Annotated in this window: 188 protein-coding genes and 1 tRNA gene (2 of these 189 cut by a window edge); 120 read left to right on the forward strand and 69 right to left on the reverse strand. The window is 57.5% G+C overall.

Annotated elements, in window-relative coordinates; genetic code table 11:
* From QSJ80_RS05470 to QSJ80_RS05485, 4 genes are all read left to right on the forward strand, one after another.
* Positions 1 to 1316, forward strand: partial view of an SLC13 family permease gene (locus QSJ80_RS05470; protein WP_285763343.1) — the 3' portion only. The gene continues 187 nt to the left of window position 1, outside the view; the window shows 1316 of its 1503 coding nt (coding positions 188-1503); its start codon lies off the left edge, out of view; the stop codon is at positions 1314 to 1316.
* A 21-nt stretch (positions 1317 to 1337) separates the two neighbouring features.
* Positions 1338 to 2798 carry a M28 family peptidase gene (locus tag QSJ80_RS05475; protein ID WP_285763345.1) on the forward strand — a complete coding sequence of 487 codons (1461 nt, stop codon included), beginning with the start codon at positions 1338 to 1340 and terminating at the stop codon, positions 2796 to 2798.
* Positions 2799 to 2815: 17 nt separating this feature from the next.
* Positions 2816 to 4228 carry a class-II fumarase/aspartase family protein gene (locus QSJ80_RS05480; protein WP_285763346.1) on the forward strand — a complete coding sequence of 471 codons (1413 nt, stop codon included), beginning with the start codon at positions 2816 to 2818 and terminating at the stop codon, positions 4226 to 4228.
* A gap of 73 nt (positions 4229 to 4301) precedes the next feature.
* On the forward strand, positions 4302 to 5039 hold the full coding sequence (locus QSJ80_RS05485; protein WP_285763347.1) for an SGNH/GDSL hydrolase family protein: 738 nt from the start codon (positions 4302 to 4304) through the stop codon (positions 5037 to 5039).
* Here the strand turns inward: QSJ80_RS05485 and QSJ80_RS05490 are convergent.
* From QSJ80_RS05490 to QSJ80_RS05515, 6 genes are all read right to left on the reverse strand, one after another.
* Positions 5025 to 6020 (reverse strand): HupE/UreJ family protein, encoded by a 996-nt coding sequence (locus tag QSJ80_RS05490; RefSeq protein ID WP_285763348.1) that lies wholly within the window; start codon positions 6018 to 6020, stop codon positions 5025 to 5027. The two genes, QSJ80_RS05485 and QSJ80_RS05490, sit on opposite strands and share 15 nt — an antisense overlap.
* On the reverse strand, positions 6017 to 6889 hold the full coding sequence (locus QSJ80_RS05495; protein WP_285763349.1) for a peptidylprolyl isomerase: 873 nt from the start codon (positions 6887 to 6889) through the stop codon (positions 6017 to 6019). Before QSJ80_RS05495 ends, QSJ80_RS05490 begins: the two co-directional genes overlap by 4 nt.
* Before the next feature lie 13 nt (positions 6890 to 6902).
* Entirely contained in the window at positions 6903 to 8729 is a 1827-nt protein-coding gene (locus QSJ80_RS05500; protein WP_285763351.1) for a DUF3604 domain-containing protein, read from the reverse strand.
* A gap of 94 nt (positions 8730 to 8823) precedes the next feature.
* Entirely contained in the window at positions 8824 to 9699 is an 876-nt protein-coding gene (gene yghU, locus QSJ80_RS05505; RefSeq protein ID WP_285763353.1) for a glutathione-dependent disulfide-bond oxidoreductase, read from the reverse strand.
* Between the two features lie 153 nt (positions 9700 to 9852).
* Entirely contained in the window at positions 9853 to 11100 is a 1248-nt protein-coding gene (gene nhaD / locus QSJ80_RS05510; protein ID WP_285763354.1) for a sodium:proton antiporter NhaD, read from the reverse strand.
* Between the two features lie 458 nt (positions 11101 to 11558).
* Positions 11559 to 11645: transfer RNA gene (locus QSJ80_RS05515), tRNA-Leu, on the reverse strand.
* A gap of 205 nt (positions 11646 to 11850) precedes the next feature.
* Between QSJ80_RS05515 and queA the strand changes: the two genes are divergently transcribed.
* From queA to secF, 4 genes are all read left to right on the forward strand, one after another.
* Positions 11851 to 12918, forward strand: a complete 1068-nt coding sequence (gene queA / locus QSJ80_RS05520) for a tRNA preQ1(34) S-adenosylmethionine ribosyltransferase-isomerase QueA (RefSeq protein ID WP_285763355.1) — start codon at positions 11851 to 11853, stop codon at positions 12916 to 12918.
* Positions 12919 to 12940: 22 nt separating this feature from the next.
* Positions 12941 to 14059: a tRNA guanosine(34) transglycosylase Tgt gene (tgt, locus tag QSJ80_RS05525; RefSeq protein WP_434219172.1), complete on the forward strand. Its 1119-nt coding sequence runs from the start codon at positions 12941 to 12943 to the stop codon at positions 14057 to 14059.
* Between the two features lie 272 nt (positions 14060 to 14331).
* Positions 14332 to 16191, forward strand: a complete 1860-nt coding sequence (secD, locus tag QSJ80_RS05530) for a protein translocase subunit SecD (protein ID WP_285763357.1) — start codon at positions 14332 to 14334, stop codon at positions 16189 to 16191.
* A 94-nt stretch (positions 16192 to 16285) separates the two neighbouring features.
* On the forward strand, positions 16286 to 17215 hold the full coding sequence (gene secF / locus QSJ80_RS05535) for a protein translocase subunit SecF (protein ID WP_285763657.1): 930 nt from the start codon (positions 16286 to 16288) through the stop codon (positions 17213 to 17215).
* Between the two features lie 86 nt (positions 17216 to 17301).
* Here the strand turns inward: secF and QSJ80_RS05540 are convergent, their stop codons facing one another.
* From QSJ80_RS05540 to wecB, 4 genes are read right to left on the reverse strand one after another with little or no spacing between them, the layout of a single operon-like run.
* The gene (locus tag QSJ80_RS05540) at positions 17302 to 18174 is read right to left on the reverse strand and encodes a DUF4434 domain-containing protein (protein WP_285763359.1); all 873 of its coding nucleotides are present in this window, start codon (positions 18172 to 18174) and stop codon (positions 17302 to 17304) included.
* A complete protein-coding gene (locus QSJ80_RS05545; RefSeq protein ID WP_285763360.1) occupies positions 18171 to 21386 on the reverse strand; it encodes an NfrA family protein in 3216 nt (1071 codons plus the stop codon). Before QSJ80_RS05545 ends, QSJ80_RS05540 begins: the two co-directional genes overlap by 4 nt.
* Positions 21373 to 23511 carry a glycosyl transferase family protein gene (locus tag QSJ80_RS05550; RefSeq protein ID WP_285763361.1) on the reverse strand — a complete coding sequence of 713 codons (2139 nt, stop codon included), beginning with the start codon at positions 23509 to 23511 and terminating at the stop codon, positions 21373 to 21375. The genes QSJ80_RS05545 and QSJ80_RS05550 overlap by 14 nt, the downstream gene beginning before the upstream one ends.
* The gene (gene wecB, locus QSJ80_RS05555; protein ID WP_285763362.1) at positions 23504 to 24616 is read right to left on the reverse strand and encodes a non-hydrolyzing UDP-N-acetylglucosamine 2-epimerase; all 1113 of its coding nucleotides are present in this window, start codon (positions 24614 to 24616) and stop codon (positions 23504 to 23506) included. Before wecB ends, QSJ80_RS05550 begins: the two co-directional genes overlap by 8 nt.
* Positions 24617 to 24978: 362 nt before the next feature.
* On the opposite strand from wecB, the gene QSJ80_RS05560 reads away from it, so the two are divergent.
* The 13 genes from QSJ80_RS05560 (at position 24979) to QSJ80_RS05620 (ending at position 42199) form a co-directional block, all read left to right on the forward strand.
* Positions 24979 to 26940 (forward strand): DUF2334 domain-containing protein, encoded by a 1962-nt coding sequence (locus QSJ80_RS05560; protein ID WP_285763363.1) that lies wholly within the window; start codon positions 24979 to 24981, stop codon positions 26938 to 26940.
* A 159-nt stretch (positions 26941 to 27099) separates the two neighbouring features.
* Positions 27100 to 28677 carry an arylsulfatase gene (locus QSJ80_RS05565; RefSeq protein ID WP_285763365.1) on the forward strand — a complete coding sequence of 526 codons (1578 nt, stop codon included), beginning with the start codon at positions 27100 to 27102 and terminating at the stop codon, positions 28675 to 28677.
* 243 nt (positions 28678 to 28920) lie between these two features.
* Positions 28921 to 30627 carry a thiamine pyrophosphate-binding protein gene (locus QSJ80_RS05570; RefSeq protein ID WP_285763367.1) on the forward strand — a complete coding sequence of 569 codons (1707 nt, stop codon included), beginning with the start codon at positions 28921 to 28923 and terminating at the stop codon, positions 30625 to 30627.
* A gap of 19 nt (positions 30628 to 30646) precedes the next feature.
* Positions 30647 to 31435: an SDR family oxidoreductase gene (locus QSJ80_RS05575; protein ID WP_285763369.1), complete on the forward strand. Its 789-nt coding sequence runs from the start codon at positions 30647 to 30649 to the stop codon at positions 31433 to 31435.
* Complete coding sequence (locus tag QSJ80_RS05580; RefSeq protein WP_285763370.1) at positions 31435 to 32877, forward strand: aldehyde dehydrogenase; 1443 nt, start codon at positions 31435 to 31437, stop codon at positions 32875 to 32877. Before QSJ80_RS05575 ends, QSJ80_RS05580 begins: the two co-directional genes overlap by 1 nt.
* Before the next feature lie 5 nt (positions 32878 to 32882).
* The gene (locus QSJ80_RS05585; protein WP_285763371.1) at positions 32883 to 33299 is read left to right on the forward strand and encodes a RidA family protein; all 417 of its coding nucleotides are present in this window, start codon (positions 32883 to 32885) and stop codon (positions 33297 to 33299) included.
* Positions 33300 to 33339: 40 nt separating this feature from the next.
* On the forward strand, positions 33340 to 33852 hold the full coding sequence (locus tag QSJ80_RS05590; RefSeq protein ID WP_285763373.1) for a 3-hydroxyanthranilate 3,4-dioxygenase: 513 nt from the start codon (positions 33340 to 33342) through the stop codon (positions 33850 to 33852).
* Positions 33852 to 34868 (forward strand): amidohydrolase family protein, encoded by a 1017-nt coding sequence (locus QSJ80_RS05595; RefSeq protein WP_285763375.1) that lies wholly within the window; start codon positions 33852 to 33854, stop codon positions 34866 to 34868. The genes QSJ80_RS05590 and QSJ80_RS05595 overlap by 1 nt, the downstream gene beginning before the upstream one ends.
* 2 nt (positions 34869 to 34870) lie before the next feature.
* Positions 34871 to 35701, forward strand: coding sequence for a cyclase family protein (locus QSJ80_RS05600; protein ID WP_285763376.1), 831 nt, complete (start codon positions 34871 to 34873; stop codon positions 35699 to 35701).
* Positions 35702 to 35741: 40 nt separating this feature from the next.
* Complete coding sequence (kynU, locus tag QSJ80_RS05605; RefSeq protein WP_285763377.1) at positions 35742 to 37022, forward strand: kynureninase; 1281 nt, start codon at positions 35742 to 35744, stop codon at positions 37020 to 37022.
* 5 nt (positions 37023 to 37027) lie between these two features.
* Positions 37028 to 38383, forward strand: coding sequence for an FAD-dependent oxidoreductase (locus tag QSJ80_RS05610; RefSeq protein WP_285763379.1), 1356 nt, complete (start codon positions 37028 to 37030; stop codon positions 38381 to 38383).
* A 159-nt stretch (positions 38384 to 38542) separates the two neighbouring features.
* Complete coding sequence (locus tag QSJ80_RS05615; RefSeq protein ID WP_285763380.1) at positions 38543 to 41356, forward strand: hypothetical protein; 2814 nt, start codon at positions 38543 to 38545, stop codon at positions 41354 to 41356.
* A 15-nt stretch (positions 41357 to 41371) separates the two neighbouring features.
* Positions 41372 to 42199, forward strand: coding sequence for a bestrophin-like domain (locus QSJ80_RS05620; RefSeq protein WP_285763382.1), 828 nt, complete (start codon positions 41372 to 41374; stop codon positions 42197 to 42199).
* A gap of 18 nt (positions 42200 to 42217) precedes the next feature.
* Here the strand turns inward: QSJ80_RS05620 and rnt are convergent, their stop codons facing one another.
* A complete protein-coding gene (rnt, locus tag QSJ80_RS05625; RefSeq protein WP_285763383.1) occupies positions 42218 to 42862 on the reverse strand; it encodes a ribonuclease T in 645 nt (214 codons plus the stop codon).
* A 51-nt stretch (positions 42863 to 42913) separates the two neighbouring features.
* The gene (gene pyrC / locus QSJ80_RS05630) at positions 42914 to 43948 is read right to left on the reverse strand and encodes a dihydroorotase (RefSeq protein WP_285763384.1); all 1035 of its coding nucleotides are present in this window, start codon (positions 43946 to 43948) and stop codon (positions 42914 to 42916) included.
* Between the two features lie 422 nt (positions 43949 to 44370).
* On the opposite strand from pyrC, the gene QSJ80_RS05635 reads away from it, so the two are divergent.
* The 10 genes from QSJ80_RS05635 (at position 44371) to QSJ80_RS05680 (ending at position 54703) form a co-directional block, all read left to right on the forward strand.
* Positions 44371 to 45591, forward strand: a complete 1221-nt coding sequence (locus tag QSJ80_RS05635; RefSeq protein WP_285763385.1) for an argininosuccinate synthase — start codon at positions 44371 to 44373, stop codon at positions 45589 to 45591.
* Between the two features lie 235 nt (positions 45592 to 45826).
* Positions 45827 to 47269, forward strand: a complete 1443-nt coding sequence (ccoN, locus tag QSJ80_RS05640; protein WP_285763387.1) for a cytochrome-c oxidase, cbb3-type subunit I — start codon at positions 45827 to 45829, stop codon at positions 47267 to 47269.
* Between the two features lie 14 nt (positions 47270 to 47283).
* The gene (gene ccoO, locus QSJ80_RS05645) at positions 47284 to 47901 is read left to right on the forward strand and encodes a cytochrome-c oxidase, cbb3-type subunit II (protein ID WP_285763388.1); all 618 of its coding nucleotides are present in this window, start codon (positions 47284 to 47286) and stop codon (positions 47899 to 47901) included.
* 12 nt (positions 47902 to 47913) lie between these two features.
* Positions 47914 to 48138 carry a cbb3-type cytochrome oxidase subunit 3 gene (locus QSJ80_RS05650; protein WP_285763389.1) on the forward strand — a complete coding sequence of 75 codons (225 nt, stop codon included), beginning with the start codon at positions 47914 to 47916 and terminating at the stop codon, positions 48136 to 48138.
* Positions 48135 to 49100: a cytochrome-c oxidase, cbb3-type subunit III gene (gene ccoP / locus QSJ80_RS05655; RefSeq protein ID WP_285763390.1), complete on the forward strand. Its 966-nt coding sequence runs from the start codon at positions 48135 to 48137 to the stop codon at positions 49098 to 49100. Before QSJ80_RS05650 ends, ccoP begins: the two co-directional genes overlap by 4 nt.
* A gap of 115 nt (positions 49101 to 49215) precedes the next feature.
* Positions 49216 to 50628, forward strand: a complete 1413-nt coding sequence (ccoG, locus tag QSJ80_RS05660) for a cytochrome c oxidase accessory protein CcoG (protein ID WP_434219173.1) — start codon at positions 49216 to 49218, stop codon at positions 50626 to 50628.
* 43 nt (positions 50629 to 50671) lie between these two features.
* Complete coding sequence (locus QSJ80_RS05665; protein WP_285763392.1) at positions 50672 to 51232, forward strand: FixH family protein; 561 nt, start codon at positions 50672 to 50674, stop codon at positions 51230 to 51232.
* Between the two features lie 13 nt (positions 51233 to 51245).
* A complete protein-coding gene (locus QSJ80_RS05670) occupies positions 51246 to 53657 on the forward strand; it encodes a heavy metal translocating P-type ATPase (protein ID WP_285763393.1) in 2412 nt (803 codons plus the stop codon).
* 42 nt (positions 53658 to 53699) lie between these two features.
* On the forward strand, positions 53700 to 53966 hold the full coding sequence (gene ccoS, locus QSJ80_RS05675) for a cbb3-type cytochrome oxidase assembly protein CcoS (RefSeq protein ID WP_285763394.1): 267 nt from the start codon (positions 53700 to 53702) through the stop codon (positions 53964 to 53966).
* The gene (locus QSJ80_RS05680; protein WP_285763395.1) at positions 53963 to 54703 is read left to right on the forward strand and encodes a sulfite exporter TauE/SafE family protein; all 741 of its coding nucleotides are present in this window, start codon (positions 53963 to 53965) and stop codon (positions 54701 to 54703) included. Before ccoS ends, QSJ80_RS05680 begins: the two co-directional genes overlap by 4 nt.
* Before the next feature lie 44 nt (positions 54704 to 54747).
* Here QSJ80_RS05680 and nadC read toward each other — a convergent pair whose 3' ends face one another.
* Complete coding sequence (gene nadC / locus QSJ80_RS05685) at positions 54748 to 55602, reverse strand: carboxylating nicotinate-nucleotide diphosphorylase (RefSeq protein ID WP_285763396.1); 855 nt, start codon at positions 55600 to 55602, stop codon at positions 54748 to 54750.
* Between the two features lie 279 nt (positions 55603 to 55881).
* On the opposite strand from nadC, the gene QSJ80_RS05690 reads away from it, so the two are divergent.
* The 4 genes from QSJ80_RS05690 (at position 55882) to QSJ80_RS05705 (ending at position 61385) form a co-directional block, all read left to right on the forward strand.
* Entirely contained in the window at positions 55882 to 58131 is a 2250-nt protein-coding gene (locus tag QSJ80_RS05690; RefSeq protein ID WP_285763398.1) for a DUF1631 domain-containing protein, read from the forward strand.
* Positions 58132 to 58337: 206 nt separating this feature from the next.
* On the forward strand, positions 58338 to 58898 hold the full coding sequence (gene ampD, locus QSJ80_RS05695) for a 1,6-anhydro-N-acetylmuramyl-L-alanine amidase AmpD (RefSeq protein ID WP_285763400.1): 561 nt from the start codon (positions 58338 to 58340) through the stop codon (positions 58896 to 58898).
* A 23-nt stretch (positions 58899 to 58921) separates the two neighbouring features.
* Entirely contained in the window at positions 58922 to 59797 is an 876-nt protein-coding gene (gene ampE, locus QSJ80_RS05700) for a regulatory signaling modulator protein AmpE (protein WP_285763402.1), read from the forward strand.
* Positions 59798 to 59966: 169 nt separating this feature from the next.
* Entirely contained in the window at positions 59967 to 61385 is a 1419-nt protein-coding gene (locus QSJ80_RS05705) for an aldehyde dehydrogenase family protein (RefSeq protein WP_285763403.1), read from the forward strand.
* Here QSJ80_RS05705 and QSJ80_RS05710 read toward each other — a convergent pair whose 3' ends face one another.
* Together QSJ80_RS05710 and QSJ80_RS05715 are read right to left on the reverse strand one after the other, a co-directional pair.
* On the reverse strand, positions 61386 to 62276 hold the full coding sequence (locus QSJ80_RS05710) for an aspartyl/asparaginyl beta-hydroxylase domain-containing protein (RefSeq protein WP_285763404.1): 891 nt from the start codon (positions 62274 to 62276) through the stop codon (positions 61386 to 61388). It abuts the gene before it with no gap.
* Positions 62273 to 63145 carry an aspartyl/asparaginyl beta-hydroxylase domain-containing protein gene (locus QSJ80_RS05715; protein WP_285763406.1) on the reverse strand — a complete coding sequence of 291 codons (873 nt, stop codon included), beginning with the start codon at positions 63143 to 63145 and terminating at the stop codon, positions 62273 to 62275. The genes QSJ80_RS05710 and QSJ80_RS05715 overlap by 4 nt, the downstream gene beginning before the upstream one ends.
* A gap of 158 nt (positions 63146 to 63303) precedes the next feature.
* On the opposite strand from QSJ80_RS05715, the gene QSJ80_RS05720 reads away from it, so the two are divergent.
* Positions 63304 to 64257 (forward strand): threonine ammonia-lyase, encoded by a 954-nt coding sequence (locus QSJ80_RS05720; RefSeq protein WP_285763407.1) that lies wholly within the window; start codon positions 63304 to 63306, stop codon positions 64255 to 64257.
* Positions 64258 to 64264: 7 nt separating this feature from the next.
* On the opposite strand, the gene QSJ80_RS05725 is transcribed toward QSJ80_RS05720, so the two are convergent.
* The 4 genes from QSJ80_RS05725 to QSJ80_RS05740 are packed head-to-tail and all read right to left on the reverse strand — an operon-like array spanning position 64265 to position 68144.
* Positions 64265 to 65284, reverse strand: coding sequence for an ABC transporter permease (locus QSJ80_RS05725; RefSeq protein WP_285763408.1), 1020 nt, complete (start codon positions 65282 to 65284; stop codon positions 64265 to 64267).
* Positions 65281 to 66219 carry an ABC transporter ATP-binding protein gene (locus tag QSJ80_RS05730; protein WP_285763410.1) on the reverse strand — a complete coding sequence of 313 codons (939 nt, stop codon included), beginning with the start codon at positions 66217 to 66219 and terminating at the stop codon, positions 65281 to 65283. The genes QSJ80_RS05725 and QSJ80_RS05730 overlap by 4 nt, the downstream gene beginning before the upstream one ends.
* Positions 66216 to 67787, reverse strand: coding sequence for an AmpG family muropeptide MFS transporter (locus QSJ80_RS05735; protein WP_352176211.1), 1572 nt, complete (start codon positions 67785 to 67787; stop codon positions 66216 to 66218). Before QSJ80_RS05735 ends, QSJ80_RS05730 begins: the two co-directional genes overlap by 4 nt.
* Before the next feature lie 18 nt (positions 67788 to 67805).
* Positions 67806 to 68144: an MGMT family protein gene (locus QSJ80_RS05740; RefSeq protein ID WP_285763412.1), complete on the reverse strand. Its 339-nt coding sequence runs from the start codon at positions 68142 to 68144 to the stop codon at positions 67806 to 67808.
* Positions 68145 to 68227: 83 nt separating this feature from the next.
* Between QSJ80_RS05740 and QSJ80_RS05745 the strand changes: the two genes are divergently transcribed.
* Together QSJ80_RS05745 and QSJ80_RS05750 are read left to right on the forward strand one after the other, a co-directional pair.
* The gene (locus QSJ80_RS05745; protein WP_285763414.1) at positions 68228 to 69253 is read left to right on the forward strand and encodes a DUF481 domain-containing protein; all 1026 of its coding nucleotides are present in this window, start codon (positions 68228 to 68230) and stop codon (positions 69251 to 69253) included.
* A 191-nt stretch (positions 69254 to 69444) separates the two neighbouring features.
* Positions 69445 to 70473, forward strand: a complete 1029-nt coding sequence (locus QSJ80_RS05750; protein WP_285763415.1) for a sigma 54-interacting transcriptional regulator — start codon at positions 69445 to 69447, stop codon at positions 70471 to 70473.
* 12 nt (positions 70474 to 70485) lie between these two features.
* On the opposite strand, the gene QSJ80_RS05755 is transcribed toward QSJ80_RS05750, so the two are convergent.
* On the reverse strand, positions 70486 to 71247 hold the full coding sequence (locus tag QSJ80_RS05755; protein ID WP_285763417.1) for an SDR family oxidoreductase: 762 nt from the start codon (positions 71245 to 71247) through the stop codon (positions 70486 to 70488).
* Between the two features lie 191 nt (positions 71248 to 71438).
* Between QSJ80_RS05755 and QSJ80_RS05760 the strand changes: the two genes are divergently transcribed.
* From QSJ80_RS05760 to QSJ80_RS05775, 4 genes are all read left to right on the forward strand, one after another.
* Entirely contained in the window at positions 71439 to 71921 is a 483-nt protein-coding gene (locus QSJ80_RS05760) for an FxsA family protein (RefSeq protein ID WP_285763418.1), read from the forward strand.
* A 194-nt stretch (positions 71922 to 72115) separates the two neighbouring features.
* Positions 72116 to 72409, forward strand: coding sequence for a co-chaperone GroES (locus QSJ80_RS05765; RefSeq protein WP_285763420.1), 294 nt, complete (start codon positions 72116 to 72118; stop codon positions 72407 to 72409).
* Between the two features lie 55 nt (positions 72410 to 72464).
* Positions 72465 to 74108 (forward strand): chaperonin GroEL, encoded by a 1644-nt coding sequence (gene groL / locus QSJ80_RS05770; RefSeq protein WP_285763421.1) that lies wholly within the window; start codon positions 72465 to 72467, stop codon positions 74106 to 74108.
* Between the two features lie 301 nt (positions 74109 to 74409).
* Complete coding sequence (locus tag QSJ80_RS05775) at positions 74410 to 75183, forward strand: carbonic anhydrase (RefSeq protein ID WP_285763423.1); 774 nt, start codon at positions 74410 to 74412, stop codon at positions 75181 to 75183.
* An 83-nt stretch (positions 75184 to 75266) separates the two neighbouring features.
* On the opposite strand, the gene QSJ80_RS05780 is transcribed toward QSJ80_RS05775, so the two are convergent.
* The 4 genes from QSJ80_RS05780 to QSJ80_RS05795 all read right to left on the reverse strand — a co-directional run bounded on the left by QSJ80_RS05780 (position 75267) and on the right by QSJ80_RS05795 (position 80447).
* Entirely contained in the window at positions 75267 to 75899 is a 633-nt protein-coding gene (locus QSJ80_RS05780) for a DUF3604 domain-containing protein (RefSeq protein WP_285763424.1), read from the reverse strand.
* Entirely contained in the window at positions 75815 to 77167 is a 1353-nt protein-coding gene (locus QSJ80_RS05785; protein WP_285763426.1) for a DUF3604 domain-containing protein, read from the reverse strand. Before QSJ80_RS05785 ends, QSJ80_RS05780 begins: the two co-directional genes overlap by 85 nt.
* Positions 77168 to 77261: 94 nt before the next feature.
* Positions 77262 to 78083 (reverse strand): hypothetical protein, encoded by an 822-nt coding sequence (locus tag QSJ80_RS05790; RefSeq protein WP_285763428.1) that lies wholly within the window; start codon positions 78081 to 78083, stop codon positions 77262 to 77264.
* A 474-nt stretch (positions 78084 to 78557) separates the two neighbouring features.
* Positions 78558 to 80447 (reverse strand): DUF885 domain-containing protein, encoded by a 1890-nt coding sequence (locus tag QSJ80_RS05795; protein ID WP_285763430.1) that lies wholly within the window; start codon positions 80445 to 80447, stop codon positions 78558 to 78560.
* 276 nt (positions 80448 to 80723) lie between these two features.
* Here QSJ80_RS05795 and QSJ80_RS05800 point away from each other — a divergent pair, with 276 nt between their 5' ends.
* Both QSJ80_RS05800 and QSJ80_RS05805 read left to right on the forward strand, forming a co-directional pair.
* Positions 80724 to 81506, forward strand: a complete 783-nt coding sequence (locus QSJ80_RS05800; RefSeq protein ID WP_285763431.1) for a hypothetical protein — start codon at positions 80724 to 80726, stop codon at positions 81504 to 81506.
* A 188-nt stretch (positions 81507 to 81694) separates the two neighbouring features.
* Positions 81695 to 83215, forward strand: a complete 1521-nt coding sequence (locus QSJ80_RS05805; RefSeq protein ID WP_285763432.1) for a fumarate hydratase — start codon at positions 81695 to 81697, stop codon at positions 83213 to 83215.
* A gap of 66 nt (positions 83216 to 83281) precedes the next feature.
* Here the strand turns inward: QSJ80_RS05805 and katG are convergent, their stop codons facing one another.
* Positions 83282 to 85498 carry a catalase/peroxidase HPI gene (katG, locus tag QSJ80_RS05810; RefSeq protein WP_285763434.1) on the reverse strand — a complete coding sequence of 739 codons (2217 nt, stop codon included), beginning with the start codon at positions 85496 to 85498 and terminating at the stop codon, positions 83282 to 83284.
* Between the two features lie 192 nt (positions 85499 to 85690).
* On the opposite strand from katG, the gene QSJ80_RS05815 reads away from it, so the two are divergent.
* Positions 85691 to 86593, forward strand: coding sequence for a hydrogen peroxide-inducible genes activator (locus QSJ80_RS05815; protein WP_285763436.1), 903 nt, complete (start codon positions 85691 to 85693; stop codon positions 86591 to 86593).
* 46 nt (positions 86594 to 86639) lie between these two features.
* Here QSJ80_RS05815 and QSJ80_RS05820 read toward each other — a convergent pair whose 3' ends face one another.
* Positions 86640 to 88457, reverse strand: coding sequence for a DUF885 domain-containing protein (locus QSJ80_RS05820; protein WP_285763438.1), 1818 nt, complete (start codon positions 88455 to 88457; stop codon positions 86640 to 86642).
* 118 nt (positions 88458 to 88575) lie between these two features.
* On the opposite strand from QSJ80_RS05820, the gene QSJ80_RS05825 reads away from it, so the two are divergent.
* Positions 88576 to 88917 carry a 4a-hydroxytetrahydrobiopterin dehydratase gene (locus tag QSJ80_RS05825; RefSeq protein WP_285763440.1) on the forward strand — a complete coding sequence of 114 codons (342 nt, stop codon included), beginning with the start codon at positions 88576 to 88578 and terminating at the stop codon, positions 88915 to 88917.
* A gap of 12 nt (positions 88918 to 88929) precedes the next feature.
* On the opposite strand, the gene QSJ80_RS05830 is transcribed toward QSJ80_RS05825, so the two are convergent.
* Positions 88930 to 89685 (reverse strand): TlyA family RNA methyltransferase, encoded by a 756-nt coding sequence (locus QSJ80_RS05830; protein ID WP_285763442.1) that lies wholly within the window; start codon positions 89683 to 89685, stop codon positions 88930 to 88932.
* 126 nt (positions 89686 to 89811) lie between these two features.
* On the opposite strand from QSJ80_RS05830, the gene nhaA reads away from it, so the two are divergent.
* Positions 89812 to 91197, forward strand: coding sequence for a Na+/H+ antiporter NhaA (nhaA, locus tag QSJ80_RS05835; protein WP_285763444.1), 1386 nt, complete (start codon positions 89812 to 89814; stop codon positions 91195 to 91197).
* A 255-nt stretch (positions 91198 to 91452) separates the two neighbouring features.
* Here nhaA and QSJ80_RS05840 read toward each other — a convergent pair whose 3' ends face one another.
* The 5 genes from QSJ80_RS05840 to QSJ80_RS05860 all read right to left on the reverse strand — a co-directional run bounded on the left by QSJ80_RS05840 (position 91453) and on the right by QSJ80_RS05860 (position 97375).
* Complete coding sequence (locus tag QSJ80_RS05840) at positions 91453 to 91932, reverse strand: hypothetical protein (protein ID WP_285763445.1); 480 nt, start codon at positions 91930 to 91932, stop codon at positions 91453 to 91455.
* A 71-nt stretch (positions 91933 to 92003) separates the two neighbouring features.
* Entirely contained in the window at positions 92004 to 94649 is a 2646-nt protein-coding gene (locus tag QSJ80_RS05845; RefSeq protein WP_285763446.1) for a hypothetical protein, read from the reverse strand.
* Between the two features lie 2 nt (positions 94650 to 94651).
* Positions 94652 to 95248: a hypothetical protein gene (locus tag QSJ80_RS05850; protein WP_285763447.1), complete on the reverse strand. Its 597-nt coding sequence runs from the start codon at positions 95246 to 95248 to the stop codon at positions 94652 to 94654.
* 434 nt (positions 95249 to 95682) lie between these two features.
* Positions 95683 to 96744: a porin gene (locus tag QSJ80_RS05855; protein ID WP_285763448.1), complete on the reverse strand. Its 1062-nt coding sequence runs from the start codon at positions 96742 to 96744 to the stop codon at positions 95683 to 95685.
* Positions 96745 to 96850: 106 nt separating this feature from the next.
* Positions 96851 to 97375 carry a hypothetical protein gene (locus QSJ80_RS05860; protein WP_285763449.1) on the reverse strand — a complete coding sequence of 175 codons (525 nt, stop codon included), beginning with the start codon at positions 97373 to 97375 and terminating at the stop codon, positions 96851 to 96853.
* 172 nt (positions 97376 to 97547) lie between these two features.
* Between QSJ80_RS05860 and QSJ80_RS05865 the strand changes: the two genes are divergently transcribed.
* The 6 genes from QSJ80_RS05865 (at position 97548) to QSJ80_RS05890 (ending at position 104233) form a co-directional block, all read left to right on the forward strand.
* Positions 97548 to 97805, forward strand: coding sequence for a hypothetical protein (locus QSJ80_RS05865; RefSeq protein ID WP_285763450.1), 258 nt, complete (start codon positions 97548 to 97550; stop codon positions 97803 to 97805).
* Positions 97806 to 97943: 138 nt separating this feature from the next.
* Positions 97944 to 99227, forward strand: coding sequence for a serine hydrolase domain-containing protein (locus tag QSJ80_RS05870; RefSeq protein ID WP_285763452.1), 1284 nt, complete (start codon positions 97944 to 97946; stop codon positions 99225 to 99227).
* 110 nt (positions 99228 to 99337) lie between these two features.
* Positions 99338 to 100465: a carbon-nitrogen hydrolase family protein gene (locus QSJ80_RS05875; RefSeq protein ID WP_285763454.1), complete on the forward strand. Its 1128-nt coding sequence runs from the start codon at positions 99338 to 99340 to the stop codon at positions 100463 to 100465.
* 4 nt (positions 100466 to 100469) lie between these two features.
* The gene (locus QSJ80_RS05880; protein ID WP_285763455.1) at positions 100470 to 101846 is read left to right on the forward strand and encodes a flavin monoamine oxidase family protein; all 1377 of its coding nucleotides are present in this window, start codon (positions 100470 to 100472) and stop codon (positions 101844 to 101846) included.
* Positions 101839 to 103038 (forward strand): C69 family dipeptidase, encoded by a 1200-nt coding sequence (locus QSJ80_RS05885; RefSeq protein ID WP_285763456.1) that lies wholly within the window; start codon positions 101839 to 101841, stop codon positions 103036 to 103038. The genes QSJ80_RS05880 and QSJ80_RS05885 overlap by 8 nt, the downstream gene beginning before the upstream one ends.
* Before the next feature lie 85 nt (positions 103039 to 103123).
* Positions 103124 to 104233, forward strand: a complete 1110-nt coding sequence (locus tag QSJ80_RS05890; protein WP_285763458.1) for a hypothetical protein — start codon at positions 103124 to 103126, stop codon at positions 104231 to 104233.
* 69 nt (positions 104234 to 104302) lie between these two features.
* Here the strand turns inward: QSJ80_RS05890 and QSJ80_RS05895 are convergent, their stop codons facing one another.
* Positions 104303 to 106369, reverse strand: a complete 2067-nt coding sequence (locus QSJ80_RS05895) for an OPT family oligopeptide transporter (RefSeq protein ID WP_285763459.1) — start codon at positions 106367 to 106369, stop codon at positions 104303 to 104305.
* Between the two features lie 208 nt (positions 106370 to 106577).
* Between QSJ80_RS05895 and trxA the strand changes: the two genes are divergently transcribed.
* Positions 106578 to 107432 (forward strand): thioredoxin, encoded by an 855-nt coding sequence (gene trxA / locus QSJ80_RS05900; RefSeq protein WP_285763461.1) that lies wholly within the window; start codon positions 106578 to 106580, stop codon positions 107430 to 107432.
* Positions 107433 to 107473: 41 nt separating this feature from the next.
* Here trxA and QSJ80_RS05905 read toward each other — a convergent pair whose 3' ends face one another.
* The 3 genes from QSJ80_RS05905 to QSJ80_RS05915 are packed head-to-tail and all read right to left on the reverse strand — an operon-like array spanning position 107474 to position 110493.
* Complete coding sequence (locus QSJ80_RS05905) at positions 107474 to 108607, reverse strand: ABC transporter permease (RefSeq protein WP_285763463.1); 1134 nt, start codon at positions 108605 to 108607, stop codon at positions 107474 to 107476.
* Positions 108600 to 109523, reverse strand: a complete 924-nt coding sequence (locus tag QSJ80_RS05910; protein ID WP_285763464.1) for an ABC transporter ATP-binding protein — start codon at positions 109521 to 109523, stop codon at positions 108600 to 108602. Before QSJ80_RS05910 ends, QSJ80_RS05905 begins: the two co-directional genes overlap by 8 nt.
* A complete protein-coding gene (locus QSJ80_RS05915) occupies positions 109516 to 110493 on the reverse strand; it encodes an HlyD family secretion protein (protein WP_285763465.1) in 978 nt (325 codons plus the stop codon). Before QSJ80_RS05915 ends, QSJ80_RS05910 begins: the two co-directional genes overlap by 8 nt.
* A 143-nt stretch (positions 110494 to 110636) precedes the next feature.
* Here QSJ80_RS05915 and QSJ80_RS05920 point away from each other — a divergent pair, with 143 nt between their 5' ends.
* From QSJ80_RS05920 to QSJ80_RS05930, 3 genes are all read left to right on the forward strand, one after another.
* On the forward strand, positions 110637 to 110945 hold the full coding sequence (locus QSJ80_RS05920; protein WP_285763466.1) for a YqfO family protein: 309 nt from the start codon (positions 110637 to 110639) through the stop codon (positions 110943 to 110945).
* Positions 110946 to 111044: 99 nt separating this feature from the next.
* Complete coding sequence (locus QSJ80_RS05925; protein ID WP_285763467.1) at positions 111045 to 112658, forward strand: S41 family peptidase; 1614 nt, start codon at positions 111045 to 111047, stop codon at positions 112656 to 112658.
* Entirely contained in the window at positions 112658 to 113050 is a 393-nt protein-coding gene (locus tag QSJ80_RS05930) for a hypothetical protein (protein ID WP_285763468.1), read from the forward strand. Before QSJ80_RS05925 ends, QSJ80_RS05930 begins: the two co-directional genes overlap by 1 nt.
* A 61-nt stretch (positions 113051 to 113111) precedes the next feature.
* Here QSJ80_RS05930 and QSJ80_RS05935 read toward each other — a convergent pair whose 3' ends face one another.
* Entirely contained in the window at positions 113112 to 114344 is a 1233-nt protein-coding gene (locus QSJ80_RS05935; RefSeq protein WP_285763470.1) for a DUF819 family protein, read from the reverse strand.
* Positions 114345 to 114475: 131 nt separating this feature from the next.
* The gene (locus QSJ80_RS05940) at positions 114476 to 115051 is read right to left on the reverse strand and encodes an NUDIX hydrolase (protein ID WP_285763472.1); all 576 of its coding nucleotides are present in this window, start codon (positions 115049 to 115051) and stop codon (positions 114476 to 114478) included.
* 54 nt (positions 115052 to 115105) lie between these two features.
* Here QSJ80_RS05940 and QSJ80_RS05945 point away from each other — a divergent pair, with 54 nt between their 5' ends.
* Both QSJ80_RS05945 and QSJ80_RS05950 read left to right on the forward strand, forming a co-directional pair.
* Complete coding sequence (locus QSJ80_RS05945; protein ID WP_285763473.1) at positions 115106 to 116353, forward strand: efflux RND transporter periplasmic adaptor subunit; 1248 nt, start codon at positions 115106 to 115108, stop codon at positions 116351 to 116353.
* On the forward strand, positions 116350 to 119484 hold the full coding sequence (locus QSJ80_RS05950; protein ID WP_285763475.1) for an efflux RND transporter permease subunit: 3135 nt from the start codon (positions 116350 to 116352) through the stop codon (positions 119482 to 119484). The genes QSJ80_RS05945 and QSJ80_RS05950 overlap by 4 nt, the downstream gene beginning before the upstream one ends.
* A gap of 313 nt (positions 119485 to 119797) precedes the next feature.
* Here the strand turns inward: QSJ80_RS05950 and QSJ80_RS05955 are convergent, their stop codons facing one another.
* On the reverse strand, positions 119798 to 120001 hold the full coding sequence (locus tag QSJ80_RS05955) for a hypothetical protein (RefSeq protein WP_285763476.1): 204 nt from the start codon (positions 119999 to 120001) through the stop codon (positions 119798 to 119800).
* Positions 120002 to 120149: 148 nt separating this feature from the next.
* Positions 120150 to 120992: a hypothetical protein gene (locus QSJ80_RS05960; protein WP_285763477.1), complete on the reverse strand. Its 843-nt coding sequence runs from the start codon at positions 120990 to 120992 to the stop codon at positions 120150 to 120152.
* A 179-nt stretch (positions 120993 to 121171) separates the two neighbouring features.
* Here QSJ80_RS05960 and QSJ80_RS05965 point away from each other — a divergent pair, with 179 nt between their 5' ends.
* From QSJ80_RS05965 to QSJ80_RS06025, 13 genes are all read left to right on the forward strand, one after another.
* Positions 121172 to 122617 carry a glutamate-cysteine ligase family protein gene (locus QSJ80_RS05965; protein ID WP_285763479.1) on the forward strand — a complete coding sequence of 482 codons (1446 nt, stop codon included), beginning with the start codon at positions 121172 to 121174 and terminating at the stop codon, positions 122615 to 122617.
* Positions 122595 to 123620: a M14 family metallopeptidase gene (locus tag QSJ80_RS05970; protein ID WP_285763481.1), complete on the forward strand. Its 1026-nt coding sequence runs from the start codon at positions 122595 to 122597 to the stop codon at positions 123618 to 123620. Before QSJ80_RS05965 ends, QSJ80_RS05970 begins: the two co-directional genes overlap by 23 nt.
* A 45-nt stretch (positions 123621 to 123665) precedes the next feature.
* Positions 123666 to 123887 (forward strand): amphi-Trp domain-containing protein, encoded by a 222-nt coding sequence (locus QSJ80_RS05975; RefSeq protein WP_285763482.1) that lies wholly within the window; start codon positions 123666 to 123668, stop codon positions 123885 to 123887.
* Positions 123888 to 123959: 72 nt separating this feature from the next.
* Positions 123960 to 124577 (forward strand): NUDIX hydrolase, encoded by a 618-nt coding sequence (locus QSJ80_RS05980; RefSeq protein ID WP_285763483.1) that lies wholly within the window; start codon positions 123960 to 123962, stop codon positions 124575 to 124577.
* 352 nt (positions 124578 to 124929) lie between these two features.
* Complete coding sequence (locus QSJ80_RS05985) at positions 124930 to 127155, forward strand: TonB-dependent receptor (RefSeq protein WP_285763484.1); 2226 nt, start codon at positions 124930 to 124932, stop codon at positions 127153 to 127155.
* Between the two features lie 97 nt (positions 127156 to 127252).
* Positions 127253 to 128677 carry an amidohydrolase gene (locus tag QSJ80_RS05990; protein ID WP_285763485.1) on the forward strand — a complete coding sequence of 475 codons (1425 nt, stop codon included), beginning with the start codon at positions 127253 to 127255 and terminating at the stop codon, positions 128675 to 128677.
* A gap of 53 nt (positions 128678 to 128730) precedes the next feature.
* Entirely contained in the window at positions 128731 to 129681 is a 951-nt protein-coding gene (gene deoC, locus QSJ80_RS05995; protein WP_285763486.1) for a deoxyribose-phosphate aldolase, read from the forward strand.
* A 2-nt stretch (positions 129682 to 129683) separates the two neighbouring features.
* Complete coding sequence (locus tag QSJ80_RS06000; RefSeq protein ID WP_285763487.1) at positions 129684 to 132068, forward strand: aldehyde dehydrogenase family protein; 2385 nt, start codon at positions 129684 to 129686, stop codon at positions 132066 to 132068.
* Positions 132065 to 133633, forward strand: a complete 1569-nt coding sequence (locus QSJ80_RS06005; RefSeq protein ID WP_285763488.1) for a bifunctional aminoglycoside phosphotransferase/ATP-binding protein — start codon at positions 132065 to 132067, stop codon at positions 133631 to 133633. The genes QSJ80_RS06000 and QSJ80_RS06005 overlap by 4 nt, the downstream gene beginning before the upstream one ends.
* A 31-nt stretch (positions 133634 to 133664) precedes the next feature.
* Complete coding sequence (locus QSJ80_RS06010) at positions 133665 to 134888, forward strand: NupC/NupG family nucleoside CNT transporter (protein ID WP_285763489.1); 1224 nt, start codon at positions 133665 to 133667, stop codon at positions 134886 to 134888.
* A 28-nt stretch (positions 134889 to 134916) separates the two neighbouring features.
* A complete protein-coding gene (locus tag QSJ80_RS06015) occupies positions 134917 to 136131 on the forward strand; it encodes a phosphopentomutase (protein WP_285763490.1) in 1215 nt (404 codons plus the stop codon).
* A 54-nt stretch (positions 136132 to 136185) separates the two neighbouring features.
* Positions 136186 to 136890, forward strand: a complete 705-nt coding sequence (deoD, locus tag QSJ80_RS06020; RefSeq protein ID WP_285763492.1) for a purine-nucleoside phosphorylase — start codon at positions 136186 to 136188, stop codon at positions 136888 to 136890.
* Positions 136891 to 136932: 42 nt separating this feature from the next.
* Entirely contained in the window at positions 136933 to 138159 is a 1227-nt protein-coding gene (locus QSJ80_RS06025; protein WP_285763494.1) for an outer membrane protein assembly factor BamB family protein, read from the forward strand.
* An 18-nt stretch (positions 138160 to 138177) separates the two neighbouring features.
* Here the strand turns inward: QSJ80_RS06025 and QSJ80_RS06030 are convergent, their stop codons facing one another.
* The gene (locus QSJ80_RS06030; protein ID WP_285763496.1) at positions 138178 to 138771 is read right to left on the reverse strand and encodes an HdeD family acid-resistance protein; all 594 of its coding nucleotides are present in this window, start codon (positions 138769 to 138771) and stop codon (positions 138178 to 138180) included.
* Between the two features lie 476 nt (positions 138772 to 139247).
* Between QSJ80_RS06030 and QSJ80_RS06035 the strand changes: the two genes are divergently transcribed.
* From QSJ80_RS06035 to accA, 6 genes are all read left to right on the forward strand, one after another.
* Positions 139248 to 140744, forward strand: a complete 1497-nt coding sequence (locus QSJ80_RS06035) for a DNA-3-methyladenine glycosylase 2 (protein ID WP_285763498.1) — start codon at positions 139248 to 139250, stop codon at positions 140742 to 140744.
* A gap of 45 nt (positions 140745 to 140789) precedes the next feature.
* Entirely contained in the window at positions 140790 to 141293 is a 504-nt protein-coding gene (locus QSJ80_RS06040; RefSeq protein WP_285763499.1) for a methylated-DNA--[protein]-cysteine S-methyltransferase, read from the forward strand.
* Positions 141294 to 141483: 190 nt separating this feature from the next.
* Complete coding sequence (locus tag QSJ80_RS06045) at positions 141484 to 142020, forward strand: gamma carbonic anhydrase family protein (protein ID WP_285763500.1); 537 nt, start codon at positions 141484 to 141486, stop codon at positions 142018 to 142020.
* Between the two features lie 5 nt (positions 142021 to 142025).
* A complete protein-coding gene (locus QSJ80_RS06050) occupies positions 142026 to 142265 on the forward strand; it encodes a DUF1289 domain-containing protein (RefSeq protein ID WP_352176181.1) in 240 nt (79 codons plus the stop codon).
* Positions 142266 to 142365: 100 nt separating this feature from the next.
* Positions 142366 to 145896 (forward strand): DNA polymerase III subunit alpha, encoded by a 3531-nt coding sequence (gene dnaE / locus QSJ80_RS06055; protein WP_285763502.1) that lies wholly within the window; start codon positions 142366 to 142368, stop codon positions 145894 to 145896.
* A gap of 173 nt (positions 145897 to 146069) precedes the next feature.
* On the forward strand, positions 146070 to 147023 hold the full coding sequence (gene accA / locus QSJ80_RS06060; protein ID WP_285763504.1) for an acetyl-CoA carboxylase carboxyl transferase subunit alpha: 954 nt from the start codon (positions 146070 to 146072) through the stop codon (positions 147021 to 147023).
* An 81-nt stretch (positions 147024 to 147104) separates the two neighbouring features.
* Here accA and QSJ80_RS06065 read toward each other — a convergent pair whose 3' ends face one another.
* From QSJ80_RS06065 to QSJ80_RS06080, 4 genes are all read right to left on the reverse strand, one after another.
* Positions 147105 to 148871 carry a sugar phosphorylase gene (locus QSJ80_RS06065; protein WP_285763506.1) on the reverse strand — a complete coding sequence of 589 codons (1767 nt, stop codon included), beginning with the start codon at positions 148869 to 148871 and terminating at the stop codon, positions 147105 to 147107.
* On the reverse strand, positions 148868 to 150097 hold the full coding sequence (locus QSJ80_RS06070; RefSeq protein ID WP_285763508.1) for a glycosyltransferase family protein: 1230 nt from the start codon (positions 150095 to 150097) through the stop codon (positions 148868 to 148870). Before QSJ80_RS06070 ends, QSJ80_RS06065 begins: the two co-directional genes overlap by 4 nt.
* Positions 150070 to 151017, reverse strand: a complete 948-nt coding sequence (locus QSJ80_RS06075; protein WP_285763510.1) for an HAD-IIB family hydrolase — start codon at positions 151015 to 151017, stop codon at positions 150070 to 150072. Before QSJ80_RS06075 ends, QSJ80_RS06070 begins: the two co-directional genes overlap by 28 nt.
* A 301-nt stretch (positions 151018 to 151318) precedes the next feature.
* Positions 151319 to 152221 carry a DegV family protein gene (locus tag QSJ80_RS06080; RefSeq protein ID WP_285763512.1) on the reverse strand — a complete coding sequence of 301 codons (903 nt, stop codon included), beginning with the start codon at positions 152219 to 152221 and terminating at the stop codon, positions 151319 to 151321.
* 131 nt (positions 152222 to 152352) lie between these two features.
* Here QSJ80_RS06080 and tilS point away from each other — a divergent pair, with 131 nt between their 5' ends.
* The 12 genes from tilS to rpoS all read left to right on the forward strand — a co-directional run bounded on the left by tilS (position 152353) and on the right by rpoS (position 164533).
* Positions 152353 to 153666 (forward strand): tRNA lysidine(34) synthetase TilS, encoded by a 1314-nt coding sequence (tilS, locus tag QSJ80_RS06085; RefSeq protein WP_285763513.1) that lies wholly within the window; start codon positions 152353 to 152355, stop codon positions 153664 to 153666.
* Between the two features lie 206 nt (positions 153667 to 153872).
* Positions 153873 to 155501 (forward strand): CTP synthase, encoded by a 1629-nt coding sequence (gene pyrG, locus QSJ80_RS06090; RefSeq protein ID WP_285763514.1) that lies wholly within the window; start codon positions 153873 to 153875, stop codon positions 155499 to 155501.
* Between the two features lie 57 nt (positions 155502 to 155558).
* Positions 155559 to 156404, forward strand: coding sequence for a 3-deoxy-8-phosphooctulonate synthase (gene kdsA, locus QSJ80_RS06095; protein ID WP_285763661.1), 846 nt, complete (start codon positions 155559 to 155561; stop codon positions 156402 to 156404).
* Between the two features lie 96 nt (positions 156405 to 156500).
* On the forward strand, positions 156501 to 157790 hold the full coding sequence (eno, locus tag QSJ80_RS06100; protein WP_285763515.1) for a phosphopyruvate hydratase: 1290 nt from the start codon (positions 156501 to 156503) through the stop codon (positions 157788 to 157790).
* A 116-nt stretch (positions 157791 to 157906) separates the two neighbouring features.
* Positions 157907 to 158194, forward strand: coding sequence for a septum formation initiator family protein (locus QSJ80_RS06105; protein WP_285763516.1), 288 nt, complete (start codon positions 157907 to 157909; stop codon positions 158192 to 158194).
* Positions 158191 to 158904, forward strand: coding sequence for a 2-C-methyl-D-erythritol 4-phosphate cytidylyltransferase (gene ispD, locus QSJ80_RS06110; RefSeq protein WP_285763518.1), 714 nt, complete (start codon positions 158191 to 158193; stop codon positions 158902 to 158904). Before QSJ80_RS06105 ends, ispD begins: the two co-directional genes overlap by 4 nt.
* A 67-nt stretch (positions 158905 to 158971) precedes the next feature.
* Positions 158972 to 159457, forward strand: coding sequence for a 2-C-methyl-D-erythritol 2,4-cyclodiphosphate synthase (gene ispF, locus QSJ80_RS06115; RefSeq protein WP_285763662.1), 486 nt, complete (start codon positions 158972 to 158974; stop codon positions 159455 to 159457).
* Positions 159444 to 160436: a tRNA pseudouridine(13) synthase TruD gene (truD, locus tag QSJ80_RS06120; protein ID WP_285763519.1), complete on the forward strand. Its 993-nt coding sequence runs from the start codon at positions 159444 to 159446 to the stop codon at positions 160434 to 160436. Before ispF ends, truD begins: the two co-directional genes overlap by 14 nt.
* A gap of 159 nt (positions 160437 to 160595) precedes the next feature.
* Entirely contained in the window at positions 160596 to 161240 is a 645-nt protein-coding gene (locus tag QSJ80_RS06125; RefSeq protein WP_285763521.1) for a protein-L-isoaspartate(D-aspartate) O-methyltransferase, read from the forward strand.
* Positions 161241 to 161313: 73 nt separating this feature from the next.
* Positions 161314 to 162258, forward strand: a complete 945-nt coding sequence (locus tag QSJ80_RS06130) for a DUF368 domain-containing protein (RefSeq protein WP_285763522.1) — start codon at positions 161314 to 161316, stop codon at positions 162256 to 162258.
* Positions 162259 to 162499: 241 nt separating this feature from the next.
* Complete coding sequence (locus QSJ80_RS06135) at positions 162500 to 163279, forward strand: peptidoglycan DD-metalloendopeptidase family protein (protein ID WP_285763523.1); 780 nt, start codon at positions 162500 to 162502, stop codon at positions 163277 to 163279.
* Between the two features lie 201 nt (positions 163280 to 163480).
* The gene (rpoS, locus tag QSJ80_RS06140) at positions 163481 to 164533 is read left to right on the forward strand and encodes an RNA polymerase sigma factor RpoS (protein WP_285763525.1); all 1053 of its coding nucleotides are present in this window, start codon (positions 163481 to 163483) and stop codon (positions 164531 to 164533) included.
* 83 nt (positions 164534 to 164616) lie between these two features.
* Here rpoS and QSJ80_RS06145 read toward each other — a convergent pair whose 3' ends face one another.
* From QSJ80_RS06145 to QSJ80_RS06155, 3 genes are all read right to left on the reverse strand, one after another.
* Complete coding sequence (locus QSJ80_RS06145; protein ID WP_285763527.1) at positions 164617 to 164940, reverse strand: YdbL family probable chaperone protein; 324 nt, start codon at positions 164938 to 164940, stop codon at positions 164617 to 164619.
* Between the two features lie 9 nt (positions 164941 to 164949).
* A complete protein-coding gene (locus tag QSJ80_RS06150) occupies positions 164950 to 165141 on the reverse strand; it encodes a YnbE family lipoprotein (protein ID WP_285763528.1) in 192 nt (63 codons plus the stop codon).
* A 104-nt stretch (positions 165142 to 165245) separates the two neighbouring features.
* Positions 165246 to 167612 carry an intermembrane phospholipid transport protein YdbH family protein gene (locus tag QSJ80_RS06155; protein ID WP_285763529.1) on the reverse strand — a complete coding sequence of 789 codons (2367 nt, stop codon included), beginning with the start codon at positions 167610 to 167612 and terminating at the stop codon, positions 165246 to 165248.
* 211 nt (positions 167613 to 167823) lie between these two features.
* Here QSJ80_RS06155 and ggt point away from each other — a divergent pair, with 211 nt between their 5' ends.
* From ggt to pepN, 3 genes are all read left to right on the forward strand, one after another.
* The gene (gene ggt / locus QSJ80_RS06160; protein ID WP_285763530.1) at positions 167824 to 169464 is read left to right on the forward strand and encodes a gamma-glutamyltransferase; all 1641 of its coding nucleotides are present in this window, start codon (positions 167824 to 167826) and stop codon (positions 169462 to 169464) included.
* A gap of 163 nt (positions 169465 to 169627) precedes the next feature.
* Entirely contained in the window at positions 169628 to 171289 is a 1662-nt protein-coding gene (locus QSJ80_RS06165) for an amidohydrolase family protein (protein WP_285763531.1), read from the forward strand.
* Positions 171286 to 173916, forward strand: coding sequence for an aminopeptidase N (pepN, locus tag QSJ80_RS06170; RefSeq protein ID WP_285763532.1), 2631 nt, complete (start codon positions 171286 to 171288; stop codon positions 173914 to 173916). Before QSJ80_RS06165 ends, pepN begins: the two co-directional genes overlap by 4 nt.
* 25 nt (positions 173917 to 173941) lie before the next feature.
* Here the strand turns inward: pepN and QSJ80_RS06175 are convergent, their stop codons facing one another.
* Positions 173942 to 174487, reverse strand: coding sequence for a histidine phosphatase family protein (locus QSJ80_RS06175; protein ID WP_285763533.1), 546 nt, complete (start codon positions 174485 to 174487; stop codon positions 173942 to 173944).
* A gap of 338 nt (positions 174488 to 174825) precedes the next feature.
* Here QSJ80_RS06175 and QSJ80_RS06180 point away from each other — a divergent pair, with 338 nt between their 5' ends.
* From QSJ80_RS06180 to QSJ80_RS06200, 5 genes are all read left to right on the forward strand, one after another.
* Entirely contained in the window at positions 174826 to 176091 is a 1266-nt protein-coding gene (locus QSJ80_RS06180) for an MDR family MFS transporter (RefSeq protein ID WP_285763534.1), read from the forward strand.
* Positions 176092 to 176225: 134 nt separating this feature from the next.
* On the forward strand, positions 176226 to 176462 hold the full coding sequence (locus QSJ80_RS06185; protein WP_285763535.1) for a DUF6868 family protein: 237 nt from the start codon (positions 176226 to 176228) through the stop codon (positions 176460 to 176462).
* Positions 176463 to 176578: 116 nt separating this feature from the next.
* Entirely contained in the window at positions 176579 to 177286 is a 708-nt protein-coding gene (locus QSJ80_RS06190; RefSeq protein WP_285763537.1) for an SGNH/GDSL hydrolase family protein, read from the forward strand.
* 41 nt (positions 177287 to 177327) lie between these two features.
* On the forward strand, positions 177328 to 177759 hold the full coding sequence (arfB, locus tag QSJ80_RS06195) for an alternative ribosome rescue aminoacyl-tRNA hydrolase ArfB (RefSeq protein WP_285763539.1): 432 nt from the start codon (positions 177328 to 177330) through the stop codon (positions 177757 to 177759).
* A 44-nt stretch (positions 177760 to 177803) separates the two neighbouring features.
* Positions 177804 to 178436, forward strand: coding sequence for a GNAT family N-acetyltransferase (locus tag QSJ80_RS06200; RefSeq protein ID WP_285763540.1), 633 nt, complete (start codon positions 177804 to 177806; stop codon positions 178434 to 178436).
* A gap of 165 nt (positions 178437 to 178601) precedes the next feature.
* Here QSJ80_RS06200 and QSJ80_RS06205 read toward each other — a convergent pair whose 3' ends face one another.
* A complete protein-coding gene (locus tag QSJ80_RS06205; protein WP_285763541.1) occupies positions 178602 to 180617 on the reverse strand; it encodes an oxidoreductase in 2016 nt (671 codons plus the stop codon).
* A 215-nt stretch (positions 180618 to 180832) separates the two neighbouring features.
* Here QSJ80_RS06205 and QSJ80_RS06210 point away from each other — a divergent pair, with 215 nt between their 5' ends.
* From QSJ80_RS06210 to QSJ80_RS06220, 3 genes are read left to right on the forward strand one after another with little or no spacing between them, the layout of a single operon-like run.
* On the forward strand, positions 180833 to 181543 hold the full coding sequence (locus QSJ80_RS06210; RefSeq protein ID WP_285763542.1) for an ABC transporter ATP-binding protein: 711 nt from the start codon (positions 180833 to 180835) through the stop codon (positions 181541 to 181543).
* Positions 181543 to 183900 (forward strand): ABC transporter permease, encoded by a 2358-nt coding sequence (locus tag QSJ80_RS06215; RefSeq protein ID WP_285763543.1) that lies wholly within the window; start codon positions 181543 to 181545, stop codon positions 183898 to 183900. The genes QSJ80_RS06210 and QSJ80_RS06215 overlap by 1 nt, the downstream gene beginning before the upstream one ends.
* A gap of 13 nt (positions 183901 to 183913) precedes the next feature.
* Positions 183914 to 185098, forward strand: a complete 1185-nt coding sequence (locus tag QSJ80_RS06220; RefSeq protein WP_285763544.1) for an efflux RND transporter periplasmic adaptor subunit — start codon at positions 183914 to 183916, stop codon at positions 185096 to 185098.
* Between the two features lie 31 nt (positions 185099 to 185129).
* Here the strand turns inward: QSJ80_RS06220 and QSJ80_RS06225 are convergent, their stop codons facing one another.
* Positions 185130 to 185768, reverse strand: coding sequence for a cupin domain-containing protein (locus QSJ80_RS06225; RefSeq protein ID WP_285763663.1), 639 nt, complete (start codon positions 185766 to 185768; stop codon positions 185130 to 185132).
* A gap of 158 nt (positions 185769 to 185926) precedes the next feature.
* Here QSJ80_RS06225 and QSJ80_RS06230 point away from each other — a divergent pair, with 158 nt between their 5' ends.
* The 3 genes from QSJ80_RS06230 to QSJ80_RS06240 all read left to right on the forward strand — a co-directional run bounded on the left by QSJ80_RS06230 (position 185927) and on the right by QSJ80_RS06240 (position 188139).
* The gene (locus QSJ80_RS06230) at positions 185927 to 186688 is read left to right on the forward strand and encodes an esterase/lipase family protein (protein ID WP_285763545.1); all 762 of its coding nucleotides are present in this window, start codon (positions 185927 to 185929) and stop codon (positions 186686 to 186688) included.
* A gap of 60 nt (positions 186689 to 186748) precedes the next feature.
* A complete protein-coding gene (locus QSJ80_RS06235) occupies positions 186749 to 187216 on the forward strand; it encodes a MaoC family dehydratase (protein WP_352176186.1) in 468 nt (155 codons plus the stop codon).
* A 68-nt stretch (positions 187217 to 187284) separates the two neighbouring features.
* Positions 187285 to 188139: a phosphodiester glycosidase family protein gene (locus tag QSJ80_RS06240; RefSeq protein ID WP_285763546.1), complete on the forward strand. Its 855-nt coding sequence runs from the start codon at positions 187285 to 187287 to the stop codon at positions 188137 to 188139.
* On the opposite strand, the gene QSJ80_RS06245 is transcribed toward QSJ80_RS06240, so the two are convergent.
* Both QSJ80_RS06245 and QSJ80_RS06250 read right to left on the reverse strand, forming a co-directional pair.
* On the reverse strand, positions 188140 to 188556 hold the full coding sequence (locus tag QSJ80_RS06245) for an MAPEG family protein (protein WP_285763547.1): 417 nt from the start codon (positions 188554 to 188556) through the stop codon (positions 188140 to 188142).
* On the reverse strand, positions 188553 to 189062 hold the full coding sequence (locus QSJ80_RS06250; RefSeq protein WP_285763548.1) for a YbaY family lipoprotein: 510 nt from the start codon (positions 189060 to 189062) through the stop codon (positions 188553 to 188555). Before QSJ80_RS06250 ends, QSJ80_RS06245 begins: the two co-directional genes overlap by 4 nt.
* A gap of 151 nt (positions 189063 to 189213) precedes the next feature.
* On the opposite strand from QSJ80_RS06250, the gene QSJ80_RS06255 reads away from it, so the two are divergent.
* Positions 189214 to 191022 (forward strand): purple acid phosphatase family protein, encoded by a 1809-nt coding sequence (locus tag QSJ80_RS06255; protein WP_285763549.1) that lies wholly within the window; start codon positions 189214 to 189216, stop codon positions 191020 to 191022.
* An 11-nt stretch (positions 191023 to 191033) separates the two neighbouring features.
* On the opposite strand, the gene dinB is transcribed toward QSJ80_RS06255, so the two are convergent.
* Complete coding sequence (dinB, locus tag QSJ80_RS06260) at positions 191034 to 192131, reverse strand: DNA polymerase IV (RefSeq protein ID WP_285763550.1); 1098 nt, start codon at positions 192129 to 192131, stop codon at positions 191034 to 191036.
* Positions 192132 to 192210: 79 nt separating this feature from the next.
* Here dinB and QSJ80_RS06265 point away from each other — a divergent pair, with 79 nt between their 5' ends.
* The 3 genes from QSJ80_RS06265 to QSJ80_RS06275 all read left to right on the forward strand — a co-directional run bounded on the left by QSJ80_RS06265 (position 192211) and on the right by QSJ80_RS06275 (position 195601).
* Positions 192211 to 194442, forward strand: a complete 2232-nt coding sequence (locus QSJ80_RS06265) for a S9 family peptidase (RefSeq protein WP_285763551.1) — start codon at positions 192211 to 192213, stop codon at positions 194440 to 194442.
* Positions 194443 to 194671: 229 nt separating this feature from the next.
* Entirely contained in the window at positions 194672 to 194902 is a 231-nt protein-coding gene (locus QSJ80_RS06270) for a hypothetical protein (RefSeq protein ID WP_285763552.1), read from the forward strand.
* 75 nt (positions 194903 to 194977) lie between these two features.
* Entirely contained in the window at positions 194978 to 195601 is a 624-nt protein-coding gene (locus QSJ80_RS06275) for a paraquat-inducible protein A (protein ID WP_285763553.1), read from the forward strand.
* Positions 195602 to 195610: 9 nt separating this feature from the next.
* Here QSJ80_RS06275 and trhO read toward each other — a convergent pair whose 3' ends face one another.
* From trhO to QSJ80_RS06320, 9 genes are all read right to left on the reverse strand, one after another.
* Positions 195611 to 196612: an oxygen-dependent tRNA uridine(34) hydroxylase TrhO gene (gene trhO, locus QSJ80_RS06280; RefSeq protein WP_285763554.1), complete on the reverse strand. Its 1002-nt coding sequence runs from the start codon at positions 196610 to 196612 to the stop codon at positions 195611 to 195613.
* A 95-nt stretch (positions 196613 to 196707) separates the two neighbouring features.
* Entirely contained in the window at positions 196708 to 197418 is a 711-nt protein-coding gene (locus QSJ80_RS06285; protein WP_285763555.1) for an SCO family protein, read from the reverse strand.
* Between the two features lie 24 nt (positions 197419 to 197442).
* Positions 197443 to 197763 (reverse strand): cytochrome C oxidase subunit IV family protein, encoded by a 321-nt coding sequence (locus QSJ80_RS06290; RefSeq protein ID WP_285763556.1) that lies wholly within the window; start codon positions 197761 to 197763, stop codon positions 197443 to 197445.
* Positions 197764 to 197784: 21 nt separating this feature from the next.
* The gene (locus tag QSJ80_RS06295; RefSeq protein WP_285763557.1) at positions 197785 to 198408 is read right to left on the reverse strand and encodes a heme-copper oxidase subunit III family protein; all 624 of its coding nucleotides are present in this window, start codon (positions 198406 to 198408) and stop codon (positions 197785 to 197787) included.
* Positions 198409 to 198524: 116 nt separating this feature from the next.
* Positions 198525 to 199205: a cytochrome c oxidase subunit 3 gene (locus QSJ80_RS06300; RefSeq protein ID WP_285763558.1), complete on the reverse strand. Its 681-nt coding sequence runs from the start codon at positions 199203 to 199205 to the stop codon at positions 198525 to 198527.
* Entirely contained in the window at positions 199202 to 201028 is a 1827-nt protein-coding gene (locus tag QSJ80_RS06305) for a cytochrome c oxidase subunit I (protein ID WP_285763559.1), read from the reverse strand. The genes QSJ80_RS06300 and QSJ80_RS06305 overlap by 4 nt, the downstream gene beginning before the upstream one ends.
* Positions 201025 to 202401: a c-type cytochrome gene (locus QSJ80_RS06310; protein ID WP_285763560.1), complete on the reverse strand. Its 1377-nt coding sequence runs from the start codon at positions 202399 to 202401 to the stop codon at positions 201025 to 201027. Before QSJ80_RS06310 ends, QSJ80_RS06305 begins: the two co-directional genes overlap by 4 nt.
* Positions 202402 to 202416: 15 nt before the next feature.
* Positions 202417 to 202962 (reverse strand): hypothetical protein, encoded by a 546-nt coding sequence (locus QSJ80_RS06315; protein ID WP_285763561.1) that lies wholly within the window; start codon positions 202960 to 202962, stop codon positions 202417 to 202419.
* Between the two features lie 259 nt (positions 202963 to 203221).
* Positions 203222 to 204106 (reverse strand): LysR family transcriptional regulator, encoded by an 885-nt coding sequence (locus tag QSJ80_RS06320; RefSeq protein WP_285763562.1) that lies wholly within the window; start codon positions 204104 to 204106, stop codon positions 203222 to 203224.
* Between the two features lie 189 nt (positions 204107 to 204295).
* Here QSJ80_RS06320 and QSJ80_RS06325 point away from each other — a divergent pair, with 189 nt between their 5' ends.
* From QSJ80_RS06325 to QSJ80_RS06340, 4 genes are all read left to right on the forward strand, one after another.
* A complete protein-coding gene (locus QSJ80_RS06325; protein WP_285763563.1) occupies positions 204296 to 206275 on the forward strand; it encodes an acetoacetate--CoA ligase in 1980 nt (659 codons plus the stop codon).
* A gap of 92 nt (positions 206276 to 206367) precedes the next feature.
* The gene (locus QSJ80_RS06330) at positions 206368 to 206730 is read left to right on the forward strand and encodes a hypothetical protein (RefSeq protein ID WP_285763564.1); all 363 of its coding nucleotides are present in this window, start codon (positions 206368 to 206370) and stop codon (positions 206728 to 206730) included.
* A gap of 118 nt (positions 206731 to 206848) precedes the next feature.
* Positions 206849 to 208606, forward strand: coding sequence for an autotransporter assembly complex protein TamA (locus QSJ80_RS06335; protein ID WP_285763565.1), 1758 nt, complete (start codon positions 206849 to 206851; stop codon positions 208604 to 208606).
* A complete protein-coding gene (locus QSJ80_RS06340) occupies positions 208606 to 212403 on the forward strand; it encodes a translocation/assembly module TamB domain-containing protein (RefSeq protein ID WP_285763566.1) in 3798 nt (1265 codons plus the stop codon). The genes QSJ80_RS06335 and QSJ80_RS06340 overlap by 1 nt, the downstream gene beginning before the upstream one ends.
* Before the next feature lie 35 nt (positions 212404 to 212438).
* Here QSJ80_RS06340 and QSJ80_RS06345 read toward each other — a convergent pair whose 3' ends face one another.
* Positions 212439 to 212882 (reverse strand): hypothetical protein, encoded by a 444-nt coding sequence (locus QSJ80_RS06345; RefSeq protein WP_285763567.1) that lies wholly within the window; start codon positions 212880 to 212882, stop codon positions 212439 to 212441.
* Between the two features lie 303 nt (positions 212883 to 213185).
* Between QSJ80_RS06345 and QSJ80_RS06350 the strand changes: the two genes are divergently transcribed.
* Together QSJ80_RS06350 and QSJ80_RS06355 are read left to right on the forward strand one after the other, a co-directional pair.
* Entirely contained in the window at positions 213186 to 215453 is a 2268-nt protein-coding gene (locus tag QSJ80_RS06350; protein ID WP_285763568.1) for a hypothetical protein, read from the forward strand.
* A gap of 189 nt (positions 215454 to 215642) precedes the next feature.
* Positions 215643 to 217052: a S10 family peptidase gene (locus tag QSJ80_RS06355; RefSeq protein WP_285763569.1), complete on the forward strand. Its 1410-nt coding sequence runs from the start codon at positions 215643 to 215645 to the stop codon at positions 217050 to 217052.
* An 84-nt stretch (positions 217053 to 217136) separates the two neighbouring features.
* Here QSJ80_RS06355 and fdxA read toward each other — a convergent pair whose 3' ends face one another.
* On the reverse strand, positions 217137 to 217460 hold the full coding sequence (gene fdxA / locus QSJ80_RS06360) for a ferredoxin FdxA (protein ID WP_285763570.1): 324 nt from the start codon (positions 217458 to 217460) through the stop codon (positions 217137 to 217139).
* Between the two features lie 151 nt (positions 217461 to 217611).
* Positions 217612 to 220275: a DNA mismatch repair protein MutS gene (gene mutS / locus QSJ80_RS06365; protein ID WP_285763571.1), complete on the reverse strand. Its 2664-nt coding sequence runs from the start codon at positions 220273 to 220275 to the stop codon at positions 217612 to 217614.
* Between the two features lie 173 nt (positions 220276 to 220448).
* Between mutS and QSJ80_RS06370 the strand changes: the two genes are divergently transcribed.
* From QSJ80_RS06370 to QSJ80_RS06390, 5 genes are all read left to right on the forward strand, one after another.
* On the forward strand, positions 220449 to 220847 hold the full coding sequence (locus QSJ80_RS06370; protein WP_285763572.1) for a GFA family protein: 399 nt from the start codon (positions 220449 to 220451) through the stop codon (positions 220845 to 220847).
* Between the two features lie 17 nt (positions 220848 to 220864).
* The gene (locus QSJ80_RS06375; protein WP_285763573.1) at positions 220865 to 221371 is read left to right on the forward strand and encodes a CinA family protein; all 507 of its coding nucleotides are present in this window, start codon (positions 220865 to 220867) and stop codon (positions 221369 to 221371) included.
* A 135-nt stretch (positions 221372 to 221506) separates the two neighbouring features.
* On the forward strand, positions 221507 to 222889 hold the full coding sequence (locus QSJ80_RS06380) for a tetratricopeptide repeat protein (RefSeq protein WP_285763574.1): 1383 nt from the start codon (positions 221507 to 221509) through the stop codon (positions 222887 to 222889).
* A 247-nt stretch (positions 222890 to 223136) separates the two neighbouring features.
* The gene (recA, locus tag QSJ80_RS06385) at positions 223137 to 224165 is read left to right on the forward strand and encodes a recombinase RecA (RefSeq protein ID WP_285763575.1); all 1029 of its coding nucleotides are present in this window, start codon (positions 223137 to 223139) and stop codon (positions 224163 to 224165) included.
* 30 nt (positions 224166 to 224195) lie between these two features.
* Positions 224196 to 224648 (forward strand): regulatory protein RecX, encoded by a 453-nt coding sequence (locus QSJ80_RS06390; RefSeq protein WP_285763576.1) that lies wholly within the window; start codon positions 224196 to 224198, stop codon positions 224646 to 224648.
* A gap of 74 nt (positions 224649 to 224722) precedes the next feature.
* Here QSJ80_RS06390 and QSJ80_RS06395 read toward each other — a convergent pair whose 3' ends face one another.
* The 3 genes from QSJ80_RS06395 to amrS all read right to left on the reverse strand — a co-directional run bounded on the left by QSJ80_RS06395 (position 224723) and on the right by amrS (position 230299).
* Positions 224723 to 227833, reverse strand: coding sequence for an efflux RND transporter permease subunit (locus QSJ80_RS06395; protein ID WP_285763577.1), 3111 nt, complete (start codon positions 227831 to 227833; stop codon positions 224723 to 224725).
* Between the two features lie 12 nt (positions 227834 to 227845).
* Positions 227846 to 229018 (reverse strand): efflux RND transporter periplasmic adaptor subunit, encoded by a 1173-nt coding sequence (locus tag QSJ80_RS06400; RefSeq protein WP_285763578.1) that lies wholly within the window; start codon positions 229016 to 229018, stop codon positions 227846 to 227848.
* A gap of 141 nt (positions 229019 to 229159) precedes the next feature.
* Complete coding sequence (amrS, locus tag QSJ80_RS06405) at positions 229160 to 230299, reverse strand: AmmeMemoRadiSam system radical SAM enzyme (RefSeq protein ID WP_285763579.1); 1140 nt, start codon at positions 230297 to 230299, stop codon at positions 229160 to 229162.
* Between the two features lie 99 nt (positions 230300 to 230398).
* On the opposite strand from amrS, the gene amrB reads away from it, so the two are divergent.
* Positions 230399 to 230686, forward strand: the start of a protein-coding gene (amrB, locus tag QSJ80_RS06410; protein ID WP_285763580.1) for an AmmeMemoRadiSam system protein B. 522 nt of this gene lie beyond the right edge of the window; only the first 288 of its 810 coding nucleotides appear in the window; the start codon lies at positions 230399 to 230401; its stop codon lies beyond the right edge, outside the window.

The raw sequence follows: 230686 nt of genomic DNA on the forward strand, positions 1-230686 counted from the left end.
CCGCCTGGTGGGCGACGGAAGCCGTGCCTGTACCGGTGACAGCATTACTGCCCATCGCAACGTTCAACCTGTTGGGTATCGCCTCGCTCAAGGAATCCACCGAGCCATACGCGAACCCCATCATCTACCTTTTCCTGGGTGCATTTATCCTGGCCCTGGCGGTGGAGAAGTGGCGCCTGCACAAGCGCATTGCACTGTTGATACTGTCCCGCACCGGGACCGACGGTAGTCGACTGGTGGGCAGCTTTATGCTGGTATCCGCGCTGCTGTCCATGTGGATGACCAATACCTCCACCACCATGATGCTGTTCCCGATTGCGGTTTCCGTGGTCAGCGTCATTATCGAAAATGTGGACGGCCTTGAGGAAAAGCAGAAGAGCGATTTCCAGACGGCAATGCTGCTTGGCCTTGCCTACGCCGCAACCATTGGTGGTCTGGCGACTCTCGTTGGTACCCCGCCCAATGCATTGCTCGCGGCGTTCCTGGCCGAGAACTATGGCATCGAGATCAGCTTCGCACAGTGGATGCTGGTCGGCGTTCCGGTTGCGATGATCATGCTGCCACTGGGCTGGCTGGTGCTGACCCGCGGCGTATACCGGGTGAATATTCCCGCGAGTGGCAAGGCGAGTGAGCATCTGGAAACACTGAAAGCTGATCTCGGGCCCATTACCAAGCCGGAGAAACGCGTTGCGATTACCTTTGCGCTGGTGGTGCTGGCGTGGATGCTGCGCAGGCCGCTGGCTTCCTTCTTCGGGCTGGAAGGCCTGAGTGATGCGGGTATCGTGATCATCGCGTCGGTATTCCTGTTCCTGTGCCCGAGTGGCGATGACAAACAGCCGCAGCTGATGGCCTGGCAGGACGTCAACCGGCTGCCGTGGGGTGTGCTGATCCTGTTTGGTGGTGGTCTCAGCCTGGCGTCCGCGGTGTCCTCCTCCGGGCTGGCACACTGGCTGGGCGAGAGCCTCTCGCCGGTGGGTGCCCTGGGTATCGTATCCCTGATCCTGGCGGCAACCTGCCTGGTGATCTTCCTGACAGAGCTCACCAGTAACCTGGCGACGACCGCAACTTTCCTGCCGGTAGTGGCCGCGATTGCGGTGCAGGCGGATATTCCTCCGCTGATGCTGCTGGTACCGATCACGCTCGCCGCGAGTTGCGCCTTTATGCTGCCGGTGGCGACCCCACCGAATGCGATTGTGTTTGCATCCGGCATGCTGACCATTCCGCAGATGGTTCGTGCAGGGTTCATTCTCAATATGCTGGGTATGGGTGTGCTTGCGCTGATTGCCGTCTGGTGGGCCCCGGTGGTGCTCGCGTAAATGCATCGTTCAGGCACCAAAATGGCTGGCAGTATGGCGATACTGCTGGCCATTTTTTTATCGACGGTTGACGCAGCGGCCAGCGCATCAGGAAAGCACTACGGCAAGGGGTTACCGAGGGACCTGGGCACCCTGGCGGTGCCGGATTCGGCCTATCCGGACTGGCCCCTCCAGCCTCACCAGCAACGTTACGCTGCGGTGAGTGGCGAAAGAATGAAGCGCTGGGTGGAGCAGATCTCGGATATTGCCTTGCAAAGCCAGCGTGACGGCCACCAGTACTGGGGGCGCCTGCCGGGAACCCAATACGACCGCATGACCATGGACCTGATGGCTGCGGAACTTAAACGGCTGGGCTTCAGCCTGGAAAGCGTTCCCTTCCGGATTCCGGAAGACTGGCGTCCGCGCCAATGGCAGGCCAGTTACGCGCTGGGTGACAGGCGGATACCGTTGCATTCCGCCTTCCCGGTTGGCAAAACCGCAGGCACGGCTGGGAAGACGATTGAGGCCGAAGCTGTGTGGGTGGGTATCGGCGCGTCCCCGGACTTTCTCGGTCGCGATGTACGCGGCAAGGCCGTTGTCATCTACAGCACCTTTGTCCCGGGCGGCCGCAGCCACTCCGCCAGTGATCGTGCCCGTATCTTCAACGCCAACCGCAGGGCGAGTGAACTTGGGGCCGCGATGATCATCAATGTGATGGCGGTACCCGGTGATGGCCGATTCAATCCTCTCGGCGCGCCGCCGGCGCGTTACGGGGTGCCATTGATCACCATAAACCAGGATGAGGGGTTCCGGTTGCGCGATGCGCTCGGACGCGGTGAAAAGATCACTGTTTCCCTGAACCTGTCCATCGATATCCTCAGGGATGTGCCAACCAACCTGCTGGTAGCGCGACTGCCAGGTACAACAGATGAGGATATCGTTCTTGCGGCCCATACCGATGGTTTTTTCCAGGGCGCCATGGATAACGCGTCCGGGCTTGCCAGTGGCCTGGAAATAGCCCGTTTTTATGCAAGCCAGCCGCGGCAACAGCGCAGTCGCAACCTGGTGTTTATGCTGTTCCCGGATCATCATCATGGCGAGCATGGACTAAAACAGTTCGAGCGCACCTACACGTGGGACAAGGTCGGGATTGTGCTAACGCTTGAGCATCCCGCACAAACACAGCTGTACTGGTATAACGACGACCTGATGACGTCCAATGCCATAGGTGCATTCCGCTGGCATGTGACCGGTAGTAACTTGCTCGAAGCGATTGTGAAGGATAGCCTGCGGGAATTTGGTGTTTCGATATATACGGAAATGAACCCGCGCCCGAAGCTCACCCGTCAGGCCCCGGGCTTCCATATTATCGATCATGTGATTTATCACACGACTCTGGATGTCCCGGAGCTGGTTCCAGCCGAAGGGCTTGAACGGTCCACCCGGGCGTTTCTTTCCATTATCGACAGGGTGAACACCCTGTCACTGGAGGAGCTGCGCTAGCGCAACCGGCCAACTGCATGAGAACGATGAAAAAGCTCAACTCGATCCTGCCTTTTTTACTTTCACTGATGACCGCTGGCTGGCTGAATGCGCAGGCCGCAGATGTACCGGAAAGTGTAGAGGCTGTCTTTGCCGCTGAGTGGCAAACCCAGAAGGTACTGGATGTGGAAGCAGCCCTGGCGAAGGCTCAGGCTGACCTGGGCCTGATACCAGGCTGGGCCGCCGAAGAAATCGCGCAGAAGGCGGATACGCGCTACGCGCCGCAGGATGCGCTTGCCGAGGAGTTCCGCAAGGTACGGCATCGCATGGTGGCGCTGCTGAATGTCTGGCAGCGCTCGCTGGACAAGGGCGCCGAGCAGTACATGCATTTTGGTGCAACGACGGTGGATATCTACGATACCGTTATGGTGCTACAGCTCCGCGATGCCAGTAGCCTGCTGATTGCAGATCTGCTGGAACTGGAAGATATCCTGATCGAGCTGGCGAGGGCCCACAAGGATACCGTGATGATCGGCCGTACCCTCGGTCAGCATGCACTACCCATTACGTTCGGCAAGAAGGTCAGTACCTGGCTGGGCGAAAACCGTCGCAATATCGAGCGGTTGCAGGCGGTGCGGGCCAAGCTGGATCGTTCCGCCATCCTGAAAGGTGCTGTAGGCAGCTATCTGGGTCTGGGCGACAAGGGTATCGAACTCGAGCGCGCTTTTGCCTCACACCTTGGTATGGCAGAGCCCTATCCGGATGACTGGCACGGTGCACGGGATCTGTTCGCTGAATATGCCCTCATGCTCGCCATCATCAGCCGTTCCTATGGCCGTATCGGCAATGAACTGTTCCTCTTGCAGATGACAGATATCGGCGAGACCGAAGAAGTGCGGGCGAAAACCGCAGTGGGCAGCAGCACCATGCCCCACAAGAAAAACCCGAGTAAGTCTGAGGCGTTGATCCACTATTCGCGGATAGTCCCGCGTACCGCAGAAATCCTGCTCGATGACATGGTCAACGTCTTCGAGCGTGACAATACCTCGCGCAGCAACCGCGTGCTCGAGGAGATTTCAACGGATGCCGCAGATATGCTGGATACGGCCCGGCAGTTGCTCGGTAACCTCAAGGTCAACAAGCAGGCGATGGCTGCCAATATCGAAAAAACCAACGGGCTGATACTGGCCCAGCGTGTAACCTTTGCGCTGGCAGAGGAGCTTGGCAAGACCAATGCCAACGACCGCATGCACAAACTGGCAGTGCAGGCGCGGGATCAGGGCGTGTCCCTGCGTAATGCGCTGGAACAGGACCCACAGTTGTCCGGGTACTTCACTGCAGTCCAGCTGGATCAACTGTTCGATGCCTCCAGCTATACCGGCCTCGCTGCAGAGCAGGTAGAGGCAGTGATTGCTTATTGCCTGGCGCGCCGTGCGCAGAATGCCCGCTGATATGCGGACAGCGTTTGCGTTATTTGCGCTTCAGTGCTCACTCGTTTTGGGGTTGCCAGCGAAAGCGCTGGCTGTGCCGGAAGATAGCGGGCCCGAGCGTGTCCTGTATGTGGGAAACAGCCTGTCGTTCTACAACAATGGGCTGCACACCCATGTCACTAACTTGCTGAAATCAGCAGGGCGCTGGCACCCGGGTAATAGCAAGCAGCAGTTGCTGACGTTGTCGGCCGGCGGACTGGAAGAATCCTATCCCGGACTGGTTGCCCGGCTGGAGGCGCCCGAGGGCAGGTGGAGCGCTGTTGTATTTCATGGGCGTAGCAGTGACCCGGTCAATCCGCGGCGCCAGCAGGCGTTTCGTGAGGGGGTTGCACGCTTTGCAGAGGCGATCAGTGCGGCCGGTGCAGAGCCCGTTCTGCTAGAGACGTGGGCTTATCCGGGGCGGGTGGGCATGACCGAGGCGGTAGCGGACGCTTACCTGCATGAAGCGGAGCAGCATGGAATTCGGGTCATACCGGCGGGGCTGGCATTCAGTTACGTGCGGGAAAGGTTCCCGGAAATTGAACTGTTCAGTGCAGACATTGAAACATTCGATGAAAATGGAAAGCCGCTGCTGCGCCGTGTGCTGCGCCACCCGAGCCTTGCCGGCACCTATCTGGCGGCATGTGTGATCTATGCCTCACTGTATGGTGAATCACCCGAAGGCTTGCCATATAGGGCGGGGCTTTCTGCGGATATTGTATCCAAGCTGCAGCAATCCGCTTGGGCAGTTGTTCAGCAGTTTCTCCAATCCAGGTCCTCACACATAAAATGAAGCGACCCGCTCAATAGTCCAGAACATCGCCAGGCTGCCAATCGCATAGGTGGTTGCCAGTCTGGCATATTGCCGGTAGCGCTCCGACACACCTTTTACCAAGAACGCCAGGCATACAACACCAAGCACGAACGCCAGCTGGCCGGCTTCCACGCCTACATTGAAAAACAGCAATGCCAGTGGAATCTCAGTCGGGGGCAGGCCTACTTCAGAGAGCGCGCCGGCAAAACCAAATCCGTGCAGTAAGCCGAACGAGAATGCCACCAGCCACGGCTTGCGATAACTGAGTCCGATCTGGCCCCGTTGAGCGCGTACTATCTCTACCGCGAGGAACAGGATGCTGAGCGCGATAATTGCTTCCACCGGTGCTTGCGGAAAGCTGACAACGCCGAGTGTGGCCGCTGTTAGCGTGATACTGTGCGCAACGGTAAATGCGGTAATGGTTGCGACCAGCTTGCGCCAGCCTATGACGACCAGCAACAGGGCGAAGACGAACAGCAGGTGATCGATACCCAGCAGGATATGTTCCACCCCGAGGATGAAGTAGGTACTGATAACCTCCATCACGGACGGCGCTGCGCTTACCGTGAATGTATGCTGTTTGGGGGTGAGGCGGACCGTCTGTACCGGCAGTTCCATCAGGCTGATGCGTGCAAGTGCATCAGTCATGGAATGCTGCAGGCCCTCGACCCTTACTTCTCTCCCCGCGAGGCTGCCGCTGCATAGCAGCCTCCAGCTCTGCAGGATGGCCCCGGTCACTTCCCGGGCAAGCTTCTCGCCCTGGGCGTTACAGTCCTGCGGAAACGCGGGTTCCATCGGCGCGGGTATGCCACCGCGGATCGGCATCTTCCACACCACGTTGTAGGCACCGGGGCCGGTTTCATTGATTTCCAGATAGGCGGGTTTGATCTCGTGCGCCTGTATCGCCTGGCTCGAAAGCAGCAGTAACGGCCCCAGCAGCAGGTACAGCAGCTTCTTCATTCTTCCTGCACCTCTGCAAGCTCCACTGCGCTGTCGTCCAGCGGTGCCATCACAACCTGATATTGTTCTCTGAGGGAGCGGTAGAATGCCAACTCCGCTTCCTCGCGCCGTTCCCGTCGCCATTCCCTTTCCACCTTGTCGCGGACTTCGGAAAGGGCGACAGGCCTTGCAGGTTCGGCTTCTGATAGCAGTACAAGATGTAGCCCATACCCGGAAGCAATCGGGCCATGCCATTCCCCCACGGGGGATTTCAGCAGGGCATCGGCAAACATCTGGCCGAACTGGCGCGACACCTGAGAGATCTCTGAATCGCTAAAACTGGAGGCGAGCATGATCGGATCCCCCAGGGTATCAATGCCCTGCGCAGGCGCCTGCTGCAATTTCTTGAGCAGCTGCCCGGCATCCTGCGCGAGCTTTTCTCCGCGCTTGTCGGGGTTGAGGTAGACATGGGAAAAGCTGTACCGGGCCGGTTCCTCAAAGGAGGACGCATTGTTGTCGAGGTAGACCTGCAGCTCTTCGTCTGTCGGTTGCAGCATGTCGGTGATATCGGCGGAAATGAAGTCCATCTTCTGGGCCAGTCGCCGCCGTACAATGGCGTCGTGCTGGTCCAGACCCAGGGCGATGGCTTCCCGATAGAGGATTTCCTCGCGGATATCGTTCTCCAGCAGGCCCTGTAGTTCGTCCCGCGTCGGCATACGCTGCCATTTCCGCTCGAACAGTGCGATATGCCGTTCGATGTCCTGTGCGGATAGGACTATCTCTTTCTGACTGTCGGACTCGCCGCCGCGTTCGATGCCATAAAGCACGAACAGCAGGGCACCCAGTACTCCGAAATGTAATAGCGGTTCTTTGATTATTGTTCTCAGCAAGGTTGTCTCCATTTTACTTTTCAGGCGTATACCAGATTGGTGAGGTCCAGGCCCGTTCCTGAATTGATACAGGTAGGTCTTTCCTGGGCGGTATGCCCAGTGACACTGCGTCGTATGTGGACCAGCGCGGTGTTGGGATTTCCAGTACGCGTACGTAATAGAAGGCGTGCTGTCCGGGTTTGAATTCCGGATCTGTCCATACTGTACTCAGCTGAGTGTCGCCGATGTCGTTTCGATAGGTCGCCGTTTTCGGGTCGACGGTATTGCCGACAGAGGGCACCTTCCCGTCTTTTCCAACCTTACGCGCGTCAGACAGGGCAACATCGAATATTTTTTCATGCGTCTTGTCTCCATCGACCCAGCCTTTGATTACCTGAATACGATCAAGGTTTGCACCTTCCGCTTCCTTCATTGCTTGAATGACGAAGGATGGCGCTTTCCCGTTCACACTTGGCGGTAGATCGCTACCCATCGGGACGCCAGTTTCGTAGGCGGTACTAAGCCAGTCGCCCTTTAGCATGTCTTTCTTGAAGTCATAGCCGCCAAAAAAGCGCACCTTCATACGTGTCCCGGAAGTCGCAAAGGTTTCCTTGCGTTCCAGCGCTGCATAGATTTCTTCACGGGTATTGGATTTTGCCCACACACCCGCAACTCCACCGGAGCCAAACAGGCGCAGTTGCTGCTTGTTGGCCTCTTTAAACCCGGGGGGGCCGTTCAGCCGGTGTTCAGCGCTATTCTCCATGGCAAATTTGCCGGTATAGTTATCTTCCTCAATGGATGCTGCCGAATTATGTGAATCTGAATCACCGATGAGGCCGTATTTAAAGGGATTTCCTTTACCAGCAGCTTCAAACGCGATACCCCTCCGGTAAGCCTCTCGCATGTAGCTGCCCACCTGTACCTTTGCCGGGGTCGCATCTGCGGACAGGTTGTATTCCCACAGCTCGAAATTGGCAAACTCATCATTGGGGGATAGCTTGGGGTGGGTTTCCGAGGTGCCCTTGATCTGGCTGACCTCATACAGCGGCTCATTGCGGATGCGAGTGGCACTGTACTCTGCAGACACAGGCTGTCCCCTGGAGTCGGTATCCTGGAACATCAGTCCCTCACTGGCGTTAGCATTGTGGGGGATTGCCAGCAAGGTGGCGCCACCAGCACGGATTTTCTCCATCCATGCCCAAAGATCTTCTGGTTTGTCAGAGTCCAGAGCGGAGAAGGGCAGGTCGGGGACGCCGGTCTTGTCCTTGAAGATAACCACCCTATGCAAGTTGTTCTTTTGGGGGTTGGAGGTCCATTCGTATCCGATGAACGTTGTGAACTTTCCGGGCTGGTTATGAGCGTTGGCTATTTCGACGACTTTCGCCCAGATTGGCTTGCTGATTTTCGGATCAGCTAGCTGCGGGTCTGACCGTCCCTCACTCATATCAGTAAGAATCTGGGCAAATGCAGCGAAAGCTACTGCCTGGTCGTCGGAGGTGACCTTTTTGGCTATATCCAGTTTACTGAGCGGACTGTCTTCATTGCTCATTTCTCGAAAGACGCCCAGATACTCTGCATGGTCAGATACCATGTACCAGTCAAGAGGTTTTTTAATGGTCAGTTCCGGGCCGCCACCGCCCCCCGGGATAGACTCCCCTTTGGCCCAGCGATATGCGTGGTCCGGATTTGTAATAGCGCCATTGGTAAACGCATCAAATGAGTAGTCGGTATGAATGTGAAAGTTACCGAAGAAGGCTTCCCGGTGGGGATAGGTTTTTGCGGACTTTTCTTCGCCAATAACCAGAGGCGTCAGGCTGAGTGTGACGGCAAACGCCAGTGGGCGGAATTTTGAGAATGACATAACGGCCAACCGAGTTCTTGGAAGGAAAATCCTTCGGGAATTGTAGAACACGGCTGCCGCGCGGTCCGGCTATGGCCTCGAAGCCGGGGGGATATTAGCCTCCGCTGGCGCCATCGATCTTGTCTTGCGTCTTTGTATCGAAATCGTCGGCGTGATGGCGCTCACGCAACTGCTCGCTCGGATCGCCCCAGGCCCGGTTTACCATGCGCCCCCTTCGCACCGCTGCGCGCTGGTCCAGTTCCTGCGCCCAGCGCACAACATGCTCATAGGCGTCCACCTGCAGGAATTCCCCCGCATCGTACAGGCGGCCGAGCACCAGTGCGCCATACCACGGCCAGATTGCCATATCGGCGATGGTGTAGGTGTCACCAGCAACATATGGGCTCTCCTGCAGGCGCTGGTCGAGGACATCCAGCTGGCGCTTGGTCTCCATGGCATAGCGGTTGATCGGGTATTCGTATTTTCCCGGCGCGTAGGAATAGAAGTGGCCGAAGCCGCCACCGAGGAAGGGCGCTGAGCCCATTTGCCAGAACAGCCACGACAGACACTCAGCCCGGGTGTGGTCTGTGGGCAGGAATGCGCCGAACCGTTCCGCCAGGTGCATAAGAATTGCGCCGGACTCGAATATTCGCGTGGGTGGGGATGTACTGTGATCCACCATCACCGGGATTTTCGAATTCGGATTTGCGGCAACGAAACCGCTACTGAACTGGTCCCCCTCGCCGATATCGATGATCCAGGCATCATACTCCGCACCAGTGTGACCGAGCGCCAGCAGTTCTTCGAGCAGGATCGTGACCTTGACGCCGTTGGGTGTGGCCAGGGAGTAGAGTTGCAGCGGGTTTTCTCCAACGGGCAGGTCCTTGTCGTGCGTGGCGCCGGCCGTGGGACGGTTGATACTGGCGAATTTGCCGCCAGATTCCGCGTCCCATTTCCATACTTTTGGTGGGGTGTAAGGGGTGTTGGTCATATCAGGCTTTTACTGGTTCAGGAAACTGTAACTGTAACGAGCTTTGGGCAGGAATGGGAAGAGCTGTACGGGGTCAGAGCCGTTGCTCTGACTCCATTCATTAAGGGCCAGATACCCGGGGTCAGAGTGTTTAACTCTGACCCCGGCCATCAATCAATAGGTCGCCTGCGCTATCAACAGTGTCAGCCCATACCCCAGCGTATAGGCAGCTGCGAGCGCCGGCGTATGCCGCAGGTAGCCGGCAAACGTCACTTCCTTGAGCTTGCTCATCACGATGATCCCTGCCGCTGAGCCAATGGCGAGCAGGGAGCCACCGACCCCCACCGCATAGGTTAGCCCCAGCCACTCGCTGGTGCTGAGTGCCGGCTGCGCCTTGAGCAGGGCGGCAGTGAGCGGCACGTTATCCAGAAGGGCGGAGGCAGAGCCGGCAACGTAATTGGAAATCTTCGGATCGTACTGGGCGTACAGGTGCGCCAGTTGGTCGAGTACACCAATCTCCTTGAGCATGCCCACCAGCAACAGGATGCCGAGAAAGAACAGCAGTGTGTCGAACTCGACCTGGCGAATATATTCGAGGATCTTGGTCTGCTGTGCATCGGTCTTGGCCGTGCGGCCGATCAGGAACATCACTGACAACCCTGTGAGAAACGTGAGTACCGGTGGTACCGCAAACAGGATATTGAACAACATGGTTGAGATGATCGTGGCGAAGAACGCCGCCGCAATCAGGATATCGACCGTGTCGAACTGACGCTCCACCACCTCACTTTTTACCTGGCCTTTCTGCCCGATGCTGAATACCAGTGCAAGGAACACTACGGCGGCCGCCGCCGGAGCTACCAGCGTGATTAGCTGTGGCATGGTCACATGCCCCTTTAGGAATATCATCAGGGTGGTGACATCGCCGGTGATCAGCGCGACACCACCGGAGTTGACCGCGAAAACTACTAGCGCCGCCATCTGGATACGGGTTTTGCGGTCCAGGTCATAGGCCTGGATCAGGCCCAGGGACACCAGTGTTGCGGTGACGTTGTCGCAGATGGCGGAGAGCAGCATGGCAAACAGCGCCACCAGGATCATCAGCCGCCGGATCGACAGGTGTGTGGGAAAAATCTTCTGTACCGCGGCCTGGATCATGCCCTTGGCATTGAGGTAAGCGACGAATGTCATGGTGGCCATCAGGAACAGCCACAGGGTGGCGATTTCCAGCAGGTTTTCGTCGAGGCTGTGGTTGATGGCTTGCTGGGCCTTGGTATCACCTGCGGCATGAATATAAAGGGTGAGCCATGCGATACAGCCCAGGAAGAGCGTCGATTTGGCCTTGTTCAGGTGGATGACTTCCTCGAACACGATGCAGAGCAGGGCGAGGATACTGATGCCGATAAGGAAGTATTCGAGCATGGGGGAAATCCGGTGCGGGTTGGCGAGGCGGATTTTAAATTGAATGGGGTCAGAGCGTACAGCTCTGCCCCCATACTGTCGCGGAACCTTCAGGGGTCAGAGCCGACAGATGTCTGGGTCAGAGATGACTGGGGTCAGAGTCATGGCTCTGACCCCATCGGTTCTATTGATGGGGTCAACTAGCGGGGTCAGAGCGGAAAGCTCTGACCCCTGCCATACAAATAAGAGGCCGGACCAACCAATGGGGTCAGAGCGGAAAGCTCTGACCCCAGTCATATAAACAAGAGGCCGGTCTAATCAAAAAGGCTGAGGCCTTTTTGACCCTGCGGGCTTCGCGGCTCACGCCGCTCGTTGTTGATTGCGCCCTAGGCGCAATCGGTCGAACCGGAATGCCGGTTCTCGCCGCACCTCCGATACAAACGAAAAACCCCCGCCCTGATGGGCGAGGGTTTTGCGTTTGGTACCAGAGGCCGGACTCGAACCGGCACGCTTTTTACGGCGGGGGATTTTGAATCCCCTGTGTCTACCAATTTCACCACTCTGGCATAGGCCTGAAGCGGCGGGGCCGTCTCAGAGAGGGCGAGATTATAGCAACGGCCGAAGGCCGGTCAACCAGCAAATTCAGGCACTTAGGGCTGTTCTGCTCACATTATGTGCTTTTTCTTGGCCAGATCGGCCCTTTTCCGCTAACCTTCGCGCCCGGGCGCCTCCGCCCACCGAAAGCTTCACACGACCCTAGAATACAGACCCATGCGCCGCCAGGATTTCCATTTCGACCTGCCCGATGAATTGATCGCCCGTACGCCAGCCAAAGAGCGTACAGGTAGCCGTTTGCTGTGCCTCGATGGCCCCACCGCTGAGCTGGCCCATCGCCAGTTCCGCGACCTGCTGGAGCTGGTGCGCCCCGGCGACCTGATGGTGTTCAACGATACCCGCGTGATCCCGGCGCGCCTGTTCGGTCAGAAGGAAACCGGCGGCAAGCTGGAAGTGCTGGTTGAGCGGGTGCTCGACGAGCGTAATGTGCTGGCGCATGTGCGCTCCAGTAAGTCGCCGAAGCCAGGCTCAGACATACTGCTGGAAGACGGAACCCGGGTGGCGGTGACTGATCGCCAGGATGCACTGTTCGTGCTGGCGTTCCCGGGCGAGGGCGTATTGCCGATCCTCGAGCGCCACGGGCATATGCCGTTACCGCCTTATATCGATCGCCCGGATGAGGAATCGGACAAGGAACGTTACCAGACTGTCTACAGTCGTGAGGCGGGGGCCGTGGCGGCCCCGACCGCGGGGCTGCACTTCGACGACGCCATGCTTGGCGCGCTGCGCGATAAGGGCGTGGAGATGGCCTTTGTCACCCTGCATGTCGGTGCCGGTACCTTCCAGCCGGTGCGGGTGGATGACATCCACGAGCACCAGATGCATTCTGAGGTGCTGCATGTAAATGAAAGCGTCTGCCAGGCCGTGGCGGAAGCGCGTGCACGTGGCGGGCGGGTGATAGCGGTGGGCACCACCAGCGTACGCGCGCTGGAGTCCGCCGCAAAAGGGGGCCAGTTAGTGCCCACTGTTGGCGAGACCGACATCTTTATATACCCCGGCTACCAGTTCCGGGTGGTGGATTGCCTGATTACCAACTTCCACCTGCCAGAATCCACCCTGATGATGCTGGTCAGCGCCTTTGCCGGCTACCGGGGCACCATGGCGGCCTACGCCGCGGCCGTACAGGAGCGCTACCGCTTCTTCAGTTACGGCGACGCGATGTTTATTACACGGCGCGATGGCGTCAGCGCGGATGAAGTGACCTCCGCCAGAGAAGGAGAGTAATGCGGTGACACGCCAATGTTTTATGGAATTTGAGCTGGATACGACCGACGGCAAGGCCCGCCGCGGGCGCCTGAAATTCCCGCGTGGCACGGTCGAGACCCCGGCGTTTATGCCGGTGGGTACCTACGGCACGGTGAAGGGCATGCTCCCGAAGGACGTCGAGGCGATCGGCGCACATATTATTCTGGGTAATACCTTCCACCTGATGCTGCGCCCCGGTACCGAGGTGATCAAGGCCCACGGTGACCTGCACGATTTCATGCAGTGGCAGGGCCCGATCCTGACGGATTCCGGCGGTTTCCAGGTGTTCAGCCTGGGGGATATCCGCAAGATCACCGAGGAAGGCGTCTCTTTCCAGTCCCCCATCGATGGCAGCCCGGTGTTTATGGACCCGGAGCGCTCCATGCAGGTGCAGCGTGACCTGGGCTCGGACATTGTGATGATCTTCGACGAATGCACCCCATACCCGGCCACCGAGAAGCAGGCGAAGGACTCCATGGAGATGTCCCTGCGCTGGGCCAGACGCAGCAAGGACGCCCACGGTGACAACCCGTCGGCGCTGTTCGGCATTATCCAGGGCGGCATGTACCCAGCCCTGCGCGACGTTTCCCTCAATGGCCTTACCGAAATCGGTTTTGACGGCTACGCCATCGGCGGACTGTCCGTGGGCGAGCCCAAGGAAGACATGGTCATGGTACTGGATCACCTGGCGCACCAGATGCCGACGGACAAGCCGCGCTACCTGATGGGCGTGGGCAAGCCAGAGGACATCGTGGAGGCGGTACGCCGCGGTGTGGATATGTTCGACTGCGTCATGCCCACCCGCAATGCGCGCAACGGTCACCTGTTTACCTTCGACGGGGTGATCAAGATCCGCAATGCCAAGCACCGCCACGACACCAGCCCGCTGGAAGAAGAGTGCGATTGCTATACCTGCGAGAACTTCTCTCGCGCCTACCTGCACCACCTGGACAAATGTGGCGAAATTTTGGGCGCCCAGCTCAATACCATCCACAACCTGCGCCACTATCAGCGTTTGATGCAGAAGTTGCGTGACGCTATAGCCGCCAATGCGCTGGAGGCGTTCGTGGCAGATTTCTACGAGCGGCTGGGGCGTCCCGTGCCGTCGCTGGCTGTCTAAAATTTGGTCGCCGCTAGGACAGGACTTTCAAAAACGCATAAATACATCCCTGTAGCTCCTGCGCGCCGTCCATGGCGCGCAAGGTTTTGAAAGGCCTGTCCTAGCATCGCCCCAAAGCGTCCTCTCAGCTACGCTTCCCTCCAAATCCCGTTATAATCCTCCGCTTGCTTGAAAGCCGCACATACGCCCCTATTAAATAGGGCTGGAGCGGCAACTGCTGTAATAAAAACCACCCGGAACCCAGGTTTACGGGTGCCCATAACGAGAAAGATATGAATCGCTATCCAGCCTGGAAGTACATCCTGATTCTTCTGATAGTCGCGTTCGGCTTCCTGTATGCCGCGCCGAACCTTTACGCGCCAGATCCGGCGGTACAGGTATCCGGTGCCTCCAGCGCGCTGCAGATTGACGAGCGCACCCTGAAGAGCGCGGAGCAGGCTCTCTCCGACGCCGGCATCGAGTTCAAGGGCGGGGAACTGGGTGAGAACTCCGCCTTGATCCGCCTGAACGATATTGAGGACCAGCTGCCCGCCAAGCGCGCCATACAGGCAGCGATGCGTGACGACTACGTCGTGGCCCTGAACCTCGCTTCCACCACCCCGGAGTGGCTCAGCAACCTCGGCGCGCAGCGCATGACGCTGGGCCTCGACCTGGCCGGTGGCGTGCACTTCCTGATGGAAGTGGATACCGCGGATGTAGTTGGCAAAAACCTTGAAACCCTGGCGGCGGACCTCCGCGCCAAGCTGCGTGCTGGCAAGGCCCGCTACCGCAGCGTAAAGGTGGAAGACAATGCGATTGTGGCGCGCTTCCGTACAGAGGAACTGGCCAGCACCGCGCGCAGCATCATCCGCAAGGAATATACCGAGCTGACGATCGTTGAGCCGGCCGGTGGCAACCAGCTGGAAGTGCGTGCACAGCTGCTGGACCAGGAAGTGAAACGCCTCGAGGACTATGCCATCAACCAGAACCTCACCACACTGCGCAACCGTGTGAATGAGCTGGGGGTGGCTGAACCTATCGTACTGCGCCAGGGCCGCAACCGCATTGTGGTTGAGCTGCCGGGCGTACAGGATACCGCCGCCGCCAAGCGTGTGATCGGCAAGACCGCGAACCTGGAATTCCGCCTGGAAGCGGCCCAGGATGCGCTTGTTTCCAACAAGGAATACTTCGAGTACCGCGACGAGCAGCAACAGCAGATGATGGGCGGTGCCTGGCTCGAGAAAAAAGTCATCATCAACGGTGACCGCGTCAGCGGCGCGCGCGTGGGCTATGACGAGAATGGTCGCCCGCAGATCAATATCGACCTGGATGCTACCGGCGGCAACTTCATGCACCGCAGCACCTGGAAGAATGTTGGCCGTCGCATGGGTGTGCTGTTTATCGAGAGCAAGACCCGCACGGTGGAAACCACCAACGAGCAGGGCGAGACAGTCCTGACGCCGGAGCGTTACGAAGAGAAGAAAGTTATCAGTCTCGCCACCATCCAGAGTGCGCTGGGCCGACAGTTCCGTATCACCGGCGTGGAAGCCGCGGAAGCTCAGGAAACTGCACTGCTGCTGCGTGCCGGTGCACTGGCAGCACCGATGTACTTTGTGGAAGAGCGTGTGATCGGCCCGAGCCTCGGTGCCGACAACATCAAGGTGGGTGTGGACTCGGTGAAGATCGGCCTGATCGCGGTACTGATCTTCATGCTGATTTTCTACAAGGTCTTCGGAATTGCGGCCAATATCGCCCTGGCGGTCAACCTTGTGCTGCTGGTGGGCGTGATGAGCCTGTTCGGTGCGACCCTGACCCTGCCGGGTATTGCCGGTATCGTATTGACCGTTGGTATGGCGGTGGATGCGAACGTGCTGATCTTCTCGCGGATCAAGGAGGAGCTGCGCAATGGCTTGCCGCCGCAGTCGGCCATCAACTCCGGCTTTGACCGTGCATTTACCACCATTCTGGATGCGAATATCACTACCCTGATCGTTGCCGTGATTCTGTTTTCGATCGGTTCCGGCCCGGTGAAGGGCTTTGCCGTGACCCTGTCGATCGGCATCCTGACCTCCATGTTCACTGCGATCATGGGTACCCGCGCCATCGTCAATATGATTTACGGTGGCCGTCACGTGAAGAAGCTTTGGATTTAAGGGGCGGGCAATGAGTAACGAAACCGAAAACAACTACGAAAATACGCCCGCGCTGGACTACAACGACTACAACGGGCGTCGTGTCTATCACTTTATGAAGTGGCGCAATATTGCGCGCCTGATCTCCGCCGTGTTGCTGGTGGGATCCATCGTGTCCCTTGCGGTCAACGGCCTGCAGTTTGGCCTGGACTTCACCGGCGGTACCCAGGTGGAGGTGGAGTACGAAACCCCGCCCAGCATCGGTGAGATCCGCAGCCAGCTGGAGGGTGCCGGTTACAAGGGCGCCGTGGTGGTGCTGTTCGGCTCAGACAAGGACATCCTGATCAAGCTGCCACCGGAAGTGGCGGAAGAGCAGGCGCAGACTCGGGCGCGTGAGGGCACTTCCTCCATTGGCGACGAAGTCGTAGAGGTACTGAAGTCACATACTGCTGAAGAGATCGAACTGCGTCGCGTGGAAATGGTCGGCCCGCAGGTCGGTGAAGAACTGCGCGACGATGGTGGCCTTGGCATGCTGTTTGCGCTGGGTGTGGTGATGTTCTACGTTGCCATCCGCTTCCAGTTCAAGTTCTCCGTAGGCGCAGTCGCGGCACTGGCACACGATGTGATCATCGTGCTGGGCTTCTTCTCCTTCTTCAAACTGGACTTCGACCTCACAGTACTGGCCGCGATCCTGGCAGTTGTGGGTTACTCGCTGAACGACACCATCGTGGTATCGGACCGCATCCGCGAAAATTTCCGCAAGGTGCGTAAGGCGACTTCGGAGGAAATCATCGACATTTCCCTTAGTGAGACACTCGGCCGAACCTTGATGACGTCCATCACCACCATGCTGGTGTTGCTGGCACTGTTCGTGTTCGGTGGTGAGCTGATCCACAACTTCTCCACTGCACTGATGGTGGGCGTCGGTGTAGGTACTTACTCCTCCATCTATGTGGCGGCAAGCATCCTGCTGGCGATGGATATCAGTAAGGAAGATCTGATGCCGCCGGTCAAGGAAGGCGCTGAGCTGGACGACATGCCTTAATCGCTAGCTCACTCAGTACGCTCAAAAAGCCCCGCAACGCGGGGCTTTTTTGTGCAAAAATAATCCATCGGGAGTGCCTGAGTGTATCAATTGGAGGGGAGCTTCAGCTTGCCGTCGGCAAAAGGCATGTATCTCAATGAAAAGTACGCGACTTCCTTGAAACCTCTACTTTCATATTTTCGCTCCAGACCCTGCAAATCTTTATATGCACGAGGCTTTGCAGTGAAATTGGCATCACTTGATAGTTGTTCAAAAGCCTCGAGTATTAGCCTCGATCTATTTTTGTCAATTCGGTCCAGGTAAAGTAAACGTTGCTCTTCGGTGAGTTTACGAGTGCCACTGCCGTCCTGAATCCAAAATTTATAGGGGATTTGCCTGAGCCAATTTGCGTAGCCATCAGGAGACTTCCAACCGGTGAAAAAGCTGGAACTCGACCAGGGTTTTTGGGTTCTTGCGGAAACCGCGGAATTCCATTTGGCGAGTTGCTCGGCTAGCAGCCTTGTCCTCGTTTCAGAGGTCCAATACCTGTCATCGAACTCTGCCGGTAAATACCAGCTATCAATACTTTGAGATGCAGTTGAGTTTAGAATTTCCTCTAGCAGCGTCAGGTTTTTGATCAAATATGCGTTCAGGTAGCTGGCGATTTCCTGATCAGTACCCCTGGCTCTCTCGAAGAAAAGGGGGTCTGAATACAGCCCCATGTGCACCTTTATCCCATGCTCCCTGGCGCTGCTGACGACCTCTAGCAGCCATCCATCTGAAATGCCGAAGTCTGTTGGCCCATATTCACACCACTGAACGATAAGGCTGTCAAAGCCAGAAGATTTCATTTTTTTGAATATGGATTGCCATTCCGTTATCGGGAGTACTTTATCCGAGACGTTTGGCTGATAGAAAACAGATTTTGCCGATAATGTCGGCGAGATCAGCAATGCCAATAGAATTAAGAGGGTTTTCACTGTAGGAAAGCCTCCATCTTAAGAAATAAACCATTGCCAGTCTGCTGTAGTGAATCGAGTATGCTCTGGTACTCCAGGCGGAAAATATAGCTATTCCTGTGGGTGTTGTACCGGTCTTCATGCGTCCACAGATACCATGCCAATCCGAATCCGGCGCTACTGTTCCTTGTCTCTATTTCACTGTATGGATTTGTTCCGGCGTTCTGAGATCCATCTAGTTGGAAAAATCCATAGGGTTGAAGTAAGTCTGCCCAATGAATTGGTGTTTGATAGTACGGCCCCACAGAGTACCGCGCCAAATATGCATAGTCGTTTGTCTCTGCCCAATAAGCAGCATCGAGGTAAAGTAGTTGTCCAAAATGCGTGTCAGCGTTGGCGATCCATTTATAGGGAGTAGGGTAATTCGAGGCCAGGGCACCGGTGGCTCTCATCATAAGTTCAGTGCTGTCAAACCCGCTATGGTGTTCTCTATGGTTCATTTCGGCATAGAAGTTAAGGTCTTGTTGCAGGAGTGGCTGCCAGCGTATGCCAATCCCGGCTAACAAGGCATTATCTCCTTCGTGGCTTTCCGTCCATGACTTCATTGCTCTTCCATACGCAGTAAATGTCGATGGTGACTTGCCTGTGCGGTCGGGGAGTAAATGCTCATATGAGACATATGTGCCGGACCAGGAAAATGGATCTCCGGTAGCAGCAATACCGTCGCTCGCGGTGGTGGCCCTTCCGCTCCAGGCGCCCGCATGGAAAGTACGCTTCCGGCTTATACGGGAGTGCATGCTACGTAGGTCGGCGAGCTTTTGCCGAATAGCGGGCTCTTCCAGAGAGTGAGGGGCAATCTCTGGATGAAGCCGGGCGATGGTAGTTTTAACCTCTCGTAATGTCTCGGCACGATTTCCCGCTTGCTGATTAAGGTAGGCGAGCTGGGCGCGCCATTCTTCATTTTCTGGCTGTGCGGATAAAGCAATCTTTAGGCATTCTATGGAATCCGAAACGGAGCTTTTCTCACCTGTAAGTGCTAAGTGTGCGTATTGCGATGGGGAGAGAGCATTGGTTAACCCTTTCAGTAATTGCTCATCTGATCTTGCACCTTCTGAATCGCCAATTTGCCTACGTATTAGTGATCGGTTGAAATGGAGTATAGGGTTGGCAGCTTCTGATAATGATATGCCCTGGTTGACTCTTTCAAGTGCTTCATTTGGGCGGTTTCGTTTTCGGGATATCAGCGTGCCAAGGAGCCACCACTCTTCGTTTGTTGTATCGGCTGCTTTTCGCCACCAGCCTTCTGCCGATTCGAGCTGATTCGCGGCGAGTGCGCTAGTGGCGGCCGCAACAATATTCTCCTGGGAGAGCGCGTTTTCTGGTATTGATTTCCATGTGTTGACAGCCTGGAGAAAATCACCGCTTCTATGTTGGGAGTAAGCGAGATAGTGTTTTACTTCTGTAAAACCCTTATCGATGGCGATTTGGTAGTAATATGATGCAAGCCCGGGTGACTCTTTCTCATAGCAGCGCGCCAGTATTACGACGTTGCGCACAGCAATGTCCGCTGTTCCAAAACGCGCCAAGCCACGGCAGCTGCCAAGATCCCCCCAGACATCGGCGAAATGGATTGCCATGGTCTCCGGGAATGGGCGACGATACATTAACCTCAATATTTCTTTGTGTTGATTATTTCTTTGTTTCGAAATTAAGTTCAGTAATTTTGAGTTGAGCGAATTTTCCTCATCTATGCCCTCGAAAGGGAAAATGCTACCCAGGCTATAGAGTGCTAAAGATTCTTTCCCTGCCTCTGCATATAAGTCTGAAGATCTCTCCAGGAAACGTCCATATCCATGGCTGCCGTTGTCTTTTAGTCTCTGCGCCAATGAGTAAAATGATTCTGCCGCAGCAATTTTATCGGTGGTTTTTTCTAGAGAGTATGCCATCTTTTTGTGCATACTTAACGTCAGTGAGTTTTCCGGGAGTGAGCCTAGCGCTTGTGTCGCCTCCTGGTGCATATCGAGTTCGATGAAAGCATCGGATAATGCGCGGATCCTCTCTATCTCAAGTTGTCCAGATAGCGTTCTTAATGAGAGTGATTCAATAGTTCCAATATTACTTGCGTACTGTAGCCACTCTGTCTCACCGACGCTTTCATCGCAAGAGGCTAATGCACTGATGAGTTTCTCTTTTTCCTTCGCCGCAGCATATAGGTTAATAAACTCTCTACAGTCGGTGATCTCTCCTTCAAGATAGAGTTCTTCGGCTTCCGAGAAATATCCATGTAAAGACAACAGTTTGCCAAGTTTCCTCGCTTCTATTCTGGATAGGCTATTACGAATCGAGTCGCTATTGTAGATATCCAGAGTAAGGTTCTTTTGCGAGAGATGGATGGCTGTCTCGAGGATATTGGTACTCAAATTTCGGCTTAATTCTGGAGGCGGCCCCGAAAGATAACCTATGTATTGGATCGCCAATTCTGGCTGGCCGAGATTAATTCGTGCAATCCCGAGTCTATAAGCCTCCTTCGGATTGAGTGGCCTGATGGTGCCTACTTCCTCCAGCGCCTCGACGGCGAGCTTCCAATTGCCTGCTTTTTCATCATATGCGCTGCGCAGGGATAATAATGACGCGGAAAAATTATTCGGTAATAATGCAATTGCCTGAGTTAGAAAGCTGCCGGCAGAATCTGGTCCATCATTTTCAGATAAGTTATATGAAATTTCTGATAGATGATCTGTGCACGATGATGGAATACATAGTGACAATAGCTTCTTTAAGTATTTTGGTTCTGTCAGGTCCAATGTCTTTTTGTAAAGTGATATTAATAAATTTCTCGCAAATTCAGACTTGCCAGAAACTAGTGACAGGTTTTCAATAGCCTCGAAATTTTTTTCTAGCTTTATCTGGACTTCTCCAAGAGAAATTCTTGCGTCAATATTTCCCGGGTCCAGACCAAGTATTTTTTTGTAGTTTTCCTCTGCAGCGCGGAAGTTTCCGGCGCTGCGCTCTCGATGTGCCTTGTTATGAAATGGAAAAATCAGGTGGCGCGTGTACTCAGATTGTTCGTTGATCTCGAGCGCTCCGGATTCCGCTGCGAATACTGAAATTGAATGTAATAGGATCAGTATGGAAAATATACAGCTGGTAGTGGCCCGTGGTACGGCGAGATAAAGAATTGATGCGGCCGAAGTGATATTGTTTTTGCGGCAAAAAATATCATGCGTAATCATGTGTTCTTTCCGCTTCTTCTTTCTTGCCCGGTAAGTTGATGCTGTTGTATTTAAATTGTTCAAACGTAAGCTCGGAAGAGCTTAGAACATTTTTCGAAACAAGAATCTTGCCTATGTCCTGGTTATTCGAGTCGATTTCAGCAGTTGCCTGTGCAATTATTGAAGGGTGTATTTTCTTGAATCGGATCAGGTATTCCTTAAAAGAACAGGTCAGGTAGAGTTGTTCATCCGGAATTCGTAAAATGTCAGCGCTGAATTCAGAGTTTCCGCTGTAAAGATGCAGTATCGCGGTGGTCACTTTGCCGGGCTTGGTTATTTTGTAACGGACTTGTCTCTTCGTTTTTCGTGAGATTATTGCCAGGGTAGCTGGGCAAAGTTCGTGTTCAGACGCAAGGATAAGCTCTGATGGAGATGCTTCGAGACAAACTACAGAGTATTTAATTGCTAGATAGCTCGGGATACTTTCAGTTGAAGTATCGTATATATCGTTCAGGCTGAAATCGACGACTTCGACTTTTGCATTCCGCGCTCTCAATTGCGCTATTTCCAGTGAGGTCGTTTTTCCTGAAAATATTAAATATTGGAGAAATGTCATTTCCATGGAGTCGTGCGCCTTCCAGTCTCTCTCCCAGGTATCTTCGTATCCAGGTATTAGTTCAGCCAAAGCATTGTCACCGACTATACGCTCTGATACCTCAGGAAAAATATGGGTGGTTTTGTCCCATCGAACTCGCCTTGCGTCGCCAGTTGATAGCACCTGAGATATGGCCCGGATGCACGCACAGAAGTTTATGAGATTGGACCAAATAACCCTGGGGATAGAAAGAATTGCTTGCGTTTTACCGTAGTATTTTCCTGTGAAGTAAGCTCTGTGGAATAGGCGGCTGACCAAGAACGTCAAATTCGCATACACGAGACCTTTGATGATGGGGTCAGACGAGAAGTCGGTGAGGAATCGATAGCCGTTGGGAAAAATCCACTCATATACCCAAAGAATAGAAAGGTTGAATAAAATAAATAGACCCGTAAACCCCCAAATATTGGTGATCGCCCCTCGCCGGTCACGCCACAAGAAATAGTTGAGGATAGCCCGGCTTTTCCACCCAATGGATCTGTAGCCCTGGAAAATAATGCCTGTAATCCAGCGTGACTTCTGCCTGATGGCAGTGCTTAGGGTTTCTGGAAAATACTCGCGAATACAAATGGTTTTCCGTGCATTGTCATCCCAGCCAACGTTATCAGTGGATACGGCGCTCGGAGATGGACAGCGCAAAAATACCTGCTTTGTGCCCAATTCATGAAGCCGAAAGGCAATGTCATAGTCTTCTGTCAGGCTGTCTGTATTGAAGACCAGGTTATCGCTACTTTCCGCGAGCTTGTTGATAGCGTCTCGGCGAAAACAGGTTCCGACTCCGGCGCTGGGTACTTGCCCAGACAACATTTTACGTACGGGGACGTCTTTAGTGTGTAGCTCTGCAAATTCGTCTAGATAATGCCCGGCCGTTAATTCGTTCCAGCGCCGCGCAAAAGGGTATACGGGTATTTGGATAAATCCATAATTGTCGAGATGGAAGTTGAATAGACGCAGTTCAAGAGGGTCTATTACATCCTCTGAATCGTGCAGAATATATCCTGCGAACTGCACTTTTGCTTCAGTTTCGAATGAGGAGATCGCCTCGAGGATGTTGTTCAGGCAGTCTGATTTACACGTTGGTCCTGGGTGGCCACATACGACTTTATGCACATTCGGATGCCGTAGGACAACTCTGTCTACTTCCGCTTGAGTATCGAGATCGTTGGGGTAGGTACCTACAAATATTTGATAGTTCTCATAGTCAATTGATCCCGCCATAAGCTCTGCCATTTTCCCTATGACACCGGCTTCCATCCATGCCGGGACCATAATTGCAAGTGGCTTTTCTTTTTTTGATGGGAAGTCTTCCGGTGTGTCTATGTACAGATCTGAGTTGCACTTAAAGACCCTTGTTTTGATTCTATCCCACCAGTAGACCAAATCGATAAATAGATCATCGATTCCAAACGCAAGCATTACAACTGCAACGACAATGAAAATGTATTTTAAAGCAAAGTAATATGTCGCTATCCATGCAGCGTAATCAGGCATGACTCTCGTCTTTTGGGATGGCAATGGTGTTCGATCCTGAACCATAGTCCAGGAGGCTGTTTACAATGCGCTGAGCCGCATATCCATCGCCGAATGGGTTTTTCATATGACGGATTGGTTTTCCAAGGCAGTCTTCAGAATGCTCAAGAATTTTGGCTCTGTCAGTGCCGACCAATTCAGCGAAGCCGCTCGAAATAGCTTCAGGTCGCTCTGTTTTTTCCCTCAATACGACACAGGGCACTGAAAATCCCGGGGCTTCTTCCTGTATACCCCCAGAGTCTGTGATGGCAACTCTGCAGCGAGAGAGGCAGCGTTGTAGTTCCAGGTAACTCATGGGCGCTGTGAGAGAGACATTTTGAATATTTTTGAGGGTGTTTCTGAAAACTGTGGATACCGCCGGATTTGGGTGCAGAGGAATGAGGAATCTGAATTCGGGATGAATTTGTGCAAGTTCAAGAATCGTTTCGCTGATTGATTGTAGTTTTGCCCAGTTCTCTCGTCGGTGAACGGTGACCAGAATATTGTCACGTTCGGCTTTTGGCTTAATAGAAAATACCCTGCAGATTATTTTCTGTGCATCGACCACAGTATTACCGGTAACTACGATATTTTCTGAGGGGACGCCTTCCTTAAGCAGGTTCGTTCTGGCCAGTTCCGTCGGCGCAAAATGCTTTTCTGCGATGGTCGCTACCATTTTCCTGTTGCTTTCCTCTGGAAAAGGGTGTCTGAGATCGTTCGATCTCAGTCCAGCTTCAATATGAGCAATTTCAATGGACCGATAGAAGGCTGCCATAGAGGCCGCTAAAGTTGAGCTTGTGTCTCCGTGTACCACTACAAGGTCTGGACAGTATTCCTCGAGTACGCGGTCGATGGATTCAATTAATCCAGATACCAATGGCGCCAGACCAATTCCTGCTGGCCGGGGTAGGGTAATCTCCGGTTTGATGCTGAACTGAGAGAACATTGCGTCGGCAACTGTGTCGTGCTGACCGGTGTGGCACCAGGATACTCGGCAGTCTTTTTCAGCCTCTTTAAGTAGAAGGTACACCGGTGCCATTTTGATAATTTCTGGCCTTGTACCGGTTACAAAGAGAATCTCTTTCATCTATTTGGTGACTCGGGCATTCAAAACAATCGAGACGAGATGCAACTTGAGACCGCAGTCGGTTTGCGCGTATACGAAAAAAGCTATTCCGGTATGACATTTCGCTCTGTCTGGGAATATTAGTTTTGTACGTCTGGGTGGCAAGTCTGATCCGTACGATTGGCGGTGCAACCTTTGACTTGATAGAGAATGGAAAAAATAAAAAAAGTACGAGAAATGATTGGAATTTTGTCTATACCAATTAACGCAGATTTCTAACCTGGGCAGCTCGCATCCAAACGGTTTGCCGGGTAGCTTCCTTTTCATGTGTAGATGTATTCATGTGATCCGATTTTCTAAAATGCTTAACCACGAGGTACCAGATGTACATCTACCGTCCGATTAAACCCCATCGATTATTTATCACGATCGTTCTGCTCTCAGCGTCTCTGGTTTCCCAGGCAAGCGAGCTGAAGGATGCTGTCAGAAATCTAACTCCCACATTAAATGTAACGATTGTTCCAGGTACACCGGATCCGGCGATAAAAGGCTGTGGGAGAGAGGCCGACAGGGATCAGTGCAAAGAAGAAAAGAAAGCTCTCAAGCTAAAAGCGCGCAAAATTTTTGATGAAAACCTGAGGAAATCGACCTTCGATGCTTCGAAAAGCAAGAAGAAAGAATCGTCAGGAGAGGAAGGAGTAAAAGTAGCGACCAACAGCGCTGATGCATCATCCATCTCTGTTGTGGCTGCTGCCCTACAGTCCGCGGGATTACTAAGTGGTGGTCCGAAGGCCCTGATTCTTTTCGATCAGCCAGATGATGTGGCGTTCTCGAAACTCGGACAAATTTACGCAATCATGTTGCGAAATCTGCTGGGGCATTTCGATGCTGAGGTTTCGATACAGAAGGTGAGCGAGTATTTGCCCGACGAAATCGAAGGGTATGACGTTGTCTTTTACATTGGCAGCTATTTCGATAACCCCATACCAGCCGCATTTCTTCAAGATGTCGTGTCCACAGAGAAAACCGTAGTCTGGTTTCGGTACAATATCTGGCAGTTGGCCTGGAACGGTGATCTCGGTTTTTCGTCCAGGTTCGGCCTTGCGTTCAACGGGTTGAGGGGATTCGACAGCCCACCGTCCGTGGATAATCCAGCGCCTGGTTTCTTCAATACCGTGACGTACAAGGGGGTAGAGCTTGAGAAGTATTTTGATTTCGATGTAGAGACCTCCTCTGTTCATGCCGATCCTGATGCTGGTTGGATGGCAATTGCGGATCCTGCGAAAGCTGAAGCAATCTTAGAAGTTGAAAATTCGGTCACAGGAGAGGTAATCCCGTATATCACCAGGTCCGGAAATTTCTGGTATTTCGCAGATCTACCGTTGAGCTATATAGGGCCCAGGGACCGGTATTTGGCATTGGCTGACATACTGCATGAAATTCTCGGCGTGGACCACGAGCCATCGAAGTACGCCATGCTCAGGCTTGAAGACGTAGCGTCATTGGTTAACTTTTCAAACATGAGAAGCCTGATCGATTATCTTTCGCGAAGGGACATTCCATATACAATCACAGCTGTGCCATTTTATCGGGATCCTAATGGCGTCTATAACGGCGGTGATCCCCTTGAGCTTCCAATGGCGCAATCGGAATCGATGCTGAATTCGCTTGATTATGCTCTGACCAGGGGCGGGAAGATCTCATTGCATGGTTATACGCACCAGTATGCAGATGAGCAGAACCCGTATAGTGGTATAACCGGCGATGATTTCGAATTCTGGCATATTCCTAACAATGCAGTGGTGGCGGAAGATTCAGTTACGTGGGCGTCTGGCCGGATTCAGATGGCTTATTCAGCTTTGGTCGCGAGTGGGTATGCTCCGTTTACGTGGACGACACCGCACTATCAGGCGTCTCCAAACGCATATGCGGCAGTAAATCAATTCTTTGATAGTCGCTATGAGAGATCGATCTACTATACGGCGGTGACGCCTCTCTTGAATCTGGATGTGAACAACCCAGATCGTGACTTCGCAGCAGGCCAGTTCTTTCCCTACTTAATCGAAAGTGACTATTACGGCGCGAGATTGTATCCAGAAAACCTTGGCAATATCGAATATGATATTCGGGAGATCGATCCTGCATCATTCATCGATTATTCGTGGGAAGAGGTGTATCTCAATGCAGTTTATGCTGAAGTAATCAGGGACGGCGTAGCCTCCTTCTTCTTTCATCCATTCTGGCTTGAACCTGAGTTGGGTGTTCGGGGGTTCAACGATTTCAGGCGTCTGGTCCGGGGAATTTCAGATCTTGGGTATCAATGGATAACTCCAGATCAGTTATAAAATGTGTTTTTTCGGCGGGAGTTCTTACAGATCGCCTGGACTAATCTGAAAAATCCTTAAATGCCCCGCACCGCGGGGCTTTTTTGTTGGCGCTGAGGTGCATGTACGGCTGGAAATTTTTACTAGAATTTCCTGACTGGAAGTCCCTGGAGGTACCGGATGCGCCGCTTTATTCGTTTTCTCGTCGCTTCATTCTTTTCAATTTATGCCTGCATGGCGCTTGCCGCAGAGAAGCCCAATATTCTGGTGATCTGGGGTGACGACATCGGCTGGTCAAACCTGGGCGTGTATAACCACGGCGTGATGGGCTACCAGACGCCGAACCTCGACAGTATCGGGAAAGAAGGGGCCATCTTCACGGATCACTACGCGCAGCCCTCGTGCACCGCCGGCAGAGCAGCTTTTATTACCGGGCAATACCCGATCCGCTCCGGTATGACGACTGTCGGGCAGCCGGGCGATGCGCTGGGTCTGAAGAAGGAATCTCCGTCGCTGGCGGAGGTGCTGAAGAAAGAAGGCTACCGGACCGGGCATTTCGGCAAGAACCACCTGGGCGACAGGAATGAACATCTGCCGACGGTACACGGTTTCGATGAGTTTTTTGGCAACCTCTATCACCTGAACACCCAAGAGGAAGCCGAGCAGCGTGATTACCAGAATTTCGGTAAGGAATATTCCGGCAGCCTGGAGTCGTATGAGAAGAAATTCGGTACCCGTGGGGTCCTGCATGCGTTTGCGACCGACAAGATGGACAGGACCGAGGACCCGCGCTTCGGTGTTGTGGGCAAGCAGACCATCAAGGATACCGGACCGCTCACTCAGGAGCGGATGAAAAACTTCGATCGCAAGGAGGTGATTCCGCTGGCAATCGACTTTATGAAAAAGTCGAAGGACGCGGACGAGCCCTTCTTTGTATGGCTCAATACCAGCCGCATGCATCTTTATACCCGCATTGAAGATGAATGGCTGAAAAAGGTTGAAAAGTACACCAGCGAGGCAGACTACCATGGTGCCGGCATGCTGCAGCACGATGACGATATCGGTGCAGTACTGAAAGCACTCAGGGATATGGGGCTGGATGAGAACACCATTATCGTTTACTCCACCGATAACGGCCCGGAGCACTCCTCCTGGCCGCATGGCGCGACCACGCCATTCCGCGGCGAGAAGATGACCACCTACGAAGGCGGTATCCGCGTACCGCTAATGGTGCGCTGGCCGGGGAAAATCCCAGCAGGCTCCAAGCTTAATGGCATTCAGGGGCACCAGGACCTGTTTACCACATTGGCAGCGGTTGCAGGCGTGGATGACGTCGTTGAGCGCATGATGAAGGAAAAGAAACAGTACATCGACGGGGTCAATAACCTGCCGTACTGGATGGGCAAGGCCGATCGGTCCAGCCGGAACCACATCTTTCATTATTACGAGAGCAAGCTCACCGCGATGCGTATGGGACCCTGGAAGTTCCACTTCTCCACCAAGGAGGACTATTACGCAAACGTAATTCCACGCACTGTGCCGCTGGTATTCAATATCCGCATGGATCCCTACGAGAGTTATGACAGCTCCGACTCTTACGGTCATTTAATGCAGAAAGTTTCCTGGTTGATTGCCCCGATGGGTGAACTGATGCAGCAGCACCTGGAGTCACTGGCCAAGTATCCGCCGGTGCAGGGGGGCAAGACCTTCGATATGTCGAATGTGGTAGAGGAGTTCATCAAGAAGGGCAGGCAATAGGGTTTCCTCTGGTATGCCTCGGACGGTGCTGCTTACGTCCGGGGCTGCTCGCCAGCTGCTCTTATCATTCTCTGCGAGGATGCTCTTGCTTGAAGCAATATATTGCATCTGGCGTCTGATTCAGCGTATTTGTCTATAGCGGAGCGTGCCTCCCGCCGCACCCCGGCGTTCACTGTTTTCCCTGTCTCGATACGCTATATTGCAGCCATCCAACATTAATAAAGATAAGAAGTTGGCTGAATTATGACGTATATCCAATCGTCGCCCGGGCAGTCCCCCGAGACGCTCAGCGGCGGCCAGATTCTGGTCAGAAGCCTGCAGGCGCAGGGTGTTGATCGAGCCTTCGGTGTACCCGGTGAGAGCTATCTCGCTGTGCTGGACGCGCTGTGTGATGCCCCCGATATTGAAATGGTTACCTGTCGGCAGGAAGGCGGTGCCGCCATGATGGCAGAGGCCGACGGACGCCTGATAGGCAGGCCCGGCGTTTGTTTCGTCACCCGGGGACCGGGCGCGACCAACGCCAGTGCAGGGGTTCATGTCGCCTATCAGGCATCTACACCGATGGTACTGTTTATCGGCCAGGTGGCCCGCAACCAGCAGGACCGCGAAGCCTTTCAGGAAATCGATTACCGCCGCATGTTCGGCCAGATGGCAAAGTGGATCGCACAGGTCGAGTCGCCTACGCGCCTGCCTGAATACATTAACCGGGCATTTGCCGTGGCCATGTCAGGGCGACCCGGACCGGTGGTGATTGCGCTGCCGGAAGACATGCTGCGGGAAACCAGCAGCTTCCACCCCCTGCCAAGCGTTCCTCCTATCCCGGTAGCGGCACCTGCGCAGTCTGACCTGGTGGCTTTGCAGGAACTGCTGGCAGTCAGCGAGCGGCCGCTCGTGCTTTGTGGGGAAAGTGGCTGGAATCATGAGGCCCGGGAACTGCTGCAGGCATTCTGCGAGGCACATGGGGTCGCGGCGGTGGCCGCATTTCGTTGCCAGGATCGCTTCGACAACAGTCACCCGAATTACATCGGCGATTGCGGACTGGGCATCAACCCGGCATTGCGGCAGCGCATCGAAAGCGCAGATCTGGTGCTTGTGCTTGGCGGGCGCCTGAGTGAAATCGTTACCCAGAATTACGAAATTCTTGTTGCATCTGGTAATCAGAAATTGGTGCACGTGCACCCCTGCCCGGATGAGCTCGTCAGCGTACGCCAGCCCGATATCGCGATGGTCTCGCAGGTGGAAGCGGTGGCCGAGGCGCTCCTGAAAACGCCGCCTGCTGAGGACATCCTGCCGCAACGTAAAGCCTGGGTCAGCGAGGCACGGGCAAGTTACGAGGCCTGGTCCACACCGGGTACGATTCCCGGAACACTGCAGTACGGTGAATTGGTGCAACACCTGTGTGAGCAGCTGCCGGAGGACGCCATCATCTGTAACGGCGCGGGCAACTATACGGTGTGGGTGCACCGCTATTACCGATATCGTGCAGCGCACTCTCAATTGGCACCTATCAGTGGCTCCATGGGGTACGGCTTGCCCGCCGCGATAGCGGCGAAACTGCGTCACCCCGACAGGGACGTGTTGTGCTTCGCTGGCGATGGCTGCCTGCAGATGACGATGCAGGAGCTGGCGACCGCAAAACAGTACGGCGCCAATATTATTGTCCTGGTGGTCAATAACGGCAGCTACGGCACCATTCGAACGCACCAGGAAAAGAATTACCCGGGCAGGGTGATGGCCACAGAACTGCTCAACCCCGACTTTGCGGCACTCGCATCGGCCTACGGTTTCCATAGTGCTTCAGTTGACCGGACAGAGGATTTCTTTCCTGCGTTCGAAGCCGCAAGAGCAGCCGGCGTACCCGGACTGATTGAACTTCGTCTGCCGCTGGAGGCACTGTCCCCGTCAGTGACCCTGTCACAATTACAGAATGCGGCAAAAAATAAAAACTGAATCGATAACGGATAATAAGATGAATCTCGACCTTACAGGAAAGCGTGCACTGGTATGTGGTTCAAGCCAAGGCCTTGGCAAGGCCAGTGCGATTGAGCTGGCACTGCTCGGTGCATCCGTAACACTGTTCTCCCGCAATACGGAAAAACTGCAGGCAGTGCTTGCAGAGCTGGATACCAGCAAGGGCCAGCAGCACCATGTGCTGGTAGCGGACTTTACCGATCCTGCTGCGGTAAAGGATGCCCTTGAACGTCACCTCGCGGAGACCGGGAGTTTTCAAATTCTGGTGAATAACACTGGCGGCCCCGCACCGGGCCTGGCCAATGCGGCTGACTCGCAGGCGTTTGTTGATGCATTTAACCTGCACCTGGTGAATAACCACAACCTGGTTCAGGCGCTAATGCCGGGCATGAAGGAGGCGGGCTACGGCCGCGTGATCAATGTCATTTCCACCTCGGTCAAAGTGCCGCTGAATGGACTTGGCGTTTCCAATACTGTGCGCGGCGCGGTTGCCAGCTGGGCCAAGACGCTGGCCAGCGAACTCGGCCAGTTCAATATCACTGTGAACAACGTCCTGCCGGGCGCAACCAATACTGTCCGTCTCGAAGCGATCATTACCAATAAGGCGAAAAAGGCAGGGGTCAGTGAAGCGCAGATGGCGGAAGAGGAAAAATCGATTATCCCGATGCGTCGCTTCGGCGAGGCCCATGAATTTGGATCTGCCGTTGCATTCCTGGCCTCTCCCGCGGCGAGCTACATCAACGGCGTCAACCTGCCAGTGGATGGTGGTCGCACCGGGTGCCTGTGATGGAAACGCTGGCCAACTATATCGGTGGTGAGCTGGTCGCTCCCCAAAGTGGGACCTACCTGGATAACATCAACCCCGCGACAGGGGCAGTGTACGGCAGGATTCCGCGCTCGGGCGAGGCGGACGTAGACAACGCCGTTGCGGTGGCAGAGCGGGCGCAGGCGACCTGGCAGGCGACCCTGCCGGAGCAGCGTGCCGCGATCATGGAACGTATTGCGGACCTGATCGAGCAGAACCTGGAGGTACTGGCTGCGGCGGAATCCGAAGATAACGGCAAGCCACTGGCACTCGCGAAGACCGTGGATATACCGCGTGCCGCGAGTAATTTTCGTTTCTTTGCCCGTGCCATCACCCAGTTTGCCTCCGAATCCCACGCCATGGGTGAAGCCGCGATCAACTACACATTGCGCGACCCGATTGGCATTGTAGGTTGCATATCCCCCTGGAACCTGCCGCTTTACCTGTTCACCTGGAAGATCGCGCCGGCGCTGGCCGCGGGCAACTGCGTGATTGCCAAACCCTCGGAGGTCACGCCAAAGACGGCATTTATGCTGTCAATACTGTGCATCGAGGCGGGGCTACCGGCGGGCGTTCTGAATATCCTGCATGGGCTTGGCAATGAGGTCGGCAATGCCATCGTAGTGCATCCAAAAATCAAGGCGATTTCATTTACCGGCGGTACCGTGACCGGAGCGAATATCGCATCACTGGCCGCGCCAAAGTTCAAGAAGCTCTCCCTGGAGCTTGGTGGCAAGAACCCCACACTGGTATTCGCAAACTGCGACATGGAAAAGACCGTGGAGGGCGTGGCGCGCGCGGCATTCGCGAATCAGGGGCAGATCTGCCTATGTGGCTCGAGGATCTATGTGGAAAAAAGCATTTATCCGGAATTCAGCCGAAGGTTGCTCGACAAGGTGCGCGGCATGCGTGTCGGCGACCCGTCCACTCCAGTGGAGCAGGGCGCACTGGTATCGCAGGCGCATATGGAAAAGGTTCTGGCGGCAATCGATTCGGCACGTAAGGAGGGTGGTACCGTCCTGTGCGGTGGTGAACGTATCGTGCCAGAGGGCCGCTGCGCGAATGGCTATTTTGTGGCGCCGACGCTGATTGAAGGGTTGCCGCTGAATTGTGAAACCAATCAACAGGAAATTTTTGGGCCCGTTGCAACACTGCAAGCGTTCGAAACCGAGCAAGAGGCCGTTGCGCTGGCCAATGGTACTGACTATGGCCTGGCAGCCTCTGTCTGGTCCGAGGATCTGCGCCAGAGCCATCGGGTAGCCAAACAGCTTGAATTCGGCATTGTCTGGGTGAACTGCTGGTTGCAGCGCGACCTGCGCACGCCATTTGGTGGCGTGAAGAATTCCGGCGTCGGTCGCGAGGGCGGGCTGGAAGCCCTGCGCTTCTTCACCGAGCCAAAAAATGTCTGCATAAATTACGAGTAAGTGTCATGAGCGAAACAAAACATTCCTCCAAGGCGCCGGAACCGGTCGGGCTGTATCCACATGCACGCAAGGTGGGCAACCTGCTGTTCCTGTCTGGTGTCGGCCCGCGCAAAAGGGGCAGTAAGGAAATCCCGGGTGTGACTCTGGATACCAAGGGAAATATTGCATCCTACGATATTGCCGAACAGTGTCACTCCGTATTTGCCAATGTGCGCGCGATTCTGGAAGACGCCGGTTCGAGCTGGGATCAGCTGGTGGATGTCACCGTGTTTCTGACCAATATGAAAGATGACTTCAAAATCTACAATGCGATCTACGCGGAATATTTCAAGGACAACCAGCCGTGCCGGACTACGGTAGAGGTACTTTCCCTGCCAACACCTATTGGCATCGAGTTGAAGTGCATCGCCACTATCGACTGAGTTCCTACAAAATCCAAGAGGCTTGATAATAATGAAAAGTATGATGCCCCCGATAAATTTTCAGAAATGGATTGAAGATAACCGCCAGTACCTGAAACCACCGGTGTGCAACAAGCTGGTGTTTGAGGAAAACGGCTTTTTCATCATGGTCGTCGGTGGGCCAAATTCCCGAAAAGATTATCATGTGGATGAAGGCCCCGAGTTCTTTTATCAGGTGGAAGGCGACATGCTCCTGAAAACCGTGCAGGACGGCAAGATTGTTGATGTGCCGATCAGGGAAGGGGAAATATTCCTGCTGCCGCCGAACGTACCGCATTCCCCTCAGAGATTCGAAAATACGGTAGGCCTGGTTATCGAGCGCACTCGCCTGCCGGAGGAGAAGGATGGCCTGCAGTGGTACTGCGATGCTTGTGAAAGCTTGCTTTATGAAGAGTATTTTCACCTGCGGAATATCGAGCAGGATTTCCCCCCGGTATTTGACCGCTTCTTCTCATCTGAGGAGCACCGTACGTGCAGTGCCTGTGGGCACGTGATGGAAGCACCGGGGGCATAATGCTGACAATAGATATACACACCCATATCCTGCCCAAGAACTGGCCAGACCTGAAAGAACGGTACGGCTACGGTGGGTTTATTCACCTCGATCACCACAAGTGCGGTTGCGCGCGCATGATGCAGGAGGAAAAATTCTTCCGTGAGGTGGAGAGCAATTGCTGGGATGCCGGTGTGCGCATGCAGGAGTGTGATACACACGGTGTGCATGTTCAGGTGCTTTCGACCGTACCCGTCATGTTCAGCTACTGGGCAAAGCCCGAGCATACCCTCGACCTGTCACGGATGCTCAACGACCATATTGCCGGTGTGGTGGCAGATCACCCGCATCGCTTTGTTGGCTTGGGCACGGTACCGATGCAGGCACCGGACCTGGCGGTGCAGGAGCTCGAGCGCTGCGTAAAGGAACTCGGTATGGCCGGCATCCAGATTGGCTCCAATGTGGATGGCTGGAACCTGCATGTGCCGGAACTTTATCCGGTCTGGGAAGCGGCGGAGGCGCTCGGTGCTTCTGTATTCGTTCACCCATGGGAGATGATGGGACGCGAGAAGATGCAGCGTTACTGGTTGCCCTGGCTGGTGGGCATGCCAGCGGAAACGTCGCTGGCCATTTGCTCGATGATTTTTGGTGGCATTTTCGAAAAATTCCCTCGCCTCAAGGTGGCCTTCGCTCACGGTGGTGGGTCTTTTCCGTCGACCATAGGCCGCATTGAACATGGCTTCAATGTCAGGCCGGACCTGTGTGCGGTGGACAATCCCATCAATCCACGCAATTACCTCGATCGGATCTATTTCGATTCCCTGGTGCATGATCCGCAGATGATGAACTACCTGCTTGAGCTGGTAGGTCCAGAACGCATCGCCATGGGGAGCGATTATCCGTTCCCGCTGGGGGAACTGGAGCCGGGCCAACTGATCCGGTCCATGGGATACAGCGAGGACGTGCAGGCAAAGCTGCTGCACGGTACGGCGCTGGAGTGGCTGGGACTGGATAAATCCCGGTTCCTGGGGGGCTGATTATGGCGTCCTTTATCGAACTGGGTGGTATGCGTTACCGGCTGTGTGAGGAGCGCGCTACGAGTATCGCGATACCGCTGATTTTTGACGGTCCGCAACCGAATCATTTTGGTGTGCCGAACGCCACTGCTACCGTCGTAGCGGGTGAGGGGTTTGTGGGCGATACCCGACGTGGCGGTAGTTGTAACGTAGCAACGCTGCAGTTGACACCACACTGTAACGGCACCCATACCGAATCCATTGCCCATATCGTTCACCAGTCGGTACCTGTTGGCGAATTGGCGCTGCCGTTGTTGCAGAGCTGTCTGCTACTTTCAGTTGAGCCTGTCGACCTGGGCAGGAGCGATGAGGAATACTGGCCCAATCCACAACCCGCAGACAGGGTAGTGACTCGCAGGGCGCTACTGGAGGCGCTGGATGCCGTGGAATTCCCTGAACAGCTGGGAGACTGCAGTGCACTGGTAATCCGCACGCTGCCCAACGAGTTGGAGAAGCGCCAGCGGGTTTATGACGATGACCGCCCTCCGGTGTTCCTGACCACGGATGCGATGGCGCTGGTCAGCGAGTATTTCGATCACCTGCTGGTGGACTTTCCCAGCGTGGACAAAATGTACGATGAGGGACAGTTGTCCAACCACCGGCTTTTCTGGGCGATTGCCCGTGGCTCGGCTCAGCTGGATGAAGATGCTCAGCAGCGGCGCACCATAACCGAAATGGTGTATGTACCGGAGTCGCTGCAGGATGGGCACTACGCCCTGAATCTGCAAGTCCCGGCTTTCCAGACTGACGCCGCGCCAAGTCGACCCGTGCTGGTACCGGTTGAGCAAGCGTAAGAAAACAGAATAAGAAAAAAGAACAAGAGAGGTAATACCCATGCAATTTCAATCGGGCCTGGAATTTGCGCAGCGCATGGACCGGGAGGATCCGCTGGCATCGTTCCGGGGACAGTTTTCGATTCCCCGGACCAGCGATGGCGCTGAGGAAATTTATCTGTGCGGGAACTCACTTGGCCTGCAGCCGAAGCTTGCACGCGAGTATGTCGCGCAGGAGCTGGATAAGTGGGCCGAGCTGGGGGTCAAGGGCCATTTCGATTGTGAGCACCCGTGGATGCCGTACCACGAGTTCCTGACGGAAGCGGCGGCGAGCCTTGTGGGTGCCAACACCGATGAAGTCGTGATGATGAATTCTCTCACGGTGAACCTCCACCTGATGATGGTGACCTTTTTCCGGCCAACAGAAACCCGTTTCAAGATTGTTATCGAAGACCACGCCTTCCCTTCTGACTATTATGCGGTAGAGAGCCAGTTACGCCATCACGGCATTGACCCGGAAGAGGGGCTGGTTCTGCTCAAGCCGCGCGAAGGGGAGGAGCTACTGCGGCAGGAAGATATTGAAACGTTGTTAGCCGCACAGGGTGATTCCATCGCATTGATGCTGCTGCCGGGGGTCCAGTACTACACCGGACAGGTGCTCGATTTTGAAAGGGTTACCCGTGCGGCGCAGGCGCTGGGCATTGTTGTCGGTTTTGACCTTGCGCACGCCGTCGGTAACATCCCGTTGCAACTGCATGACTGGAATGTGGATTTTGCCTGCTGGTGCACCTACAAGTACCTCAATTCCGGCCCCGGATCGGTCGCGGGCTGCTTTGTGCACAGGCGCCACGCGGAGAATACCGGGCTCAACCGTTTTGCCGGATGGTGGGGGCACGACAAACAAACCCGCTTCAAGATGGAAAACCGGTTTACACCGATTCCTACGGCTGAGGGCTGGCAGTTATCCAACCCGCCAATCCTGTCCCTGGCTGCCATTCGCGCGTCCTACGATGTCTTTATGCAGGCCGGCGGCATGGCACCCCTGCGTCAGAAATCCGAAAAACTGACCGGGTACCTGCGTTTTCTACTGGATACCGAGGTGTCAGAGTTTATCCGGGTGATCACACCGGAAGATCCGCAACAGCGCGGATGCCAGCTCTCACTTTGTTGCGACGCAAAGCACCTGAGCGGTCGGGAGCTGTTTGAGCGGTTGGAAGCGGCTGGTATTACCTCAGACTGGCGTGAGCCGAACGTGATCCGGATTGCGCCTGTCCCCCTCTATAACAGTTTCGAGGATGTTTTCCGGTTTGTGCAGATCCTCAAGTCTGCCTGCAATGAGTGATGAGCATGACTAGAAAAGACAGAGCAAAGATCGTCATCGCGGGTGGCGGCCTGGTGGGCGCCATGGCAGCCTGTTTTCTCGGGCGCCGCGGCTTCGAGGTGGAGGTCTATGAGCGCCGGATGGATTTGCGTGCTCACGATATCTCCGCTGGTCGCTCGATCAACCTGGCACTGGCCAATCGTGGTATCTATCCGCTGGAACAGCTCGGTCTGATGGAGAAGGTCCGGGAAATGATGATCCCGATGTGTGGCCGCATGATCCATGACCAGAAGGGCGAGCAAAATTTCCAGCCCTATGGTCAGCGCGAGGAGGAGGTCATTTACTCGATTTCCCGCGGTGACCTAAACCGGCTGCTGCTGGATGCGGCGGAAGAGACCGGTAACGTTAGCTTTTTCTTTGAGCACCGGGTCGAGTCCGTCGACTTTGACAGCAACCGGGTCGTATTTGTCTGTGAGGAAACGGGCTCGGAGAAAAGCGTGGTGTTTGATCGTCTGATCGGCGCCGATGGTGCCGGTTCAAGGGTGCGGCAGGCGCTGGTTAGTGCGCAGGACGGGCGTGACTACCTTCAACCACTGGACCACAGTTACAAGGAGCTGGAGATTCCCGCTGGCAATGGCGGGGCTTTTCAGATTGAAAAAGGTGCTTTGCATATCTGGCCGCGTGGCGGCTTTATGCTGATCGCGCTGCCCAACATGGATGGCAGTTTCACGGTGACCCTGTTCTTGCCGAACCAGGGAGCAATAAGCTTCGATGCGTTGCAAACACGCGAGTCGGTGTTTGAGTTCTTTGAGCAATACTTCCCCGATGTGGATGCCCTGATGCCGGGACTGGTAGACGACTTTTTCAGTAATCCCACGGGCAAGCTCGGTACGGTGCGATGCGAACCATGGCACCTTGGGGGCAAGGCAGTCCTGATCGGCGATGCGGCCCACGCGGTGGTGCCTTTCCATGGGCAGGGCATGAATTGCGGCTTCGAGGACTGTGCGGTTCTCGATGAATGTATCGCGGAGTTCGGTGCGGACTGGGAGCGGGTATTTTCTGAATACGACCGTCTGCGTGCGCCAAATGGCAATGCCATTGCCGATATGGCCCTGGAAAACTATATCGAGATGCGGGATTCCGTGAGCGATCCAGAATTCCTGCTGAAAAAAGCGATTGGTTTCGGGTTGCAGAACCGATGGCCAGAATTATTCACTCCCCGTTATGGCATGGTGATGTTCCAGCGTATCCCCTATGCGGAAGCCCAGCGCCGCGGAGCAATCAACCAAAGAATCCTCGATCGCCTTGCGCTCGGAATCGAGTCCGTTGAGGAGGTCGACTGGTCCCTTGCTGAAAGCCTGGTTCGGGAGCACCTCGCTTAAGCCGCATGCCCTTGTGTGAACAGTGCGTCGACCTGGTCGGCGCGCTTTTCCACGGCGCATCTATACTCATGTATCAGGCACTGCCTCCTCCGGGGGTGGTGGGAGTACGCTGTGCCAGTAGCTGCCGGGTGCTGGTCAGGGTGAAACAGGGGCCGAAGCATGAAGTACTGGATCCTGGGTGCGGTCTTGACCGCGATGCTGCTGGTTGCAGTGAATGTAGAGCGCAAAGTAAGACTGGACAGCCTGGTACTGCTGCAGCCAGCGTATGCACAGGAGCAGGATGAGGATCATCCACACCGCTGGCCTCGGGAAATCGAATCAGCGGATGGTGGGTTGTTCAAGATCTACCAGCCGCAAAATGATGCACTGAAGGGCGATACGCTCACTTCCCATGCGGTAATCTCCTATACCCCCAAAGATAAACCACCCGTTTTTGGTACGGCCTGGTTCGCATCGGTGATCGATGTCGACCGGGAAGACAGGAGTTTTTCTCTGGCTTCGATTGATGTGATCGACGTCTATTTTCAGGAAGGGGAAACAGACAACTCCGAGGAGTTCAGGGCACTGGTCAAACAGGAAGTGCCGGGCTGGGAGCTCAAGGCCTCACTGGACGACCTGTTGACCTCACTGAGCGGCGCGGAGCAGGAGCGTCAGGCAGCGGAGAGCCTGCAGACAAAACCGCCGCGCATAATCTATTCCGACAAACCCGCATTGCTAGTGCCGCTCGATGGCGAGCCGGTGATCCGCGACATAGAAAAAACAGACCTGCAGACGGTCGTTAACACACCTTATCCGCTGATCTACGATCCGCAAGCGAAGCGCTATTTTCTGAATGTCGCCACTGATGTCTGGTTCGAGTCAGAAGAGTTGGAGCGCGGCTGGAAGTACCAGCCGCAGGCGCCTGAGAAAATCACTTCGCTGGTAGAGCAGCCGGAAGCCAAAGGGCAGGCACAGGAGCCCCTGACCCCGGAAACCACGCCGCAGATTTATGTCGCACAGCAGCCGGTGGAGCTGATTGTTACAGAGGGTAAGGCTGAACTGGAAGATCTTGTGGGAGACCTCAAGATCGTAAGCAATACCACGGACGACATTTTCCAGGTCGACGGGCAGTATTATGTCCTGATTTCTGGCCGTTGGTATCGCGCGAAGGCACTGGATAGCGCCTGGGAATATGTGTCCTCGGAAAAGCTACCACTGGCATTTTCGGAAATTCCGGAAGGCAGTGATCATGCGGATGTACTCGCGTTTGTGGCCGGAACCGATGCCGCACGCGAGGCAATCATTGATGCCCAGGTGCCGACCACGGCAGCGGTAAAGCGCGAGGACAACGTTGATCTCGACGTGAGTTATGACGGCGAGCCGCAGTTTGTTCCTATCGAGAACACCGAGCTGAAATACGCCAGAAATACGGCCGACCCGATTATTTTCTGGGACGATCTGTATTTTGCGGTCTTTGAGGGGGTCTGGTACGTCTCCACTACACCGACCGGCCCCTGGAGCGTGTCGGAGGTGGTGCCACCGGATGTACAGAAGATCCCGCCTTCCAATCCCCATTACAACGTAAAGTATGTGCAGGTCTATGATTCAGACCCGGACGTTGTCTACGTTGGTTATACCCCGGGCTACACAGGAAGCTATGTCTACGGGCCGACAGTGGTTTACGGTACCGGCTATTATTACCGGCCCTGGGTAGGGCCGAGGTACTACTATCCGTACAGCTCTACCTGGGGGTTCCGCGTGAACTACAACCCCTGGACGGGCTGGGGTTTTGGCCTGGCCTGGAATAACGGCCCGTTTCATTTCGGCTGGCACAGCGGTGGCTACTGGCATCACCATCACCACAACTATTGGCACGGGCGGCCGGGACACGGTTGGTTTGGCCCCGGTGGTTACAGGCCGGGCTGGAACAATGTGGATATTGATATCGATAACATCAACATCGGCAATATCAATATCGGCAATAATTACATGCGGCCAAGTCTTTATCAGCGCAAGGATGCGCTGGCAAAAATCGATCGCGATCGTACGCGCCTGCCAAAAATTTCGGAGCAGCAGCGCAAAAACTTCCGTGACGCCCTGCAGTCTGGTGACCATGACGCGATTCGCGATCGCCTGACCGAGATTGGTGCTGCAGCGGGTGCGGGTGCCGTAATCGGTTCGGCCTTCGACAAGGGAAAATTGAAAGACCGCTTGTCCAAGGTCGATCGAGACAAGGTCAAGGAAAAGCTCTCCAATGTCGATCGCGACAAGGTGCAGGACAAGTTGGCCAATGTCGATAGAGACAAGGTCAAGGAGAAACTCTCCAATGTCGACCGCGACAAGGTGCAGGACAAGCTGGCTAATGTCGATCGAGACAAGGTTAAGAAAAAACTCTCCAATGTTGATCGCGATAAGGTCCAGGACAAGCTCTCCAAAGTAGACCGTGAAAAGCTTGCAGAAAAGGCGAGTAAAATTGACCGTGCGGCGCTGGCCGACAAGGCGGCAAAGGTTGACCGGGACAAGTTGGCGCAAAAGGCCCAGAAGATCGATCGGGCGAAGCTGCAGGACAAGGTAGCCAAGCGGCCGACGCAGAAGCGCGACCTGCCCACCAAGAAGCTTTCCCCAAAAGAGCCCATTGCAAAGGCCAAGCCTGCCAAGCGACCTGCGCATAAACCGGTTGCCAAGGCTCGCCCGGCACCCAAAGCGAGGCCGGCACCCAAGGCCAGGCCGACACAAAAGGCGCGTCCGCGTCCCGCACCTAAGGCGCACCGGAACAACGTCTATGCCAATCGTAAGGGGCAGGTCTATCGTAAGCAGGCAGGTCAGTGGCAGAAGCGCAGCAATAAAAAGTGGACTCCTGCCGCCACGCGCCCCAAGCATGTCAACCGGCACGCACATGCGCGCAGCAGGGCAACGGTGCGTCGCGCGCAGCATCGCAACTTCAAGCAGCATCGCGCCAGTGGCCACCACAGGGCGCGAGGCCGTCGCAGGTAAGGCGGCAGTCAGGGCATGATCCAGTTCGGGGCACTCGACCAGATATCGCTTACCGGATTCTTCGTGACTGCGGTCCTCGTGATCCTGGGGTTCCTGTGGCTGGGGATGCTGTTTGGCAGGGCGCGCCGCCGCAGAACGCACCGCAAGGAGGAATCACCTGCTGGTACTGCCGCTGCGGCATTACTCGCCCTGTTGGCATTCCTGCTGGCATTTACTTTCAATATTGGAGCTAACCGGTTTGAACTCCGGCGCAGCCTGCTGATCGAGCAGGTAAACGATATTAATACGGCATATCTTCGTGCGAGCTACCTGCCGGCAGAGGTTCGGGATGAAAGTAGGGCGCTTTTGTATGAGTATGTCGGGCTTTTCAGTCAGGAAGTCATTGAAGCCGAAGAAGTTCCGGGCTTGTTGCGCAGGGCAGAGGAAATTCACGTAAAGCTCTGGGGGCAGGTGGATGAACTGCTGGCACGGGATTACGATGCCGCGTTATTGAAGCAATATGTCGATCCGTTGAACGAAATGCTGGATATTTTTGAGAAACGGCTGATCGTCGGTGTGCTTTATATGATCCCGGACGCCATCTGGTTTGGGCTGTTTATGGTCAGCCTGCTGGCGATGTTTGGTGTCGGGTTTCAGTTCGGCGTGGCAGGAGGCACTTCCATGCAGGTTGGCCTGTTGTTGGCGCTGACGTTTTCAACGGTTCTGTATACGATCATGGACCTGGATCGCGCAGACCAGGGGTATATCAGAATTGACCAGACACCAATGATGCGGCTCTATCAGAACCTCGGCAAGAGCAGGGGGGAGGCGCCGCCATCAGAACCGGGCAGCGCACAGCAGTAGTGCAAGCAGGTGGCCGGCTTAATCGAGCGGCCAGCCCCCCATTTCCTTCCATTTGTTGACGATGCCGCAGAACAGTTCGGCAGTTTTTTCCGCATCGTACTCTGCGGAGTGGGCCTTGCTGTTGCTGAATTCGATACCCGCGGCCTGGCAGGCTTTGGCCAGAACCGTCTGTCCGTATGCGAGCCCCGCGAGGGTTGCGGTATCGAATACGGAAAACGGGTGGAAAGGGTTGCGCTTGATGCGGCAGCGCTCGGCTGCGGCATTGACAAAGCCGAGATCGAAATGCGCATTGTGCGCGACCATCACTGCGCGCGTGCAGCCATGGCGCTTGATCGCGTGGCGCACGCCACGAAAGACCTCTGGCAGCGCAATCTCCTCTGGCAATGCATCGCGGTCGTAGCTTTCGAGGTCGATGCCAATAAAGTCGAGCGCAGACTGCTCGATATTGGCGCCCTCAAACGGTTCCAGGTGGAAAGAGTAGACTTCGTCCGGGAACAGCAGCCCGTCTTCATCCATATCGAGTGTAACCGCTGCGATTTCCAGCAGCGCATCGGTGCGCGCGTTGAAGCCGCCGGTCTCGAGATCGACGACCACGGGCAGGAAGCCGCGAAATCGTTCCGCGAGCAGGCTGCGTTCTCCGGTTCTCTCTTCGGCGGGGGTCACACTGGATCCTATATTCTCTGTTGGTTCTTTTGGTGGATTCCGGCTCGGCCTTTAATCCACCAGCTTCCAGTTCAGGGTTTCACCGGCACACAGCGGCACAATTTCAGTGTCGGCAAACGGCAGGGTCTGCGGTACTGTCCACGGCTCGCGCTTGAGGGTAACGGTGTCGGTGTTGCGCGGCAGGCCATAGAAATCCGGCCCGAATTCACTGGCGAAAGCCTGCAGCTTATCGAGCGCGCCGGCGCGCTCGAAGGTCTCGGCGTACAGCTCGATCGCGGTGTAGGCGGTGTAGCAGCCGGCGCAGCCGCAGGCATTTTCCTTCTTGTCGCGCGCGTGCGGGGCAGAGTCGGTACCGAGGAAGAATCTCGGGTTGCCACTGATCGCAGCCTCTATCAGGGCTTCCTGGTGCGTGTTGCGCTTCAGGATCGGGAGGCAGAAATAGTGCGGGCGAATACCGCCCACCAGCATGTGGTTGCGGTTGTACAGCAGGTGATGTGCCGTAATGGTGGCGGCCACGCCCTCGCGCGCGCCGCGCACAAAATCTGCAGCATGCGAGGTGGTAATGTGCTCCAGGACCACCTTGAGGGTCGGAAATTTGTCGACGATGACAGACAGGATCGAATCGATAAACGCCTTCTCACGGTCGAAGATATCGATGTCGTTGGTGGTCACTTCGCCGTGAATCAGCATTTTCATGCCCAGCTCTGCCATCTTCTCCAGCGCCGGGAAGGTCGCATTGATATCCGTAACGCCGGAATCCGAGTTGGTAGTGGCGCCGGCGGGGTAGAGCTTGGCGGCAACAACACCCTTGGCGTGGGCCTGCTCGACCATTTCCGGGGTGGTGTTGTCGGTGAGATAGAGCACCATTAGCGGCTGGAACGGATTGCCCGCCGGAATATTCTGGCGAATGCGCGCTTCGTAGGCAGCGGCGTCCTCGGCGGTGATAACCGGCGGTACCAGGTTGGGCATGACAATGGCGCGGCTGAACTGCCGTGCAGCATCGGTGACTGACCGTTCAAGAGATTGCCCGTCGCGCAGGTGAATATGCCAGTCGTCGGGGCGGGTAATGGTGATTTGGTCTGTCATAGTGCTCCACTGCCGTTAAATACTGCTGTGCAATTTGCGCGCATGCTAACGCATGACCGGGGAAATTGCGAAAACCTGTTCTAGATCAAGGCGTCCGGTCATGCCGGGGTAAAAAATACTCAGCGTCGATGAATAACACGAATAACCAAATCCGATAACCATGTGGCTAGGACTTTTGTGCCCGAGGCGCTACAATCGCGCCCGAATATTTGGGGCCGTTGCCGGCTGTCAGGGCATGATACCGCCAGTCGCATGGGTAGGCGGCGTGCATTCTGGGTATTTTTCCAACTATAACCCCCCGGGATCCTTCGTATGCCAATAAGCGCGACCGCGCAGTTGGCCAGCCACAGCAGCCTTAGGCCTTAGATAGACACATGGTTAGTGCGCGACCCGCCTCGGGTTGCCAGGAAAATGGATTATTGATGAGCAAGATAAACAAGGTAGTGCTTGCGTACTCCGGAGGACTGGATACCTCTGTGATTGCGAAGTGGTTGCAGGAAACCTATGACTGCGAAGTCGTAACTTTCACTGCGGATATCGGCCAGGGGGAAGAGGTCGAGCCGGCGCGCGCCAAGGCGGAGGCGCTGGGAATCAAGGAAATCTATATCGATGACCTGCGCGAGGAGTTCGTGCGGGATTTCGTGTTTCCGATGTTTCGCGCAAACACCATATATGAAGGGGAATACCTGCTGGGTACCTCCATTGCTCGTCCGTTGATCGCCAAGCGCCTGATCGAGATCGCCAATGAAACCGGTGCTGACGCCATTTCCCACGGGGCGACCGGTAAGGGCAACGATCAGGTCCGTTTCGAGCTGGGTGCCTATGCACTGAAGCCGGGTATTCAGGTGATCGCGCCATGGCGTGAATGGGACCTGAACTCGCGTGAAAAGCTGATGAAGTACTGCGAGACCCACGAGATCCCGGTGGATTTCTCTTCCAGCAAGAAGAAGTCGCCTTACTCCATGGATGCCAACCTGCTGCATATCTCCTACGAGGGTGGCAACCTGGAAGATCCGTGGTGGGAAGCGGAAGAGGATATGTGGCGCTGGAGCGTCAGCCCGGAGCAGGCCCCGGACGAGCCAACCTATATCACCATCGAATATGAGAAGGGCGACCCGGTTGCCCTGAACGGCGAGCGCCAGAGCCCGGCGACCTTGCTGGAAAACCTGAACAAGATCGGTGGCGCCAATGGCATCGGTCGCCTGGATATCGTCGAAAACCGCTATGTGGGCATGAAATCCCGCGGCTGCTACGAGACACCGGGCGGCACCATCTTGCTGTCTGCCCACCGCGCAATCGAGTCCCTCACCCTGGACCGCGAAGTGGCACACCTGAAAGACGAGCTGATGCCGCGCTACGCGAAGATCATCTACAACGGTTACTGGTGGTCGCCCGAGCGCAAGATGCTGCAGGCGGCAATCGATGCCTCGCAGGATGTGGTCAACGGCGAAGTGCGCCTGAAACTGTATAAAGGCAGCGTGTCCGTTGTGGGGCGCCGTTCGGAAGACAGCCTGTTTGACGAGCGCATCGCCACGTTTGAGGACGATGCGGGCGCCTATGACCAGAAAGACGCCGAGGGCTTTATCAAGCTCAACGCGCTGCGCATGCGCATTGCCGCCGGCAAGGGGCGCGAATACCTGTGATTCGCCGCTTTAAGCGAGTCACGGAATAGCCGCCCTGCGGGGCGGGACACGGGTTTCCGCCTGGAAACCCGGCCAAGGGGGAAATGAGCGTCTACAGTTTGTAGAAATGGACTATTGTGCCAGGTTGGGCTTGCGTGCCCATTCCGGTTCCAGCAATACCCGCCGCTCGTAAACAATTTCCCGGTATCCGATTGGATACCGGGAATTAATTTTAATACCAGTGGGAAGTAACACCATGAGTTCTACTGTGGCAAAGCCCGGAGATCTGCCGGACTATGACTACAAGGTGGTGCGCCAATTCGCAGTGATGACGGTGGTTTGGGGCATCGTCGGCATGGCAGTGGGCGTACTGATCGCGGCACAGCTGGTCTGGCCCGATCTTAACGATATCTTTCAGCCTTACACGCACTTCGGGCGCCTGCGTCCTTTGCATACCAACGCGGTGATTTTCGCCTTCGGTGGTTGTGCGCTGTTTGCGTCTTCCTACTGGTGTGTGCAGCGAACCTGCCAGGCCAAGCTGTGGGGTGGCTGGCTGGTGCCGTTCACCTTCTGGGGCTGGCAGGCGGTCATCGTATTGGCAGCCATTACCCTGCCGATGGGTTTCACCTCTGCGAAAGAGTACGCGGAGCTGGAATGGCCGATCGATATTCTGATCACTCTGGTGTGGGTCTCCTATGCGCTGGTGTTCTTCGGCACCATCGTCAAGCGCAAGACCTCCCACATCTACGTTGCCAATTGGTTCTTCGGCGCCTTCATCATCACCATCGCAATCCTGCATGTTGTTAACAACATGGAAGTGCCGGTCACCATGTGGAAATCCTACTCCGCATATTCCGGTACCCGTGACGCGATGATCCAGTGGTGGTACGGCCACAACGCGGTAGGCTTCTTCCTGACAGCCGGCTTCCTCGGCATCATGTACTACTTCGTACCGAAGCAGGCTGGCCGTCCGGTATATTCCTACCAGCTGTCCATCGTGCATTTCTGGGCGCTGATCTCCATCTACGTTTGGGCCGGTGGCCACCACCTGCACTATTCTGCACTGCCGGACTGGGCGCAGAGCCTCGGCATGGTGATGTCCCTGATCCTGCTGGCGCCTTCCTGGGGCGGCATGATCAACGGCATCATGACCCTCTCCGGTGCCTGGCACAAACTGCGCACTGACCCGACCCTGCGTTTCCTCGTGGTATCCCTGTCGTTCTACGGCATGTCCACCTTCGAGGGCCCGATGATGTCGATCAAGACCGTGAACGCGCTGTCCCATAACACCGACTGGACCGTGGGCCACGTGCACTCCGGCGCACTGGGCTGGGTAGCGATGATCTCCATCGGTGCGATCTATCACCTGATCCCAATCCTATTCAACCGCGCGCAGATGTACAGCGTGAAGCTGGTGAATACCCACTTCTGGCTGGCTACCGTGGGCACCGTACTGTACATCGCCTCCATGTGGGTGAACGGTATTACCCAGGGCCTGATGTGGCGCGCCTTCAACCAGGACGGCACCCTGACCTACAGCTTCGTGGAGTCCGTTGTTGCGAGTTACCCGGGTTACACCGTGCGCTTCTTCGGCGGGTTCATCTTCCTGGTCGGTATGCTGCTGATGGCATACAACGTATTCCGCACCATCCAGGCGGGTAACGAGCGCAGTGAAGCACCTGCGACGCAGGCCGCATAAGGGAGGGAGCCGAAATGAAAAACCACGATATCGTAGAAAAAAACCTGGGCCTGATGATCATCCTGACGATCGTCGGCATCAGCTTCGGTGGCCTCGTTGAGATTGTGCCGCTGTTTTTCCGTGCCGACACTTCCGAGCCGATTGCCGGGCTGAAACCGCTCGGCCCGGTGGAACTGGAAGGGCGTGACATCTACATCCGCGAGGGCTGCCACGTGTGCCACACGCAGATGATTCGCCCGCTGCGCGCGGAAGTAGAGCGCTACGGCCATTACTCCATGTCCAACGAATTCGTTTACGAGCACCCGTTCCTGTGGGGCTCCAAGCGTACTGGCCCGGACCTGGCCCGTGTGGGTGGCCGCTACTCGGATGAGTGGCACCGTGCGCACCTGTACAACCCGCGTAACGTAGTGCCGGAGTCGAATATGCCTGCCTTCCCGTGGCTGTTCGATAACACCGTAACCGGCCGCGATACCGCCAAGAAGATGGAAGCGCTGCGTACTGTGGGTGTGCCCTACACCGACGAGCAGATCGCAACCGCAAAAGACGCTTTTGCCGGCGGCAAGGTGAAGGAGATTGATGCCCTGGTGGCCTATCTCCAGCAGCTCGGCATCCTGGTCAAGCAGAAGCGTTAAGGGGAGTGGAGCGTGGATAAGGGTACTTTACACAGTATCGCCCTGGTCCTGATGACGCTGGCATTCCTCGGCGTCTGCTGGTGGGCATTTTCTCCGAGCCGCAAAAAGCGTTTTGAAGAAGATGCCAAGCTTCCGTTCGCGGACGACGAGGAATTGGGCAAGAGTGCACAAGAGCGTGGCGGCGAAGAGGCCGGCGCTGGCAAAGGCCAAGAGAAAAAAGGGCAGGATGAGTTATGAGTAGTTTTTGGAGCTGGTGGATCATCGGACTCACCGTGACCAACCTGGTTCTGGTGACCTGGGTGCTGTTCGCCAACCGCAAGGTGGCGGTGGACGACCAGGCCGACCCGGAAAACAAGACCACGGGCCATGTCTACGATGGCATCGAGGAATACGACAACCCGCTGCCGAAATGGTGGTTCCTGCTATTCGTGGGCACGCTGATTTACGGCATTTTGTACCTGGTGGTTTACCCGGGTATGGGTAACTGGAAGGGTGTCGGTGGCTGGACCTCCGTTGGCGCACTGGAGAAGGAACAGGAAGAAGCCCGCAGCAAGTTTGAGGCCTCTTTCGGTGAGCTGACCAAGCTGCCGGTGGAAAAGATCGCCGAAGACCCGCAGGCGCTCAAGATGGGCGGCCGTATCTTTGCCAACAACTGTTCTGTGTGCCACGGCGCGGACGGCGGTGGTAACTTCGGTTTCCCGAACCTGACAGACGGCGACTGGTTGTATGGCGGCAGCGGCGAGAAGATCCTGGAGACCCTGTATAACGGGCGCCAGGGTATGATGCCGCCGCAGGGCCCGGTGATCGGTGAGAAAGGTGTTAAAAACGTAACAGAGTACGTATTGAGCCTGAACGGCCTGGAGCATGATGCGGCGCTGGCTGCTGAAGGTAAGAAGGTCTTTAACACCGTCTGTATGGCCTGTCACGGGATGGACGCCAAGGGCAACCAGATGCTCGGCGCACCGAACCTGACGGATAACATCTGGCTGTATGGCGACACCCGTGAAGGTATTGCCCACTCCATCCGCAACGGCCGCAGTAACCTGATGCCGGCGCAGAAGGAGCTGCTGCGCGATGACAAGATTCGCCTGGTAGCAGCCTATGTTCTCAGCCTGTCTCAGCAGGAAACCGAGAGCATGGAGCAGGCTCCCGAGAAGCCGGAACCCGAGGCGACAACCGGAGATGCTTCCGCTAACTGATCCTGGCGGTTTCCGGTAATTCGCGCTTACGGCGCGCAAAAAAGGCCTGCGTCGCAGGCCTTTTTTCTGGTAAACAGATTTTCAAATTGAGTGGCTCGTAACAGTGACTGATCTGATACCAAGTAAGGAAGACAAAGACGGCGAAAAGCAAGTGCGTTATCGCATGCTTTATGAGTCTGAAGACAAGGTTTATATCCGGCATATTCGCGGGTTTTATTCGCGTATCCGCAAATACACCGGGCTGCCGCTGCTGCTCGCGTTCTTCTTTATCCCCTGGTTGATGATCGATGGCCGCCAGGCCGTGCTGTTTGATTTGCCCGCGCGGAAATTTCATATTTTCTGGACTACCTTCGGCCCGCAGGACGGCATGTTGCTGGCGTGGCTGCTGATCATTGCTGCCTTCTCACTGTTCGCGGTTACAACCCTGGTTGGGCGTGTCTGGTGTGGCTACACCTGCCCACAGACGGTCTGGACCCTGATGTTCGTGTGGGCCGAGCGTGTCTGCGAGGGTGACCGCAACAAGCGCATCAAGCTGGACAAGGCGTCATGGAGCATGGAGAAGTTCCTGCGTAAGTCGGGCAAGCAGGCTCTCTGGATCCTGATCGCACTCGCTACGGCGCTGGCATTTGTCGGGTACTTCTATGGTATTCGTGAGCTGGTGCTGGACCTCGCACGCTTCCAGGCGGCGCCCGTGGCGGTGTTCTGGGTGGCTTTCTTTACCATCGCGACCTACCTCAACGCGGGCTTCATGCGCGAACAGGTGTGCAAGTACATGTGCCCCTATGCACGCTTCCAGTCTGTGATGTACGACCAGGACACCCTTGCCGTGCATTACGACACCAAGCGTGGTGAAAACCGCGGCCCGCGCAAACCCGGTATTGATTACAAGGCCAAGGGACTCGGTGACTGCATCGACTGCTCCTGGTGTGTGCAGGTATGTCCGGTGGATATCGATATCCGCGACGGGCTGCAGTATGAATGCATCAACTGCGGTCTGTGCGTCGATGCGTGTGATAGCGTCATGGACAAAATGAACTATCCCCGCGGCCTGATTCGCTACACCTCCGAAGATGAGCTGGAGACGGGCAAGACCAACTTCGTTCGTCCGCGCCTGTTCGGTTATGCGGCGGTACTGCTGGCGATGGTGCTGCTGTTCACCTACACGGTGGCTACCCGGATGCCGGTGCAGGCCGAAGTGCTGCGCGATCGCGGTGCGCGCATGTACCGCGTGGTCCAGGGTGATGTACAGAATGTCTATACGGTCAAAATCAACAATATGGACCAGGCAGCGCACAAGTTTAATATCCGGGTGGAAGGACGCGAGGGATACCAGTATTCCATTCGCAAACCAAAGGTGATTTTTGTGGAGGAGGGCGAGCTGTACGCGGTGCCGATCCGGGTCAGTGTGCCGAAGAGCCAGATCGAGACGCCCAAGCACAAGATTACGATCATCGTGGAGGCGCTGGATAATCCGGAACTCAGAGACGAACACGTGACTGTGTTTATCGCGCCCAAGCCCGGCAAGTGACCGGGCATTGAACCTGCTCAACAGTTTTTATAAGAAGTATTGAATGAAAGATAATGGCAGTGCGCCGCGCGGGCGCAATGAGAGCGGCAACCCCTGGTACCGGGAGCCCTGGGCCTGGTTTGTGCTGACGCCGCTGATCGTAGTGGTGATCGCCTGTTCGATTTTCTTCTCGATTGCAGTGCGGCATAGCGATGATGTAGTCAGTGACACCTATTACCGCGACGGGCGTATGTACAATTTCCGTGCGGAGCAGGATAGCAAGGCCCGCGAGATGGGCTTGTCAGGCTTTGTCCATGTGGATAATGCCGCGTCCGAAGTCAGCCTGGAGCTGCAGACCACGGTTCGCGACAATGGCGGCACCAACCTGCCGGAGAAATTACTGCTGACCTTCAGCCACCCGACGGATGCCGACCTGGACCAGCACATCAGCCTGGAGAAAGTGGGCCATCAGCGCTATCGCGGCCAACTGTCCGCACCGCTCGAGTATCGCTGGTACCTGCGCGTCATGCCGGAGCTGGACCCGGCAAAGCATTCGCAGTCGCCTTGGCGCCTCAAGGGCGAAATCAATTTATTGCTGGGCAGCAAGGCCCCGGTGACGCCCTGAGTCCCTCCCGCCCATGACTACCACCGCCCAGCTCAGTATGTCTGCCAGTAACGACTGCTATCACTGCGGCCTTCCGGTGCCGGAGGGCAGTAACTTTTCCGTGGTCATCGAAGGGCAGCCGCGGGAAATGTGCTGCCCCGGTTGTGAGGCTGTGGCCGGTGCCATTGTGTCCGGCGGGCTGGAAAATTTTTACCGCTATCGCGAGCAGAGCGCGGAACGCCCCACTGAAGAAAGCGCGGATGAGCGCTGGCAGGCCTATGACCTGGAAGCGGTGCAGAAGGACTTTGTATCCTCGTTGGGCGACGGCGGCACCCAGGTGCGGTTGCTGGTGGGCGGTATCACCTGTGCGGCCTGTGTCTGGTTGATCGAGCAACATCTGGGCGCGCTGCCGGGCGTTCGCCGGGTAGTGGTCAACGCCAGTACCCACCGGGCACAGATCTTGATAGATCCCGCGACCGTCAAGGTCAGCCGGGTAATGCAGTCACTGGCCGAGATCGGTTACCGGCCGGTACCGGCTACCGCTGCCAACCGCGAGCAACTGCTGCAACAGGAGAGTCGCACGGCGTTGCGCCGTCTCGGTGTGGCCGGCCTCGGCACCATGCAGGTCATGATGTTTTCGATAGCGCTCTATGCCGGTGGCTTCGAGTCTGACTGGGGCCTGTACCTGCGCTTGGTTTCCCTGCTGGTGGCCACGCCGGTGGTCTTCTACGCGGCTCGACCTTTTTTCGAGGCGGCCTGGCGTGCGCTGAAGAAGCGCAGCCTGGTGATGGATGTGCCGGTGTCGCTGGCAATAGGCGGGGCCTACGCGGCGAGCCTGTATGCAACCGTCACGGGGCGCGGCGAAGTCTATTTCGACTCGGTTTCCATGTTCACCTTCTTTCTGCTGCTGGGGCGCACAATCGAAATGCGTGCGCGCCACAAGGCTGGCCTGGCTGCCGGTGGCCTGGCGCAACTGTTGCCTCTGACGGCATCCCGGGTGGAGGAACCTGGCAGCGGAGAGCCGGAGGAAGTGCCGGTGGCCTCACTGCAGGTTGGGAATGTGGTGCTGATTCGGCCCGGGAGTGTCATTCCCTGTGACGGTGAGGTCCGGCAGGGGAGCAGTGCGGTCAACGAATCCTGCCTGAGCGGGGAAGAGCTTCCGGTGCGCAAGGAAACGGGTGATCTCGTGGCGGCGGGTACGGTGAATACTGAATCTCCGCTGTGGCTCAGTGTGCACGCGGTCGGCGAAGCTACCCGACTGTCCGCGATTGAGCGGCTGGTGGAGCAGGCGCAGGCGGATAAGCCCGCCCAGGTTGCGATGGCGGATCGGCTGGCACGCTGGTTTGTGGCCGCAGTACTGGTCACTGCGACGCTGGTGTTCGGGGTCTGGTGGCAGATCGATAGCGAGCGTGCACTGTGGATCACCCTGTCGGTACTGGTAGTGACCTGCCCCTGTGCGCTGGCGCTGGCAACCCCCACGGCACTGACGGCGGCGACCAATCGCATGCGCGAACTGGGATTGCTGGTGAGTCGTGGCCATGTGCTGGAGCAGTTGCCGCAGATTACCAAGGCGGTGTTCGACAAGACCGGAACATTGACTGCTGGCGAGCCTTCTGTACAGGCCTTCGAGGCGCTCACGGAAGGTATCGAAGAGCAACAGGCACTTGCCATCTGCGCCGCGCTGGAAGCTTCAAGCCATCACCCGATCGCGCGGGCATTTGTACCCTGGTGCGGTCAGGTGACTGCCGCGGACTGTGAAACGGTCACAGGTGCGGGCGTGAGCGGGCGCGTAGGCGGAACCTATTACAAGCTGGGCAAGCCGGAATTCGCGGCAGGTGCGGCCATGCCTTCGCCGCAGGCACCGTTGCAGTGGATGCTGCTGGCCTCGGACTCCGGTCCGCTGGCATGGATCGGGCTCGGGGATCGCCAGCGTAGCGGCGCGCCGGAAGCCATCGCTTTGCTCAGGCAGCAGGGACTCGAGCCGTCGTTGCTGAGCGGCGATCAGTCCGCCCATGTGGCGCGGCTGGCACACGCAGTGGGAATTGAACATTATACCGCCGGGGTGTCACCGGAGCAGAAGCTGGAGCAGGTGCGCGCATTGCAGGCCGCAGGCGAGCGCGTACTGATGGTGGGAGATGGTATCAACGATGTCCCGGTGTTGAGTGGTGCGGACATTTCCGTCGCCATGGCCGGCGCGTCGGATCTTGCCCAGACTCGTGCGGATGCGGTGTTGCTGGCACAGGACCTGAGGGTCCTGCCAGAGGCACTGCGTCTGGCCCAGCGCTGTCGCCGAATAATCCGGCAGAATCTCAGTTGGGCATTGCTGTACAATCTGCTGGCGCTGCCACTGGCAGTTGCCGGCCTGGTGCCGCCTTGGGCGGCGGCCATCGGGATGTCCGCGAGCTCGCTGGTAGTGGTGCTGAACGCATTGCGCCTGTCCCGCTAGGGTGCTCTTCAATTGCTTGTACTGATTCGAATGGGTGGCTGAATGGACAGTCTGTTTATTCTCATTCCGGTGGCGATCATCTTTGTCGCCATCGCGATCAAAGTTTTTTTCTGGGCTGTAGACAACGGCCAGTACGACGACCTTGAAACCGAGGGCAGGCGTATCCTGTTCGACGACGACCTGCCGCGCGACGAGCCCAACGGTAAGGATGAGGTCGGTAAGGTCACGGCGGGGCAGGAAACCGCTGACGACAAACAGGAACCACAGGACGGCGCCGCAAAACCTGATCAGGTTGAAGACGATAAATGACGTTCGAAGTTCTGGCCGGCGCGCTGTTAATCGGCTTTCTGGGAAGCACGCACTGTATTGGCATGTGCGGGGGGATTTCCGGGGCGCTGGGCCTGGCCCCCGCCAGCGGTGGCCCGGTGTGGCGCTACCTGTGGGGTTATTCTGCCGGTCGCATCATGACCTATGGCCTGATTGGCGCCCTTGTGGGGGCCTTCGGGGCGGTGGTAGCGCCGAGTATGGGGCCGCTGCGGGTGCTGGCCGGTGTGATGCTGATTTTGATGGCGTTTTACCTGGCGGACTGGTGGCGCGGACTGGTCTGGCTCGAACGCGGTGGCGCCGTTATCTGGCGCAGGCTGCAGCCGCTGGGGCGTGCCCTGCTGCCGGTGCGTTCCACCGGGCAATCCCTGTTGCTGGGCGCGCTGTGGGGCTGGCTGCCCTGCGGACTGGTCTACAGCGCACTGACTTACGCGCTGGCGCAGGGCGATGCGCTCGCCTCCGGTGCCACCATGGTGGCCTTCGGTCTTGGAACCCTGCCGGCCGTATTGCTGACGGGCGCGGCTGCGGCGCAGACACGTCAGTGGGTGCAGAAAAAATGGGTGCGCAACCTGTCGGCAGTGTTACTGCTGTTATTCGGCGCCTGGACAATCTGGGGTGCCAGCGGCCATGCCGGACACGGCGACAACAGCGGACATGAAGGGCATGACATGCAGTCAGAGCCCGTGGAAAAGCAACAGCACCATCACCACGGGCATCATTGAGGGGCCTTAACGCCCCTTCGGGTTACGGTATTTTAGTACCGGACTTACATCTGCAGGCGCAGGGAAAGGTCCACAGCTTTCAGATGCTTGGTCAGGGCGCCGGATGAGATGTAATCCACTGCCAGGCCTGAAAGCTGGCGCAGTCGCGCGGCGTCGACGCTGCCGGAAATTTCGATTTTGGCTGTTCCCTTGGCCAGCTGCAGCGCCTCCAGGGTGTCTCGCTCATTGAACTCGTCGAGCATGATGATATCCGCCCCGGCGTCCAGCGCCTGGCGCAGCTCGTCCAGATTTTCCACCTCGACCTCAACCGGTGCCTGCGGTGCCAGCTGGCGGGCCTGCTCGACCGCAGCATCGATGCCGCCGGCTGCGGCGATATGGTTTTCCTTGATCAGGAAAGCATCGTACAGGCCGATTCGGTGATTGTGACAGCCACCACAAAGCACCGCGTATTTCTGCGCGGTTCTCAACCCGGGAATGGTCTTGCGGGTGTCCAGTACCCTGATCTGGCCGCCACGAACTTCTTCGGCCAGTGCGCTGGCGGCCGTGGCCGTGCCGGACAGGGTCTGCAGAAAATTGAGGGCAGTGCGTTCGCCGGTGAGGATGCTGCGAGCGTTACCGTGCAGTGTGAACAGCACCGAGTCTGCTGCTGCGCGGTCGCCGTCTGCAACCATCCAGTTGACCTGCAGGGCCGGGTCCAGTTGCCGAAAGACTTCGTTGACCCACTCGGTGCCACAGATGGTGCAGTCTTCGCGGGTGATGACCCGGGCGCTGGCGCTGCGGTCTGCCGGGATCAGCTGGGCTGTGATATCGCCACTGCCGATATCCTCGGCCAGGGCATCGCGTACAGTGCGTTCGAGGTCGGCCCGAAGGCCCGGAATTTTGGCGTCGTCCAGATTCATTGTAATTCCTGTCTGGTGGTGCCCGCGAAGTTTACCAGAAGGGCTGCGACTTGGCTGTTGTCAGGGCCATCGCGGCGCCGGGGGCTGATGGCGCCTGCAGGGTGAGTCGCTGCAGGGCCTGCTCGCCAAGAAACTGTGATGCCTGTCGCGCTTGTGCATTTTGCGTCTTATCAATTGATACGCTGGTTTTATAATGCTTTGCTGCTGGAATTGGTACCGGGAGATAGTACGGTGCGCGTGACTCTGTTGCCGCCGGTCTCGTCGAAGGGGTTGTTGAAGTTGAAAGATAACGAAAATGTCCTCACGTTTGCCCCTGCGGGCAAGAAGCCTCCGGCAGAGCCCCTGCCCGAGGCCGTAGTCTCCCTGCAGGAAAAGTCCCGCACCCTGTTGCTGGACTGGGTCAGGGAAGTCTTCACCAGTGCGGACGATTCTCTGTTTGCCATGGCGGAAAAAGCGCATCGGCAGGAAGAGCAGGATGGGTTGTTCGCAGCACTGCGTGACCTGCGGGTTGAGCGAGGCAAGCTCGCGCGCAAGTTCGTGGATCGCTTTGACGAGTATGTCGCCATGCAGGGTTGGGCCGAATCCAGGCGCGAAGCAGCCGCTGCAGGCCACGAACTGACACTCGTGGCTAATGACGATCTCGAGCAGATGGTGGCGGTGGACAGCATGGTGGCGAAGGCCAGCCAGGATTTTGCCCCGGCGCTGAGCAGCCTGACCGCGCGCATCGACACCCTGTTACCTGAAAAAATTTACCAGAAGAACAACCCTTTTGGCCCGGATGCGGTCAGCAACGCATTCGTCGATGCTATTGACGGTATCTCGCTGCATATCCGGGCGCGGCTGACCGTGCTGAAGAAGTTTGAGCAGAAAGTGATGCGCCGGCTGGGGGAGCTTTACGAGCAGTGCAACCAGCAGTTGGTGGAGGCCGGTATTCTGCCGGATCTGGGCTCGAAACCGCGAAAGCCGCAGAAGCCACAAAATCCACGACCGGTCGAGCGGCCTGCAGCTGCACGGCCGGCAGCCGCACCGCCTGTTGAACCGACCAAAGCAGAAGGGCAGGTCGGTTCCATTGGGGCGACTGGCAGCGAGGGTGAGGTCACCACAATACAGATCAGCATGCCGTCACAGCCGGGCGCGGCTACCTCCATCGGGCTGCTGCCACAGGATAGCGGTGCGCCGGTACTGGCTTCCAACGACCTCCTCAACCACCTTGCCGCACTGCAGCTGCTGCAGCTGCGCAGCAGTGTGGCGGGCATGCGTATCCTCGACATCAACAGCCTGTTGGGGGATCGCCTGCAGGAGGTGGGCCAGTCTGCATCACTCGCCAAGATTGACCGCGACATCATCAAGCTTATTGAAATGCTGTTTTCTTTCATTCTGGAGGATCGTAACCTGGCTGACCCGATCAAGATCCTGATCGGACGCCTGCAGTTGCCATTACTCAAGGTCGCGGTTGCCGACAAGTCCTTCTTCAGTCAGGGCGGCCATCCGGCGCGCAAGCTCCTGAATACGATTGCCGACGCGGCGACGGGCTGGCAGCAATCGGATCAGTACCGAGAGGACCCGTTCTACCTGCAGGTGAGCAGTGTGGTGACAACGGTGCTGGAAGGGTTCGAGAGCGACATCAACGTATTTGCGGATGCGGTTGCAAGCTTCAATGCGTTCATTGATCAGCAGCAACGACGTGCAGAAGTTGTCGAGCGCCGTGTTGTCGATGAGGCTGATGGCGAGGCGAGAACTGCGGCGGCGCGGGCCTCTGTCGAGTCGCTGTTGGCGACCCTGGAAGACGGGCAGGAATTGTCGGAAGTGGCCAGGCGCTGGCTGCACGATGTATGCGCGCGGGTACTTTATCTTGCCCTCGTCCGCGACGGAGCGGAGAGTGACGCGTGGCATGCGCAGGTCGAAACGGCGCGAGATCTGGTCTGGAGCATGGTTGCGCCCATGCCGCAGAACAGAAAGGAAATGGTGGCATTGCTACCGGGGCTGCAGAAGCGCCTGCAGGAAGCGGCGGAGTCGATATCGCTGAACCCTTTCGAGGTGCGCAGCATGTTTGCGGACCTGAAGCGGGCTTACCAGGTTCGTTTCGACCTGGTTGAGGCAGATGCAGCGCCTGAACAAACCGCAGCGGAAGAACCCTCGCAGGGTGAAGTGGCGCATGCGGAAGTTACGGTTCCAGAGGTGGAGCAGCTGGAGGCCATGGCGCAGGAGCCCGAGGCTGCCGAGCCGGAGGCAGAGGGGCGTGAAGATGACCTCTACTGGAAACAGACCTATGAACTGGTGCCCGGCAGCTGGTTTGAGTTCAAGCGCGATGGCGAAGAAGCGTTCCGTTGCCGGCTCGCCGCGGTTATCCAGAAGCTGGACAGCTTTATCTTCGTCAATCGCAATGGCGCCAAGGTGGCGCAGTTTGACCGTCATGAGCTGGCGGCAGCGCTGGGCGAGGCGCGCCTGATTGCCCTGGATGACGGCATGCTGTTCGAGCGCGCACTGCAATCCGTCATTGGCAATGTGCGCAAGGGGCGCGGTCAGTAGGCGCCGCGCCATTCAGATTACCTGACTGCCTGTCCGGCGGGGCCAGTCTGGCTCCCGCCCACCTCCTTTTCTAAAATCCCGGTTTCAAGGTATCCTGTTCGCAATTTATGCGCTGTGCTGGGGCGCCGTGCCTGACAGGGCAGTGCGGCTCTGGCAATTGTGGGCGGCAGAGCCCGCCGCAGGCGAAAGTTGATACAGAGGGCCGTATGGGATTGTCCGTAATAGATGGCTGGCTGGAAGGCGTGCGCCGCGTACGCAGCCCGCACTGCAATTGCCGGCCGGAAAATGAAAACGTGGATCTGTTGGTGATTCACAGTATCAGCCTGCCACCGGGCCAATATGGCGGGGCCTGGATTGATGATTTCTTTGCCGGACACCTCGATGCCAGTGCCGATCCCTATTTCGAGGAAATCTGCGAGCTCAAAGTTTCGGCACACATGCTGATCGACCGGCACGGCCGGGTGACACAGTATGTGCCCCTGAACCAACGCGCGTGGCACGCCGGCGTTTCAGAATTTTGCGGGCGCAGTGCGTGCAATGATTTTTCCATCGGCATCGAGATGGAGGGCACGGATACCGATGAGTTTACCGATGCGCAATACGATGCCCTGGTGGAGGTTACCGGGGCTGTAATGAAAGCCTTCCCGGGGATTACCCCGGAGCGTATTACCGGCCACAGCGATATCGCACCCGGGCGTAAAAAAGACCCGGGCATCGGCTTTGACTGGCAACGCTATCGTGAGGTGTTATCCGGGTTCAACAGTTGAACCATTAATTGAACGGGTGGGAAATGTCACTTCTGATCATCTTGTTGACGCTGGCTCTGGTCCAGATCTGGGGTTCCGGTGCGCCACTGCACAAGGACGAGTGGTACGCGAGGCTGGCTGAGCGCTTGCAGCAGCTTAAGGGGCTTGCGGCAATTCGCGGTGGTGTCATGTTTGCCTCGATCTTCCTGCCCGCACTGGCGGTCTCGCTGTTACTGGCGATGGTTGATGCCATATTCGGTGGGTTCTTCCTGCTGGTTGTGTCTGTTCCTCTGTTGCTCTACTGCATGGGCAGGGGAGACTTCAATGAGACCGTAGCGAACTACCTGAAGCACTGGTACCGCGGCGATAGCGAAGGCGCGTGGCAGGTCGTGGAGCCGATGCTGCGCGAGGCCGGCCAGACGGGTGATGTCGAAAATGCAGAACAGATGCAAGAACAGATGTTCCGCGCCACCGCCTATCGAGCCTTTGAAAGGTTGTTCGCCGTGCTGTTCTGGTTTCTGGTCGCCGGCATTGGCGGTGCGCTGGTCTACCGCCTGAGCGCGATCTACCGCAATAGCCACCGGGAAGACGGGTTGGCGCAGCGCTGGCTCTGGCTACTGGAGTGGCTGCCGGTCCGGGTTATGGGCTTTTCTTTCGCCGTGGTCGGAAATTTCGCCGGCTGTTACGAAGCCTGGCGTCGTTGTCTGGGCTGCGGCCAGCGCAGTACCGTCGACGTGCTGGAGGAATACCTGGAGGGGGCGTTGGGCGGTATTCACCCCGGGGCCTGTATGTCCGAGGCTGGCGGCGTAGACGGGCGCAAATATTGTGGCGCGCAACTGGAAGCGCTGCGTTCACTGCTGTCGCGCACGCTGCTGCTCTGGATCACAGTCATCGCACTGGCAGTACTGATTGGTCTGTAACCTGTGGGTCTGTAGCGGGGCAGGCGGACTGCGGGTGTGATCCCGATTGACCAGATTTGCCAGTCCTGTCGCAGCAATCGGGTCGTTGTCAGGCCGCGCCGGAGGCGCTCTAATAGCCCCAAGATGCCGGTTTGCCGGTATGAAAATTGAATGAATTCGGGAAAATAAGATGGAAGCGAGTGCAATTGTGCGTGTGCCGGCCGGTAACCAGGGTGCCGGATTTGATGCAGCGGGCCTGGTCGGTGAGCTGCGTGACTACTTCATCAGCGGTGGGACGCGCAGCCTCGACTGGCGCCGGCGCCAGCTACGACAGCTGAGCCGTATGCTCGCGGACCATGAGGCGCGTTTTCTCGAGGCCCTGAAGGCCGACCTGCACAAGGCACCGCTGGAGGGCTGGGCGACCGAAGTATCGTCCGTGCAGGGTGATATCCAGCACGCGCTCAAGCACCTGAAAAAGTGGATGCGCAGGCGCAAGGTTGCCACGCCAATGGTTGTTCAGCCCGGCAAGAGCTACGTGCAGCCGGAACCACTCGGCGTGGTACTGGTGATCGGCGCATGGAACTATCCCCTGCAACTCGCACTGGCGCCGCTTGTGCCGGCTATCGCCGCAGGCAACTGCGCGGTGCTGAAGCCGTCTGAGCTGGCGCCTGCCACCTCCGCATTGATTGAGGAGTTGCTGCCGCAGTACCTGGACAACGGCGCATTCCGGGTAGTACCGGGCGCGGTTGAGGAAACCACCGCACTGCTCGAGCAGCGCTGGGACCACATCCTGTATACCGGTGGCGGTAATGTGGGCAAAATCGTGATGGCTGCGGCGGCGAAGCACCTGACCCCGGTGACCCTGGAGCTGGGCGGCAAGAGCCCGTGTATTGTTGCGGATGACGCGGATCTGGAAGTTACCGCGCGCCGTATCGCCTGGGGCAAATTTACCAATGCCGGCCAGACCTGTATCGCCCCTGATTATCTGCTTTGTACTCCGGCTATGGCCGCACGCCTGTTGCCGGCAATCGCTGACGCGACGCGCGAAATGTTCGGGGAAGAGGCCAAGGCCTCGGATGATTACGGCCGTATCGTCAACTCGCGCCACGCCGCGCGCCTCGCGGCATACCTGGAAGATGGTGAAGCCTTTATGGGTGGCGAGGCGGATGTAGAAGAGCGTTATATCGCACCCACGATCCTGACCGGTGTCAGCCTGGACTCTGTAGTGATGCAGGAGGAGATCTTCGGCCCGATCCTGCCGGTAGTGGAGATCGAGAGCCTGGATATGGTGGAGGATTTCGTCAATGGCCGGGACAAACCACTCGCACTGTACGTGTTCAGTCAGGACGACGCATTCGCCGACCGGATCCTGGAAAATTGCAGTTCCGGCAACGCCTGTGTGAATGACTGCATGATGTTTATGGCGGTACATGACCTGCCGTTTGGTGGGGTGGGCCCGAGCGGAATGGGTGCCTACCACGGCGAGCATGGCTTCAAGACTTTCAGCCACTTCAAGGCTGTGCTTAAGAAGAAAACCATGCTGGATCTCAAGGTGCGTTACGCACCTTTCACTTCGGGTAAGTTCAAGCTGCTGCGCAAGTTACGTTGATCAACTTGTTTCGAGCAGGTTATGCCTGCTCGATTTTCTCTTCGCGGAAAAGAAGGCATTCACGCTTTCTTTCTGATTTTTTCTCACTGTCTCGATATAATATTTTCTGGTTGCTGTGACGGAATCAATAAGCTCTAATGTTTTTCTCTCTGCCAACGAAAGTTCTGGGTGCCAGAAATCGAAGAGCAGGACCGCCCGATTTTCGCTGGAGTCGTTCCAGACACTGTGAAGAATGCTGTCGTCTAGCACCAGGCAGCGACCTTCTTGCCATTCTCTTCTTTCATCAGCAACATCAATACCACAATTATTTGGAATCGATAATCCTAGGTGGCAACGAAGTCGGTAGTTAAAGGGGCCGTAATGCGGGGCTACTTTCGTCCCCGGACGCATGATGGAAAAATAGGCGGGGCCTGCGCCATGTGTTTCTGGTATTTCCGACAGGAGTTGGCAGGTGATAGGACAGATTTTGTCTATTTCGGGAAGAGGATAGCCTACTGACGTGAGGTAGAAAGTATCCCATTGACCCTTCTCTGTATGGTAAGCATTCTGGTGTCCGTGCAGAATTCCGTATTTTTCAAGCGATAGGTATTCGTTACGGATATCTTGCCAACGGGATTCGAGCATCGGTATCCAGTTGAACTTTGAAGTATCCGGGTAGGGTACAGCTGAGAGATCTGGATAGTACCAGCGGTCAGACTGCATATCATGCATGCGTCTGTGTGGTCTGAGCTGACAAACTCCCTCAACAAATTCAGCCATGCGCGTATAAGCGCTTTTCTCGGCTTTATAATACTTAAGGGATGCCTTTGACAGAGTTTGCAAAAACGCATTTTTTCCATTTTTTCCAAATACTTTGTTGCTCGCACGGTAACTGAAATTTGCTATGCTCATCGCTTTTTTACCTCTTCTGTTCCCTGGTAGATCTCTCTCACTAATTGCCTCTGTCGCTCTACGATGTGATCCGTGTACTGATTTTGATAATTCGTTAGAGAGTCCAGCATGCCCAGTGTTTTTCGTTCAGCCTCAGATAGGTCTGGATGCCAAAAGTCAAATAGCAATACGACGCGATTTTTGCTTGAGCAGTTCCAGACTTCGTGAGTTAGGCTGTCATCAAATATCAGGCACTTGCCTTCCTCCCAGTGGAAAGTACGTCCAGCAACCTTCATGCCGCAATCTTCCGGCACCAGTAATGGTAGGTGTACTCTCAAGCGGGTGTTAACCGGGCCTGTATGGGGAGAAACTTTGGTCTTGGGGCGCATAACTGAAAAGAAAGCACGGCCAGCACGATGTGTTTCCGTAATCGACCGTAATAAATCAAAGGTTCTTGGGCAAAACTCTCGTACTCCAGGTAAAGGCCTGCCTGAGCTCCAGAGATAGAAAGTGTCCCATGTCCCTTGCGGTAGCAGGAACCTATGTTGATGCTGCTGGAATACGTTTCTCTGCTCCAATTCGAAGTACTCCGCCAGAATGGTTTTCCAGTTTGCTTCTAGGTCCGTAATCCAGAAAAAACGGGACGATGCGTGTTCGGGGGTAGCTTGAAGGCCAGGATAACAACGGCAGTCTCTTTGTGAGGGGTGGGCCTGTGTAAATGGTTTCAGGCCGCAGAGCGCGTCGACGTATTCGGACATCCGCATCCGTGCCGCCTTATCGGCGCGCCAGAAAAACATTGCTGCGGAGGTCAATGTTTGCAGCGCCGCATGCCTGTTTTTACGTCGTAGAAATCTCTTCGCGGTATTGATGCTCGCCGTTGAAATGCCCATATTGGAGTCAATAGTTATTGTTTGCGCTGCTGGAAAGATAGGCCCACGGGAGAGAAGAAGCCATGAAAAATAAGAAAACTGGCGTTAGTTGAATTATCCTGTGAGATCCCGAGGGCTCTCGGTTTATTCCCTGTCAGTAATATTGTGTTGGTCATCATATGTCTCTGAATTTACCCGCCACCGAAGATGTATTCAGCGCTGCCCAGCGCATTGCGCCATTTGTGCATGAAACGCCATTGATGACCTCTGAGCGCCTGTCGGACCTGGCGGGTGCGGAGCTGTACTTCAAGTGTGAGCACCTGCAGAAGGTGGGCGCGTTCAAGGCAAGGGGGGCGGTCAATGCGGTGTTGCAGCTTCCGCCTGAGCAGAAGCTGGTGGCCACCCATTCGTCCGGTAACCACGGTGCCGCGTTAGCGTGGGCGGCAGCAGCCAGCGGCCGGGAGAGCATTGTGGTCATGCCCGAGAACGCCCCGGCGGTGAAGAAGGCCGCTGTTGCGGGTTACGGCGCGAAGGTTGTCGAGTGTGGCCCGACCCTGGCCAATCGTGAGGCTGCGCTTGCGGATGTGGTAAGCGAGACGGGGGCACATGTGGTTCCGCCTTACGACGACCCGCGCATTATTGCCGGCCAGGGCACCGTGGGAGTGGAGCTGGTGCGCCAGTGTCGCGAGCGGGGTTTTGTACCGGATCTTGTGGTGGCTCCCATCGGTGGCGGAGGCCTGCTCGCCGGTACCGGCCTGGCATTGAGGGGGCTGTTGCCGGAGTGCAAATTGATCGGTGCCGAGCCTGCCGGCGCGGCCGATGCGCACCTTTCCCTGCGCTCGGGTGTACGCCGGACCGATGTGGTCTCGAACACCATTGCCGATGGCCTGCGCACCACGATTGGCGAACGGAATTTTGCGGTTGTTCGCGATACGGTACAGGATATCGTTACGGTATCCGAAGATGGTATTCGCGATGCGATGCATCTGATCTGGAGCCGGATGAAGCAGCTGGTGGAGCCCTCGGCGGCAGTCTCACTCGCCGGCGTTTTTGAGCACGCTAGCCGCTTCCGCGGCAAGAAAGTTGTACTGGTGCTGAGCGGTGGCAACGTGGATATGCCTGCACCGGCTTAAGGCGCTTTCAATCCTCGCGCCAGCGGAAAAGTGTGGCGGCGATTATCAGGAAAACGATCGTCATCGCCAGCAGGATGCCGAGTTGTGGCGCAACGTCTGCAAGTGTTGCTCCCTCTAGCATGACGGAGCGCGCAGCGCTCACCATATGCGTCAGGGGGAAAACTGCGGCGACACCCTGGAGCCATTCCGGCGCCTGATCCAGAGAAAACCAGACACCGGACAGCAGCAACATCGGGAAACTGAAAAAGTTGAGGATGCCATTCGCGGCTTCTTCGCTGGCTGTGCGCGCAGCAATAATCAGGGCCAGCGCGATCAGCGCCAGGTTGCCGCATATGGCGATGATATAAAGCGTGCTGTAGCTGCCGAGCATCAGGAAGTTGACCATCAGCTTGCACACGATGAAAACGATGGTGGATACGATCAGCAGGATACACAGCCGGGACAGCGCCTGCGCCAGCAGGAATTCAGCCGGCTTCACCGGGGTTGCCTGCAGCCGTTTCAGTACGCCATTCTTGCGATAGCGAACAATGACATAGCCCACGCCGAACAGGGCGCTGAACATCATATTCATGCCCAACACGCCCGGAATTACCCAGTCCACATAGCGTATCGCCCTGCCGGGCACCTCCGCACGCTCCATCGACATCTGTGGGCTGTCAGCCGGCACGCGCAACAGTTTTTCAACCGCTTTGCCATTGACGGAGCGGGGGTTGATCCAGTATTTGCCTGCCTGTGGGTCATATAGCAGGTCCAGCTGCTGGTAGCGCAGCTGGGTGGTTGCCCGGTTGAGATCGTCGTAATAAATCGTGCGGATGTAATCCTGCTGTAGGACAGGCGGGGCTTCGGCTTGCGGAGCGCCGAGTACACCCACCGAAAAAATCGCCGGGTCCTGGCGGGAGAAGGCAAACCCGATCACGGCAACAATCAGCGGCGGTACCAGGAATGACCAGAACAGCGAGCCCTTGTCGCGGTAGTATTCCTTGTTGCGCGCAATGAACAGCGCCCTGATATTTCTCAGGGAAATCATCCAGTGCTCCCCTCGCTAGCGAGACTTTCCTGCGCTTCCAGGGAGAGGCCGGTGAGCTTCAGGAACAGGTCGTCGAGGGTGGGGTTGCGAACCTGCAAACCGTCCAGCGAGATATTACTCTCGATCAGTTGTTGCAGTGTCCTGTCCACGGAGGATGAGGTGATCATGGCCTGGCCACCGCTGAAGCTCAGGGTATCGGCGAGCTCGCGGCGTAACGCTTCGCAATTGTCCGTGAAGTGTGTCTGCGGCAGGCACACCAGCACGTGTTCGAAGTGCTCATCGAGCAGCGCCTGCGGGCTGCCGCGCGCGATGATCTTGCCCTGGTTCATGATGGCGAGGTCGTCGCAGAGGCGCTCCGCCTCCTCCATATAGTGGGTGGTCAGCAGGACCGTCTTGCCTCGCGCGCGGATGGTTTCCACCAGGTGCCAGAACTGCCTGCGTGAATGCGGATCCAGCCCGGTTGTGGGCTCATCTAGGAAGACCAGTTCCGGGTCATTCACCAGGGCAACAGCCAGCAACAGGCGCTGCCTCTGGCCACCGGACAGCTTTGAGGCGGAGCGATCCAGAATATCCTGCAGCTGGCACAGGTCGACCAGTTGCTGGCGCGGCATGGGCGCGGGGTAAAAACTGGCGAACAGGTCAAGTACTTCATTGACCTTGAGATAGTCCATCAGCGCCGTCGACTGGAACTGTATGCCTGCCTGGTCTGCAAGCTGGCGGCGCTGCGGGTCACCTTTGTACAGGATGTCGCCGGCAGTCGGCGTCGACACGCCCTCTATCATTTCAATGGTGGTGGTCTTACCCGCGCCGTTAGGTCCAAGCAGGCCAAAGCAGATACCGGTGGGAATCTCCAGGGAGATCCCCTTGACCGCTTCAAATCCATCGTAGGATTTACTCAGGTTTCGAAGTGTCAGGATCGGCGCGCGAGCATTCAAGGCCGCACCTGTACGGTTTCAGATATCCGGTCGAGCGGCTTGCGGATACTCCACAGCAGGATCAGGCTTGGAATGACCATCAGTGCGGTGATGGCAAAGAATATGAACCAGTCGCCTTCAAGCCAGTCCACCAGCGCGCCGCTGTAGGACGACAACAGGGTGCGCGAGAAGGTCCCGAGCGAGGCCATCAGTGCGTACTGGGACGCGGTGAACGCCTTATTACTCAGCATGGATAGGAACGCGACAAAGGCGACCGTCGACCAGGCCTGGCAGAAGCCGTCGACGATGACCGTAAACGCATAGAACGGGATATTGGGCCCGATGATCGACATGGCCGAAAACAGCAGGTTACTCGCCGCCATGGCAATGCCGCCGATCATCAACCCGCGAACGATCCCGAAGTGCATATTGAAGATGCCGCCGACCACGGAGAACAGGATCGTCACCCACCAGCTCAATAGCTTGGAGTAGGTTGCGATATCGGTATTGCTGAAGCCGATTTCTGCATAGAAGACCACCGACATCCGGCCGAGGAAGGCCTCGCCAATCTTGAACAGGAAAATAAAGGCCAGGATTGCTGCCGCAAGTTTCACACCGTTGCGCCGGAAAAATTCCAGGAACGGTTCGACCAGGGTCACGATTAACCAGGATGTCACCTTGTGAATGGGCTGCACTTGCAGGCTCTGGCTTGCGCTTGCCTCCTGCTGCGCGACCCTGACCAGCTGCACAGCCAGTGCGACCAGCAAGAGGCCAAGCAATACGAACGCACTGTGCCCGAGGAGGTCCGCAAAGAGCAGCGCGACGGTGGCCACCAGGCCGAAGAGCGTGAAAATGATGCCCATGTTCTGCGCTTTTGAGGCCGAGGCCACCTTGTGCAGGTAGTTGTTTTCTGCGCTCTCCTGCATCGCATCGCGGTTGGTTACCGGCTCCTTCGCAAGGATGGTGACGAGGGAGATGGCGACAACCATGACTGTCATCAATACGTAGATATCCGGCCAGGTCCAGTTGGGGTTGTCGGACAGCCACAGCGGGAAGAAGCCCAGACCGGCGTATCCAGTCCACCAGCCTGAGGTGGTCATGGCCGATGCCGCGGTGAGGGCCTTTTTCTCGTGGTCGGCGAAACTGTCGATCCTGAAGGCGTCGATGGCAATATCGTGAGTGGCGGCGAAGAAGGCGAGGGCGACCGCCGCCCAGGCGATGACCTCGAGGCTGTCTGCCGGTGACTGGCGGCTGATGTAGTAGGCGCAGGCGGCAATGCCCATCTGCCCGAGGAATATCCAGCCGCGGCGCTGGCCGAGGAAGCGCAGGTGGATCCTGTCGACCAGCGGCGACCAGAGCCAGTTCAGGGAGTAGGCCGCGAACACCGCACCGAAATAGCCGATGGTTGTGCGCGACAGGTCGTTCTCTTTCAGCCAGAGGGTGAGGGATGACCCGATAATGACCCAGGGAAAGCCACTGGAAATACCCAGGGCGAAAACGGTGAGTACGCGCTTGTCCAGGTAAGTCTTGAGATGCTCGGAGAATTCGCTGCGAGAGATGATGGCGGCCTTCCTTAGCTGCTGCTGTATTTATCTGTTCATTATTGATCAGGGGCCCGGTGTTTGTTGCGGGTCCCACCGATAACGCTTCAGTGCCACGCGCCCGGCAATGACTTCCACGCCCTCCTGAGCCAGCTTCGCCGCCTGGCGTTGCGCGGCGGCCCCGTCCAGTGAGATCCGGCCACTGGCGTTGACCACCCTGTGCCATGGCAGATCCGAGCCTACCGGCAGGTTTTTCAACACTTGACCGGCGAATCGCGCAGCGCGGGGCAGGCCGGCCATGGCTGCCAGATCACCGTAAGTGACAACGCGACCTGCGGGCACCATCGAGAGTACACGATGAATACGCGTTGTGGCATCATTGTCGCTTAAAGGTGTTTTTTGCATATTCTTGCGTTCACGAGTGGTATTCCCGGGGGCAAGGCCCTATTGTCCGGAGCCTGTGAATCGCAGTCCAGAGGTAAAATTCGTTGAATAGACTCTTTGCCTGGCTCTGCGGGGGGCTGGCATCCCTGACTGTTGCTGCCCAGGCATCGGCGGGCACTCTGACGCTGGTCAATGGCGACCTGTTGCACGGTGAGTTACTGCTGGTCGAGCCGAATACGGTGACGTGGCAGTCCGAAAATTTCGGCACCATGGTTGTCGACAAGTCCAAGATCCTCTCCATCGATACCGAAGTGAACCTGAAGGTCGCGGGACGAAATGACCCGTGTTCTCTTGAGAGTCACGCAAGTGAGCGCTGGGAGCTGGACTGTGCCGGTGGGCCGGGCTGGATCATGGATTTCCAGGGGGTGGAACGGGCGCTGCCTTACGCGACATTCGAAGCCTCCCCGGTCACCCATAAGGGACGCATTTCCGCTGCCGGTATTTTCGAAAGCGGCAATGTCGAGCGCAAGAACTGGGACATCAACGGCAACTACGACATCCTGGACGGCGACCTCCAGCACAAGCTGCGTTCCGTGTACCAGAACCGTATCGGCGAAGATGCAAAGAATGTAGAGAATATCCTTCTCGGCTACGAGATGCGCTGGGTGTTCGGCGACAAGTGGTTCGCTTCGGCCAATACCACCGGCCAGCATGATGAAGCCAAGAATATTGAACTGAGGACCGCGCTGGGTCTGGGTATCGGTTACCGTTTCTTTGAAACCGACAAGGCCGCGCTGGTCCTGCAGAGCGGCTTTACCGGTCTGGATGAGCGCCGCATCGAAGAAGTGGAAGGTGAGGACGCCACCTCCCAGTACGCGGCCTGGCGCTGGGCTGCAGAATACCGCTACAAACTCGGCCTCGGGCCCGAGCTGTTCTACAACCAGGAAGCCCTGTGGTCACTGGAGGACAGTGCGGACATCGAGAGCCAGGTGAAACTGGGCATGCGCATGCCGTTTACCCAGAAAATTGTCACCGAAGTACGCTACGAAACCGATTACGATGGCCAGCCATCAGGTGACAAGGAAAAAATGGACACACGCGTGACGGTTGGTGTCGGTTACGAATGGTAATTGGCGCACCCGGGTCCACGGCCCGGGTACATGCCTTCTGTAATTCTTCTTTTCTCTTCTCTCTGGCGCGCGACTGCTCTGTAACAAGGTCAGGCGTGCCATTCAAGTACGAACTGCCTGTTCGATTCCCGCTATAGTTATTGGGTTACGGCCTTTTCGGCCGGATGTAGGGGTATGGCGGAAAAGGAATTATGGCAGTCAATAACTTCCACGGAATATTGAGCCAGTGCAGCCTCATGGAAGAGGTGTTCACCAGCATCAGCCGCTGTGCGGCTGCGGATGTACCGGTATTTATTACCGGCGAGACAGGCACTGGCAAGGAGTTGGCCGCACGGGCCTGCCACCTGGAGAGCCCGCGCCGCGAGCAGCCGTTTATCGCAATCAATTGCGCCAATCTCAACGAAAACCTGATGGAGTCCCAGTTGTTCGGGCACCGGCGCGGCGCTTTCACCGGCGCGACCTCCGATCATGCCGGCGCACTCAAGTCGGCCGGGCATGGCACCCTGTTTCTCGATGAAGTCACGACACTGCCGATGCCGCTGCAGGCCAAATTGCTGCGCGCGGTCCAGGAGCGTGAGTTTGTTCCTCTAGGTAGTCATACGCCGGAGAAGTTTGAGGCGCAGTTTGTCTCCGCGTCGTCAACTTCCCTGTCTGAAGCGGTATCCCGCGGCGAGTTTCGCGAGGACCTCTATTATCGCCTGAATGTGGTGATGTTTGACTTGCCGCCACTGCGCAAGCGGGCCGGTGATGTGGAATTCCTGGCGCGCCATTTCCTGAGGGCTTACAGCGAGGCCTGGAACAAGGACTTCGTTAATTTTGACGAAGATGCGCTCGAGCGCATGCGTGATTACCCGTGGCCGGGCAACGTGCGCCAGCTGGAAAATATCCTCAAGGGTGTGATTGCGCTGAATTACGGCCCTGTTGTCACCGCGGCAATGCTGGAGGGGCCGATGAACGAGGCCATGAAGTATCAGCAGAGACCGGCTGCCCAGCTTGGCATGGGCGCTTCACTGGCCAATATGCAGCAGCGCTTGCGCAAGAATGGCCGCCGGCGCGGCGACCAGGAGGTCCAGCCGCTGTGGTGGGTAGAAAGGGAAACAATCGAGCACGCCATCAAGCTTTGTGGCGGCAATATCATCAAGGCAGCGGGGCTGCTTGAGGTCAGTCCCTCCACGATCTATAGAAAGCGGGAGAAGTGGCTGCAGCAAGAGGAGCAGTGAAAACTACCGCCCTCAGATGCGCGCGCCGCCATCAATCTCCAGTACCCGTCCACTGACATAATCGTTTTCGATGATGAAGGCGGCAGTCTGTGCAATTTCCTCCGGCTGTCCGATGCGGCGCAGTGGCACCTGCTTTACCAGTCCTTCAAGAATTTCCGGACGCATCTGGGCGACCATCTCCGTGCCGATGAAGCCCGGTGCTATGCCCGCACAGCGAATGTGGTAACGCCCAAGCTCGCGCGCCCAGGTCACGGTCATGGCGGCAACGCCTGCCTTGGTGGCCGAGTAGTTGGTCTGGCCCATATTGCCGGCCTTGGAGAGGCTGGATATGTTGATGATGACTCCGCCATTGCCATCTTCCGCCATGATGCCCGCCGCAGCGCGGCCGCAGAGGAAAACGCCGGTCAGGTTCACATCGATCACGGACTGCCACTGCGACAGGGACATGCGGTCTACCAGCTTGCCCTCCTTGACCTTGAGCAGCATGCCGTCGCGCATGATGCCGGCGTTATTGATCAGTACCGAAATCTTGCCGAAATCCGCCTTGATGCTGGCAAAGGTTTCCTCAACGGCGGACTCATCGGTGACATTGGCCAGGTAAAACTTCGCCTTGCCGCCGGCCTTCTCACAGAGCTCGACGGTCTCCTGCAGGCGTTCTTCGTTGAGGTCGACCAGTGCCAGGCTACCCCCTTTTGCGGCCAGGTAGGTGGCCATTGCGCGGCCCAGCCCCTGGCCGCCACCGGTGATCACAATTACGCTCTCGGCAATTTTCATTGGCTTTCCTTTATTCCCAAACTGGGATTTGATCTTAGTCTGAACGCCCGTTGCGCTTGTAGGTGGACGCTGTTCTTTTTTCGGTGGCGAGTCTAACATGCAGGGCTGTTGGCGACATGAGCTGTCGGCAAAACCTTTCATTTGGCGCGGAAGGCCCCATATTTGAATTTTGCTAATTAAAGGAGTGACCTGTGCGCCCACTGCTCGCGCTGTTTATAGCAATACCGATTATTGAAATGTGGCTGTTGATTGCCGTTGGCAGCCGCATTGGTGCCCTGCCAACGATTGCTCTGGTGTTGCTGACCGCGATCATCGGCGTGGGGCTGTTACGCCAGCAGGGGCTCGCTACCCTCGCGCGGGCCAACCAGAAAATGGCGACCGGGGAGATGCCGGCGGGTGAAATGGTGGAGGGTATATTTCTCGCCGTGGGTGGTGCACTCCTGTTGACGCCCGGTTTCTTCACCGATGCGCTGGGCTTCGCCTGCCTGATTCCCGGGGTACGCCACTGGCTGGTGGGGGGGCTCCTGAAACGTTTCTTCATCATTACTCCGGCCGGGCGCGGCCCCGGCACCGATGGTGAAACCCGGATCGATATCATCGAAGGGGAGTTCCGGAGGGAGGAACGCCATGAGCGCGGGTCCGCCGAGCCTCCGGAAAATCGCAATGCTGATTGAAAATTGATCTATTGCCGCCCCATCTGGTCGATTTACTGCGATTTCTGAAAAAAATTGCCCCGCCACTGTTGAAATCGGCTCGGCTGCCCCTAAATACCTCTCACCAATTTTTGTGCTGTGACGCCCTGCGTCCGGCACCGGCCCCCGGGGCCGCATAACCATGCATATAAACAGAGTCATTGGAGATAATGTCCATGAAAATTCGTCCTTTACATGACCGCGTAGTCGTACGCCGCAAGGAAGAAGAAGCCAAGTCCGCCGGTGGCATTGTTCTGCCGGGCGCTGCCAAGGAAAAGCCCAACCAGGGTGAAGTGGTTGCCGTCGGTGAAGGCAAGCAGCTGGATAACGGCGACGTTCGCGCGCTGAGCGTAAAAGTTGGCGATACCGTGGTATTCGGTCGCTATGCAGACAGCAACACCCTCAAGGTGGACGGCGAAGAGCTGATCATCATGACTGAAAGCGATATCTACGGCGTACTGGAAGGCTGATCCTTCCCCCGTAGCGAACTATCCACCAAGACACAGAATTCGAGGAATAAGAGCAATGGCAGCTAAAGACGTAAAATTTGGCAATGACGCGCGCGTCAAAATGCTGGAAGGCGTAAACATCCTGGCAAACGCGGTTAAGACCACCCTGGGCCCTAAAGGCCGCAACGTGGTACTGGACAAGTCCTTCGGTGCACCGACCGTGACCAAGGACGGCGTATCCGTAGCCAAGGAAATCGAGCTGGAAGACAAGTTCGAGAACATGGGCGCGCAGATGGTGAAGGAAGTGGCTTCCAAGGCTTCCGACACTGCCGGTGACGGCACCACCACCGCGACCGTTCTGGCACAGGCCATCGTTTCCGAAGGCCTCAAGTCCGTAGCGGCAGGCTTCAACCCGATGGACCTCAAGCGCGGTATCGACAAGGTTGTGGTTGCAGCGGTCGAGCAGATCAAGGCTTCTGCACAGCCGTGCGCCGACTCCAAGGCGATCGCCCAGGTAGGCACCATCTCCGCCAACAGCGACGAGCAGATCGGCACCATCATTGCTGAAGCGATGGAAAAAGTTGGTAAGGAAGGTGTCATCACCGTTGAAGAAGGCAACTCCCTCGAAAACGAGCTGGACGTTGTTGAAGGGATGCAGTTCGACCGCGGTTACCTGTCTCCGTACTTCATCACTAACCAGGAAAACATGAGCGCCGAGCTGGAAGCACCGTTCATCCTGCTGGTAGACAAGAAGATTTCCAACATCCGCGACCTGCTGCCACTGCTGGAGCAGGTAGCCAAGGCCTCCAAGCCGCTGCTGATTATCGCTGAAGACGTAGAAGGCGAAGCGCTGGCGACTCTGGTTGTGAACAGCATGCGTGGCATCGTCAAGGTAGCTGCGGTGAAAGCACCGGGCTTCGGCGACCGTCGCAAGGCCATGCTGCAGGACATCGCGATCCTGACCGGCGGCACTGTGATTTCCGAAGAAGTGGGTATGGATCTGGAAGGCGCTACCCTGGAGCACCTGGGTACCGCCAAGCGTGTAACCCTGTCCAAGGAAAACACCACTATCGTTGATGGCGCTGGTGACCACGGCGACATCGAAGCACGTGTTAAGCAGATCCGTGCACAGATCGAAGAGTCTTCTTCTGACTACGACAAAGAGAAGCTGCAGGAGCGCGTTGCCAAGCTGGCAGGCGGTGTTGCGGTGATCAAGGTTGGCGCTGCCACCGAAGTAGAGATGAAAGAGAAGAAAGCCCGCGTTGAAGACGCCCTGCACGCTACCCGCGCTGCGGTTGAAGAAGGTGTGGTTCCTGGCGGCGGTGTTGCCCTGGTGCGCGCTATCCAGGCTGCATCCAACGTAGTAGGCGACAACGAAGACCAGAACCACGGTATCGCGGCTGCGCTGCGCGCCATGGAAACCCCGCTGCGCCAGATCGTGACCAATGCCGGTGACGAAGCCTCTGTGGTACTGGACAAGGTCAAGCAGGGCGAAGGCAACTTCGGCTACAACGCTGGCACCGGTGTGTACGGCGACATGATCGAAATGGGTATTCTGGACCCTGCCAAGGTAACCCGTTCCGCACTGCAGGCGGCAGCGTCTATCGCTGGCCTGATGATCACCACCGAGGCAATGGTTGCAGACAAGCCGGTTGAGGCTTCTGCTGCTCCGGCGATGCCAGATATGGGTGGTATGGGCGGTATGGGCGGCATGATGTAAATTTTCGTGCAGAGAGCGGCCTTTTCGCCTGATCTCGGCGTTGCGCCTGTTTCGCAAATGCTCACGTACTGTCAGTACGCTCCGCTTCGCTTAACAGTCGCGCCTTGACCTAAGGCGAAAATTCGCGCTCCTGAACGAAAATTACAGTCGTCTGAACTGTACTGAAAGCCCCGCAATGCGGGGCTGTTTTATGGTAGCGTAAAAAATGGCTCGCTTCTGAAAACGAATTTCAGTCGTCTGAATCGTTTCGAAAAGGCTCCGCATTGCGGGGCCTTTTTTATGTCCATACGAAAACCGCAGGATGCTCTACGTTGTATTAAAAGGAACATGGAGGTCAGGGATGAAGAAGGTTTTATTGGGCGCCGCCTTCGCCGGTGTCTGCGGGGCGCTGGTGGCCAGTGAAGGAGTGGAATGGGGCTATTCCGGGGATATAGGCCCGAAGCACTGGGGCGGTCTCAGCCCCGAATTTTCGCCATGTGCGTTCGGTAAGAACCAGTCCCCGATTGATATCAAAAATGCGCTGGATACGGATTTGCCCGAATTGGATATTCGCTACCGTGCCGGGGGGCATGAAGTGGTTAACCTGCTGCATACGATGCAGGTTAACTACATTCCCGGTAGCAACGTGGAGGTAAAGGGAAAGCGGTATCATGTCACGCAGTTTCACTTTCATGCGCCGAGCGAAAATCATATCGATGGCAAGTCCTTCCCGATGGAAATGCACATCGTCAACGTCGATGAAGATGGCAACCTGGCGGTGTTGGCGGTCATGCTGGAAGAGGGTGAAGAAAACCCGGTTCTTGCGGAGGTGTGGAAGCGCCTACCCAAGAAAGCCGGTGGCAGGCATCGTCTGAAAGAAATGGTAAATGTGGCAGATATGCTACCGGAAAATCTGGACTACTTTCGATTCAGTGGCTCCCTTACCACCCCTCCGTGTTCTGAAGGCGTAATTTGGGTTGTTTTGAAGTCACCGGTATCTGCTTCGGCGAAACAGATTGAGCTGTTCAAGGCCCTGATGCCAGAGCCCAATAACAGGCCGATACAGCCACTGAACGCGCGTAAGGTATTACAGTAAGCGTTCGTCTGCCAGGCATCATCAGTCTATTGAAAAAAGATTGCGCGGGCGGAGGGGCCCGCGCAGTGCTGCGCCGATAGCGGTTACTTTGGGGTATACCAGATGGGTGAGGTATAGGCCCGCTCAGTGGTGGTCATCGGCACCTTCTCATCCATCTTGATATTAAAACGCTTGGCCTCGTACGCGGTCCAGCGCGGTGTCGGGATCTCGATCACCCGCGCGTAGTAAAAGGCACGCTCATTAGGGTCAAAATCCGGGTCGCGCCATACGCCGGTCAGGTCGGGTGCGCCTATGGAGTTGGTCCAGGTGGCATTTTTCACATCCACGGTGTTGCCTACGGAGGGTAGCTTGCCGTCGCTACCGGGTTTGCGGTCATCACTCCAGGCCACGTCATAGACCTTCTCGTGCAGCTTGCCGTTCTTGTCCATCCAGCCCTTGACCACTTGTACCCGGTCCAAGTTGCCACTCAGCGGGTCTTTCATCGCTGCCACAAGGAAGGAGGGCGTCTTGCCGCCGCCGGCGCTGGGCAGGTCACCGCCCATGGGCACGCCTTTCTTGTAGCCGACAGTGGCGGGCATGCGGGTATTGGCATCTTCCTTGCTGAAGTCATAACCGCCAAAGAAGCGCACGGTCATGCGCGAGCCGGTGGTTGCGTAGGTTTCCTTGCGCTCCATGGCATCAAAGATGGCCTCGCGGGTATTTTCCCTGGCCCACACTGCGGCGTAGCCGGACGAGCCTGCTCCCAACCGTAAATATTATATTTCGGGTCCGGCGCCTCGATGACCAGGTGCTCCCAGCGATGCGGCTCCGGTTCCACGCCGGAATGCTTGCCGAAGAAGTTGTCCTCCTCAACGGCCGCCATGGCTGTGTGGGCATCGGTGCTGCCGATCATGCCAAATTTGTAGGGGTTAACGCCGAGCTTGTCCTCCAGCATGATGCCGGTCTTGAGCGCCTCGCGGGCATACTCCCAGCGCAGCATTTCCTGCTTCTTGACTTCGGTGCCGTTCAGGTTGGACCGATCCCAGGTCTCGTAGTTGGCGAATTCGTCATTGGGGGACAGGGCGGGGTGGGTTTCGCCATCGCCCTTGATCTGGGTGACTTCCACCAGCTTCTCGAAGCGCGCACGCAGCTCCGCGATTTCCTTCGTGAGTGGCTTGCCGTCGAAAGTCTCCACGGTAAACATACGGCCATTACTGAGGTTGCCGTTGTGCGGGATCGACATTACGCGAGTGCCGGTCTGTTTTTCGAACTCGGCCAGTGCCCGCCAGAGATCCTCCGGGTTCTGGCTGTCATACTGCGAAAACGGGATGGTCTTGTTTGCGGCTTTGGCGTCGCTGCGGAACAGGATATTGCGGTGCAGGTTGTAGCCGCCGATGGCGGTCCACTCATAGCCGATGATGGCAGTGAAGCGGCCCGGTTCGTTGTATTTGTCCGCCAGCGCGGTGTAGGTCTGCCAGGCTTCCTTTACCACTGCATCGCTCTTGAGTGGTTGTTGCTTTTCAGACAGGCTTGCAACAATCTCCATGGCGGTCGCGAATTTTTTCTTGGGGTCATCCTGCTTCAGTTTTTCCGACCACTCCTTGCCCTTGGGCTGCGACAGGATGGCTTCATCGCCTTTTTTCAGGGCGGGCATCAATCCATACATTTCCGCATGGTCACTGACCACGATGAAATCGAGGGGCCTGGAGAGCCGCGCCTTGAGGCCGTGGGTGGTGGTGATTTCCTCGCCGCGGGCAAAGCGGAACGCATCTTCCTGGGTCGAGGTTGTCATTGTGCCGGCATCGACTGAAACCTCCGTGTGCAGGTGGGTCTCGCCAAAATACACATTGGTCGGGAATTCGCGATTGACGTAGGGGGAGTACTCCACTTTCTTGCCGTGATCATCCGCGAACGATAGCGGCGCTGTACCCAGAAGGGTGGTGGATGCGAACAGGATGCTGGCAACCAGCGGTTTGAATTCGAACGGGCGGCGGAGCCTCGCCATGGTGAACCTCCAGAACGGGAATATAGCTATTCCCGAAGTCTAGAGGGGGTTGCGGCTCATGGGCGGAATCTGGCGCGCAGCAAGCCGGTTGTGATTACTTGCGCACCATCAGCACGGTTTCCTGGTTAAGCAGGCGGCCGCGGGCATAGAATTCATTCATACCCAGATATTTTTCCTGCTCCAGGCTCTCGCTGTAGATCCGCGCGACGCGAGGTGCCAGAGGTGACTGTTCATCGTTCGGGTCTATCTGGGGGGCCTCCAGTGGCATGCTGATGTGCACGCCCTCGACCCCCTCGCTGTCGAGGAAAGTCATGGTGAGCAGGTTGCCGTCGAGCTGCCAGTGCCCTTCAAATTCGAGGGTCTTGCCATTCGGCAGCTTCATCGCCATCTGCGCGTCGAAGTTACTCGCCAGGTCTACCCGCGAGGCTGACAGCTTGCCGGTCAGGTGCCACTTGCCCACCAGCCCGGATTCTTCTTTGGATTCGGCGATGACTTCGTCCCGCTTCAGGGTTGCCGCGATCGGGCTCACCAGCAGGTTGTCACTCGGGTTGTTGGTGCGGCTCGGATAGCTGAAGTCTGTCAGGGTCATGGATTCGATGCGGGTAAAGCAGTCCCGGCAATCCATGGAAAAGAACTTTTCATCGGCGAACAGCTGTCGGCACAGCATTTGCTCCATGCCGCTGGCCAGCGCCAGGTTGACGCAAAAGTAGATATCGCGTCCGGAAAGGTTCTGGCCGCGCAGGCTTAGTCCTTCGGTATACAGCTCATCGGTGGTGTCACAGGAAGAAATTCTGACAGGGATCTGATTGCCATTGGCGAGCGGCCAGTACCAGTCGCGGCAGCTGTCCTGCTGCTTGGCAGAGGCGTATACCTCACTGGAGAGAAGCAGTGTCAGTAGGATCAAAAGGTGTTTCATGGCGTCCTATCCATAAATGGTCGGGCTTATCATTGTTGTTACATCTATGGCGCCTTCCTGGCGCGAATCTCCGAAGCCCTTCAAAGCGGTACGATTGTACAGAATTATGAAGCGGCCTTTTTTGCAATTTTGTCAGAAATTGTGCGTTAGTTCACGGTAAAAATGCCTGAGCGCATACTTTTAATGCCGCGCTCGGATAAAAATTGATCGTATTGATCGGTTTTGGGCCGCTCTGGAGCGGGCTGTTTGAAACTGCGATTCTAGGTGCGTTACTTGCAGAGTAAATTACATTCGCTTACGTCCGTACTGTTTATCCACTAGCGGCAACACCCGGACGGAGGTTGAGGGCCCAGCGGCCGGACTCAGTTGGAGGGCCCAGCTGGAGGGCGAAAGTTAATCAGCGAAAGGCATAAAAAAGCCGGCCACCATTACGGGTGGCCGGCTGCGTCGGACAGTGCCGTGCAGGGCTGGCGGTTAGCCGGCCTTAACAGACGCAATCCACTCGTCTACCAGTTCCTCCAGGATATTCATTGGCACCGGGCCGTTGGCCAGAACCACCTGGTGGAAGCCGCGGATGTCGAACTTGTCGCCGAGCTCGGCTTTTGCCTTCTCGCGCAGTTCCACAATCTTCAGCATGCCGATCTTGTAGGCAGTGGCCTGGGACGGCATCACGATATAGCGCTCGATGGCCTTGACCACGTCACCCTGCGGATTGGGGGTGGACTTGGCGAGGTAATCGATCGCCTGCTGGCGGGTCCATTGCTTGGCGTGGATGCCGGTATCCACAACCAGGCGGCAGGCGCGCCACAGTTCCATGGCGAGGCGGCCAAAGTCAGAGTAGGGGTCTTCGTAGAAGCCCATCTCTTTCGGGATCAGCTCCGAATAAAGGCCCCAGCCCTCGGTGTAGGCGGTGTAGCGACCGAGCTTGCGGAACATGGGAAGGCCTTCCAGTTCCTGTGCGATAGCCAGCTGCATATGGTGGCCCGGGATACCCTCGTGGTAAGCAAGTGCTTCCATCTGGTAAGTGGGCATGTCGCTCATGCGGTACAGGTTTGCGTAGTAAATACCCGGGCGTGAGCCATCCAGAGCCGGTGATTGGTAGAACGCCTTGCCGGCGGCCTTTTCACGGAAGGGCTCAACCGCCTTCACCATCAGGTCTGCTTTGGGCTTGATGATAAACAGCTCGTCCAGGCGGCCCTTCATGGTGTCGATCAGGGCAGTGGCTTCCTTCAGGTAGCGCTGCTTGCCTTCTTCCGTATCCGGGTAGTAGAACTGCTTGTCGGTACGCATGAATTCGAAGAACGCCTGCAGGTCACCTTCAAAATTGACCTTCTTCATGATCTCGCGCATTTCGTTATGGATGCGCTCGACTTCCTTCACGCCGATCTCGTGGATCTGCTCTGCGGTCAGGTCAGTGGTGGTGGTGCGTTTCAGGGCGAAGTTGTAGAACTCTTCTCCCTTGGGGAATTTCCATGCGCCATCGCGATCGTCGGCCTTGCTTTCCAGTTCGCCCAGATAGGCGGCCAGCTTTTCATAGGCGGGCTTCATGGACTCGGTCATGGCCGCGCTGGCGGCTTCCACCAGTTTGGTTTTTTCCTCGTCGCTGATCTCCAGTGCACCCACTTTCTTTTTGATGTCTGCCAGCAGGGCACTGTCATCGCCGTCCGTAAACGGTGCACCTTTCAGCAGGTTGTTGACGGACTCGATGACAATCGGGAACACGAACTTGGGTGCGATGATGTCGGCATCGGCGCGCGCCTGCAGGTTCTCGATCAGTTGTTCGAACACCTTCGGAATGCCGTTCAGGCGGGAAATATAGGCTTCTGCCTCGCTGACATCCTTGACCTGATGCTGGTTGATCAGGAATGAAGGCACCCCGGAATGACGGCCGAACATCTGGTTGACCGGGTAATTGTAGAGGCGCCACTGGTAGCCTTCGATGTCCTGTTCCAGGTCGGCAATTGCCATGCGCAGGCTCAGGCTGGTGGTGTCGTCCAGCTTGGAGGCATCGATCTTTTTCAGTTCAGCCAGCTGACGCTGGTTGATCGCATGGGTCTCCGCGGCGAACTCTTGGGAATTATCGTCCCACTTGCCGTATTGCTCTTTCATGCCCAGGTAGGTCATGAATTCCGGGCTGCGCTTCAGGTGCTCCTGGAAGAAGTCTTCGAACAGCTGGTTGACCTGCGCGTTGATGTCACCTTTCTCGGTATTGTCGGACTGGCTTTCAGCGCCAGTACTGGCCGCCTGGCTCGCTGCCGGTTTGGTCGCGGCATCGGCTTCAGGTTCCGCCTTTTTGGACTGCTCACAGCCTGCGAGCACCAGGGTGCTGATCGCGGCTGCAAGGAGGGTCTTGTGAAGTGTCATCGGTTGTCCCTTACAGGTTGTAAAAACAGGTTGTAAAACTTTGTTAGTATGGCTGAGTTCCGCGCCAGAGCGCGCGGATAGTCGGTCAATGCTAGGGCTTTGGCGGGGGGCTGCAAGGGCCTTTATCCCATAATGGGAACCGTTCACGGCAGACTGATCAGTAATGTGTAGTCATGCAGGTTGAGGGCGCTTACTTTTTCGCCAGAATTTGATATAACTGCGCAGATCCTTACCCCGGCCCCCTGTGGCCGCCGCAGTACTCAGGTAAAAGACAAGATGGAACGTAAAGAACCCACTCTGGACGGCAGCGCGCCGCAGATCGATATTGGCAAGACCCGCGGGCCGATCGGTGGCCAGCGCCCGGCCGCAGCGGCGCCGAAAGGCGGAGCCCAGCAGCAGACCAGGCCGTCATCACCTCCAGCCAAGTCGGGCGGTTCCTTCTCGTTCCTGACCCTGGTTGCGTTGATCGTCGGATTTGGTGGTGCCGGCGGCGCTGCCTACCTGTACAAGCAGCTGGAACTGAGTAACCAGCAGCTGGCATCTGCGGAAGAACGCATCGCCGGCCTGGAAAAGCGCTTCGAGATGAGCGGCGAGGAGTCCGCGGCGTCTGTGGAGGTCCTGTCAGCCAAGGTCAAGGAGAACGCCTCTGAAGTGCGCAAGTTGTGGGGCATAGCCTACGATCGCAACCGCAAGACCATTGCCGCTCAGGGCAATACCATCGACGCGAACAAGAAGGCCCTCGCAAGCCTGAAGAAGAGTGTCGACGGTATGTCTGCCGGTGTGAAGAAGATTGCCAGCCTCGAGGCCAGTGTCGCCGAGATCAAGAAGGCCGCGGCCAATATTGACGGCAACACCAAGAAAGTCCGGGAGCTGAATGACTCCGTGGCCAAGCTGGACCGCTCGGTGAAGTCCCTGCGTACCGAGCTGTCTGTGCGGGTATCTTCCAACGAGGAGGCCATCGACTCCATGGATACCTATCGCCGCAGCGTCAACAAGGACATCGTGCAGCTGAAGGATGCGATCCGCAGCCTGCAGACGAGTACGGCTTCTGCGCAGTAATTGATGGGGGCAGAGCCAGAGCTCTGACCCACGCATCCGACCCGAGGGGTCAGAGCTTACGCTCTGACCCCACAAGTCCGACTAAAGGGGTCAGAGCATTCGCTCTGACCCCTCCCATCCTCTGACCCCAATAGTCTTTTAGTGTAAACTCCCGCGCACATTGATTTGAGCGACCCCGGGGAGTTGATATGCCCACCATCATCAAGCAGGCCGACCTGATCGACAGCGTCGCCGACGCGCTGCAGTTTATTTCCTACTACCACCCGGTAGATTTCATCAAGGCCCTGCACGGCGCCTACGAGCGCGAAGCCAATCCGGCGGCGAAAGACGCCATGGCCCAGATCCTGATCAACTCCCGCATGTGCGCCATGGGCCACCGCCCGATCTGCCAGGACACGGGTATCGTGACTGTGAAGGTGAAAGTGGGCATGGATGTGCAGTGGGATGCGGATATGGGCGTGTCCGACATGATCAACGAGGGTGTGCGCCGTGCCTACGGTTTTGCCGATAACCTGCTGCGCGCTTCCATCCTGTCCGACCCGGACGGTGCCCGCAAGAATACCGGAGACAACACCCCGGCGGTGATCCATTACGATATCGTGCCGGGCAATACCGTTGAGGTGCATGTGGCAGCCAAGGGCGGCGGCAGTGAAGCAAAGAGCAAGTTCGCCATGCTGAACCCGTCTGACTCCGTGGTGGACTGGGTCCTGAAGATGGTGCCGCAGATGGGTGCCGGCTGGTGTCCGCCGGGTATGCTCGGTATCGGCATCGGCGGCACGGCAGAAAAGGCCATGCTGCTGGCGAAAGAGTCCCTGCTGGACCCGATCGATATCCAGGATCTGCAGGAACGCGGTGCCTCCAACCGTGCCGAGGAACTGCGCCTCGAGCTGTACGAAAAAGTGAACAAGCTCGGTATTGGTGCCCAGGGCCTCGGTGGCCTTACCACCGTACTGGATGTGAAGGTAAAAGATTACCCGACCCACGCCGCCAACAAGGCGATTGCGATAATCCCGAACTGCGCAGCGACCCGTCACGCGCACTTCACCCTCGACGGCTCCGGTGCCGCCAGGCAGACCCCGCCGAACCTCGACGACTGGCCGGAAATTGCCCGCGAGGGTGGCGGTGACGTCAAGCGCGTAAACCTGGACGAGGTGACCCGTGAGGAAGCGGCCAGCTGGAAGCCGGGCGACACCCTGCTGCTGAACGGCAAGATGCTGACCGGCCGCGACGCCGCGCACAAGAAGATGGTCGATATCCTGGCCAGCGGTGAAAGCTTGCCGGTGGACCTGAAAAACCGCTTTATCTACTACGTGGGCCCGGTGGACCCGGTGCGCGAGGAAGTTGTTGGCCCGGCTGGCCCGACCACCGCAACGCGCATGGACAAGTTTACCCGTACCATGCTGGAAGAAACCGGCCTGATGGGCATGATCGGCAAGGCCGAGCGCGGTCCGGTAGCGATCGACGCCATCCGTGACAGCAAGGCCGTATACCTGATGGCGGTCGGTGGCGCCGCTTACCTGGTGGCGCAGGCGATCAAGTCGTCCAAGGTGCTGGCGTTCCCGGAGCTGGGCATGGAAGCGGTTTACGAGTTCGAGGTCGAGGACATGCCGGTGACGGTCGCTGTGGACTCTACTGGTGAATCCGTGCACCAGACCGGCCCGCAGATCTGGCAGGCCAAGATTGAAGAGGGCGCGGTCGAGGTTAAGTAAACTAGGCTGTTCCGCGCACAAAAAAGCCCCGGTAGTTGCCGGGGCTTTTTCGTTTCAGGCGAACGTTTACTTCAGGTCGAAGCGATCCAGGCGCATAACCTTGACCCATGCGCGGACGAAGTCTTCAACAAACTTGTCCTTGGCATCGCTGGACGCGTAGACCTCGGCAATTGCCCTGAGCTCTGAGTTTGAACCGAAGATCAGGTCCACCGGAGTGGCAGTCCACTTGGCCTGTCCGGTCTTGCGGTCCTTACCCTCATAGATGCCTTCCTGTGCAGACTTGCTCCAGACCGTGCCCATATCCAGCAGGTTCAGGAAGAAGTCATTGGTCAGGGTGCCGGGCCGGCTGGTGAACAGGCCGTGCTTGCTGTCCTTGTGGTTGGCACCGAGGCTGCGCATGCCGCCCATCAGCACGGTCATTTCCGGTACCGTCAGGCCGAGCAGGTTGGCCTTGTCGACCATCATCTCCGCCGGACCCATATAGCTGGACGCATCGTAATAGTTACGGAATGCATCGGCGGTCGGCTCCAGATAGGCGAATGACGCCACTTCGGTCTGCCCCTGGCTGGCGTCGACGCGCCCGGGTGCGAAGGGCACCTCCACCTCATGGCCGGCCTTGCGGGCGGCCTGCTCGATTGCCGCGGCGCCACCCAGCACGATCATGTCGGCCAGGGAAACCTTTGCCTTGCCGGACTTCTGGTTGAAGGATTTCTGCACCTGTTCCAGTCGGGAGAGCACCTTGCCCAGCTCCTTGGGGTTGTTCACAGCCCAGTCGACCTGCGGCTTCAGGCGAATGCGAGCGCCGTTGGCGCCGCCGCGCATATCGGTGACCCGGTGGCTGGACGCGGAAGCCCAGGCGGTTCTCACCAGTTCCTGCACGGACAGGCCGGAATCGATAATGGACTTCTTCAGCTGTTTTGCCTGTGCGGCGCTGATTGGGCCGGATTCGGCTTGCGGCAGCGGGTCTTGCCACAACAGTATTTCGCTCGGTACTTCGGCGCCGACATAGCGTGCGCGTGGACCCATGTCGCGGTGGGTCAGTTTGAACCAGGCTTTCGCGAAGGCCAGCTCGTATTTAGCCGGGTCCTTGCGGAAGCGTTCAACGATCTTGCGAAACTCCGGGTCTTCCTTCAGCGCGATGTCGGTGGTCAGCATCATGGGCGCGTTGCGTTTGCCCTTGATGTGCGCATCCGGAACCAGCTTGTCGGCACCTTCGAAGTCCGGCTTCCATTGCTTGGCGCCGGCGGGGCTGGTGGTCAGCACCCAGTTGAAGTTCATCAGGTTGTCGAGGAAGTTGGTGGACCACTGCGTGGGGGTGACAGTCCAGGCGCCCTCAAGGCCGCTGGTGATGGTGTCAGCGCCCTTGCCGGAGCCGCACTTGTTCTTCCAGCCAAAGCCCTGTTCTTCCATTGCTGCGGCCGCAGGCTCGGCACCCACGCAGTTCTCCGGGCTTTTGGCACCGTGCGCCTTGCCGAACGTGTGACCACCGGCGATCAGCGCCACGATTTCCTCATCGTTCATGGCCATGCGCCCAAACGACATGCGGATGTCCTGTGCTGCCAGCAGGGGATCCGGGTTACCGCCGGGCCCTTCCGGGTTAACGTAGATCAGGCCCATCTGCACGGCCGCCAGCGGGCCCCTGAGCTTACCCTTGCTATCGCGGCGTTTGTCATCGAGGAATTTGGTTTCGGGGCCCCAGTAAACCAGGTCGGGCTCCCAGTCGTCGGAGCGGCCACCGGCGAAGCCGAAAGTCTTGAACCCCATGGACTCCAGCGCGACATTGCCCGCCAGTACCATCAGATCCGCCCAGGAAAGCTTCTGGCCGTATTTCTGCTTCACAGGCCACAGCAGTCTGCGTGCCTTGTCGAGGTTGGCGTTGTCCGGCCAGCTGTTGAGCGGGTCAAAGCGCTGCTGTCCACCAGCGGCGCCGCCGCGACCGTCATGTACGCGATAGACGCCGGCGCTGTGCCATGCCATGCGGATCATAAGCGGGCCGTAGTGGCCCCAGTCTGCCGGCCACCAGTCCTGGGACTCGGTCAGGGTCTCTTCGATATCTTTCTTGACCGCGTTCAGGTCGAGCGTGGCGAATTGCTCGGCGTAATTGAAGTCCGGGCCGTAAGGGTTGGATTCGCTGCCATGCTGGCGCAGCGGGCTGAGGTTGAGTTGCTCGGGCCACCAGAACTGGTTGTTCTTTGCCTCGGTAATTGCGCTCGCGGGCAGGGAGGCCCCGAGCCCGATCACTCCCGCAGTGATGGCGCAGGATATTGCTTTCGCCAGTTTCATTTTTATTCCTCCAGAGGATATTGCTTCCAGATACGGCGAATGACGTTAAGCGCAGCGGGTTGGAACAGACATCACAAAAAACTGAAGTTCACGATCAGTTTTTCTGAACCTGCGCGTGATTGCAGGCGGGTATCATTGGAGAAATTGATCTATTCGGATACGATGATCTCAATAATTGATCGATAAGAAACGATGATTTCTCTGAAACAACTTAAATATGCACTGGCGGTGGAGCAGCACCTGCACTTCAAGAAGGCCGCAGAGGCCTGCCACGTGAGCCAGTCCGCGCTGAGTACTGCGCTCAATGAACTGGAGAAACAGCTGGGGCTGCAGGTGTTCGAGCGCGATAACAAAAAGGTACTGGTTACGCCGCAGGGACAGGAAGTGCTGGACCGTGCAAAGCGCATCATGACCGAGGTCTCTGACCTGGAGCAATTGGCGGATAGCCGCAGGGCGCCGCTCAGTGCACCCATGAGGGTGGGCATGATCCCTACTATTGGTCCCTACCTGTTGCCGGACCTGCTGCCCTCCCTGAGCAGGCAGTATCCGGATTTCATCATCAATGTGGTTGAGGAGCAGTCCGCGCCACTGGTGGATATGCTCCGCCAGGGGAAACTGGATGCCGCGATACTGGCGCTGCCCTATCCGCACGAGGGGTTACTGGCGTTTGAATTCTGGGAAGAGGATTTTTACTGGGTAGCGCATGCGGATGATATCGGCGCAGGCCAGAAGGAAATTGCCAGCGACGAGCTGGATCAGTCGCACCTGATGCTTCTGAAAGAGGGGCATTGCCTGAAAGACCACGCGCTGGCGGCGTGCCGTTTCCCGGAGCAGACTGCGAACCATGGTTTCGGTGCTACCAGTCTGAATACACTGGTGCAGATGGTAAAGGGCAAACTGGGTACGACGCTGGTGCCGGAAATCGCACTGGAGCCTTTATTGCGTGAGAGTGCGCAGTTAAAGGCGATTCACCTGAGTGAACCGGGCCCGCATCGACGCCTCGCCTTCCTGGTACGCCCCAATTATCCCAGAGTTTCCGAAGTGCAGGAGTTGATGCGGGTTTGCCGCGAAGCTTTGGACAGAACCCGCGAGTGAGCCGTGAGGCCCGCCCGCGGGGCATAGCCTTCAGGTCTGGTGAGCACTACTGCCCGTCAAGCATCAGCTTTCGAATCACCGGCACCGGCGCATTACCGTAGCTCAGGAACTGCTCGTGAAAGGCCTTGAGGTCGAACTTGTCGCCGAGCTTTTCCTTCATTTCATCCCGTAGTGCCAGGATATCGGCGAAGCCGGCAAAGTAGCTGGTGAGCTGGACCTGGCTCAGGGTCGCCCGGCGCCATTTGCCGCGGGCTTCAGCCTCCTGCTGGAAGGCGAGCTCCATCATGGCCTTGACGGCTTCCTCCTCTGTCATGCCCAGTACCTGAATACCGTAATCGATGATGGTGTTGGTGATTACCCGCAGATTCCATTTGTAATACATCAGCCACAGCTCGGGTTCAAAGTCGCCGTAGCCTGCTTCCAGCATCATGCGCTCGGTATAGACCGCCCAGCCTTCGATCATCGCGCCATTGGCGAAGATGCTTTTGATCAGGCTGGGGGACTTGTTCGCGTAAATAAGCTGCGTGTAGTGCCCGGGGATCGCCTCGTGGATATTGAGGATCTGCATCAGGTAGCTGTTGTACTCACGCAGGAAGCTCTCAGCCTTGTCATCCGGGAATTCGTGGATGGGCATGACGTTGTAGTAGGTATTGGCGCCCTTGTCGTACGGGCCCGGCGCATTGATGGAGGCCACGGCATAGCCACGCATATACGGCGGGGTGGTACGCACGATCAACGGTTTTTCCGGGTCCAGTGTCAGCAGGTCTTTTTCGGTAACGAATTTTTCCAACTCGGGAATCTGCTTTTCCACCTCGGCCTTGAAGTTTTCCTTGGTGGCATGGTTCTCGGACAGCTTCTCCAGCAGCAGGCCGACTTTCTGCAGTTTGTCTGCTGGCGGCTCCTGGTCCGGGAAGTATTTACCCCAGAGCTTGTCGGCAAGTTGCGACATCTTGTCGTGAATGTTGGTGCGTTCGGTCAGGGCGCGGTCATACAGCTCACGCCCGCTCATGCCGATCTGTATATCGTACTTGAACTTCTGCTCGTAAAAGTCCTCACCGATGCGGAAACTGCGGTAGCCATTATTTGCGTCCAGCGCGGCTTTCTTTTCCTTGAGGAAGCCCACATAGCCCTCAATGGCTGCCTTGGCTTTCTTCAGGTTGTCTCTAAACGCGGCCTTCTCTTCCTCATTGAGGCCGCTGACCTCCAGCTGCTCCTTGAGCGTGTCGCCAAACACAGTGAGGGCACCCTCGTTTTGCTGGATGGCCAGCTCCAGCAATGGTTTGGCGGGTGTGGTGATCGAGCTTTTCGCAGCCTGGTAATAGGCCGGCACTTTTTCCATGCGCTGGCTGATGGTGCGCATGCGTTCATCCAGCGGTTTGTAATCGGTGTTGGCGAGGAGGGCGAAGCCATGGGATACGTTGTAGGAGGATGGGTCCCACTCGTGCGACTTGAAGGTTTCAATATCCCAGAGGGCTTTTTCCAGGAAGTTGCGAATCAGTGCCTGGTCGCTGCGCGCGCTGGCGTCAAGCTGGCTGGGGTCAATGCCGCCAATTTTAGTGAGGTAGCTGCGTGCGAAGCCGGCTACCTTTTCGCGGTGCGCCGCGTCAGGAATCGAAAGTTCACTGTCGACGTCATAGTAGCCCTGGCTGATGGCCCAGGTAGGGAAGAGGCGCCAGAGCTGCGCAACCATGGCGTCGCTGAATTGCTCGAAGTCGCTCTGGTTGAGGGTGTGTTTGCCGGTTACCGGGCTGGCTTTCTCAGCAGCCAGGTCTGCCGGTTTTGTGACCGGGTCAGGGCTGTCAGTTTTCTGGCCGCACGCAGCCACAGTGATGGCGAGGGCCAGGATGCCAAGCGTGTGTTTCATCGTTGTTTTGCTTCCCTTGTGTAGGCGATGGACTGGGGGTAGAGTGACCCGCATTCTAAAGTCGTCTTATACGGCTTCGTAATCCCAAAATAAAGAAACAGATGACGAGGAGAAGACAATGACCGAGCTTGCGGCCCAGGCCTGTGAAGCCTGCCGGGCAGATGCCCCACTGGTGAGTGATGAAGAACTGGCTGAACTGATTCGGGAGGTTCCGGACTGGACGCCGGTTACCCGCGATGGAATCATGCAGCTGGAACGGGTATTCAAGTTCCGCAATTTCAAGCAGGCGCTGGCGTTTACCAACCGTGTTGGTGAGATCGCCGAAGAAGTGGGTCACCATCCCGCGTTGCTGACGGAATGGGGCAAAGTCACGGTTACCTGGTGGAGCCACGAGGCAGGTGGCTTGCACAAGAATGATTTCATCATGGCGGCCCGTACCGACAAGCAGTTAGACGCCTGATGCTCCCCCGGGCTATTTCTTGATAGCCCAAAGCAAAAACTCCCGGTTACCGTCGCCACCGGTAATCGGGCTGTCGATATAGTGCTGCACGCGCAAATCCAGTGATTCGCACAGTTCGCAGATTGCATGCTCGACTTGCGGGTAGAGTTTTTCGTCTCTGACAATACCACCCTTGCCGATACCCTCAGGACCAACCTCGAACTGCGGCTTGATCAGGCTGAGCAGGCTGCCACCTTCGGCGAGCAGTGCCGGCAGCCGTGGCAGGATCAGCTTCTGGGAGATGAAGGAAACATCCATCACGATGCCATCGAACCCCGCTGGAGCATGGGACTCTCGCAGGCTGGTATTCAGGTTGCGCGCGTTCACGCCTTCGTAGAGGTGCATGCGCGGGTCGTTGCGCAGCTTGGGGGATAACTGGTCATGTCCCACATCGACGCCCACCACGAGGGCTGCACCGCGTTGCAGCAGGCAATCGCTGAAGCCGCCGGTCGAGCAGCCCACATCCAGAGCATGCCAGCCCTGTACGTCAATGCCGGTTCGCTCGAGGATTGCCTCCAGTTTTAGTCCCGCGCGGGACACAAAACGGTCTTCAGGAAGCGCCTCGACCCGGATCTCCGCACTGGCATCCAGCTTCTGGCTCGGCTTCCTGAGCGGCTCCCAGGCAGGGCCACTACGTACCTGCACGCGCCCGCCATCGATAAGTTTGCGGGCGTGGGTGCGGGAATTCGCAAGTTGCAAATCGACAAGTAGCTGGTCAGCTCTGGGCATCGGAAGCGGCTCTGATTCGGTGGGAGGCATATTAGTCCTGAATGCCGGCGCGGGAAAGCTCTATGCTTTGAAGAGGGCGCCATTCTGGCTGTCCGACTGGTTTATTGTTTTTGTTCACAGTGGTCTATGGCGAAAATCAATCTCGACAAATTCAAGATACGCAAGGGTGAGGTCTACGAGGCCCCGCTGGAGCAGGCCTTCGTACGCCTGATCTCGCCTTTTGACGAGTTCATCCAGCGTCAGAGCACCAGTGGCTTGCTGTTGATGATCTGTGCGGTGATTGCGCTGGTGATTGCCAACTCACCGCTACTCGATGCATATGAGCACCTGCTGCATATTCCCGTCACGTTAGGTGTTGGTGATGCAAAGATTACCCTGTCGCTGCATCATTTTATCAATGACGGCCTGATGGCCATCTTCTTCTTTCTGGTGGGGCTGGAACTCAAGCGGGAATTCAGGGTTGGCGAATTGTCACATTTTCGCCAGGCCTGCCTGCCGGTACTTTCGGCAATCGGCGGCATGCTGGTACCGGCACTCATTTATTATGCGATCAATGGCAGCGTAGAACCCGCATCCCGCGGATGGGGTATCCCCATGGCAACGGACATTGCGTTTGCGGTCGGGTGCATTGCGCTGCTGGGCGCGAGGGTGCCACACGGAGCGGTCACCTTTCTTGTGGCGTTGGCGATCGTCGATGACCTGGGCGCGATCATGGTCATCGCCATCTGGTATACAGAGTCGGTCAACCTTGTGGCGCTGGCCGCAGCCGGAATCGTATTCGCGATGCTATTCCTGTTGAACTTTGCCGGAGTACACAAGCCGCTGGGATATATCATCCTGGGTGTCTTGCTCTGGATCTGTTTCCTGAAATCCGGAGTGCATGCAACGCTTGCGGGAGTGGTTACCGCAATGGCTATCCCGGCCAAGCCGAAATACGATCCGGTTGCCTTCAGTTCTTTCGTGAAGGAGATGATGCGGGGCTTTGACTCCAGCTATCGACCCGGAGATGAAATTATCCGCAATGACGCGATGCGTATGCGTGTGACAGCTCTGGCGGACGGTGCTGACCGGGCCCAGGCACCGCTACAGCGGATGGAGCACCGGCTGCACCTGCCGGTGGCATTTCTGATTATTCCAATCTTCGCGCTGGCAAATGCCGGCATCCCGTTCTCGCACTTCCAAAGCGCTGAGGCTGTTGCCAATCCGGTGACAATCGGGGTGGCTATGGGGCTGGTGTTCGGCAAGTTGATTGGCATAGCGGGCATGGCCTGGTTGGGAGTATCGTTGCGAATAGGTGAGCTGCCCACCGGGGTCACATTCCGGCATATCATCGGTATTGCACTGCTTGGTGGTATCGGTTTCACCATGTCCATCTTTATTGCCGAGCTGGGCTTCTATCATCACAGGGACCTACTGATACAGGCGAAGGCCGGTGTTTTGGTTGGTTCGCTTGTGGCGGGTATCGCCGGGTACCTCGTCTTGCGGAGCACGCCACTGCCTCCTGCTGACTGATATCGACAGTAGCCCCGAATCGGGCAGGCCGGCTTATTGCTTGTGCGCTCGCCGAAATTCCCCAGGTGTAGGAACCCGTCCAGAGCTTGAATACGCGGCTGAAGTTGGTGATAGATGTGAAGCCCGCCATATAACCGAATTCACCCAGAGACGTATGCGGCAAGGCGATATATTCCATGGCAATAATTGACCTGTTTAGAGGCGGGCGTCATGCTGGGGAAAAACCCTACATTGGCAATTTATCGCTGTATGGTACTAGTTTTTCCCCCTCTTCCAGGCTAAGTAATCTGAACCTAGAAACTGCTTATCAAGTACTTGAATTGTATCTTTATTTAAAAATTTGATAACTAAGTGATCTTTCTGTTCACCTTTGGATATTTCAAACATCAACTCATTGTTATTTCGTTGATATAAAGTAATATCAATCTCCAGAGATTTTTCTCCATTGCTCATCGTTATTGTCGTGGGGGTCAACTCGTAACTGACCTTTTTGCTGAGCTCAATAATCTTCGGCATCATGTCAGCAAACTTCGCATCACTGTTTGTTTTCTCAGTAGCCAGTTGATTGCTGGCTTTTATATCTAACACCCACTTGCCCAGTAAGCTTTTCGGCATGGTCAATTCGCCTGCGCTCTCAGTTTCTGCCGTTTTAACAACGGCAATTGTTTGATTGTTGGCGACGGCAGTGGCTGAAAAAAGAAAAGCAGCCAGAAAGATTGAATTTGTTAGTTTCATTTACTACTCCAGAAAAAGTAATGGCTCGAATCAACGAGCCATTACAGTACTACTTAATAACAAGTTTGTTATCAGTTGTTCAGGTGTGCGCAGCGACCAAATTCTGCACCCTTCTTAACTGCTGCTACCACTTGTTTAGGAAAGCTCAGTTGCATGTCCACACCGTTGTCACAAACAAAAGCCTTGTTTGCATCAACTTCAATAGACACTTCCAAGCCAGCGATACCCGCCATCATCTCAGAGCCGTTTGCACTAACGCCGAAGATGTTGTCTGCCAGCAGGCCTTTCGCTTCAATCACGCCTTGCTTGGTGAAGAACTCTTCGTTAGTCATCCAGCCCAACCCTTCGATGTAGAATGAGCCCTGGAAACCTGTGAAGAAGCTGCCAGTACGCGCGGTGATAACAGACAAATCCTCTGTTGCATCAAGTACCATATTTGACGCGTAACGACCTAGCTGTTCCCAAATAAATTCTTTCGGGTAGTAGTCACAGTAGTTAATACCAAAGCGTCCTAAAGCTGGGGCGTCAGTACAGTGTTCAAAGCCACCGATCGACGTTAACTCATCCGTTTCGGTATTCCAGACCTGGATGCCATCACCACGCGTACCGAATGCAACGTTAACACCGTCTGTCGACATGACAGCACTGTCACGTGCGCCCTTAGCTTTAAGGTCATGTAACTCGCCGTCAACCCAGGCAACCAGGTCGCTACCGTTGGTCATTCCAGTAATAGTTTTACCATTACCTGATACACGGTCTGCACGGATCCAGGCTGCGGTTCGACCTTCTGTGCCGTCTTCATTCATGATCACAGCATCCCAGCCTGATCCCCAACGCTTGGGTTTAAACATCAACTTATCAAGTAATAAGTTTGCTTGACCTGTGGTTGTATCCCAAACGGTTGGTACAGGAAAAGAAAGGTGACCTTGTCCTTCATCACAAGCAAAGTTGCCATCAAAGCGATTAGACACACGAGTAGTACCGACTACTGTTTGTCCAGCGTCATCAATATCCCAGATAGAGGCTGAATGCACACCTTCACCACTACCAATTGTACAGGTATTGCCATTCGGGTCTTGCAGGGGCGTTACTTGGTTTGCTCGAATATTCCATACTGCAGGTCCACCGACACCATTGCCATTAAAGTCTGCAAGTACCGCAGCTTTAGTGGCTGTCTTGTTCATTGCTGGGTTTAAATTCTTCAGCAGCGGTTGGCCTTCGTCATCTAATAAAACGTCAAACGTGTTAGTTGCGCTGTCATACATAAATGGTAAGCCGCCTTGCGTAGTACCTAAGGCTTTTTTACCATTTTTAGAGTGGTCCATTACGAAAGCCGCGACTAATGGCGTGTACTGGATGCCGTCCGTGTAGCCGTTGAAATGCATTTCGATTTCTTTGGTTTCACCGCCAGCTACCTGAATGGTTGAGACTGCACAAGCACCATCTTGTGCTGGGCTTGCACTTTCACCTTCGTTCCAGTATTCCGCTTCAGAGACAAGTGCCATGGGTGTGGTTGGGTAGCCGCCGGCTTTAATGGTATCCATGTAAAGTACGTATTCTTCACCTGGGGTTAAACCATTAATCGTAAATGAACCGTCAGGGCCTACACGACCTTGCGTCATATTACCTGATTGCTGGGTGATTACATCGTAAAGCGGGTTGTTGACGTTACGAGCCACCATGTTAACGCCAGAGTACTCAACGCCTTCTTTCGTAAATAACTTACCTGAGATAGAGCCGTATTGAGATTTGTACTCAGCGGTAGGGTAAAGGTCGGAAATGTTGACTTTATCGTCTGTGATCTCAACTGTACCTTGTTGAAGACCGGCATCACTCCTTACGTCGATAAACGGGAACATGGTTTCAATGGCGTTTGCTGGTAAGAGCTCCCCTAAATAGGAACTGCCCGCATATACATTTACGCCCTCACACCCCGGAACGCCGTCATACATATAGTTCCAGGGGCTTGCCATATAGGCCATATGACCATTCGCTTGTGAATGAGACATGTTGATCGCATGGCCGAATTCATGCGTGAATACGCCCTGAACCATCTTGCCGTCGTTGTCGTTTGCGTCAACGAACCAACCGTTCATTAGTGCTGTTGCTTCAGTGATCTCGCCGGTTTCTTCATCCGCCCATTCAGGGAATGCAATACCAAGCACCATAGAGCGAGGGATACCGAAGTACTCTTCCAGGATTGAGCCATCAGTATCGTAATTAACCCAGAAACCGTAACCGTTTTCTGTGCCGTAGATTTGGTCAACGTTCTCAGCGTTAACGTCCTGAATACCAATCTGGCTTTCGATTGAACCGCGAACATCCATGGCCAGGGTAGAGGTTTCTACGTCAGACCATTGCTTAACAGCATCTGCAGTTACAGCATTCGCCTGGTCAATATTTAAGAAAATATAGTCTTTGTCGGCATATTTCATGCCTTTAGGAAGTACTTGGCCGTCAGCAGTATGAACGTCTTGAGTCAGGCCTCTCCAACCGAAGTAAGTACCTTCTTCAATAACGGTAAATGCCTGAACCATGTTGCCGTCTTTATCGGCAACTAATGGGCCACCATCAACCCAAACAGGGATTGAACCTTTCGAGGTATCCCACTTGTATGGTGTCATGGTTTTATCGTGAATATATAGAGGGCCGCCAGCTAATGCGCCTGCCGACATAGTTGCGATTGCAATGCCTGCTGCTAATTTAGAGAATTTCATTATTATTGTGCTCCCGCTAATTTGCCAACAATGCTCATAAACGCAGCCGCATCCATTGCACCAGGGGTGGTTAATAGGTTTTGTTCTTCTGCTGAGAAACCAGAAGTATCCATGTTTTCGAATAAGCCAGCGTTTTCAAAACCGTTAGAAACTTTACCGTTGGTTACCACGAATTTACCTTGTGCCATGCCTGCAGTGGTCTGGAAGCCGGTAATAGATGCTGGCTTGTACATAAAGGCAACCACCTGCTCGCCTTCATGCCACTTGGCAAAACCTTCCGGAGAAACACCCAGGTAAACTTTACCGTTACCCATAGAGCGAGGCTTCAATAAACCGAATTGACGGAAAGTGTATGTTGAATCGTCAGCGTGCTTACCTTTAGCGTCTGAACCAACTTTAATCGTTACTTCTGTATAAGGGCGTTTCTTATCATCAAAGCCGTCAGTCACCGTAATCACCTGTCCGGCAATAATGCTCTGTGACGCTTCGGTTAACTGCTCGAGGTTTTGTTGTTTTAATTTCATTGCATTAGCAGAGCTAGCTAATACTAAGCCGGCTAAAGCAAGGCCTGCTTTCTTTAATATGGACTTGGTAGGCATTAAGTATCTCCGTAGACATGTGTTTTTATTGTCATCTGGGAACTGTCAACTTTGATGATTCCCTTTTATTGCTCGGCTTTTATGCAATAAATAGGTTGAATGTGCAATTCATTTAATGCTGTTTTTTGTGACATGTTTAACGGAAGTTTATGCAGATAAATTGGTATCTGGAAGGGTGGTTTAGCCCGATTTGACTAACAATTCAGTTAAGAACTGATCGCCTTTCGGCTGTTGCCAACGGGTTGTAGAAACAATCAATGGAAAGAAAGGTATCCACCCGGCGTTTGACATGGCGAGATATTCGGGGCGGTTGAGGGAGTGGCTCTGCGGGATGTGTGCTCGCGGAGAAGGCTGCAGATATGATATTGGGCAATTACCACTGGGCATTAGAGCCTGGGAATGCCATGGCGTTTCAACCTTGAGCGGGGACCCGGCTACCAGTACACCCGCAGCGCTGCCGTTAGTCCAAAGCCATCATATTCGGACTCCCCGCCATTGAGTTCGGAAAGGTGTGCACCAACCTGTATTTTGAACTTGTGCTTGTTCAGATAAAAGTTCACACCGCCAAACACTTCGGTGTAGACATCGCCCAAGCCCGAAAATACACGGTTGTCGTAACGATTCAGGCGGACACTTTCCGGGCGGTTGCTCTCCACGTAGGTAACCCTGCCAACCCACTGTACGATTTCTGTCTGTTGATAGGCCGGCATGACAACGAGCCCCCAAACATCTCCCTGCTCCTCATAGCCATCACCATAGGCTATGTCCGTGTGAAGCTCCCACTTGTCCTTGTTGATGTTCGCGATCAGGCTGGTGATTTCGGTGAATTTACGCAATTCTGAATCGGGGTCGTTGTTTTCATTGCCGCGAATATGATCGACCCTGAAAGTGGCTTCATCCCAAAGGCGGAAGGTGTCATTCCTGCGGCCCAACCTGAACAGGGTGAAATAATTGCTGTCTTCAATGCCGACACCGGTTGCGCCGTCGTTAACGTAGTAGCCGGCAAAGTACGCCCAGTCATCCGAGAACAGGCCGGCGTAGGTAATACCGGTGTAGTACTCGTTGGTAAACCAGAGGTTATTGGTGAGGTTGTTGCGCTCCGGGGTCAACAGCTTCTTGGTAGAGGTGCCGCCATCCATTGTGAAGCCGGCTCTCTGCTTGAACAGGCGCAGTTTGCTGTCGTTTTCGAATGTCCAGGTGATGTTGGCATCGGTGATGCGGGTATAGGCATTGCGCAGCGCGCCGTTCAGGTCAAGGTCCGCTTCGAGCCTGATGACGGCATCCGAAAACTTGCCCTGGAGACCAAACCGAAGGCGCCGCATCGTGAGGTCTGAATGATCACCCTGGTCGGATACGATGAGTGGTGCATCAAGCTGCACGCGCCCTGTAAAATGCAGGTAATTGCCATTCTCTTTTTCGAAGATAATGGCCTTATCCCAGTAGTCGTCGGAGATGACGCTCTCTTCTTCTTCAGTTTCCGCAAGTGCATAAGGCACGGCAATAACGGGCAGGCAGGCACAAATAATCCTTGTGCCTGCCTGCGATAGCCGTTTCTGCCTTTGCTGATGTGTGCGCAAGAAACCTGTACCTCTGGGCGCCTGACTACTCTTCAGCGATCCTTACCATAATGTGGGCGTACGGGGTGTCTTTCCACATGACGTACACCGGGTCCTTGGGGTCTGTGGATAATCCTTCCAGCATGGACTTGTCCGGAACGATTATCATCAGGTGGGGCCCTTCCTTGATCCAGTCATCGACCTTGGATGGATCGGTGGCATAGGGGTCGCTGTTGCTCACACCGGGTGCATCGCCTTCCCCTGCCAGCATATAGGATATGCTCAAACTGGTAGGTTTGAAGTCCTGCTTGCTCATCAGTGCGGCAATCAATGCATCCCAGGTCGCGTCATTGCACATCGGGCCCATGGCTTCCTGCTGCGGGTAGCACGTATAGCTGTTTGTTCCCTTGCGTAAGACTTTCCCATCCGGGGATTTGATCGTGGCATCGGCGGTGACCGACTTTGGACCCGCGCTCAGTGCGCTGGCGATCATTTCGTCCTTGTCTTCAGCGAGGACGGTGTGGCTGGCAGATAGCGTCAGTAACAGCGGGAAAATCAGGTTCTTGTTCATGGTTTTATCCCGTTAGGATGGATGTGGGTACATCTGCTTTGGAATATCGGCGCAAGTATACCTGTCGCCTGCAGTGGAATTTGGAAACTGGCGTCAGCTTTGCTGTCTTGCTACGCACAATGGTACCGATTGGCTCGAGGTGTGGGCCGCGGGACCACCGGGAGAAGTGTTTATGACGGAATTTCTGTTTTACTCGCTGGTTGCGTCTGTCGTCCTGACAGTGCTGATCAACCTGTTGCCGATGCTGTTTCCGCGCACCGCGAGGAAGGCGCAGGAAAAAATGGAGGAAAGTGCCCGGCGTGCCATCGAGCGCCGGGAGGCGGGCGACGAGCCAAAAATAAAGGTCTTCTTTCCGTGGAAGGCCATGCTGATTGCCTCCATCGTGCTGACCGTGCTGGTAAACCTGATCGGGTATCTGGCCCGGGGGTAAGCGCGTGAAAAAAGGCTATTTCTGACTAAAAAACACACAGGCCTGCGACCGATAGGAGCTAACTTGTTGCGCGATATTTAGTATCTACCCTGAGACCCGGTAAAGTAACCGACAGTCCTAATACAAGAAGAACCCGATATGTCCAGACATTACTCCCGTCCTTTTCTGACCATGCTGACTACCGCTTGCGCGACGGCACTCCTGACTATCTGCAGCCCGGTGCTGGCTCTGGACCTGGATAAGGCGTTACGGGACGTGGCGAGCAAGAACCGCCTGGTCGGCATGTCTGCGGTGGTCGTTGCCGACGGCAGCGCCGACAGTGTTTTCCATTACGGCTTTTCCGACCTGGATCAGCAGAGGCCGGTCAATGACCGGACGATGTACCGCATTGCTTCCATCTCCAAGATGGCGACGGCGGTCGCGGTCATGAAACTGTATGAAGCCGGCAAGATTGACCTGGATCGCGACGTCAGCGATTACCTGGGCTTCAGCCTCAGGCATCCGGAGTTTGCCGGGGTACCGATCACGGCCAAAATGCTGCTGTCGCACACATCGGGCCTGCGTGACGGCAAGGGTTATTTTGATTTTTCTTCCGGGGCACTGACCCCGGAATCTCCGTTCGGCATCCGCACACTGTTGCAGGAAAGCGGTAAATATTTCACTGCGGACATGTGGGGCAGTGAGCAACCCGGGCCATTCTTTACCTATGCAAATGTAAATTCCGGTGTGCTGGGGACCCTGGTCGAAAAGGTCAGTGGCCAGCGCTTCGACTTGTTTGTGAAGCAGGAAATTCTGGAACCACTGGGAATGGACGGCGGTTTTAACGTATACGAAATAGAGGGCATTGAAAATCTGGCGGTTCTCTATCGCGCTTCCGAGCCGCAGGCGGACCGGTTCGCCGGAGGGCACCCGGCCAGGGATTTCAGTGCTTATCGCCCGGGGCACAACGGCTTGCTGTTTGGGCCGCAGGGGAGTCTCAGGACTTCGGCGGTATCGCTTGTGCGGTTTATGAAGATGTTGATGAACGGGGGCGAGTACGACGGGGTGAGGATACTCAAGCCCGAAACCGTTGCGCTGATGGATGGCGCGGTATGGACATTCAATGGCAAAAACGGCGACAGCTACCATAACCTGTTCCATGAGTGGGGCCTTGGCCCGCATCGAATCACCGGGCAGAAGGGCGGGGACCGAATCTTCGGCAACCTGCCGATGGTCGGCCATGCCGGCGAGGCGTATGGCCTGATCTCGGATATGTATTTCAACCGGGAGAAAGGGGTCGGAGTGGTGTTTATCACCAACGGCCTGCTGGACAGTGGCACCTTTGAATACGGCGAAGACAGTGCCTTCTATGCGCCGGAAGAGGAAACCTTTAAAGTAGTGGAAAAATACCTGAATCTTTCCTCGCGTACGCCCCGGAAGTAGTGGGCGGCATGGCAGTCGGCAACAGGTGCGGGGGATGAACGCGACGAGCTATAGGTTAGGCTGTGCGGCAAAGCACAGGATACTAGCCGCGATAACGAGAATAACAGCGCATGCTCAAGACCTTGCTCTCCTGGTCCCTGAAACTGGCACTCGTTGCCATTGCGATTACCTGGTTTCCCTACACTGCCGAGCCCCCGCGCTGGCAGACACCGCGACTCGAGGCCCTGAATAGCGCGAGCAGCGGCCCGGCGAACCTCCTTTCCGTACAGCCATACCTCGTTCCCGGGGATTATGTTACCCCGCAAAACCTGTATACCAGGCTGCAGGGGTACCTGCAGGCCGCAAGGCGCGAAGGTTGGCTGACCGCCCAGACCATCGCGGTATTCCCTGAGCACATCGGTACCTGGCTGGTGGCGGCTGGCGGGGGCGTTTATGCCAATCATGCACCGAGCACCACTCTGGCCATGCCGCCAATCATCCTCAAACACCCTTTGCGGTTTGCGAAATACCTGCTGGCAGCGGATGAGCAGGATCCGCTCGCGGCGGCTGTCTTTCGTAGTCGGGCAGGTGAAATGGCCGCGCTTTACCAGTCGACATTCCAAACGCTGGCACGGGAATTCGGGATCACTATCGTCGGCGGCTCCATTGCGCTGCCGGCCCCACGTATCCAGAGTGGTTCGATCGTGGTGGGCGAAGGACCAATTTTCAACAGTAGTTTTCTTTTTTTCGCCGATGGCCGCATTGCCGGGCCCTCACTGAAACAGTTCCCGATTACATCGGAACTGCCGTTTACCGCGGCGGCGGCTGGTCCGGTACCGGTATACCAGACTCCAGCCGGCCTCCTGTCCGTATTGATCTGTGCAGATAGCTGGTATCCGCAGGTGTGGGAGGAGGTACGACGCAGTGGCGCAGAGCTGGTAGCAGTGCCGTCGTTCTCGGCCCCGGACAATCTGTGGCGACAGCCATGGCAGGGTTATAACGGTGCGGCGGCACCTGCCGACGTCAACCCGGCGCACGTGGGTACCCTCACCGAGGGGGAAGCGTGGCTGAAATATGCATTTGCCGGTCGCAGCGCCGGTATTCATGCGGGCATGAATACGTTCTTGCGTGGCGATCTCTGGGATCTGGGTGACGATGGCATCACCACCGCCGTGCTGAATGGGCGCGTGGTACAGGGGCAGCCCCATGATGGTCCGGTGCTATCGTCGCTATGGTTTGATCCGCGGGGAGGGCGCTAGCGTAATGAAAAAAGTACAGGTTGCTGTTATCGGTGCGGGTATTTCAGGTCTCTACGCTGCCAGGCTGCTACAGGCCGACTATTCCGTCGCGGTACTGGAGGCGCGACAGCGGGTGGGCGGACGCCTTTTGAATCACCGCTTCGAAAATGGAGACAGTGTCGATGTGGGGGGGCAGTGGGTCGGCCCCGGGCAGGACAGGATGTACCGCTTGATCGAGTCCCTGGGGATGCGGACCTTCCCGTTATATGACAGCGGTAAAAACCTGCTGCGCCTGAACGGGAGGCTGCGGCCATACAGTGGCACCATTCCAAGGTTAAACCCGGTGGTGCTGGCAGACATTGGCCAGTTGATGACGCGGCTTGAGCGCATGGCGGACACGCTGGATGCCGCTGCGCCGTGGCGGCACCCGGACGCAAGAAAGTGGGATGCGATGACCCTGGACAGCTGGGTTCGCAAGGCAGCCTGGACGCGGCAGGCACGTGCCATTATGGAAATTGCCGTGGGTGCGGTGTTCGCCGGTGATGCCTCCGACTTTTCCCTGCTGCACGCGCTGTTCTACATCCGCTCGGGGCATTCCCTGCAGACCTTGCTGGCAGTGACCGGTGGTGCGCAGCAGGACCGGGTCCACGGCGGTACCCAGGCCGTGTGCGAGAATATGGCACAGTCGCTCGGCAGTGCGGTACTGCAGGATACGGCGGTGCAAAGGGTAACTGAGTCTGCCGACGGTCTGGTAATCGAGCACGCCCGTGGGCGCGTGCACTGTGAACGCCTGATTATCGCAACGCCGCCGAACCAGACATTGCGCATTGCCTTCGAGCCGGCTTTGCCGGGCTGGCGTGACCAGTTGTTGCAGCGTATGCCGGCCGGCAATGTGACCAAGTGTATAGCTCGCTATGAGACGCCTTTCTGGCGCGATGCCGGACTGTCCGGGCAGGGTACGGGCCCCGGCGAAGTGGCCCAGGCTACCTTTGACAACTCCGAGCCCGGCAAGCGCTCGGGTTTGCTGATGACCCTGCTCGACGGCGGTAATGCCCGGCGTCTGGCGGCAATGGATGCTGAAGACCGGCGGGCAGCGGTGCTGCAGAGCTTTGCCAACTACTTTGGTGAGCGCGCGCAGACACCGCTTGAATATGTGGAAAAGGACTGGAGTGCCGATGAGTGGGCCCGTGGCGGCTACGCCGCGCATATGACCACCGGTAGCTGGACAGGGAATGGGCGGTTACTGAGGAGCGCGAACGGTCGGATACACTGGGCTGGAACAGAAACCGCGCGCGAATGGTACGGCTATATGGAAGGCGGCCTGGAAGCTGCCGAGCGTGCCGCAGGCGAAGTGCGCGAACTGCTGCAACCAAATCGGGCAAAGGAGAATGCTCATGTGTGACAGTTTTGCCATCCGCCGGGATGGTGCGGTCTGGCTGGCCAAGAACAGTGATCGGGATCCGCTCGAGGCACAGCGGGTTGAATGGCACCCGCCGGCAAAAGAAACCAGCCCTGGCTCGATGATGACGACCTGGACCCAGGTGCCTCAGGTAGCCCGGCGTTATGGCTGCGTCATCAGCCGCCCCGCCTGGATCTGGGGTGCGGAGATGGGGGTCAATGAATGCGGGGTAGCGATCGCCAACGAAGCTATTTTCTCCAGGAGTGTGTTGCAAAATGGTGCCGGTCTTCTGGGTATGGACCTGGTCCGGCTTGGATTGGAGCGCGGCGACAGTGCAGAATCCGCGCTTAGCGTTATCTGCGAGCTGCTGGAAGAGTTTGGCCAGGGTGGCCCGGCCGGCTACGAAAACCGGAACTTTCGCTACGACAGCAGTTTCCTGATAGCAGATCGTGACCACATCTGGAAGCTGGAGACAGCGGGCCGGGAATGGGTGGCAAAGCGCATCTCCGCGGCCGACAGCATTTCCAATGGCCTGACCATTGAAGAGGACTATGACAGGGCATGCCCGGTCACGAGTGGCAGGCCGGTGAATTTTGCCTCCCGCAACGACTCCAGGCTGATGCCGTTTTTTGGCAAGGTGGCCAGGCGACGGGCGCAGAGCCTGGAGCGTGCATGGGGACTGGCGCAGGCAGAAACCCCCGGCTTTGCCGACTTTGCTGCGGTGCTGCGCAGTCATGCCGGTACCGGACCCGGTGGCAATGCCGATCTCTGTATGCATGCCGGCACTGGCCTTGGCCGGGTATGGCGCCCCTCTGAAACAACCTGCGCAATGATTGTGCGCCTGGACGCGAAGGGGCCACGCATGGCCTTTACCGGTACCGCACAAACCTGCAATAGCCTGTTCCGGCCGATGGGGTTCTCCAACGGTTGGCAGTTGCAGCAGCCGGATCTGTGGGAGACCTATCGCGGCCAGGTGCTGAACCGATTGCAGGGGCTGGACCGGGAGTTGCTCAAGCAGTGGAAGGCCCGGCTTATGGAAGTAGAGGGGCAGGTCTTCGCCGCTATCGAGGCCGGCGACGGGGCCGCCGCGAATCGCCTGGTGCAATCCCTGCATGATTCGCGTTACCATCTGCCGCCATTGTCGGCCGAGCAGCCGCTGGCTACGGAAGAGAAAAGAGCAGAAGGTGTCGCGTGAATCCCGGGTCAATGCTGTATGGTACAAACTGGTGTAGTGTGGCCAGGCTTCATAAAACTCTGGTTCAAACCGCCCGGGCTGTCGGGTGAAAGTCATATTACATGCCGGTATTCACAAGACCGGAACTTCTGCGATCCAAAAGGCGCTGGGGCGATCTTCGCGCTGGCTGAATCTATTCGGGTATACCTACCCTGTATTCAGCGACAGCAAAAACCCACGGATTTACAACCACTCGCGCTGCTTCCTTACGCTTTTCAAATCGAACCCTGCGCTCGTACCCAATAATTTAATTCGTGGATTTGATGGGGAATCCGCCGCGAACAGGCTGCGGGCCCTGTTTGAACAGCAGTTAAGGGAATACGCCCGCAAAGCCTCTACGCTGGTTATGTCCGGAGAGGCGTTGTGCATATTATCGACCGAGGAGCTTCGTGCGCTTCGTGCCTGGTTTGTTGAGGAACTGGGTGCGACTTCGTTTGAAGTGATTTATTTTGCCCGCGAGCATGAAGCCTACATTGCGAGTGCCATCCAGCAATCCGTAAAGGGGGGTGGAAGCCTCGAGGAACGGACGGCAGTCACTACCGGGTTTGCTGAGCACCTCTATAAGAAATCTCTGGCTGCAGGCTTGTCGGTGTTCGACAGAGACGAAATCAGGATCCTGAGCTTTCACGATGCCTGCGCATATCCCGATGGATTGGTTAAATATTTTATAAAGACGGTATTAACCGGACTCTACTGGTGGCCATTCAAAGATGTGCGTGCAAATGAGTCGGTTTGCCTCGAGGCGCTCGAGATCATTTCTGCTATCAACGAGACCTACCCGCGTATTGTCGAGGGGCGGAGTTCCCCTGATCGTAAAATGGGTGATGTAAAGGCCTTGTTTGAGGTCACTGGTACCCCGCTGGCCTGTGACTTCAGTCAAAAAAGCAGGCAGGCGTTTGCGGTCGATGCGGCTTGGCTGGAATCCGAGTTTGGGGTTCGTTTGCCTGAAAAAAACACGGTTCCCATAAAGCGAGGTGCCTGGAGTTTGCCAACAATTGAACAAGTTGGTTCACTGATCGAACAACTCCCGCCACACCTGCAATCAGTGAGCCTGAAATTTTTCCGGGATACGCTGATTTCCCGGTTCCGTGATGACGAGGCACGCCGGATCGCGATCGAACGCCTACTCCAGATGCATGTTGCTGTGCCGGCTTAACCGCACTGTTACAGTTGAAAATTCTTTTTAGTTGGAAAGTCTGAGTAATATATCAGGCTGTCGCTATCCTTAATCATCCCCTGCGCTTTTTGTCTTACGATACTGGTAAGCAATCGCTACCAATAGTGCAACCACGCCCAGAATGCTGCTCCAGCCACCGAGGTTGGTAAGTGGCAGGTTCAGTCCATGAGAAAAGCCCCATCCCGCTAACGCCGCCACGACCACGCCCATCAAGGCTTCGCCGGTGATCAAGCCGGAGGCGACCAGCAACCCGGTCTGTTCCTGCTTTTTGCGCTGCTTTTCGTGTAGGTTGGATGAGTGCCTGTCGATGTAATAGGCGATCAGTCCACCGATGAAAATCGGCACTGAAAGGCCGAGCGGCAGGTAGATGCCCACCGCGACGGCCAGTACCGGAAAACGGAAATGCGAGCCCCGTGATTCCTGCACCTTGTCCAGGATAATCAGGACAATCGCCAGCGCGAACCCCATAAAGATAAAGTTCCATTCAATGCCGTCACCGAAGATGCCGGTCGCGAGCGCCTGCATCAGGCCCGCTTGCGGAGCGGACAGTGGTTGCGCGCCGGGGTTGATCGGACTGGGCCGGCCAATACCATAGCCGTGGTCCAGGATTTCCAGTACCACGGGTATGACCAGCGCCGCGCCGATTACGCCGACCACCTGCATCACCTGTTGTCGCCAGGGGGTGGCACCGAGGATATGTCCGCACTTCAGGTCTTGCATATTGTCGCCGGCAATGGCCGCAGCCGAACAGATCAGCCCGGCGAGGAAGATTACTGCGATGGGACCGAGGGTCGCGGCCTGACCGGTGCTGCCCATCAGCTGTAACAGGATCAGGGCGGAAAAAATTACCGTAGCAATGGTGATGCCGGAAACCGGGTTGTTGGAGCTGCCCACCAGGCCTGCCATATAGCCCGCGACCGACGCGAAGATAAAGCCGAATACCAGCATCAGGATGGTCATGACCGATGCAATCATAACCCGGTCCGGGTAATCCCCGAGGGCGTGTAGGAAAATCAGGAAAAGTGGTATGGTCGCCAGCAGTGCCACGATACCGACGTAGATGATCGGTGTATCGAAGTCGGTTCTCGGTACGCCACCGTTGCCGACGACCCGGGACTCCCGGTAGGCGTGCAAGCTGGCCTTTACACCGGTAACCAGGGGTTTCGCCAGGCTGATCAGGGACCAGACACCGCCGACCATCATGGCACCGACGCCCACGCGGCGCACATCCTGCCAGGCCTGTCCGGCAACCGCTGCCCACTGGTGTGAGTCGAGACTGTCGAGTGACATGCCAGGGTCTATGCCCGCTTTAGTCATGATCTCCGCACCGTTGAACAGCCAGTTGAGTGGCACACCAATGACGGTGCCAATCACTCCACCGAGGAAAACCAGCAGGGCGATGTTGAGCCCGACGATATAGCCGACACCGACCAGGGCAGGGGAGAGGTTGATGGAACCCATGGCCAGGTATTTCCCGCCGAGGAATGCCTTCACCCCGGCAACAGAGCCTGCCAGCCAGCCGAGCCCCGATTCCAGTGCTTTTATCAGGGCGCCGAGCCCGGCCGCCTTGATCAGTACTCGAAAGCCGCGCCTGGCCGCGTCGGCATCTGCGCTTGCCGTATGGTGATCGACGGTTTCTATGCCGCCGGTTTTCAGTACCTCGGCAGTAGCCACGCCCTCGGGGAAACGCAGGCGGGCCTCCACGATCAGGGCGCGGCGCAACGGAATGGTGAATGCCACGCCGAGTATGCCGCCCACCAGGGCGATGGCAACGAGCGGGCCGTATTCGTAACCCGTCCAGGCGCGCATGAGTACCAGGGCCGGTATGGTGAATATGATGCCTGCTGCGAGTGATTCCCCCGCGGAGGCAGCAGTCTGCACCATATTGTTTTCCAGAATGGTGGAGCGCCGGAAAAGACGTAGCAGGCCCATGGAGGCGGCTGCGGCGGGAATGGATGCGGAAACCGTCAGGCCAACCAGCAGGCCGATATAGGCGTTGGCTGCTGCGAGTATCGCCGACAACACGACACCGAGGACAAGCGCCTTGATGGTGATTTCTGCGAGGGATTTGTCTGCAGGGACCAGCGGGGGCGCTAGGCTGTCGCTTTCGGTCATGGTGTCATCTCGCGCTTTTGTGATTATCTGACCTGTATAGCAAGCCGTCGCTGGGCACGCAATTTTCTTTGCTGGTGGAAAATGGGACTTTTGTGCCTTTCACTGGGTTTGATATGGAGCATTGTTGCGCTTCCGCATTGCTTCAGTGGGGCTTGCCGGATGCGTTACAATGCCGCCTTTGAGCCGTGTAGAGAATTAAAGAGGCAGCATGAGCGAGCATATCGTCGACGTAACCATGGAAAACGCGCAGCAGGTCCTGATCGAGGAATCCATGCAGCGCCCGGTGCTGGTGGACTTCTGGGCAGACTGGTGCGCGCCCTGCAAACAGCTGATGCCGGTACTGGAAAAGCTCGCCAATGAATATGCGGGACAGTTCCTGCTTGCCAAGGTCAATGCGGACAACGAACAGATGCTGGCGCAGCAGCTCGGCGTACGCAGCTTGCCTACCGTGCTGCTGCTCAAGGACGGGCAACCGGTCGATGGCTTCGCCGGCGCACAGCCGGAACAGCAGGTGCGGGAGTTGTTGGACAAGTACCTGCCCAAGCCCTGGGACGCACAGTTCAAGGAAGCGCAGGAAAAAATGGTCGCCGGTGACTTTGCCGGGGCGCTCAACCTGTTGCGTCCAGCCTATGCCGATTCCGGTGAGCGGACCGATATTGCCAAACAACTGGCAGCCTGTTATCTCGAGCTGAACCGGGCGGCAGATGCGGAAGAGGTGCTGGGTAAAATCAAGCTTGCCGACCAGGATGCCGATTACGAGCAGCTGATGGCCATGCTCGAGCTGAAGCAGCAGGCCGCCGATTCGCCGGAAATCAAGGCCCTGCAGGAGGCGCTTGAAAGCGAGCCGGAAAATGCCGACGTGGCGTATCGCCTCGCTGTGGCACTGAGCCAGGAAAACCGTCAGGAGGAGGCGCTGGAACTGCTCCTCGGAGTATTGCGCGAGGACCTGGGCTTTGCCGACGGTGGTGCGCGCAATGCCTACACCGATATCCTGAAGACCCTCGGCAGTGGTGACCCACTGGCAATCAGGTACCAGCGCAAACTGATGACGCTTCTGTACTGACTTCTTTGTCTATTGGGACCCTGCCACGCGGCGTTGCGGAGTTAATCGAGTTTTTTGCGAAAACTCTTCAGCGCCTCGATCATGGTGCCGATAAAAAACAGGGCCAGGAATAACATATCGCCTGCAAGGTCACTGAAATCCGCACCGCGCAGGATGATACCGCGCGTAAGGCGGATAAAGTGGGTCATCGGCAGTATTTCTGCGAGATGCTGGGCAAACCGGGGCATGGCCGCATAAGGGAACATAAAGCCGGATAGCAGGATCGATGGCAGCAGGATGAACACCGCCATCTGCATCGCGCCCAGCTGGTTGGGTGCACGGGTGGAAATCAGCAAGCCAAGCCCCAGGTTGGCGAAAATAAACAGCAGGCAGCAAAGCATCAGTAATGTCGGGCTGCCAACCACCGGCAGGTCAAAGAAGAAGCGCCCCAGTAGCAGAATGATCACGACCTGCAGCAGACCGAGCCCGATATAGGGTACCAATTTCCCCAGCATCAGCTCCGGTGTTTTCACCGGAGTGGCAATCAACAGTTCGAGATTGCCCCGCTCCCGCTCGCGCACGATCGCAATCGCTGTAAACATTGTCAGGGTCATAGTCAGGATCACGCCGAGTAACCCGGGCACGGTAAACAGGGCGGCACGCTGTTCCGGGTTGTAAAGCAGGTCCACCGTGATGTTCTTGGCGAGCTGGCGCGGCGAGGGTGGCTGTGACGGGTCGAAGGGAAAGTCGCTGAGGCCTTTCAGGGCGCTGGCGAGAATCGTGTCTGACCCATCCACGACCAGCTGCGCAATGGGTTCCTGGTTATCGTTGTAAAATCGTTTCTCTACATCCCGCGGTACGATCAGGGCAGCGCTTACCTTGCCGGCGCGTACCCAGTCTGTGGCTTGCTGCGGCGTTTCCAGGTGGGTGTGTACCTTGATTACCTGGGAGGCCTGCAGGTCCTCGATCAGCTGGCGCGAGAAAAAGTTGTCCCGCTGGTCCACCACGGCCACCGGCACGTTACGGACATCGGTATTGATGGTATAGCCGAATAGCAGTAACTGAATCAGCGGAATGGCGACCACCATGGCAAACGTCAGGCGGTCACGGCGCAACTGGATCAGTTCCTTAACGCAGATCGCCATGACCCGGCGTAGTGACGCGCTGGCGCTGCGCAGTATGCCGTTGCTATGCATCGGAAGTATCCATCGTCGCAGCGACAAATACATCTTCAATGGCGGCTTCTATCTGCGCCAGTTGATATTGGTTACCAACCCTGCTGCGCACATAGCCAACCGGGTCCCCTACATTCCGGTCAACCAGTACCCGCAGAGACAGGCCACTCTGGGTTGCTGCCAGGATCTGCCCGTCATCTGACAGGGAGTCTGCGAGCCCTGAAACATCGGCGCCATGAATATTCACGACTGACTGGGGCAGGCGCTGCTTGAGTTCGTCGGTGGTTCCGTCTGCGACTTTTTCGCCCTGGTTGAGGATTGTCAGCCGATGACAGCGCTCCGCCTCATCCATCAGGTGGGTAGAGACCAGGATGGAAGTGCCTTCTGCGGCGAGTCGGAAAAAGCGGCTCCACATGTCCCGGCGTGTGTTGGGATCGACTTCGGAAGTGGGCTCATCCAGCATCAGCAGCTGCGGTTGTGTCAGGACAGCACCGGCCAGTGACAGACGCCGCTTCTGTCCGCCGCTGAGATCACCCGCAAGGCGACCGGTAATCTGGGCAAGGTTGTATTCCCCAAGTACTTCGTCGACGCGCGCTGTGCGCTGCTTCCTTGGCATGCCACGGATGTCGGCCAGAAACATGAGATTCTCTCGGACCGTCATATCCTGGTAGTGGGAAAAGCGCTGGGTCATGTAACCGACCTGGTCGCGGACCTCTTCCGCATATTCGGGAATCTCCAGCCCCAGCACCCTGACGTTGCCTGCGCTGATATCCAGCAGGCCGCACATCATCCGGATTGCGGTGGTTTTTCCGGATCCGTTGGGCCCCAGGAAGCCATGCACCTGCCCGCGCTGGATCTGCATGTCGAGGCCCTGGACCGCGGTGAAGTCGCCGAAGCGTTTGGTCAGTCCCTCAGCTTCTATGACGTATTCAGTCATCGGCGGGCTCGACCTGGACCGGAATGCCGAGCGGCAGCTGCAATGCCCGATCATCGAGTATATCCACCTCCGTCACGAAACTGAGCCGGCTGCGGTTGGACTCTGACAGGGCGAAGTAGGGGGTGAAGGATGCCTGTGCGGAAATAAATCGGATCCTTCCGGCCATGGGTGCCTCCAAACCGTCGACCAGGACCTTTACCTCGCTGCCCACCTGCAGGCGGCTGAGCCAGGGTTCGGGCAGGTATACCCGTGCCCAGGGGTTATCCCCCGCGAGAACAGTGGTCAGCACCGCGCCGGCGGGGGGCTTATCGCCGGTACGAAACGGCAGGCTGTCGAGCCTGCCGGCCCGTTCAGCAAAAATGGTGTAGCGCTCGAGGAGTGCCTGCTGGTACGCGAGTTCTGCCTGCTCTGCTGCGAGTTGTGCGCGCGCCTGCTCCAGCTGTTCGCTGCGGAAACCATTTTGCAGTTCGCTGAGTTGCTCCTGCGCGATCTGTTCGGCGGCAATGGCCGACTTGAACGCGCGTTCGACTTCGTCGGCACGCTGCTGGCTGGTGAGGTTGCTTGGCAGCAGCTTCTGCTGGCGCTGGTGCTCCTTCTCGCGGGTGATACGGTCCTGCCGGGCGGCGCGTAGCTGTGCCTCGGCTGCGGCGACCTGTTCTGAGCGGAACCCGTTTTCCAGCTCCCTGAGTTCCCACTGCGCGCGCTGGACGCTTGCCCGAAGCCGGGTTACCCGTTGCTCCTGTAGCGTACCGTCGAGGCGCAACAGCGGCTGGCCGCTGCTAACCAGGTCTCCTTGCCTGGCAAGGATTTCAAGGATCGGCTCTGAGGCGACCGCGCGGCCGTTGACACGGTCCCATTCCAGGGTGCCCAGGGCCTGCAGCCTCTTCTGCTCACAGCCGGACATCCCGATCAGCAGCGCGGTGATAAGTACAGCCTGTAGCAAGGTGCCGGTTTGTCGCATATCGGGCATTATTTTAGACTGCTTCCCTGAGTCCCTGATGGATCAGTTTGCCATAGATTCTGGATAATCAGGCTCAGAATCAAGAGATGGATAATAGCAACAGACTGATAATAAATAGACAGGTGCAATCCGCCTGTAGAGGAGCGGCTTTCATGCTGGCATTATGCGTATATATCCCGGCGACCCATTTGACCGAGGTCAAACAGGCACTGTTTGAGGCGGGCGCCGGCCGTATCGGCGATTATGACAGCTGCTGCTGGGAGGTGGTGGGACGTGGCCAATTCAGGCCGCGTAATGGTGCCACGCCATTTATCGGAAAGGTGGGGGATATTGAGGCAGTAGACGAATACCGTGTGGAAATGGTGCTGGATGACCAGTACAAAGATGCTGTGGTAGCTGCCTTGCGTGCATCACACCCCTACGAAGAGCCGGCATTTCATATTTGGCGGCTGGAGTCCTAGCCCCCGCAGGAATGTCAATCAGAGGCCTGAACTAGTGGCCTGAAATCTAGTCTCATAAAAAATTCCGGTTCAAATAAACAGAATAAGGAAACGTATCTCATGTCCTGGATCTTTGTCAGGGGAGTAAAGACTGTTATGTCCGTGCTGCTTGCGGTAACCCTCACCGCGTGCGGCGGCGGTGGCGGGGGCAGTAGCGCGGCGCCGGTCGATGATGATGGCAGCCCGCCAGTGGGTAGCAGCGGCTCTACCTGGCAGCCCAACAATTTCCTGCCATCCGAAACCTTTGCCAACCAGTGCGAGGCGCCGCGCGGTGGCGTTGATCCGGCAACCGGCTTATTGTACCCGGATGTTGCCGGCACTGCCCTGGATGAGAAAAACTGGCTGCGCTCCTGGAGCCATGAGCTTTACCTCTGGTACCGCGAGATTGAGGATCGGGATCCGGCGGATTACGGCGTGGAAGAGTATTTCGACCTGCTGGTGACCAACGAGCTGACCGACAGTGGTGCGCGCAAGGATAATTTTCACTTCTATATGCCAACGGACGAGTGGCAGGCCATGTCCCAGTCCGGCGTTTCCGTCGGTTACGGTGTGCAGTGGGCGGTGATCGAATCTCGGCCACCACGGGAGATTCGTGTAGCCTACCGGGAGACCGACGCGATACCCGGGCTGCCGCCCCGTGGTGCCGAGGTTATCGAGGTTAACGGTGTGGATGTCGTCTGGGCCGGCGACCAGGAAAGTGTGAATCAGCTGAATGCCGGTTTCTTCCCTGATAATGCCGGTCAGGTGACCGAGTTTACCGTGCGCTTTACCGATGGCTCCCTCGGTAGTTACAGCCTGGAATCCCGCGAGGTCATTGCCGACCCGGTCCAGCATGTGAAAGTGCTGGAAGCGGATATGGGGCGCCGTGTGGGCTACCTGCTGTTCAACGATCATATCGCCACCGCAGAAAAGGAACTGCGTGATGCGATAGACCAGTTGACCGGCGAATCGATCGACGACCTGGTAATTGACCTGCGCTACAACGGTGGTGGTTACCTGGCGATTGCGAGCCAGCTTGCCTATATGATTGCCGGTAATGTCCCGACAGCGGGCCGTACCTTTGAGCAGCTGCAGTTCAACGACAAGTACAGCGAAGTTAACCCTGTCACCGGGAGGCCGCTGGACCCGATTCCGTTCTATTCCACCACCCTGGGCTTTTCCGAATTGCCTTCCGGGCAACCGCTGCCGAGCCTAGGCATGGCGCGTGTGTATGTTCTGACCGGTGGCAATACCTGTTCCGCCAGTGAGGCGATTATCAATGGCCTGCGCGGCGTCGACATCGAAGTTATCCAGGTCGGCAACAAGACCTGTGGCAAGCCCTATGGTTTTTACCCCACCGATAACTGCGGAACCACCTGGTTTACCATCCAGTTCCAGGGCGTCAACGAGAAGAATTTTGGTGAGTACTCGGATGGCTTCGTGCCGGCGGGAACCGGTTCTGCCGGCGTGCCCGGCTGCGTGGTTGCCGATGACTTCCTGAGCCCGCTGGGTGATCCATCGGAAGCACGTCTCGCTGTGGCACTAAACTATATGGCAACCGGCAGTTGTCAGCTTGCGGCAACGGCCACGGCCAAATCCGCGCCCGCGCGGGTCAACCCCGCCGGGGGCACGCAGGCAGACGCCGAGTTGTTCAAGCCGGCCTGGCGTGAGAACCGGATACTGGAGAGACCTTGATGAAGCCCTGGAAAAAGGCCGCCCTGATGGTCGTTGGCCTGCTCTCTGCCTGCAGTGTTAACCCGGCAGTCAGTGAGGAGGTGCATGCGGTCCTGGTGCAGGGCACGGAAGAGTCACGCGCGGAGCTCCAGCGCGTGGTCTCCGCGGGCATGTACCACAAACCAGTGTTATTGGCAGATAACGCTCTGACCGAAAGCAGCATTCTGGTTGTGACCCCGCGCCCGCTGCTTGATATAGAGCAACGGCCATTGCGCGGCCGCGATCTGACAGTGCCGGTAAAGTTTCGTTTGTGGCGCATAGAAGGCAAGTGCTGGCTGGAACGGATCGATAATAAAAAACGCTGGCTGCTGACGCTGGCGCAATGCGTTCCGGAAGGCAGCATTACCCAATAGCTGCCAATAAAAAAACCGCGCTCTGAGCGCGGTTTTTTTTTGCAACGTGTAACAGTGGTTGTCAGGGCGCTACCACCTGCAGTAACTGGCCACAGAACCAGGCCGCGTAGGTGCCGAGCGCGTACCCCATGACCGCTAGCAGCACGCCCACCGGCGCCAGTGATGGATGGAACGCAGACGCCACTACCGGTGCGGATGCCGCACCACCCACGTTGGCCTGGCTTCCCACCGCCATAAAGAACAGTGGCGCCTTCAATACCTTCAGCATAATCAGCATCAGGCTCGCGTGGATCAGCATCCATATGGCACCCATTACGAAGTAAACCGGGCTGTCCAGAATCGCCTTGATATCCATCTTGGTACCGATGGTCGCCACCAGGAAATAGATAAATACTGTGCCAATCTTCGATGCGCCTGCACCCTCCAGGCTGCGCAGGCGCGTGAAAGACAGTAGCAGCCCGCCAGTGGTGGCAATCACGATCAGCCAGAAGAAGCCGCTGGTAAGGCTGTATTTGGAGCTACCCGGGAAGTTTTCACTGAAGAATGGGGCCAGGATGTCAGCGCCGAAGTGCGCGACACCGGTAATGCCGAATGCGACCGCACAGATATAGAACAGGTCCTGCAGGCTGGGGTTGCGGGAGTGCTTTTTCTGCAATGCTTCCACTTTTTCACGCAGCTCGGTAATGGCCGAGTTATCGGCGCCAATACGGGCGTCGATCTGGTCGCTGGAACGTGACATGAACAGCAGTACCGCCATCCACACATTCGCGACAATCACATCCACGGCAACCATCGCAGAGAAGATCTGGTCGCCGGCACCGAAGATTTCCTTCATGGCTGCCTGATTGGCGCCGCCGCCAATCCAGGAACCGGCAATGGTGGTCATGCCGCGCCAGACTGCATCGGGGCCGGCGCCACCAAAGGTTTCCGGGCTGATGGCCGACATGATCAGCAGCGCGATGGGACCTCCTATGACAATACCGAGGGTACCGGTCAGGAACAGGATCAATGCCTTGGGCCCCAGGTTGACCACGGCCTTCAGGTCGATGCTCAGTGTCAGCAGGATCAACGCCGCCGGCAACAGGTAGCGGGACGCAACGAAATACAGCTGGGATTCTTTCGGGTTGATAATGCCGAAGGTAGTCAACAGCGACGGCAGGAAGTAACACAGCAGCAGTGCCGGGACGAACCGGTAGAAATTGTGGAAGAAACGGTGGGAACTACTGGCGGTGTAGAACACCCCCCCTAGGATCAGGGCAAGCAACCCCAGTTGAACGGCATCGTTGGTAATCATGAATCCGGTCTTGTCGTTATTTTGATCAGTTTGCGGCGGGATTAGTCGCTGTCGCGGCCGCCGATTTGGATGCCAAGATAAAAGGTTTTACGCTCAGTTGCACGGGGGATTTGTGTGCAAAAAGTGCGCAATTATTCCTTGTCGCGTGAACGGGCCCGCAGTTTCTCCCAGTCCTTTTTGTAGATGACGCCCCGATGCAGGCGGTAGTTGCCACTTTTGCGATCTTCGAAGTAAGCGCGCAGGTTCTCGACCATGACCGGAAAAGCCATTTCCGCCCAGGGTATCTCCTCTTCCGAAAACAGCTCTACCTCGGTGGATTCCGGACCGGGGCCAAAGTCTGTGTCGGTCAGGCGACCGAGGTACATCAGGTAGACCTGGTTTATCTCCGGGATATCGTGCACGCAATAGAGGTCGTCTATGGCGACATTGGCGTGGGCCTCTTCCCGGGTTTCCCGCAGTGCGCCTTCCTCGCTGGATTCCCCGTTCTCCATGAAGCCGGCGGGCAGTGTCCAGTAGCCTTTTCGTGGTTCGATCGCCCGCTTGCACAGCAGCACCTTGTCATCCAGGTAGGGCAGGGTACCAACGATGACGCGAGGATTGATGTAGTGCACCATGCCGCAGCTATTGCAGCAGTGGCGTGGGCGGTTGTCATCGGCAGGGACCTTCCATTCAACGGCGTCGCTGCCACAGTGGCTACAGTAGATCATCGGCGCAGTATACCTTCGCATCTCAACAGCGGCTAATCTGGCACGGCTATATTAATGAAAGCGCCAGATGAATTGGTGGCGGTGGAGGTGTGCTTGTTCATCAGGTTGAGAGGGTTGTTCGCTATTCTCCTCGTGCTTGCTTTGTATGCATGCGGGCAGGATGAAGCTGCGCAGCCACCGGGGGCACCGCCTGTAGATGTCCTGACGGTAAGAGCCAAGCCCGTCATTCCCAGGGTGGAATATGTCGGTCGTGTGGAAGCCATCGATGAACTGAAGGTACGGCCGAAGGTTGGCGGTTATATCCTGCGCCGCCACTTCAAGGAAGGGGATGTCGTTACCGAGGGGCAACTCCTGTTCGAGATCGACCCGGCGCCATTTGAGGCGCGGGTGGAAAGCCATGCCGCAAATGTCGCCCAGGCCGAGGCTGCAGTAAAGATTGCCGAGCGCAATTTCTTTCGCGGCAAAAAGCTGATTCCCAGAGGGGCGATATCGGAGGTGCAGTTTGACGAACTGGCCAGTAATTTTGACCAGTCGCAGGCGGTACTGATGGCCGCAGAGGCAGACCTGGTCAACGCCCGACTGGACCTCAGTTATACAAAAGTCATCGCGCCCCTCACCGGTCGGATCGGTCGCACCGACTTCGCCAATGGTTCGCTCGTCGGGCCGGAAACCAGCGAGCTGGCTACCATCGTCAAACTTGACCCAGTGTATGTGCGCTTTGATGTGCCAGAGGACCAGCTATTGTCCTTCCGGATGGCGCGGCTGAGCGGAGAGGCTGCCGGCAAGCCGGTCGCGGTGACTTATCGCATCCTTCTGCCGAATGGCGAGTACTATCCCCATGAGGGCAAGCTGGAGTTTTTTGATAACAAGATTGATCCTACCACCGGCTCGGTTGCAGTGCGCGCGAGCTTTCCCAATCCGGACAAGCTGCTGGTCCATGGTCAGTATGCCAAAGTAACGATCCGTCTGGATTTCGGCGATGCGGCGATGCAGCCGCTGGTGCCCCAGTCCGCCGTGATGGAGGATATCCAGGGGCGTTACGTCTTTGTGATCGGCAAGGATAATGTCGCCGAAAAGCGCTACCTCAAGTTGGGGCAGCGGGAGGGAGAATTGTGGGCCGTTACTAATGGCTTGACGGTTGGCGAGAATATTGTGGTATCGGGGCTGCAGCGTATTGTGGTTGATCAACCGGTGCAGCCACGGGCGCCGGAAGTCGATCCTTATGAACCGCCTGAGCAGGAGGAGGTGAAAGACGTACCCGAAGCCGCTGCCGATGAAGCGCATGAGGCAACCAAGCCTTGATCAGCGAGTTCTCAATTCGCAGGCCGCGTTTTGCCTTTGTGGTCTCCATCCTTATTACGCTATCCGGCCTGCTCGCGATACCTAGCCTGCCTGTTGCGGAATTCCCGGATATCGCGCCACCCACCATTTCGGTTTCCACCAGCTATCCCGGCGCCGATGCGTCTGTAGTGCGCGATAGTATCGCTGCCTTGATCGAGCCGCAGGTCAATGGCGTAGAGGGGATGCAGTACCTGTCTTCGGTATCGGGCAACGATGGCAGCTATAACCTGACGGTCACATTCGAGACCGGTGTCGATACCAATATCGCAATGGTAGAAGTCCAGAATCGGGTAAACCGTGCCATGGCGCAGCTGCCGGAGGAGGTCAAGCGTGAGGGTGTGGATGTGCGCAAGCAGTCCACCACCATGTTGATGACCATCAACCTGTATTCCGAGGAGAACCAGTTTGATGACCTGTTCCTCGCAAACTATGCGCAAATCTTTCTAAAGGACGAGCTCGCGCGCATTAATGGCGTTTCAGATGTTGAGATCATGGGATCTATGAATTACGCCATGCGGATATGGCTGGATCCCAATCGAATGGCGGCCCTGAACGTGACGGCGCAGGACGTCATGAGTGTGATTCGTAGCCAGAACGTCCAGGCGGCAGCGGGCCAGATCGGCGCGCCACCGGCGCTGCCAGACCAGCAATTTCAGTACAACGTGATCGCCAGTGGGCGCCTGGTTGAGGCAGAGGAATTCAAGAATATTGCGGTACGTGCAAGGCCGGAAGGCGGCATGGTACTGCTGGGTGATATCGCCCGAATTGAATTGGGCTCCGAATTCTATGGCGCATTCGGGCAACTGGATAACCGTCCTTCGGCGGTTATTGCCATCTACCAGCTACCGGATGCCAATGCCCTCGATGTCGCGGAAAAAATACGTGAAAAAATGGCGGCTCTGCAGGAGCGATTCCCCGAAGGGCTGGTACAGTCGGCGCTCTATGACACCACGGTATTTGTTTCTGCATCGATCAGGGAGGTGGTCGAGACCCTGGTTACGGCGGTCATTCTGGTGATTATCGTGGTATTCCTCTTTCTGCAGGACTGGCGCTCGACACTGATTCCTGCCATTGCCATCCCGGTTTCACTGATCGGCACCTTTGCGGTAATGCTCGGCCTTGGGATGAGTATCAATACCATCACCCTGTTTGCATTGATTCTCGCCATCGGCATTGTGGTTGATGATGCGATTATCGTTGTGGAAAACACCCAGCGCCTGATGGGAGAGGGGCTCCCCCCGAAAGAGGCCGCCCTCAAAACGATGGAGGAGGTTGCGTCTCCGGTGATCGCAACGACGCTGGTGCTGCTCGCGGTATTCGTGCCCACTATGTTGATGCCCGGGCTCACCGGAAAAATGTACCAGCAGTTCGCGATCACCATCTCGATTGCGGTGATCATTTCCTCCCTGAATGCACTGACGCTCAGTCCGGCTCTTTGTTCGACGCTGCTCAAGCCGGGAAAGGGCGATGTCACGCAGAAGGAAACCGGGATGTTTGGCTGGTTCAACAAGGCTGTGCATCGCACGACGGCTTTCTACTCGGATCGCGTTGCTTTTATCGTCAAACATCCCATGATTAGTGTCGCGACTATTGTCGCTCTTGCCTTGCTTTGTACATGGCTATTTCGTGCGGTGCCCTCCGGGTTCGTACCGGATGAGGACAAGGGCTTTTTTATGCTGCATGCGCAGCTGGCGGACGGCGCTTCGCTGCAGAGAACCCTGGACGTGACTGAGCAGGTTACCAATATCCTGAACCAGCAGCCGGGTGTGAAGGAAGTGATCGCGGTGCCCGGGTATAACATGCTGGGCGGTGGAGTAAATTCCAATACCGCCTTTCTGATCGCAGTACTCGATAGTTGGGAAGAACGCGATACACCTGAACTGCATCAGATGGCCATCATGGACAGGGCCCAGGAAGAATTGATGCAAATTTCCAACGCTCAGTTGATGTTGTTCCCTGTGCCGTCCCTGCCAGGTGGTAGTTCGGTAGGCGGTTTTGAGTTTGTACTCGAGGACCTGATGGGGCGAGCGCCTCAGGACCTGGCTGAAGTCATGACAGGCGTTATCAATGCCGCCAATCAGCGCCCGGAAATTGCCCGTGCATTCACCAGTTTTCAGGCGTCTACACCACAGTTACGGTTGAACGTCGACAAGAACAAGGCCCATACACTTGGTATCGACCTGGCAGATGTGTACCTTACGTTACAGGCATTCCTTGGTGGTATGTATGTCAACGACTTTAACAAGTTCGGCAAGGTTTTCCGGGTAATGGTCCAGGCGGACAAGGAATTTCGCAACAGTGAGGTTGACCTTGCCGGTTTCTATGTACGCGGAAAGGGCGAAAACCTGGTTCCTGTGATCGCCGTGACGGATGTCGAGCCGATGGTCGCGCCCCAGTCAATCAATCGCTACAACCTGTACAACAGCGTAACGCTCAATGGTTCTCCGGCGCCCGGCAAAACCAGTGGTCAGGCAATGGCCGCCATGATCGAGTTGGGTGAGCAGTTACCTGAAGGATTCGCATTCGAGTGGACCGGCACCAGTAAGCAGGAGCTGAGTGCGGGCAATCTTGCCCCGATACTTTTTTCCCTCGCCATTGTTTTCGTGTACCTGTTCCTGGTCGCGCAGTACGAAAGCTGGAGTATTCCGCTGGCGGTGCTGCTCAGTGTGCCCATCGCCATCGGTGGTGCGCTGTTGGCTGTGTGGTTGGTCGGGGGAGAAAACAACCTCTATACCCAGATTGGGCTGGTCCTGCTGATTGGTATGGCGAGCAAGAGCGCTATCCTCATAACCGAGTTTGCGAGCCTGCAGCGCGATGCCGGCAAGAGCATTGCGGATTCCGCCATCAAGGCAACGAGGCTGCGCTTCCGCGCGGTGCTGATGACCGCGCTTTCGTTTGTGCTTGGCGTCATGCCATTACTGGTTGCCAGTGGCGCGGGTGCGGAATCGCGCAAGTCGCTGGGCCTTGCGATTTTTGGCGGCATGGTAGCCGCCAGCCTGTTCTCAACCCTGCTGGTGCCTGTCTATTACGCACTGCTGCAAGGTATACGGGAAAAGGTAAAGGGCGGGCATGTGGTGGTTGATCGCGGCTAAATCAATGGGGTCAGAGCTAATGCTCTGACCCCATTTCCCTTAACGCATGGGGTCAGAGTCTACGACTCTGACCCCTGTCATCCTGGCTCTGACCCCATCAGTTTAGCGGGGGAGTTTAAGGTTAATAATGCCTCTGTGGGTTAGATATACAGCGGGAATCATCATAAGATTGATCAATAGACCGTCATAAATAAAGAGCCGAGGCAGTAGATAAAGAAAAAACGCTGGAGCGATTAACCAAGTCAAAAACTTCGCAACATATATCAACTCACCTTTCATTCTTGCTAACGGCGCGGTGGGCGCCGCCTCCAATTTAATCCTTGGCTGCCCAGGCAATACCACAAGCACCGCTAACACTTGAGCCAATGAGCGTACCGGCCAAAGGGGTGAAAACTAGCGATGCAATTGCACCAGTTGCAAGGCCCGCTGCTAAGCAAACAACACCACCCGCAACATCATTTGTGGTTATATCTCCGCCTGATACAACATTGATCTCACTGCTTGATAGTTCTCTCATTTTTTCTTCCTTGAATTAAAATAGCTTGAAAGTCCAGCCGATTTAGCTGGAGAAGTCAGGCTATGGAAAACCGAACTGCTTTGCCAATTAAAAATATGAATGAGTTGGATGCCAACTTGATGGGGTCAGAGCTGTCGCTCTGACCCCATCAATCCGGCCACCAGGCTCTACTGACGCCGTGGGGTGCCTCGAATAACGTGTAGTCTTTCTCAAGATCAAAAGTCTCCCTTTTATGCGGCCGAATATTGATTGCCGCATCGTGCAGGCACCACTGCGCCGCAGGGGCGCAACCACTATCGATTTCCAGAACCCGATGCTGCACATGTTCTGGATACAGACTTGCGAATTTCGCCATAGTTGAGTGGTTGGCAGAATATGTGCCGGTGCGGGTATCCCGTACGGAAACCGCATAGGTGGTGTCGAGCAGGCCGATAAGCTTCTGGTTGAACCCGGTCTCTCCCTGTCCAATGCCGCCATCCAGGTTGATATAGCTCACTTTGCCCCGCAGCCGCTTCATCAGCTCCTCATCATCCGCTATGGTTTGCAGCCATTGGTGGGCGGGGAAGGCGCCGCTCGAGTGGGCCACCACGACGATCCGCTCGAATCCCGCTCCCAGCGTCTCTACGCTGGCCTGAATGGGCAATTCCCGGTCCTCGTAAAATACCTTGTCCGGCCCCTTAAAGGCCCAGACCTCCCGAACCTGATTCGCTATGGATTCCCGTGCGACAAGGGCTTCCGCCCAGCGCTGGGACCAGGCCGTTTTGACCGTGTAGCCGGGAAATAACACCAGCAGGGTGTTTGGCCGCTCCATATCCTGCTCCAGCCTGGCCACTCGCCAGTGCGGTGCAGGCGCCTGCCACTCGGGCGCTGCCGCGGCACGGTCACTGAAACCAAGCTGCAGGGTGAAGAACAGCGTGCAAAACAGGGTGAAAAGCCGTTTTGAATGGCGGTCGATAATCGATGGGCGGGTAATGCCGGGCATCCTGTACACGGCTGTGTTCCTCTGTCGGCTTGCCGAAATTGATCTGGGTCATTGAGTGGCCAGTTACGCGACATTGTACACACGCAATGGCCTCTAAATGCACTTCGGTTGCAGTATGCTGGGCTTATAGGTACAGATCGATTCCGTGCAAACGGGCGACATAATAAACGCGACGGAGGGCGGTCCCCATGGGCCAGGAAATAGCCACCACAGAATTCAGTGATGCAGACGAGCGTGAATTCCAGCGCCGCCTACGCACGGAGACCAATATTCTCAATCGCTGGTTCAAGCAGGAACGCTTCGAGGAGCCGGAAAACCCCATGTGCGGCCTCGAGCTGGAAGGCTGGCTGACAGACAGCGACTTCATGCCGGCACCGGAAAGTGAGGCGTTTCTGGCGAAGGTTTCCGATGAACTGGTGGTGCCGGAGATCTCGCGGTTTAATTTTGAGCTGAACAGTATTCCCGCGCCGATCCGGTCGACGGTATTCAGTGACCTGAATCGCAGTTTGTCCTCGCTCTGGCAGTCCTGTACCGCACAGGCCGAGGACATGGGCCTGCGCGCAATAGCGATCGGCTCACTGCCCACCATCCGCGCGAACATGCTGACGCTCGAACATATCTATCCGAGCAAGCGCTATTTCGCCCTGAATGACCGTATTATGAAGCTCCGTCGCAATATGCCGACGGTTCTCTCTCTGGAGGGCAAGGAGCTGCTCGAGGTGTCCCACCCGGATATCATGCTGGAAGCCGCGGCCACTTCGGTACAGGTGCACCTGCAGGTTGCCCTTTCCGAGGGCAAGCGTTTCTTCAATGCATCCACCATTGCTTCTCCGATCATGGCTGCCGTCGCGGCCAACTCTCCGTTTTTGTACGGCAAGGCGCTGTGGAGCGAAACCCGCATCCCCATTTTCGAGCAGGCCGTAAACCTGGGCAGTTTCCGTAACCTGGACGGATCCGTCGCAAAGCGCGTGTCCCTTGGTAACGGTTATGTGCGGGATTCGTTGCTGGAACTCTTCCTTGAGAATCTCGACGGTTATCCGGTGTTGCTGCCGGACAACTACGACCGCACGCCCGATGAGCTCAGTCACCTGCGCTTGCACAACGGTACCATCTGGCGCTGGAACCGGCCGCTGATCGGTATTGGCAGCGATGGTACGCCGCACCTGCGTATCGAGCATCGGGTGCCCTCATCCGGGCCCTCAATGCCCGATGTGGTGGCGAACACGGCATTCTTTCTGGGGCTGGCAACTTACCTGGCGCGGATGCCGGAAGTGCCTGAGGACCATCTGTCATTTGCTGCGGTTAAAAGGAATTTCTTCCAGGCCTGCAAGCACGGCCTCAATGCAGAGATCGAGTGGATTGATGGCAAGGTATGGAACCTGCAGAAGCTGGTGCTGGAGGAACTGGTCGGCCCGGTGGAAGAGGCGCTGGAGTCGCTGGGCGTAGATCGGGATGATATTTACAAATACATCACGCGGATCATTCGACCACGGTTGATTACCGGGCAGAACGGGTCCAACTGGCAGCGCGCCTATGTGAATACGCACGGTGCCAACTTCCAGAAATTGCTGGAGGCTTATTACGAATATCAGAAACGGGATATTCCGGTGCATGAGTGGCAAAGTGAAGCTTAAGGTTGTCGAAGCGCTGCCCGAATCCTTCTTTACAATCGATCATCCAAAGAAGCTTCAGCAGATTTTCGATGGGCCAACGCTTGTGCGTCTGCCTGGAGCAAACGGTGATACCCGGCGGCCCCTGATGATCAGTACTTTACTGCACGGCAATGAAACCACCGGCTTCTTTGCGTTGCAGCGCCTGTTGAAAGAAACAGGGGGCGTACCGTCGCGCCCGCTGCTGATATTCTTCGGTAATCTTGAGGCCGCTGCCGAGGGGGTTCGGCACCTGCCGGGCCAGCCCGACTACAACCGTATCTGGGGCGGCGGGGAAACCCCGGAAGCACGGATGGCGCGGGAGATACTGCGCTATGCGCGTGAGCGGCAGGTCATCACCAATATTGATATCCACAATACCACCGGCAGAAACCCCTTTTACGCCTGCGTGAACCGGACATCGGAGGATTTTCTGCGCCTGGCCAACGGGTTCACGGACATCGTGATTTATTTCACTGAGCCCCATGAGGTGAACTCCAATGCATTTGCCAAAATCTGCCCATCGGTGACGCTGGAGTGCGGCCTGCCGGGCGAGCCAGAGGGTATCGAGCATCTGTACCGGTACCTCAAACAACTGCTGATGTCTGTCGATGACGATGCGCGCGTTGCCGAGCCCTGCCGGATCTACCATACGGTGGCTCGCCTCAAGGTACCTTATTACTGTGACTTTGATTTCAAATTCGACGCAGGTACCTCCAGGGATTATTCGTTTATCAAAGCGTTTGACCACTTCAATTTCCAGAGGATTGAAGCCGGTACCGTGGTTGCCTATGCCCGACCTGGTGGTCCGCAGCTGGCGGTTCTGGATAACAACGATCGCCTGGTGACAGAGCGATATTTTCGCTTTTCTGACGGCAAGGTGGTCGCGCAATGCGACATCATTCCCTCCATGTTTACCACCGACCAAGATGTTGCACGCGAAGACTCGCTCGGTTATCTGATGGAACCATACGAACATTCTTCCTGAAGAGCTTAAAATTGGGAGGTGTAATTTTTATCGGAGGTTAACCGGGTGAAGAAAGAGCGCGATGTCGAAAAGGTGTATTCAAATGCCGAATTTGCGGCGAAGCTGCGCAGGCTTGCAGATGCCGTCGAGACGGGCGACAAGTTTGAGATACAGATAGCCGGGGAGCGCATCTATGTGCCAGTGCGAGCGAGCTTCAGTGTCGAGCATGAGCGCGAAGAGGGTGAGGAGGAAATCGAGTTCCAGATTCGCTGGTCGCGGGAAGAATAAAGTGCGCCAGGAGCCGGTATTGTCCGGCCCTCCGGGAATCGTTAAGGTAGTAAAGGGTTGCCTGGAGTATCTATGCGGATATCGAGTAAAGCGCTGTTGGAAATTGCCGAGAAGCTGGCAAACTTGGAAGTGGATGTCCCATCCGGCAGTGACTTGAGCGGCCACGCAGCGGTGCTGCTTGCCCTGACCGACGAGCCTGATCCAAGGGTGGTACTGACCAAGCGCGCCCACACTCTTTCCACGCATAGTGGTGAAGTCTCCTTTCCCGGCGGTAAGTGGGACCGGGAAGATGGCCAGTTGCATGTGACTGCCTTGCGGGAGGCGGAAGAGGAAATCGGCCTGAGGCCCGATCAGGTCAACCTGCTTGGCCCTCTGTGGCCGCGCACCACACGTTGGCAGGTCAATGTCACGCCATGGGTGGGCGTTGTACCTCCTGATGTAGAGCTGGTGGCGAACGAATGCGAGATTGACTCAATTTTCTCCGTGCCGATCAGCTATCTCCTGTCAGACCCCCGTATCCGCACAGACCGCGTCACCATAGACGGTCGGCGGATCTACATGCCGGCGTTCGAGTACCGCGGTTACGAAATCTGGGGCTTCACTGCCGGGGTATTAACCGAATTTATGGTGCATGTGCTGGGTGCCGATATCGGCCGCCGCGACGATGTGCCATTGCGCTCCCTTAATTGAAATTCGAACAAAATTCGTACAGCCCGGTTTGGCACAGAACCCCCTCCTAAGATATGCCAGCTTATTTGGTACTTTTGGTCAGTTTGGGTGCTGATATCCGCTTGATCGCTGCCCGTTTGGGTTAGATCGTGCAAATTGGGGGCCGAAAACCCGTGACAATTGCGCAAAAAACATTAAAATGCGCGCGACTCAACACAGAAGATCTGGTCACGGAAAGACCGCGGAAGCCCCGGTACTACACCCGTTTCTCCGCCGCTCATTAAATGCCGTTATTTTGCCGACGTACCTTGGACGCGCCGGTGATGAGTGTTCTTCGTTCTGAATTTATTCCATCCGGTTCACGAGGGGACCTATGAAAGGCCAAACCATAAAGCTTAATAAGCTGACCTTTGCCATTGCCGCAGCTGTTGCTGCCAGCGCTTCCAGCGTTGCAGCGCAGGAGAGTGGATACACTCTGGAAGAGGTAACTGTCACCGCGCAGAAGCGCGTTCAAACCCTGCAGGAAGTGCCGATTTCCGTGGCTACCATGCAGGATGAAAAGGTCGACGCCATGCTGAGTGGCGGTGGCGATATCCTTAACGTCGCTGCTGCGGTTCCGGGCCTGTACGCGGAATCCTCCAACGGCCGCGCTGCCCCGCGTTTCTACATTCGCGGCCTGGGCAACACCGATTTTGACCTGGCGGCCTCCCAGCCGGTTTCCGTGGTCATGGATGACGTGGTCATGGAAAACGTGATCCTGAAGAGCTTCCCGCTGTTCGACGTCGAGCAGGTGGAAGTGATCCGTGGCCCGCAGGGTACCCTGTTCGGTCGCAACACCACTGCAGGTATCGTCAAGTTCGATACCGTCAAGCCGAGCTTTGACACCGACGCCAAGTTCAAGTCCTCCGTAGGCAGCTTCGGTACCCAGGACCTGGAAGGTGCGTTCGGCACCAGCATTATCGACGGCAAGCTGGCAGCGCGTTTTGCAGCGGTCTCCCGTCACCGCAATGACTGGATCGACAACGACTACACCGGTGAAAAAGACGCCATGGGCGGCCACCGCGACGTTGCCTACCGCGGCTCTTTCCTGTGGACCCCGACTGACGACCTGTCAGTGCTGCTGAGCCACCAGGAGCGCGAGCTGGAAGGTACTGCTTCCATCTTCCGCGCCAACATCTTTACCACTGGTAAGGATGGCCTGAATGAAAACTATGATCGTGACACCGTCTGGTACGACGACACGCACAACAACCCGCAGGGTATCGATGCCTCCGGCACCAACCTGAAGGTCGAGTGGGACTTTGGTGGCGCGACCATCACCTCTGTAACCTCCCTGCAGAAGGCCGACAGCTTCTCCAAGGGCGATATCGACGGCGGCTGGGTTGACTTTGCCACTGGCGCAACCGGCCCGGGCTTTATCCCGTTCGGCGCGACCACTGAAGACCAGTCTGACCAGGAGCAGTTCACCCAGGAAGTTCGCCTGGCAACTGACCTCGAAGGCCCGTTCAACTGGCAGGCCGGCTGGTTCTACTTTGATTCTGATCTGAAAGTCACCAGCATCGATGGTTTCTTCGGCGCGACCGACGTAACCCACAAGAATGAGACCTGGGCTGTATTCGGCCAGGCGACCTACGATGTATCCGACAAGCTGACCCTGACTGGCGGCCTGCGTTATACCGATGACGAGAAAGGCCTGGACGTTGGCGAGCAGAACGTTGACGGCTTCGCTGCCGTGATCGGCGTCGCTTCTGTACAGGACTACGATCCGGTACGCGTGCAGGACGACCAGGTTTCCTGGGAAGTGGCTGCCAACTATGACGTTGATGGCGACAGCAGCGTATTTGCCCGTATTGCCAACGGCTTCCGTGCCCAGTCCATTCAGGCCCGCGACGTAGCATTCGAAGGTGCGCCTTCTGTAGCAGAGGCCGAGACCATCAACTCCATCGAAGCCGGCTACAAGGCTGACTTGATGGAAGGTCGTGCTCGACTGAACGCCGCAGTGTTCTACTACGTGGTAGACGATATGCAGCTGTCCGCGATTGGCGGTGCCAACAACGGCAACAGCCTGATGAACGCCGACAAGGGCGTGGGTTACGGCTTTGAAGCAGACCTGGAATTCGCTGCTACCGAAAACCTGCTGCTGACCGGTGGTATTGGTTACGCCAAGACCGAGCTGCAAGACAGCACCCTGGCGACCGCGCCGTGTGGTTCCGGCCAGTGCACCGTTCTGGACCCGCTGGACGCCAACGGCAACGCATTGCTGGACGGCAACCCGTTCCAGGCTGCCCCGGAAATGACGTTCAACTTCACCGCACGTTACAGCTACCCGCTGGAAAACGGTGAGCTGTACGCGTTTACCGACTGGGTTTACACCGGTGAAACCAACCTGTCCCTGTACGAAGCTGTCGAGTTCAAGACCGACGGTCAGTACGAAGGCGGCCTGCGCACCGGTTGGATGAACGATACCTTTGATGTGGCGCTGTTCGGTCGTAACATCACCGACGAAGAAAATATCAAGGGCTTCATCGACTTCAACAACAACACCGGCTTCGTTAACGAGCCGACCGTTTGGGGTGTAGACTTCAGCGTAACGCTGTAAGCCGACCTTACGGTGGTTGGAAAAACGGGCCTCTGGCCCGTTTTTTTTGGATGAAAATTCGGTAAATTGTGAGAATTTCACGGCTATGGGGAACGCCATGCGCATCTTTTTCGGGATCCTTTTTAGCAGCCTGCTTGTGGCGGCTGCACACGGGGCGAGTCGTGCAGACCTTATCGTTTATGGCGATTACCTCGTCACTATGGGTGAGGGTGATGGTGAGGCCGGCAGCGTCATCGAGCAGGGCGCCGTTGCCGTGGTGGGCAACGATATCGTCGCGGTTGGGCCCCGGGCAGAGATAGACCGGGAATATTCCGCCGCGCGGGTGGTTCCCGGAAAAGGACGCGTCTTGATGCCAGGACTGGTCAACGGGCATACGCATACCTCAATGACCCTGTTCCGAGGCATGGTGGATGACCTCGACCTGATGACCTGGCTGAACCAGTACGTATTCCCGCTGGAAGGCCAGTTCGTGGACCCGGAGTTTGTGCGTATCGGCACGGAACTGGCGTGCCTGGAGATGATCCGCGGCGGTACCACCACGTTTGTGGACATGTATTTCTACCCGGATGTGATCGCTGATGTTACCGAGCGCTGTGGCCTGCGCGCGGTGGTGGGCGCACCGATGATCGATTACCCGAGCCCCGGCTTCAAAGGCTGGGAGGACTCCTTCGCAGCCGGCCGGGCGTTTGTTTCCGCACGTCAGGGCAAGCACGAACGTATCACGCCGGCCTTTGCCCCGCATGCGCCCTACACCGTGGTCCCGGAGCACCTGGAGCAGGTGCTGGCCGCGGCGAAGGAGCTGAATGCGCCAATCAGCATGCACCTGGCAGAGGCGCCTGCCGAAACCAAAATGATCCGTGAAAACTACGGCACCACCCCGGTGGCACATGTGGAAGAGCTGGGGATGCTGGATCACACGCTGATCGCTGCGCACATGGTGCAACCGACCAAAGCGGAGATCCGCATGCTGCCCGGGCATCCTGTAGGCGCGATCCACAACCCGACCTCCAACCTGAAGCTGGCCGCGGGCATAGCGCCGGTACCGGAAATGCTGGCTGCCGGTGCAAAAGTAGGACTGGGTACCGATGGCGCGGCGAGCAACAACGATCTCGACCTCTGGGAAGAAATGCGACTGGCGGCCCTGCTGCACAAGGCGCGACTTTCAGACCCCACTGTCATGCCGGCTATCAGTGCGCTGCGGATGGCCACCAGCGGCGGTGCTGCTGCAATCGGCATGGGTGAGAGCGTGGGTAAACTGGCGCCGGGCATGCGCGCCGATATGATCCAGGTCTCCCTGGAGAATACCCGTCTGGTGCCGCTCTACAATGTAATATCGCACCTGGTCTATGCAGTGAAATCAGACGATGTCGTTACGACGGTCGTGTCGGGCAAGGTTTTGATGGAAAATGGCCGGGTGCTCAGCCTGGATGCCGGCAAGGTACGTGCTGCGGCGCGGCAGAAGGCGGTTGAGATTGCGAAGGCCATTGCGGCCGGTGAGAAAGACCGCAGCTCTTCGGAATAGTGTGAAGGTCGCAACGAGCGCGGCTGAAAATTTAAGTGGTATTGACTGGAAATATGGATCTTCTGAACCCTGGAACAGGATTCCGGCCGGAATGGCTGGAAGACCTGCATGTGAACCAGAGCGCTGTTGAGCGGCGTGTGGCAACCCTGAAAAACCGTCGCTCCCTCAAGAAAGAGTGGCAGGCGGCCTGGCTGCTGAAAGCGATTTCCTGTATTGACCTGACGACGCTCTCCGGCGATGACACACCGGGCAAGGTCCGGCGCCTGTGTGGCAAGGCGCGCAATCCCGTGCGTGCCGATATCCTGGAGGACCTGGGCGTTGCCGATATGGCACTCACCACCGGCGCGGTCTGCGTGTACCACTCGATGGTGAAAACCGCAGTCGATGCGCTGGCTGGCACCGGTATTCCGGTCGCTGCTGTGTCCACCGGCTTTCCCGCCTGCATGTCACCGATGGAATTGCGGCTGAAAGAAATCGAGGCTTCCGTGGCAGATGGTGCCACCGAGATCGATATTGTCATCACCCGTGCCTATGTCCTGACCGGTAACTGGCAGGCGTTGTATGACGAGGTGCTGGCGTATCGGAAGGCCTGTGGCAAGGCGCACATGAAGGCGATCATTTCCACGGGGCAGCTGGCCACGCTGAACAATGTCGCCATGGCCTCGATGGTTTGCATGATGGCGGGCTCGGACTTCATCAAGACGTCCACCGGCATGGAAGCGGTGAATGCCACGCTGGAGGTCAGCCTGGTGATGATCCGCATGATCCGGCGCTATCACGAACTGACCGGGTACAAGGTGGGCTTCAAACCGGCCGGCGGCATCAGCACCGCCAAGGACAGCCTGAATTACCTGGTCCTGATCAAGGAGGAGCTGGGACACGACTGGCTCAATCCGGAAATGTTCCGCTTCGGTGCATCCAGCCTGCTTGGCGATATCGAGCGCCAGCTTGAACACCACGTAACCGGATCCTATTCCGCCGCGCACAGGCATCCTCTGGGCTAAATATGACAATCAAAGATATTTTCAACGACATGAGTTACGGACCGGCGCCAGAAGGCACTGACAAGGTGGATCAGTGGCTGGCAGGCCACAAAGATGGTTTTGGCCTGTATATCGATGGCAAGTGGATTGGCTCCAAAGGGGACAAGAGCTTTACCAGCAGCAATCCCGCCAACGGCAAGAAGCTGGCGAAGCTGGCGCAGGCGGGCGATGCCGACGTCGATGCGGCAGTGAAGGCAGCGCGAAAAGCGCAGCCCAAGTGGGAATCGCTGGGGGGCCACGGTCGCGCAAAGTACCTTTATGCGCTGGCGCGCCTGCTGCAAAAGCATGCACGAAAATTTGCGGTGCTCGAGACACTGGATAATGGCAAGCCGATCCGCGAGACCCGTGACATCGATATCCCGCTGGCGGTGCGACACTTCTATCATCATGCCGGTTGGGCGCAACTGCAGGAAAGTGAATTTCCCGAGCATACTGCGATCGGTGTGGTCGGCCAGATTATCCCGTGGAATTTCCCCCTGTTGATGCTGGCCTGGAAAGTGGCACCTGCGATTGCGGCGGGAAATACCGTGGTACTGAAACCGGCTGAATACACCAGCCTGACCGCGCTGATGTTTGCAGAACTGTGCCAAGAAGCGGGCCTGCCGGCGGGTGTGGTCAATATCGTCACAGGTGATGGCAGTACTGGTGAATTACTGGTGGACCACAAGGACGTCGACAAGCTGGCGTTTACCGGTTCAACGGAAGTCGGGCGCCTGATCAAGGCGCGCACTGCTGGCACCGGCAAGAAGTTGACACTGGAGCTGGGCGGCAAGTCGCCGTTTATCGTTTTTGATGATGCGGACCTGGATGCGGCTGTAGAGGGCCTGGTGGATGCAATCTGGTTCAACCAGGGGCAGGTCTGCTGCGCGGGCTCCCGCCTGCTGGTGCAGGAAGGTGTAGAGCAGGCGTTGCTGGAAAAAATCCGCTTGCGCATGCAGACCCTGCGGGTCGGTGATCCGCTCGACAAGAATACCGATATCGGTGCCATCGTGGACAAGGTGCAGAAGAAGCGCATCGAAGGCCTGGTGCAACAGGGTGTAGAGCAGGGGGCAACGCTTTGGCAACCAGAGCGGCAACCGGACAGTGCATTCCCTGATGCCGGCTGTTTCTATCCGCCCACACTGCTGACCAATGTGGACAGCAGCAATATTGTCGCAATCGAGGAAATCTTCGGGCCGGTACTTTCGGTCCTGTCGTTCCGTACCCAGAAAGAAGCGATTACGCTGGCGAACAATTCCCGTTACGGGCTGGCTGCGAGCGTCTGGTCAGAAAACCTGAATCGTGCGCTGGACGTGGCGCCGCAGCTAAAAGCCGGTGTGGTGTGGGTGAACTGCACCAACCAGTTTGATGCGGCTTGTGGGTTCGGCGGCTATCGCGAATCCGGCTTTGGCCGAGAGGGCGGGCGCGAGGGTATGTTCGAATACCTGGCGCCGGTGCGCGGCAAGACCGCTGCGGAGCAGGACCTGCCAGTACCGGAAGTCAGCGGGCAGCAGCAAGCGGGTATCGACCAGACCGCAAAACTCTATATCGGCGGCAAGCAGGCGCGTCCGGACAGCGGCAATAGCCTGCCGGTGATATCAGCCAAAGGCGTGCAGATTGGCCTCGTCGGAGAGGGCAGTCGCAAGGATATTCGCAATGCTGTTGAGGCGGCGTTCAAGGCAGAGGGCTGGTCACGTACCAGTGCCCATAACCGTGCCCAGATCCTGTATTACATCGCGGAGAACCTGGGCTATCGCGCGGATGAATTTACTGCACGGCTGGTTTCCCTCACCGGCGTCGATAAAAAGCAGGCCCAGCGTGAAGTGGAGCTGTCGATCGAGCGGCTGTTTTTCTACGCTGCCTGGGCGGACAAGTATGACGGCGCGGTACACCAGCCACCGCTGAAGGGCGTTGCGCTGGCCATGAACGAGCCGCTGGGCATTGTCGGTATCGGTTGCCCGGACGCCGCTCCATTGCTCGCCATGGTTTCCATGCTGGCACCGGTGATCGCCATGGGCAACCGCGCCGTACTGGTACCGTCGCAGCGCTTCCCGCTGCTGGCTACCGACCTGTATCAGGTACTGGAAACATCTGATGTGCCGGCAGGTGTGGTCAATATCGTCACGGGTGCGCGTGACAGCCTGATGCAGGTACTGGCTGACCACTACCAGGTGGATGGTGTCTGGTATTGCGGCAGTGCCGAGGGCTCGGCCCGGGTTGAAGCGGCCTCAGCCGGTAACCTCAAGCGGAACTGGGTGAATCATGGCATTGCGCGTGACTGGTTTGGTGCGGAGGGCGCCGGGCGGGAGTTCCTGCGTGAAGCAACACAGGTGAAGAACGTCTGGGTGCCTTACGGGGATTCGATATGAGCATGATCGAAGCCCTGCAGAAAGCGGAGGCTTACCCGCATCCGGTCGGTGAGGTCTCGCTGGCGGAAACCCATATTTCCTGGGTATTCCTGAGCGGTGACTATGCCTATAAGGTCAAGAAACCGATGGACTTCGGCTTTCTCGATTTTTCCACGCTGGCACAGCGCAAGCACTTCTGTGAAGAGGAGTTGCGCCTCAACCGCCGTTTTGCGCCACAGCTTTACCTGGACGTGGTGCCGGTCACCCGCGAGGGTGACAGCTTCGCGTTTGCTGGTGCGGGTGAAGCGGTGGATTATGCCGTGCGCATGACCCAGTTCGATAGCGAGTCGCTACTGGATCGCAAGGCCGCGGCAGGTGAGCTACAGGCAAGCGGTATCCGCAAGATTGGCCGGGCCATTGCGGACTTTCATGCGGCGCTGGCAAAGGAGCCAGCTCCGGACTCCGGTATTACCCCGCGCCCTGGTTCCCCGGAGGCGGCCTGGGCGCCGGCCCAGCAGAATTTTGAACAGGTGGAACCGCTGCTCGCGCGTGCGGAGGACTTGCAGAAGCTGGATGCCATCAGGCAGTGGTCGGAGCAAAGCTTCGCCGGGCTCGAGGCCTTTATGCGGCAGCGCCTGGAAAACGGCTTTGTGCGCGAGTGCCACGGTGACCTGCACCTGGGCAATATGGTACAGATCGATGGCGAAGTGGTTTTCTTTGATTGCATTGAATTCAACCCGAGTTTTCGCCAGATCGATGTGGCCTGTGAGCTGGCATTTACGGTCATGGATCTGGAGGCACGCGGGATGGCGGACCACGCCAGCCTGTTGCTGAATACCTACCTCGAAGAGAGTGGGGATTACGATGGCCTCCGGGTGCTGAATTTCTACAAAGTCTATTTCGCGCTGGTGCGCGCCAAGGTCACACTTTTTCAGGCACACGGTGTCCCGGCAGAGGAACTGGCGCAACATGCGGTTTACCCGGAGTTCCTGAAGTACCTCAACCTGGCCCTCGGCTATACCCGCGGCGAGTCTCCGTTTGTGGCGATGATGCATGGGGTTTCCGGCAGTGGAAAGTCCACAGTCGCGGAAGCCATTGCCGGCGCAAGTGGTGCGATCCGGGTACGTTCCGATGTTGAGCGCAAGCGCCTGTATGGCCTTGCGCCCGGCGATAGCAGCAACAAGGACATCTATTCCCGGGAGGCCACAATACGGACGTTCGATCGCCTTGCGGAACTGGTACAGGTCATTACCTCGGCCGGCTTCTCGTGTATTGTGGATGCGACCTTCCTGCATCGTGAGGTACGTGACAGGTTTGTTACGTTGGCTACTGAGCTTGGTTGTCGCGCACGCATTCTCGACTGCCGGCTGGACGAGGAAACCCTGGTGCGTCGTCTGGATGCGCGCACGGAGCGGGGTGATGATGTTTCCGAGGCCACCGTGGAGATCATGCGCCTGCAGCAGGGTGACAGGGATGCGCTGGCGGCGGTAGAGCTGGCTTACACCACTGAGATCGATGCGAGTGATTATCTCTCAGGTGATCAGCTGGACGCGGTGCTGGAATCACTCGGACACACCAACACATAACAATAAAAACTATATATCGGGGAATATCACTTTGATCAGTATCCTGGGCATTATTGTTCTACTGGGGATCGCCGTTGCCTTGTCGAGCAATCGCCGCGCCATCAACCTGCGTACGGTACTGGGTGCGTTTGCGATCCAGGCCAGCTTTGCCGCACTGGTGCTGTATTTCCCGATGGGGCGGGACGGTTTGGCCGCGGCTGCAGGCGCTGTCCAGCATGTCATCGATTATGCCAACACCGGTATCGAGTTCCTGTTTGGCAACGTCATGCCAGATCCAGCGGGGCCGCTGGGCTTTGTCTTCGCTATCAAGGTGCTGCCGGTAGTGGTATTCCTGTCCGCACTGATGTCGATCCTGTATTACTTCGGCATCATGCAGAGGGTGGTCGGTTTCCTCGGCGGCCTGATCAAGCGCGCGCTGGGTACCAGCCAGCCGGAATCCCTGTCCGCCACGGCCAATATCTTTGTTGGCCAGACGGAAGCGCCGCTTGTAGTCAGGCCTTACATCGAGCGCATGACCAATTCCGAACTGTTTGCGGTGATGACCGGTGGCCTCGCTTCTATTGCTGGCGCGGTGATGGCCGGCTATGCGGCCATGGGGGTGGACCTCAAGTACCTGATCGCTGCCAGTTTTATGGCAGCACCGGGCGGCCTGTTGATGGCGAAGATCATGATGCCGGAAACGGATACCCCGGTGCCGATCGATGAGCACATTGCGTTCGACGAGACCGACAAGCCCAGTAATGCCATTGATGCCGCGGCGAGTGGCGCACTGACCGGCATGCAGCTGGCGATGAATATCGGTGCCATGCTGGTGGCGTTTATCGCCCTTATCGCTTTGCTCAATGGCATGATCGGCTGGGTTGCAGGCCTGTTTGACGTCGAGGGCATTACCCTGGAGCGTATTCTCGGTTATGTATTTGCGCCACTGGCATTCCTGATGGGTACACCGTGGTCGGAAGCAATGCAGACCGGTAGCCTGATCGGCCAGAAAATTGTGCTGAATGAATTCGTGGCCTATGTCGAATTCATCAAGATGAAGGACAGCATGTCCGAACATGCACAGATCATCGCAACCTTTGCGCTCTGCGGGTTCGCCAATCTTTCTTCCATTGCCATGTTGCTTGGCGGCCTCGGCGGTCTGGCACCAAGCCGCCGGCATGATATCGCGCGCATGGGTATTAGGGCGGTGATCGCCGGAACCCTGTCGAACCTGATGAGTGCTGTATTGGCCGGCTTATTCCTTTCCCTGAGTTAAGACTTTTAGAGGTTCTGTCGAAAGTTTTATGAAACGTGCAATCTTGCTGGTACTGGACTCATTCGGCATCGGCGCGACGAAGGATGCTGCGCGCTTTGGTGATGCCGGCGCGGATACACTCGGGCATATCGCCCGTGCCTGTGCCGAGGGGAACCTGCCCGAGCGTAAAAACGGCGCACTTGACCTGCCCAACCTGACACGCCTCGGATTGATGCATGCGGCCCGGGAAAGCACGGGCCACTTTCCGGCAGGTTCCGATGCGGGCGCGCAGATTGTAGGCGCCTACGGCTACGCTGAAGAATTGAGTAGCGGTAAGGATACCTCCAGCGGGCACTGGGAAATGGCGGGTGTGCCGGTGCAATTCGACTGGGGTTATTTCACAGATAAGGAAAACAGTTTTCCGCCGGAGCTGCTGCAAGCGCTGGTGGAAAAGTGTGATCTGCCCGGGGTACTTGGCAACTGCCACGCCTCCGGTACGGAGATTATCGCCCGTCTCGGCGAGGAACACATGCGCACTGGCAAGCCCATCGTATATACCTCTGCCGACAGCGTTTTCCAGATAGCCTGCCATGAGGAATCTTTCGGCCTCGATAAGCTGATGGCGGTTTGCGAAACCGCGTATGAACTGCTCGAGGACTACAATATCTGCCGGGTGATCGCCCGGCCTTTTGTTGGTAAATGTGCCGCGGACTTCAAGCGCACCGGCAACCGACGTGATTTTTCCGTCAGGCCGCCGGCGCCAACCCTGCTGGACAAACTGATCGAGTCTTGTGGTGAGGTGCTTGCGGTAGGCAAGATCTCCGATATCTTTGCCGCCCAGGGCATCAGCCGCAAAATCAAGGCCAGCGGGCTCGACAACCTGTTTGATGCCACACTCACTGCGATGGATGAGGGCGGCGACAGGAGCCTGGTATTTACCAATTTTGTCGATTTTGATGCGGAGTTTGGCCACCGCCGTAACGTGGCCGGATATGCAAATGCCCTGGAGTGGTTCGACCGTCGTCTGCCCGAGTTGCTGGATAAGATGCAGGAAGGCGACGTGCTGGTAATTTCAGCAGACCATGGTTGTGATCCCACCTGGCCGGGTAGTGACCATACGCGTGAGCACATTCCAGTACTGGTTTATGGAAAGGGCGTCAAGCCGGGCTCCGTCGGCGCGCGCGAGACCTTTGCTGATATCGGCCAGTCACTTGCCAGCCACTTCGGGATTGCACCGCTCGGTTTCGGGCGCAGTTTTTTATAAATACCCGTTTTAGACAGGCCTCTTTGCGACAGCAAGGGTAGCCATGGAGAACATATGTCCATTCACATTAATGCCAAAGCTGGTGATTTTGCCAAGACCGTACTGATGCCCGGCGATCCTTTGCGGGCAAAATTCATTGCCGAGGAATTCCTGCAGGATGCCGTTCAGGTTACGGATGTACGTGGCATGCTCGGATTTACCGGTACCTACAATGGCAAGCCGGTTTCTGTAATGGGTTCTGGCATGGGGATACCGTCTGCGTCCATCTATGCGAAAGAACTGATCACTGAATACGGAGTGGAAAATATCATCCGTGTCGGCAGCTGCGGTGCGGTAGGCAAGGATATCAAGCTGCGCGATGTGGTGATTGGTATGGGCGCCTGCACAGATTCCAACGTCAACCGCATGCGTTTTCGCGGTTACGATTTTGCTGCGATCGCGGATTTTGGCTTGCTGGAAAAGGCCGTGGCATCCGGGCGCAAGCTCGGCGTGAATTTGCAGGTGGGCAATATCTATTCCGCCGACCTGTTCTACACGCCGGAACCGGAAATGTTCGACCTGATGGAAAAACTGAATGTGCTCGGCGTCGAAATGGAGGCCGCAGGTCTCTATGGCGTGGCAGCGGAATTCGGTGCTAAGGCCTTGGCGATCTGCACGGTTTCAGATCACATCCGCCGGGGTGAGGCGCTTTCCAGCGAAGACCGGCAGACGTCCCTGCGCGAGATGATTCAGGTGGCGCTGGACAGTGTGGCGGGCTGAGCCAAACTGAATTAATAGCCTTTTCAATACCGGTTCTCTGTAATGAAATTTCCGGTACATATCTTCCTCGTTTTCGGCCTGATGCTGCTGTCGGGCCTGGTCGGCGGGATCAGCTGGCGCGAAGCTGGCTACGGCAGTGGTCCGCGCGATTCTTCCCGTGCAGCAGAGGGGCCCTTGCGGGAGGTGGCATTCGTTGCGAATGCTGCCGATGGCACCGTCAGCCTGCTGGATTTAGCCAGCAAACAGGTCCTGACCACTGTCGACGTGATACCGGATGGAAAGCGGGTCGGTCCGTTCCGGGATATCGTGCAGTGGGTTGCCCAGCCCTTCCTTGAGCGGCGTGCGGGCCCCAATTTCGTACAGGATACAGACCTTTCTCGCGATGGCCGTGTGCTATTTGTGTCCCGTGGGCACCTCGGTGACGTCGTGGCGCTGGATATTGTCACGGGCGAAGTCCTCTGGCGCACACCGGTAGCAGGGCTGTTCGCAGGTCCGATGGCGCTGTCTGTCGATGGGCAACACCTGTATATCGCCGCCACTATCCGTGGGGATAACCGTGTTGAGGTGCTGGATAGCAGCAATGGTGAACGCGCGGGTGCGATTCGCGCCGGGCAGTGGCCCTTTGCTATCCAGGTTTCGGCGGACGACAGCAAGGTATTTGTCGCAAGCCTCGGGGATATGCAGAAGCAGGCTTCTGAGCGCACAGAAGACAGGGATGCCTACCAGATTGCAGTGGTGGATTCCGGCAGCCTGAAGCCCGAGATGATCTACCGGTTTGAGTCGGGGGTTCGTCCTTTTCAGGTCGCACCCGACGGGCGCATGCTCTATGCGCAGCTTTCCGCGCTTCACGGCCTGGTTGCGGTGCACCTGGTATCACATCAGCGTGCCGGCCATATCCAGCTGCCAGTGAAGCCGGGCGTGACGGAAGCAGACTGGGATTTCGAGGCGCCGCATCACGGTCTCGCGCTGTCCGGCGACGGGCGCCTGCTCTGCGCTGCAGGGCGCGCTTCGGATTATGCTGCGTTGGTTGAGGTTCCGGCGCTCAAGTTGCGGGGAACCGTTGCGGTTGGTGATGCTCCCGGCTGGGCCGCGTATGCGGCTGCCGACGGCCTGTGCCTGCTGGCTAACAGCCGCAGTAACGATGTTTCCGTGGTTGAGGTTGCGAGCCAGCGCGAAATAAAGCGCATACCGGTGGGGCGTTTTCCGAACCACATTACCGTCGGGTTTGTTCCCGAAGCAATGCTGGGGTCAACACTGGGGTCAGAGTAATACTCTGACCCCATTATATCAGCCGTTGGCTTTGTTGAATTTGCGCGCCGCTGCGGCGACGAAGACATAGGTCCATCCCTGTACGATCAGTTCGATCGCAACAAACATGCCGATCACCCACAGGCTGCTTTCCGGCCACTTCATCAGGATCATGATCCCGAGGATCAGCGAGATGATCCCGGAGACAATGACCCAGGCACGTGCACCGGCAGCTTTCCACTGTATGCCGGCAATGATGCGCAGCACGCCCGCGGCCGCAATCACACTACCAAGCAGCAGTGTTAGCACCATGGATCCCGCCTGCGGGTTGCTGAGCAGCCCGAGGCCGCCAGCGATATATAGCGCCGCGGTGAGCAGGTGCAGTAAACGATTTTTCCAGGTGGACTCCCGGAACATGTAGACAAACTGGAAGCCGCCGCCGACCAACAGCAGGATGCCGAACATCAGCATGGTGCCGATGGTGACGGCGGCACTCATACCGAGGCCGATGGTGCCGAGCAGTACATAGATGACACCCAGGGCAAGCAACCAGCCCCAGTTTCTGCCGATGTTGCCGAAAGAGAGTGGTGCATCAGCTTCATTGACAGGGCCACTGGGGTGTTGGTCATTCATTGGGTAGTCTCCCGGATTCGATAAAAGCAGGATTCAGAACGTTCAGGGCGACTGCGCTTGCTATTCAGCGCAGCCCGTCGTTTTCGGTTGCTGTGAGTCCGGGTTACCGGTGACGGTTTGCGCGATGGTGATCGGAACTCTGCGGCTTGCGGTTGCCCTGTTGGCCTGGCCCGGTGTACCGGGATGTTTCGGCTACCGGATGTCGCGTGGAGGGGAAATCGTGCCTGCGTCCCTCATCGGATTCCGGTACGGCGTAAATTCCCTGAGGCTGCCGGCCGAATGATCGCGCGGCCCGCTCAAACGCTGATAGGGTCTTCTTGTGTGTGTTAGCGCTCACGGCTTGCCTCCTTTGGCGTGAAACTCCTCTTAAATACTAGATTCACTTTTGTGGAATGACCGGTGGTAACCGGTCTGGCAGATACATTCAGTTCCGAAAATGGCTAGTGTGCGTGGCGTGGCGCGCTTAGACTGACTGCATGAACAGTGAATCCCGGCATTCGACTCATGACCCTGCGGTGTATGCCCGTGCCCGGCTGGCGCGGGACCCGCGCTTTGACGGCAGCTTTTACACGGCAGTGCGCACTACCGGCATCTTCTGCCGGCCGATTTGCCCTGCACGCCCGCCAAAAGAGGAGAATGTGACTTATTACGAGTCAGCAGTCGAAGCGATTGCTGCCGGCTACCGGCCCTGCCTGCGCTGCAGGCCCGATGCGGCCCCCGGCAGTCCCGCCTGGCGGTTGGTAGATACCACGCTGCAGCGCGCGCTTGGCATCATGCGCTCGGAGCTGGGGCCGCATTCCATTGAACATTTGTCGACGCGTCTGGGTGTGAGCAGTCGTTACCTGCGCAAGCTGTTCAGAGAGCGCCTCGGGCTGAACCCGCTCAAGATCTGGCAGGCCGAGCGTGCGCTATTTGCATTCAGCCTGCTGCGGGATACCGGCTTGCCGGTGGCGCAGGTTGCCTACGAGGCGGGGTTCAACAGTATTCGGCGCTTTAACGATGTGTTCCGGGAGGTTTACCAACAGACCCCGACAGAAGTGCGGCGTGGTGCCGCGGCGCGCCAGGCAGCTGCGCCGCTCGCGCTTTCCCTGGATTACCGGCCCCCGTTTGACTGGCAGAGAGTGCTGTCGTTTTTCCGCTTGCGGGCGATGGCCGGGGTGGAGCAGGTGAGTGACTGTAGCTACCGGCGCAGCTTCTGTCTGGACGGGCAATGTGGTGTTGTGACCGTCACCGATGAACCCGATAAGCACCGCCTGAGGGCGGAATTTGAGTTGTTGCCACAGGGAAGGGGAGTGCGCAGCAGCGCAGTTCTGTTTGCGGTGCGCCAGCGCTTGCGCCGGATTTTCGACCTGGACGCCAATGTGACGGAGATCCAGCGTGATCTGGAACACGACCCGCTGCTGGCCGCAGAGCTGGCGAGCAATCCCGGTATACGCCTGCCGGGCGCCTGGGACCCGTTCGAATACGCGCTGCGCGCAATTCTCGGCCAGCAGATCTCTGTCAAGGCGGCAACCACGATCGCGGGGCGTATCGTTGCCCGTTGTGGCAACAAGTTCGAGCTGACGGATGGCAGCGTGATGCATGCATTCCCGTCTGCTGGCGAGCTTGCCGATGAATCCTTTGAGGGGCTGGGGCTGACGCGCAAGCGCGCGGAAACGTTGCGAGAGTTTGTCCGTGCCGCGAATGACGGGCGCGTTGATTTTCAACAGACCAATCTGGAGCAATGGTGCGCGCAAATGGTAGAGCTGCCGGGCATTGGTGAATGGACGGCCCAGTATACGGCCATGCGCGGTCTCAGCATGCCGGATGCGTTTCCGGCATCAGACCTGGGCATCCTCAAGGCGCTGGGCGGGCGGCACAATGGTGAGTGGGTGAAGACCACGCCCGCCCGTGCGCTGGCGCGCGCCGAGGCGTGGCGGCCCTGGCGGGCTTACGGCGCACTGCTGTGTTGGCAGAGCCTGGGTAGTGAATGATGATGGCCGGATTGATGTCATGGGTTGAATACAGGAAGGCGATAGATGACAACGAGTTACGGGATTTATAAAACCGGCTTTGGGGAAGTGGCCATAGCCGCGGATGACAAGGGCGTGACCGCGCTCAGCTTCCAGGCTGGAAAGTGTCCGCTGGCGCCGGCGCAGGACTGGGTCGAGCAGCAGACACCGATACTGCAGCGGGCGGCGGTTGAGCTGAACGAGTACCTGGAGGGTATCCGCCGTGACTTTCAGGTACCGCTGAACCCGGCAGGTACCGAATTCCAGCGTAGCGTCTGGGCACAGCTGCGGCAGATTCCGTATGGCCAGACCTGGAATTACGCCCAGCTCGCGGAGGCAATCGGTAACCCCCGCGCGGTGCGGGCGGTAGCGAGGGCCAATGGTGCCAACCCGGTTGCGGTGATGATCCCGTGTCACCGGGTGATCGGCAGCGACGGCAGCCTGACCGGCTATGCCGGGGGCCTCGAACTGAAGGCAAAACTGCTCGGTCTCGAAGGGGCTGCGTTTATCTCCCAACCCGAATTGCTCTGACTGCCCCCGCGCGGGATAATGCCCGTTGTTTCAGATATTGAGCGTGCCCGGCGTGGGCCATGACAGACCGTCTGCGTACATGGCGATCCGACGCCTCGGCGTGCGCAGTCGAGCTCCCAGAGATGGGCTCGATGCGTGTCTGGAGTGGCCCACACCGGGTACTGAAAACCAGCCAGATATGGAGTGTCGAATGCTTTACCAGTTGGGCGAAAAACAACCAGTGCTGGACGGGAGCGGGCACTATTTTGCCCCCGGCTGCCATGTGATGGGCAATGTGGTGCTCGGCGAGAACGTCAGTGTCTGGTTCAATGCCGTGATCCGCGGCGACAATGACCCGATCACCATCGGTAAGGACAGCAATGTCCAGGACGGAGCCGTGCTGCACACGGACCCGGGTGTGCCGCTGACACTGGGGCAGGGGGTTACCGTCGGGCACAAGGCCATGTTGCATGGCTGCACGGTTGGTGATTACTCGCTGGTGGGTATCAATGCGGTGGTGCTCAACGGTGCGAAGATTGGCAAGTGCTGCATCATCGGTGCCAATGCACTGGTGAAGGAAGGCATGGAGATCCCGGACTATTCGCTGGTCGTCGGCAGTCCCGGCAAAGTGATCCGCCAGCTGGACGAGTCGACGTTCGAGTTGCTCAAGGCCAGCGCCGATATTTATGTAGCCAACGGCCAGCGGTTTTCGGAACAGCTGAAGCCGGTAGAAGAATTTTCCTATTAAGAGTTATGTCTGTAGTCGATAAAACGGTAAAGACCATTGACCCGGCGGTAGTAACCGTAAGCCGGGAAAAACCGGTGAAATCCCCGTGCATTTCAGTGTGCGCGCTGAATGAAGAGGATATCTGCGAGGGCTGCTTTCGCACCGGTCATGAAATCAGCCGCTGGGGCCGTATGCATAACGATGAGCGGCGCGAAGTCCTGATTGCGTGTAACGAGCGCGCGCGGGCGATGGGGCGGGTCTGGTAACCGGCTGAAGCTCAATTAATTGAATGAAATGTAAGGCGCGCCCGCAGTACGCAACAGGCGCACCGCAAGGGCGATGAGCCAATAAGAACTATTAAATTTTATGACGCAACCCTTCGTACACCTGCGAGTCCACTCTGAATTTTCCCTGGTCGACGGCATTGTCCGTATCAAGCCGCTGATCAAGCGCGCTGCCGAGTTGGGCATGCCGGCGCTGGCCATCTGTGATCGCACCAATTTTTACGCGCAGATCAAGTTTTACCGCGGCTGTATGGGCGCCGGTATCAAGCCGATTACGGCGGCGGACTTCTGGGTGATGGATGATCCCGAGGACGCGCCCACCCTGATCACGCTATACGCGATGGACAAGCAGGGTTACCGCAATATCACCGAGCTGATTTCCAAGGCTTGGATGGAGGGCCAGCACCTGGGGCAGGCCTATATCCGCCGCGCATGGTTGCCGCAGTATGCCGAGGGCGTACTGGCACTTTCTGGTGGCAAGTCCGGTGATGTCGGCCGCGCACTGACCGGCGGGCGCACCGAGCAGGCGGAGCAGATCGCCCGCCAGTGGAGCGAGATGTTCCCGGATCGTTTCTACGTCGAGGTGCAGCGCACCGGCCGCGCCGGCGATGACGATTACGTGCACGGCGCGGTGGCGCTGGCGGACAAGCTGGGCCTGCCGTTGGTGGCGACCAACGATGTGTGCTTCCTCGATGAGAAAGAGTTCGATGCGCACGAGGTGCGGGTTTGTATTCACGATGGCCGCGCCCTTGACGACCCGCGCCGGGAAAAGAAATATTCGCCGCAGCAGTACCTGCGCACACCGGAACAAATGGCGGAGCTGTTCGCCGATATTCCGGACGCGTTGCAGAATACTGTCGAGATTGCCCGGCGCTGTTCCGCCCCCATCCAGCTGGGCAAATACTTCCTGCCGGAATTCCCGATTCCGGAAGGCATGACCGAAAACGAGTTTTTCGAGAAGATCAGTTTCGAAGGCCTCGAAGACCGCCTGCAATTTATTCTCGACAAGAACGATCCGGACTATGCCGCGAAGAAGCAGCCCTATCTGGACAGGTTGCGCTTTGAGCTGGATATCATCATCCAGATGGGGTTCCCGGGATACTTCCTGATCGTGATGGACTTTATCCAGTGGGCCAAGGACCACGATATCCCGGTAGGGCCGGGCCGTGGTTCCGGTGCCGGCTCGCTGGTGGCCTATGTACTCAAGATTACCGACCTGGACCCGCTGGAATACGATCTACTGTTCGAGCGATTCCTGAACCCGGAACGGGTTTCCATGCCCGACTTCGACGTCGACTTCTGCATGGAAAACCGCGACCAGGTGATCAGCTATGTGGCCGATAACTACGGCCGCGATGCGGTCAGCCAGATCATCACGTTCGGTACCATGGCCGCGAAAGCGGTAGTCCGTGACGTGGCGCGGGTACAGGGCAAATCCTACGGCCTCGCCGACAAGCTCTCCAAGATGATTCCGGCCGATCCGGGCATGACCCTGGAGAAGGCATTTGAGCAGGAAGAGATCCTGCGTGAGTTCCTCGATTCCGATGAGGAAGGCCAGGAAATCTGGGAGATGGCGCTGCAGCTGGAAGGCATCGCCAGGAACGTGGGCAAGCACGCTGGTGGTGTGGTGATCGCCCCTACCAAGTTGACCGACTTTGCGCCGCTCTACTGTGACGAGAGCGGCGGAGGCCTGGTAACCCAGTTCGACAAAAACGACGTGGAAGACGCAGGCCTGGTGAAGTTCGACTTCCTCGGCCTGCGCACCCTGACCATCATTGACTGGGCCAAGAAGATGGTGGACGAGCAGCGCGCGCGCGAGGGCCAGGAGCCGCTCGTGATCGAGGCGCTGCCGCTCGATGACCTCGAAACTTTTAAACTGATCAAGCGGGCCGAAACCACCGCGGTATTCCAGTTGGAATCCCGCGGTATGAAGGACCTGATCAAGCGCCTGCAGCCGGACAACCTCGAGGACATGATTGCACTGGTGGCACTGTTCCGACCGGGCCCGTTGCAGTCGGGCATGGTGGACGACTTCATCAACCGTAAGCACGGCCGCGCGCAGGTGGCCTATCCGGATGCCAAGTACCAGCACGACAAGCTCAAGCCGATCCTGGAGCCGACCTACGGCGTAATCGTCTACCAGGAGCAGGTCATGCAGATTGCGCAGGAATTGGCGGGTTACACCCTCGGCGGCGCGGATATGCTGCGCCGGGCTATGGGTAAGAAGAAGCCCGAGGAAATGGCCAAGCAGCGCGCCACATTTGAAGAGGGCGCGAAAGACCAGGGCGTAGATCCGGACCTGGCGATCAAGATTTTCGACCTGGTGGAAAAGTTCGCGGGTTACGGCTTCAACAAGTCGCACTCCGCTGCCTATGCACTGGTCTCCTACCAGACGGCGTGGCTCAAGGCGCACTACCCGGCGCAGTTCATGGCGGCCACCATGAGTTCGGATATGGACAAGACCGACAAGGTCGTGACGTTCATTGAAGAGTGCCGGGCCATGGGCCTGACTCTGGTGCCGCCGGATGTGAACCTGGGCGAGTTCCAGTTCAGCGTGGACCCGGACCAGCGCATCATCTATGGCCTGGGCGCCATCAAGGGCCTGGGTGAGGGTCCGGTGGAGAGCATTATTGCCGCGCGCCAGGAAGGTGGTCCATTCAAGGATCTGTTTGATTTCTGTGCACGGGTTGATCCGCGCAAGGTGAACAAGCGTGCGCTGGAAGCCCTGATCAAATCTGGCGCGCTGGACTCCATTGGTCCGCACTGTGAAGAGGGCGAACTGAACTACACCCGGGCGGTCATGTTCGGTGCCATGGAGGAGGCGGTCAAAGCGGCCGATCAACAGGCCAAAAACGCCAGTGCCGGCATGATGGACCTGTTCGGTGAAGTTGTGCCTTCGTCCCAGAATGGCGGGGATGTATATTCCGACTTCGCCAAAACTCGACACTGGACCATCCGCGAGCGCCTCGAGGGTGAGAAGACCACGCTGGGTCTGTACCTCACCGGGCACCCGATCGACGAGTACGAGTCCGAACTCAAGCACCTGGTGAAATCGCGTATCGTCAACCTCAAGGCTGATCGCGAGTCCCAGTCCGTAGCGGGGCTGGTGGTGGGCAAGCGGGTCATGAAGACCAAGCGCGGTGACACCATGGCGATTGTGACCCTGGATGACAGGACCGGTCGCATTGAAGCGGCGCTGTTCAGCGAGGCCTTCAACCAGTTCCGCGACAAGCTGGAGATGGATGCGCTGCTGGTACTGGAAGGGCCGGTTTCGCACGATGAATACAGCGGCGGCCTGAAAATGAGCGCCAACCAGGTATCCAGTCTGGACGAGCTGCGCCAGGGCAAGGTCAGTGGGGTACATATTCGCCTGGACGTCGAGAGCGCCCCTACCAACCTGGTGGAGCGAATGGCGGAATGCTTCCGGCCTTTCGCCGGTGGCAATTGCCCGGTCAGCGTGGAGGTGGCATTACCTCAGGCAAAGGGTACTTTCCGCCTCGGCCGGGACTGGCAGGTAGAGCCCAGCGATCAGCTGGTACAGAGCCTGCGAGACCTGATCGGGCGCAAGAGCGTGACTCTGGAGTACGGTTCTGGTCACAAAAAGTTCCGCTAGCGGATCGACTGTCCGGTTCCCTTACAGTAAGGTATGCCGCCATAATTGGTCTGGTGCTAGAGCGTAGATTTGGTCGATGTTTGGCGACGTTGACTACAATTTATCGATATTTTGCAAGAATTTGTCTTTGCCCGGTTGCTTTGCGGCCGGGCGGGAACGAACAGGTGGCCTGAATGAATCTCAATTTTCTCGAATTTGAACAGCCGATTGCCGAACTGGAGAGCAAGATCCAGGAGCTTCAGCTGGTCAGCGATGACAACGAACTGAATATCGCCGAGGAAATCACTCGCCTGCGGGAAAAGAGCACCAAGCTGACGGAATCCATCTACGCCGACCTGACCCCGTGGCAGACGGTACAGGTGGCACGCCATCCGCAGCGCCCCTACAGCCTGGATTACATCCAGCGCATCTTCACCGACTGGGATGAGCTGCACGGCGACCGCGCTTTCGGAGACGACAAGGCGATTATTGCGGGCATTGCCCGTATCGACGGCCGTCCGGTGATGGTGGTGGGCGAGGAGAAGGGCCGTAGCGTCTCTGAGAAAGTCAGCCGCAACTTCGGTATGCCGAAGCCGGAGGGCTACCGCAAGGCACTGCGCATGTTCAATATGGCAGAGCGTTTCAAGCTGCCGGTGCTTACGTTTATCGACACCCCCGGCGCCTACCCGGGTATTGATAGTGAGGAGCGCGGTATCTCCGAAGCGATCGCGCAGAACCTGGCGGTGATGTCGCGCCTGCGCACTCCGATTATCTGCACGGTGATTGGTGAGGGCTCATCCGGTGGTGCGCTGGCAATCGGTGTCGGTGACCAGCTGAATATGCTGCAGTACTCCACCTACTTTGTGATTTCCCCGGAAGGCTGCGCCAACATCATCTGGAAGACTGTGGAGAAGGCGCCGCTGGCAGCCGAAGCCATGGGTGTGACTTCCAGCGTGCTGGAAGAGCTGGGTATCGTGGATGAAACCATTCCTGAACCGTTGGGCGGCGCACACCGCGACCCGGACCTGATGGCCGAGCGGGTTAAGGAAAAGCTGGTAGAGCAGCTGGACCGCCTTGCGCAGGAGCCGATTGATGGCCTGTTGGAGAGGCGTTATCAGCGGTTGATGAGTTACGGTAATCCGGGCTAAAGAATAAATGGGGTCAGAGCGGAAGCTCTGACCCCTTAGATGCCGGGGGTCAGAGTTTTCACTCTGACCCCATTAGTCCCCTCAGTTACAAATCCACAAAGTCTGATAAGGCTCAATGGTGATGTAACCCCGGATATCCTCCAGCGCTTCCCCGGAAACCAGATCCACCCACTGATCCGTTTCAATCAGGTTCAGGTCCGACAGCGCCAGCTTGCGCGCCTTTCTCGCCACATTGCTGACACAGAAGATACTCTGGCGCCGGTCCATGCTCTGGCGCCAGAAGCCCACCAGCGTGCGCCCCAGCTGCAGCGTAAACTGCGTGGCATTGGGGTGGAATGCCGGTTGCTCGCGCCGGATGGCTACCAGCCGCTTGATACCCTCAAAGACCTTGCAGTGATCCGAGTCCGGGTCGGCCAGCGCTGTCTCCAGCTTGCCGTAGTCCCACTGGTGCCGGTTGATGGCGCGGTTGTGGCCGGCGTGTTCCATGCGCGCGTAATCGTTGCGTGTACCCAGCAGGCTATGGATATAGATCGCCGGGATACCTTCCAGTGCCAGCATGATCGCGTGCGCGCAGAGGAAGCGCTGCATGCCGAGCGAGTCCTTGCCGTGCACCGTGCCCTGTAGCGCATCGAACAGGCTGATATTGATTTCGTAGGGTTTCTGCACGCCGTTGTCCAGCGCGCGGTAGGACACCCGCCCGCCGAACGCTTCCATGGTCTCGATCAGTGCGGAAATTTCCCGATCGGAAAGAATACCTTCAGTGGGGCGCAGGCCGATGCCATCGTGGGACGCGATAAAGTTGAAATAGGCCGTGCCGTTCTGGGCAGGGGGCAGGCTCATCAGCCACTGGCGCAGGTAATTGCAGTTACCGGTAATCAGGGTGTTGACCAGCAGTGGTGGCAGTGAAAAGTTGTAGACGCAGTGTGCTTCGTTGGCGTTACCGAAATAGGAAAGGTTTTCCCGGTTGGGGATATTGGTCTCGGTGATCAGGATCGCATCGCAACGCCAGTGCTCAATCAGTACCCGTAAAAGACGCACAATTTCATGCGTCTCTTCCAGGTTGAGGCAGCTGGTGCCTGGGATTTTCCAAAGGAATGCCACGGCATCCAGGCGGAATACCCGCACGCCGCGCTCGAGGTAAAAGCGGATGATCGAAACCATCTGCTTAAGGACCTCTGGGTTGCGGAAATTCAGGTCAACCTGGTCGTGGCCAAATGTGCACCAGACATGCTTTTCGCCGTTTACCGTTTCGACTTTTTTCAGTAACGGCGAAGTGCGGGGGCGCACCACCGCGCCCAGGTCCGCGTCCGGGTCCGCTTCATAGAAAAAGTCCTTGCCCGGTGACTTGCCCTGCAGATAGTTCTGGAACCACAGGCTTCTCGAAGAGCAGTGGTTGATCACCAGGTCTGCCATCAGGTCATAGCGCTCGGAAATGGCCTCGATATCGTGCCAGGTGCCCAGGGATTCATTGACACTGGAGTAGTCCAGCACCGCAAAACCGTCATCGGAACTCCAGGGGAAAAACGGCAATATATGCACACCCCCGAGCAGTCCGTCGCTGTGGGTCTCGAGGAAGTGCTGTAGTACCTCCAGTGGCGGTATGTCGTGCCCCGCCAGGAGGCTGTCGCCATAGCAGATCACGAATACATCCTGCTGGTCCCACAGGTTGCGGTGTTGCGGCGCCTCGCAAACATCGTCGGAGATGCCCATGATCTGCAGCAGTTCATCGCCGAGCTGCGGGGAAATCTCGAATTCGTCCACGTCCGCATAAATGCGCTCGAGGTGGTGGTTTACCCGATCGCGCAGGAACTGAAGCGTTGGTTGGGGCGGGTAGGTCGTCACACTCACCGCGTATACCCGAATTCCCGGTTATCCTGCTCGACCGCGTCGTACAACTGCTCCATCACATCCGGGATGGCGCTGACGACCCGGCTCCAGCCTGGTATGAACGGGCGCTCCATGGGCCGATCGAGGAAGGCCTGGCCGGCCTTCATGATGTTCTGTGCAAACAGTTCGACCGCTTTCTCCTCATGATGGATATCCAGCGTGAGGCCATTCATCACGGCGTCGTTGTGGTAGGTTTCCACGAAATCCAGCGCGATGCGGTAGTAGCTTGCCTTGAGCGAACGGAAGGTTTCCGCATTGAACGTAATGCCCTGGGTCGCCAGTTTGCGGAACAGCGCCTTGCAGATGTCGATGGACATCTTGCTGAGGCCGCCGGCATCGTTGTCTTCTGACAGTACCTGGTGCTTGTGGTCGTAAGTGTCCGCAATGTCCGCCTGGCACAGGCGGTTGTTGGAGTAGTTGCGGTACATCTCGGACAGAACGCCGATTTCCAGGCCCCAGTCGCTGGGAATGCGGATATCGGTGAGTACATCGCGGCGGAAGGAAAATTCTCCGGCCAGCGGATAGCGGAAGCTGTCCATGAAGGACAGGTATTCGATTTCACCAAAGACCTTTTTGAGCGCGCGCAGCATCGGGGTGACCAGCAAACGGCTGACCCGGCCATTGATCTTGCCGTCGGCGACCCGGGCGTAGAACCCCTTGCAGAACTCATAGTTGAAGCGCGGGTTGGCAACCGGGTAGATCAGCCGCGCCAGCAGGGAGCGGTCATAGGTGAGGATGTCGCAGTCGTGCAGGGCAATGGATTCCGTGCGGCCGGATGCGAGCACATACCCCATGCAGTACCAGACATTGCGCCCCTTGCCCATTTCCTTTGGCGCCAGGTCGAAGCGACTCAGTTCGGCATCGAGTTTTTTCAGGCGCGGGCCATCATTCCAGAGGACCCGGTGGTGCTGCGGCAGGGTGCAGAAAAATTCCAGCGCATGCCGGTATTGCTTTTCATCTGCGCGATCGAGACCGATGACGATCTCGTTGAGGTAGGGAACCTGCTGCAGTTCTTCTACGATCTTTGGCAGTGCAGGCCCGGTGATTTCCGAGAACAGCGAGGGGAGTACCAGTCCCATGGGCCGCTTTTTGGCGAATTCGACCAGGTCTGCCTCCATGGAGTCGACCGATCGCCGGGAAAGGTTGTGCAGGGTGGTGATTATTCCGTTCTGGTAGAAGTCTCCCATAGCGCTTCGTCCTTGGTCTGATTGTTATCTGTTTTGGGGGTATTGGCGTCCGTGTGATCTGTCATCTCCAGCCACCGGAATACACCTTCCGCCCAACCCTCCGGGCCGCACCGCTTGCTGAAATATAGGCCGTCAGTACGTCGGAGGCGCGGAAATTTATGGTTTGGCGAGCGAATTGCCACAGCGCTACTGGTCACTTCCAGCATCGGGACGTCGTTTTCGCCGTCACCGAGGGCAAGGTCGAGAACAGGACGGCCAGTTTCTGTCGCGATTATGTCCCGCAGCCACGCAATGGCCTTGCCCTTGTCCGCGTCGCCACTGACCGAAACGAGACGCCCGCCAATCTGGGCGCGGCCATCGAGACTACTGATGCGCTGGATAAAGAGATCCCGCCGGGCGGCACTGGATTGCCACAGGAGCGGTTCGGAATAGGCGCGGGTATTGGCGAGAAGGGCGTCGGCCGGTGCAAGTCCGGTGATTTCGGCGACAGTTGTTGCATCTGCACCGGCAAGCCCGAAGAACTCATCGCGAAATTCGCTGCCCAGCTGCTGGACCATATCGACCCAGTGCTGCCGCGGCGCGCAGAAAGCCCGTAGCCAGAACGCGCCCGACTTCTCAGCGCCGGATGGACAAGCCTGGACCAATGACTGTGGGATCAGCACAGCTGCGCCGTTCTCGACAATCATCGGGCCTGAAAATGGCAGAGTACGCGCGAGCTTTTCTACCTCGGGTCGGGTTTTGCTGGTCACCGGAATGACCGGAATGTGCCTTTGTTGCAGTGCCTTGAGTGCATCTCTGGCCGCATCGTGCTGATAGGTATGATGATCGAGCAGGGAACCGTCCAGGTCGGTAAATACCAGGCGTTGTGGTCCTGCCAATTCCTGCGCCAATTCCGATGCGGGTTCCGGCGAATGCTGCATGGAAAGTATCTCTCCGTGTGTTTCGATAGCTTTGCTTCTCTGTGCGCGGTTGCCCTGTGGAATTGTTAATGCAGAATTCGGGCCGATTTTGCGCGGACTTCCCTGCCCGCACCCTGATCGTCAGTTATTGCAGGAATATTAGCAACGCGCAGGCGCCAGAATGCTCTTGTATAGCCGTGGCGCACCAGGTTGGTGCATAAGTTGGCGTGTCTGCTGCACAAGTGGTGCGGGGCAAGTACCAAATAGGAGGGGCATGCCGGGCCAGTGGCCCGGCATTATGGGAGAGCGGGAAAGGTGGGGGCTATTTGTCCTCTTCTGCCAGCGCGAGGGCGACAGTGCCCGGGCCGAGGTTGATGCCGCCGGACAGGCTCATCAGGGATTTGTAAACCTTGACCTTGTGCTCCCGGGCAACCGCCTCGAAGCGCCTGAACCCCGGTGTCTTGTCGATATCCTCAAGCTTGCCGGCAATACTGACCACCACTGCGGGCAGGATCAGCTTGCCCTGCTGGATCTTTTCGATCGCCAGATCGAACAGCTTTTCCGTGCACTGGTCGAATCCGCGTGTGGTCGCCTGTACTGCGGTCTGTTCATGATGGATGCCGATGATCGGGTGCAGGTCGAACAGGCGCGCCATCATGGCCTTGAGCCAGCCGACACTGTCCTCGTTCTTACTACGGGCGCGCTTGCGCAGGTAATAGACATCCTTTATCGCGGCAAAGCCCCAGGTCTTGCGGCCGAAGGTTTCCGCTTTTTCCCGGATTTCCTCGCCACTGAAGCCCTTCTGGATCAGTGACAGGGTGTAGAGCGCGAGCAGTCCCTGGCCGGAGAACAGCGTGTGGGAGTCTACCGGGTGTACTTGCGCGGATTCCTGCCCGTCATTCATCTTGCTGGCTACCTTGCGCAGGTTGGCATAGGTCGGGCTGTTGGTGCTGTTGATGGTCTGCACCACGATATCGCGGTCAGCGGTCTTGCGCAGGCGCTGCAGAATCGCCTCGATCTCCGGCTCCGGCGCAGGCCCCGTCACAATCTGGTGAGAGCTGTCCACCAGCGACATGGTGTAGAAGTGGGACATCTGCGCGGGGTTGCGTTGATCCCCGAATTCTTCCTTGCCGAAGCTCACAGTGTGCGGCAGCACAGGGATGTTGAATTTGCGCAGGAATTCATCCGGCAGGTCACACCCGGAATCGACGACAAGCTGGACCATTTGGCGCACCTCTAGGAACTGTTATTAGGATTGTTTTTGTCATTTTGTGTCGTGACGCACAATTTAACACCTGAGTTGAACCTTGAGTAGCCGGGCTTGCACCCCGGCGGCGCATACCAGACCATGTACGAATGAATGTCAGTGCCGAAAAAGTCCGGGCAGAGGTCCTGTCCAGTCCGTTTCAGGGCACCCGTTGGGTGGCCTTCAGCGGAGGCCTGGATTCCAGCGTGCTGTTGCACCTGCTGGTGGCCGCCGGTGTGCCTGTACGTGCCATTCATGTCAATCACGGACTGTCCCCGAATGCGGATGCCTGGCAGGCGCATTGCTCGGCCCAGGCGGAAATGCTGGGGGTGCCATTTATGGCGCGTCGGGTGACGGTCAATCCGGCTGGGGGAGGTCTTGAGCAGGCAGCGCGTGAGGCACGTCATGGGGCATTTGCGGAAACGCTGGTGCCTGGAGATTTGTTGCTGCTCGGCCACCACGCGGACGATCAGGCAGAAACCGTGTTGTTCAGGTTATTGCGCGGTGCTGGCGTTAAAGGCCTGGGTGGTATGCGCAGATCCAGACCTCTGGGCGGGGGCGCACTGGCGCAAACTGGGGTTCTCCGGCCATTGCTGGAGTACACGCGAAACGAACTTGAAGCCTATGCGCGGCAATCTGGCCTCAGCTGGATTGAGGACGAGAGTAACGCCGATGAGGGCCTGGACCGCAATTTTCTGAGGCGGCGGGTGATGCCGCTGCTGGCTGGCCGCTGGCCGGTGGCACGAGCGCTGTCACGGGCCGCAGCGCACCAGCAGGAGGCTGCGGTACTGCTGGATGAACTGGGGCAGCTGGACCTATTGGCATGCGGACAGCGAGCAGAGCACCTGGGGAGCAGCATTGATTTTGCTTCCTGGGACGGTCTGTCACAGGCCCGACGCAAGAACCTGATTCGTCACTGGGTGCAGGCGCAGGACGAGAAAGCACCGGAGACAGTTCGGCTGGAGGAAGCGCTGCGCCAGCTGTGCGAGGCCGGTGCAGAGGCCAGCCCGCGAGTGTCGCTCGGCACTCTGGAACTTCGGCGGTACGACGGGCGTATCTACCTGCTGGCCCCGTTGGCCGAGTTGGCTTTGTCGGATACCGGCTGGTCTGTGCCCTGGGACGGACAGGCACCCCTGCCATTGCCTGGTGGCGGGCTACTGTATTGCCAGGGGCCGCCCGGGGACTACCGGGTACAGTTGCGCAGGGGCGGGGAAAGGGCCAAACCCGAGGGCCGGCGCCACTCACAGCAGTTGAAAAAACTGTTGCAGGAGTATGGCCTGGAGCCCTGGCTGCGGGATCGCGTGCCCCTTGTATATCGGGATGATGAGCTACTGGCGGTGGGTGACCTGTTCGTCACCGGCGTGGCGGGGCGCAGCCGTTTCCGCTGGCTGCCAATCGCCCCGGAGGGAGCATCTCCAGATTGAGTCACCGGGCGCTTTCTGGTAGTCTGGCGTCCCATCTTACGGAGCCTCGGAAAACCCTTTTCCGGGTACCGTCGTCTGATTTCTGATCGCCGGCTGTGCTAGCTAGACTTTCGGCGAAGCCCATTTTGTGAAGTGCCTGAGCCAGGCCCCGACGGGTCCGGCTTTTGCGTATTGGTATTCGACTAGGTTCAACTGCAAGGTCTTAAATGACGCGCTATATCTTTGTTACTGGTGGCGTGGTTTCCTCTTTGGGGAAAGGTATCGCCTCCGCTTCTCTCGCGGCCATCCTGGAAGCCCGCGGCCTCAAGGTCACCATCCTCAAGCTGGATCCGTACATCAACGTTGATCCGGGCACCATGAGCCCGTTCCAGCACGGTGAGGTCTACGTGACCGAGGACGGCGCCGAGACGGACCTGGACCTCGGCCACTACGAGCGCTTCGTGCGCACGCGCATGTCCAAGCGCAACAACTTCACCACCGGCCGCGTCTATGAAACCGTGCTGCGCAAGGAACGCCGTGGCGACTACCTCGGCGGCACCGTGCAGGTGATTCCGCACATCACCGACGAGATCAAGCGCCGCGTGCTGGAAGGTGGTCGCGATGTCGATGTGGCCATTGCGGAAATCGGCGGCACCGTAGGTGATATCGAGTCGCAGCCGTTCCTGGAAGCGGTGCGCCAGCTGAAAGTGGAACTGGGCAGTAATCGCGCCGCGCTGATTCACCTGAGCTATGTGCCGTACCTGAATACGGCCGGTGAGACCAAGACCAAACCCACCCAGCACTCCGTGAAAGAGCTGCGCTCCATCGGCCTGCAGCCGGACGTGCTGCTGTGTCGCTCCGAGCGCGAGGTCGATGCGGACTCGCGTCGCAAGATCGCGCTGTTTACTAACGTGGAAGAGCGCGCAGTAGTGCCGGTGCCGGATGCCAAGACCATCTACTCCATCCCGCGCCTGCTGCACAGCTATGGCCTCGACCGCATTATTGTTGAAAAGCTGCAGCTGGATGTGCCGGAGCCGGACCTGTCCGAATGGGATCGCGTTGTCGACGGCAAACTGAACCCGGTCAACGAAGTGAAAATTGCCATGGTTGGCAAGTACATGGAGTTGCTGGATGCGTACAAGTCCCTCATCGAGGCGCTGACCCACGCGGGTATCCATACCAAGACCCGGGTCAATTTCGATTTTATCAATTCCGAAGATGTGGAAGAGAAGGGCATCGATATCCTCAAGGATGCCGATGCCATCCTGGTACCCGGCGGTTTCGGCGAGCGTGGCCTCGAAGGCAAGCTGATGGCGGTGCAGTACGCGCGTGAAAATAATGTGCCGTACCTGGGTATCTGCCTCGGCATGCAGTCCGTGATCATCGAGTTTGCACGCAACGTGCTGGGGCTCAAGGGAGCCAATAGCACCGAGTTCGACACCAAGTCCCCGCACCCGGTAGTGGCCCTGATCACTGAGTGGGTGGATGCCGAAGGCAAGACAGAGCAGCGCGACGAATCATCGGACCTTGGCGGTACCATGCGTCTTGGCGGCCAGGAGTGTCGCCTGGCGAACGACTCCAAGGCGAAGGAAATCTACGGCCAGGATGTGATCGTCGAGCGCCACCGCCACCGCTACGAAGTGAACAACAATTATGTCGATCGCCTGCAGCAGGGCGGCCTGCGCATTGGCGGCTGGTCCGCGGACGACGCGCTGGTAGAAATGGTGGAGCTGCCGGATCACCCCTGGTTTGTGGCGTGCCAGTTCCACCCGGAATTCACTTCCACACCGCGTGACGGTCACCCGCTGTTTGAAAGTTTCGTCAAGGCTGCGCTGGCCAATCGCGAATCCAAATAATCGGTTCAGGGCCGCAGTAGCCTGACCGTTGCCAGAGAAGGAATTGGCATGAGCACAATGAAAACCGTTCGCGTCGGCGCGCTGGATGTCGCCAACGATCGGCCGATGACCCTGTTCGGCGGCATGAACGTGCTGGAATCCCGCGACCTTGCCATGCAGGTTGCTGAGCACTACGTACAGGTCACGGAAAAGCTGGGCATTCCGTACGTATTCAAGGCGTCATTCGACAAGGCCAACCGCTCCTCGATTCATTCTTATCGCGGTCCCGGTATGGAAGAGGGTCTGAGGATTTTTGAGGAAATCAAGCGCACTTTCAATGTGCCGCTGATTACCGATGTACACGAACCAGAGCAGGCAGCACCCGTTGCTGAAGTGGTAGACGTTATCCAGTTGCCGGCTTTCCTGGCCCGCCAGACCGATCTGGTTGCGGCGATGGCAAAGACCGGCGCGGTGATCAATATCAAGAAGCCGCAGTTTATGAGCCCGCCGCAAATGGCGAATATCGTCGCCAAGTTCGCCGAGGGTGGCAACGAGCAGGTAATCCTGTGTGAGCGCGGCAGCTGTTTTGGCTATGACAACCTGGTTGTCGACATGCTCGGTTTCCGTACCATGATCGACTCCACCGGCGGCGCGCCGCTGATTTTCGATGTGACCCACTCCCTGCAGATGCGCGACCCTTCCGGTGCGGCATCCGGTGGCCGTCGCGCACAGGTCACCGAGCTGGGCCGTGCCGGCCTCGCAATTGGTATCGCCGGCCTGTTCCTGGAGGCGCACCCGAATCCGGACAAGGCGCTGTGCGACGGTCCCAGTGCGCTGGCGCTGGACAGGCTGGAGCCGTTCCTCGCGCAGATGAAGGCGGTGGACGACCTGGTCAAGGGGCTCGAACCCCTCGACACCAAATAGAAAAAACAGATAAAACCCAATAACACTTACACTCAAGACCCGCCCGCCGGTGATCTCCGGCGCGGCACCCAACTTTCGGTTTTAAGGAGCCAGTGAATGAGCAAAATCGTTGCGATCAAAGCCTTTGAGGTGATGGACAGTCGCGGTAACCCGACTGTCAATGCAGACGTGATTCTGGAGTGCGGCGCAGTCGGTTCTGCCTGTGCACCGTCTGGCGCGTCCACTGGCTCACGCGAAGCACTTGAACTGCGTGACGGCGACAAGTCCCGCTATCTGGGCAAGGGTGTGCTGAAGGCCGTTGAGAATATCAACACCACCATCGCCGAGCTGCTCGTCGGTATGGATGCGACCGACCAGCGCGCACTGGACAAGACCATGATCGATGCCGACGGTACCGAAAACAAATCTGTGCTGGGCGCCAATGCGATTCTTGCGGTTTCCCTGGCTGCGGCCAAGGCTGCTGCCGTTGCCAAGAAAATGCCGCTGTACCAGCACATCGCTGAAGTGAACGGCACCGCTGGCCAGTACACCATGCCGGTGCCGATGATGAACATCCTCAATGGTGGTGAGCACGCGGACAACAATGTCGACATCCAGGAGTTCATGGTGCAGCCGGTCAAGGCGCCGACCTTTGCCGAAGCGCTGCGCCAGGGTGCGGAAATTTTCCACGCCCTGAAGAAGGTCCTGCACGACCGCGGCCTCAGCACCTCTGTTGGTGATGAAGGTGGCTTCGCCCCGAACCTGCCGTCCAACGAAGCGGCTCTGGAAGTGATTGCCGAGGCGGTTGAAAAAGCCGGCTACAAGCTGGGCGACGACATCACCCTGGCACTGGACTGTGCTTCTTCCGAATTCTACAAGGGCGGCAATTACGACCTGTCCGGCGAAGGCAAGCAGTTCGACAGTGAAGGTTTTGCCAGTTACCTGGCGGAGCTGTCCAACAAGTACCCGATCATCTCCATCGAAGATGGCATGGATGAGAGCGACTGGGGCGGCTGGAAGATCCTGACCGACAAAATCGGCAGCAAGGTACAGCTGGTTGGTGACGACCTGTTCGTAACCAACACCAGCATCCTCAAGCGCGGTATCGAAATGGGTGTGGGCAACTCCATCCTGATCAAGTTCAACCAGATCGGTTCCCTGTCCGAGACCCTGGATGCCATCCAGATGGCCAAGGACGCCGGCTACACCGCGGTGATTTCCCACCGTTCCGGTGAGACCGAGGACACCACCATTGCGGACCTGGCGGTTGCCACAGCGGCTGGCCAGATCAAGACCGGTTCCCTGTGCCGCTCCGATCGCGTAGCCAAGTACAACCGTCTGCTACGTATCGAAGCTGAGCTTGATGGCGGTGCACCGTACCGCGGCATCGCGGAATTCAAGTCCTAATACCATCGGCATCTGTTGATCGGGGCCCTGATTTTGGGGGCCTCGTTTCGCGCTTCTCCTCACGCGCCCATTCCGGTATCTTTCCCTTATCTTTCAATAATTTGCGCCTTCCCGCTATGAAATGGCTGATCGCACTGCTGACCGTCATGCTGATCGCGACCCAGTACCGCCTCTGGGTGGGCGAGGGCAGCCTCGCGGAAGTCTCCCGGCTGGAGCGTGAAATTGCCCAGCAGCAGCAGAAGAATGCTGCGCTGGTGGCTGAAAATCGCCAGTTGCTGCAGGAAGTGCTAAACCTCAAGCAGGGCACCCAGGGCATCGAGGCGCGTGCACGGCACGACCTGGGAATGATCCGGGAAGGTGAAACCCTGTTTATCTTTGTGGACGATAAGGCAGATTCGGAGTGACTGTCGAACAGCAGACAGAGCGCTGGGTGCTGGTGCCTGCAGCCGGCATAGGCGCGCGCATGGGAAGGGAGATCCCCAAACAGTACCTGCCCCTGGCGGGCCACCCGCTGTTGTCCCATACCCTCGAAAATATCCTTTCCTGGCCCGGCATTGCCGGCATTGCCGTCTGTGTCGCCGATGCAGACTGCTGGTTCGAAGCGCTGCCGGAAGCCAATGACCCACGCATACATCGTGTAGCTGGTGGTGCCGAACGCGCGGACTCGGTCCTCGCCGGCCTCCGCTATCTGGAAAAACATGCCGCCCTGGGCGCTGAGGTGCTGGTGCATGACGCAGCCCGTCCCTGTATCGCGGTTGCGGATGTGGAGCGCCTGATGGACGGGGAGGCGCCGCATGGGGCAATCCTCGCGCTGCCGGTCAGCGACACCGTGAAACAGGTGCGCAGTGCAGGCGAGACCGAAATCGAGCGGACCCTGGACCGCAGCCGGATCTGGCTTGCGCAGACGCCACAGCGGGCGCCGGTGGCATTGTTGCGCCATGCGCTGGAGCAGGCACTGGCGGACGGAGTGGCAGTGACCGACGAAGCCAGTGCATTGGAAGCTGCGGGCTTCAGCCCCCGCCTGGTGCCGGGCAGCCGCACCAATATCAAGGTGACGGTGCCGGAAGACCTGCCTCTTGCCGAATTCATTCTGGCAACCCGGCGCCAGTCCTGAACGCGTACCTTCTGACCTGGGTCAGGCAAACACAAGACAAAAGAAACAATTTAAGGACAGGCAAATGATCAGGATCGGGCAGGGCTTTGACGTGCATGCATTCGGCCCGGGAGACCACGTCACACTCGGTGGTGTGCGGATTCCGTTTGCACAGGGCCTGGTCGCGCACTCCGATGGTGATGTCCTGTTGCATGCGCTTGCCGATGCGCTGCTCGGAGCGCTGGCACTGGGTGATATCGGCAGGCATTTTCCCGATACCGATGCGCAGTACGCCGGTGCCGACAGCCGCGTGCTGCTGCGCCATGTTTATGGGCTGATCCGGGATAAGGGGTATGTGCTCGCTAACGCCGATATTACCGTGATTGCACAGGCGCCGAAGATGGCCCCCCATATTGATGCCATGCGTGCAAATATTGCAGAGGACCTGGGTGTACCGGTGGACGAGGTCAGCGTAAAGGCGACCACCACGGAGAAACTCGGCTTCACTGGCCGCGGTGAAGGCATTGCAGTCCAGGCGGCTGTACTGGTTCGGGCTTACCATGACAGCATCTGATTCGACTTCCGCTTCTTCCTCTTCCTGGCCCCTGGATTGGCCTCGCTGCTGGAACGGCCCGTTAGTAACTGCTGACTTCCGCTCGGAGCCGGAAGACTTTTGCGTCGATGAAATCATGCTGCCACCCGCGGAAACGGAAGGTGAACACCTTTGGCTGCAGGTCCGCAAACGCGGCGCAAATACCGGCTGGGTTGCGGCGGAAATGGCCAGGGCGGCTGGCGTTCGTGAGATGGATGTTGGCTATGCCGGCCTCAAGGATCGCCACGCAGTAACGACACAGTGGTTCAGTATCTGGCTTGCGCAGCGGCAGACCCCCAAATGGCAGGACTGGCAGATCGAGGGTGCGGAAATATTGCAGGCCCAACGGGCGCCACGCAAGCTGAGACGGGGTGAGCACCAGGGTAACCGTTTCAAGATTCGCCTGCGCAACCTCACCGGCGAGCTGGCGGGCCTTGAAAACCGCCTGCAGGAAATATCTGCCGGTATCCCCAATTATTTTGGTGAACAGCGCTTTGGCCGTGGCGGCAACAACCTGGATCTGGCGCTGAAGCTGGTGGAGGGCGGGCGGATTCGTGACCGGAAAAAGCGCGGCTTTGCGCTGTCGGCAGCGCGCAGCTGGCTTTTCAATCAGGTTCTGGCTGAGCGTGTGCGTGCCGGTAACTGGCGCGACCGGCTGGAGGGGGAGTGCGAAGACGGCCCGAGCGGCCCACTCTGGGGGCGTGGCCGTAACCTGGCAACCGGTGCCCAGGGGGAACTGGAAGCAACCGTTATCGGAGGCTGGCCTGGCTGGGCAGATATGCTCGAGCATGCCGGTTTGCAGCAGGAGCGCCGCTCGCTGGTACTGTCGCCACACAGCTTTCGCTTTGAACTGGACGGCAACGATCTGGTACTCGAATTTGCATTGCCGGTGGGCGCCTTCGCGACCGCTGTGCTGGGCGAGTTTGCACAGCTCAATAACCTTGGGGCGGCAGGGGCTTAAATCCGCCAATTGGTGATATAGTTCCATGGTTCCCGTGATCTACCTCACGGTCACGGAGCGCTGCCGGGCAAATTGGGGATTCGGTAGCGTCAGGCAATAATAAAAACACTTGGTAATGGAGAACTTGCCGTGGATCGGCTGAGAGTCGAAGGGGTCGGAATGACCTCGCAACGTACACGCAACCGCCTGATACAGCGTCTCGCCGACGAGGGCATCTCTGATGCGCGGGTGCTGGAAGTCATGGCAAATACCCCCAGACACCTTTTTATTGAGGAGGCCCTGGCAATCAGGGCTTACGAAGATACCGCCCTTCCGATCGGCTTTGGCCAGACCATTTCCCAGCCCTATATTGTGGCCCGCATGACGGAGCTGCTGATCCAGCGCGCCAAGCGCCTGGACAAGGTACTGGAAGTGGGTACAGGTTCCGGTTACCAGACCGCCATTCTGGCGCCACTGGTTGAAAAACTGTATTCCGTGGAGCGCATTGAGCCCCTTCTCTTAAAAGCCAGAAAACTGCTGGGTGAGCTCGGGTTGCGCTCGGTGGAATTCCGCTTGAGCGATGGCAGCCTTGGCTGGGCAGAAGAAGCACCGTTCGACGCCATCCTGTCTGCCGCCGCACCGGCAACCATCCCCGCGGAACTAAAGAGCCAGTTGGCGCCGGACGGCGTGCTGGTGATCCCCGTCGGCAGCGACATCCAGCACCTTACTGTGGTCACGCGAGAGGGCGACAGTGATAAGTTCACAGTGGAGCGGGTGGAGCCGGTGCGTTTCGTGCCCCTGGTTGCTGGTGTTGTGCGCCAGTAAGCGCCGACAGTGCGACGGCCGAGAACGGTCGTACAGCGGCGCGACACGATAGATACATAAAAAGACACTTAATATGAACAAGCATTATCTTGGGGTCGCGGCGAAGGGTGCTGCGATGGGTGCGGCAGATGTGGTGCCCGGCGTGTCCGGGGGCACCATCGCCTTTATCACCGGGATCTATGAAGAGCTGCTGGAATCACTCAGCAGCCTCGGGGTCAAGACCGTTCGCACCCTGTTCAGCGACGGCATTGCCGCTGCTTGGAAGCAGTGCAATGGCAATTTCCTGCTGGCACTGTTTGCCGGTGTGCTCCTCAGCATTTTCACCCTGGCCAAGGTTATCAGTCTGGGGCTCGAGCACTACCCGATCGTCGTCTGGGCCTTCTTTTTCGGGTTGATCCTGGCGTCTGTGCTCCCGCTGTCGCGCAAGATGGGCAAGTGGGCCTGGCGTGACTGGGTCGCGCTGGTGCTGGGGTTACTGCTGGCATTCGCGGTCAGCGAACTGCGGCCGACTGAGGTCTCACCAACTCCCCTCAACCTCTTTCTCGGTGGATGTATCGCGATTTGCGCGATGATCCTGCCCGGCATTTCCGGGGCGTTCATCTTATTGATCGTGGGGCTCTATCCCGATGTGCTGGAAGCGGTGCACAACTTCGATCTGGGCAAACTGATCTTCGTGGGTCTCGGTGCAATCACCGGGCTGATGCTGTTCAGCAGGGTGTTGGTATGGCTGCTGCACCATTTTCACAATGTGACGCTGGCGTTTCTTGTTGGCATCCTGATCGGTAGCCTGAAAATCGTCTGGCCCTGGAAGCTGGCAAGCGCTGGCGGTGGAGAGGGCGAGGGCGCGCGGATTGAACTGATGAGCAATGTGCCGCCGTGGGTGTTTGCTACCGAAACAGGGCAGCCTTCCTACCTCGTTGCCGCATGTGTGGCCGCGCTGGTTGGTGCCGCGCTGGTGATACTGATCGAAAAGCTGGGTTATGACAGCGCTGGTCAAACGGGTTCGCAAAATGTTTAACACTGGCGTCCCGATGGCGCACACGGAAGCACATATGCGTCAGCGGCAGGACGGAATATCGGAAAAGCGGGTGCCGACGGGCTTTTAAAAGGCATTCTGATTACTTTTCGTTATACAATTTTCCGATAAACCGGGTTTTTTGATCGGAAAATAGAATAAAGAATTCACAAAACTTTCACATTTAGTGGGGCAGGGCAGTTTGGGGCAGTGCAGATTCGCAACTTGCGAAACCGGTAAATCGGTGAAGATTTTTACCTTGCTCCTTTTGGTTGTGGCTCTGGCTGCCTGCAGCGGTACTCTTGCTCCAACAGAATCCCTGGAACCGCCACCGCCGAGAAATATTTCCTACCATATTGTGGGAAAAGGGGAGACTTTGTACTCCATAGCCTGGAGGTATGGCAAAGATTACAGGCAACTCGCGGCCATTAATGGCATTGGCCGGAGTTACGAGATTTTCCCCGGACAAAAGCTGCGCCTACGCGGTGAGGCGGCGGCTTCGCAGGCCTCCATCCCGTCATCCGGCAGCGCACTGCGCGCGTCGGCCAAGCGCGCCCCGTCTGCGGTCAAGCGGACTGCGTCCGCAAATAAGCGCTTAAAATATTTAACACCGAAGAAGAAATCCCCGCCGCCCGCGCCCACCGCCAAGCATGCCATTACCTGGCACTGGCCGAGTAACGGCCGAATTCTGAGCAGGTTCCGTAGCGGCAGTGCTCCACACAAGGGTGTTGATATCGCCGGACAAAAGGGGGAACCTGTCTTGGCAGCGGCTGATGGCACAGTGATTTACGCCGGCAGTGCGCTCAGGGGCTACGGCAACCTGCTCATTATCAAGCACACCGAGGAATACCTTAGTGCTTACGCCCACAACGACAGGTTACTTGTCGGTGAGGGCGAGCGGATCAAAGCGGGCCAGAAAATTGCGGAGTTGGGCTCAAGTGGCACAGACCGCAATAAACTGCACTTTGAAATCCGCCATAATGGCAATCCGGTTGACCCTATGGCATACCTGAGACCGCGCTAGGCGTTCGGATTAAATATTCGGCCAGCAGTGCCAACAGTTTTACTGCGCAAATAATAAATGGATTTTGATTCCGTCGTTGCAGGTACGTGTGGTAGGGAGACATGAAGTCCCCTGTATCCAGCAAGGTTCGGGATAGAGCAACAACGAACTTGCTTCGTGAGCATTGATTAAATGCAGTCGGAGTTACGAGGAGTTGGGGATATGGAAGCGCAACAGCAGCAGGATTTATCTGCAGAAAAAGAGAATGTAACCAACCGGGCCGAGGCACCAGAGACTGGTTCCGAAGCTCCCGCCAAGCCAAAACAGAAACGCAAGAAAAGTACCAAGGTACGTTCGATAAGTACCACTATCAGTACCAACCGTGATGCCAGCAAATCCAAGCGGATTCTGGATGATGGTAACGGACGATTCGCAAAATCGCTGGACGCTACCCAGCTCTACCTGAATGAGATCGGATTTTCACCGCTGCTGTCGGCGGAGGAAGAGGTCTACTATGCGCGCAAGGCATTGCGCGGCGATGGTGCAGCGCGCAAGCGGATGATCGAGAGTAACCTTCGCCTGGTGGTCAAGATTGCACGACGTTACGTCAGTCGCGGCCTTGCGCTGCTGGACCTGATCGAGGAAGGCAATCTCGGCCTGATCCGGGCGGTGGAGAAGTTTGATCCTGAGCGAGGGTTCCGCTTCTCGACCTATGCAACCTGGTGGATTCGTCAGACCATCGAGCGGGCCATCATGAACCAGACCCGCACGATCCGGCTGCCCATTCACGTGGTCAAGGAGCTCAATGTTTACCTGCGAGCAGCGCGCGAGCTGGCCCAGAAGCTGGACCATGAGCCGAGCCCTGAAGAAATCGCCAACCTGCTGGAGAAACCTGTTGAAGACGTTGAGCGTATGCTCGGTCTGAACGAGCGGGTGACCTCAGTGGATACCCCGATCGGGCCGACTTCGGAAAAGACGCTGGTGGATACCATCCCGGACCAGCAAGTGTCAGACCCGGCCGAGCTTTTGCAGGACTCTGACCTGTTCGACAGCATTGACCGCTGGTTGACCGAGTTGCCGGAAAAACAGCGCGAAGTGGTAAGCCGTCGGTTTGGTCTGCGTGGCTTTGAAGCCAGTACCCTGGAAGAAGTTGGCCGGGAAATCGGCCTGACTCGCGAGCGGGTGCGCCAGATCCAGGTGGATGCGCTGAAGCGCCTGCGCGAGATGATGGAAAAGCAGGGGCTGGATAGCCACTCGCTGTTTGCCAATATGTAGCACTGTCGGATACGCAAACGCGTTTACCGGATGAAAGCCCGCATTTTGCGGGCTTTTTCGTTCAAGCTGTTTGCGCCCCGATTCTATTTCCGCACCCAGTTGCCCTGTGCGTTCTCATAGTACTGGCCTTTCTGCAGGCGTGCTTCGAGTTTCTCTGCTGCACGGGCAGCAACCTGTTCGACGGAAATGTTGTTGCGCTTGGCGATCTCCGCATATTTCTTGCGCCGGGCGTGGTTGACCTTCGCCACCAGTTTATCCACCCCTTCCTCGGCACGAATGACGGCGATGTAGCCACTGTTGGCCTCACCGACCAGTCCCTGGGCCTGGGCGTCCTTGAGTGTCAGCGCCACCGCGGGCAGTGACAGGGCAAGGCACAGGATCAATAGCGCTCCCTGAAATTTCTTCATGATTCCCTCCTAGAAAATATCGTCTTCGTCAGAGATGAGTTCTTCGAGTTCGCGGTCTACCTTGACACGGATTTCGTGCTCAATCTTGACGTTCAGGTTGACGGTTATCGGCTCGCTCGGGGCCTGGACCGCAACCGTCGGTGTACAGCCGGCGGTGATGCCAGCCGCTAACAACAGCGCCAGCAAGGCGTTTGATTTCATCACTCTCTCCCTTTGCTCGACCCGCCTTTACACGGGCAGGCTGGCCGTAGCCATGACCAGTTAAAGATTAGGTTATTGTTTCTGAATCGTGCCTGAACCTGCCTCTATCGCAGGCTGTCTTCCAGCGATTCCGTCAGATCGCGGCTGGCCTGTAGTGATCGCAACATCTGCAGAATGTTGTTCTCCACATTCAGGTTAAGGATCAAGTCGCGATTTTTATCCAGTGAGGCGCTTTTCCCGACGAGCCGCAGCCCGAGCCTGAGGTCACCTGATGTGGGGTAGTCGATGCTGCCCGTCAGCTCCCGGAAGTGGTAATCCTCCAGCGCTCCGGCAAGCAAGGCCAGTTGCGCGTTGCTTGCCAGCGTCCCCGGCGAGAAGGCGCCATAGTAACGCAGTTCACCGCCGGGCGCGTGGCTGCGCAGCTTGCCATCCTCGACGATCACGCCGCCATCGGTAAAGCTGAGGGGTAGTTGCAGGTCGACTGTTCCCGTCATGGAGAGTCCTTTCATCGCCAGAGCATCCCCGAGTGCCCCGAGGCGCAGTCCGTTGACAGTCACGGGGAAGACTCCTTCATCACCCGGCACAAGAAGCGGTGCGCTGACGTCGCCGTCGAGAAGCCTGGCCCCGAATTGTTCGATACGGGGTAATTTATTACTTCCTCTTGCGACGACCCGCATTTTAATATTTTCAATCGGGATACCCGGGTCGAATTTTTTGATCGTAAGTGGCAGCGCATAGCGAACGGCTCCGGCAGAACCGTCATACTCGATCCGACCGCTGGTGCTGAGCCCTGTTGCGAAACTGTCGCGGTGTGTAATCGCGAGCTGCGATGCGTCCAGATCCAGCGTCGCTTTCAGTGTGTGCGGGCTCCAGTCGACAGCCCCCTTGCCGGAGAGAGTGCCATGTAGAAGATTAACGGGCAGGCCTTTGACCAGGTTGGCGAGTGATTGTTTTTCTGAAAACTCTATGGACGGAACGGCGAATGTTACCTCGCCCACATGCTTTTCCAGTGAATGTGTACCCTCGATTTTGAGGCGCGCATGCTGGGCGACACTCAGGTTCAGTTGCCCGTGCAATTGATCCCCGGCGAGGCGTATGGAGCCGTTGACTTCTGGGGCGGTAATGGTTTTCCCATGGGATCTTGCGCTCAGCGCACGGCTACTGAAATCGATATGCGCCACATCACCCTCTACCCGTAATTCCCGTACCTGCAGTTTTCCGTCAGTTAATTCGAGGTTTGGCAATGTCAGCCAGTCGATCGGGAGTTCTACATCCTGCACACGGCATTGCCGTGACATCGGATGGCATGCAACTTCGCCGGTGTCTATTTCGAGGAGCTGTTCCGAATCGGACCCCGAACTGGAACCGGTCAGTGAAACGCTGGTAGACGGTGCGATGATTTCTGTAATGCCAGTGCTGAAGCTGGCAGTAATCTTTGCCGGTTGAGGCAGGGCCAGGTCAATGCGGGTGGGCGCAGTGAGGCCTATCTGTCTTATGGCATCCGGCCATGGTTGATTGCCGGTGTCCGCGGCAGGCAATGCAATCGCCTGAGGGCCGACCGTAGCCAGTTCGATATTGAACGGGCTTTCGAGTGACAGCTGGCCCAACTGGCGCAGGGTGACAGGGCCCGCGCTGGTGATGGTGAAAGTCTTGCCAGTGTCGGCATTGGTGGCCTGTAGCGGCTTGGCGGCGACGGAAGCCTGCAGTGCGCGTATTGCACTGAGGTCAGTCAGGTTGTCGGTAAATCGCCAGTGCGCAGAGAAAATCGTGTGGCCGCTCAGGCGCCATCTGCCCGCACTGATTCTTGCTGTTGGACTGGCCCCGCCGCGCAGCTCGGCGATCCAGTCCCGCTTTTGTTTCTGGAGCTCAAGCGTTGTGTGCAGTGTGGGTTTGTCGCCTGGCTCTGAGGGGTGAAAGCGGACGCTTGCCAGCAGGCCCTCGCGTTGGTCGGCGCCGAGATCGAGATCGACGGACAGTTGATGCAGCGGGTGGGTTACCGCCAGCTGGTAATTCTGCTGTTGCGTATCACGCAGTAGTGTTGCCGAGACATGGTCCCGGATACCGGGCAAACTCAGTGATTCAATGGCCAGCGATAACTGCGGCACACTGCCCAGAGCCTTGAGCAGGTCCGTAACCGGCAGCGCCGGTAACAGCTTCGAATCCTGTGTCGCGGGGGCCTGCACTGGTGTCTGCCCGTGTACCTCTTCAACGGCGGTGTGCCGGATGCGGATTGTGTAGTGAGGCGCTGCGGCCCACAGGCCGGCATTGTCGATATTGATGCCTGAAAGGCGTAGGCGATAGAGGTTGCGAAGCGTTACTTCAGCGGAGCCAATGTGAGTGGCTTGCGCTCCGATCCGTGTGTCCCCAACATGGGTGAGTTCGATGCCGTGCTTCTGCAGCCAGTGGTTGGCTGCGGGTTGCAGCCAGCTGTGTCGCGCGATCCAGAGTGCGCTGATAACAATAATCAACATTGTTATTAAAGCGAAAAGCGACAGGGCAATGCGACGCATCGACATAATTCAACGGATGTAGTTTATTTAAGGCACTGTCAATTATGACCTTGATGCGGATCGAATCGCTCACTCTGCGGGCGCAGCTGGCATGCAAGTCCATCCGGATACAGGAAGAATAAACGATCCGCCGGCGCTGCAGGCGCCTATTTACATAAATTAAGGGAAGGCTATGGGGTTTGACCGGGTTTGTGGGGCAGAATTTGCGAGCCGCTCGATGGTGCTCGGGCGCCGGGGTATGGCCGCAACCAGCCAGCCGCTGGCGACGCAAGTGGCGCTGGATATGCTCAGGCGGGGCGGAAGTGCCATGGATGCGGCGATTGCAGCCAATGCATTGCTGGGGCTGGTCGAGCCGACCGGATGCGGTGTAGGTGGGGACCTTTTTGCTCTGGTCTGGGATGCTTCGGAGAAGGCGTTGGTGGGGTTGAATGCCTCAGGACGTTCTCCTCGGGGCCTGTCGCTCGAAGCGCTGCGTGAGCGTGGCATCACACGCATGCCCGAGCGTGGCCCGTTGAGTGTATCGGTGCCGGGCGCGGTCGACGGCTGGTGCACCTTGCATAGTCGGTTCGGCCGGCTGCCCTTTGCCGACCTGTTCGCGCCTGCGATTGAATACGGAAAGTCCGGCTTTCCGGTAACCCAGTTGATCGCGCATGAATGGGCGGAAAATATCAAGGCGCTGGCCGAATTCCCGGGTTTTCTCGAGGTGTTCGCGCCCGGCGGTGCCGCACCGGAAGAGGGCGATATTTTCCGCAATCCCGCGCTTTCGGAAACCTACCGCGCCATCGCGGATGGCGGCCGCGATGCGTTCTATACCGGTGACATTGCTCGCACGATCGCTTCGTACCTGAATGAAAATGGTGGATTCCTCACCGTCGAGGACCTGGCTTCACACCATTCTGACTGGGTGCAGCCTGTCAGCACCAGTTATCGCGGCTGTGAAGTCTGGGAACTGCCACCCAACGGGCAGGGTATTGCCGCACTGCAGATACTGAACATTCTCGAGGGCTACGAGCTGGCGCAGCTCGATCGCTTCGGGGCGGATTTTGTCCACCTGTTTACCGAGGCCAAGAAGCTGGCGTTCGAAGATCGCGCGCGTTTCTATGCTGACCCGGATTTCGCCGATGTCCCGGTAGATGCATTGATTTCCAGGGAATACGCCGGGCAGCGGCGATCACTGATTGACCCGCTGCGGGCCGCGGACCGTGTCGCCTCCGGCAACCCGGCACTCGGGCGGGGTGACACCGTGTATCTCACCACTGCCGATGAACAGGGCAATATGGTTTCCCTGATCCAGAGTAACTACCGCGGCATGGGATCAGGCATGACGCCGCCGGGTCTGGGCTTCTGCCTGCAGAACCGCGGTGAAATGTTCAGTCTTGCGGACAACCACCCCAATGTATACGCCCCGGGCAAACGCCCGTTTCACACGATTATTCCCGCGTTCATCACGCGTGGCGGCCGGCCCTGGGTCAGTTTTGGAGTTATGGGGGGCGCCGCACAGCCGCAGATGCACGCGCAGGTCGTGATCAACCTGGTGGACTACGGAATGAACCTGCAGGAGGCCGGGGATGCCGCCAGGATCCTGCACAATGGTTCGAGCGAGCCTACCGGAGAATTGATGGCGGATGGCGGCAGCCTCAGCCTGGAAAGGGGGTATTCACCCTCTACCCGAACCCGGCTTGCCGATATGGGGCATCGGTTGAGATACGCGCGCGGCGACTTTGGTGGCTATCAGGCCATCATGCGCAACGACAACGGCGTCTATTCCGGCGCCTCCGAATCACGCAAGGACGGCTGTGCGGCGGGCTATTGATTGAGCGGCCCTGGCAGCATGCAGGTGCGTCAGTTCCCGGGTCTGGCGTTGGCACGGTGGAGCGGGAATCGGTATCCTGCGTTCATTGCCGGCGGAGTGCTTTTCCTGTCGTGCCATTGAGCACCGGCCCCGTCGACCTGCCCGATCAAAAAAGGATAACGATGTGAGAGTGAACCCCTGTCACCGCCTGGCCACGCTTTGCATGGCTGTTTTCTGTTCGATAGGTTCCCTGCTGGCTTCCCATGCAGTGGCTGCCATTCCGGATGCGCCTGATCGCGAGCGTGGTGAAGGCCCGTTCCAGCGCCTGATTCTGCGTGGCGGTACCCTGATCAATGGCGAGGGCGCACCGCCGCGTGGACCCGTGGATATCGTCATCGAGGGTAACCGCATTACCCGCATCCAGAGCGTCGGCAACCCCGGTATGCCGATCCTGGCGGAAAAACGGCCAAAAGCGGAGGCCGGGGATCGTGAAATCGACGTGGCGGGCATGTACATTCTGCCGGGCCTGATTGATATGCATGGGCACATTGGTGGAAAGGAGCAGGGTACGCCGGCGGAGTATGTGTTCAAGCTCTGGCTTGCCCACGGTGTAACGACGGTGCGTGAGCCAGGCAGTTTCAATGGTCTCGACTGGACCCTGAAGCACAAGCGACGCAGTGAGGAAAATGCCATTGCCGCGCCGCGACTCGTGCCTTACGTGGGATTTGGTATGGGCTACCCCCAGCCAATCAATTCCGCCGAGGAGGCGCGCGACTGGGTAAAGCGCACCCACAAACAGGGCGGTGAGGGAATCAAGTTTTTCGGGGCGCACCCGGATATCATTCGCGCCGCCATCGAAGAGGCCGGTAAGCGAGGCATGGGCACTACTATGCACCATGCGCAGCTGGACGTGGCCCACCTGAACGCCCTGGATTCAGCGCGCATGGGGCTCACCAGTATGGAGCACTGGTATGGCTTGCCCGAGGCCTTGTTTGAAAACGGGCCCATCCAGAAATATCCCGCAGACTACAACTACAACGATGAGCAGGATCGTTTCGGTGAAGCGGGCCGGTTGTGGGCACAGGCCGCCGCACCTGGAAGCGAAAAGTGGAATCGCGTCCGCGACGAGTTGATTGAGCTGGACTTCACCCTGGACCCAACCTTTACGATCTATGAGGCAAGCCGGGACTGGATGCGCGAGCGCCGTGCGGAATGGCATGACGATTACACACTGCCAAGCCTTTGGAAATTCTTCCAGCCTAGCCGCAACGCGCACGGCAGCTACTGGTTTGACTGGACCACGGCGGACGAAATTGCCTGGCGGGACAACTTCAGCCGCTGGATGACGTTTGTGAATGATTACAAGAACCATGGCGGTCGCGTAACAGTGGGCTCGGACTCCGGTTACATCTACAAGGTGTACGGGTTCGGTTATATCCGTGAGCTGGAATTGTTGCAGGAAGCCGGTTTTCACCCGCTGGAAGTCATCCGGGCGGCCACCATCCATGGTGCTGAGGCACTGGGGCGAGAGCATGAGCTTGGCTCCGTGCGGGAAGGCAAGCTTGCCGACCTGATCGTTGTGCCTGAAAACCCGCTACATAATTTCAAGGTGCTGTATGGTACTGGCCACCTGAAACTCAACGATAGTAATGAACCGGTGCGCGTGGGTTCGGTCAAGTACACCATCAAGGACGGCATCGTCTACGAAGCTGCGCAGCTGCTTGCCGATGTTCGTGCGCTGGTAGAGGCCGCTCGTAAGGAAGCCGAGGTGTACGAAAGCCCTGTCCTCTCAAACAAGTCAGTAACAGCAGCCCGGGTGGTTGCCGGCCAGGAGTCAACGCGATGAAAGATGCACAGCCACGTACCATCTACCTGAAGGATTACCGCGCGCCGGATTACTGGATTGACGAGACCCACCTCACATTCGACCTGCAACCCGATGCTACTCTGGTTGAGTCCCGCCTGAAGGTGCGGCGCAACCTTGATCAGGGCAACGACCTGCCGAAACTGGTACTTGATGGCGTCGAGCTGGAACTGGTTTCGGTGGCGATAGACGGGCAGTCGTTGTCGGCCGACGAGTATGTGCTTTACGACGAAAGCCTGGAGCTGCCGGTTTCCAGGCCTGCCTTTGAACTGCAGATCCTGACGCGAATAAAGCCGGAGTCCAACACCTCACTGGAGGGGCTCTACCTTTCCAATGGCATGTACTGTACCCAGTGTGAGGCAGAGGGCTTTCGCAAAATCACCTTCTATCCCGACCGCCCGGATGTCATGTCCCGGTTCACAACCAAGGTGATCGCGCCCAGGAGCTACCCGGTATTGCTTTCCAACGGCAACGATATTGAACGCGGCGAACTGGACAATGATCGCCACTTCGTTACCTGGCAGGACCCGTTTCCGAAACCCTCCTACCTGTTTGCGCTTGTTGCCGGGGATCTGGAGCACGTCGATGAAACCTTCACCACCAAGAACGGGCGTGAGGTCAAACTGCAGCTGTTTACCGAGCCGCGTAATATCCACAAGTGCGACCATGCCATGCGTTCGCTCAAGCACAGCATGCGCTGGGACGAGGAAGTGTACGGGCGGGAGTACGACCTGGATATTTTTATGATCGTTGCGGTCGATCACTTCAATATGGGGGCGATGGAAAACAAGGGCCTCAATATCTTTAATTCCTCCTGTGTGCTGGCCAGCCCGGAAACCGCCACAGATGCGGCATTCCAGAGAATCGAGGCGATTGTCGGGCACGAGTATTTCCACAACTGGTCCGGTAACCGGGTTACCTGCAGGGACTGGTTCCAGCTCAGCCTCAAGGAAGGTTTTACGGTATTCCGCGATGCCGAATTTTCCGCAGATATGAACTCTGCTGCGGTCAAGCGGATTGAGGACGTGGTGCTGCTACGCGCATCGCAGTTTGCCGAGGATGCGGGTCCCATGGCGCATCCCATCCGGCCGGAATCCTATATGGAGATTTCCAACTTCTACACCCTGACCGTTTATGAAAAGGGTGCGGAAGTGGTGCGGATGATCCATAACATCGTCGGCAAGGAAGCATTCCGCAAGGGCTCCGACCTTTATTTTGATCGCCATGATGGGCAGGCAGCGACCTGTGAGGATTTCGTGGCCGCCATGGAAGAGGCCAGCGGTAAAGACCTGGAGCAGTTCCGCAACTGGTATAACCAGGCCGGTACCCCGCTACTGGAGGTCAGTGACAGTTTCGATGAGCAGAAGTCCGAATACCATTTGCATGTGAAACAATCCTGTCCACCAACACCCGGGCAGAAGGAGAAGCAGCCCTTCCATATTCCTTTCGCCATCGGGCTGCTCGACAGTGCCGGCAAGGACATTCCCCTCAATGCGCAGGGCGATACGCAACTGGTGCTCGATGTTACGCAAACGGAGCAGACTTTCTCCTTTGATGGGGTTGGTGAGCGTCCGTTGCCATCTCTGCTACGGGGTTTTTCGGCGCCGGTGAAGTTGCGTTATGACTACTCTGCGGAACAGCTGGCTTTCCTGATGAGCCATGACAGTGACGGGTTCAATCGCTGGGACGCGGGGCAGCGGCTGGCGCTGCTGGTGCTGGAGGACCTGCAGGCAGCCTACCGGGCTGGAGAACAGTTGGTGCTGGACACACGCCTGGCCGATGCATACCGCGCAGTGCTGGAGGCTGACGACCTGGATCTAGCCGTGCGTGCAAAGATGCTGGAACTGCCAGCCGAGCAGATTATTGCGGAGTCTTCCGATGCCATTGATGCCGAGGCCATTATCGCGGCCAGAAGCTTTTTGAAGCAGGCGCTGGCCGAAGCGCTGGAGCCGCAGCTTTCCAACTGGTACACAAGGCTCGATGTGGAAAAGCCGTACAGTCCATCATCCGCCGATATCGCAGAGCGTAGCCTTAAGAATACCTGTCTTGCGTACCTTGTCCTGCTGCAAAAGCCGGAGTACCGCACGCTGGCAAACAAGCAGTTCGCGCAATCAGGCAATATGACAGATTGTGCGGCAGCGCTGGCAGCGCTGGTCAATAGCGGCGATGAGGTACTGTCCCGCAGCGCACTGGATGCATTTTACGAAAAATGGCAGGAAGATCCCCTTGTGTTCGACCAGTGGCTGGCAATTCAGGCGGGTAGTGCCCGATTCGGCACCCTGCAGCGAGTGCGGGACCTGCTGGAGCACCCTGCATTCGAGCTGACTTCGCCGAACAAGGTACGTTCAGTGGTGGGCGCATTCGCAATGCGTAACTTTACCCAGTTCCATGCTGGCGAGGGGGAAGGCTTTGATTTTCTTGCGGATTTTGTGATTCGCCTGGACAAGGTCAATCCCCAGATCGCCGCCAGGCTGGTCACACCGATTACCCGCTGGCGGAAATACCAGTCACCCATGCAGGAGTTCATGCACGCATCCCTGGCACGGGTAATGGCCGCTGGTAACCTGTCCAAGGACCTTTATGAAGTAGTGAGCAAGGGACTGGCGTAAGCCAGCCCTTTCCTGCCGCTCAAGATCAAAGCACCTGGCCGCGTTTCTGGCGGCCCAGTGAGTGCAGCCGCAGCGCGCCGCGGCTGTTCTCGATTTCAGTAATGGAGGTGTAATCCGGCCGAAACTGGATCACCTCTGTCTTGCCTTCCAAATGTGCGACCACGGCATTAATCACCATCAGGTGAGTGAAAATTACCGCGTCGCCATCGAGTTTCTGTAAGAAATCCATGATGCCCGCTTTCCACTCCTGCTGCTCATCGCCGAGCTCGTGCCAAGCCTGTTTCATGATCTGCTCGATCCACGCCGGGCGGCCCTCCAGCGGGGTTCCGCTGGGCGCGGGGATTTCCCGCACTGCGTTGCTGATGATCGGGGTTTGCGCCCACACCCGTGCCAGCGGGGCCGCAGTCTCCTGTGCTCGGCACTTGGGACTGCTGTAAATCGGGTAGGGCCCGCCCAGTGACCAGTTTTCTGCAAGTGCCTCGGCTTGCCTAAGGCCTTCATTGCCAAGGCCGGGGTCGGCTTCGCTTCCATATTTCGCCGAGGCAGCTCCATGGCGTACCAGGTAAATCATAAACTCTCCGACGGATCCCAGTTTTTTTGTATAGCCTCTTGCAATCCTCTGTGGGGCGCATTAGATTGCTATTTATTCAATCTAACAGGTAATCACGATCATGTACCGATCGCAATCTGCAAACAGCGCAACTCCTGCACGAAAACTACAGCTGGTTTCGTGTCGCGGCGTCGTCTCTGTGCTGCGTGCGATTTCTGTTGTCATGGAGAAGCATGACCATTTTGATTGATACCTGAATTAATTTTTCTGGAAGGTGTCAGCCTTCCAAAAGAAAACCCGGAAGGCGACTTCCGGGTTTTTTTTTGCCGGTGGGTCGGCAGGGATGCGAGGGATATGCAATGAAAGACAACTGGAGGGCACAGATTCGCGGATTTTCGCCGGTGGTCTGGATCATCATGGCAGGCAGTTTTTTCTGTCGCGGTACCTATTTTATGGTGTGGCCGTTCCTGTCCATCCTTCTGTACCGCAAGTTCGGGTTGGGCGCTGCAGAAATCGGCCTGATTCTGACGGCAACGGCAGTGGGTGCATCCCTGCTGGGCTTTTATGTCAGTGCACTGTCTGATCGCTACGGGCGCAAGCGGATGTTGCTCGCTGGCGGCTGGCTGAACGCGGGCGCTTTCGTGATGCTGATGTTGGCGGAGTCGTTACAGGACTTCGTTATCGCAATGACACTGTGTTCCATAGGGCGCGCTATCTGGGAGGGGCCGGCGTCCGCCCTGATAGGGGACCTTGTGCGTGAGCGCCACGCCCGTGAGCTGGCACTGCAGTTGCGTTATTTTATTATCAATATCGCTGCCGCTATTGGCCCGGCCATTGGCCTCTGGGCGGGGTTGACCGCCCAGCAGTTAACTTTCGGCCTTACAGCCGCGTCCTATATCGCGCTGAATATCGTATTGATGGTAGTGTTCCGGGAGCTGCGTGTGCGCCGCGCCCGGCAAGAGTCCTCGGGAATGCGGACCACCTTGTCTGTATTGCGCAGGGACCATCTGTTTCTTGCGATTATCCTGGCAAACATCCTGACGTTGTTTGTATATGCACATATGGATTCCTCCCTGGTGCAGTACCTGACGCGAGAAGGAGTAGAAGAGCTGGTGGGGCTTGTTTCCAGCTTGATCCTGATCAATGGTTTAACGATTATCACGCTGCAGTTTCCACTGTTGCGCCTGACTGCCGGCTGGCCGCTCAACTATCGGATCTATTGTGGCCTCGCGTTGCTCGCGCTTTCGCAGCTCTGGTACGCGCTTAATCCACCACAATTCATTGCCGGATGGATGGGTGCGACATTTCTATTGAGCGTTGCGGAGACGCTGCTGTTCCCCACGATGAGCGTGCAGGTTGACCGGCTTGCACCGGACCATATGCGGGGTGCGTACTTCGGGGCTGCGTCTTTTTATGCGTTTGGCTGGGCGCTGGCGCCCATTGTTGGAGGGCTGGTGCTCGACGCGTGGGGTGGGCCGGTATTGTTCGGGACAACTGCGGTGTTGACGCTTGCGGCTGCGGGCATATATTCGGTTTCCGGAAAGCTGAGCCGGCCGCATCTGATCTCGGAAGCGGAGGATTTGGGTCTTGCCGGTGGGGCAGCACTTGCAGAGCATGCAGCCTAGGGGGTTATGCCCAGACAACCGGAAGGTATGTTGCAGGATTGACCCTTGCGACATGCCTGCCGGTAGTTTAGTTTTTTTGATTGTTTTAATAATCTCTGAATTTTAATAAACAGCAGGTTGGCCAGAATATGGATATGGAAATGATCAGGGCGGTGCTCGGTTGGACCACCGTTATCAATATTGCAATATTGGTGTTGAGTACGATCGCCGTCATTTGCATGCGCGGTTTTATTTCGAAGTTTCATGGGCGCTTGTTCGGACTGGATGAAAAAGATCTGGGGCGCGCATATTTTCAATATATCGCCCAGTACAAGATCGCAATCATTGTGCTGAATATTGCGCCTTATATCGCCTTGAGAATCCTCAGTTAACGGCGCCTCTTAAGGCCGGCAATTCCCTGGCCGCCCTAACTATACTCAGACCTGAACTGTGTCACTGAGGTGCCGCCAATCCGTCGGCGGCACGCGGGATTCGACGGAGGGTTTGAGTGATACACAGCATTACGTCGAAGCTGTTGTCGCCAGTATGCCTGGCTCAGGGGGCTTATGTACGCACGGTTTGCCCGAACCTGCCGGAGGCGGCTGGTGCGCGTTGTGGGGAGGAGGGCTATGGTAGTCCCCTGAGGATCCTGATTGCGGGTGATTCAGCCGCCGCCGGCGTTGGTGTGCAGACCCAGGCCGAGGCCCTGGCCGGCCGCCTCACTGACTGTCTGAAACATTCCTATCGGGTGTACTGGAGGGTGCTGGCGGAAACGGGGCGTACCTCCCGCGGCCTGCTTGAGCTGCTTGATAACGATGCCGAAGCAGAGTCATTCGATGTGGCCCTGGTTTCAATTGGTGTCAATGACGCCACCCGCGGTACCACACCGCTGGAATGGGTAGATAATCACCGCGCGCTCGCACGAACCTTTGCGGAGAAGTACCAGATCTCTCACGTGGTCTTGTCTGCCCTGCCGCCGGTAGAGTTCTTCCCGGTATTGCCACAGCCGCTGCGCTGGTGGTTGAGCCTCAGGGCGCAGGTATTCAACCAGTTGTTGCACGATCATGCGCAGCAAGTATCATTCTGCTCGGTACTGTCGCCGGAATTTCCCGCGGACCCGACCTTCCTTGCCGAGGACGGATTCCACCCCGGTGCACTGGCTTACGAGCACTGGGGCAGGTATGCAGCGGATCATATCCGCAAGCTGATTGCCTGAGGGCTCCGACTCCCTAACAAAACCGGTTTAGAAAACAGCGTATGGCCGATAGCAGTCCGTCCCTGCGGATATCCAACAACGTTTCCCTGCCACTGGATGAAATTGAACTCAGTGCAATCCGGGCGCAGGGGGCGGGCGGCCAGAACGTCAACAAGGTCTCCTCCGCAATTCACCTGCGTTTCGATATCCAGAAATCCTCGCTACCACCGTTTTACAAGGACCGGTTGTTGGCTTCGAATGACAAGCGCATAAGCAAGGAAGGGCAGCTGGTTATCAAGGCGCAGCGGTTTCGTACACAGGAGAAAAATAGGGAAGATGCGCTCGAGCGCCTGCGCGAACTTATCGTTTCCGCAGGGCAGGTACAGAAAGCCCGTGTAGCGACCAAACCCACGAAAGGCTCGCAGCGGCGCAGGCTGGACTCGAAGACTCGGCGTGGGAATATCAAGTCGCTGCGTGGAAAAGTCTCGGAATGAGGGTATGCCGCGGTGGGAAATTAAGATTATAAGAATAAGAAAATATGCTCGACATCCAGTTCAGGCCAGCCACGCCCGAGGACGTATCCGAAGCCGTCCCACTGATACACAGCTCCGGTCCCGCCGCGTTCAATTATGTCTTCTGTTGTCGGTCGAATGACGAAGCAAGGCATTTCCTGCGTGAAGCATTCAGTTTACGGAGCTCTGAGTGGAGCTATATCAATCATTGCGTGGTGGAATACCAGGGTCGTTGCATCGGTATCGGCGCAGTGAAGGAAGCAGGTCAGAATCGGCGGTTTATGTTTGCGGCTTTGCGCCGGATTTTTGCTTTTTACGGGCTTGCCCGGGCCCCGGGTGTGATCTTGCGGGGGCTTCGTACAGAGCGTGTCATTGCGCCGCCCGTGCCTGGCGTGGGCCTCATATACGATGTGGCAATAGCGCCAGAATACCGCGGTCGCGGTATTGGACGCTTGCTGGTTGAGCATCTCCTCAAGAAAGTTACCTCCAGCGGATACGGGGTAGCGGCGCTTGACGTAGCGGATACCAACCACGGGGCCCGGGAGCTCTACGAATCGATCGGCTTTCGGGTATCAAGGTCGCGCAAAGGCGGCCCCCGGTCAGCTTATGGAGAGCTTGTAAGCCATCACTACATGGAGATTTCACTCGGCAATGAATGAGCCTCCACCCTCACTAGCGAATCAGCGCTCGCGACGGGTGATGGTGAAGCTCGGTATGGCCCGGGATCCGGCAGATGATTTTGACCACCCACTGGTCCCGGAGGGCAATCCGGCCAGGCGAAACGTTTTGTATCGCATCGCCCGGGCGGACTGGGCTGGGTAGCCTTAAATAGCAGCCGCCAGACGGGTGCCTTGGTCGATAGCGCGCTTGGCATCGAGTTCGGCGGCCACATCGGCGCCGCCGATCAGGTGATGGGGCTTCTGCAGGTTGTCCACCAGCTCGCGACGTGGATCCTGTCCTGCGCAGACAACAATATTGTCCACGTTCAGAACCTGTACCTCATCACCGATCTTCACATGCAGGCCCTGATCGTCGATCTTCAGGTACTCGCAGCCCGGGATCATCTTTACGCCCTTGTTGGCGAGTCCCTTGCGGTGAATCCAGCCGGTAGTCTTGCCGAGGCCGGCGCCAACCTTGCTGACTTTTCGCTGCAGCAGGAAGACTTCACGCGGTGACGCTGGTACCTGGGGTGTGATGCCCTCGATGCCGCCACGGGCCTGCAGGCTCATGTCCACGCCCCATTCACGCATAAAGCTTTCGATATTGGTGCTGCTGTCGCCGCTGTGGGTCAGGTACTCGGACACATCGAATCCGATACCGCCGGCCCCGATGACAGCGACGCTGTTTCCGACCGGCTTCTTGTCGCGCAGCACGTCCAGGTAACCCAGCACTTTTTCGTGCTCGATGCCGGGAATCTGCGGCATGCGCGGGGTGATACCAGTAGCGATGATGACCTCGTCAAAGTCACCGCTGTTGAGTTCTTCGGCAGAAACTGCATGACCAAGCTTGACCTCGACAGCATTCAATTCCAGCTGACGCTTGAAATAGCGCAGGGTTTCGGAAAATTCTTCCTTGCCCGGGATTTGCTTGGCGATATTGAACTGGCCGCCAATTTCGTCGGCGGCCTCAAACAGGGTTACCGCATGGCCGCGCTGCGCGGCCGCATTGGCGAATGCCAGGCCGGCGGGCCCGGCGCCGACTACCGCCAGCTTTTTGACCTGGGTTGCAGGCAGCAGGTTCAGTTCGGTCTCGTGGCAGGCGCGCGGGTTAACCAGGCAGCTGGTCATCTTGAGACTGAATACGTGGTCCAGGCAGGCCTGGTTACAGCCGATGCAGGTGTTGATTTCGTCGGCGCGTCCCTCGGCGGCCTTGTTGACGAACTCGGCATCGGCGAGGAAGGGGCGGGCCATGGAAACCATGTCGGCATCGCCTCGCGCCAGTACGTCTTCAGCAACTTCCGGGGTATTGATGCGGTTGGAAGTGATCACGGGGATGGACAGCGCATCCCTGAACTTGGCTGTGACCCAGGTAAATGCCGCGCGCGGTACCTTGGTGGCGATAGTAGGAATACGGGCCTCGTGCCAGCCAATGCCGGTGTTGATGATTGTGGCCCCGGCCTTTTCGATGGCCTTTCCGAGCGTGACAATCTCGTCGTAGTCGCTGCCGCCTTCAACCAGGTCCAGCATCGACAGGCGATAGATGATGATGAATTCTTCACCCACCGCTTCACGCACACGGCGTACGACTTCAACCGGCAGTCGCATACGGTTCTCGTAGGCACCACCCCATTCGTCGTCGCGCTGGTTGGTGCGCAGGGCCAGGAACTGGTTCAGGAAGTAGCCTTCCGAGCCCATGATCTCGACACCATCGTAACCACTTTCCCTGGCCAGGACAGACGCCCGGATGAAATCCTGAATCTGATCTTCGATTTCTTCCTCGGTCGCAGCAGACGGGGTAAACGGGTTGATGGGGGCCTGGATAGCAGACGGGGCGATCGGGTTTTCATTGAAGGCGTAGCGGCCGGTGTGCAGTATCTGCATACAGATCTTGCCGCCTTCCCTGTGTACCGCATCGGTGATCTTGCGGTGGTCGGCGCAGTCAGCCTCGGTGCGCAGCATCTTGGTGTGTTCGTGGGTGGCCGCGCGCTTGTTGGGACCGAAACCGCCGGTCACAATCAGGCCAACCCCGCCGCGGGCGCGCTCGGCAAAAAACTCAGCCATGCGATCGTGACCATCCGGTGCTTCTTCCAGACCGGTATGCATGGAGCCCATCAAAACCCGGTTCCTGAGGGTGGTAAAGCCCAGATCGAGCGGGGCAAGCAGGTGTGGATATTGCGTCATTGTTTTATTTCCTGTTGCGTGGGCCTTCTTCAGTTCAGACCGGGCCCAATGTATGGCCGTACCCTAACAGCAATACGGAGGGGGCGGCAGTGGCCAAACCGGTCTATTCAGGTGGCAGGCATTTTCAGTCGCGCTTGACCTGCATCACTGAAAACCGCTGGCGCCTGACTGATCATTCCTATAATGCAAATGTCTGGAACGCAGGGATGGTACATATGGACAGGGAACAGGTGTTCCATGCCGAGGGGCTCACCAAGGTTTACCCGATGGGAGACCTGGAGGTAAAGGCTCTACGCGGGATCGACCTGGATCTGTACCGCGGTGAGCTGGTGGTTTTACTGGGCGCATCGGGTAGCGGCAAGTCCACGTTGCTGAACATCCTGGGTGGTCTGGATTCGGCCTCAAGCGGCGAGGCATGGTATTGCGGCGACTCCATTACCAGTGCCAGCCTCGAAACCCTGACAGAGTTCCGGCGTCGCCACGTTGGCTTTATCTTCCAGTTCTATAACCTGATCCCCAGCCTGACCGCGCAGGAGAATGTCGCCATCGTTACCGATATTGCTGCGAACCCCATGCCGCCACTGGAGGCCTTGAAGCTGGTGGGCATGGAAGCGCGCGCCAACCACTTTCCGGCCCAGCTGTCCGGTGGTGAGCAGCAGCGTGTGGCCATCGCGCGGGCCATTGCCAAGCGCCCCGAGGTATTGCTGTGTGACGAGCCCACCGGTGCACTGGATTCGCGCACCGGGGTGGTGGTGCTGCAGGCGCTGGAACGGGTCAATCGGGAACTGGGTACCACCACAGTGGTCATCACCCACAATGTTGCCGTACGTGCCATGGCGGATCGGGTCATCGAGATGACCGATGGGCAGATTTCCAGCGTCTATGTTAATCCCGACAAGAAAACACCGGCGGAGATCAGCTGGTAATGCTGGCCCTGCAGCGCAAGCTGTTCCGGGACCTGTGGCTGATCCGCAGCCAGGTGTTTGCCATTGCCATGGTGATTGCGGCGGGGGTGGGCGTCTGCATCATGTCACTGTCGACCTGGAAGGCGCTGGAGCTGACCAAGGACACCTACTACCGCGAATATCGCTTTGCCGATGTGTTTGCCAGTCTCAAGCGTGCGCCCCTGGGGGAGATGCAGCGCATCCGTGCTATCGACGGCGTGCGTGCCGCACAGGGGCGGGTCATCAGCGGCGCCAACCTGCATATCCCCGGGTTCGCGGAGCCGATTACAGGATTACTGTCGAGCCTGCCGCAGGCGCACGAGCTCAACCAGCTGGTATTGCGTCGTGGCCGTTACCCGGATCCGGCCCGGAGCGAGGAGGTCCTGTTGTCAGACGCGCTGGCGGATGCGCACCGACTCAACCCGGGCGACCAGCTGGCGGCTGTGATCAACGGCCGTTACCGCACTCTGCGGATTACCGGCATCGCGCTCAGCCCCGAGCATGTTTACCAGATCGCCCCCGGTGCGATCCTGCCCGACTTCAAGCGCTTCGGAATCCTGTGGATGCCACGTCGCAGCCTCGAGCGCGCGCGGGATATGGATGGCGCCTTCAACGACCTGGTGGTGCAGCTCAGCCGTGATGCGGACCAGGCCCGGGTGATCCGGGAAATTGACCGCCTGCTGATGCCCTATGGCGGCCGCGGCGCTTACGGTCGGGAGGACCAGCTATCGGAGCGTTTCCTGCGCGAGGAGTTTGGCCAGCTCAAGACCATGGCCTACCTGTTCCCACTGATATTCATGGCGGTGGCAGTTTTCCTCCTCAACGTGGTGATTCAGCGGCTCGTCGCGACGCAGCGTGAAAACATTGCCGCGCTCAAGGCATTCGGTTACCACGACCGGGAAATATTCCGGCATTACGCCGAGCTGGTGGCGGTGATTGCGAGCATCGGTATTTTGCTGGGCATTGCCTTGGGTACCTGGCTCGGCAAGGGACTGTCGAATATCTATATGGAGTACTACCGCTTCCCGTTCCTGCTGTTCTCCCTGCCGCTCGATGTATTGCTGCTGGTGTGTCCACTGGCATTGCTGGCGGCGCTCGGCGGAAGCTGGCGGGCGGTGAAGGGCGCGGCAGACCTGCCACCGGCACAGGCTATGCGCGGCGAGCTGCCAGTGGATTACAAGGCATCGTGGCTGGAGAAGGTCGGTGTGACGCGCCGCCTGCGCCCCGATACCCGTATGGTGGTGCGCTACCTTGAGCGCCAGCCGCGCAGGGCCCTGATTGCGATAGCGGGGCTTTCACTCGCAACAGCCATCATGATGGTGGGTAGCTTCCAGATGGATGCAGCCAATTTCATGGTCCACGTGCATTTCGATGTAACCCAGCGAGAGGATGTACAGCTGGGTTTTACCGAGCCGGTTGCGCAGAAAGCACTGGGTAGCCTGCGCAATATCGAAGGTGTCCGTTATCTGGAAGGTTATCGTTCGGTACCGGTACGGCTTCGCAACCGGCAGTTCCATGAGCGTATCAATATTCAGGGGCTGCAGACTGATGCGCAGTTGCAGAAGGTGCTGGACATCGAATTTCGGGAGTTGCGCCTGCCGCCCGCGGGCCTGCTCCTGAGCGAGCGACTGGCACAGAACCTGAGGGTGCGGGTTGGAGACTTGCTACAGGTGGAAGTGCTGGAGCAGGGCCAGCAGAAAGTACAGATTCCGGTAGCGGCGATTACCCAGCAGTTCTTTGGCATGAGTGCCTATATGAATGTGGATGCGCTAAATCGGGTGATGCAGGAAGGCCGGACTTTCAGCGGTGCATTGCTGCAACTCGAGCCGGGCACCGAGGAGGGTGTATACCGCGAGCTGCTGGATATGCCGCGTGTGGCCGGTATCGGTGTGCGACAGGCAATGTTGAACAGCTTCAACGATATTCTGGAGCGTTCTTTGCTGACGTTCACCTTCATCAATACGATCCTGGGCGGTGTGATTGCCACGGGGGTGGTCTATAACACTGCGCGCATCGCTTTTTCAGAGCGCGCACGGGAACTGGCGAGCCTCAGGGTGCTGGGTTACCGCCAGGGTGAGGTGGCCTACGTTTTACTGGCGGAGCTCGGGATACTTACGTTGCTGGCGATTCCCATCGGGTTTGTCATTGGCCATCATCTTTGCGCGTTCCTCGCCAGCCAGTTACAGAGCGACCTCTTTCGTGTGCCGCTGGTGCTGGAGTCGCGCACTTATGCCATGTCGGCACTGGTGATTGTGGTTTCCTCGTTGCTTTCCGGCTGGTACCTTTGGGAAAAGGTCCGTGGGCTCGACCTGGTCGAAGTGCTGAAAACAAGGGAATAAGACGGAAATCCACATGCAGTTGAAATCGGCAAGAAGCCTCAGGTTCATCGCAGTACTGATCGCAGTGGCGTTGTTGCTGGTCTGGGGCCTGTGGCCGAACCCCAAGTGGGTCGAGATTGCCAAGGTCAAGCGCGGCAACCTGACGGTCGTGGTAGAGGAAGAGGCTTATACGCGCGTGGTCGACCGCTATACCATTTCCGCGCCGGTCAATGGCTACCTGTCACGCATTCCGCTGGATGTGGGTGACAGTGTAGGGGAGGGCGCCGTGGTGGCCAGCCTGAAACCCATGCCCGCAGCGGCGCTGGATGCCCGCAGCCGCGCCGCAACCCTTGCCGACAGGGAGGCCGCCAAAGCTGCGCTGAGCGGTTCTGCGGAGAGTATTGAGAGCGCGAGTACGGCATACGACCTGGCGCAGCGGGAATTCGGGCGACTGGAAAAACTCGCGCAGGGGCGCATGATTTCCAGGCAGGCGCTGGACTTGGCACGCACGGAAATGATCCAGGCGGAGACGCGGCTCAGGTCTGCCCGCTTTACCAATCTGGTGGCGAAATATCGCCTGGCCGCGGCCGAGGCGCGGCTCAGCGGAGCGGGCTTGATCGAGGGTGAGGCGCTGATGGTGAATACCCCGGTGCCTGGCAGGGTGCTGGCGTTGCATCGTGAGAGCGCCGGGACCGTGGTGGCCGGTGAGCCCCTGCTGGATGTGGGCGATCCCACTTCGCTGGAAGTAGTGGCGGAAGTGCTGTCAGAAGATGCGGTAAAGATTACCGAAGAAACCCCGGTGGCGTTCAGGCGCTGGGGCGGGGCCGATGACCTCGAGGGGCGGGTCAAGCGGGTGGAGCCGAGGGGCTTTACCAAGATTTCCGCCCTCGGGGTTGAGGAGCAGCGGGTGCTGGTGTTGAGCGAAATCACATCGGAGCCGGCACAGTGGCAGCGACTGGGTGACGGCTTTCGCGTGGATGCCGAATTTGCCATCGAGTCGCATGAAAATGTATTGATCGTGCCGGAGAATGCGCTGTTTCGTGCTGGAGAGCAGTGGCTGCTGTACCGTGTGGACGGTAGCCGGGCGCTTGAGACGGCGGTGGGCGTGGTCGCACGCAATGGTTTCGAAGCGGCGATTACCGGCCTTGAAGAAGGCGATACGGTGATCGCCAATCCGGATACCGATGTGGCTGACGGTATCCGGGTGCGGGAGCGCTAGGGCTCCCGGCGTTTCTGGTTTAACGGCTGGCTCAGGGCAGGTGCCCCGTCTTGACCCAGATTACGGTCTCCTCCTCGACCCGCGGGAAGTGGTTGCTCATATGGGGGCTGCGCAACCAGCAACCGGTCGGGTAGCTGCCGTATTCATCCTGGAAGGTACCGGACAGTACCAGGATTTCCTCGCCGCCAAAGTGGGTGTGTGGCTGAAAAACTTCTCCTGCAGGCCACTTCACCAGGGCCACGTTTTCGCCCTCGAAATTGTGCAGCGGCATAACCTCAAGTTTTCCGATCCCGGGTAGCCAGTCGGCAGTATTGGTGTTGACCCGGACTTCCGTCTTGTCCTGCGGATTGAACTGGTTCAGTTTCACCAGAATCGTACAGCCCTCTTTGCTGAACGGTGCATGATCGCTGCCCGGCGGGTTGCGCAGATAGGTGCCGGCGGGATAGTCACCGTGCTCATCGGAGAATACACCGTCAAGCACAAGAATCTCCTCTCCCAGAGGGTGGGGGTGAGTGGAGAAGGCCGAGCCGGGTTCATAACGGACAATGCTGGTGGTGTGCCCGGATTCCTTTGCCTCTCTCTCGAGGGGCTTGCGCCAGACGCCCGCTGCGGGGCTGGCGACCCAATCCTGGCTGGCGGTCTCAATCACCACTCGCTGGTCAAAGTCCATGTTCAGCACTGATATCGGCTCCTTTGGCGTTTCTAGGTCTGTTTTCGGCGCAAATATATGTCACCGCACGGGTATCTGGGTTGCCCGTGCCGGGGCCGATTATAAAATAATCCTTAGGGATGGAGTCAAAACCACAAAAGGGGCGCACAGAGAGTGGCATGATTGGATCAAGAAACTATTTAATCGCCAGACATTGTTTTCTGCTGGGCTTGCTGCTGTGTTTGCCGGCGAAGGCGGATATATTTTCCGACTTTGACGTGGAGGAACAGTGCGTTGTGCTGTTGCACGGTCTGGCGCGCACGGAACGTTCGATGGGGGCGATAGCGGACGAGCTTGCCGATGCAGGATACCGGGTGGCCAATATCGGTTATCCCTCTAGGGAACACCCGATCGAAGTGCTTGCGGTGGATGCCGTTGGGCGCGGTGTTGAGCAGTGCGCCGACGCCGGGGAATTGCATTTCGTGACCCATTCCCTCGGCGGGATTCTGGTGCGCCAGTATGTTGCGCGCTATGGGCTGGAGCGGCTCGGCCGGGTGGTGATGCTGGGCCCGCCAAACCAGGGCAGTGAAGTGGTGGATGCCTACCGGGACCTGCCGGGTTTTGGTCTCTGGAACGGCCCGGCCGGAGCACAGCTGGGAACCGGCGCCGACAGCTTTCCGCGGCAGCTGGGCCCGGTTGATTTCAAGCTCGGTATCATCGCAGGGAGCTGGACTAACAACCCGATTCTTTCGTTGATCCTGCCGGACGCGGATGACGGCAAGGTAACGGTTAAAAACACCAGGCTGGAGGGTATGTCGGACCATCTGGTGATGCCGGTAACCCACACGTTTATGATGCGTAACGATGCTGTTATCGAGCAGGTCATGCACTTTCTGGATTACGGCTGGTTTGATCGCGACGAACGACTTCGTGCGAACTAGATAATCCGGGGCTGCCTTCGGTATCCTTCTGGTTTCATTGCAAGCTCACGGGAACTCATTATGTTGATGGCGACAATCGTGCCGGTGGATCGGATCGGGGACTTTGTCGGTTTTGTCTCGGAACCAACCGACTGGCTCTGCATCGACCAGGATCGTATCGACGCTTTTGCGGATGCCACCCTGGACCATCAGTTTATCCATGTGGATGAGGAGGCATCCAGGCACGGCCCATTTGGCAGCACCATTGCGCATGGATTCCTGTCGCTTTCCCTGATCTCCCACTTTGCCTCACAGTTCAGCATCAGTATTGAAGGCGTGACCCTGGGTATCAATTACGGCCTGGACAAGGTGCGCTTCCTGAACCCTGTCAGGGTGGGCAGCAATATTCGTGCGATTGCGAAAATCCTTGAAATCCGGGAGAGGCAAAAGGGCCGCTACCTGATGAAATTCGAAGTGACCATCGAAATTGAAGGGCAGGAGCAGCCGGCCCTGGTTGCCGATTGGCTGGTAATGCAGATAGTCGCATGATCATGATTTGGGTGCGCGCTCGAAGCGCTTTGGCAGTTTTGTGCGCAGCGAAATGGGCACGATTACGGGTGTTCGCCGGCTGTACGCTTTGCGCGATCACGGCAGCGGCACTGGAGCCTTCCTGGCAGGAACGCTCCGCCGAGTTCGACCTGCCTGCGGGGATAGGTTTCCACGTGGATGGGGAGCAGGCCTGGTACCTCGATATTGCCGCCAGCGCACTGGCCAACATGGCATTGCAGCTGGTGCCAGCCCTGAAACCGGCCGCAACACCGATGCGGGAATGGGCAGCTGGCGAAGGCGTTATCGCAGCCATCAATGGAGGATTCTTTGCCGGTGACAGGGCGCTGTCACTGGTTGCAGTCGACGGGCAGGTCCTTGCCCATAACATTCCGGCACTGACACGCAATGGTGTGCAACTGCCGGTTTTGCGCAGTGCCTTTTTCCTGCATGCAGACAATACCTCCAGTATTCACTGGTCTTATCAATCTGGCAGTTCAGCGCAAGAAATACAGGTTTTTGAAAAGCCGTTGCCTTATGCTGCGGGGCAGGTAGCGCCCATCGCAGTGCCAAAAGCAGGCCGCCCGCTCGCCCTGCATGCGGCGATAGGCGGTGGCCCGCGATTGCTGACACAGGGTGTCGAAACGCTCACTTATAACGAAGAGGTTTTCTGGGGATCCGGTGTAGAGCTGGATGACGTTCGGCCGCGCACCGCCATTTGTAGCCGGCAAAACGGGGACATCATCCTCTATGTCCACAGGGGGATAGCGCTACGCAAAGTTCCGGCAAGGTTGCGGCAATTGGGATGCTGGGATGCGATGAACCTGGATGGTGGCGGCTCCAGTGCATTCTATCTGGGTGGGCAGGAAGTCTTTGACCAGGGGCGGCCGGTACCCGCCGCCCTGTTGTTGCAAACCAGTGGCTGATCAGGCGGTTGCCTGGCTGGATACCCGCACCAGCAGGTAAACCCAGAGCGCCAGCACACAGACATTACCGGCCATGAATGCATACAGGCGATGCAACACGTTGTTGTAAGTCAGGTGGATAAGCGCATGAATACAACGTGCTGCCACGAATGCCCAGGCGATTCCCACCGCAAGACGGTCTTCAATACCGAGAACAACGAACAGCGTTGCCACCACGTAGAAAAGCACCGGGATCTCGAACAGGTTGCCAAAGTGGCGTGAGGATTTGGTAACGCTATCGGGCAGGTCCTGGCCCTGCATCAGGCGGTAGTAGCTGAGTGAGACCCTGCCGCTTTTAACGCTCTTGATGCGCGCGGAAAGTGTCACGGTGGTGACGATGAACGTCAGCAGCACCATGGCGAAGAGCGGATAGATCATTGCGGGCCTTCCTTTATGTTGTCTTCCGGGGTAGGCGGTTTTTTCTGTCCGGGTTGCTGGCCAACACGCCGCAGCAGTATTTCAACGGAGCTGCCGGCGTCGTAGGTCAGCACCGGATGGACGGTATCCGATGTGAACCACAGTTGCCCATCGACTGTAATGCGTGCGCGCACGGCATAGCGATGGTTTTCTTCAATAATCCCGGGCGCGTAGGGAATACTGAATGCGAATGGAGGGCCCGATACCTTGCTGATGGTCGTGCGGCCTAGTTCCAGCGCAGCCTTATCGGCAATCGAGATATCTTCCAGTACTGCTTCGAACGTCGCGCCGGGTGGCAGTAGCATGCGCTCCCGATAGGTGGCGACGCCTGTTATCTGGGCCATGGCCTCCGCTTCACCACCGGAAGTGGATTCGGGTGCTGCCTTCCGGTCTGAGCAGGCACTACTGCATGTCACCAATAACATCAGCAGTGCCAGGCGAAAGTTTGTTTTTCTGGTCAGATTCATAGGGTCCCTGTATCTGGTTGCTGTGGGTATTCTAGGGGAGCGGGCAGGTAAAGAAAATGTGTCCGGGCCGGTCGGTCGCTGTAACAAAAATACCTCATGGACGCGCTAGGCTGTTGTAAACAGGGCAGTTTTGGAAGAGGGGGAACGGTAAATGTGGTTGTGCCGGTTGTTTTTCACGTCGCTACTGGCGCTGTTGAGCTGTTACTTTCCGCTGCCCGGCCTGGCCCACGATGGCCTGTCAGTGCATGACGCGGCCAGCCGACTGCTCGAGCGCCTGCGAAGCAGTGATACCCCTCCGGCACTTGGCAGCAAAGATACCGGCGCATTGCTGCGATTGCTGCAGCCCGACGAGCGTCGCGCCTTTGCCGAAAACCATGTCTATTTCCGCAGCTCCCAACCAGTCGAGGTCCAGCTCGCATTCGATGTGAAGGTCGAGCAGGAGGCTTTCTGGTTGAAAGAAGCGGGCTTTGCCCCTGGCCGCAAAGTTGCGCAGTATGCCGGGCGCGGGTTCAGGGTCTGGAAGAAGTCCTACCCGGCGGGGGAGGTCAGGCTGGGCGTGAATTCCTTTTCCGGGCGGGGCTTTCACTACCTGGTAGGTCTGCGCCCCCTGACACAGGGAAGTCCGGTAACCATCAGTGAATCCTACCCGGCAGGCCTGCAGCTGGTGGAGTGTGCACCTGGCCAGCGGCCCTACCGGGACATCGAATATGCGCTGGAAAGCTGCCCGGCGGGGCTGTCAGGTACCCAGATCGTTCAGGTCGCTTCTGAATCCCGTCGGGATGCGCGTGTGCTGGATGTCCTGCGCAGTACCGTTTTCCCGGCCGGGGACTTTCCAGATCAGCTGGTGATGACCTGGGCGGGGGACCCACAAACCACCCAGTCCCTGCAGTGGCGCAGTAGCGAGCAGGCGAACTGGGGTAAGGTCAGGCTGGAGCGGCTCGACGACGATGGCAGGGTGCTTGAGACGCGCACGCTGAACGCCGAGCGATCGCTGCTGGTGGATGATGACCTGGTCAATGATACGCGGGTCGCGCGCTATAGCCAGGCGCTCAGTGCGCTCAAGCCCGGCACGAAATACCGCTATAGCATCGGTCGCAGCGACGGCAGTGGCTGGGCGAGGCCCGGCGAGTTTTCAACTGCGCCGGCGCAACCGGAATCATTTTCGTTTGTGTATATGGGCGATGCCCAGAACGGCCTGGACCAGTGGGGCAAGCTGGCGGTCACGGCAGTACGGGAGGAACCCGAAGCACGCTTCTATATCATGGCCGGGGATCTTGTTGATCGCGGCAACGAACGCGACGACTGGGACAACCTGTTTGGCTATGGCGCGCAGATGTTTGGGCACCGTCCACTGGTGCCCGTCATTGGCAACCACGAGGTGCATGGTGGCAATCCGGACCTTTACCTGAAACTGTTTGACCTGCCGAAGAATGGCCCGGCGGGGATTGCCCCGGAAAGGGCGTATCATTTCACATACGGCAATGCGCTCTTTGTCATTCTGGACTCCAACCTCGAACCTGCGTCACAGGCGGAGTGGCTCGATCAGGTGCTGGCGCAATCGGACGCGAAATGGAAATTTGCCGTCTACCACCACCCCGCATATTCAGCGAAACCGGAACGTTCCCATAAGGGAGTGCGCAAGCACTGGGTGCCGATATTCGACAGGCACAAGGTCGATGTGGTCATGCAGGGGCACGATCATTCTTACCTCAGAACCTTTCCGCTTAAGGATGGTAAACAGGTGTCAGAGGGCGAGGGCACGGTGTACGTGCTGTCTGTGAGCGGTACCAAGATGTATGAGCAGGCTCCAGGAGACTATGCGGAGTTCACGCTGGAAAACACGGCCACCTACCAGACCCTGGATATCCGGATCGAACAGGACCGGCTGATTTACCATGCCTACGATGGCAACGCACGCCTGGTGGACAGTTTTGAAATCCGAAAGGATACAGGCCGTTAATGTTGCGTTGATCAGAGCGGTTCCCGGACCGGTGCCACGGTTTTCTTCTCTTCCGGCCAGAGTTCATATTGTAAAGGACCGCCATCGTCCTGCAGGTCGATCAGCTTTACACCCACGCCGAGCAGCCGAATCGGGTCACTGCGTTTCTCCCAGCACAGACCCAGCAGGTGGCGAAACTCGGAAATACGGCAGGACTTGTTGGCACGTTCCTGGCTCATGCTGGTGAAATCGTGGTATTTCACTTTGACGAAGGCGCCGGAGATACGGTAGCGGTCGTCCATTTTCTGCAGTCGCTCGGTCAGACGCTCATAGAGGCGTGCCAGCTCGCGCTGCCATTGTTCAAGCCCGTCGATATCCTCACTGAAGGTGTGTTCAACACTGGCACTCTTGCGGCGCCGGTCGCTGCTGACACCGCGCTCATCGATACCGCGAGCCAGTTCGTACAGGCGCTGGCCGAATTTACCGAAACTGCGGGCCAGATCCAGTTTGCTGAAGCGGCGCAGGTCTGCACAGGTCTGGATGCCCATGTTGTGCAGTTTTTCGGCGGTGACGCGGCCCACCCCGTGAATCTTGCGCACCGCCAACTGATGCACAAATGCCTCGACCTGGTCCGGGCGAATCACGAACAGCCCGTCCGGCTTGTTCCAGTCACTGGCGACCTTGGCCAGAAACTTGTTGGGGGCGACGCCGGCGGAGATGGTGATATGCAGCTGCTCGCGGACCCGGGCCCGTATTTCCTCCGCGATCAGGGTCGCGCTGCCCTGGCAATGGGCGCTATCACTGACATCCAGATAGGCCTCATCGAGGGAAAGGGGTTCTATCCTGTCGGTATATTCAAGGAATATTTCCCTGATAGATTGGCTGACCTCACGGTATTTTTTCATGTTACCCGGTACTACCACCAGGTCCGGGCAGAGTCGCACGGCGTGCGCCGTGGCCATTGCAGAGCGCACCCCGAAGCGGCGCGCCTCGTAGTTGCAGGTGGAGATGACCCCGCGTCTTTGCGAAGAACCACCAACAGCGATAGGCTTGCCGCGCAGATTCGGGTCATCCCGCATCTCAACGGAAGCGTAAAAGCAGTCGCAGTCGGCGTGAATAATCTTGCGCATACTGCGATTATATACAGTATTCGCTGAATTGCGCGCATGGAAGCTGAACACCATTACTCAAAATAGCGGACTCCCTATCGTGAAACTCAAACACCTGATGTTGGGCGCTCTGGTTGCACTCAGTAGCCAGTCCCACGCTGAAAAGCTGACCATCGAGCGTATTTTTTCTGACCCCGCGCTGGCAGGCACGACCCCGCGTGCGCTTGAAATTTCACCGGACGGCAGCCGGGTTACCTTCCTCAAGGGGCGTGAGGAAGACTACAACCGCTATGACCTGTGGGAATACAACCTGGCTGAGGCCAGGACCCGCGTACTGGTCAATTCCGACTCCCTGCACAAGGGCGCCGAGGTACTCTCGGACGAGGAAAAAGCGCGCCGCGAGCGCCAGCGCATTTTCGGCAGCGGTATCATGGAATACACCTGGTCCGAGGACGGCAAGTCCCTGCTGTTCCCGCTGGCGGGCGATGTCTACTACTACGGCCTTGCCGACAAGGAATCTCGCCGGCTCACCAGAACCGATGCCTTCGAGACCGATGTGCGTGTTTCCCCCAAAGGCCGCTACGTATCCTATGTGCGTGACCAGGATATTTTCGTCTACGACCTCGACAAGGGCCGCGAACGCCAGCTGACCACAGATGGTGAGGGCCCGATCAAGAACGGAATGGCCGAGTTTGTCGCGCAGGAAGAGATGGACCGCATGACTGGCTACTGGTGGTCGCCAGACGAATCCCACATCGCCTACCTGCAGGTGGACGAGAGCCCGGTGGACCTGGTTACCCGCAGCGAGATTTATGCGGATTCGATCAAGATGATCGAGCAGCGCTACCCGGCGGCTGGGCGCCCGAATGTGACGCTGAAGCTTGGCGTCCTCAGCCTGGAAACCGGCAAGACCCGTTGGCTCGACCTGGGCAAGGAAACCGATATCTATATCCCGCGGGTCGAGTGGGCCAATGCTGGGTTGCTGAGTTACCAGTGGCAGGATCGCAAACAGCAGAACCTCGAATTGCGCTTCTTCGATCTCGAAAGTGGCAAAACTCGAGTTGCCTTGAAGGAAAGCAGTACTACCTGGGTCAACCTACATAATGACCTGAAATTCCTGAAGGACAGTGATCGCTTTGTGTGGGCGTCCGAGCGCGACGGGTTCAAGCACCTGTACCTGTTCGATATGGATGGCCGGCTGGCCCGCCGCCTGACCAAGGGAGAGTGGGTTGTGGACGAGCTGATGGCCGTTAATGAGGAGACCGGTGAGGTGTTCTTCACAGGCCGGGCGGATACCCCTCTCGAGCGTCACCTGTATTCAACAAAGCTGGCGACAGATGCACCGGAAAAGGTGGCACGCGTATCGAAGCGTGCTGGCATGCATGAAATTAGCTTTGCCGAGGATGCCTCTGCCTACGTCGATACGTTCAGCAATACCACTACGCCAGAGCAGGTGAGCCTGCACGACGCATCCGGCAAGCGCCTGACCTGGCTGGAGGAGAACGCCGTGGAGCCCGGCCACCCGTTGCATAGCTTTATGGCGGACTGGATCGAGCCGGAGTTCGGTACTATCAAGGCGCCCGAAGGGCACGAACTTTATTATCGAATGTTTAAGCCGAAAGAGTTCGACGAAAATAAAAAATATCCAGTGATATTTTCCTTGTATGGGGGGCCTGGTGTTCAGATGGTCCACCACGGGTGGAGCAGGGCGAAAAGGGCGTACACTAGAGCATTTAACCAATATCTGGCAGAGCAGGGGTTTATTGTTTTTACCCTGGATAACAGGGGTTCGCCTGCACGCGGCAAGGCGTTCGAGGATCCCATTTACAAGAAAATGGGTTCGGTAGAGGTCGACGACCAGGTAACCGGCGTTAAATTCCTGCGCACCCTGCCATTCGTGGATGCTGGCCGGGTCGGCGTGTTCGGCCACAGCTACGGCGGTTATATGGCACTGATGAGCATGTTCAAGGCGGGCGATTATTTTGCTGCCGGTGTTTCCGGCGCCCCGGTAACGGACTGGGCGCTGTATGACACCCACTATACCGAACGTTATATGGGCAACCCTGGGCCGGATGCGGACGCCTACGCGGCATCCTCGGTATTCCCCTATGTTGATGGCCTGAAGGGCGCGCTGCTGGTCTATCACGGCATGGCCGACGACAACGTGTTGTTTACTAACACCACCAAGCTGGTGAAGGAGATGCAGGACAAGGCGCTGTCGTTCGAGATGATGACCTACCCGGGCAAGAAGCACAGCCTGCGTGGCAAGCAGACGCGCATTCACTGGTACAGCATGGTCGAGGACTTCTTCAAACGTCACCTGCAACCCTGATGCAGTGACCGCGGCCATCCCGGCAGGGTGGCCGCAATTTCTTCTTTCTACCCTTTTACATTGCGGTATGAGTTTTCCGGGAAAAACCGGCGACGAATCCCGCGCATAAATCTTTTAAAAGTCGTTGTTTTTTCTGGCGGCCTGTCATTGCACTGCTACTTTCAAAGTAAGCAAGCGTCGCAAAAATTTGCGGTCGCGCGAAGCGTAATGAATAAGGAAAACAAGCGCCATGGAATTCAATTTCCTGCACGGGCCTGCGGATATATTCGGGCTTGTTGTTATTTTGTTCAGCCTTGTGCTTATTTTTGCGCAGGCCTATGAGCAGAACAACACCCGGGGTATAGGGTTTTTGTTCCTATCCCCGGTACTGATTCCGGTGTTTATCATCACGAACTGGAAGATGGCCAATGCGTGGGTCTATGGCACCGTGATTGGCGCACTGGTAATCTGGTTTTTTTGACAAACGCAATCTTCGCTTTCCGTTTCCCCAAACCTCTCCGACAATATCAAATGTGAATCCTGTCGCGGAGGCTGCATGCCCACCAGAAAAATCATTGCATTGTGCGCCATCTTCGGCGCGCTGTTATTGCTTTATCCCGGGGTAACCCAGCCCGTCCTGACCCTGACCGGCACCATCGAGAAGTCGGAGCTTATCCGCGGGGCGATAGATGCGTTTGCGGGGGAAAGTGATGACAACCGGCGTATGCTGACGATGTTTTCCAGCATGCTGGGGCTCGACCGGATTGAGGGACAGGTGGAGGCCTATAACGAGACCCGCAGTATTCTGGGAACAGCGGAAGCCCTCTGGGATGGTGGTGACGAGCTGGTTGCGTTCCTGGTGGTGCTGTTCAGCATTGTCATTCCGCTGACCAAGCTATGGATGCAGCTTGTTTACCTGGTATTGCCGCATGAGCTGTGGCAGGCGCGGATCGGGCGCTTTATCGGTGCGGTAAGCAAGTGGTCGATGGCGGACGTTTTCCTGATGTCCATTATCGTCGCCTACCTGGCTGGCAGTGCCAAGGGCAAGATGGGACAGATGCTGACGCTGGACGCGCAGCTGGAGGTGGGGTTCTACTGGTTCTTGGCCTACTGCCTTTTCTCCATTGCCTCGACGCTGTTGATTGTGCGGCCCGAGCAGCGGGCCGCATCACAATCCTAGCTGGATGGCCTATTTCTCGGCCTGTCGCTTGCGGGACAGTTCCTGCTGTTCCCTGCGATGGGTTTCCTTGGCCTGGCGGCGTTGATTTGCTGCTTCGCGCGCGGCATCGCCAATATGGATCTCGCCACGCAGGCGCGCCAGCTGAATCTGCTTCTCGCGCTCCATGAAACGCGCGCGGTCCGCGTCGGAATATTTGTCAAAGCAGCGCGGACAGCTGACGCCCTGCAGGTACTTTTCTGAGGCCTTGTCTTCTTCTGTAATGGGCAGGCGACAGGCGTTGCACTGGTCGTAGTGGCCGCGCCGCAGGTCGTGGTCCACGGTTACCCGGTCGTCAAATACGAAACACTCGCCTTCCCACAGGGTTTCCTCCTTTGGCACCTCTTCCAGGTACTTGAGGATGCCGCCCTGCAGGTGGTACACCTCGTCAAAGCCCTGTTCCTTCAGGTAAGCGGTGGACTTTTCGCAGCGGATGCCGCCGGTGCAGAACATGGCGACTTTCTTGTGCTTCGCCGGGTCCAGGTTTTTCTTCACGTAATCCGGGAACTCGCGGAAGGTATCGGTCTTGGGGTTGACTGCGTGCTTGAAAGTACCGACCTGGACTTCATAGTCATTGCGTGTGTCTACCAGCAGGACTTCCGGATCGCTGATCAGCGCATTCCAGTCTTCCGGCTTGACGTAGGTGCCGACCACGCGCTTCGGGTCAATGCCCTCAATACCCATGGTGACAATCTCGCGCTTGAACTTGACCTTGCAGCGCTTGAACGGGCGCTGGTCGGTGAAGGATTCCTTGTAGTCGATATCGGCCAGGTTAGGCTGTTGCTGCAGCCAGGACAGCAGTCCGTCGATGCCCTCGCGGGCGCCGGCTACGGTGCCATTGATGCCTTCTTCAGCCAGCAGCAGGGTGCCGCAGATATTGTGCTGTTCCATGGTGGCGAGCAGGGGCTCGCGCAGCGCCTCGAAGTTGTCCAGGCGGACGAACTTGTACATGGCGCAAACTACGTATTGCGTCATTTCTTTTTCCTCATGCGTTCCGGAGCGTAAATCCGGGGCAAAAACGAGGCGCCATCATACCGAAGCGGCAGAATGCGGGCCAGTTGCTTTTATGATCAGCGCAGATGCCGGCGGATGGCTGTGTAGTCGCGTGCGATCTGCTCTGCCGAGAATGACTGGATTCCGGGGGTATCGGTGCCCGGCTTGAATACGGCCTGCAGGGCGCCGTCCGGATTGGTCAGGAAGATATGCACCCCGTGGCTCACGCGGTAGGGTATTCCCGCCGCGGGAGAGGGCGTGGTCGGATCGGACGGGTTCGGCGTAGATTCCGTTGGCGTCAGCATTGCCACGATACCGAGCGAACGCTCGAAGCCGAGATGCCTGCCGTCGCCTGACATGCGCAGGCCGATAAAGCCCGGATCGAAATAGGGGACGTAGAGCGCAAGCTTTGCGCGGGTATCGCGCTGGGGGTCGACGCTGTAAAACAGCACCCGGGTATCGCGCGCGTCAGCCTGCTGCAGGGCTCGCATGGTTTCCGTCAGCGTGGCGAGGGTGGCAGGGCAAATGTCCGGGCAGTGCGTGTAGCCATAGGCAATCAGGTGCCATGTTCCGCGCAGCTGTTCATTGGAAAAGAGGTCGCCAGTGTGTGACTCCAGTGTGAACGGTTGCAGGGGCAGCGGGTTCTGGATCAATACACCCTGTATCCTGGGCGGGGCCTCTTTGCCTGAAGGCAATAGCAGCAGTGCCAGCAGGCCGGACAGCAGGAATGCCGAACAGAGCGAGAGCAATATCGCGGTCCTGGCGTGTCCTCTGGTTCTCTTCAGCACAAACGGCTCCTGCAGTGGGCGGAATCACTCGGACGACAGGAAGCCCAGTCGATTCAAAAACGTGTATTCCCCTTCGATTGCCATCAGCAGGACCAGCAGCGCAATTGCGATGGGCGGGATGAACAGTACCAGCTTGAGTGAAAGCCTCTCCCATTTGAGATGCATGAATATCGCCATGATCAGGCCGGCTTTCAGCAGCATCAGGATCACGATCAGGGCCCAGCGCAGGTAGCCCTGGACCTGGTAAAAATCCACCATGTAAGACATGGCGCTCAGGACAAAGAGCAGCGCCCATATCTTGAGGTAGAGCCCGATGGGGTGCTGCTGGTCACTGTCGCTGCGCATTTCCCGGATTACCTGTTCCCGTTACCAGAGATAAAAGAAGGCGAAGATAAATACCCAGACCAGGTCTACAAAGTGCCAGTAGAGCCCGGCGATTTCCACGATCGCGTATCCCTTGCGATCGTAATGGCCCCGGCGGACATGGTTCGCAATGATCAAAAGGTAGATCACGCCGGCGGAAACATGCAGTCCGTGAAACCCGGTGATCATAAAGAACGACGATCCGAACTGGGGTGCGCCGAACGGGTTGCTCCAGGGCCGCACGCCCTCACTGATCAACTTGGACCACTCATAAGCCTGCATACCAACGAAAGCGGCGCCGAGCAGGGCGGTTGCAAGCATGAGCTGGGCGGTTCTTTTACGGTTGCCCCGGTAGCCATAGTTGACCGCCATTGCCATGGTGCCGCTACTGGTGATCAGCACGAAGGTCATGATGGCAATGAGCAGCAGTGGCACATGGACGCCGGAAATTGTAAGGGCGAATACCTCACTGGTATTGGGCCATTCCGCCAGACTGCTGATGCGCACTTTCATGTAGCCGATCAGGAAAATGCTGAAGATAAATGTGTCCCCGAGCAGGAAGATCCACATCATCAGCTTGCCCCACGGCATGGGGAAAGTTTCCTTGTCGGCGGCCCAGTCATTCACCACTCCGGGCAATCCTTGCAAGGAGTCTGTCTTACCGGTCCGGCTTTTCATCGGATGCCTGCTTCGTCATGGTGCTGCACCGGCTCGGGCACGCTGTGTTTACGGGTAGGGGCATACTAGAAACCGCAAAGCTGCGCGATGAGCCGGTAGGTCTCCGGGCTGCTGGTCAGTAGCGCAAACAGGGCCAGCCACAGCGCAAAGAGGTAGTGCCAGTAGGTGGCGCAAAGTGACAGCCCCGGGCCGAGTGAGCGGATAGCGCCGCCGGCCAGAACTTTGCGTGTCACGAGTGTGAGCGCGATCAGTCCGCCCAGCAAATGCACCCCATGTATTGCGGTATACAGGTAAAAATAGCTGTTTGCCGGGTTGCTGCTGACGAAGTAGCCCAGTGCCACCAGATCGCGCCACACCATCAACTGGCCGACCAGGAATAGCGCGGCAGTAAATGTTGCAATTCCCAGCGCCCAGGCGGTGGGCGCTGATCGATCACGTACTGCGGAGTAGGCCGCCACCTGTATGGCGATGCTGCTGAGCAACAGGAGCCCGGTGTTGACCCACAACCTGGATGGGTCGGTCAGCGGTTGCCAGGGCGCGCCTGCCAGCGCCTGGAAATCCGCAACCTGTGATCGCGACAGGAAAGTGATGGTGATCAGCAGGAACAGCACGCTGACAACCGCGAGAAAAAAGCGCAACGCGACACGCGCGGGCGGAGTCTGTGGCATGCGTTCTATCAACGCCGCGCCGTCAGCGGGCCCGATCTGCTGCCAGGGTTTTTCAGAGATTTTTTCCAGGAATTTCATACCGTCTTGCTGCTATCGGTTTCGTCGGGGGACTGGTTCTCCGTGCCCGTGTGCCGCGGCAGGTGATCGGCCGGGGCGAGTGACCGGTCTGCCCATTCGACCTGCTCGGGCGCAACGTTTTGCGGAATGAAGTCCCACCTTGCGCCCGGTACACTGAAGTCATAGGCCCAGCGATACACCACCGGTAACTTTTCACCCCAGTTGCCGTGTGCCGGGGGATTCTCCGGAGTCTGCCACTCCAGTGTCGTGCAGCCCCACGGGTTGGGATCCGAAACCTCCCTGCGCTTCAGGCTCAGGAATATATTGGCAATAAAGAACAGCTGAGCGACACCGACGATGATGGCGGCAACGGTGATGCTCGCATTGAGGCCTGCGGCAGAGTCGGGCAAAAATGCGGTATCACCCATGGCGTAGTAGCGGCGTGGCACGCCGAGAAAGCCGAGGTAGTGCATCGGCAGGAATACGGCGTAGGCACCGAGGAAGGTGATCCAGAAGTGCCACTTGCCGAGTGCCTCGTTGAAGCGCAGCCCGGACACCTTGGGGAACCAGTGGTAGACGGCTGCGAAAATCACCAACACCGGAGAAACTCCCATCACCATATGGAAGTGGCCGACAACAAAGTAGGTATCTGAGAGGGGCAGGTCCACGGCTACATTGCCGAGGAATAGGCCGGTGAGGCCGCCGTGGATAAAGGTGAAGATAAATCCTATCGCGAACAGCATGGGTACGGTCAGGTGAATGTTGCCCTGCCAGAGCGTCAGCACCCAGTTGTAGACCTTGAGTGCCGTGGGTACCGCGATAATCAGGGTGGTGGTGGCGAAGAAAAAACCGAAATACGGGTTCATGCCACTCACGTACATGTGGTGCGCCCAAACGATAAAGCTGAGGCCGCCGATAATGACGATGGCCCAGACCATCATCCGGTAGCCGAAAATATTCTTGCGTGCGTGGGTGGCGATGATGTCGGAGACCAGGCCGAAAGCCGGCAGGGCGACGATATAGACCTCCGGGTGCCCGAAGAACCAGAACAGGTGCTGGAACAGGACCGGGCTGCCACCGCTGTGCTCAAGCTGCTCGCCCATGGAAATAATGGCGGGCATAAAAAAGCTGCTGCCCAGGAGCTTGTCGAACAGCATCATGATCGCACTCACCAGCAGGGCCGGAAATGCCAGCAGGCCCAGTACGGTTGCGGTGAAGATGCCCCAGATGGTGAGGGGCATGCGCATCAGGGTCATGCCCCGCGTGCGCGCCTGGAGTACGGTGGTGACATAATTCAGGCCACCCATGGTAAACGCAACGATAAATACCGCGAGGGAAACCAGCATTAGCACGATGCCCCAGTCGGTACCGGGTGTGCCCGCGAGAATCGCCTGGGGTGGATACAGGGTCCAGCCGGCGCCGGTCGGCCCTCCGGGTACGAAAAAGCTCGCCAGCAGGATCAGGACAGAAACCAGGTAGAACCAGTAGCTCAGCATATTCAGGAACGGAAAAACCATATCCCTGGTACCGATCATCAGCGGAATCAGGTAGTTGCCGAATCCACCCAGGAATAAAGCGGTGAGCAGGTACACCACCATGATCATGCCGTGCATGGTCACGAACTGGTAATAGGAACTCGGGTTGATGAAGTCGAAACTGCCGGGAAAGCCGAGCTGCAGGCGCATCAGGCCGGACAGGACCACCGCGATCAGGCCGACAAATATGGCAGTGGCGGCATACTGGATTGCGATGACCTTATGATCCTGGCTCCAGATGTACTTTGTCAGGAAGCTGCGCGGGTGATGCAGTCCTTCCTGCTGGTCTGCAATCGGTGTGTGGTTCATTCGTGCACTCCGTCGAGGGAGTTGATATAGGCGAGCACGTCATCGATGGCCTGTTCGTCTGTCAAAATTCTTGCCATGAACAGCATCTCGTGGCCGTAACTGTCTTTCTGGTGGGTACCACGCAGGCCGGCCTTGAAGTTCAGCAGCTGTTGTTTCAGGTACCAGTCCCGCTGGCCTGCCAGCCTCGGGGAGTTGGTGGCGAAATTGCCCTCGCCCTGCTGGCCGTGGCAGGCGCCACAGGTGACGTAATAGTGGCGCCCGCGACGGGTGTCACCATGGATTGTGGTCAGCGGTGTGAATTCCGGCAGCGCACTGAGGTAAGTGGCAACATCCACCACCGCCTGCTGGTCCGGCAGGGTGTTTGCCATGGGGGCCATCTGCTGGCCGAGCTTGTCTTCCGGGCTGGCGCCGCGGATGCCTTCCCTGAAATAGTGAATCTGGCGCTTCAGGTACCACTCCGACATGCCGGCAAGTCGGGGCGCCTTGAGAGATGGGTTGCCCTCTCCGTTCGGTCCGTGACAGGCTGCGCAGGTGGCGTAGTGCGCTTGCCCCTTGACGGGGTCACCAGCGGCGATCTGCTGCGACTGTGCGAATGTCGGTTTACCGGCGAGCCACTGCGTAAACGCCTGTTCGGGCTCGACAATGACCTTGCCGCGCATGGCGAAGTGCGCAATCCCGCATAATTCCTCGCACAGGATTTCATATTTGCCCGGTTTTGTGGGGGTGAACCACACAAAACTCTGTAGCCCCGGTACCAGGTCCATCTTGACGCGGAACTGCGGTACGGTGAAATTGTGCAGTACATCCTTGGAGCGCAGTAAGGCCTTGAGTGGCTTGCCCTCGGGGAGGTGCAGTTCGTTATCGGACACCAGTATGTCGTCGAGCCCGGCTTCGTCCCGGGGGTCGATGCCGAAGGGGTTTTTCTCGCTGATAAATTGAGTCGCGACCTTGCCCAGCCTGCCATCCTCGCCCGGAAAGCGGAATGTCCAGTGCCATTGCTGGCCCAGCACTTCGAATTCGGCGGCATCCTGCGGCGGCCTGACAAATTCAGACCAGACCAGTAGCCCCGGCGCAAGCATGATCGCAACGCCCGCTGCGGTAATGATCGTAAGCCAGCCCTCGAGCTTCTTGTTCTCCGGTTCGTAAGCGGCCTTCCGGTCGGGCTGATCGGGGCGTTTGCGGTAACGGTAGATCGCAAAGGCGAGAAACAGGTTGACCGCAATGAATACGAATCCGGTCACCCAGATTGTGATGTCAACAGTCGTATCAATGGCGTGCCAGTTGGACGCGAGTGGCGTGAACCACCAGGGGCTCCAGATATGGAACGCGACGGTTCCGATTACCAGTAAAAGCAGGGTAATGGCGATTCTCATGGTGGCGCCAGAATCCTAGGTGCAGGTGACTCTTTTGAGCCGACAGAGCGGGTTGATGAAATGCGCATCCTCTGCAGCCAGGCGCACACTCGGATGGCGTTCCTGCATCGCCTTTTTTACTTCGCGCTCCCTGATACCGGGTGTATAGATCAGAATCAGGTGCTTGCCTGCTTCCAGTTCATCATGGAATTCGGTGAGCTTGAAATTTTCGCGGGCAACGCCAAACAGCCCCCCCTCCCAGATACCGAACAGCGTTGTCACAGCGATAATGGCAATATAAATCTCGAACGGCGGTTGCGAGCCAAATGGCTCGAACAGCATAAGCAGGCCCACAATCGAGAGAGCTACCCAAAGCCCCAGGGAGGCGCCTAGCAGGGCGGTGCACGCCAGCTCCAGGGTTTCGATATAGCTGCTGCTGCCGATCTTTTGCTGGCTAAGGCCGGATTCCTTCTTGCCGATGACGTTGAGTAGCAGGTCATCCATACCGGTTATGCACAGGTCATCGGCGACGCGTTTGCTATCCTCGGGCGTCGGGGCAACATAGTAGATGCACTTCATCATTATTCTCCTTGTTACGCTGCCGTGCGTTTCGACACGGTGCTGCCAGGCCTGCCGGTTGCCCACAGAGAAACTGATAACTGCACTGTCAGGGGTTAGTGACGGAAAGTGGCTCATTCAATCAATAGCATAATTGTGGCCCGTTGCAGGGAGCTTCGGGCCGAGAGGGAAAGGGAAAACAAGCTGCCGCCAGAAACGCGCGGTTTTGTGATGGCATACGCCAGTGAGGGAAACGCTGGTACCAGCCGAGGCCAGTTTGCGCTCAGCTACCCAGCCTGTGCTCGATCAACCTGGTGAAGGCCGCTGCGGCGCTGGACAGAGCGGAGAACTGCCTCGCAACAATGCCGACGGATTTTTCGATGACGGGCTCTGCCACCGGAATACAGCGCAGCCCGAGCAGTTCCATTTGCTCGCGGCACAGGTTGGGTACCACACTGATTCCGAGGCGTTTGGCCACCAGTTCACCGATCGTGCTGAGCTGGCCGGCTTCGCACACATGCCTCAGCTGGCGTGCACCCGCGGCCTGTTCCGTCCATCGCCGCACGGCAGAGCCGCGATTCATGGCGACGAAGGGCTGCCCGGCAATATGCTGCCATTCGACCTTGGTCCGTTTTTCCAGCGGGTGCGTCGCAGGTACGATAGCCACAAACCGGTCTGTGAACAGCGGGCGGAACTCCATGCCGCGCAAGTCGTCGGGGCGGAAAGTGATTCCCACCTCGGCGGTGCCGGCAGCCACGGCCTCCAGGGTCCGCTCCATGACTATATCCTGAACCACGAAGTTGATGTTCGGGTGGTCCGAGTGGAAGGCTTGCAGCAGCGCAGGCAGCTGGTTCTGGGCGAAGGAGGGCATCGCGGCGATGCTGAGGTTGCCCTGATGCAGGGAGAACTGTTCACGCGCGTTGTCGAAAGTGCGGTCCCAGTTCAGCAACAGCTGTTCCGACTGGCGCAGGAAGTGCTGGCCCTCGGGTGTCAGCTGCATCTGGCGATTCTCGCGGGTAAAGAGGGCGCCACCCAGCTGCTCCTCCAGGTTGCGGATGGCAATGGACAGTGCGGCCTGGGTGATATGCAGCTGTGCGCTGGCGCTGGACAGGTTGCCGCTCCGCGCCACGGCCACGAAGGCGCGCAGTTGTTTGAGGGTCGCGCTCATAGGGCAACAGTGCCGATCGCTTGTTAAGGTTAAGTAAAGTTTAACAAATATAAAAAATATTAAAATTAATTTATATCTGGTTTGGGGGCATTATCTGGACTGCTCCGGGGTTGCCCCGGTCCGGTCGTCCCCGCGCCGGCGCAACCGATTACAACAATAACCGGATATCACTGATAAGAAGGTAAGCCCATGACAGCACCATCAGCGACGCCCCAGCCCCTGTGGCAGCCGTCCGCAGAAGCCATTGCAGCCACCCAGGTGGACGCTTTCCGGCGCGAAATCAACGACAAGTTCGGCCTGGCGCTGGCCGACTATGACGCTCTTTACGACTGGTCGGTCCAGAATCGTGAGGCCTTCTGGGAGCACCTGTGGCAGTTTTCCGGTGTGGTCGCCAGTGAGCGCGGAGAGCGCGTTCTGGGCGACGATTCCATGCCGGGCGCCGAATGGTTCCCGGATGCACGCCTGAACTTTGCCGAGAACCTGCTGAAATACCGCGACAACGAAGTGGCGCTGGTGCAGCGGCTGGAAAATGGCAGTCGCCGCCAGGTCACTTACGCCGAACTGGCCGCAGAGGTGGCAGCGGTGGCCGAAGTGCTGAGGTCGCGGGGCGTCACCAAGGGTGACCGGGTTGCGGGCTTCATGCCGAATGTCAGTGAAACCGTGGTGGCGATGCTGGCCGCAACCAGCGTGGGTGCCATCTGGACTTCTTGCTCACCGGACTTCGGTATCAACGGTGTCTTCGATCGTTTCGGCCAGGTGCAGCCCAAGGTGCTGTTCGCGTGTGAAGGCTACTTCTACAACGGCAAGACCCTGGACTCTTTGCCGCGGGTGAAGGAAATCCTGGCGCGTATCGATTCGATCGAGTCGGCGGTCATCGTGCCGGTCGCACGCGACGAAGCGGATACCGCCGCTGCGATTGCAACGCTGTCGGCCACAAAGACCTACACGCAGTTCAAGTCTCATGCGCAGGGCGCGCCGCTGCAGTTCGAGCAGGTGGCCTTTTCCGACCCGCTCTACATCATGTACTCCTCCGGGACCACCGGTGTGCCCAAGTGTATTGTGCACTCTGTTGGCGGCACCCTGTTGCAGCACCTCAAGGAGCACCAGCTGCACAGTGACCTGCGTCGTGAGGACAGCCTGTTCTTCTACACCACCTGCGGCTGGATGATGTGGAACTGGCTGGTGAGTGGCCTGGCCGTTGGTGCGACGGTGGTGCTGTACGACGGTTCGCCTTTCTATCCGGCCCCGGAATGCCTCTGGGATATGGCGGATGAAGAGAGCATCAGCCTGTTCGGCACCAGTGCGAAATATATTGCCGCGCTTGAAAAAGCGGGGGCCAAACCGCGCGAGACGCACAAGCTCGACAAGCTGCGCGCTGTCATGTCCACCGGCTCACCGTTGGCGCATGAAGGCTTCCTCTATGTCTACCGCGATATCAAGGCGGACCTGTGCCTGTCCTCGATTTCCGGCGGCACCGACATCCTTTCCTGTTTCTCCCTCGGCTGCCCGGCGCTGCCGGTCTACGCCGGCCAGCTGCAGTGTCGTGGCCTCGGTATGGCTGTGGAAGTCTGGGACGACGACGGCAAGCCGGTAGAGGCAGAGAAGGGTGAGCTGGTGTGCACCAGTTCCTTCCCGTCCATGCCGATCGGTTTCTGGAATGACCCGGATGGTGAAAAATATCACAGCGCCTACTTTGACAGCTGGCCGGGTATCTGGGCACACGGCGACTATGCGGAAATCACGCCGCAGGGTGGCATGGTGATCTACGGCCGTTCCGATGCGGTGCTCAATCCCGGTGGCGTACGTATCGGTACCGCGGAGATTTACCGCCAGGTAGAAAAGGTCGAGGAGGTTGTCGACAGCATCTGTGTGGGCCAGGAGTGGGGCGATGATGTTCGCGTGGTCCTGTTCGTGGTCCTGCGCGAAGGTGTCGAGCTCACCGATGAACTGGTTCAGACCATTCGCAAGACAATCCGCGCCAATACCACGCCGCGCCACGTACCGGCCAAGGTGATACAGGTGGCGGATATCCCGCGTACCATCAGCGGCAAGATCGTCGAACTGGCTGTACGCAACGTGATCCACGGCAAGCCGGTGAAAAATAAGGACGCGCTGGCTAACCCCGAGGCGCTGGACCTTTACGTGAACCTGCCAGAATTGCAGAATTAACCCGAACCGGGTAACCGACCACTTGCCCGGTTGCTGGCGGCGCTATTTACCGGCGCCGCCGTCGGGCAATTTTGCTTTTTGCAGGGACGCATATGGTTACCTATCTCTACTGGCTTCTGGTTCTGTTTCTTACCGCCGGCGTGGCTTTTGCCGGCTTTCGCTTCGGTACCGCAAAAATCGGCCTGCTGGCCGCAGCGCTTGTATTCCTCGTGGGCTTTATCGCCTATCACTTCCACTACCAGCAGCTGTTCGTCAAACGTTATGGCGGCGTAATGACGATCAGCGTGCCTTCCGGGCAGCGCCATATCGCCTCCACCTGGAAGGATGACCATCTCTGGGTTGAAAACTACGATCCCGCAACCAACCAGTGTATTTTCAGTGAGTACTCCAAGGGGAACCTGCTGGAGGGTAAGGTGGTCATAAAAAACTGTAACCCGTTGATGCCCAACCAGTAACGGCCGGCGAACCTGCTCCGGCGTTACTGCTGGAGACGGCTGTCCCACATCCATTGCGCTATGATTATGGCGTCTGCATGCGCCTGCTGGCGCAGAATAGAGGGCTGTTCGCCGCCAAATGACAACAATAAGATTTCTGCTGGCTACCGCACTGTTGCTTGGCTGTTTTTCCCAGGCCCAGGCACTGCCATTCTTCGAAAACCTGCCGGACTACAAGGTACGCATGCAGGGGGATTTCGAGGACCCTGAATTGCGGGGCTGGTTGCGCGATGAGCTGCAGGCGTTGCGCAAGAATGATCCCGTCATTAAGGAGTTTGAAAGCCTCGACAAGGTCGCCCGTTATGAACGGGGGCGCCTGAATGAGCTGCTGCGCTCCGTTGGCTATTACCGTGCCCAGGTTCGCTACCGGATCACCGAAGAAGTGATTCACTACCTGGTGCGCCCGGGCCCCGTTTACATCATCGAAAGCGTCAATGTGGACCTGCCGCCAATGAATATGGCGGAGCCGCTTCCCGACCTGCCGCTGGCAGCGGGAACGGCACTGGTGGCCTCACGGGTGCTGGAGGGGCGGGAGATTATTGCCCGTCACGTGGGCCAGCATGCGTGCCTGCTGGATCTTGAGGTGGCCTACGACGTCAAGGTGATCCACAACATCGCCCAGGCGCGGGTTGTATATCGTGTCTCACCGAGCGCGCAGGTGAATTTTGGCGAGATCTATTTCAGCGGCCTGGAATCCATACAGGAGGATTACCTGCGTGGCCTGGTGGGTATCAAGCCCGGCGACTGCTTCAGCCCGCAGGCCCTGGATAGCGCACGTTTGCGGCTATTGAAAACAAACCTCATTGCCGGTGTCACTCCGGAAATCTCTGAACCCTATGACGGCCGTGTCGATATCTACCTGCACGTACAGGAGCGCAAGCACCGTACTTTTCGGGCGGGTGTGGGATACACCTCGTCCGAGGGCTTCGGCGGGGCACTGGGATGGGAGCATCGCAATTTTTTCCAGCGCGGCGAGCGGGTCGATATCTCCACCAAGGTCAACAAGGTACAGCAGTCGCTGGAGGGAGCGCTGACGGTACCGCGCTTCCTGCGTACGGACCAGCAGTTGCGTGGCGCACTGGAAATCAAGGCTGAAGAGCTCGATGCTTACGAGGCGGATTCGGTCAGCCTTTCCGCGCTGGTCACCCGGCGGCTGTCAAAGCATCGCAAGGTCAGCCTTGGTGGCGAGCTGAAATACAGCGATATCCTCGATGAGGGGGTGAGAGATTCATTCACGCTGTTTGCTCTGCCTGTCGCCGGTACCTGGAACACCACGGATAATATCCTCGATGCGAAACGGGGTGTTTCACTGGGACTCGAATTCAAGCCGTTTATAGACCTGAACTCATCCAGTACGCAGTTCAACAAGACGACCTTTTCTGCCGCGGCGTTTCATACCTTTGAGGGCACGGGCTATACGCCCACCATTGCTGCGCGTTTTGTCGGTGGTGTCATCACCGGGCTGGCCAATGAAAGAATCCCCGCGGATGAGCGCTTCTATGCCGGTGGTGGCGGTTCTGTGCGCGGCTATTCGTACCAGTCCCTCGGCCCGCGCCTGGACGGCGCATCGACCGGTGGACGCGGGCTCACCGAAATTTCTCTGGAGACGCGGTTCCGGGTCAACGAAGACTGGGGCGGGGTGGTTTTCGTCGATGGTGGCAACGCCTTTGAAAGCTCCGCAGTAAAATTCGACAACCTCTTCTGGGGTGCCGGTATCGGCGTACGCTATTTCACCAGCTTCGCGCCGCTGCGTTTCGACATTGCTTTCCCGCTGGATCGTCGCGATGGCACTGACGACCCCTACCAGATTTACGTCAGCTTCGGGCAGGCTTTCTGATGCGGAATGAGGCCAGGCATCCCGGTGCCGGCAATCCGTTACGCGCGCGTGGAGGTATTTTGCGGCGCGTGCTGTTTGCTCTGGTGGCCGGGCTGGTACTGATACTGGGTTTTATCGGGTGGTCGCTGCAGACCGACAGTGGCCGCACCTGGGTAACGGGCAGGGGACTCGCGCTCGCGCAGACATTTGTACCCGGCCTGCGCATTTCTACCAGTAAGCTGGAAAGCCCGTTACTGGGGCACTGGCGGTTCGGGCAGCTCGATGTCTACTACCGGGAAAAGCCGCTGTTGAGTGCAAGGCAGTTGAACCTCAAGCTGGCGACGAGCGCGCTGATGTCGCGGATGGTGCACCTTCAACAGCTGGGGGCGGAATACCTGTTCCTCGACCTCGACGCCCTGCCACAGGCAGATTCACCGGCTGAACCGGGCTCTCTCGATTTCTCCCTTGCGCAGTTGCCTTCAGTAAAACTGGAGGATGTCCATGTTGATACGCTCGAGCTCCACTCGGGCGCCTTGCCGGACTTTCCTGAAGTTGAGCTTATTGCGGCGGCGGAGCTCGCCTGGCGGGATACCTGGGCAGACCTCCAGCTCAAGGTGCGCAGCCTCGAGGAAAAGCCTTTCGAGCTGGAGTTGGAAGCTTCCGCGGAGCGGCCGGACGTCATGGAAATCAAGCTCGGACTGCAGGAGCCGGGTGGCGGGTATATCGGCCGGCGCGCACAGCTTCCCGATACGCAAGCTCTGGATACCCGCTTGGCGGCGCAGGTTCAGTTGCCAGAGAGCAGCAGGATGGGGGTCGTGGTTCACCGTCTGTCCTCGCCACTACAGAAGCATTTCCTGGTGGTCAGCGGGCCCATGCAGCTGGAACTGCAGCCGTTGAAAATTCACTCTGAAGGGCTCGACTGGCAGGTTGATGACACGCGGCATTTTTTTCGCGGTGCTATCGACGCAGAAGGGATAGACGGCCAGCTTGAAATCAATCGCATGCCGGTGGATGTCAGTGCGCCTTTCCAGGAGGTACTGAGGGGTGGCTGGTTGACTGCAAAGTTGAAAGCGGAAGGACCCTGGAAGCAGGTTCAGCTCGATGGCGAGCTGGAACTGCAGACTTTGCTCCGGGGTGAAGACCTTTCCGTACAGGGGCGCATCAGTGCGGACCGGACGAACCTGGTACTGGAAAGTGCGGAAATCAAACTGCGGGATATGCAGGCGCGGGGCAAAGGTACTTTTGCGCTCGGGTCTGGTGAGATCCTGCTGGACCTTGATGCATTCAATGTGAACCTGGAGGCTATTGCTGCGCTGACCGCACCGATGCCGCAGGACCTTGCCCTGACGGCTGATCGCCTTGTGCTGAAAGCCAGCGGCCATTGGAAGGATCCACAATTTTCCGTATCCGGGGGCGGTGGGGGCCGCTACCGTGAGCTGCCGTTTGATTTTACGGCGGACGGTGAGGGCAACCTGGATAGATTCGAGCTGAGCGCGAGCTTGGATTCGTCAGCCGGTATTTCAATGAATGCGCAGGGAGCGCTGCGTATTCGTGATAAATCCCTGCGCATACAGAGTGAAGACATCAATGCACAGCTGTCTGCTCTGGGCCTGCTGGTGGATTCGGTTCCGCAGGACTTCAGTGGTGAAGTACGTGGGCAGGCTTCACTGGAAGGGCCCTTCGACAGGCTTGCCATTGCGTCGGGGCTTGAAGGCAGTGGTACGTATCGTGGCCTGGATATGCAGTTTCAGGCGAATGTAGAGGGTTTTACCGATGATCTGCAGGTTCCCGCGCTTGCAATCGCGCTGAACCGCCCGGGCGAAGCGCGCGGCAGCGCAGGTGAACTACGTGCCAGCGGGAATATTTCGCCGGCTCGGGGCACTTTGTACTTTGACCTCGATGGCCGGCAGGTGCCGCTTTCACTCGCCGAGCTCTTTGGCATGGCGCTGCCGGAGGGGCTGGCCGGAACCGTGGATGTCACGGGCGTTGCGCGTGGGGCACTGTCGGCTCCGGAGGCCGATTTCGCCGTTGCCGGTGCGGGGCGTTATCGGGGCGAGGCCTGGGAGTTGCGCGGTGAAGGCCAGGTGCGTGGTGCGGATATCCAGCTGCCCGCGCTGACGTTACAGTTTGGCCTGTTGAACCGGCTCGATGCGACCGGCGGCATCCGCGCTGGCGAAATGGACTGGCGCGTTGATACCGAACTGGATGCCGATTCCATAGCGGAGCTGATTCCGCTCTCTCTGCCACCGGGCGCGAAGGTGCGTCTGAAGGCCACCGGTTCCGGACCATTGGCGCAACCGTCGCTACAGGGTGAGTTACAGCTCAGTGCCTTGTCCCGTGGGATCAATGCTGATGGAGAGCTACTGGATAATATTCCGGCTTCGTTCGATCTTGCGTGGCGTACCGAGGCCAGCCAACTGCTCTGGAACGGCACGGTGACCAGTGCCGGACGACAGATTGGTTCCCTGAGCGGGGACCTCGACATACAAGGCGTGTTCGACCCGGGGCAGGCGCGCGCGCAACTGCCACTGCGGGGCAGCATCAACGGCGACCTGCGCCTGGCGGGGGCGGGTTTGCTGCTGGATCCGGATCTTCACGATTTGCGCGGCCACACCATATTAGGGTTGGAACTGCTCGGCACCTGGGGGCTGCCACAGTTCAGGGGCGGCCTCTCCATTGAAAATGGCTTCTATGAATACGAGCCGCTTTCCATGCAGCTGGCAGATATTGGCGTGAAGATGGAGTTCGCCCCTGATTACTGGCGTGTGGTCGATGCCAGCGCGACAGACGGACAGCGTGGTCGTTTGCGCCTGAGCGGTGACGTGCGGCGTCAGGAAGGCAATTACTATATGGGCTTTGATCTGGCACTGCGGAAAGCGAAGTTACTGAATACACCGCTGGTGGAGTCTGCCATTTCGGGTAACCTCCGCCTCTCCGGCACTCCGCAGGATGCATTGCTCGGCGGCCAGCTCGAGTTGCGGCCGCTGGAAATCCAGGTCGCACACCTGACCAGTAAATCCATTCCATCGATTGAGGTGGACGAGCTCAAGAGTGATGCCGAGGCCAGCCGCAAACGGCCCTCGCCACTGCAGAATGTGGCACTCAATATTACTGTGGTCCTGGACCAGCAGGCCTATGTCAGGGGCATGGGGCTTGATTCAGAGCTGCAGGGCCGTCTCAATGTTGCGGGTACCCTGGTCAAGCCCGAAGCCCGCGGTAACGTCGAGATAGTGCGCGGCAAATTCGATATGCTGGGCAAGCGTTTTCGCCTGGATGAGGGCCTGATCCGGGTGGAAAATAATGTGGCCGGGCTGTTCATCAAAGGGGTGCATGAGCACAGTGAAGGCTCCATTACGACGGAAATCTCCGGCACTACCGAGGATATCAAGGTCGCGTTTTCGGCCACGCCGCCGGCTGCAGAAGACGAGATCTTTGCGCAGCTGTTGTTTGGGAAGTCGGTATCCGACATTTCGCCCCTGCAGGCCGTGCGCCTGGTGACCACCATTCGCAGTCTCAAACAGGGTGGTGGGTCATTCTTCGACCCGGTCTCCCAGACACGTGACCTGCTTGGCCTCGATACGCTCGATATCCAGACGGGCGAAACGGCAGAGGGTGAGCAGGAATTTGCACTCGGAGTGGGCAAGTATGTCACCGACCGGATCTATGTCGAGGTTCAGCGCACCACTGACCCGGTTGAGCCGTGGCAGGGGACCGCTGAAGTCGATCTGAAGCGCAATCTCAACCTTGAGGTCAAGACCCATGAAAGCAATGATAGTGGGTCGGGCAGTGTGGAATTGCAGTGGAAGAAGGATTATTAAACCGGGCACTGGGATGCCCGGTAATAAGACATTGGTTATTTCAATACCAGTTCCTGACCTAAGCGATTTCCGAGGATTGTCCGGATTTTTCCACGTTCAATTGTAGCTTCGGCACCTTGTTCCCGAGTTTGGTTCAGAACCTTTTTTGCGATTTCATCGTAATATTCGGGGCCCTTGTCATATGTAGCGAAATTTGGGCGTTCGACGAGGAGCATCAAGTCCCAGTCCTCTAGGTTGCCTGGCTGTGCGGCGATGACCTTATAGGAAATCACCGTTCCACTTTCAATTTCTGCTTCCAGGAACTTTTTCCACTTACTTTGCAGGTTGTCCATGTAATGGTCGAAGTGGCCGGGTTCAGTACGAATGTACGATACTTCCCATACGGTTCCTTGCGAATACGAGCGAGTGTCAGCAAGAGTGTTGCTGCTAAGTGCGAGAGTTGCGAAAAGAAATACCGCAAATTTTAATAAGGTTTTCATGACTATTGTCCTAGTTTCGGAAATGGATACTTCTGTTAACAACAAGCGGGAATGAGACAGAAGAGAGAAAGGGTGGTCAATAACATTGGATAACAGGTAGCACTTGGGTCCCATTTTGTGTTTGGTCGAGCAAAAGAAAGCAGGGTATGTAGTGGTTGCAAACATATACGGTACCCATTGCTCGCAGGGGTCATAACGGTTCACTTGTTTGACTAAAGCTGGCACAGTTGGGATAGATAGGAATTCGGCCGCAGGAGATTCAGATGTACGCAGCCGTGCATTTGGTCTAAGGGACTGATTTTTATGAGCTTTTTCGGGGAGTTGCAGCGTCGCAATGTAATTCGTGTTGGTATCGCGTATATTGCGGCTAGCTGGCTTATCGCGCAGGTTTTGGCTGTCGCCACATCGGTTTATGGTGCGCCGGGCTGGGTGATGAAGGTTTCTTTTATCCTGATGGCTGTGGGCTTTTTCCCCGCAATAATGTTCAGCTGGGTCTACGAACTGACACCGGATGGGGTAGTACGAGACGACAGCACGACCGGGTCAACTGCTCAGCAAGGCCGTGTCGCATGGAAGCTCGATCTTGCGGTAATTCTTCTATTGATTGTGTCGATAGGCCTTTTTCTCTTCGAGAAAATTCCCCCCTCATCCGGACCAGTCGCTGCCATCTCGGGAGAGTCGGCGACTTCTGGCAAGCCCTCCATCGCTGTGTTGCCCTTCGTCAATATGTCAGCAAACAAGGAGAATGAATACTTCTCTGACGGGCTGACCGAAACCCTGCTGCATATGCTGGCACAGGTTAAAGATATCAAGGTGGCAGCAAGGACCTCATCTTTTGCGTTCAAAAATCAGAATGCCGACATCCGCGAATTTGCGAAGGCACTTAATGTGGAGACTGTGCTGGAAGGGTCGGTACAACGCGCAGGTGATCGCGTACGCATTACTGCGCAGTTGATCAGCGCGATTGATGGAGCGCATATCTGGTCAAAGAATTACGATAGAACGCTGGATGATATTTTTGCAATCCAGGACGAAATAGCCCAGGCAGTGGCGGATGCCCTGATGGAGTCGCTGCTCGCGGCAGGTGACAATGCAGCGGATATCCAGCCGCTTGCAACCAGTGACAATCGCGCCTACGACCTGTACCTGAGGGCACTGCAACAGGGCGCACTGAATAGTTACGTCTCTCTGCCTGAAGCGGAAAGGCTTTTGAAAGAGTCCCTGATTCTGGATCCCAATTTTGACGAGGCACGTATTGCGCTGAACGAGGTCTATATGGGCATGCAGGGCACCGGGCTGATTTCTCCCGGTATTGCAGCCAAGCGCGCGCTTGTCGCTCTCGAGCCACTCAGGTCCAACCCCCGTTATGAAACTGTATACCCGGCCTGGGAGGCGTATCTGCAGCATATTGGAAATGCGTATCATAGTAGCGAAGAGGATTTGCAGGAAGCTGTGCGGAAATCGTTACATGCTCTGGCCCTTGCCCCTAATGAAATAGGCCTTTACATCACTAACGCGGACCTGTCCCGGGCGTCAGGTGAGCCTGTAGAGACCGCATTGCGAATTATTGAGCGTGCCCTTGAAGTTGATCCCCTAAACCCTGTTCTGCTTTCGTTTAAAATTAATTATTTGACTGAATTAAATCGTTTTGATGAGGCATTGAAGCTTACAGCGATGCTGCGGGAAAAATGGCCGCAGAGCCCAAATGGCTACTATAAGGCTGCACGGGTGCATGAAGCTAGGGCGGAAATTGTGGAGTCGATACTCTGGATTAGTCGGGCCGCACAGGTCGACACCCATGACCATGAGCTTCCGGCATACATTGCAAAAATGCTACTGCAGCTGGGAGGGATAGTCGAGGCGGAACCGTGGATTGAACGTGCGCGTATGATCAATGCTACTGGCTCAGAAACGATTTGGGCTCAGCTGGATCATGCAGTCAGGGCAGGTGAGCTTGACAAAGCACTGCGCTTGTCTGAAGAGGTGGTTCAGAAAAAGTCCGAGGTGAGGAAAGGTATCTACGGTTATTCTTCGTACCGGTTCCTTGATATAAAGGGCCGACGTGGGGAGCTTGACCAGGCATACAGGCAGCTTGAATTGGCTGTGCCGGGGAGTACAGCACTAGATTTGAGGACCTTTGAATCACCATTTGAAGTGGACGCGCGGTTGTCCGCAATTTTGGCTCGCGCGCGTTACGCGGCCGATAGTGAGCGGCATGCGCTCGCGGCGGCATTGAAGGACTGGTATAGCCAGGCCAGAGGGATTGAAAAGCTGGAGTCTTCAATGCTCGGTGCCATGTATTTCCAGCTTATCGGTGACCAGGATGCCGCCAAGAAGGCGATACTGGCGAAATTTGATGAGATTGCGCCTGCCATAGGGTTGTTCGAACGAGAAGTCCTGGCGGTGGAGTTGATGGGTGAGCTTGCTCAGGCTCCTGAGGTGGTTCAAATTTTGGAAAGGGCGGATATTTGGGCTGCATCAGAATTAGCCCGGTACCGGGAGATGGTGGCGGCGGGGGAGATAGTTGTTCCTATTTTCGCAGAAAAACTGGTGCAAAAATCGGAAAATTAAGAATTCCCTTACTTCAGTGCTGTGGCGGGGCAAGGGTCAAAATTTTTTTAGCACGATCATTATAAAATTATGCGTATATTTTCATTGATACTGGTAGTTGCCAGTCTTTTTCTTGCGTCAGCAATTTCTGTACTTGCAGCAGAGCAGGCTAAACCTTCGTCAAGAACCCAACAGGCGGATCACCAGGTGGTGACCGAGCACGAGACCGAAATCAATGGTGCGGACGTCGAATACACCGCAACCACCGGCACCCAGCCGCTCTGGAACGAGCAGGACGAAGAAATCGCTGCTATTCATTACACCTATTACAAGCGCAGTGATGTGGATGACTCTCAAGTTCGTCCCTTGCTGATTTCATTTAACGGGGGGCCGGGTTCTGCATCGGTATGGATGCACCTGGCCTACACCGGGCCCAAAGTTATCCATATCGATGATGAAGGTTATCCGCTACAGCCTTATGGGGTAAAAGCCAATCCCTATTCCGTGCTGGATGTTGCGGATATCGTCTTTGTTAACCCGGTCAATACCGGATACTCCAGAATCCTGAAAAACAAGGAAGGAAAACTTCCGGGCAAAGACAAGCAGAAAGAAATGTTTTTCGGGGTCAATGCCGATGTGAAATATCTGGCGGACTGGCTCAATACCTTTGTCACTCGTCATGGACGCTGGCGCTCGCCCAAATTCCTGATTGGCGAAAGCTACGGCACCACCCGTGTGTCGGCCCTCTCCCTGGAATTGCAAAACCAGCAGTGGATGTACCTGAACGGCGTTGTTCTGGTGTCGCCTACCGATATAGGGATCAAGCGTGAGGGACCGGTAAAGGCGGCCAACCGATTGCCATATTTTGCGGCCACGGCCTGGTACCACAAGGCACTGCCTGACGAGCTGCAGGCGATGGATTTGCTGGAAATTCTTGCGCTTGCCGAGGAGTATGCGATCAATGACTACCTGCCGGCGCTGGCCCGCGGTGCGTTTCTGGATCAGGACAAGCGTTCCGAGGTTGCAGAGAAAGTTGCATACTTTTCCGGACTGAGCAAGAAACAGGTACTGCAGAACAACCTTGATATCGATAACGCCTATTTCTGGAAAATGCTGCTGAATGATCGCGGCCAGACCGTTGGGCGGCTGGACAGCCGTTACCTGGGCATTGACAGGAAAGAAACGGGCTCGCGTCCTGATTACTGGCCCGAGCTGACGTCCTGGCTGCATTCCTTCACGCCGGCGATCAACCACTATTTCACTGAGGAACTGAAATACAAAACCGATGTGAAATACAACATGTTTGGCCCGGTGCATCCCTGGGATCGCTCCGATAACAACGCCGGAGAAAACCTGCGTTTGGCCATGGCGCAAAACCCGTACCTGAAAGTAATGGTTCAGAGTGGATATTATGATGGCGCCACCAATTACTTTGATGGGAAATACAACCTGTGGCAGCTGGACCCCAGCGGCAAGATGCGTGACCGCCTGAGTTTCAAGGGCTACCGTTCCGGCCACATGATGTATCTGCGCTATGAAGACCTGAAACAGTCCAACGAGGATCTGCGCGAGTTCATCCTGGAGGCGGTTCCAGCCGCGGATAAAGCCGCGAAATACTGAGTGTAGATATGACGGGTTGCCCCGGCATAGCGCCGGGGCAGTAAAGGATGTGGCAGGAGGGTGTGCAGGAGAGAGTAAGGGTGATTAACGCTCGAGGTGCTCGAGCTTGCCCTCGACGCCATCCCACTCCTCGGCATCCGGCAGCGGGTCTTTCTGCTCGGTGATATTCGGCCAGACTTCCGCAAGTTCCGCGTTCAGTTCGACAAAGGCGATCTGGTTTTCCGGCACTTCGTCCTCGGAGTAAATGGCGTTGGCCGGGCACTCCGGCTCACACAGTGCACAATCGATGCACTCGTCCGGGTGAATGACGAGGAAGTTAGGGCCTTCGTAAAAGCAGTCCACCGGGCACACTTCTACGCAGTCGGTGTACTTACACTTGATGCAGTTTTCCCCAACAACAAAAGTCATAAAATCCCCTCTTAAATGCACCTTTGTACTAAAGGCGACGATTGTAGCAACATTTCCTGTCTTTTGAAGACAAATACTGCCGAAAATATCGGCAATTCTATGCTGTTTTTGCCCGGAAAAATCCTTTTGGTTATAAGGCAGTCTCTCCGCGTTACAGCTTTTCCTTGAGTCGGTAAACCAGCTCCAGTGCCTGGCGCGGGGTCAGGTCATCCGGGTTGGCCTCTTCGAGCAACTCTACCGCCGGGTGGGTGGGCGCCCCGAACAATTCGTTCTGCAGGGGGGCGGCAGGCGTGGCCGTGGCGTGAACCGGAGCCTGTCCTGCAGTTTGGGCGGCAGGCGAGCTTTCGGCAATACGATCGACGCCGCTCATGGCGCCTTCCAGGGTCTGGGCCGCGCCGGATGCCTCCAGGCTGGCCAGGCGGGTGCGGGCTTCAGCCAGCACAGGCGCGGGGATACCGGCCAGCTTCGCAACCTGCAGGCCGTAACTTTTGCTCGCGGGGCCTTCCTGAATACGGTGCAGGAACACGATATCGTCGCCGTGCTCGGTGGCGTCCAGGTGAATGTTGGCCACCATTGGCAGCTGCGACGGCAGTTCAGTCAGTTCGAAATAGTGGGTCGCGAACAGGGTGAACGCCTGCACCTGCTGGGCCAGTTGCAGTGCACAGGCCCAGGCCAGTGACAGGCCATCGTAGGTGCTGGTGCCGCGGCCGATTTCGTCCATCAGTACCAGGCTGTGGCTGGTGGCGTTGTGCAGGATATTTGCGGTTTCGGTCATCTCGACCATAAAAGTGGAGCGCCCGCTGGCCAGGTCATCGGAGCTGCCGATGCGGGTGAAGATACGATCCACCAGTCCAATTTGCGCGCTGTCTGAGGGCACAAAACTGCCCACGTGGGCGAGCAGGGTAATCAGTGCCGTCTGGCGCATATAGGTAGATTTACCGCCCATGTTCGGACCGGTGATGATCAGCATGCGGCGCTCGGGGCACAGCTCTACATCGTTGGCGACAAACGGCTCGGTGGATACCTGTTCCACCACCGGGTGGCGGCCACCGGTAATGCGGATCCCTGGCGTTTCTGACAATTCAGGCTTGCACAGGTTGAGCGCATCTGCGCGCTCTGCCAGGCAGGCCAGTACGTCCAGCTCGGACACCGCGGCGGCGGCGACCTGTAGCGGCGCCAGGCTTTCGGACAGGGTCTCGATCAGTGCTTCGTAGAGGGCCTTTTCCCGGGCCAGTGCGCGGCTCTTGGCTGAAAGGGCCTTGTCCTCGAACTCTTTCAGTTCCGGGGTGATAAAGCGCTCGGCATTTTTCAGTGTCTGGCGACGGATATAGTCCGCCGGGGCCTGCTCTGAATGGGCGCGGGTAATCTCGATATAGTAACCGTGCACCCGGTTGTAGCCGACCTTGAGGGTCGGTATGCCGGTGCGTTCCTTCTCGCGGGTTTCCAGGTCCACCAGGTACTGGCCGGCGTTTTCGCTGATGCCGCGCAGCTCGTCCAGCTCCTCATCGTATCCCGGGGCGATTACGCCACCGTCGCGAATGATCACTGGTGGATTCTCGACAATGGCTTTTTGCAGCAGCGCAACCGTTTCCGGCCACTCCCCGATCTGGCCAGCGAGCTCTTTCAACAGGCTGCCGGGGATATTGGCGAGCTGCGCCTGGATTTCCGGGAATTCGGCCAGGCTCGCGCCAAGGCGGGTCAGGTCACGCGGGCGTGCGGACTTGAGTGCGAGGCGACCGAGAATACGCTCCATGTCGCCGATGTTCTTCAGGGGCTCGCGCAGCGGCTCGAACAGGTAATCCTGCACCATAGCGGCGATTGCCTGCTGGCGCGATTGCAGTATTGGCAGGCTGCGCAGCGGGCTGTTGAGCCAGCGCCTGAGCAGGCGACTGCCCATGGCGGTCTTGCAGCTGTCGAGTACGGACAGCAGGGTGTGTTCGTCACCACCGTTCAGGTTCAGGTCGATTTCCAGGTTACGGCGGGTGCTCGCATCCAGGGTCACGGCCTCGGCGCTGCTTTCTGCGGCGATCGAACGGATATGGGGCAGGGCGGTGCGCTGCGTGTCCTTGGCGTACTGCAGCAGGCAGCCGGCGGCGGTGATGGCGGCGGTCATTTGGCTGCAGCCAAAGCCTTCCAGATCCTGGGTGCCAAACTGCGTGGTAAGTTGGCGCAGGGCAGTTTCCGCATCGAATTCCCAGGGCGCGCGACGACGCAGGCCTTTTACCTGCTCCAGCGCGCCCGGCAGGGGCATGTCTTCGGACACCAGCAGTTCCGCCGGGGAGAAGCGCTGCAGCTCGCCCAGCAGGGCCTCCTCGTTTTCTGCCTCCAGTACCATGAAACGACCACTGCCGACGTCGAGCAGGGCGATGCCGTAGCGGTCATTCAGCCGGGCAACAGCACCGAGCAGGTTGTCGCGGCGCTCGTTCAGCAGCGCCTCGTCGGTGACGGTCCCCGGCGTAACAATGCGGACAACCTTGCGCTCCACTGGCCCCTTGGAGGTCGCCGGATCACCGATCTGCTCGCAGATCGCGACGGAAACGCCGAGCCTTACCAGTCGAGCCAGGTATCCCTCGGCAGAGTGGTACGGGATTCCGGCCATGGGGATTGGCTCGCCACCGGACTTGCCCCGGGCAGTCAGGGTCACGTCCATCAATTCAGCGGCTTTTTTGGCGTCGTCGTAGAACAGCTCGTAAAAATCCCCCATGCGGTAGAACACCATCTCATTGGGGTGCTCGGCTTTGATGCGCAGGTATTGCTGCATCATGGGGGTGTGCTCTGATTTCTGGGCGGTGGATTTTTCGACAGCTTTCGGCATTGCGGGATCAATTTTCTTATCTTTAAGAGGGCGGCGCCCGGCCCGGTGGGGCGCGTGATACAGGCGCGAAAGAATACCAAAGCACAGCTCAAACCACTATCCGACCATTTAGTCTATGTTGGTCGAGAAATGGCGTACGAGTCAGTAACAGGTGTACCCCGAGGAGGCTGCACATGACCCAGACAAAAGTACATTGCGACTGCAATGCGGTGGAAGTGACGATGGAAGGCGAGCCTGTTATCCATGCCTACTGTCATTGCGAAGACTGCCGGGAACTGCTGCAGGTGCCGTATCACTCTGTTCTGGCCTGGGACCCGGAGCAGGTGCAGATCACTCGCGGGCAGGACAGTGTGGTGGAGTTTCAGCACCCGAGCAAAAACATGAAGCGCATCTTTTGTGGCAAGTGTGGCGATATTCTGTACAACACGAATGCCAGGGGGCGGAAGCTGGTGTCGCAGCTGCTGTTACGGAAGTGTAACGACGATAAGTTGCCCGAGGCCTTTCAATCGAGCGCGCACTTCTTTTACGATCGTCGTGTAATTGATATCGACGACGAGTTGCGAAAGAGCTGAACTTGGACTGTTTCTTCATGAGTGAAATATCAGATAAACAAGATAATGCGACTTTGGTTGCGGACCTCGCGGCGCTGCTCACCTCAAGGAACCAGATGATGGCGACGGCGGAATCCTGTACCGGTGGCGGTATCGCTGCAGCCCTGACTGCGCGCGCCGGCAGCTCTGCGTGGTTTGCCGGCGGCATTGTGAGCTACTCCAATGCAATGAAAGAAAACCTGCTGGGGGTGCGCCGGGAAGTGCTGGCGAGCGAAGGTGCGGTCAGCGAGGACGTGGTGCTGCAGATGGCTGAAGGGGTGATGGCGGCTACCGGTGCCGATTGTTCGGTTTCTGTCAGTGGTATCGCCGGGCCGGACGGTGGTACCCCGGAGAAGCCCGTGGGTACTGTGTGGATTGGCTGGGGCGTGCGCGATACAGCGCCGTCAGCCGAGTGTTTCCGGTTCGAAGGCTCACGTGAGGAGGTGCAGGCCGCTGCCATCCACGCGGGAATCGCGGGGCTGGTACGTCGGTTACAGCCGGGCTGAATTACCACCTGAATTGCCACATCCCATACTTTGCGGGATCAAATCCGTCGCGAATCCAAACGCGGCAACATGAGTGCTGGCTAGACTTGCGAAACCCCGGCTTTGCGGGGCAACGAGATAACAAGTCAGCCACCTATGCCAGAGTCACACCTCGAGCAAGAGTTGCCATCCTTTCGTATAAAGCGCCGCCGCGAAGGCATCACTCTGCAGGATCGCGGCGCCCTGGTTCAGGCCTCCACTACCTACCGCCGTTACCTCCAGAGTTTTCCCGATGACGCCGAAATCTGGGCGCGCCTGGGGAATGTGCTTGCCGCGCGTGCCTGTTGGGCTGCGGCCATCGCCTGCTACCGCAGGGCATTCCTGCACAGCCAGCCATCGGCCTCGATCCTGGTTGATCTCGGGCAGGCCTTGTGGGAAATGGGACGCGGCCGTGAAGCCATTGGTTGTTATCGCGCCGCGCTGGCGAAGGAGCCGGACAACCCGGACTTCAACCTGTATCTCGCTCTGGGTTTGCGTCGAGCCCGGGATTTCGAAGGTGCCCTGAGCCTGTTGGACAAGGCTCAGCAGTTGCAACCGGAGAACCCGAGGCTCAACTACGAGAGAGGCATTACGCTGCTGTGTCTTGGCAAGTATGAAGAGGGCTGGCTGGCGCTGGAGTCGCGTCACCTGTTGGACGGTCCCAGAGCCCGGCAGCCATATCCGCTTTGGCGGGGTGAGTCGCTTTCCGGCAAGCGCATTCTTGTGGTCGCGGAGTCAACGCTTCGGGAGAATATCCTGTGTGCGCGTTTTTTCGGGGCACTGAAGGCACGCGGCGCTCGAGTCACGCTGGCATGCCGGCCACAGGATGAAAACCTGCTGGGCCTGTTTGGGCCTGATGAGGTGGTGGCTGCCGGTACTGATATTGTCCACGGGGCATTCGATTTCTACAGTCCCATCCTGAACCTGCCGGGCTCTCTTGGGGTGCCCGCAACACTGATTCCGCCCCCAGTGAAGCCACAGAGCCCGGATGGGGGCGCATCGGCATACGGCTTGCTGAAACGGAGAGGCCGCCTGCGGGTTGGAGTTGCCTGGTCTGGTGATGGAGGCAAGGCAAACAGTGAACTGCTTGAACGGCTTCTGCAGCTGGCCGAGGTGCCTTCGGTACAGTTGTATAACCTGCAGACAGGCGCTGCGCGCCGTGATCTGGTTAGCACCGGTGCCGAAAGCTGTATGGTCGACCTGGCCGCAGGTTTTGCTGACAAGGCGGATCTCGTTGCCGCGGTCTCCGCGATGGATCTGGTTGTTGCAGTCGATGGCGAGCTTGCGCATATAGCAGCCTCTGCGGGTATCGAAACCTATGTTCTGTTGGGGGAGCAGCCGCACTGGGTCTATGAAATGCAGTTCAGCCGCACGAACTGGTACCCGGCCATGCGGCTATTTCGTTCTGCTTCCCAGGACGGCTGGGTGTCCACGGCAGAGTGGGGTCCAGTGATCGAAGAAATCAGGCAATACATCGAATCCCGGGCCCGCTCGCTATAACAAATGGGCGGCTTCCGGTAACGCCCATTGACTTGTCAAATAGACGCTCCTGCCTAAAAAACAACCAGAAAGTGCGCTCCCCGTCATCCCGAAAAATACTGTTTGCTTATACAGTTGTTTTTGCATAAGCTAGCGACAAGTTAGAAATGGGCGCGCCCGAATAGTCAGCAGTTCGGACCTGAAGCGGGCGTGAGATTGGACTCAAAGCAGGCGGATTCCGGCACCGGAATACCGACCAGGGGGAATCATGGATTCAAATAAAGACAAGGCACTTCAGGCAGCGCTGTCCCAGATCGAGCGCCAGTTCGGCAAGGGTACCGTCATGCGTATGGGCGACAAGGAGCGCGAGCGCATCCCCGCCATTTCCACTGGCTCCCTGGGCCTGGATGTCGCCCTCGGTATTGGTGGCCTGCCACGCGGCCGTATCGTGGAGATATACGGCCCCGAGTCCTCCGGCAAAACCACCATGACCCTCCAGGTAATCGCGGAAGCCCAGAAGATGGGCGGCACCTGTGCATTTGTTGATGCGGAGCACGCGCTGGACCCGGTGTATGCAGAAAAGCTGGGGGTGAATGTCGACGAGCTGATCGTGTCCCAGCCGGACACCGGTGAGCAGGCCCTGGAAGTGTCGGAAATGCTGGTGCGCTCCGGCGCCGTGGACGTACTGATTGTGGACTCCGTTGCCGCACTGACACCAAAGGCAGAAATTGAAGGCGAAATGGGAGATTCCCATGTTGGTCTGCAGGCGCGCCTGATGTCACAGGCGCTGCGCAAGCTCACCGGTGCGATCAAGCAGACCAACACCCTGTGTGTCTTTATTAACCAGATCCGTATGAAGATCGGCGTAATGTTCGGTAGCCCGGAAACCACTACCGGTGGTAACGCGCTCAAGTTCTACTCCTCTGTACGCCTGGATATCCGCCGCATCGGCTCCGTGAAGGAAGGCGATGAAGTGGTGGGTAATGAGACCCGGGTCAAGGTCGTCAAGAACAAAGTTGCGCCGCCATTCAAGCAGGTAGAGTTCCAGATCATGTACGGTGCTGGCACCAATCGACTGGGCGAAGTCATCGACTTTGGTGTGAAGCTTGGCCTGGTAGACAAGGCCGGCGCCTGGTACAGCTACAAAGGCGACAAGATCGGCCAGGGCAAGGCAAATGCCTGCAAGTTCCTGGATGAGAATGCGGAAATTGCCGTGGAAATCGAAAGCCAGGTACGCGCACAGCTGCTGGGCGACGTTTCTGCTGCGGCCGAAGAAGAAGCAATCGCAGAGGAGTAATCCTCGTCCATCAGCGACAGCAGGTGCAGCATGGCCAATAATTTGCCGGAGACAGGTTCCCGGCAGGAGCAGGCCTACCAGGCTGCGCTTGCCCTGCTCACCAGGCGGGATCATTCCCGCCTGGAACTCTCCCAAAAGCTTTCCTCAAAATTCCCAGGCGAGCCTCTCGAGCCGATTCTCGATCGGGTCGTGGAGCTCGGCTACCAGTGTGATCGGCGCTTTGCCGAAATTTTCGTGCGCTCCCGGGTGGCGCGCCTGCAGGGTCCGGTTCGTATCAAACAGGAGTTGCGCCAGCGAGGCGTGGAGCAGGTCCTGATTGAGCAGGCAATGAGCCAGCAATCGTTTAACTGGTTTTCTATCGCGGAAGAAGCGCTGTCGAGAAAATTTTCCGGTATCGCGGAGGACCCAAAAGAGCGCGCTCGCAGGCAGCGTTTCCTGGCCTACCGTGGTTTTTCCATGGATGTGATTCGCGAGCTGGTCTAGGCGCTGGCGAGAAAGCCGGGGAAATGGTTTGGAGAGTGAGAGAAAGCGGGGGCAGGACCCCCGCTTTTTTTACCCTATCGGCTGGCCAGTTGCAGGGCCGATGCTTTGATATAGCTCGAGGTCCGCGACATATCCTGGCCTATTGCATACATGGCCGGCACCAGAAGCAGCGTCACAAAAAACGCGATAAATACACCGAACGCCAGCGCTACCACAATCGGTTGCAGGAAGGCTGCCTGGATGCTGCGCTCCAGCATCATCGGCATTAGTCCGACGATGGTGGTCACTGTCGTGAGCAGAATGGGGCGGAACCGCGCAACACCGGCTTCCACGATCGCCTTCATGGGGTCCATGCCTTTCTCGCGCAAACGGTTGCAGTGATCCATCAGCACCAGGTTGTCATTGACCACCACGCCGGCCGCTGCGGCGATACCAAAATAGCTGAAGATGGCCATCGTCATCCCCATGATACCGTGCCCAAAGATGGCGCCAACAAAGGCGAACGGAATGGCCACCAGTATCAGGATGGGCTGGAAATAGCTGCGGAAGGCTACCGCCAGCAGGCTGTACATCGCGAAAAATGCCATGGTGTAGAGGCCCAGGACCTCCTGGATAAATCGCTTTTCACCTTCGGCCTGGCCAACTGCTCCACGGCTGATGCCCGGGTAACGCTTTTCCCATTCCGGGAAAAAGTTCTCGTCCAGGTCCTTCATGATGTCGCTGCGAACATCATCCTTAAGGTCTGCCATGACCCGCGCTGCGCGGTTGCCATTCCAGCGTTGAATACGCTTGATACCCGGAGCGTATTCAAGCTCGGCAACAGCCAGCAGTGGTACTTCGCGACCGTCATTTGTACGAATGCGAAAATCCTTCAGGCTCTCGATAGATCTGCGGGACGACAGCGGGTAACGCACCATGACCTTTACGTCCTGTCCGGCGCGGGGCAGGCGTTGTACCTCTTCGCCAAAGTAGGCCTGACGCACCTGACGATTCACTTCAGCCAGCGTGAGGCCGAGTTTTGCCGCACCCGGCTTCAGGTCGATGCGAATTTCCTCGGATGCTCCCTCGAGATCGTTGCGCACATCGTACAGGTTCTCAAAGGTACGCAGTTGCGCCTGCAGGTCTGCAGTAGCGGCGCGCAGCACTTCCAGGTCCGGGTGACGGATTGAGAGCTCAAAGCCGGGACCGTTATCGTTCAGGGAATACTGTACCGACACTTCCTTCGCATCCGGTATATCGCCGAGCAATTCCCGCAAACGCAGGGCGGCGTCCTTGGCGGACATGTCGCGGACCTCCGGCGGCGCCAGCTGCACAATCGCAATGACACTATCGCGGCGGGAGCGCGTATACCAGTTTTCAATCAGGGCGCCCTGGCCGTCGGTACGCTGGTTGACTTCTTCTTCAAGGCGCTTTTCCGCGTCCTGTAACTGGGCCAGCACCTCAAGCGCACGGCTATAAGGTGCACCTTCCGGCATGGTCACATTTACGGAAATTTGGTCCGATTCAATATCCGGCATAAAGCTTTTCTTGACCCAGCCACTGCCGAACAGGGCAAAGCCAATCATCAGGGTAGAAATAAAGATACTCAGTGTCAGGTAGCGCCGGTCTACGGCCCACTGGCCGGCACGACGGTAGTGGCGCTGTGCGAAGTTTACGATCCCGTCGGCAATACGCTTCTGGAATGTTCCGAAACGGCCGAGCTCGGTCCGTGGTTTCAGCTTTCTCAGGTGAGCCGGCAGAATGAGCAGCGACTCGACCAGAGAGAATACCAGCGCAAGAATTACTACCCAGGTGATATGCCGGGTAAATTCACTGGTGGAGCCGCTGATAAAGATCCAGGGCAGGAATGCAAGGATGGTGGTGATCACGGCGAAAACCACTGGCTTTGCCACCAGTTGAGTACCGAGTATCGCGGCATTGAGGCTGCCACCTGGCTGCTGGTACTTGGGATCATGTGACTCGGTGTGGATGCTTTCACCCACCACGATCGCGTCGTCCACGACAATACCCAGTACCAGCAGGAAGGCGAATGTCGACAGCATGTTGAGGGATACGCCAACGCTCGGCAGCAAGATAAATGCACCGGCATAAGCGGTGGCGATGCCAACGGCGACCCAGAACGCGACAATCGGGCGCAGGCTGAAGACCAGCACCAGAAGTACAAGAAGCAAGCCCTGGAAGGCGGAGGAGCCAATGGTATTCAGGCGCCCCTTGAAGTCTTCGGCGTTATCGGTCCAGAGTGTCAGTTCTGCACCTGCCGGAAGCGTTTTACTGCGTTTTTCAATCCAGCCCCGAATGGATTCCGACGCTGTAACAATATCCATCGTCTCGGTCGTCATGACCTGCAGCAAAACGGCCGGTTCGCCGTTCAGGGTGGCGAGGATTTCGTTGTCCTCGAACCCGTCCACCACCTTGGCAACATCGCCCACGCGAATCGTGCCGCCGTCTGCAGTCTGGCGAACGATGATGCTGGCAAAATCCTGTTCACTATCGGCCTGGTTACGGACCTTCAGCTGGTAGGTACCGACATCGGTGCGCACCGTACCGGCAGACTGGTTCAGCGAGCTTGCGCGAATGGCATCGGCGAGCTCCTGAAAAGTCATGCCGTAGCGTCGCAGTGCGTTCTCACTGGCTTCTATCGAGACCTCTTCGCGGCGCACCCCAAACAGTTCCACCAGGGAGATTGCCGGTAATGCAGCGGCCTCGCGGCGTAATTCCTCTGCCAGCCTCTTCAGCCCCCTTTCGTCGAGGTCGCCGTGCACCGCAACACGAATAAACTCATTGCGGTTTACCCATTGCTGCACCTGGGGTGGCTCGATACCGCGGGGGAAAGATGAAATACCATCGACCCGGATCTTGACTTCGTTCATGAAGCGGGAAAAATCGACGGAGGATTCCGCCAGGATATAGACGCCGCCGGCGCCTTCGCCGGAGCTGGAACGCACCCACTCGATATTATCCAGGTCGCTGACGGCTTCTTCGATACGAGCGACAATCTGCTCCTCAATTTCCTGGGGGGCAGCGCCGGGCCAGTTCACCTGGATTTCCAGGCCGGGGAAACGAACCTGCGGATCCATCTCGCGCTCCATTATGCCGAAGCTGAGAATACCCGCGACAAAAATGCCAACCATGGCGAGGTTCGCGGCAACGCTGTTGCGTGCCCACCATGCAATCAATTTGTTCATGCGCAGTTGCCCTTATTTTTGTGCGAGCTGGATGATGGGCTGGACTTCCATACCGTCAACCAGGTTGGCGACTGTAGAGGTGACGACGCGTTCTCCGCTCTCTATGCCTGAACCAATGACAATGCGGTTTTCGGAAGTAGACAGTACTTCGACTGTGCGGATATCGAGGCGGTTTTCCTCATCTATCACGTAGATCTTGTCGGCATTGCGCAGCGCATCTCGCGGCAGTACCACCGCCTGGCGAGCGCGCACACTTTCTGCTTCCGCAGTTACGTAGAGGCCCACAGCGAGTGGTGCACCGTGTCGGGCACCGCTACCGTAAGGGTCTTTGACTTCCACGATCGCGTAAATCAGTCGGGTTTCACGATCGACGGCGGCCTGGGTACGAACTATCCGGCCTTGCCACTCGCGAGGGCTCGCGCCAATGGTTGCGGAAAGCGTTACTTGTGGCCCCGGACTGTCCTCTGTTGCTACAAACCCCATTGGAAGTTCCAGTTCCAGCAGTTGTGCATCTGTCAGCGGCAGGCGGATTTCGACACGATCGGTCGAAAATACGCGGCCCAGTACCGTATTCGGGGTGACATATTGGCCTACGCCGACATTGCGCTGGATCGCCCTGCCATCGAACGGCAACGTGATTTTGGTGCGGGCAAGGTCGAGCTTGGCGTCCGCCAGCTCTGCCTTGGCGGAGCGCAGGCGTGCCTCCGCTTCCTCAACCTGGGGCTGATTTACCTGGAGCGGGGTGGGCGTCTTGTTGGGATGGGCCGCCAGCCACTGTTTGCGCTTGATCTCGGCGGCAGCTTTGGCCTGTAGTAGCAAGACTTCGGCCTGGGCGACACCCGCTTCCGCGCGAGCCATTGCGAGGCGGTAATCCGAATCATCCAGTTCGATCAGCGCCTGTCCTGAAGCAAAGCTGGCGCCCTCCGCGAAGTGCTCTGAAATAGCGGTTACGCGCCCGCCAACCTGCGCGGTGAGGTCGATCTCTGTATGCGCGCGCACTTCCCCCTGCGTGGCAACTGCGAGGTGCACAGACTCTTCACGTGCTGTGGTGTAGAGCAGTGATACCGGGCGCTGCTCTTCCTGTTTTTTCTCCGGGGCAGGTTTTGCTGCCGCCAGTAGCTGAACCACTGAAAACCCCATGGCGAGCACCAGCACTGGTGCTCCAGCCTTTATATATTTCTTCATTTCCCTAATCCCGCTAGGCCTGTCTCGGCTACTGAATGCAGCCGGAATCAGTCATTGTTCCCTCAATAGATGCGCTGCGACCGTGCTTTGGATGCACCGGCTGGATTTTTTTCGTCTTGCGTTCCGGGGAGGAACCTGGCGTCAGCTGGCCGGCGATGTGTGTATACGAACGGGTTGGCGTCTTGCGCCCCAGTCGCCAGGGGTACCAGCAAAGACGCCCGCGCAGGGCGTATCGCACCGGTTACAGGTGCCCTTGTCGGTCAGATTCCAGTCACTCAACTGATACCAGTCCCTGCCAATAAGGCTATTACCGCAGCTGTGGCAGTAGGTGGTCTGCCCATCCGGGTCATGCACGTTGCCGGTGTAGGCGTAGCGCACCCCGTTTCCGATCGCGATTTCACGGGCCTGCCTGAGCGTGGCTGGCGGGGTAGAGGGCGTATCCTGCATTTTCCAATCCGGGTGAAAGGCACTGAAATGCATTGGCACGTCCGGGCCTAGCGCCTCTACCACCCAGCGGGTCATGGCTTCGAGCTCCTCGCGGCTATCGTTCCAGCCTGGAATGATCAGGTTCGTGATCTCGAGCCACACATCCGTTTGGTGTTTCAGATAGCGCAGGGTGTCCAGTACCGGTTCCAGGTGCGCGCCGGTCAGTTTGTGGTAAAAGTCCTCGCGGAAACTCTTAAGGTCCACATTGGCGGCATCGATGCTGCGATAGAACTCGGCGCGGGGCTCCGGGCAGACGTAGCCGGAAGTCACGGCCACGGAGCGGATGCCTTTTGCCCGACAGGCCCTCGCGACGTCGATGGCGTACTCGTGGAATATCACCGGGTCGTTGTAGGTGTAGGCCACACTTTTACATCCGAGTTTTGCCGCAGTTTCTGCGATTGCCTCAGGGCTGGCAGCGTCGGCGAGGGTGTCCATTTCGCGCGACTTGCTGATATCCCAGTTCTGGCAGAACTTACATGCGAGGTTGCAGCCGGCCGTGCCGAAAGAAAATACCGGGGTGCCGGGAAGGAAATGGTTGAGGGGTTTTTTCTCGATCGGATCCACGCAGAAGCCACTGGAGCGACCGTAAGTAGTGAGGACGATACGCCCATCCAGGTTTGCACGGACAAAGCAGAGGCCGCGCTGTCCGGGCCTCAGCTTGCAGAATCGCGGACACAGGTCGCACTGTTGCCGACCGTCTTCCAGAGTGTGCCAGTAGCGGGTGTCGACCACATTGCGGGGATCGAGCCCCAGGTCGGTGATGTCAGTCGCTTGAAGGGCGTGTGCCTGTGCCATAAAAATGACTCGATGGGCGAAGCGAGTGTGCTTATCAGGGCTGGGTTCAGACCGGTGCTTCACCTTATAAAAAGGTTAGTGTGGTCAAGAGCGGAAATCATGACTCAGGTACGCAATCCCGCAGTGGCCGGTACCTTTTATCCGGGCGATGCCGGCGAACTTCGGCGGGTGCTGCGGGGCTTTCTTGCTGATGCTGCACCCGAAGCTGGCCGGCGCCCCAAGGCGCTGGTGGTGCCCCATGCTGGCTATATCTATTCGGGCACGGTAGCGGCCAGCGCATACGCCACATTGCGGCCATACGCAGATGCGATACGAAGGGTCGCGCTGTTCGGACCCGCGCACACCATGGGTTTTGTTGGGCTCGCCACGTCCGGAGCCGATTTTTTC

The organism is Biformimicrobium ophioploci, from assembly GCF_030270605.1.
Taxonomy (GTDB): domain Bacteria; phylum Pseudomonadota; class Gammaproteobacteria; order Pseudomonadales; family Cellvibrionaceae; genus Biformimicrobium; species Biformimicrobium ophioploci.

Coding starts and splice junctions, on each gene's coding strand:
- QSJ80_RS05475 (WP_285763345.1), top strand. CDS start 1,338: ATGGCTGGCAGTATGGCGATACTGCTGGCCATTTTTTTATCGACGGTT.
- QSJ80_RS05480 (WP_285763346.1), top strand. CDS start 2,816: ATGAGAACGATGAAAAAGCTCAACTCGATCCTGCCTTTTTTACTTTCA.
- QSJ80_RS05490 (WP_285763348.1), bottom strand. CDS start 6,020: ATGAAGAAGCTGCTGTACCTGCTGCTGGGGCCGTTACTGCTGCTTTCG.
- QSJ80_RS05500 (WP_285763351.1), bottom strand. CDS start 8,729: ATGTCATTCTCAAAATTCCGCCCACTGGCGTTTGCCGTCACACTCAGC.
- yghU (WP_285763353.1), bottom strand. CDS start 9,699: ATGACCAACACCCCTTACACCCCACCAAAAGTATGGAAATGGGACGCG.
- nhaD (WP_285763354.1), bottom strand. CDS start 11,100: ATGCTCGAATACTTCCTTATCGGCATCAGTATCCTCGCCCTGCTCTGC.
- queA (WP_285763355.1), top strand. CDS start 11,851: ATGCGCCGCCAGGATTTCCATTTCGACCTGCCCGATGAATTGATCGCC.
- tgt (WP_434219172.1), top strand. CDS start 12,941: ATGGAATTTGAGCTGGATACGACCGACGGCAAGGCCCGCCGCGGGCGC.
- secD (WP_285763357.1), top strand. CDS start 14,332: ATGAATCGCTATCCAGCCTGGAAGTACATCCTGATTCTTCTGATAGTC.
- secF (WP_285763657.1), top strand. CDS start 16,286: ATGAAGTGGCGCAATATTGCGCGCCTGATCTCCGCCGTGTTGCTGGTG.
- QSJ80_RS05545 (WP_285763360.1), bottom strand. CDS start 21,386: ATGATTACGCATGATATTTTTTGCCGCAAAAACAATATCACTTCGGCC.
- QSJ80_RS05550 (WP_285763361.1), bottom strand. CDS start 23,511: ATGCCTGATTACGCTGCATGGATAGCGACATATTACTTTGCTTTAAAA.
- wecB (WP_285763362.1), bottom strand. CDS start 24,616: ATGAAAGAGATTCTCTTTGTAACCGGTACAAGGCCAGAAATTATCAAA.
- QSJ80_RS05560 (WP_285763363.1), top strand. CDS start 24,979: ATGTACATCTACCGTCCGATTAAACCCCATCGATTATTTATCACGATC.
- QSJ80_RS05565 (WP_285763365.1), top strand. CDS start 27,100: ATGCGCCGCTTTATTCGTTTTCTCGTCGCTTCATTCTTTTCAATTTAT.
- QSJ80_RS05570 (WP_285763367.1), top strand. CDS start 28,921: ATGACGTATATCCAATCGTCGCCCGGGCAGTCCCCCGAGACGCTCAGC.
- QSJ80_RS05575 (WP_285763369.1), top strand. CDS start 30,647: ATGAATCTCGACCTTACAGGAAAGCGTGCACTGGTATGTGGTTCAAGC.
- QSJ80_RS05580 (WP_285763370.1), top strand. CDS start 31,435: ATGGAAACGCTGGCCAACTATATCGGTGGTGAGCTGGTCGCTCCCCAA.
- QSJ80_RS05585 (WP_285763371.1), top strand. CDS start 32,883: ATGAGCGAAACAAAACATTCCTCCAAGGCGCCGGAACCGGTCGGGCTG.
- QSJ80_RS05590 (WP_285763373.1), top strand. CDS start 33,340: ATGATGCCCCCGATAAATTTTCAGAAATGGATTGAAGATAACCGCCAG.
- QSJ80_RS05595 (WP_285763375.1), top strand. CDS start 33,852: ATGCTGACAATAGATATACACACCCATATCCTGCCCAAGAACTGGCCA.
- QSJ80_RS05600 (WP_285763376.1), top strand. CDS start 34,871: ATGGCGTCCTTTATCGAACTGGGTGGTATGCGTTACCGGCTGTGTGAG.
- kynU (WP_285763377.1), top strand. CDS start 35,742: ATGCAATTTCAATCGGGCCTGGAATTTGCGCAGCGCATGGACCGGGAG.
- QSJ80_RS05610 (WP_285763379.1), top strand. CDS start 37,028: ATGACTAGAAAAGACAGAGCAAAGATCGTCATCGCGGGTGGCGGCCTG.
- QSJ80_RS05615 (WP_285763380.1), top strand. CDS start 38,543: ATGAAGTACTGGATCCTGGGTGCGGTCTTGACCGCGATGCTGCTGGTT.
- QSJ80_RS05620 (WP_285763382.1), top strand. CDS start 41,372: ATGATCCAGTTCGGGGCACTCGACCAGATATCGCTTACCGGATTCTTC.
- pyrC (WP_285763384.1), bottom strand. CDS start 43,948: ATGACAGACCAAATCACCATTACCCGCCCCGACGACTGGCATATTCAC.
- QSJ80_RS05635 (WP_285763385.1), top strand. CDS start 44,371: ATGAGCAAGATAAACAAGGTAGTGCTTGCGTACTCCGGAGGACTGGAT.
- ccoN (WP_285763387.1), top strand. CDS start 45,827: ATGAGTTCTACTGTGGCAAAGCCCGGAGATCTGCCGGACTATGACTAC.
- ccoO (WP_285763388.1), top strand. CDS start 47,284: ATGAAAAACCACGATATCGTAGAAAAAAACCTGGGCCTGATGATCATC.
- ccoP (WP_285763390.1), top strand. CDS start 48,135: ATGAGTAGTTTTTGGAGCTGGTGGATCATCGGACTCACCGTGACCAAC.
- QSJ80_RS05665 (WP_285763392.1), top strand. CDS start 50,672: ATGAAAGATAATGGCAGTGCGCCGCGCGGGCGCAATGAGAGCGGCAAC.
- QSJ80_RS05670 (WP_285763393.1), top strand. CDS start 51,246: ATGACTACCACCGCCCAGCTCAGTATGTCTGCCAGTAACGACTGCTAT.
- ccoS (WP_285763394.1), top strand. CDS start 53,700: ATGGACAGTCTGTTTATTCTCATTCCGGTGGCGATCATCTTTGTCGCC.
- QSJ80_RS05680 (WP_285763395.1), top strand. CDS start 53,963: ATGACGTTCGAAGTTCTGGCCGGCGCGCTGTTAATCGGCTTTCTGGGA.
- nadC (WP_285763396.1), bottom strand. CDS start 55,602: ATGAATCTGGACGACGCCAAAATTCCGGGCCTTCGGGCCGACCTCGAA.
- ampD (WP_285763400.1), top strand. CDS start 58,338: ATGGGATTGTCCGTAATAGATGGCTGGCTGGAAGGCGTGCGCCGCGTA.
- ampE (WP_285763402.1), top strand. CDS start 58,922: ATGTCACTTCTGATCATCTTGTTGACGCTGGCTCTGGTCCAGATCTGG.
- QSJ80_RS05705 (WP_285763403.1), top strand. CDS start 59,967: ATGGAAGCGAGTGCAATTGTGCGTGTGCCGGCCGGTAACCAGGGTGCC.
- QSJ80_RS05710 (WP_285763404.1), bottom strand. CDS start 62,276: ATGAGCATAGCAAATTTCAGTTACCGTGCGAGCAACAAAGTATTTGGA.
- QSJ80_RS05715 (WP_285763406.1), bottom strand. CDS start 63,145: ATGGGCATTTCAACGGCGAGCATCAATACCGCGAAGAGATTTCTACGA.
- QSJ80_RS05720 (WP_285763407.1), top strand. CDS start 63,304: ATGTCTCTGAATTTACCCGCCACCGAAGATGTATTCAGCGCTGCCCAG.
- QSJ80_RS05725 (WP_285763408.1), bottom strand. CDS start 65,284: ATGATTTCCCTGAGAAATATCAGGGCGCTGTTCATTGCGCGCAACAAG.
- QSJ80_RS05740 (WP_285763412.1), bottom strand. CDS start 68,144: ATGCAAAAAACACCTTTAAGCGACAATGATGCCACAACGCGTATTCAT.
- QSJ80_RS05750 (WP_285763415.1), top strand. CDS start 69,445: ATGGCAGTCAATAACTTCCACGGAATATTGAGCCAGTGCAGCCTCATG.
- QSJ80_RS05755 (WP_285763417.1), bottom strand. CDS start 71,247: ATGAAAATTGCCGAGAGCGTAATTGTGATCACCGGTGGCGGCCAGGGG.
- QSJ80_RS05765 (WP_285763420.1), top strand. CDS start 72,116: ATGAAAATTCGTCCTTTACATGACCGCGTAGTCGTACGCCGCAAGGAA.
- groL (WP_285763421.1), top strand. CDS start 72,465: ATGGCAGCTAAAGACGTAAAATTTGGCAATGACGCGCGCGTCAAAATG.
- QSJ80_RS05775 (WP_285763423.1), top strand. CDS start 74,410: ATGCTCTACGTTGTATTAAAAGGAACATGGAGGTCAGGGATGAAGAAG.
- QSJ80_RS05785 (WP_285763426.1), bottom strand. CDS start 77,167: ATGGCGAGGCTCCGCCGCCCGTTCGAATTCAAACCGCTGGTTGCCAGC.
- QSJ80_RS05790 (WP_285763428.1), bottom strand. CDS start 78,083: ATGAAACACCTTTTGATCCTACTGACACTGCTTCTCTCCAGTGAGGTA.
- QSJ80_RS05795 (WP_285763430.1), bottom strand. CDS start 80,447: ATGACACTTCACAAGACCCTCCTTGCAGCCGCGATCAGCACCCTGGTG.
- QSJ80_RS05800 (WP_285763431.1), top strand. CDS start 80,724: ATGGAACGTAAAGAACCCACTCTGGACGGCAGCGCGCCGCAGATCGAT.
- QSJ80_RS05805 (WP_285763432.1), top strand. CDS start 81,695: ATGCCCACCATCATCAAGCAGGCCGACCTGATCGACAGCGTCGCCGAC.
- katG (WP_285763434.1), bottom strand. CDS start 85,498: ATGAAACTGGCGAAAGCAATATCCTGCGCCATCACTGCGGGAGTGATC.
- QSJ80_RS05815 (WP_285763436.1), top strand. CDS start 85,691: ATGATTTCTCTGAAACAACTTAAATATGCACTGGCGGTGGAGCAGCAC.
- QSJ80_RS05820 (WP_285763438.1), bottom strand. CDS start 88,457: ATGAAACACACGCTTGGCATCCTGGCCCTCGCCATCACTGTGGCTGCG.
- QSJ80_RS05825 (WP_285763440.1), top strand. CDS start 88,576: ATGACCGAGCTTGCGGCCCAGGCCTGTGAAGCCTGCCGGGCAGATGCC.
- QSJ80_RS05830 (WP_285763442.1), bottom strand. CDS start 89,685: ATGCCCAGAGCTGACCAGCTACTTGTCGATTTGCAACTTGCGAATTCC.
- nhaA (WP_285763444.1), top strand. CDS start 89,812: ATGGCGAAAATCAATCTCGACAAATTCAAGATACGCAAGGGTGAGGTC.
- QSJ80_RS05840 (WP_285763445.1), bottom strand. CDS start 91,932: ATGAAACTAACAAATTCAATCTTTCTGGCTGCTTTTCTTTTTTCAGCC.
- QSJ80_RS05845 (WP_285763446.1), bottom strand. CDS start 94,649: ATGAAATTCTCTAAATTAGCAGCAGGCATTGCAATCGCAACTATGTCG.
- QSJ80_RS05850 (WP_285763447.1), bottom strand. CDS start 95,248: ATGCCTACCAAGTCCATATTAAAGAAAGCAGGCCTTGCTTTAGCCGGC.
- QSJ80_RS05860 (WP_285763449.1), bottom strand. CDS start 97,375: ATGAACAAGAACCTGATTTTCCCGCTGTTACTGACGCTATCTGCCAGC.
- QSJ80_RS05865 (WP_285763450.1), top strand. CDS start 97,548: ATGACGGAATTTCTGTTTTACTCGCTGGTTGCGTCTGTCGTCCTGACA.
- QSJ80_RS05870 (WP_285763452.1), top strand. CDS start 97,944: ATGTCCAGACATTACTCCCGTCCTTTTCTGACCATGCTGACTACCGCT.
- QSJ80_RS05875 (WP_285763454.1), top strand. CDS start 99,338: ATGCTCAAGACCTTGCTCTCCTGGTCCCTGAAACTGGCACTCGTTGCC.
- QSJ80_RS05880 (WP_285763455.1), top strand. CDS start 100,470: ATGAAAAAAGTACAGGTTGCTGTTATCGGTGCGGGTATTTCAGGTCTC.
- QSJ80_RS05885 (WP_285763456.1), top strand. CDS start 101,839: ATGTGTGACAGTTTTGCCATCCGCCGGGATGGTGCGGTCTGGCTGGCC.
- QSJ80_RS05895 (WP_285763459.1), bottom strand. CDS start 106,369: ATGACCGAAAGCGACAGCCTAGCGCCCCCGCTGGTCCCTGCAGACAAA.
- trxA (WP_285763461.1), top strand. CDS start 106,578: ATGAGCGAGCATATCGTCGACGTAACCATGGAAAACGCGCAGCAGGTC.
- QSJ80_RS05905 (WP_285763463.1), bottom strand. CDS start 108,607: ATGCATAGCAACGGCATACTGCGCAGCGCCAGCGCGTCACTACGCCGG.
- QSJ80_RS05910 (WP_285763464.1), bottom strand. CDS start 109,523: ATGACTGAATACGTCATAGAAGCTGAGGGACTGACCAAACGCTTCGGC.
- QSJ80_RS05915 (WP_285763465.1), bottom strand. CDS start 110,493: ATGCCCGATATGCGACAAACCGGCACCTTGCTACAGGCTGTACTTATC.
- QSJ80_RS05920 (WP_285763466.1), top strand. CDS start 110,637: ATGCTGGCATTATGCGTATATATCCCGGCGACCCATTTGACCGAGGTC.
- QSJ80_RS05925 (WP_285763467.1), top strand. CDS start 111,045: ATGTCCTGGATCTTTGTCAGGGGAGTAAAGACTGTTATGTCCGTGCTG.
- QSJ80_RS05930 (WP_285763468.1), top strand. CDS start 112,658: ATGAAGCCCTGGAAAAAGGCCGCCCTGATGGTCGTTGGCCTGCTCTCT.
- QSJ80_RS05935 (WP_285763470.1), bottom strand. CDS start 114,344: ATGATTACCAACGATGCCGTTCAACTGGGGTTGCTTGCCCTGATCCTA.
- QSJ80_RS05940 (WP_285763472.1), bottom strand. CDS start 115,051: ATGATCTACTGTAGCCACTGTGGCAGCGACGCCGTTGAATGGAAGGTC.
- QSJ80_RS05945 (WP_285763473.1), top strand. CDS start 115,106: ATGAAAGCGCCAGATGAATTGGTGGCGGTGGAGGTGTGCTTGTTCATC.
- QSJ80_RS05955 (WP_285763476.1), bottom strand. CDS start 120,001: ATGAGAGAACTATCAAGCAGTGAGATCAATGTTGTATCAGGCGGAGAT.
- QSJ80_RS05965 (WP_285763479.1), top strand. CDS start 121,172: ATGGGCCAGGAAATAGCCACCACAGAATTCAGTGATGCAGACGAGCGT.
- QSJ80_RS05970 (WP_285763481.1), top strand. CDS start 122,595: ATGAGTGGCAAAGTGAAGCTTAAGGTTGTCGAAGCGCTGCCCGAATCC.
- QSJ80_RS05980 (WP_285763483.1), top strand. CDS start 123,960: ATGCGGATATCGAGTAAAGCGCTGTTGGAAATTGCCGAGAAGCTGGCA.
- QSJ80_RS05985 (WP_285763484.1), top strand. CDS start 124,930: ATGAAAGGCCAAACCATAAAGCTTAATAAGCTGACCTTTGCCATTGCC.
- QSJ80_RS05990 (WP_285763485.1), top strand. CDS start 127,253: ATGCGCATCTTTTTCGGGATCCTTTTTAGCAGCCTGCTTGTGGCGGCT.
- deoC (WP_285763486.1), top strand. CDS start 128,731: ATGGATCTTCTGAACCCTGGAACAGGATTCCGGCCGGAATGGCTGGAA.
- QSJ80_RS06000 (WP_285763487.1), top strand. CDS start 129,684: ATGACAATCAAAGATATTTTCAACGACATGAGTTACGGACCGGCGCCA.
- QSJ80_RS06005 (WP_285763488.1), top strand. CDS start 132,065: ATGAGCATGATCGAAGCCCTGCAGAAAGCGGAGGCTTACCCGCATCCG.
- QSJ80_RS06015 (WP_285763490.1), top strand. CDS start 134,917: ATGAAACGTGCAATCTTGCTGGTACTGGACTCATTCGGCATCGGCGCG.
- deoD (WP_285763492.1), top strand. CDS start 136,186: ATGTCCATTCACATTAATGCCAAAGCTGGTGATTTTGCCAAGACCGTA.
- QSJ80_RS06025 (WP_285763494.1), top strand. CDS start 136,933: ATGAAATTTCCGGTACATATCTTCCTCGTTTTCGGCCTGATGCTGCTG.
- QSJ80_RS06030 (WP_285763496.1), bottom strand. CDS start 138,771: ATGAATGACCAACACCCCAGTGGCCCTGTCAATGAAGCTGATGCACCA.
- QSJ80_RS06035 (WP_285763498.1), top strand. CDS start 139,248: ATGAACAGTGAATCCCGGCATTCGACTCATGACCCTGCGGTGTATGCC.
- QSJ80_RS06040 (WP_285763499.1), top strand. CDS start 140,790: ATGACAACGAGTTACGGGATTTATAAAACCGGCTTTGGGGAAGTGGCC.
- QSJ80_RS06045 (WP_285763500.1), top strand. CDS start 141,484: ATGCTTTACCAGTTGGGCGAAAAACAACCAGTGCTGGACGGGAGCGGG.
- QSJ80_RS06050 (WP_352176181.1), top strand. CDS start 142,026: ATGTCTGTAGTCGATAAAACGGTAAAGACCATTGACCCGGCGGTAGTA.
- dnaE (WP_285763502.1), top strand. CDS start 142,366: ATGACGCAACCCTTCGTACACCTGCGAGTCCACTCTGAATTTTCCCTG.
- accA (WP_285763504.1), top strand. CDS start 146,070: ATGAATCTCAATTTTCTCGAATTTGAACAGCCGATTGCCGAACTGGAG.
- QSJ80_RS06070 (WP_285763508.1), bottom strand. CDS start 150,097: ATGGGAGACTTCTACCAGAACGGAATAATCACCACCCTGCACAACCTT.
- QSJ80_RS06075 (WP_285763510.1), bottom strand. CDS start 151,017: ATGCAGCATTCGCCGGAACCCGCATCGGAATTGGCGCAGGAATTGGCA.
- QSJ80_RS06080 (WP_285763512.1), bottom strand. CDS start 152,221: ATGGTCCAGCTTGTCGTCGATTCCGGGTGTGACCTGCCGGATGAATTC.
- tilS (WP_285763513.1), top strand. CDS start 152,353: ATGAATGTCAGTGCCGAAAAAGTCCGGGCAGAGGTCCTGTCCAGTCCG.
- pyrG (WP_285763514.1), top strand. CDS start 153,873: ATGACGCGCTATATCTTTGTTACTGGTGGCGTGGTTTCCTCTTTGGGG.
- kdsA (WP_285763661.1), top strand. CDS start 155,559: ATGAAAACCGTTCGCGTCGGCGCGCTGGATGTCGCCAACGATCGGCCG.
- eno (WP_285763515.1), top strand. CDS start 156,501: ATGAGCAAAATCGTTGCGATCAAAGCCTTTGAGGTGATGGACAGTCGC.
- QSJ80_RS06105 (WP_285763516.1), top strand. CDS start 157,907: ATGAAATGGCTGATCGCACTGCTGACCGTCATGCTGATCGCGACCCAG.
- truD (WP_285763519.1), top strand. CDS start 159,444: ATGACAGCATCTGATTCGACTTCCGCTTCTTCCTCTTCCTGGCCCCTG.
- QSJ80_RS06125 (WP_285763521.1), top strand. CDS start 160,596: ATGACCTCGCAACGTACACGCAACCGCCTGATACAGCGTCTCGCCGAC.
- QSJ80_RS06130 (WP_285763522.1), top strand. CDS start 161,314: ATGAACAAGCATTATCTTGGGGTCGCGGCGAAGGGTGCTGCGATGGGT.
- rpoS (WP_285763525.1), top strand. CDS start 163,481: ATGGAAGCGCAACAGCAGCAGGATTTATCTGCAGAAAAAGAGAATGTA.
- QSJ80_RS06145 (WP_285763527.1), bottom strand. CDS start 164,940: ATGAAGAAATTTCAGGGAGCGCTATTGATCCTGTGCCTTGCCCTGTCA.
- QSJ80_RS06150 (WP_285763528.1), bottom strand. CDS start 165,141: ATGAAATCAAACGCCTTGCTGGCGCTGTTGTTAGCGGCTGGCATCACC.
- QSJ80_RS06155 (WP_285763529.1), bottom strand. CDS start 167,612: ATGTTGATTATTGTTATCAGCGCACTCTGGATCGCGCGACACAGCTGG.
- ggt (WP_285763530.1), top strand. CDS start 167,824: ATGGGGTTTGACCGGGTTTGTGGGGCAGAATTTGCGAGCCGCTCGATG.
- pepN (WP_285763532.1), top strand. CDS start 171,286: ATGAAAGATGCACAGCCACGTACCATCTACCTGAAGGATTACCGCGCG.
- QSJ80_RS06175 (WP_285763533.1), bottom strand. CDS start 174,487: ATGATTTACCTGGTACGCCATGGAGCTGCCTCGGCGAAATATGGAAGC.
- QSJ80_RS06180 (WP_285763534.1), top strand. CDS start 174,826: ATGAAAGACAACTGGAGGGCACAGATTCGCGGATTTTCGCCGGTGGTC.
- QSJ80_RS06185 (WP_285763535.1), top strand. CDS start 176,226: ATGGAAATGATCAGGGCGGTGCTCGGTTGGACCACCGTTATCAATATT.
- arfB (WP_285763539.1), top strand. CDS start 177,328: ATGGCCGATAGCAGTCCGTCCCTGCGGATATCCAACAACGTTTCCCTG.
- QSJ80_RS06200 (WP_285763540.1), top strand. CDS start 177,804: ATGCTCGACATCCAGTTCAGGCCAGCCACGCCCGAGGACGTATCCGAA.
- QSJ80_RS06205 (WP_285763541.1), bottom strand. CDS start 180,617: ATGACGCAATATCCACACCTGCTTGCCCCGCTCGATCTGGGCTTTACC.
- QSJ80_RS06210 (WP_285763542.1), top strand. CDS start 180,833: ATGGACAGGGAACAGGTGTTCCATGCCGAGGGGCTCACCAAGGTTTAC.
- QSJ80_RS06215 (WP_285763543.1), top strand. CDS start 181,543: ATGCTGGCCCTGCAGCGCAAGCTGTTCCGGGACCTGTGGCTGATCCGC.
- QSJ80_RS06220 (WP_285763544.1), top strand. CDS start 183,914: ATGCAGTTGAAATCGGCAAGAAGCCTCAGGTTCATCGCAGTACTGATC.
- QSJ80_RS06225 (WP_285763663.1), bottom strand. CDS start 185,768: ATGGACTTTGACCAGCGAGTGGTGATTGAGACCGCCAGCCAGGATTGG.
- QSJ80_RS06230 (WP_285763545.1), top strand. CDS start 185,927: ATGATTGGATCAAGAAACTATTTAATCGCCAGACATTGTTTTCTGCTG.
- QSJ80_RS06235 (WP_352176186.1), top strand. CDS start 186,749: ATGTTGATGGCGACAATCGTGCCGGTGGATCGGATCGGGGACTTTGTC.
- QSJ80_RS06245 (WP_285763547.1), bottom strand. CDS start 188,556: ATGATCTATCCGCTCTTCGCCATGGTGCTGCTGACGTTCATCGTCACC.
- QSJ80_RS06250 (WP_285763548.1), bottom strand. CDS start 189,062: ATGAATCTGACCAGAAAAACAAACTTTCGCCTGGCACTGCTGATGTTA.
- QSJ80_RS06255 (WP_285763549.1), top strand. CDS start 189,214: ATGTGGTTGTGCCGGTTGTTTTTCACGTCGCTACTGGCGCTGTTGAGC.
- dinB (WP_285763550.1), bottom strand. CDS start 192,131: ATGCGCAAGATTATTCACGCCGACTGCGACTGCTTTTACGCTTCCGTT.
- QSJ80_RS06270 (WP_285763552.1), top strand. CDS start 194,672: ATGGAATTCAATTTCCTGCACGGGCCTGCGGATATATTCGGGCTTGTT.
- QSJ80_RS06275 (WP_285763553.1), top strand. CDS start 194,978: ATGCCCACCAGAAAAATCATTGCATTGTGCGCCATCTTCGGCGCGCTG.
- trhO (WP_285763554.1), bottom strand. CDS start 196,612: ATGACGCAATACGTAGTTTGCGCCATGTACAAGTTCGTCCGCCTGGAC.
- QSJ80_RS06290 (WP_285763556.1), bottom strand. CDS start 197,763: ATGCGCAGCGACAGTGACCAGCAGCACCCCATCGGGCTCTACCTCAAG.
- QSJ80_RS06300 (WP_285763558.1), bottom strand. CDS start 199,205: ATGAAATTCCTGGAAAAAATCTCTGAAAAACCCTGGCAGCAGATCGGG.
- QSJ80_RS06305 (WP_285763559.1), bottom strand. CDS start 201,028: ATGAACCACACACCGATTGCAGACCAGCAGGAAGGACTGCATCACCCG.
- QSJ80_RS06310 (WP_285763560.1), bottom strand. CDS start 202,401: ATGAGAATCGCCATTACCCTGCTTTTACTGGTAATCGGAACCGTCGCG.
- QSJ80_RS06315 (WP_285763561.1), bottom strand. CDS start 202,962: ATGATGAAGTGCATCTACTATGTTGCCCCGACGCCCGAGGATAGCAAA.
- QSJ80_RS06320 (WP_285763562.1), bottom strand. CDS start 204,106: ATGAGCGCGACCCTCAAACAACTGCGCGCCTTCGTGGCCGTGGCGCGG.
- QSJ80_RS06325 (WP_285763563.1), top strand. CDS start 204,296: ATGACAGCACCATCAGCGACGCCCCAGCCCCTGTGGCAGCCGTCCGCA.
- QSJ80_RS06330 (WP_285763564.1), top strand. CDS start 206,368: ATGGTTACCTATCTCTACTGGCTTCTGGTTCTGTTTCTTACCGCCGGC.
- QSJ80_RS06335 (WP_285763565.1), top strand. CDS start 206,849: ATGACAACAATAAGATTTCTGCTGGCTACCGCACTGTTGCTTGGCTGT.
- QSJ80_RS06340 (WP_285763566.1), top strand. CDS start 208,606: ATGCGGAATGAGGCCAGGCATCCCGGTGCCGGCAATCCGTTACGCGCG.
- QSJ80_RS06345 (WP_285763567.1), bottom strand. CDS start 212,882: ATGAAAACCTTATTAAAATTTGCGGTATTTCTTTTCGCAACTCTCGCA.
- QSJ80_RS06350 (WP_285763568.1), top strand. CDS start 213,186: ATGAGCTTTTTCGGGGAGTTGCAGCGTCGCAATGTAATTCGTGTTGGT.
- fdxA (WP_285763570.1), bottom strand. CDS start 217,460: ATGACTTTTGTTGTTGGGGAAAACTGCATCAAGTGTAAGTACACCGAC.
- mutS (WP_285763571.1), bottom strand. CDS start 220,275: ATGCCGAAAGCTGTCGAAAAATCCACCGCCCAGAAATCAGAGCACACC.
- QSJ80_RS06370 (WP_285763572.1), top strand. CDS start 220,449: ATGACCCAGACAAAAGTACATTGCGACTGCAATGCGGTGGAAGTGACG.
- QSJ80_RS06375 (WP_285763573.1), top strand. CDS start 220,865: ATGAGTGAAATATCAGATAAACAAGATAATGCGACTTTGGTTGCGGAC.
- QSJ80_RS06380 (WP_285763574.1), top strand. CDS start 221,507: ATGCCAGAGTCACACCTCGAGCAAGAGTTGCCATCCTTTCGTATAAAG.
- recA (WP_285763575.1), top strand. CDS start 223,137: ATGGATTCAAATAAAGACAAGGCACTTCAGGCAGCGCTGTCCCAGATC.
- QSJ80_RS06390 (WP_285763576.1), top strand. CDS start 224,196: ATGGCCAATAATTTGCCGGAGACAGGTTCCCGGCAGGAGCAGGCCTAC.
- QSJ80_RS06395 (WP_285763577.1), bottom strand. CDS start 227,833: ATGAACAAATTGATTGCATGGTGGGCACGCAACAGCGTTGCCGCGAAC.
- QSJ80_RS06400 (WP_285763578.1), bottom strand. CDS start 229,018: ATGAAGAAATATATAAAGGCTGGAGCACCAGTGCTGGTGCTCGCCATG.
- amrS (WP_285763579.1), bottom strand. CDS start 230,299: ATGGCACAGGCACACGCCCTTCAAGCGACTGACATCACCGACCTGGGG.